The sequence below is a fragment of the Fodinicurvata sp. EGI_FJ10296 genome, assembly GCF_040712075.1.
GTDB lineage: Bacteria > Pseudomonadota > Alphaproteobacteria > DSM-16000 > Inquilinaceae > JBFCVL01.
The window spans coordinates 169,730-400,415 of record NZ_JBFCVL010000003.1; the positions used below are offsets into that span (position 1 = coordinate 169,730).

The window sequence follows — 230,686 nt, forward strand, 5'->3', positions numbered from 1 at the left end:
CGAGGTGGTGCGGGCCGAAGCCGACAAGCGCCTGCGGGCCTACGTCGCCGCCCGGCACCGGCTGGGCGATCCGGTCACCCGCTCCGGCCTCTTTGCCGCCCTGTCGCCGCCGGGGGTCCAGCTGGTCACGCTCGACCGCCCGGCCGATCACATCCTGCCCACGTCCGGCGAGGCCGCGTGGTGCGAATCCATCACCATCACCCTGGAGGATTGACCCCATGGCCCTGACACCCCTTGGCACCGACACCGCCGTTGCCGCGCTGGCGGCGGCCGCGACGTCCCTGTCGCTGCACGGCGACGATCCCGGCGCCGACGGCGCGCAGGAGATCGACGGCGGCGATTATGCCCGCCGCCCGGTGACCTGGAGCGAGCCGGAGAACGGCGCGGTTGCCGCCACCGGCACGATCGGCTTCGAGGTGCCAGCCGGCGCCGTCGTCTCCCATATCGGCTTGTGGTCCGGCGCCGGCGGCTTTCTGGCAAAGATCAGTGTGCCTGAGGAGATGTTCGGCTCGGCCGGCGAGTACCGCCTCACCGAACTGACGCTGACCGTCGGCGACTGCCCAGCGCCGACTGACGGCCAATCGGGTGACGGGGGCGGCGCATGACGGCGCTGGTCTTTCCCGGTGAGGCCGACGCCGACGGCTGGGCGCCGGTGGTCGCCGCCCATCACCGCCCCGACGACCTGGCGCCCGAGCGCCGGGCCCAGGGCGTGGAAGTCGAAACCTGGGACCCGCCCGCCGACAGTGAATTCCGCACCCATGCCGCCTTCGTCCGGATCGAGACCGGTGCCGTCGAATATCGCCCGGTGGCCCGGCCGGTGGATCCGCGCCGCGTTCGCGCGCTGTTCACGCACGCCGAACGCCGGGCGATCAAGCTGGGCGACAGTCTGGACGCGGCCCAATCTGCCGACCTTGCCATCCTCTGGGAAGACGTCTTTGACCGCGAGACCGTCACCCTCGACGATCCGGCACTGGCCGACCTGCTCGACTGGCTGGTCGCCCGCGATCTGCTGACCGCCGAGCGCCGGGAGGCGATCGCCTCCGGCCAGCCGCCTGCCTGATCTACTGCCCCGCTCCCTTCCATAGGCCCCCATGACCGAACCCGCGCCCTATCTCGTCGGCAGCGATCAGCTGACCGACGGGACCGGTCTGCGCGGATTCGGGACCGACGGTACACCGCTCTGGACGCGGGAGAGCCGGGCGTCGGCGCTGGCCCGTCATCGCGACGGCTGGCTGGTCGCCGGTGGTGCCAGCCGGGTCCGGCGCCTCGACCCCGACGGAGCGGAGATCTGGTCGGCGGAGGCCGGCGGTACCCTGCGCGCCGTCGCCGTCAATCTGGCCGGTACGGTGGTCGCCGCCACCGCCAGCGGCGTGGCTGCCTTCGACGCCGGCGGGGCGCCGCTATGGACGGTACCCAGCGGTTCCGACGTCTGGGGCGTGGCCATCGACCGCGACGGCGGCATCGCGCTGGCCCGGGTCGATGGCCGGGTCGAGCGCCGCGACGCCGGCGGTGCCCTGATCTGGGCGGTCGAGCGCGGCGCCGCCGCGATCGCGGTCGCGCTGACCTCCGCCGGTGGCGTCATTGCCGCCGGCAGTGCCGACGGCGACGGCCGGCATCTGAACGTCTATGAGGCCGACGGCACCCCGCGCTGGTCGGCATCGTTCGGCACGGCCCCTTATATCTGGGCCGTCGCGGTCGATGATCGCGGCCATGTCACGGTCGGCGGCGCCCCCGATGCCGGCATCGTCGCCCGCCAATACACCGGCGACGGCGATGTCGTGTGGTCGAGCACCGCCGGCAACCCGGGCCAGATCCGCGCCGTTTCGGTGACGCCGGACGGGACGGTGCTGACCGCCGGCGCCTGGGGCAGTGGTCCGAAAGCGGCGCTGCTCGATGCCGGTACCGGCACGGTGATCTGGACCGATGACAGCTTCGACCGCGCCGCCTCGACAGCGGCGGTACCGGGCGTGCGCGGCGGCGGCCACTGGCGCCACGAAGCCGAACGGGCGGCGCATAGTCGGGCCACGGCGACCCTTGCGGCCACCAGCGGCAAGCGCAGTACCGGGGCCGGATCGGTGCCGGCAACGGGCAGCGTCGCCGGGATGGGCCGCAAGCGGATATCCCGCACGCCGACGATCGACGCTGGTGTGGGCATCACGGCTGGCGGAACGAAGCATGCTTTCGTCTCAGCCGCCGTCGACGCGGGAGCGCAAACAACCGGTGTCGCGCGCAAGTCGATCCCGGCCGCCGCCATGGTCCGGGCCGGTGCCGTTACCGACGCCCGGGCGTTCAAGCGGTCGAGCGGCGGCGGATTGTTCGCCGCCGGCGCCATCCTCGGCGCCAGTGGCGTGACGATCACGGACCAGCCGGCCGAACCGCTGATCGTCACTGTCGACGTAACCGTCACGGCAGGGGCCAGCCTCGACGGTACGGCCGGTCGGATCGTCGGCGGAACGGCAGCGGTCCCGGCCGTCGGGACGATGGCCGGGACCGGCCACAAGCGCGCCGACCGCACCGGGGCAACCGCTTTCGCATTCGGGATCGGGGGGCATGGCCGGCCGCACCGGCGGGGCACTGTCAACATCATTGCCGGCGGCACCGGACGGGCGGTGGCGAACGGCAGCCGATCGGGCGCGGCGATACTGAAGGCCGTCGGCACCGGCGAGGCCGCCACGACCGCCACCCACTACGGCCGGGCACGTGTCCGCATCGGCACGCACGGCCAAGCGGCGTTCACGACCGCCAAGCCGACGCCGACGCTGCTGCCGTCGAGCGCGACCAACGAGATGCGCGCGCTCGAGGCCGTGACCGTTCGCGCCACCGATCTGCCCGCCCTGCACCGGCACAACGCCGATCCGGAGCGGGTGCGCTCGCAGCTGCTGCCCTGGCAGGCCTGGGAGCGCGCCGTTGATATCTGGGACACAACCTGGCCCGACGCCACCAAGCGCGCGGTCTCGGGTCGCGCCATCGCCACCCACCGCATCCGGGGCACACCGGCGGCGGTGGAATCGGCACTCGCCAGCCTCGGCGTCGACGATGCCGTACTGACCGAATGGTTCGAGGATACGCCCGAAGGCCCGCCCTACACCTTCCGCGCCACCGTCACCCGGGCCGGAGGCATCGAGCGCGGGCTGACCCGCAATCTCGGCCGCGCGGTCGCCGCCTCGAAGAACACCCGCAGCCACATGACCCGGCTGACCCTGGTCGTGCCGATGGCCGCGACCACGCTTCATGCCGCCCCGGCCGCGCTCAGCGGCCAGGCGGTCACCGTCGCCCCGATCTGGGATCCGCCGGGACCGATCATGGGGGCAACGGCCGGCGCGAGCGCAATTCACAGCGTCACGGCCGTCACCGTGCCCGCTCACAATGAGGATACCGATGCCTGACCAGGACTATTACACCATTCTGACCGATACCGGCCGGGCCGAACTGGCCGCCGCCATGGCAGACGACAGCCCGCTCGGTATCACCGAGGCGGCGCTGGGCGACGGCGGCGGGGCGAGCTATGACCCGAGCCCGGACCAGACGGCGCTGGTCGGCGAATGGCACCGCCGGCCGATCAACCGGATCACGGTCGACCCGGCCAACCCGCATTGGGTGGTGGTCGAGGTGGTGGTGCCGATGTCCGTCGGCGGGCATTACGTGCGCGAGGTCGGGCTGATCGACAGCGACGGCGCCCTGATCGCAATCGCCAAGTTCCCGCCGACTTACAAACCCACCCTGATCGCCGGTACCGGATCGGACCTTGTCATCCGGGTGATCCTGGAAGTGGCCAACGCCGACAGCGTTGAGCTGCTGATCGACCCGACAGTGGTCACCGCAAGCCGTGCCTATGTCGACCAGACGGTCGGGGCGATGGCCGGCGATCTGACGCAGGCGATCGAGACGATGCGCGACGAGGTCGAGCAATCGATCGGCGACCTCCGCGCGGCCCGCGAGGCCCTGGCGGCGACCATGGGCGATTATCGCCTCGCCCCCATCTTTCCAGAAATCGAGACCGGGGGCGGCCGTTTGCCGGTCTCGGCCGAACATGGCGGCATCACGACGGGGGCGGCGACGCTGCTGCATCGTGGCGGCCGGCGGTTCGATCTGGGCACCATTGCTGACAGAAACTTCCCGACGGCGCCGAACCGCACCTATCACCTGCGTTGGCTGGCGCCGGGACAGCATAACGTCGAGCCAACGATATGGCCGGCGGGGCGGCTGGTGCTGCGCGACCTGAGCGATCCGGCCTACAATCCCCACGGCCGGGCCGAGGATCACAGTGTCTTCGATACCGGCTATGACGACGCATTGGTGGCGCGGGTCGTTACCGGCGGCGCCAACACACCGGCCGTCACGCCGCTGATCAATCGCGCAACGCTCACCTGGAACGAGCAAAGCGCCATCTATTCCAATGATCCACCGTTCCGCAACCGCTTCGAGTTGATCACCGGCAGCAACTCGATCCGGGCGACCATCGCCTCGGCCCCCTATAACTGGAGCCGTGTACCGCGTCTGCGGTCCTTTGGCGGCGTCGTCGGCTGGGGCAACCTTTATGCCTACGAAGTTCAGCCGGCAACCTCAGGCGTCGCGAATAACATGACCCTTACCGAGGTCAACCGGTACGGCGCCGAGATCCAGGGTTTTTCCGATTATCGCGGCGGTGATGGCCCGTTCCATCTATCGACGGACCGCATCTACATCGTCGGCCGATTCCACTTCACGGCTTGAGAGGATACCCTTCCATGCGTTTTGCGATTTCCAATGGCGAGGCCGTCGTCTCGATTGTCGATGGCGACGGGGCCGAAGGACTGCCCGGCGCCGTGCCGATCCCCGAGGCGTTGGCCGGCTATCCGATCGACCGGCTGGTCATCCGCGACGGCCAAATCGTGCCTTCGCCCGAAAGCGTAAACGACCCGGCCCGGTCCGAAACCCGCTAAACGATATCGTCGAGATCGACCTGCAAGGCTCCGGCGATGGCTTTCAGCACCGACAGACTGCCGTCCTTTCGGCCGGTCTCGATCTCCGAGAGATAGGCCGTGCCGATGCCGGCGGCGGTGGCCAGGCCCTCGAGCGTCATTCGGCGATGCTCCCGCCAGACCCGCACCGGGTTCTCACCGGCGTTTACCCGGCGTGAAACCGCAGCCGGCGTCAACTGATCGACGCTCCGGCGAATGGCTTGGGCGAACGACAGTTCGCGGTCATCAGGCACGTGTTCGTCTCCGTGGGTCCGTCACTCGTGCGCCTTCCTAACACCACCCGCCAGCGAGCGGGTTTTTTTTTGCTCAACCGCAGGAGATCGTATGCCCGATTCCTTTCTTCACGGCGTCGAGGTCGTCGAGATCGACCACGGCCCGCGCCCGATCCGCACGGTGCGCTCGAGCGTCATCGGCGTTGTCGGCACCGCGCCGGACGCCGATGCCGAGGTGTTCCCGATGGATACGCCTGTCTTGGTCGCCGGCAGCCGCCGCGAGGCGGCCAGACTGGGCGAGGCCGGTACACTGCCCGACGCGCTCGCCTCGATCTTCGACCAGGTCGGCGCGATGGTCGTGGTCATCCGCGTGGCCGAGGGCAGCGACGACAGCGACACCCGCGCCAATGTCATCGGGGGGGTCGATGCCGAGACCGACGCCTATACCGGCGTGCATGCGCTCAAGGCCGCGCAGTCCCGGCTGGGGCTGACGCCGCGCCTGCTGATCGCGCCGGGCTTCACCCATCAGCGCCCGCCCGACCCGGACGATCCCGACCGGCTGCTGGCCAACCCGGTGGTCGCCGCCCTGCAGGCGATCGCCCGGCAACTGCGCGCCACCATCATTGCCGACGGCCCGGACACGACTGACGAGGCGGCAATCGGGTATCGCGGCGACTGGGGCAGCGCGCGCGTGTTCCTGGTCGATCCGCATGTCAGGGTCGATCGCGGCGGGATCCGCACGGTTCCGGTCAGTGCCGCCGTGGCCGGGCTGATCGCCCGCATCGACGCCGAGCGCGGCTTCTGGTGGTCGCCATCGAACCAGGAGCTGTTCGGCATCATCGGCACCGCGCGGCCGGTTGACTTCCGGCTCGGCGACCGCAATGCGCGGGCCAACTATCTGAATGAGAACGACGTCGCCACCGTCATCCGCGAGAACGGCTATCGGCTGTGGGGCAACCGCACCTGTTCGTCGGATCCGCGCTGGGCGTTCCTGTCGGTCCGGCGCACCGCCGACATGGTCAACGAGTCGGTCCAGCGCGCGCATCTCTGGGCGGTCGACCGCGCCATCTCCCGGACCTACATCGAGGACGTGACCGAAGGCGTGAACGGCTATCTGCGCAGCCTCAAGGCCCGCGGCGCAATCCTGGGCGGCGAATGCTGGCCCGATCCCGACCTCAACACGCCCGCCAACATCAGTCAGGGCAAGGTCTACTTCAACTTCGACTTCACCGCGCCGTATCCGGCCGAACACATCACGTTCCGGTCGATGATGACCGACGGCTATCTGGAGGAACTGGTCGCATGAAACACCCGCGCGTCATCCGCAACTTCAACCTGTTCGTCGACGGCCAGGGCTTTGCCGGCCGGGTCGAGGAAGCCGAACTGCCCAGCCTCAATCTCAACACCGACGAGTTCCGCGGCGGCGGCATGGATGCTCCGGTCGATGTCGAGCTCGGCATGGAGAAGATGGAGTTCACCGCCACCTTCGCCGACTGGGACCCCGACCTGCTGGGCCTTCTTGGAACCAGCAACCAGCCCGTGACCCTGCGCGCCGCCGCCCAGGCGCAGGGCGGGCCGGTGGAACCGATCCGGATCCAGCTGCGCGGCCTGTGGCGCGGCCTGGAACCCGGCGGCGTCAAGGCCGGCGACCGCGCCACGCTCAAGGTCAGTGCCACCCTCGCCTATTACCGCTTCACCCAGGCCGGCACCGACGTGATCGAGATCGACCTGGAGAACATGATCCGGCGCATCCGTGGCATCGATCAGCTCGCCGACCAGCGGGCTGCCCTGGGTCTCTGACCCTCCAATCCCCCCGTCCTCTTTCCATCGAAAGGACCATCCCCATGACCGAACGCGCAGCCAATACGCTCACCCTCAACCACCCGATCACACGCACCGACGACACGGTGCTGCGTGAACTGGAGTTCCGCCGTCCCACTGGCCGCGACCTGCGCCAGATGGGGAAGCTGAAGGGATCGCAGATCGATCAGAGCCTGTGGCTGATCGCGAAGCTGACCGGCATCGCCCCCGACGAAACCGATCTGCTCGACGGCGAGGACATCAACCGCGCCAGCGAGATCATCGACGGTTTTTTGTCGCGCTGACCCTCGGCCCGGAAGGCGTCGGCGAGGCCATGGCCGATATCGCCGCCGTCTTCCACTGGCCGCTCGCCGACCTGGAACGTCTTGAAGTGTCGGAACTTGCCTTGTGGCACGACAAGGCGGTCAAGCGCTACCAGGCCATGAGCCAGACGAAAGAACCCCGCCATGTCTAGTTCCCGATCGCGGGTTCAGGTCATCATCTCGGCCATCGATCGGCTGACCGCGCCGCTGCAGCGGATCACCCGGTCGATCGGCCGGCTGTCGGCGCCATTGCGCCGGATCCGGTCCCTGGCCAGCCGCATCGGCCGGGCGACGGGGCTGCAGCGGATCGGGCGCGCGGCCGACGCGGCCGCCCGGCGGGTGCGCGTCCTGTCCGATCGCCTGAGCGAAGCCGGGCGCCGGAACCGCGAAGCCCTGTCCGAACGCCACGGCCAGGCCATGGAAGCGGTCGGCATCGGCATGGCCCTTTATGGCGCCATGCGCCCGGCGGTGGCGTTCGAGGATTCCATTGCCCGGGTCGGCGCCGTCGCCAATGCCAGCGGCGCGGACATGGAACGGCTGTCGGAGTCGGCGCGCGAGATCGGCCGGGTGGCGCCGGTGGGCGCATCGGACGCGGCCGACGCCATGGGCTATCTGGGCATGGCCGGCATGGACACCAACGAGATCCTTGCCGCCACGCCCGACCTGGTCAACCTGTCGATCGCCGCCGGGACCGATCTGGCCCGGACGGCCGACATCGCTTCAAACATTCTCAGCGGCTTCAACATGTCCGCCGGCGAGATGGGCACGGTCGCCGACACCATGGCGGCAACCGTGACCTCCGCCAATGTCGACGTCGCGATGCTGGGCGACACCATGGCCTATGTCGCCCCGGCCGCATCGAGCGCCGGCGCCTCGCTGCAGGAGGTCGCGGCCATGGCCGGCATGCTGGGCGATGTCGGCATCCAGGGCAGCCGGGCGGGCACGGCGCTCAATGCGGTCTATTCGCGGCTGTCCTCGCCGGTGGGCGAAGCGGCCGACGCGCTCGCCGATCTGGGTGTCGAGGCGTCGGACGCCGACGGCAATCTGCGCGCCGTGCCGGATATTCTGGCGGATCTGGCCAACCAGGTCGACGGCATGGGCAGTGCCGAACTGTCCGCCACCATCACGCGGATCTTCGGGCGCGAGCCGGCCGCCGCCGTTCAGCAGCTGCTGAACCAGTCGATCGACGGTTCGCTTTCGGCCTATATCAACGAACTGTCCGACGCCGAGGGCGCGGCCCAGAACCTCGCCACGCGTATGGACGATACCACCGGCGGCGCCCTGCGGCGGTTGAGCAGCGCGGCCGAGAGCGTGGCGATCACCGTTGGCGAGTTGTTTCTGCCGGCGCTGGCCGATCTGGCGGAGAAACTGGCGGTTGCCGCCAACTGGGTGACCGATCTCGCCGAACGCTATCCGACCCTGACCCGGTGGATAGGCTATACCGTCGGCGGGCTATTGGCGCTGCGGGTCGCGATGACCGCCGTCAGCATCGCCACGCTGGTGATGAAGGGCGGCCTGATCGGGGCGGCGCTGGGCGTCACCCGGATGGCGACCGGCCTGGCGCTGATGCTGTCGCCGGTGGGACTGGTCATCGGCGCCGTCGCCGCGCTCGCCGCCGGCGCCTATCTGATTTATAGCAACTGGGACAGCGTGGCCGCGTGGTTCAGCGGCCTCTGGAACTGGCTGAGCGAGACGGTCGGCGGCGCCCTGAGCGCGATCACCGGATTCCTTTGGGACTGGCATCCCGGTGCCATAGTGGCGCGGGCGGTCAACGGCATCGTCGAAAGCCTGTTTGGCATCGATATGTTCGCCCTCGGGCGGGAATGGATCGGCGCCCTGGCCGACGGCGTTTCCGGCGCCTGGAACAGCTTTACCGACTGGCTGACCGGCGCCATCACGTCGCTGCTCGACTGGATGCCCGATCTGGTCAAGGACAAGCTGGGTATCGAGGTGACGGCAACGCCGCTGTCAGACAGCGAGATCGAACGGCAGGCAGCCGAGACCGCCCGCCGGGAAAGCGCCGGCAATGGCCCGGGTCCGGGCAACCGCGGCGAATACCAAGCCGCCTTCGAGCGCGAGCGCGACCGGCTGCGGGCGGAAAACGAACGGATCCGGCGCGAAGCCGCCAACCAGCTCACGCTGCCCGACGTGCCGGACATCGCGAACGATACGGCACAACGGCCGGGCGTCGATCTCGATCGCTTCCGCGTCGCCACGCCGACGACCCCCACGGTCGCCGCCTACACCCCCGGATCGACCGCGGCCGCGATGCCGGCGATCCCGATGCCGACGTCGCCGGCGGTCGAGGCGGTTTCGATGCCGACCGTGGAATCTGCCATCGACGCCGGCGCCGCCGGGCCCGCGATGCGGGAGCTCGAGGGGCTGGGACAGTCGCTGACGGCGATGGAAGATGACAATGCCGGCATCCAGGCGCAGCTGCGGAACCTGGACGATCCGGAGACGTCGCTGTCCGGCCCGACCATTACCCAGCTGGCCGAGGCGGTCGAACAGCCGCAGCCCGACGTGACGGTCAATATCAGCGAGGGCGCGATCGTCATCCAGGTCCAGAACGGCAATCCGGAATCCATCCGCCAAGCCGTCGACCAGGGCCTGCGCCGCTCCGCCACCGACGCGGCCCGGACCGCGCGGGCGTCATTCCATGATTGAGCACCGGACGAACGAGGGAATCAGACCATGCCCCTGATGGCACTCGGCGACTATCGCTTCGAGCTCGGCACCGCCGCCTATCAGAGCCTCGAACGCGGCGAGCGGTACCGGTGGCAGGCCCAGGACCGGCTCGGCCGCCGGCCGGCCCAGCAGTTCACTGGCCCCGATGCGCCGGAGATCAAGCTCGACGGCGTGATCTATCCCTATCACCGGGGCGGTCTCGGCCAGGTTGACGCCATGCGAGCGATGGCCAGCCGAGGTGAGCCGCTGGACATGGTCGACGGCACCGGCCGCGTCTGGGGGCTGTGGTGCATCACGGAAGTGACCGAGACCCAAACCCATTTCCATCCCGACGGCAGCCCGCGCAAGGTCGAGTTCGGCGTGCGGCTGGTCTGCTACGGCGAGGATACGGCATGACGGCCGCCACCCACCGCACGACAGACGGCGACATGATCGATGCCATCGTCTGGCGGCACTACGGCCGCACCGACGGCGTGGTCGAGCGCGTCATCGCCGCCAATCGCCACCTGGAAGGCTATGGCCCGATCCTGCCGGCCGGCGTCGAGATCACATTGCCGCCGCTGCCGACCACCCCCGAACGCCGCGTCACCCGCATCTGGGGATGATCCATGCCCACCCACTGGACACCCGACTTCCGGATCGAGGCTGATTCGGTCGACGTCACCGCACGCCTGCGCGACCGGCTGATCAGCCTGGAGATCACCGACGAGGCCGAGGACAAGTCCGACCGCCTGGCGCTGGTGCTCGACGACCGGCCCTATCCCGACGGCACCGTGGCCGCGCTGCCGGCGATAGCCACCCGGCTGACGGTCTCGATCGGCTATCGCGAGACCGGCCTGGTCCGCATGGGGATTTACGAGGTCGACGACCGCGAGCTGTCCGCACCGCCGGCCGTGCTGGACATCGGGGCGACGGCCGCCGCCCTGGCCGGACCGATCCGCGCCCGCCGGACCCGGTCCTGGCACCGGCAGACGCTGGGCGACATCGCCCGCACCGTCGCGGCCGGTCATGAGCTCGAGGCTCGGGTCGATGCCGATCTCGACGCGCTGCCAATCGCCCATGCCGACCAGCAGGCGGAATCCGATCTGGCGTTTCTGAACCGGCTGGCCCGCGATCACGACGCGGTTGCCCGGCCGCTGGGCGACTATCTGGTGCTGGCCCGGCGCGGCAACGCCTCGGCCGTCACCGGCGAACCGCTGGCGGGGACCGCGTTGGCGCCCGGCGACGTCGACACCTGGTCGTACAGCCATGCGGCCCGGCGCGAGAAGGGTTCGGCCGAGGGATCCGGCGGCGGCGTCCGCGCCTGGTGGTGGGATGACGAAGCCGGCGAGCGCCGGTCGGTCGATCGCGGCCGGGAGCCATTCGAGGACATCGCCACCCTGCACGAATCCGAAGCCGCCGCCCGCGCGGCGGTGGCCAGCCAGAGCAACAGCGCCGCGCGCTCGAAATCCGAACTGTCGCTGTCGATGGCCGGGCGGCCGGAGATCCAGGCCGAGGCGCGTCTGACGCTCACCGGCTGGCGCCCGGGCGTGCCGCTGCGCTGGCGCATCACCCGCGTCAACCACCGGATCGGCAGCGACGGCTATACCACCGAAATCGCCGCCGAAGAACAGCCCGAACAGGGCAACGTGGCCGCCCTAGTGCGATCGGCCCCCACCGGCCCGGCCGACGCACTCTGAACAACACCGACCCCACCCGATAGCCATCCACACCACAAAGGAGGCCGCCATGCCGGCGAGCGATTCCGCGACGGCCGAGATCCGGCCGAACGTTCCCCCTATGCCCGCAGCCCAGCTGAGCGAGGATTATCTGCACCGCATCGTTCAGGAGACCGCCGAAGCGACGGCCCGGCGGGCGGTCGCCGACGTCCTGGAGCGGCTTGGCTTCGATGCCCAGGACCCGCGCTCGGTCCGTCAGGATGCCGACTGGCTGCGCGAGGCCCGCCTGCGCTCGTCGGATCCGGAATACCAGAAGGATCGGCAGTTCCTGCGCCGGCAGCGCGAGACCCACGAGGCGGTCGGGCGTCATACCCGCCGCGCGATTCTCACCACCCTGATCGGCGGCACCATCACCGCCATGATTCTCGGCCTGCAGGAAATGCTGCGCTGAGGCCCGAACCCTATTCCCCACGGCAACAGGAGATCATCCACCATGACCCCCTTCGATTCCGCGCTGGCCTTCGTCCTGGAGCACGAGGGCGGCTTCGTCGACCACCCCGAAGATCCGGGTGGCGCCACCAACCAGGGCATCACGCTGGCCACCTTCCGCCGGTGGGCGCGCCGGCACGGTCACCATACGCCGACGGTCGACGAGTTGAAGGCGATCCCGGCCGCCACCGTCCGGGCGATCTATCGCGACGATTACTGGCAGGCCGTGCTGGGCGACGAGCTGACGCCGGCACTGGCGCTGATCACCTTCGACATGGGCGTCAATGCCGGCCCGGACCGGGCGGTGCGGATCCTGCAGCAGACGGTCGGCGCCATCGTCGACGGCAAGATCGGGCCGCAAACGATCAGCTATGCCCGCCGTGAAGGTGACGACCCGGCAACGCTGGACGAGATCACCGCCAGGCGGCTGCACTATTACGGCCAGCTCGGCCACTTCGGCACCTTCGGGCTCGGCTGGGCGCGCCGCACCGTCGCCGCCCGCCGCGCGGCCGAAGCCATCGCTGTCGCCGGTTGAGCCCCTTCCTCACGACCAATCATCCGCCCGCCCTTCGGCGGGTTTTTTGTGCCTGAACCCAAGAGAAGACCATGAATTCCGAAGCCACCGGCGATACCGCCTTCGACGACATGCGGCCGGTCACCCCGACCCTGCCGGTCGCGCCCTATCTGGGCGGCAAGCGCAACCTTGCCCGGCGCCTGACCGAGCGCATCGAGGCGATCCCCCACACCACCTATGCCGAGGCCTTCGTCGGCATGGCCGGTGTGTTCCTGCGCCGCCGTTCGGCCCCGAAGGCCGAGGTGATCAATGATTACAGCCGCGACGTGGCGACCTTCTTCCGAGTGATCCAGCGTCACTATCCGGCGTTCCGCGACATGATCCGGTTCCAGATCACGACCCGGGCCGAGTTCGACCGGCTGACCGCCACAGACCCGGAGACCCTGACCGACCTGGAGCGATCGGCCCGGTTCCTCTACCTCCAGGCTACCGCTTTCGGGGGAAAAGTTGCGGGGCGAACCTTTGGTGTTACCCCGGAAAGGCCCGGCCGGTTCGACCTGACCCGGCTGGGGCCGATGCTGGAGGACGTCCACGCCCGGCTCGCCGGGGTGACGGTGGAATGTCTGCCCTATGAGCGGTTCATCCCGCGCTACGACCGGCCGGGCACGCTGTTCTATCTCGACCCGCCGTACTGGGGCTGCGAGACGGATTACGGCAAGGGGATGTTCGGCCGTGACGACTTCGCCCGGCTGTCGGAAATCCTGGCCACGATCAAGGGCCGGTTCCTTCTGTCCCTCAATGACAGGCCGGCGCTGCGCGAGATCTTCGCCGGCTTCGAGCAGGAAACGGTCGCCACCCGCTACAGCGTCAAGGCGACTGGCAGTACCGCGCCGGCGCGCGAGCTGATCATCAGCAATGTCTGACCGTCCCACACTGAGACTTCGACGAACCGGAACCCCTACTTGATGACCTGAAGCGCAGGGACCAGGCGGCCGAGTATCTGGCCCGACGCCACGCCGCCGCCGATGATCCTGATATCGGTTGGCTCGCCCGCTCCGGCTTCTCCGTCGACGGCATCACCGACACAAAGCACCGTCGTCTCGTCGGTCCCGACACGAATGCTCGCGACGACGCGGTCGCCGGCCCGGATCGGACGGCGCTGCGTGTCGAAATAGACCGTCTCGCCGCCGATCCTGACCGCGCCGAGACCATCGAACCGGGCCACGTCGCCGCCACAGGGCAGGCCATCACGCCCGGAGGGTCCGCGGCGACAGTTCATCCTTACCTCGATCGTTGGGGTGACGGGGACTGCCGATGGCCATGCCCAGGCAGGCCTCGCCATCGAAGGCGATCGGCCATCTGTCGCCCCCTATAACCCCGATCGCACCCGCCGCCAACCACAATCATCGGAAGCAACCACGCCGCCGGCTCGCCGATGAGTATGCCTGCCGGCGGCCTACTGTCCCGAAGCCTCATCTAGAAGTATTAACTCGAAAGGAAAGACCATGACCGAAATCGATCTGACTCCCGTCATCGATCTCGCCATCACGCTCGGCGTCGCCGGCGTCAGCACCGCGGCCGGCTGGCTGATCAAGCGCGCAGGCGAGCTGGTCGGCGTGCGGGTCGAGGATACCCTCGCCCGCCGCGTCCAGGAAGCCGCGTCCTGGGGCGCCCGACGTGCGATCGCTAATGCCCGCGGTAAGGGCGAAGACATCGCCCGCATCGACGTCCGCGGCCGCGCCACGGCCGAGGCCGTCAACTACGTCCTCGACCATGTCCCCGATTCCACGCGGCGGCTCGGATTGTCCGAAGCCGGGGTTCGGGAGATGGTCGAGGCGCGGCTGGAAGGGTAAATTATCAGAGGTTGCCGGGGCTGACACTAGTCAGCCCCTGTGGTATTTTTCGACCCAAAACTCGCTGTTCATGCCATTCTCGATCCAAATCCCCTCGCACTGACCGACCGGATCATCAAACTACTTCTTTGGGCATTGCGGCGAAATTAAGTTCTGAGGGAGCTGTTTTGGAATTGAAGTTCTTATGCTCAAGATCCAACCGATTGTCGTTCATGAATAGCTAGGATGTGGTTGCTATGAATGAAATGCCGGCCAATTTAAATGGTATGTTACTTCAGCGCTCTCTAAGAGATTCTGTTAGACGGTTGTTTATGAGTAAAAAGAAAAAGTCAGAAGAAGCCGATTATGAAAATAGAATTAAAGGTATAATGTATAAAATAATTCATGAAGGTGGACAGATAATTGCGAACAATGAGTTAATGTCTATACCGCATATAGATAAAGTTAACGATGATGATTATAATTTAGTGTGCAATTTATTTCTAATTGGAGTTTTTGAGGAGATTGGATATAGATATGAGAACGAGTTTGCTCGTGACCCGGGAGGTCGTCACCATTTATCTCCGGAACAGAGATCATATATTCATTTTATTCATTACAGTTATGTGACTAAGAGAGATAGTTTCGAAAACTCTCGTAAAATTGCTAGTGAGTTGCGGGAAATGCGGAATGATGATCTCGGGTATGCAATCATTAATTCTGGGAGCAAGGCTGTCAGGGAGAAAAGCGACATGGAGTTGACTAGAGTCCTGTCAATATTGCAAGCGTCTCGGGCGTCCTGAGAGTACGCCAAAAGCCTGCGGCAAGGCCGAGCGCATCGCCACATCGACGTCCGCAGCCGGGCCACGGCCGAGGCCGTCAACTACGTCCTCGACCATGTCCCCGATTCCGCCCGGCGGCTCGGATTGTCCGAAGCGGGAGTGCGCGAACTGGTTGAGGCGCAGCTCCCACAGTGACCTGGACCGGTTAGATCCAGGGCCGCTCTGGAGGCACAGTTTCGGCGCTACCTCCACGACGTTCGCACTGCTCGGCGCGCTTCTTACTTTACAGCAGCGTTGCCGCCGTCGGCCGACAGAGCTGAGCCTGTAACGAAGCTTGCCATGGGGCCGGCGAGGAAAAGGGCGGCGGATGCGATCTCGTCAGGCTGAGCAATCCGTTTCATGGCATGCAGACCAGCCGCCCAATCCTTCTGGCCTTGATCGCCTGCCATCTCGGTATCCACGCCACCCGGCAGAAGTGCGTTCGCACGGATGCCCCGGGCGGAATAGTCCGCCGCTATCCCTTTCACCAACCCCATCAAACCGGCTTTCGATGCTCCATAGGCAGCCATGCCGGGAAGGCCGACGCTCGTCCCCACGAAACTGGACGTGGACACTATCGACCCGCCGCCACGTTCAAGCATGGCGGGTATCTGGCTGCGAGCCCCGAGATACGCAGCCGTCAGATTCACGGTCAGCGTTCGCTGCCAGTCTTCAGGCAAGATTTCGGCGAGCGGTCCGAGCGGTCCCACCGTGCCCGCATTGTTGATGGCGATGTCGAGGCCACCGAATTCGCGCACCGCATCAGTGACCAATTGCTCGTGCGTTTCCGTCCTGCCAATGTCGCCAGCAGATACATGTGCCTGGCCGCCCTTGCTGCGGATGACGTCTGCGACCTCTTCGAGCTGAGCTTCGCGTCGTGCGGTCAGAACAACCGCTGCGCCATGTTCGGCGAACATCAACGCGATCGCACGTCCGATTCCAGTTGATGCGCCGGTGACAATGGCAACCTTGCCGTCGAGTGTAGTCATGTGCCGTGTATCCTTTTGGTTTCGTTCACGGCAGCAAGATATCCGGTCGTTCTCCGGCAGCCTCTCCACTTCTTGCGATCGAACCGACCCATCTCCAAAATAGGCGATGCTAGAGCAAGCTTCTCTATTGATTAACCGATCGAGCCCAATCCGCCATCAACGCCCGCCGCTTTTCGAAGACATCGCCGCGCCGATAGGCCCGCTCGACCGCTGACCCGACAATATGAGCGAGTGCTTGTTCGGCGATTTCGGAGGGGTAGCTGGTCGTCTCGGCGACCCAATCCCGGAACGTCGATCGGAACCCGTGCGCCGTCAGATCGCCCCGACCCATCCGGCGGAGAAGCATGAGGAACGCCATGTTGCTGAGCGGCTTGCCCTTGCGCTGGCCCGGGAAGACATAGCCGGTCCGGCCGAACATGGTGCCCATGTCCTGAACGATCCTGGCGGCTGCTGGCGGCAGCGGGACGCGGTGTTCCTTGCCGGCCTTCATCCGGTCGGCCGGAATGGTCCAGACGGCGCCGCCATCGCGATCGAGATCGATCTCATCCCATGTCGCGCCGAGGACCTCTGACGTCCGGGCGACGGTCAGGATCGCGAACTCCAGCGCCCGGGCACTGGTCCCCACCTGTTCGCGCAGCGCCTCCATGAAAGCCGGCAACTCGGCATATGGTAGCGCCGCGTGGTGCTCGACCTTCTGAACCTTCGACTTGGCCGGCAGGATGTTCTGAAGGTGACCGCGCCAGCGGGCCGGGTTCTCGCCCTCCCGATAGCCGCGAGCCGTTGCCCAATCCAATACCGATTCGATGCGGCCACGCAGCCGGCTTGCGGTTTCGGATTTGCTCGACCAGATCGGCTCGATTGCCTTTAGCACCAGGTCGGTATCGACGTCAGCCACCGGCCTGTCGCCGAACACCGGATAGGCATAGGTCTTCAGCGTCGATCGCCATTGGCCCTTGTGCTTGCCATTGCGCCAGGCAGCCTCGTGTGCCTCTATATAGGATTCGGCGGCTGTCTCGAATGTGATCGCCCGGGCGGCATCCATGGCCGACGCTTCGAATTGGCGCTTCCGATGGTCCATGGGATCGATACCGCCGGCGAGCAGCTTGCGCGCGGCCAGTGCCTTTTCGCGCGCCTCGGCCAGCGACACCAGATCCACCGAACCGACGCCCATGACGCGGGCCCGGCCCTGGAACCGATATCGGACCAGCCACGACTTCGCCCCGGTTGGCCCGACATTGAGCCAGAGGTTCCCACCGTCGCCATAACGACCCGGCTCCTTGACCGTCGCCACCTTTCGCGCGGACAGCTTGCCCGTCGCCGCCATCCCGACCCCCCAGATCCATGGTACATGTTGTTGTACACACTGACACGCGTTCGCAGTAAATCACGATGGGTCGACGTAGACAAACGCCATCGCTAACGCCTTGATTTCTGGGCGTTTTCTGCTTTTCCGAGATGTCAATAAAAGGAGTATTGGCGGAGAGAGAGGGATTCGAACCCTCGATACGGCGTAAACCGTATACACGCTTTCCAGGCGTGCGCCTTCGACCGCTCGGCCATCTCTCCGCAGCGAGCGGGAACCTAATCATCTGACGGCGCCGATGCAAGCGCATTGTCGCGGTCGGCGAACCGGCCCCGCCGTTTCGGAGGTATTGATACGTTAACGGGCGCAAACATCTCTTGACCCGCGCGCTTGCATCCGTCCCAATGGCGAGGGCTACACTCCTGCATCATTCGATCTGCCACGAATTCTCCCGGGACACCCTGCAATATGATCGTCGGACGCTTCATCGGCTGGATCTTCGTGCTTCTGGCGTTGGTCGTCCTCGCCCTGGACATTCTGGCCTGGGCCAACGAAGGCGCGTTTACGCTCACTTCGGCGGGACAGCTCTGGTTCAACATCGACCGGGGCAGCATCGGCGTCACCCAGGCCTTCATCCAGCGCTACCTGCTGCCGGAAATCTGGGACCCGGTCATCGTCACACTGTTGCTGTGGCCCGCCAGCGCCATCTTTCTCGGTCTCGGGATCATTTTCCTCTTCCTGTTCCGCCGGCGCCGTCAGACCCGTTTCATCGGCTGACGAGCCGGACGAGATCTTCGACCGTCGCGCCCAACAGGCCGAGATCGACGGGGCGTGAAAGCCGGTGGTCGCCGTCGTGGACCAGCCTCAGCCGGGCCGGCGCGTGGCTCAATTTTTCCGTCAGGGCCGCCGATCGCTGCCAGGGGATATCCGTGTCGCATATGCCGTGAATCAGGCGCACCGGGCACGCGATGGTCTCAAGCACCGTGCTGTTCGGTGCCAGAACGCGGTGGTTGCCGCCTTCTGTCAGCAGCGCCCGGCTGACGGGATACGGGTCCGGCCCGTAGGGCGTCGGCAGCGACACATGACCGTCGCGATCGAGTGTGGCGCGCTGTGCCGGTGTCAGGCGAGCGGGCAGCAGATCGACGGTGAAGTCCGGCGCCGCCGCGATGGTCGCGATGCCGGCAACACGAGCCGGCCGTGCTGCTGCCGCCAGCAGGGCGAGCCATCCGCCCATGGACGAGCCCACAAGAACAACCTTCGCCTCGGCCGGCGCCACCGCGTCGATCACCGCCAGCGCATCACCGCGCCAGCGTCCGATCGTGCCGTCCATCGGTTCACCAGTCGAGCGGCCATGGCCGAAGTAGTCGAACCGCAGGCAACCGCAGCCAAGCGTCGCCGCCCGATCGCGCAGCGTCAGCGCTTTCTGCCCGTCCATACTGGACCGGAAGCCGGGCAGAAAGACCAGTGTCGGCGCCCCGTCGACGCGCGGCTCCAGCCTTGACCAGGCAATGAAATTCGTGGCCTCCCGCGCCAGCCGGCCGGACGTCTCAAGTCCTGCCGTGCCGGATGGTGCGATGCAGAAATTGCGCATGACTATGTGGTTCCGGCCATTGGTCGTGGTAATCCCATTCGGGAATATTGTTTCGCGCTGGCGAATCCTCTAAACAAGAAGCCTAGTGTGATGGCGGTGGCATGAAGCCCGATCAATTTCCAAGACTGTTCGGTATCTCCGAAGACCCCGGCGCCGACCCTTTTGCCATGCAAAACCGTCTCGGGGCGGGCGGTCCCACCGTGCTGCAGGTCGTCCCGGAACTCAATACCGGCGGAGTCGAGCGCGGCACCGTCGATATGGTCGGTGCCATAACCCGCGCCGGTGGACGGGCTCTGGTGGTATCGTCCGGCGGACGGCTGGAGCGGGAGGTGGCGCGCCTTGGCGGCCGCCACATCACCCTTCCGGTCAAAAGCAAGGCACCGCTGACGATCTTCCGCAACATCCGGCGCCTGGAGGAAATCATACGCGACCAGGGCGTCGATATCGTCCATGCCCGCAGCCGCGCTCCGGCCTGGTCGGCCTATTTCGCGGCCCAGCGCTGCGAAGTTGCCTTCGTGACCACCTTCCATGGCGTCTACAACGGCCACCGGGGACCAAAGCGGCTCTATAACAGCGTCATGGCCCGAGGCGACCGCGTGATTGCCATTTCGCACTATGTCGCCCGGCATATCCGCACCGTCTATGGCACCGACTGGGCCCGAATTCGCGTAATCCACCGGGGGATCGACACCGACGTCTTCCGCCCCGATGCCGTCAGCCCGGAACGCTCCATCCAACTCGCCACCAAATGGCGCCTGCCCGACGACAAATTCGTGATCCTGCTGCCCGCACGGCTGACCCGCTGGAAGGGCGCGCTGACATTGATTCGTGCGGCGGCGCTGCTCAATCGCGACGATATCCGGATTCTTCTGGTCGGCGACGACCAGGGTCGGACCGGTTTCGTCCGCGAGCTGGAAAAGACCATCGCGGAGCTGAACCTGACTGGCGTCGTCCAGATTGCCGGTCACTGCGACGACATGGCGGCCGCCTACAAGCTGTCCGACGTCGTGGTCCATGCGTCGGTCGAGCCGGAGGGATTCGGCCGCGTCATCGTCGAGGCGCAGGCCCTTGGCCGGCCGGTCATCGCGACCCGGATCGGCGCACCGCCGGAAACCGTCGTCCACGAGGAAACCGGATGGCTGGTCGACCCGGATGACCCACAGGCACTGGCCGATGCCCTGACGCGGGCACTGTCGCTTTCACCGGCCGAGCGGGAGATCTGGGCCGCACGGGCGATCGAGAACGCCCACGGCCGGTTCACCCGCGAACGCATGGCGACCCGGACACTGGCCCTTTACGGCGAAGTCACCGCCCATACGCCATGGCTCGAACTGGGCGATCAATCCACCGATTCGCCATGAGGGGCGGCGATGGGGTGTTGGGATTGATGGCCGCTGCCATTAAGTATGGTAGTACGCGCCGTCGCCGCCGGTTTCCGCTGTTAGTTGCGGCTGACCGACAAAGGCGGCCGATACCCGTTCGGACGACTTGACACGAGGGGCGCACAGCCTACGCTGCCCGGCCACCTTTCGCATCTGCCATGCGCATCGGCGGCCACTGGCATTCACTTTTGACGACGATTTGTCACCCTAGCTTTTGCGAGATCAACGATGGCCTTGGAGTCCATGGAAAACGCCACAAAACCCGACGCCGCCAGCGGCGCCGTGGTCGTCACCCTGCCCGACGGCGCACAGCGAACGTTCGACGGCCCGGTGACCGGGCGGACCCTGGCCGGCTCCATCGCCAAGTCTCTGGCGAAGAAGGCTCTCGCCGTCAAGATCGACGGCCGCCTGACCGATCTCGATGCCGTCATCGACCGCGACTCCGTTGTCGAAATCGTAACCCGCGACAGCGAAGACGCGCTGGAACTGATCCGGCACGACACGGCTCATGTCATGGCCGAGGCCGTCCAGTCGCTGTTTCCCGGCACACAGGTAACGATCGGACCGTCGATCGAAAACGGCTTCTATTACGACTTCGCGCGCGAAGAGCCGTTTTCGCCGGAAGACTTCCCCCGGATCGAGCGGAAGATGGCGGAGATCATCGCCCGCGATGAGGCTTTCACACGCGAAGTGTGGGACCGCGACGCTGCCATCGCCTTTTTCCGCGACCGTGGCGAGCAGTTCAAGGTCGAACTGATCCAGGACCTGCCGCCCGAAGAACCGATCTCGATCTATCGTCAGGGTGAGTGGCTCGACCTTTGCCGGGGGCCGCACATGCCCTCCACGGGACGGATCGGCAAGGGGTTCAAGCTCACCAAACTGGCCGGCGCCTATTGGCGCGGCGACCACCGCAATCCGATGCTGCAGCGGATTTACGGTACCGCCTGGCGCAACGAAGAGGAACTCGCCGCCCATCTCGAACAGATCGCCGAGGCCGAGCGGCGGGACCACCGGCGCATCGGGCGCGAGATGGAGCTGTTTCATCTTCAGGAAGAAGCCGTCGGTTCGATCTTCTGGCACCCCAAGGGCTGGACGCTCTACCGGACGCTGGAAGGCTACATCCGGGGCCGGCTGGAGCAGTCGGGCTATCGCGAGGTGCGCACGCCGCAATTGATCAGCCGCTCGCTCTGGGAAGAATCGGGCCACTGGGAAAAATTCCGCGACAACATGTTTACGGTCGCGGACGAAGACGAACGCGTGCTCGCGATCAAGCCGATGAACTGCCCGGCCCATGTTCAGATATTCAAGCAGGGCCTGGTGAGTTATCGCGACCTGCCGATCCGCATGGCGGAGTTCGGCTGCTGTCACCGCAACGAGTCGTCGGGCAGCCTGCACGGCATCATGCGCGTGCGCCAGATGGTTCAGGACGATGCCCATATATTCTGCCGCGACGATCAGGTCACGCCCGAAAGCGTGGCGTTCTGCGATCTGCTGCAGACCGTCTACAAGGATCTCGGCTTCGACGAAGTCAAGGTGAAGCTCGCGACCCGGCCCGAGGTTCGCGCCGGGTCCGACGAGGTATGGGACAAGGCCGAGGCAGGCCTGCGCGACGCCGTCGTTGCGGCAGGGCTCCCCTTCGAGGTGGAGCCGGGCGAAGGCGCGTTCTACGGACCGAAGCTGGAATTCCACCTGAAGGACGCCATCGGCCGGTCCTGGCAATGCGGCACGCTGCAGCTCGATTTCGTCCTGCCCGAACGTCTGGACGCGAATTACATCGGCGAAGACAGCCAGAAGCACCGGCCTGTCATGCTGCACCGGGCGATCCTCGGCTCGATGGAACGGTTTATCGGCATCCTGATCGAAAACTATGCCGGCCGGTTCCCGATGTGGCTGGCGCCGCTGCAGGTGGTCGTCGCCACCATCACCAACGAGGCGGATGACTACGCCCGCGAGGTGCTGGAGTCGCTGCGCCGCGCCGGTTTGCGGGCCGAGATCGACCTGCGCAACGAGAAGATCAACTACAAGGTGCGCGAGCACAGCCTTCAGAAAGTGCCGGCGATCCTGGTCGTGGGCAAGAGGGAGTCCGAGGAACGGACCGTCGCGCTGCGCCGTCTTGGTGGCAAAGCGCAGGAAATCCTTGCTCTGGAAGACGTTGTGAATACACTTGGTCAGGAATCGCGCAGCCCGATCTCTTCTTGATGGAAGATTTCGGGTTAGCGGTGTTTGTCGTTTCAACCGTCCGGGCCCTTACGGCCGGGGCCAACCGTCTTAAACCGACACAGGAGAGTTTTCCATAGCCAGAGGACCTCAGAACACCCAACCGTCCCGTGAGGGACCACGGGTGAACCGTCAGATCGATGCCATGCGCGTTCGCCTCATCGGCGCCGACGGCGAAGCCGTGGGTGTCGTTCATATCCGCGAGGCGCTCGCAGCGGCCGAGGAGGCGAGTCTCGATCTCGTCGAGATCAGCCCCAACGCGGAGCCGCCGGTCTGCAAACTGCTCGATTACGGCAAGTATAAATACGAGCAGCAGAAGAAGAAAAACGAGGCGCGCAAGAAGCAGAAGGTTATCGAGGTCAAGGAGATTAAGCTCCGACCAAATATCGATGACAATGATTACAACATCAAGCTTCGCAACGCACGTCGCTTCATCGACGATGGCGATAAAGTCAAGGTGACAATGCGGTTTCGTGGCCGTGAAATGGCGCACCAGGACATTGGCATGGGCGTTCTGCACCGGGTGCGGGACGAACTTGATCCAATCGCCAAGGTCGAGCAGATGCCGAAAATGGAAGGGCGCCAGATGGTCATGGTGCTTTCGCCCCGTTAACGGGTTCGCCATTCCGGCCCCGGAACCCGACCCTGGAATCTGTTCCACCGGATCCGTGGGGCCTGACGAATGGCGAAGATCGACGGGGCTTGCCTTGTAGCCTGGGGACGGTTATAAGGCGCGCTCGCGAACCGGGTGGCGTGGCTCGGCTGTGGAACGGTGACGTTTCCGAATGCCAGGGCATGCCCGACCACCCATGTGATACCGTCAGACGAGGACGAGAAAATGCCCAAGATGAAGACCAAGAGCAGCACGAAGGGGCGGTTCACACTGACCGCCACCGGAAAGGTCCGCTTCAACAGCGCGTATCGTCGCCACCGGCTGATTTCCAAGGACAAGTCGGCCAAGGAACGAAACCAGGGGACCAAGATCATGTGCGACGCGGATGCGCGCCGGGTCAAACGGTTCATGATGCCGAACGCGTGACGAAGGAGACCTTATAAATGGCACGTGTGAAACGGGGTGTAACAACCCACGCCCGCCACAAGAAAGTAATCGATGCCGCCAAAGGCTATCGCGGCCGCCGGAAGAACACATTCCGGATCGCGAATCAGGCGGTTGAGCGCGCGGCACAGTTTGCCTATCGCGATCGGCGCAACAAGAAGCGGACCTTCCGCGCCTTGTGGATTCAGCGGATCAACGCCGGTGTGCGCGAACTTGGCATTACTTATAGCCAGTTCATGTACGGCATGAAGGCGGCGGGCATCGAAGTCGACCGCAAGGTCCTTGCCGATCTGGCCGTCAAGGAGCCGGAAGCCTTCAAGGCATTGGTCGAACAGGCCCAGGCCGCCCGCGACAAGGCCGCCTGATTCGGGAAACCGGAGCGGGCGCTCTCAATGACGGGACGCTTTCGACGAGGGGCCAAGCCGTGGGTTTGGCCCCTTTCGTGTCTGTCTCTCCCGCCCCTGATCGTTCTCGTTCCGGTCTCCGCATGCTTTAACGCGTCTATGCGGGCCATGAACCGCGTGCCGCCGGTACTCCGGACGAGCCGCACGGTGGCGCCGACACCGATTTGACGCCGGATGGGATGATGCCGGATGGAAGACCTCGACACACTACGCAACGATCTGCTGGCCCGGGTGCGCGACGCTGCCGACCTCGACAGCCTGGAAGCAGCAAGGGTCGGCGCACTCGGCCGAAAGGGCGCCATCACCGCCCTGATGAAATCGATGGGCGAGCTCTCGGTCGAGGCCCGCAAGGAACGCGGCGCGGCGCTGAACCGGATCAAGGACGAAGTGGCCGAGGCGATCGCCGAACGCCAGACGGCCCTGTCCGAGCAGGCGCTGCGGACCCGGTTGGAGCGCGAGCGGATCGACGTATCGCTGCCCCCGCGTCCTGAGCCGGCAGGCCGGATACACCCGATCACCCAGACGATCGACGAATTGACGGCAATCTTCGCAGATATGGGATTCTCCGTCGCCGAGGGTCCCGACATCGAAGACGACTTCAATAATTTTACCGCCCTGAACATGCCGGAAGACCATCCCGCACGGCAGATGCAGGACACTTTCTATATGCCGCCGTCGGGCGGGGCGAATGCCGGCCGCGTCCTGCGCACACATACCAGCCCGGTTCAGGTCCGTACCATGCTGAAGGGCAAGCCGCCGATCCGGATCATCGCGCCGGGGCGGACCTATCGCTCCGATTACGACATGACCCATACGCCGATGTTTCATCAGGTCGAGGGGCTGGTCATCGACACCAACACCCATATGGGCCACCTGAAGGGTTGCCTGGTCGAATTCTGCCGGGCCTATTTCGGCATCGACGACCTGCCGCTGCGCTTCCGGCCGAGCTTTTTTCCGTTCACCGAACCGTCGGCCGAAGTCGATATCGGCTGCGACCGTTCCGGCGGCGAACTCAAGCTGGGCAATCACGGCGACTGGCTGGAAATACTCGGCTGCGGCATGGTTCACCCGCAGGTACTGGAGAATTGCGGACTGGACAGCACGCAGTACCAGGGCTTCGCCTTCGGCATGGGGATCGAGCGGATCGCGATGCTGAAATACGGCATTCCCGATCTCAGAACATTTTTCGAGGCGGATCTGCGCTGGCTGCGCCACTACGGTTTCGTGCCCCTGGCCACACCGTCGCTGGCCGCCGGCCTGACCGCCTGAGATGCACCGATTTTGCAGCCGGCCCCGCCTGGGCCGCCTTTCCCCTTCATTTGAGCGCCGCCGACCACACGACGGGCGTACGCTTGTTCACAATCGCGGAACGGTTCGATGAAATTCACCCTGTCCTGGCTGAAGGATCATCTCGATACGGATGCCGATCTTGAGCGGCTGACCACCGCGCTGACCGCGCTCGGGCTTGAGGTCGAGGACGTGACCGACCCGGGACGGGCACTCGCGGCTTTCCGGATCGCCCGGGTAACCGCGTGCGAACAGCATCCCGACGCCGACCGGCTGCGGGTATGCCGGGTCGATTACGGCCGGGGCGACCAGGTCCAGGTCGTGTGTGGCGCACCCAACGCGCGCGCGGACATGATCGGCGTGTTCGCACCATCGGGCACGGTCGTCCCCGGAACCGGCATGACCCTGAAGCCAAGCAAGATCCGAGGCGTCGAAAGCAACGGCATGCTGCTGTCGGAGCGCGAACTCGGCCTGTCCGACGCCCATGAGGGCATCGTTGACTTGCCGGTCGATGCGCCGGTCGGCACGCCCTATGCCGACTATGCCGGCCTCAACGACCCACTGATCGAGATTGGCCTGACCCCCGACCGCGCCGACTGCGCCGGCGTCCGCGGCATTGCCCGCGATCTGGCTGCGGCCGGTTTCGGCACGCTGAAACCGATGGTTGGCGACGCCGTCGCCGCGACCGCCGGCCCCTGCCCTGTCGGCGTCACCATCGCGCCGGAGATGAAAGAGGCGGTGCCGGTCTTCGCCTTGCGGCGGATTCGGGGCGTGGCCAACGGCGAAAGCCCGCAATGGCTGAAGGACAAGTTGCGGTCGGTCGGCCTTCGCCCGATCTCGACGCTGGTCGACATCACCAATTTCTTCACCATGGACCAGGCCCGGCCGCTGCACGTCTTCGATGCCGGAAAGGTCAAAGGCAATCTGGTCCTGCGCCCCGCCCGCGCCGGTGAAACGCTCGACGCGCTCAACGACCGTTCCTATAGGCTGGCCGACGGCATGACCGCGATTGCCGACGACAGCGGCGTCGTCTCGCTGGCCGGTATCGTCGGCGGCACCGCCACTGCCGTCGACGAGCAGTCGACCGATATCCTGCTGGAGTGCGCCCTGTTCGACCCGGCGGCGACCGCGCGGACGGGACAGGCGCTGCAGATCAACAGCGACGCGCGATACCGGTTCGAGCGCGGCGTCGACCCTGAAACCGTGCTGCCGGGGATCGAAGACGCCACGCGCATGATCCTGGACCTGTGCGGCGGCGAGGCTTCGGAAACCATGATCGCGGGCGACGTACCCGATCTGCGCCGAACCATCACCCTGCGTTCCGACCGTACGGCGACGCTCGGCGGCTGCGATGTACCAGCCGACCAGCAGGCCGACGTACTCCGGCGGCTGGGTTTCGACGTCAGACCCGCTTCCGTTAACGGACTGACGGTTACGACGCCGAGCTGGCGCCGCGACGTCGTCGGCGAAGCCGATCTGGTCGAAGAAGTGCTGCGCGTCACCGGATACGATCAAATCCCCGTCGTGCCCCTGCCCCGCCCTCACGTCATAACCCGGCCGGCTTTGTCCGAGGGTCAGCGCCGCATCGCACGTGTTCGCCGGATGCTGGCGACCCGCGGCCTGTTCGAAGCCGTGACCTGGTCGTTCATGGGCGAGCGCGATGCCCGGCTGTTCGGTTTCGACGACGAAGCGATGCGTCTGGTCAACCCGATTTCCGCCGATCTCGATGTCATGCGCCCGTCGGTCGTCGGCAATCTGGTCCGCGCAGCGGCGAAGAACATCGACCGCGGTCAGGAAAACCCGGCGTTGTTCGAAGTCGGCCCGCTGTTCAGGGACGCTTCGGATGCCGGACAGATCCAGACGGCAACGACACTGCGCGCCGGCCACACCGGCCCCCGGCACTGGGCCGCAACGCCAAGGGCGGTCGACGCCTTCGACGCCAAGGCTGACGCCATCGCGGTGCTGACCTTGCTCGATGCCCCGGTGGCCAACCTTCAGGTCAGCGCCGACGCGCCGTCCTGGTACCATCCAGGCCGGTCCGGCTGCCTCAGGCTCGGCCCGACCGTTCTGGCCCATTTCGGCGAGTTGCACCCCTCAGTGGCGGCAGCGCTGGATATCGAGGGACCGGTTGCCGCATCCGAAACCTTCGTCGACTCCGTCCCTGCCCCCAAGCGCAAGCAGCAGGGCGCCGCGCGGCCGCCGGTGGCGATGTCGGCCTATCAGCCGGTGGACCGCGACCTCGCTTTCGTCGTCGACGCGGATGTACCGGCAGAAAAGATTGTCCGCGCGGCCCGTGCGGCGGACAAGGTGCTGATCACCGATGTCGGCATCTTCGACGTCTATCAGGGCGACCGTCTGGAACCGGGGCAGAAAAGCGTGGCCATCACCGTGCGACTGCAGCCGACCCAGGCGACGCTGACGGAAAAGGAAATCGAGGCCGCCAGCGACAAGATCGTTGCTGCGGTGACAAAGCAAACAGGCGGGCGTCTTCGTTCCTGATCCGGGGACCTGACCGGGAAACCTGTACGGCGACACAACCGCAGACAGTGGCGCCCCGGCCCTGCTACGATAGGGCGAATCAAATCAACAGGCTGGGGCGGACCATGCGGTCGATGAAATCGGACTTCCTTCGGGCCTTTTCAGGCCTGACGTTCTTGTGCGCGACAGTTGCGGGTGCATCCGCAGCGGAGACGGCGACATCTGAAGCAGGCGCAACAGCGCCGGGCGACGGCGCGGGCGTTGCCGACGGCCATGCCGGCCATATGTCCGGCGACGCGCCGTCGCACGCTCTGTCTCAGGACGATCTCGAACCATTCGTCGACCCGCTGCCGATCCCGCCGGCGGCCGCGCCCGTCGGCACGCATGAGGGGCGGCCGCTTTACGAGATCACCATGGAAATGGTCGATCAGCAGATCCACCGAGATCTGCCGCCGACGCCGGTGTTCGGCTATAACGGCGTCTGGCCGGGACCGACCTTCGACATACCGATCAATGATGAAATCTATGTCGACTGGGTGAACGACCTGCCGCCACACTATCCGGACTGGCTGCCGGTTTCCGCCAGCCATCATGTGCCCGACGACACACCGCGCACCGTGGTTCACCTTCACGGCGGCATCACGCCCAGCGCCTCGGACGGCTTTCCCGATTGGACCTGGGCGCCCGGCAACCGTGCCCGCTACCATTATCCCAACCTCGACGAACAGGGCGACGGCTCGATGCTGTGGTACCACGACCACGCCATGGGCAATACGCGCCTCAACGTCTATGCGGGGTTGGAGGGGTTCTATCTTCTGCGCAACAGCGAACTGGAGGCCGAACTCGATCTGCCGACCGGCGACTACGAAATTCCGCTGGTGCTTCAGGATCGCAACGTCGCCGCCGACGGTACACTCGTTTATCCCGGCGTCTGCCGCGAGTTCGGCACTGTCAACGGTGCGATCTTTCCCTTCCTTGAAGTCGAGCCCCGGCGGTACCGGTTCCGCGTTCTGAACGGCAGCAATTTCCGCATCAAGCAACTGGCGCTGTCCAACGGCCTGCCGTTCCATCTGGTCGGTGTGGATGACGGCTTCCTCGCCGAAACGGTGGAAACATCGTCGCTGCTGCTCGCCCCGGCCGAGCGGGCGGACATCGTGATCGACTTCACCGATCATGCCGGCGAAGACATCGTCCTGCAAAACACGACGTCCTGCTTCGGCCCGCAGCGCGACGGCCAGGGGCGGGGCGGCGATGTCGACCTTCCCCATATGATGCAGTTCCAGGTCGCCGACGCGGCCGACGATCCGGACGACAGCCGCATTCCGGCCCATCCGGTCCCCGACGACGGCGAACTGGCCCGCATCCTGGATGAGGTATCGGTCGAACGCGACATCACCCTGGACGAGGGCGACGACTTTCTGTTCCTGATCAACCAGAAGCATTTCGACGCGCCCGTCGAGATCAAACCGCGTCTGGGCGACTCCGAGATGTGGAACCTGATCAACCTGACCGACGAGTCCCATCCGTTCCACATCCACCTGATCAGCTATCGCATCGTCGAGCGCGTGCCATTCACCGAAGACGGCGCCCAGGCCTATATCGATGACCGCGACGCCGGCACGCTACAGCCGCTGGACAGCTATCTGGATCTCGACGCCGCCGAACCCCCGGCCGCCACCGAACGGGGCCCAAAGGACGTCGCGCTGGCGCCATTCGGCTATGTCACCCGGATCGCGATGCGGTGGTACGGATTTCCCGGCATGTACGTCATTCATTGTCATCTGCTGGATCACGAGGACAATGACATGATGCGGCCGATCGAGGTCCTCGCCCGCGACGAGCGGGCCGAGGAGGCCGACAATTGAGGGGTCGCCGAGGGGAACACGCCTGCCGATGATGTTCATTTCGAAACTGCGGTCCCTTCCCCTGTCGGCCTGGATGCTGTGCCTGTGCCAGGGGTTGGGACTGACGGTCGCCGTCGTGGCGGTGAACATCGGCGCGCTGGCCGGTCAGTCGGTAGCGCCGTCGTCCGGCCTCGCGACCGTTCCTTATGGCCTGCAGTTCGCTGCCTTGATGCTGGCCGCGCCGCTGAATGCCGGTCTGATGGGGCGTTTCGGGCGCAAGCCGGTTTTTCGGGTCGCGGCGATGCTGGGCATGCTGGCGGGCATTGTCGGCTGGTATGCAGTAACGGTCGAGAGCTTTTGGCTGCTCTGCGCCGCCCATGCCCTGCTCGGGCTGTTTCTGGGCACCGTCAACCTCTACCGTTTTGCCGTTCTGGACTACACGGCGCCGGATCTGCACAGCACGGCGCTGTCGCTCGTCATGTTCGGCGGTGTGTTCGGGGCCATCCTCGGCCCGCTGATCGCCCGCGAGGCGCCTGATCTACTGGCCATGCCGGTCTTCGCCGCCGGCTATCTGGGCATCGGCGTGGTGTCCGCCGCCGTACTGCTCGTGGTCGGCGCCGTTCGCATGACACCGGCCGCCGGAAATACCACCGGGACCGGCGGAACGGGGACCGCCGGGGCGCGTGGCGGCCCCGCAGCCGCCACTCCGGATCGTGCGGCACTGCTCGGCATTAATCCGTTCACCATCGCCGTCCTGTCCGGGGCTGTCAGCTACGGTCTGATGAACCTGCTGATGATTGCCGCCTCGTTGGCCATGGACGGCCACAACCACGGCTTTGCCGCCATCAGCTATTCGATCCAGATCCATGTCCTGTGCATGTTCTTCCCGTCGTTCTTTTCCGGCATGGTCATCGAACGGATCGGCATCAGGGCGTTTTTGATGCTCGGCGGTGTACTGCAGATTCTGGCATCACTCGTAGCCATGATCGACACCGACGTTGCGGCATTTGCCGTCTCGCTGGTTCTGCTCGGCCTCGCCTGGAACGCGCTCTATGTCGGCGGCAGCTATCTTGTCGGCCGTTCGGTGCGCGGCGAAGACCGTTTCGCAGCGCAGGGCGTAAACGAGTTCGTGGTTGCGATCGCGTCGGCCGCCGGCGCCCTGCTGCCGGCCGTCGGTCTGGGCCTGCTCGGCTGGAACGGGTTGAACGTGCTGTCGATCATGGTGGCGGCCGTCCTGATCGTCCTGATCGCGCTGGTGCTCGAACCGGCTGCCATGACAGCCACGGCCGATGACGCCGGCAGCCGGCAGATGTCCGGCGTACCGCGCTTCGAGGAATAGCCTGAAAACAGCCGCCAAGGCACAGTTCCGGACCTTGACATCCGGGACGATCCGCGCGATTGAAATAGTATGACCAGCATCGGCCAACCTTTTTCGCGACGACGAACGGACAACGGTCCCAGACCGCCCGTCTGAATGTCGGCACCCCGCGCCCATATTGATAAATGGCGCACGGGTTGTCGGCGGTACGTTGCCGATCAGCCGAAAACAGGTCTATTTCCATGGTTACGCTCGCGCCGGAATCCCCCGACGACCACCACGCCATCAATCTTTTGCTCGACCAGGCCTTTGGCCGGGACCGTTCGCAGAAGACGTCGTACCGCTATCGCGACGGCATCGATCCGATCGCCGGTCTTTCCATGACGGCACATAATGGCGACCGTCTGGTCGGATCGATCAGGTACTGGCCGATCCGGATCGGCGCGGATGGCCACCCGGGCCTGCTTCTGGGGCCGCTTGCCGTGGCAAATCACAGCCAGGGCACCGGGGTCGGTGCGGCGCTGGTCTTCAGCACGCTGGAAACGGCGACGGCAGCCGGACACGAAATCGTGCTGCTGGTCGGCGACCTGCCCTATTATTCGCGATTCGGGTTCGTCCCGGCCGCGCCCCATGGAATTTACATGCCTGACGAGAATCCCGATCGGCTGCAGTTGACGGCCCTTGCGCCCGGCGCGTTAAAGGGCATGGCCGGTCCGGTGCGCCGCTGGGATGCCCGCGGCGAAACGATCGCGCCGGCCGGGGGCCCGATCGGACAGCACCCGATGTCCAGCGCGCTGGACGCCTGAGCGAAAGAATCGCGCCATTCGGGAACGACGCGGCATCGGCGACCGTTGCGGTCGGGCGCGCAGGTCTCTATGGTCGCGCCGGCACAGGACAGATGAGACTGATATCCAATGGGCACCCAGCTCGACCACATACGCAATTTCTCCATCGTCGCGCATATCGATCACGGCAAGTCGACTCTCGCCGACCGCCTGATCGAGAAATGCGGCGGTCTCGATCAGCGTCAGATGAAAGAGCAACTGCTCGACAGCATGGATATCGAGCGGGAGCGCGGGATCACGATCAAGGCGCAGACCGTCCGGCTTTCCTATACGGCTCAAAACGGCGAGACCTATCAGATCAATCTGATGGACACGCCGGGCCATGTCGACTTTTCCTACGAGGTAAGCCGCAGCCTCGCCGCCTGCGAGGGATCGCTGCTGGTGGTCGACGCCAGCCAGGGGGTTGAGGCGCAGACGCTCGCCAATGTGTATCAGGCGCTGGAGGCTGACCACGAGGTCGTGCCGGTGCTCAACAAGATCGACCTGCCGGCGGCCGAGCCGGAGCGAATCAAGCAACAGATCGAAGACGTCATCGGTCTGGAAGCCCATGACGCGCTGGAGATTTCGGCGAAGTCCGGGCTGGGTCTGGATGCCCTGCTTGAGGCGATCGTCCATCGGCTCCCACCCCCGCGCGAGGGCGATCGCGAAAAGCCGCTGAAGGCGATGCTCGTCGACAGCTGGTACGACCCCTATCTCGGCGTCGTCGTTCTGGTGCGGGTCATCGACGGCATTCTCAAGGCCGGCCAAAAGATTCTGTTCATGCGGTCGGGCGCCGTCCACGAGGTCGACCGCGTCGGCTTCATGGCACCAAAGGGCGTGATAACGGAAACGCTGGAGCCGGGCCAGATCGGATTCATCACCGCCGGCGTCAAGGACATCACCGAGACCAAGGTCGGCGACACCCTGACAGAAGACAAGCGCCGCTGCGACAAGGCGTTGCCGGGGTTCAAACCTTCGGTCCCGGTGGTTTTCTGCGGCCTGTTCCCGGCCGATGCGGGCGAATTCGAACGCCTGCGCGAAAGCCTGGGGCGGCTGGCGCTCAACGATGCCAGCTTCCACTACGAGGCCGAGACCTCGGCGGCGCTGGGATTCGGCTTCCGCTGCGGCTTCCTCGGCCTGCTGCACCTTGAAATCATTCAGGAACGGCTGGAACGGGAGTTCGCGCTGGATCTGATCACTACGGCGCCGTCGGTGGTCTATCACCTGCATATGCGCGACGGGACGATGAAGCCGCTGCACAATCCTGCGGATATGCCCGAGGTCATGCAGATCGACCATATCGAGGAACCGTGGATCAAGGCGACGATCATGCTGCCGGACGAGTATCTGGGCGGCATCCTTCAGCTCTGCACGGAGCGCCGGGGCGAACAGGTCGAACTGACCTATGCCGGCAGCCGCGCAATGCTGGTCTATCGACTGCCGTTGAACGAGGTCGTGTTCGACTTCTACGACCGGCTGAAATCGATCAGCCGCGGCTATGCCAGCTTTGACTATCAGATGGACGGCTATGTCGAGAGCGACCTGGTCAAGATGTCGATCCTGGTCAACGCCGAGCCGGTCGACGCACTGTCGATGATCGTCCACCGCAGCCAGGCGGAACGGCGCGGGCGCGGCATGTGCGAACGCCTCAAGGACCTGATACCGCGACAGATGTTCAAGATTGCCGTTCAGGCCTCGATCGGGTCAAAGGTGATTGCCCGGGAAACGCTCTCCGCGCTGCGCAAGGACGTGACCGCCAAGTGCTATGGCGGCGACGTCAGCCGCAAGCGCAAACTGCTGGAAAAGCAGAAGGAGGGCAAAAAGCGGATGCGTCAGTTCGGACAGGTCGAGATACCGCAGAGCGCCTTCATTGCTGCTCTGAAGATGAAAGACGAGTAGAAACGCGAACCGGGCTCTTGCGGATCGAGGCCCCTGATCAAGTCAAAGGCGATCAGGTAGGTCGGCGCGTCCCACCCGGTCCAATTCCCGGGCGCTGCGCGGCACGAAGTGACGCGTTGCCAACCCGGGATCTCGGCAGCAGCAACTTCCAGAGCGCGAGACGCGAACCGGGCCCCCAAGTCTCGGGCGAAGCGACCCGCAGCCGCCTTTCGATCACGCCGATTCGGCTGTTGCCGCGCCGTCCGGGGATGCCTCACGCGCGGCGTCGGAAATCTCGATCCGGGTTCCCCATTCGCGGCATCGCTCCACCACCGGCACCGGCGGCGGCGCGTCGGTGACGAAGAGATCGACATCCGCCAGCGAGGCGATGCGCACAGGCGCCGTCCGCGCGAATTTCGAGGTGTCGGCGGCCAGGAATGTCCGGCGCGCCTGGCGGATGATCGCCTGGCTGACACGCACCTCGCGGAAGTCGAAATCAAGCAGATCACCCTCCTCGTCCAGAGCCGAGGTGCCGATTACGGCGATATCCACCTTGAAATGCTGAACGATCTCCAGCGTCACATCGCCGACCAGGCCAGCATCCGCGCGGCGCAAGACGCCGCCGGCGACGATGACTTCGGCGGTTTCGTTGGAGGCGAGGATGTTGGCCACGTTCAGGTTATTGGTCACCACCAGTAGATTGCGATGGTTCAGCAGCGCCCGCGCGACGGCCTCTGTCGTCGTGCCGATATTCAGAAACAGCGAGGCCGCATCGGGGATTTCCGCCGCCACCCGGGCGGCGATGCTCTCTTTCTCGCGGGCGTGGAGAACGCGCCGGTCCTCGTAGCCGATATTGCTAACGCCCGAAGCCAGGATGGCGCCGCCATAGACGCGGGTGAGTTTGCCGGCATCGCAGAGCTCGGTCAGATCCCGGCGGATCGTCTGCAGCGCGACCCCGAAATGGGCGGCCAGATCCTCAACGACCACGTTGCCCTGCTCGCGCGCGAGCTTGAGAATCTCCTGGTGTCTGAAAATCTGCGCCATTGTCCCGTCAGTCGACCGAAGAAACGACATCACGCCATCGATCGCTCAGCACTGTTGCAAGACCGAAGGGGAATGATGCCAATCCGATTACCACATCTATCGCTCCCGAAACAGCCAAATTGCCGTCCCCGCTTATGAGGATTCGCACGTCCCGAGGCGGATGGCGCGGGGCGCAATATCTGCTCTTCGTTACCTAAATGACGCTTTATCGCGCAAAACCGAACATCAAGCTTGACATATCGTCATCGCTGGGGAACATTGTGTCGAGAATAGGGAGGAAGAAGTGGCCAATCCGTCGGAAGCTGACCCCGACATTTACGATCTCCTCGTCATCGGCGGCGGGATCAACGGTTGCGGGATCGCGCGCGATGCCGCCGGTCGCGGGCTGCGGGTCGCGCTGGCCGAAAAGGGCGATCTGGCTCAGGCGACGTCGTCATCATCGACCAAGCTTTTTCACGGCGGTCTGCGCTATCTGGAATTTTTCGAGTTCGGTCTTGTTCGCAAAGCCCTGATGGAGCGCGAGACCCTGTTGCGCGCCATGCCGCATATCAGCTGGCCGCTACGGTTCGTGCTGCCATTCCACCCCGGAATGCGCTTCGACAGCGATACGCCAACGTCGCGGCTGGTCTCGACGATCATGCCGTGGATGCGGGGACGCCGACCGGCCTGGCTGATCCGGCTGGGGCTGTTTCTCTACGATCATCTGGGTGGCCGTGAATTGCTGCCCGGGACGCGAACGGTCGATCTGCGCACCGATCCGGTGGCGGCACCGCTTCAGGACCAGTTCGTCCGCGCTTACGAGTATTCCGATTGCTGGGTCGACGATTCCCGCCTGGTGGTCCTGAACGCCCGCGATGCCGCCGAACGCGGCGCCACGATCATGACCCGGACCGAGGTCACCAGCGCGCGACGCGACGGCGATCTCTGGCGGATCACCGTCACCGGCGCCGACGGGGTCGAAAAACACATTGAGGCGCGCGGTCTGGTCAATGCCGGCGGTCCCTGGGTCGGCGACATTCTTGCCGACCGGCTGCATGTGCAGTCACGCGAGCGGGTCCGTCTGGTTCGGGGTTCGCACATCGTGACGCGGCGGCTGTTCGATCACGACAAGTGCTACTTTTTCCAGGGCACCGACGGGCGCATCATCTTCGCCATCCCCTATGAAATCGACTATACGCTGATCGGCACCACCGACCAGGAACACCATGGCAGCCCGTCAGACGCCGTCTGCACGCCGGAGGAGCAGGATTATCTCTGCGACTTCGCCAGCCGCTACCTGAAAAAGCCGGTGACCCGCGACGACATCGTGTGGACCTATTCCGGCGTGCGGCCCCTGTATGACGATGGTGCGAAATCGGCAACTGCGGCAACGCGCGACTACGTCCTGTCGACCGACGAGCAGGGACCCGTTCTGCTCAACGTTTTCGGCGGCAAGATCACGACCTATCGCCGGCTGGCCGAAGCAGCGCTGGCGCGGATTGCCCCGCATTTTCCGCGTATCGGCGCACCGTGGACAGCCGGCGTTGCCCTGCCGGGCGGCGCATTTCCGGTTGAGAAAGCAAAGGATCTTCCCGCCGACCTCAAGCGCGAGTATCCTTTCTTGTCGAACTTCTGGGCGCTGAGGCTGGTCCGCGCCTACGGAATCGAGGCCCGCGACATCCTGAGGGACGCCCGGTCCGCCGACGATCTGGGACGGGACTTCGGCGCCACGCTGACCGAGGCCGAGCTGCGCTGGCTCATGGCGCGCGAATATGCGCGCACGGCGGATGACGTGGTGTGGCGCCGATCGAAGCTCGGCCTGAAGCTGACGCCGGAACAGATTGCCGCCATAGACGACTGGATGACCAACGGCCACCGGCCAGCTTGATACGGGCGGCATTCGACAGGAACGACACCCGGTAATCGGGTGCGTCCAAGGGAGGAACGGGTATGGGACTGACGCTCGATGCCGTCAGCAAGACAGTGGACGGTCTGGTGCACATGCACCCGACGACGCTGACCCTGGACAGGGGAACGATGAACGTCCTGCTTGGACCGACGCTGTCGGGCAAGACGACACTGATGCGCCTCATGGCCGGTCTCGACAAGCCCGCAAGCGGGCGCGTTCTGTGGGAAGGACAAGACGTTACCGGCGTGCGGGTCCAGGACCGCAAGGTGGCGATGGTCTATCAGCAATTCATCAATTATCCGTCCATGTCGGTCTTTGAGAACATCGCATCGCCGCTCCGGCTGATGGGAAAACCGAAGGCCGAAATCGACCGGGCCGTACACAAAACAGCCGACATGCTCAGGCTGACGCCCATGCTGGACCGCAAGCCGCTGGAGCTGTCCGGCGGGCAGCAACAGCGATGCGCGCTGGCGCGGGCACTGGTCAAGGACGCCGGTCTCGTTCTGCTGGACGAGCCGCTGGCCAATCTGGACTACAAACTGCGCGAGGAACTGCGGGCCGAGATTCCGAAGATCTTCGCCGAATCCGGCGCCGTCTTCGTCTATGCCACGACAGAGCCGGAAGAGGCCCTGCTGCTGGGCGGAAACACGGTGGCCCTTTGGGAAGGCCGGGTGACGCAATTCGGGCCGACGCCGGAGGTCTATCGCAATCCGGCCGACACGACGACCGCAAGGGTCTTCTCCGATCCGCCGATGAACTTCATCGCCATGTCCAAGACCGGCAACCGGCTGATCTTCGGTGGAAGCAAGAGCTGCCCGGCAACAGGAGCCCTCGCCGGACTGGACGATGGCCGATATCTGGCCGGATTCCGGCCCAATCATCTGGAGATGCACCGTCATAGCGCCGATGCGATCGCGTTCGATTGCGCGCTGAAGGTGACGGAAATCACGGGCTCGGAGACATTCGTTCACCTCGACTACGAGTCCGAGCGGTGGGTCGGCCTCGTCCACGGCGTCCAGAATCTGCAACCGGGCGTGCGGATGCCGATTTATCTGGACCCGGCGCACATTTATGTATTCGCGGATGACGGGCGGCTCGTCGCGCCCGCGTCCTATGCGATTGCGGCCTAGACCGGAATCCGGTTTCAGGATTCCGGTCTCAAGCCTCGGGCCCAAAGAATAAATCCGGAGCCGGTTGCGGTTCCATGGGGAGAGAGATGGCTAAGATCACGCTCGACAATCTGGCGCATTCCTATCTGCCAATGCCGCAGACTGACGACGACTTTGCGCTGAAGCAACTGGACCATGTCTGGGAGGACGGTCAGGCCTATGCCTTGCTGGGGGCATCGGGGTGCGGCAAGTCGACGCTGCTGAACATCATCTCGGGCCTTCTGACGCCGTCGCGCGGGCGCATTCTGTTCAACGACCGCGATGTCACTCATGCCCGTACTGCAGAACGCAATATTGCCCAGGTATTCCAGTTTCCCGTCGTCTACGACACGATGAGCGTTCACGACAATCTGGCCTTTCCGCTGCGTAACCGGGGCATGGATGCCACCTATGTGCGCGACCGCGTCAACGCCATCGCGCGCATGATCGGCCTTGAGGACGTTCTGAGAACCAAGGCGCAGGGCCTGACGGCCGATGCCAAACAGAAGATCAGCCTCGGCCGGGGCATGGTGCGCGAGGATGTCAACGCGATCCTGTTCGACGAGCCGCTGACGGTCATCGATCCGCATATGAAATGGGAGCTGCGCACGCAGCTCAAGGCGCTGCACCAGCAGTTCGGCCACACCATGATCTATGTGACCCACGACCAGACCGAGGCCCTGACCTTCGCCGACAAGGTCGTCGTGATGCACGAGGGCCGGGTGGTGCAGATCGGAACGCCGGAGGCCCTGTTCGAAAGGCCGGGGCATACCTTCGTCGGGTATTTCATCGGCTCGCCGGGCATGAACCTGCTCGATGCCGAGGTCGAGGGCGACGTCGCCCATGTGCGGGGACACCAGATCGCATTGGCCGACGCTTACGGGAAACTGACCGGCCGGGTGCAGATCGGCATTCGCCCCGAATTCGTCAGCCTGGCGCAGAACGGCGACGGCCTGCCGGTCAGCGTGCGCCGGGTCGAGGATGTCGGTCGCCATCAGATCGTCCGGTCGGACTTTTTCGGTACGGAGATAAACGTCATCGCACAGGAAGGCCACTCGATCGGAACGGACATGAACCGGGTCACGTTCGCCCCGGATCGGGTGAACGTCTATGTCGACGACTGGCGCGTCGGGCCGATCGGGGCCACCGACGATCCGCAAAGGGAGGCGGTGTAATGGAAAAGCCGGTCAACAACAAAGCCTGGCTCCTGGTTCTGCCGGTGCTGATCCTGGTCGCCTTCTCGGCCATCATTCCGCTGATGACCGTCGTCAACTATTCGGTCCAGGACACGTTCGGCAACAACGTCTTCTTCTGGGCAGGCCTGGACTGGTACCGGGATATACTGGCGTCGGAGCGCATGCACGGCGCCCTCGGCCGGCAGATCATGTTCTCCGCCATCATTCTGGCGATCGAGGTGCCGCTGGGCATCATCGTGGCGCTGTCGATGCCGAAAAAGGGGTTCTGGGCGTCGGTCTGCCTGGTGCTTATGGCGTTGCCGCTGCTGATCCCCTGGAACGTCGTCGGCACGATCTGGCAGATCCTGGCAAGGGTCGATATCGGCCTTCTCGGCTACACCCTCGACCAGATCGGCGTGAACTACAATTACACCCAGAACGCCGTTGCCGCCTGGATCACGCTGGTCGTGATGGATGTCTGGCACTGGACGTCGCTGGTCGCGCTGCTGGCCTATGCCGGGCTCCAGTCGATCCCGCAGGCCTATTACCAGGCCGCCGAGATCGATCAGGCCAGCCGCTGGAAGGTCTTCCGCTATATCGAATTGCCCAAGATGCAGGGCGTCCTGCTGATCGCGATACTGCTGCGGTTCATGGACAGCTTCATGATCTACACCGAACCCTTCGTCATTACCGGGGGCGGTCCCGGCAGCGCGACGACCTTCCTCTCCATCGACCTCGTCAAGATGGCGCTCGGACAGTTCGACGTCGGTCCGGCCGCCGCATTCTCGATCATGTACTTCCTGGTCATTCTGCTGATTTGCTGGGTCTTTTACACGATAATGGTCAATCTCGATAAGCAGGGAGGCAAGTGATGGCGGTCACGACAGCAAGCAATCCCGCCGCGCAGCGAACCTTTTCCCTGCCAGGAATCCGGGTCGGAACCGTAGTGATGGTCCTGTACCTGACCTTCATGTTGCTGCCGATTTACTGGCTGATCAACATGAGCCTAAAGACCAATAACGAGATCCTGAACACGTTCTCGCTCTGGCCGCAGGCCCTGACCTTCGACAACTACCTGACCATCCTGACCGACTCCTCCTGGTATATGGGCTATGTCAACAGCCTGATCTATGTGGTGATGAACACGGTTCTGTCGGTCGCCGTGGCCCTGCCTGCGGCCTATGCCTTCAGCCGATACCGGTTTATGGGCGACAAGCATCTGTTTTTCTGGCTGCTAACCAACCGAATGGCGCCGCCGGCTGTCTTCGCGCTGCCGTTCTTTCAGCTCTATAGTTCCGTTGGCCTGTTCGACACCCATATCGCCGTCGCCCTGGCCCACTGCCTGTTCAATGTGCCGCTGGCAGTCTGGATTCTCGAAGGCTTCATGCGCGGCGTGCCCAAGGAAATCGATGAAACGGCCTATATCGACGGCTATTCATTCCCCAGGTTCTTCGTCCGGATCTTCATGCCGCTGATCGCATCCGGCATCGGCGTGGTCGCGTTCTTCTGCTTCATGTTCAGCTGGGTCGAATTGCTGCTGAGCCGGACGCTCACCAGCGTCAACGCCAAACCGATCGCCGCAACCATGACCCGCACAGTGTCAGCCTCGGGCCTCGACTGGGGCGTGCTGGCGGCAGCCGGTGTGCTGACGATCGTTCCCGGCGCGCTCGTGATCTATTTCGTTCGCAACTACATCGCCAAGGGCTTTGCCCTGGGCCGGGTCTGAGGGGGGGCCGACAAATGGGATGGATGGCATGGACATGGCCGACGGCGATCTTCTTCATTGTGATCGCCAGCCTGCTGACGACTTTCACCGTTCTCGGCGTTCTCTATCCTGAGACACCGCGCCGGGGCGTTCTCAGGATCGATACCACGCGGGGCGACAGGCTCTTTATCACGCTGCTCGGCTCCGCGTTCATCAATCTGGCATGGCTCGGCCTGATTGGCGGACCCCAATGGTGGGCGCTCGGGCTATGCCTGATTTACGCCGCAGCGGTTTTCCGCTGGGTGTAACCGGAAGGACCGCGCGCCGGCGACGACCATTGTCAAGACGGCTCGCAGGATAACCATAACTTCAATCCAAGGGAGAGAAACAGTGAATTATCTTCTGAAATCGGCGACGGCCATGGGATTGGCCCTGTCCGCGGTAGCCGGACCGGCCATGGCGGACATGGAGGCGGCGCGCGCGTTCCTCGACGCGGAAATCGGCGATCTCTCCGTCCTGAGCCGTGAAGATCAGGAAGCCGAGATGCAGTGGTTCATCGATGCCGCCGAGCCCTATCAGGGCATGAGCATCAATGTCGTCTCCGAAACCATCACCACCCATGAATACGAGGCCAGCGTCCTGGCGCCGGCATTTTCGGCGATCACGGGCATTGAGGTCACGCACGACCTGATCGGCGAAGGCGACGTCATCGAGCGTCTGCAGACCCAGATGCAGACCGGCGAGAACATCTACGACATGTATGTCAACGATGCCGACCTGATCGGGACGCACTGGCGCTATCAGCAGGTCCGCAACCTGACCGACTGGATGGATGGCGAGGGCGCCGAGGTTACCAACCCGAACCTGAACCTCGACGACTTCATAGGCCTGTCGTTTGCCACGGCGCCGGACGGCAAGCTCTACCAGCTTCCGATCCAGCAGTTCGCCAACCTCTACTGGTTCCGCCACGACTGGTTCACCGATCCCGAAATCATGGCCGATTTCGAGGAAGAGTACGGTTACGAACTGGGCGTGCCGGTCAACTGGTCGGCCTATGAAGACATCGCAGCGTTCTTTACCGGCCGCGAGATCGACGGCGAGACCGTCTATGGCCACATGGACTATGGCCGTCGCGACCCGTCGCTGGGCTGGCGCTTCACCGATGCGTGGCTGTCCATGGCCGGCGCCGGCGATGTCGGCGAGCCGAACGGCTTTCCGGTCGATGAATGGGGCATCCGGGTTAATGACGACTACCAGCCCGTCGGCTCCTGCGTCACGCGCGGTGGGGCGACCAACAGCCCGGCGGCGGTCTATGCCATCGAACGCTATACTGACTGGCTCCAGAACTATGCGCCCCCGGCCGCTGCCGGGATGAACTTCTCCGAATCCGGTCCGGTTCCGGCCCAGGGCAACATCGCCCAGCAGATCTTCTGGTACACGACGTTCACGGCCGACATGGTCCGCCCGAACCTGCCGGTTACGAACGAGGACGGCACGCCGCGCTGGCGCATGGCCCCCTCGCCGCATGGCGCGTATTGGGAAGAAGGCATGAAGGTCGGCTATCAGGATGCCGGCTCGGTCACGCTGATGCAGTCGACGCCCGTCGATCGTGCACAGGCGGCGTGGCTCTATGCCCAGTTCATTGCGTCGCAGACCGTCGACACAAAGAAATCCCATGTCGGTCTGACCTTCGTGCGCGAGTCGACGATCCAGCACGAAAGCTTCACCGAACGGGCACCGGAACTGGGTGGACTGGTCGAGTTCTATCGTTCGCCTGACCGCATCCGCTGGTCGGATACCGGCCTGAACGTGCCGGATTATCCGCGACTGGCCCAATTGTGGTGGCAGAATATCGGCGACGCGTCGTCCGGCGCCTCGACGGCGCAGGAAGCCCTCGACGCGCTGTGCGAACAGCAGGAAGAGGTGATGGACCGACTGCAACGCTCCGGCGTGCAGGGCGACCTCGGCCCGGTCCTGAACGAACCGCGCGATGCTGAATACTGGCTCTCCGAGCCGGGCTCGCCGAAGCCCGAGCTGGAAAACGAGAAGCCGGAGCCCGAGACCGTTACCTACGAGGAGCTGGTCGCTTCCTGGCAGTAACGGGCGCTTTGCTCAACGGCGGGGACTTTTGTCCCCGCCGCCACACTGCCAACGCGCTTCAGGCTCGTATGAACCCGGGCGACGCGAAAGGCCCTATTCGAAGGCGACGGTGACTGCCGGGTCCGTGTCGAATGGAAGTCCGATATAGGTAACCGTCAGCCGTTCGAGATCGACCGGCTGCATGGGCGGCCCGAAGCTGCCGAGGCTGATGCGGTCGCCCGCCTGCAGCGACAGCCCTCGGGCGGCCAGTTCGCCGGTCAGCCAGAGCATGGCGTTCAATGGATTGCCGAGAATGGCCGCGCCCGGGATTTCCGCGACCACCTTCCCCGCATCCTCGATGCGCACGGTCATGGCGCCCAGCGCGTCGACGGTTTCCTCGGTCGCCGAAAGAGATATTTCGGGTCCCGCGACTCCGGTGCGCGCACCGACATTGATGGCCGTGATCACGTCGGCCGACATCGGCTCACCCGCCGCAACCATCAGGTCGGGAAGTTCGATGAACGGCACGAAGGAGTCCAGATGGGCCAGGACTTCGAGCGGCGTCGTTGCCTCCATGATCGCCGGATCGGCCACCGTCACGATCAGATCTGCCTCGACCACTGGTCGGCCACCGAAGCCGCGCGAGACGGTTGCGCCGTCCTCCAGAATCGATCCCGGCAGCAAGCGGCCGGCGAGCGGATGATCGACGCCGAAATTCTCCTGCGCCGCCGCCGATGTCAGGCCCACTTTCCAGCCTGACGGTTGCTGTCCGTCATCGACCAGACCCGCCACCACGGCGTTCTGAACGCAAATGGCGTGGTCGCCATCGGCGATTGCGGGCGCGGACATCGCCTCGCGATGCTGCCAGGCCATGACGATTTCATCCGCGATCGCCTGTGTGCCGTCGGGGCAGCCGGCCGCAGCAAGAGCCGGCGCGCCTGGGCTCATGAGAGCACCGATCAGGCCGCTCGCAAACAGGTACCCGTATCTCCGGATCATCATCCAGCACCTCCCTGCCCCGTTTTCCCACCGCTCATCAGCCAGCCCAGACCTCAGCCTTCCCAGACCCGGGCCACATCCTCTACCGCAGGCCGGGGGCGTTCGGTCGGCTGTTCGCGGGCGGTGCCCAGATAGACGAAGCCGACGATACGGTCGGTTTCGGGGTTGTGGCCGAGATGGGCGACGACATCGGGGCTGTAGGCCGGCCACTCGGTAATCCACTGGGCGGCATAGCCCATGGCCAGCGCCGCACACAGGATGTTGTAGCAGACGAGACCGGCCGACAGCAGTTGTTCCTGTACCGGGATCTTCGGATGGTTGACATCCGGCGTCGAAACCACCGCAAGCACCAGCGGCGCCCGGGTCATGCGTTCGGCCTCGACCGCGATCTTGTTTTCGTTCGCCGCCGGATAGTCGCGCTTGAAAATCTCACCCAATCTGGCGCCGAGCGCTTCCTGTCCCGCGCGGTGGAGAATCTTGATCCGCCAGGGCGTCAGTTTGCCATGGTCGGGAACTCTGGTGGCAACCTTCAGGATGCGATCCAGCGAAGCCGCGTCGGGCCCTGGCTCGACCATATCGCGAACCATCACCGACCGTCGTGCTTCCAGAAATGACAGCACCGCTTCGTTTTCCGGCATCGTTCTTCAATCCTTCCGTCTCTCGTCGAGAATCGCTCTCAAGCCTTCCCGGTATGTCGGATAGGCAAGCGTCACATCCAGCAGATTCTTCATCCGGGCGTTCGAGATGCGCTTGTTCTCGCTGTAGAAATCGCGCGCCATCGGACTCATGTCGGCGTCATCGAACGCCACGGCTTCCGGGATCGGGACGCCCAGCAGGCGGCAGGCCTCGGCGATTACCTGTTCCGACGGCGACGGCTCGTCGTCGCACAGATTGAATACCGGACCGATTCCCGGCCGGTCGATGGAGGCGACGACGGCATCGGCGAGATCATCGACGTGAATGCGGTTGAACACCTGATTCGGCTTGATGATTCGCCGCGCCGTTCCGGCTTCGACCTGATCGATGGCCGATCGGCCCGGCCCGTAGATGCCCGGTAGCCGGAAAATGTGAACCGGGACGCCGGCAGCCCGGCCCGCTTCGGTCCACGCCGCTTCGGCCGCTGCGCGTCTTTTCGCCCGAACCGACCGTGCGGCGATCGGGACCGTTTCATCGGTCCATTCCCCTTTGCGATCCCCATAGACACCGATCGTGGACAGATAGCCGATCCACGTTTTGCCGGCCCAGATGCCATTCCCGCCACCCGGAGCGTCCGCGAATGCCAGCAGCGCCGGATCGCCGGATTCCAGCGGGGCCGCGCTTTGCAGCACGATATCCGCACCGGCAACGGCGGCGACCAGCGCGTCGGAAGCCGGTTTTAACCCATCCCCGGTAAAGACGATGGCGTCGATACCTTCGGCGCGAAGCCGCTCGGCTTTCTCCTCTGTCCGAACGGAACCGCCGACTGGCCATCCGCGTTCACGGAGTCGACGGGCGACCCGCACGCCTGAGAAGCCCAGACCGAAGCAGAAGAATTTTGGTGTTGACCCTCGGCTCACGTTGCCCCTCACCTAATATTTGCCAATCGTGCCGCATCGGTTGTACGACGGGCGCCCATGGCGGGGGCAAGCCTGCCCGCCGCATTCTTCCTCATTCGTATATCCATTCCATACGGGAGCGCAAAATCTTGTGTCAGGCGGCAAGACGCGTGTTCGCTTCGCTATGTCCCGCAGTCCGTTCGGCATCGGTGCCCGCGGTCCTGTCCGGACCGGTGGTGGCGGTAGCAGCGGCGGGGTCATTGCTGGTCGCGGTGGCTGATTTTCCGGCCCACGCGGCAGTATCGAATACGCCGCCGGAAGCAGCGACCCGCGACTACGAAAGTTGTCTCGGCACCGCGCGCAGCGACGGTGAGGCCGCGCTTGCTTTGGCCGACATGCTGGCTGCCGACGGCCACTCCCGTGCCGCGGCCCATTGTCGGGCCGTGGCATACACGACACTCGATCGACCCGCCGACGCCGCAGCGGCGCTGCTGCGACTGGCCGAGCAGACCGACGCTGACGCAGAGAAGGATGGTTTGCACGGTGATCGTCTGCGCCTCGAAGCGGCCCGTCTGTTTCATCAGGCGGGCAACCCCGAAGCAGCCCGGTCGGTTCTGGGAACCATCGTCAATGGGGCCGCCGACCCGACGCGCAACGACATCCTGATGTCGGCGTCGCTGTTGTCGGCGGATCTCGCGTGGTCGGCCCGCGATCTGAATGCCGTCGAAACGTCGCTTGATCGCGCAGCGTCAATCGACCCCGACGCGCCGGCGGTACTGGTCCGCCGCGCGGCTCTGTTTCGGGCCCGGAACAACCCTCAAGCCGCCGTCGATCTTCTGGCCCGACCGGAACTGGAAACACCTCCGCCGGAGATCTTGCTGGAACGAGGGCTTGCCAATCTCGATACCGGCCGCCTTCCTGCCGCACGGGCGGACTGGGTGCGGTTGATCGCCCTTTATCCGGACAGCGCCGCCGCCAATGCGGCGCGGCGCAATCTCGACCGGCTCGAAGCCACGCTGGAGTCACTGGACACCGGACGCACCGTCGATCCCGATCGCGGTGAGACACCCGGTTCAGACCGGTAGCGGCCGGCCTGCCCGGCGCGCCTCACGACGCTGACAGTGCCCTCGCCATGGCCGGCAAGCTGACATCGAGCCGGTGTTCCACGCCGCTGTGGGTGCCGGAGAACTCCTGATATTCGTGATCGACGCCATGCCCGATCAACGACCTGCTCAGGCGGCGGGCGCCGTAAAGCAGGTTGTATTGGTCGGCATCGCCGCAGTCGATGAACAGAAACGCCAGCGACGCCAACGCCTCTTTGTGCTGCCCGGCAATCAATGCCGGATCGTGATCCAGCCAGGCCTGCCATCTCTCGGGCACCAGTTCGCAGGTATCGGTCGTCACCGGCAGGCGGACCCCGAAAGGTGCCGAGGAATCCGGATCATAGGTCGCCGCCATGGCCAGGATCATCAGTGCATGGATATCGTTGCCGGCTACCTTGTCGCTGTCTTCGAAGGCCGTCATGAACCGCTCGACCGACCCGTCATGCCTGGCGAGCGCCCGCAGCACCACCGGCATGTCCGGCAGATAACAGAGATCGAACCCCATATCGCCCGAATGGCACGCCGCCGCCGACCAGACATAGGGGTGGCGCATGGCATTCATCAGCGCCCCATAACCACCGGAAGATTTGCCGAACAGTCCGCGCCGACCGGCGCCGCCGCACCGGAACCGGCCCTCGACCGCCTTCACCATGTCGGTCGCCAGGAAGTCTTCCCACCGCCCGAAAACCGGCGAGTCCAGGTACTGATTGCCGCCCAGCCGCGTAAAGGCGTCGGGAAACGCCACGACCGCCGGCGGCATGACGCCTGTGTGGATCAATCTGTCCAGCCGTTCCGGGACATTTTCGCTGAAATTCTTCCAGCTCGTGCGTCCCAGCCCGCTGCCTGTGAAACCGGCCAGATCAACCATCAAAGGCAGTCCGGCTCCGTCATGGCCGGCCGGCACGTAAACGTCGATGGCGCGGCACGTGGGATCGTCCAGCATGTTGCCGGCAAGGGCTGCGCTATCGACAAACAGCCGGGAGACGGTCCCGGCCGGGGGAATGGGGCGTTTGTGCACGATTGTCTCCTTGGCGAAGGCCCTGGGATTGCCAGGGCGACCCGTCAGTCCATCTGGTCTCCGGTCCGATAGCATATAGAGGCCGCCGTCGGCCAGTCTGCCCGCTAGCCGACCAGGAATAGGTCCGATTTGGTACTATCTGTCCGGGATCGACGAACCATTGGGTTGCCTCATCGCGGCAGACCGCGTCCAGGCCGATTTATATGTCAATAGTTATGCCCTATAGTCGATTTTCCTCTCGCGTCGGCCCGGAAAATCCTGTAGAAAGTTTACGACGCGCCCGCGGATTGCCCCGCGGATTGCGATGGCGCGATGATTTTTGTCTGCGGTTTCGGCGGCTGCCGCCCCTTTGGCACGCCGCACTGGCCGCAGCGCGAACCGTAGGCAGGCATCAGGAATTGAATCCGGGCGATTGCGACCGGCGCCGACTGGCGGCCGGAGGAACGCTCGACCCGGCGAACACGAACAATACGGCGGGGAAAAGCCATGGCCGGCAACATGCTGAAATTCGTGACTACCGACCAGGAGATGCCCGACAAGCGCTCGGCAGAGGCACGGCGGGCGGATTGGCACGAAATATATGGTGAGTACATCAAGGAAAAGGCCGAAACGCAAGCCGGCCGGTGCTCTCAATGCGGCGTGCCCTTTTGTCAGGTGCACTGCCCGCTGCAAAACAACATCCCCGACTGGCTGATGCTGACGGCAGAGAACCGCCTGGAAGAGGCTTACGAAGTCTCTCAGGCGACGAACACGTTTCCGGAGATCTGCGGGCGGATCTGCCCGCAGGACCGCCTGTGCGAAGGCAACTGCGTCATCGAACAGGCCGGACACGGCACGGTGACCATCGGCCAGATCGAGAAATACATCACCGACACCGCCTGGGACAACGACTGGGTCAAGCCGATCCGGCCGCGGCGCGAGCGCGATCAGTCGATCGGGGTCGTGGGCGCCGGACCCGGCGGTCTCGCCGCCGCCGAAAGACTGCGCCGCCAGGGATATCAGGTCCATGTCTACGACCGGTATGACCGCGTCGGCGGGCTGATGATCTATGGCATTCCCAATTTCAAACTCGAAAAGGAGGTCGTTCAGCGGCGCACTGCATGGCTCGAAGACGGCGGCGTCATTTTCCATACGAATTTCGAAGTCGGTCGCGACGCGACCCTGGAAGAACTGCGCGGCAAGCACGACGCGCTGCTGATCGCGACCGGCGTCTACAAGGCCCGCGACTTTCAGGCGCCCGGCGCGGGATTGAAAAACGTTCTGCCGGCGATGGACTATCTGACCGCCAGCAACCGCAAGGGCCTGGGCGACGATGTTCCGGCCTTCGAGGACGGGCAGCTGAACGCCAGGGGCAAGCACGTCGTCGTCATCGGCGGCGGCGACACCGCCATGGATTGCGTGCGCACCGCCATCCGGCAGGAAGCCGCGTCGGTAAAATGCCTCTACCGACGCAATCGCGCGAACATGCCGGGCTCCCAGCGCGAGGTCGCCAACGCCGAGGAAGAAGGCGTCGAGTTCATCTGGCAGTCCGCACCGGAAGCCTTCATCGGCGACGAAGCGGTCAAAGGCGTCCGCGCCTATCGCATGCATCTGGGCGCACCGGATTCCAGCGGCCGGCAAAGCCCGCAGCGGATCGAAGACAGCGACTTCACGATTGAAGCCGACATCGTGATCAAGGCGTTGGGCTTCGACCCGGAAGACCTGCCGGGGCTGTTCGGCAGCCCGGACCTGAAAGTCAGCCGCTGGGGCACCGTCAGCGTGTCGTGGAAGACGATGATGACCAATCTCGACGGTGTGTTCGCCGCCGGCGACATCGTCCGTGGCGCCAGCCTGGTCGTGTGGGCGATCCGCGACGGCCGCGACGCCGCCGACGCCATGCACGCGTGGCTCAAGGAGCGGGCGCGGACCGAAGAAGCGGTCGCCGCCGAATAACCGCCCGCCCTCCGGCCGAACGCCCCTGTTTCAAGACCGCAAGGTCGACCGCTAAAAGGAAGACAGCCCATGAGCACGCAACCCACCGACAAGGGCCGTCAATTCGTGGACAGCTATCTGGAAAACCGCGACCGTCTGGTTGCCGGCGGTGCCTATAACCCCGCCGACGAGCACGACGCCTGCGGCGTCGGCTTCGTCGCGTCGATCGACGGCTCGTCCCGCCGCGACGTGGTCGAAGCGGGTATCGCCGCGCTGAAGGCTGTCTGGCACCGGGGCGCGGTCGATGCCGACGGCCGAACGGGTGACGGCGCCGGTATTCATTTGCAGATCCCGCAAGCCTTCTTCGAAGATGTGGTCCGCCGGACCGGACACGAATCCAAGCACGGCCCGGTCGCCGTCGGCATGGTCTTTCTGCCGCGCACCGACTACGAGGCGCAGGAGCGCTGCCGTTGCATCGTCGAAACCGAGATCATAAAGGTCGGCTATTATATCTATGGTTGGCGTCAGGTGCCGATCAATGTCGACGTTCTGGGCGAGAAGGCGAATACGACCCGGCCCGAGATCGAGCAGATCGTCATCGCCAATATCCGCGACGTGCCCGAGGCACAGTTCGAACGCGATCTGTTCGTCATCCGCCGCCGGATCGAAAAGGCCGTCAAGGCGGCCGCCATCAATGACTTCTACATCTGCTCGCTCAGCTGCCGGTCAGTCATATACAAAGGCATGTTCCTGGCCGAGGAACTGTCGACCTTCTATCCGGATCTCCGGGACTCGCGGTTCATCTCGAATTTCGCGATCTATCACCAGCGCTATTCCACCAACACCTTCCCGACCTGGCGGCTGGCACAGCCGTTCCGGATGCTGGCCCATAACGGAGAGATCAACACCCAGCGCGGCAACGTCAACTGGATGCGGGCCCACGAGACCCGCATGACGACGCCGTATTTCTCCGACAGCATGGACGACCTGAAGCCGATCGTGCAGGACGGCTCATCAGACAGCGCGGCACTCGACGCCGTGTTCGAGGTTCTGTGCCGCAGCGGCCGGATCGCGCCCATGGCCAAGGCGCTGCTGATCCCCGAGGCGATGGGCGGCGACGGCGCCATGCCCGACAACCATGCCGCGCTGATCAGCTATTGCAACGCCGTCATGGAGCCCTGGGACGGCCCCGCAGCCATCGCCGCCACTGGCGGGCGCTGGGTTCTGGGCGGCATGGACCGCAACGGCTTGCGCCCGATGCGCTATGTCGTGACCGGCGGAACGTCCGCCGACGGCGGCAATCTGCTGATTGCGGGTTCCGAGGCCGGGATGGTGCCCGCCGACGAAAGCAAGGTCATCGAGAAAGGCCGCCTCGGCCCCGGACAGATGATCGCGGTCGACCTGGAGGAAGGCCGGCTCTACAAGGACCGCGAGATCAAGGACAAGCTGGCGGATAGTCAGCCCTATGGCGACTGGGTCAGCCGGATCCAGGTCATAGACCAGCTCATTCGCGGCCGCGAGATGGAGCCGGTGCAGTTCGACCGCGAGCAGCTCCGCCGCCGCCAGCTCGCCGTCGGCCTGACCATGGAAGACATCGAGCTTATCCTTCACCCCATGGTGGAGGACGCCAAGGAAGCCACGGGCTCGATGGGCGACGACACCCCGATCGCCGTCCTGTCGGAAAAATACCGCGGCCTGCAGCATTTCTTCCGCCAGAATTTCAGCCAGGTGACCAATCCGCCGATCGACAGCCTGCGCGAACGGCGCGTCATGAGCCTGCGTACCAGGCTCGGCAATCTCGGCAACATCCTGGACGAGGACGCCACCCAGTGCGACCTGCTCCAGCTGGAAAGCCCGGTATTGTCGACCGCGGAATATCACGCCATGCGCTCGTACATGGCCAATACGCCCGGCGGCGACACCGCAGCCGAGATCGACTGCACCTTTCCGGTCGACGGCGGCGATACCGGGTTGCGCGACGCGGTCAACAGGATCTGCCGCGAGGCCGAGGACGCCGTGCGCGGCGGCGCCCTGCATGTCATCCTGACCGATGAACGTGTCGGCCCGGACCGGGTCATGATGCCCATGATCCTGGCGACGGGCGCCGTTCACACCCATCTGATCAATCAGTCGCTGCGGACCTTTACGTCCCTGAACGTCCGGTCGATGGAATGCATGGATGTGCATTATTTCGCCGTGCTGATCGGGGCCGGCGCAACGACCGTCAACGCCTATCTGGCTCAGGAAGCGATCGCCGACCGCCACCGGCGCGGATTGTTCGGCGATGTGACCCTGGAAGACTGCATGCGCCGCTTCAAGAAGGCGGTGGATGACGGTCTGCTCAAGGTCATGTCCAAGATGGGCATCTCGATCATCTCGTCCTATCGCGGTGCCTGCAACTTCGAAGCCGTGGGCCTTTCCCGCTCGATGGTGTCGGAATTCTTCCCCGGCATGACATCGCGCATCTCGGGCATCGGCCTTAATGGCATCCAGAAAAAAATCCTGGAGATGCATGCCCGCGCCTTCGACGAGGAGGTCATCACGCTGCCGGTCGGGGGGCTCTATCGCTATCGCCAGGGCGGCGAGCGGCACGCCTACGAGGGCGGACTGATCCACATGCTTCAGCACGCCTGCGCGAACGACAGCTATTCGACCTACAAGAAATACTCCGAAAGCGTCTATCGCCAGGGCCCGATCAATCTGCGCGATCTGCTCGACTTCCGCTCCGACCGCGTGGCCAAGACCCCGGAGTCAGTCGAAAGCATCACCGAAATCCGCAAGCGGTTCGTAACGCCGGGGATGTCGCTCGGCGCCCTGGGTCCTGAGGCGCACGGCACGCTGAACGTCGCCATGAACCGGATCGGCGCGAAATCCGACAGCGGCGAAGGCGGTGAGTTCGCACGGCGGTTCCGCCCCGACGGCAACGGCGACAACTGGAACTCGGCCATCAAGCAGGTGGCATCCGGCCGGTTCGGCGTTACGGCGGAATATCTGAACCAGTGCCGCGAGATCGAGATCAAGATGGCCCAGGGCGCCAAGCCCGGCGAGGGCGGGCAGTTGCCCGGCTTCAAGGTCACGGCGGAAATCGCGTCTCTGCGCCATGCCACCGAAGGCGTGATGCTGATCAGCCCGCCGCCGCACCACGACATCTATTCGATCGAGGATCTGGCCCAGCTCATTTACGATCTGAAGCAGATCAATCCCGAAGCCAAGGTCACCGTAAAGCTGGTGTCGCGGGCCGGGATCGGCACGATCGCCGCCGGCGTCGCCAAGGCCGGCGCCGACAACATCCTGATCTCGGGCCATGTCGGCGGTACCGGCGCCAGCCCGCAGACATCGATCAAATACGCCGGTGCGCCATGGGAACTGGGCCTGTCCGAAGTCCATCAGGTGCTGACGCTGAACAAGCTGCGCCACAGGATCCGCCTGCGCGTTGACGGCGGCATCAAGACCGGCCGCGACGTGGTCATCGCCGCCATTCTGGGCGGCGAGGAATACGGCGTCGGCACGGCGTCGCTGGTGGCCATGGGCTGCATCATGGTCCGGCAGTGCCATTCCAACACCTGTCCGGTCGGCGTGTGCACGCAGGACAAGGCGTTGCGGGCGAAATTCACCGGGTCGCCGGAAAAGGTCGTCAATCTGTTCACCTTCATGGCCGAAGAGGTGCGCGAAATCCTCGCCTCACTCGGCTACAACTCGCTGAACGAGGTTATTGGCCACACCGAACTGCTGCATCAGGTCAGCCGCGGCGCCGACCATCTCGACGATCTCGACCTCAACCCGCTGCTGGTCAAGGCCGACCCGGGCGACCAGCCGATGTACTGCACCATGGTCGACCGCAACGAGGTGCCGGACACCCTCGACGCGCGAATGATCGGCGACGCCAGCCCGCTCTTCGACCACGGCGAGAAGATGCAACTCACCTATAACGTCCAGAACACGCATCGGGCGATCGGCACCCGGCTGTCGGCCATGATCACCCGGAAATTCGGCATGCAGACGCTGAAGCCGGGTCATCTCGTCGTCCGGCTGCGCGGCTCGGCCGGCCAATCGCTGGGCGCTTTCGGCGTTCAGGGTCTCAAGCTGGAAGTGTTCGGCGACGCAAACGACTATGTCGGCAAGGGGCTGTCGGGGGCGACGATCGTCGTTCGCCCGATGACCGCCAGCCTGCTGAAATCCAACGAGAACACCATAATAGGCAACACGGTCCTCTACGGCGCGACGGCCGGCAAGCTCTTCGCCGCCGGCCAGGCGGGCGAGCGGTTTTGCGTGCGCAACTCCGGCGCCCTGGTGGTGGTCGAAGGGGCGGGATCGAATGCCTGCGAATACATGACCGGCGGTTGTGCGGTCATCCTGGGTCCGGTCGGCGACAATTTCGGTGCCGGCATGACCGGCGGCATGGCCTTCATCTACGACGACACCGGCACTTTCCCGCATCGGGTGAACGCCGACAACGTCATCTGGCAGCGGGTCGCCAGCAGCCATTACGAAAAGATGCTGCACGATCTGGTCACCGAACATGCCGCAGAGACGCAGTCGAAATACGCCCAGCAGCTTCTGAACGACTGGCCGCTGATCCGCGGACGGTTCTGGCAGATCATCCCCAAGGAGATGCTGAGCCGCCTGGAACATCCGCTGGACGACGGCAGCACAGGCGATTCAAGAGACGGCACGGCGCTGCGCCAACCGGCGGAATAACCTCAATTCAGCAGCGTCCAGATTTCTCTGGCATCCCGCGCGGCATCAAAAAAACGCCGCGCGGGATTCTTCATGGCTTGACCGTGGCGCGCCCGGAAAGAAAAGTAGGGCCATGAGAACCTTGTTGCATCATTGGATGTCAGCGCCGTCACGGATCGTGCGCGTCCTGTTGGCCGAAATGTCGCTGCCGTTCGATCTCGAACTGGAGCGTACCTGGGAGCGCCGCCGCGAGTTTCTGGCGATGAACCCGGCGGGCGAGGTCCCCGTGCTGATCGACGAGGACGGGACGACGCTGACGGACGCGTCGGTGATCTGGGAATATCTGGCCGAGGTCCATCCCGAATCATCTCTGATCGGCGCAGATCCGGTCAGCCGGGCCGAGTGCCGGAGGCTGGCAAACTGGTTCAACGTCAAATTCGCGTTCGAGGTCACCGAGAACCTGATCGGCGAAAAGGTTCTCAAGCGATTCCAGGGCCAGGGCTACCCCAACTCCGACGCGATCAGAGCCGGCAAAGCCAATATCCACTACCATCTGGATTACATTGCATTTCTGGCCGACCGGCGGAACTGGCTGTCGGGCAACAGTTTTTCGCTGGCAGATATTGCGGCCGGCGCGCATCTGTCGACCGTCGACTATCTCGGCGACGTGCCCTGGGACGAACATCCCGGCGCAAAAGACTGGTATGCCCGGATAAAGTCCCGGCCCAGCTTTCGCCCGCTGCTCAGCGACACCATTCCGGGCATGACGCCGGTACCCCATTATGCCGATCTGGATTTCTAGGCGCTGTCGGCCAGACCCCCGAACCTGACTCTGCGGGCTTCAAGGACTTTCGTGTATCCTCGCCCCCCCACCCCTGATCGTCCCCGCCCTTGTCGTCCTGGGATACCGATCGAGGACCTCGAGCCGGATGCACCCGGTTCGTGTGTCACGATCGAGAGTGGCTGCACGAGGTCCCGGGTCGGCGGCGCGTCACTTCGTGGCCGCGCAGCGCACGGGACGATCAGGGCGTGGAAATCATTTCCGTTTTCGATCTCGTTGCGTGAATGCCGCAGGACATTATCTGGCCCCTGATCGCCCGGGCCTGATCGTTGAAATGCCTATTCGATACCGCAATTTTGCCCGCTTGGGGCTCAATGCTTCCTGGAATTCGCCAATTCGGTGCCAATGATCGATCAGGAGGTCCCATGAAGTCCCCAGCCCTCACCGCGAGACTGCTTCCCCTTTCGGCTCTGCTCTCGGTGCTGCCAATCACCGCCGCACTGGCCCAGACGCCGGGCTATCCGCCCATTGTCGACGAGATCACGCTCACCGTGGCTGAGGAAGGCTGGGTCGAGACGGACACCGCCCGCGTCGTGATCCGGCTGGAAGCGGCCGGCGAAGGATCGGAAGCCGCCGAGTTGCGCGCCGACTTCCTCGACGTCCTGGAAGATCTCGATCCGGATGCCGACTGGCGCTTCCTGTCATACGATCGCCGTCAGGACAACACCGGCCTGGAACGCTGGACTGCACGGGCGGAAGCGCGACTACCGGAAACGGGGCTCGACGGACTCGCTGATGAAGCGCGTGAAGCCAGCCGCCCGGGACTTGCCGTTCAGGTGGAGGAGACGGATTTCAGCCCCACGCTGGCCGACCGCGAATCGACCACGGCCGACCTGCGGCAGGAAATCTATCAGCGCGCGGGCGAGGAACTGGTCAGGCTTAACGACGCCTTTCCCGAGCGTGATTTCCGCCTTGCCGGCATCGATTTCGACTATGGCGAGTATCAGCCGATGATGATGGAGCGCGCCGCGCAGCCCATGCAGGCGATGGATGCCGGCGGTGGCCGCTCGGCCGCGCCAAGCGTCGCCGTCGCCGAGCGCGTGGAAGTCAGGGCACGAATCCGCCTTTCGGCCTTCGGCGAAGCGCCCGCCGCCAGCGATAATACCGACGGCGACGCCCGGAACGGCAACTGACGCGACGTCATTTCATTGACACCGGGCCCGCTTGATCCCGCTTCGGGTCAGGCGGGTCTGGTTGGCGGCGTTCCCTGGCGGTATCGGCTGAACTGGCCGCCGATCCGATACCGGTCCAGGTAGCTTGGCAGAATGCCTTCCAGGGCGGTCGTCTCGACACCAAGATCGGCAAGCGTGGGCAGTGCACCGGATACGACATTGTCGTGTTGCAGCTGGGTGACCTGATCGCGCGTCAGAATTTTCAACGGCAACCGTTCAAAGATGCTGCCCATGATCCGTGCCACGCTCCATGGCAGCGGCAGGAGAATCCGGCGCCGTCCGATCACCTTGAGCATCAATTCCATCAACTCGCGGAACGTATAGCTTCGCGGTCCGCCCAGTTCGAAGATTTTGCCCTGGCTATCGTCCCGGTCGAGGCATGCCATGACGGCATCGGCAACATCTCCGACATAAACAGGCTGGAACCTGGTCTTTCCACCGCCGATCAGGGGCAGGAATGGCGAGAACCGCGTCATATTCGCGAAGCGGTTGAAAAATCCGTCCTCTGCCCCGAAGACGATCGACGGGCGCAGGATCGTCGCCGCCGGGAAGCCTTCGAGCACAGCCGCCTCGCCGGCAGCCTTGCTGCGGGCATAGTCCGACGGCGAGTCCGGCGACGCGCCGATTGCCGATACCTGAATCAGGCGCTTCACGCCGGCTTCGGCGGCTATTCTGGCGATCCGGCCGGGCGCTTCGGCGTGAACGGCCGAGAAGGTCTGCTTGCCCGACGGGGCCAGAATTCCCACCAGATTGATGACGAAATCCGACCCGTCGACGACGGCAGCGACCGAGTCGTCGTCGCGGATATTGGCCGGCAGCGGGACGATCTGACCCACCGACCCCATGGGTTTGAGAAACAATGCCTTGTCCGGGTCGCGCGTCGCGACCCGGACACGCCAGCCCCGCTTGGCCAGATCACGCACGATGTAGCGGCCCAGAAAACCGGCACCGCCGAATATCGTGACGACGCGGTGGGTTGATGCGGGTGTCGGCATGCGTTCGCTCCGGCAATGGTTCAGCGTTCGATATCGGACTGCAGTCGGGACCGGTCGCTGCGCCGCCAGCGCGGCATCATCCGTCATCGTCCCGATGCATCATCCATCATCCGGGCCTTATATAGGACGACGACGGCGGACTCTAGAGGGGATTCGCCCTACGTCGGCCAGACCCGCTCCCGGACTGTCCGATTCGGCATACCGGGCTCACGACCGCCCCCGCGAACGTCCGCTGGCGACGGGCGACATCGAATTTATTTTCGCGACAATCGGACGTCGCTGGCGAACTGATGTTGACAGGACGCTCGGCGTTCATTATCTACCCGCTCCAGAGCCCAGGTGGCGGAATTGGTAGACGCGCTAGCTTCAGGTGCTAGTTCCTGTATGGGAGTGGAAGTTCGAGTCTTCTCCTGGGCACCATGTAATACCGCTAGGCCGCGCAGATTGCGGTCGATGTCGATGCCCGCCCTCTCCTTCCGGTGACGGCGGGTTTTTTTCGTTCGCGCCAGCCGCGACGGCGCGGAATCACGATCAGGATGGTTCACAAGAACCCGGAATGGTTCACAAGAACAAGGAAGCCTGCGCCTCATGTTCACTGGCTCGACGCCCCCGCCGCCTCAACTGCATGTCGGCGATCTGCCGGCCGATATCACCTTCGGGCCGACCGTTGCCGTCGACACGGAGACCATGGGCCTCAACCCGGCCCGCGACAGGCTTTGTCTCGTCCAGCTTTCGTCCGGCGACGGCACATCCCATCTTGTGCAGATACCGAAGGGACAATACGAGGCGCCGAATCTGGTCCGTCTTCTCAGCGATCCGGCAACTTTGAAGCTGTTCCATTTCGCCCGATTCGACGTCGCCGTGCTAAAAGCCTATCTCGGCGTCCAATTGCACCCCGTCTATTGCACAAAGGTGGCGTCAAAGCTGGTTCGGACTTATACTGATCGGCATGGGCTGAAAGATCTTTGCCGGGATCTGCTTGGCGTGGAAATATCGAAGCAACAACAAACGTCGGATTGGGGTGCTGAAATATTGACTTCGGACCAGCAACGATACGCAGCAGGCGACGTTCTCTATCTTCATGCCCTCAAGCACCAGCTCGACATTCTGCTGGCACGCGAGGACCGGACCCATATCGCTCAAGCCTGTTTTGATTTTCTGCCCATCCGCGGCGAACTCGATCTCGGCGGCTGGGATGATCCCGATATCTTCAGCCATTAAGGACGGCGGTCCGGGAAAGGCAGCGGGGCAAGCGCCGGAGTCGGCTGCGGCCGGTCCCATACCGCTTGCCCGTACCTCTGCATTTGCCGTCGGCCGGCCGAACGCCTGATTTTCGCCTTGCCAGGATCACCATGCGGTCGCATCTCCGGAGGTATAGTGATCCGATTTTCGTTGGTACGTTCGTAGTTCGCCGCCCGATCGGCCTCATCAACAGAGACTGGGATTTCATGACCGTCCGCCAGCAGCCGATGCCGCACGACAACGCCACGCCCGATACTTCTGCCCCCGACGCGGACGCGGTTGCTGCAGGGCGGCGTGTGCTCGCAACGGAAATCGCCGGGCTGGAACGACTGGCGGCAGATCTCGGCGCGTCCTTCGCCGCAGCCGTCGAAACGATCATGGCGGCGACGGGACGGGTTATCGTGACCGGCATGGGCAAAAGCGGTCATGTCGGCCGCAAGATCGCGGCGACCCTGGCCTCGACCGGCACACCGGCATTCTTCGTCCATCCCAGCGAGGCGAGCCACGGCGACCTCGGCATGGTGACGCCGCAGGATTGCGTGATGGCGTTGTCGAATTCCGGCGGTACCGCCGAGTTGGCGGACATTATCGCCTACTGCCGTCGTTTCTCGATGCCGATCATTGCCGTCACCGGCGGAGCCCGAAGCCCACTTGCCGAACAGGCGACGGTGACTCTGTTGCTTCCGGCCACGCGGGAAGCCTGCCCCATGGGCCTGGCGCCGACAACATCCACCACGATGACGCTGGCGCTCGGCGACGCTCTGGCGATCGCACTGCTGGAGCGCCGGGGTTTCTCCTCCGAGGATTACAAGATCTTTCACCCGGGCGGCGCGCTCGGCGCCCAGCTGATCAAGGTGTCCGAAGTGATGCATGCCGGCGACGAACTGCCGCTTGTTACGCCGGAAACGCCGATGGCCGAGGCCATTCTGACCATGACCGCAAAGCGATTCGGCGTCATCGGCATCACCGGCGCCGACGGCGCCCTTGCAGGCATCGTTACCGATGGTGATCTTCGCCGCCACATGTCCGACACGCTGCTGCAGCGGCCGGTCGGAGAAATCATGACCACAGGGCCCCGGCGAATCGGCCCCGGCGCGCTTGCGGCGGAAGCCCTCGGCGTCATGAACACCCATGCCATCACCGTCCTGTTCGTCACCGACGAAAGACGTCAGCCGCTGGGCATATTGCATATTCACGATGTGCTCCGGGCAGGCGTAGCCTGACAGCGGTGATGGCGATGGACGCGATGCATACGGGGTCCGGCTCTGGAAGTGACCTTCGGGACGCCCCTGGAAACAGCCTCGAACAGCGCGGCCGGCGGGCCGCCCGTTTCGGGCCCAGGCGGCGCGATGAAAGCCGGCACAGGGCGCATTCGCGATTCGTCAGCCTGTTGCGGATCGTCCTGCCGTTGCTGGTCCTTGCCATTGTCAGCTTGATATTCCTGTGGCCCCAGCTGCGCGATGCGGGGCTGCCGGCAACGACCGTCAGCATCAGCACCTCCGGCGGCGACACCACGGTTCTCAATCCCCGCTACGAGGGGACCGACGCCGGCGATCAGCCCTATCGGATCACCGCCGCACAGGCGACGCGGCCGGCCGACAGCGCGGATCGGCTCGACCTGCAGGAACCGGTGGCAGAAATGACGCTGACATCGGGTCGACGTGTGACCATCGATTCCGTCAGTGCCGTTTACAATGAAACGACCGAGGATCTGGTCATGCGCGGCGACGTCGAACTGCATCGCGATGACGGATATGTCTTTCGTACCTCCGAAGCGCACGCCAATGTCGGCGAACAGGTAGTTTGGGGCGATCAGCCCGTGACCGGCAGCGGTCCCGCCGGTACTATCGACGCCGAGGGGTTTCGGGTCGAGGATTCAGGCAATACGATCATCTTTACCGGTCAATCCCGACTGGTCTTGACGAACGGGCGTGGGGAGCGAAACCAATGAATCAAACACTGAAACAAATGCATCGCCGGGGCGCCTTGCCGACGGTATCTGCGGCGGTTGCCGTTGCTGCGCTGTGGCTGGCCGCCGGAACCGGCACCGTAGACGCCCAGGGCCTGCCCTTCGGCTCTTCGTCGGACGAACCGATCGAGGTCGACGCCGCCGAGGCGCTGGAATGGTTCGAAGAAGAGCAGATCTACGTCGCCCGGGGCGACGCGCGGATGCGCCAGGGCGACGGCACCATCTACGGCGACGTACTTACAGCCCATTACCGGGAAACCGAGGACGGCGAGACCGAGATCTATCGCTTCGTGGCCGAGGGCAACGTCGTGGCGGAAAACCCGACCGAACGCGCCACCGGCGATCGCGGCGTCTATGAACTGGACGACGACGTCTTTGTCCTGACGGGATCGGAAGTCAGCTATGAGACCCCGATTGAACGCGTGACGGCGTCCGATCGGCTGGAATACTGGCAGAGCCGCAATCTCGCGCGCGCTATCGGCGATGCCATGGCTGTTAACAAGGAGGACGGCAATCAGATTTCCGCCGATGAACTGGTCGCCGAATTCGGCGAGAACGACAACGGAGATCGCTCGATCAGTGTCGTCAACGCCGAGGGCAATGTTGAAATCATCACGGATACCGACGTCGCCCACGGCGACGAGGGTGTATACGACCTGCGCACCGGCATCGCAACATTGACCGGCAATGTCGCACTGACCCGGGGCGACAATCAGCTGGAGGGCGACGTCGCCGAGGTCAACATGAACACAGGTGCGAGCCGACTGCTTTCGTCGGGAGAAGAAGGGACCGGCGACCGCGTCCGCGGCCTTCTGTTCTCGAACTGAGCGCCCGCCCCCCTTATGCCCCGCCCCCTCATACGCCGAGATATCCGATGGATGGCCGCAGCGATCAGTTGATGACGACCGGGCCCGCGACCGATGGCGAGCCCGCTGGCGTGGAAGAGGGCCTGGGTGGTCTGGAAGCCCTGCATCTGGGCAAACACTACCGCCGGCGGCCAATTCTTCGCGACGTGTCCCTGAGGGTGCGACGGGGAGAGGCCGTGGGTCTGCTCGGCCCGAACGGCGCCGGCAAAACCACGAGCTTCTACATCATCACCGGGTTGGTGATGCCGGACACAGGCAGCATCCTTCTCGATGGCGAAGACGTCACCGGATTGCCCATGTATCGGCGCGCCCGGATGGGGATCGGCTACCTTCCGCAGGAAGCTTCGATCTTCCGCGGGCTGACCGTCGAGCAGAACATTCTCGCCGTCCTTGAAGCAACGGAACCCGATCGCGAGGTCCGCGCCGCCATGCTGGAGGATCTGCTGGCCGAATTCTCGATCAGCCATCTGCGGCGGGCATCGGCACTCGCGCTGTCGGGCGGGGAAAGACGGCGTTGCGAGATCGCCCGTTCTTTGGCCAGCCGGCCGAATTTCATGCTCCTCGACGAGCCTCTGGCCGGCATCGACCCGATTGCCGTCTCGGATATCCGCGACCTCGTCACTCAGTTGCGCGACCGGGGTATCGGCGTCCTTATAACGGACCACAATGTTCGTGAGACATTGGAGATTGTCGACCGCGCCTATATCCTCCACGATGGCGCTGTGCTGATGGAGGGTGCGCCGCAGGATATCGTCGCACACGGCGATGTCCGGCGAGTCTATCTCGGTGAACGTTTCAGCCTTTAACGAAGCCGGTATATGGCGCTCACACAACGACTTGATCTGAGGCAGTCGCAGCAACTTGTGATGACGCCCCAGTTGCAGCAGGCCATCAAGCTGCTGCAACTGTCGAATCTCGAACTGGTCGAGTATATCGATCAGGCTGTGGAGCAGAATCCGTTGCTCGAACGGGGCCGTGCCGAGGATGAGGGACAGTCGCCCGACGACCGCGGCATGGCCGACTATGCGCCGCCCGAGCCCGAAGCCAGGAGCGATGACGCGGATCGCACCGGTCTCGACGTGCTGACATCGTCTGAACATCTGAGGCCCGACAACGACGGCCCGCTCGATGTCGGGTCGGACGACTTCAACAGCGACTTCGGCCCCGGCGACGGTCAGCAGGGCAATCCCGGCGAGGCCACACCGGAATACAAGGAAAACTGGGGTAACGGCGGCTCCCGGGACTTCGACGGCACCCACCCGGAAATCGATGAATTTCTTGCCGGCGAGATTACGCTGCGCGACCACCTGACAGGCCAGATCAATGTCGATATCAGCGAGCCCCTGATCCGGCGCGTCGCCCTCCATCTCCTGGAGTATCTGGACGATGCCGGCTATTTTGGGGGTTCGGAAGATGAAATCGCCCGCGAACTGACGGTGTCCGTCACGATCGTCGGGACAGCCCTGCACCGGGTTCAGCAGCTCGATCCTCCGGGGATTTTTGCGCGGACGCTTCGGGAATGCCTGGCTATTCAACTCGCCGGAAAAGATCGGCTCGACCCTGCGATGTCGGCGCTGCTGGATCACCTGCCGCTGCTGGCGAAACGCGACTACGCCACCCTGACGCGGCTATGCGGCGTCGACATGGAAGACATGTCAGCCATGGTGGCGGAGATCAGGGCGCTGAACCCCCGCCCGGCGGCACGATTCGGCGCAGCCCCAGTTCATACGGTGACTCCCGACATTCTCATGTCGCGCAAGGCCGATGGCAGCTGGCTGATCGAATTGAACCCTGAAACGCTGCCCCGGGTGCTCGTCAACCGCCCCTATTATCAGGAGGTGTCGCAGTCGATGACGGAGAAGAGCGACAAGGAATACCTTTCCGAGTGCATGGCGTCGGCCAACTGGCTGGTGAAGTCGCTCCACCAGCGCCAGACCACGATTCTCAAGGTTGCCGGCGAAATCATCCGTCAGCAATCGCCCTTTTTCGAAAGCGGCGTTCGGGCGCTGAAGCCTCTGGTGCTCAAAGACATCGCCGATGCGATCGGCATGCACGAAAGCACGGTCAGCCGCGTGACCTCCAACAAGTTCATGGCGACGCCGCGCGGCGTCTTCGAGCTGAAATATTTCTTTACCTCCTCCATCCAGGGTGCGGATGGCGGCGTGGCTCATTCGGCCGAGGCCGTAAGATCGCGGATCAAGGCACTCGTCGACGCCGAAACGAGCGATACGGTGCTGTCGGATGATCGAATCGTCGAAATTCTTCGGGCAGACGGTGTCGACATCGCCCGTCGAACGATAGCAAAGTATCGCGAAGCGCTTCGCATACCGTCATCGGTCCAGAGGCGCCGCGAAAAGGGGATACGACCTTGATGGCAGCCATGATGGCAGGCCGGTTTGCGTTTGCCTGCCGACGATTTGGGTTTACCCTGTGCGAACCGGGCCCGGATCGGCTCTTCGAGCCGGGCGAAAGGTACACGAGCGGCGATGCCGTTTTCGTCACTGCGAACAGGAGGCGCCGTGCCCCGCCGCGCCCGCGCTTGACAATGATCTGGCAGCGTCCCTATGGTCCCGGCCCGCGAGACTGGGGCCACCGAAGACGCTACAGCTTCCGTCCTCATCCATCACTTCTGGAAGTACGACCATGCAGCTTACGGTCAAGGGCAAACAGCTCGATGTAGGCGATGCTCTCCGCACACATGTGGAAACTGAGCTCACCGAGATTACGGAGAAATATTTCTCCAATCCGATACAGGCGTCCGTCGTTTTCACCAAGACGGCCCATCTCTATCGGACCGATATTGCTGTGCATGTCGGCCGCGACATTCATATGAATGCGCAGGCCGAAGCCGACGCTCCCTATGCCGCATGCGACAAGGCCGTCGAGAAGATCGCCAAGCGGCTGCGCCGCTACAAGCGCCGGCTGCGCGATCACCACCGGGACGTTGGTTCGACGGGCGAGGTCATGGCAGCCCACGCCTATGTCCTCGAGGCAGAGCCCGAGGCCGAAAGCGATGACTACAACGAACCGGATCATCCGGTCATCGTGGCCGAGACGCCGACGGATATCGAAACCCTGACCGTCCCGCAGGCCGTCATGCGCCTCGACCTGGCTGACCTGCCGGCTCTGATGTTCCGCAATCCCAAACAGGGAAACCTGAATATGGTCTATCGTCGGCCGGACGGGAATATCGGTTGGGTCGATCCTCAGGTCTCAGGCTCGCAAGACACCGAGACTGCAGCAAAGTGATCAGTCGGTCCCCCACGAAAGGATCGCCGTTATGGTGGACTTCGTAACGCCGGCCAGCATCATCCCGGTCCTGAGGGGTACCAGCAAGAAGCAGGTATTGCAGGAATTGGCCCGGCACGCCGCCACTGTAACGGGGCTGCGTGAACGGGCCATTTTCGACGTCCTGCTGGACCGCGAAAAACTGGGCACCACGGGTGTCGGCCGCGGTGTCGCGATACCGCACGGCAAACTGCCGCAACTGACCAGTGTTCACGGATTTGTTGCCAAGCTTGAAAAGCCGATCGACTTCGACGCTGTGGACGACGCTCCGGTCGATCTGATTTTCATGCTGCTGGCGCCTGAAAAAGCCGGCGCCGATCACCTCAAAGCCCTCGCCAAGGTCTCGCGCCTGTTGCGGGACCCCGCCTTGTGCCAGAAACTGCGGGGCTGCGAGACGAGCGATGCGATTTTTGCCGTGATCGCGTCCCAACTCGACGCCAGCGCGGCCTGACCGCCAGACCCTCCGGCACGGCCGCCGCCGTCCAGGGAGCGCATCGTCATTCCTCATCGCGCCCGACTTGATCGCTACGGTATTCACACAATGAGATCGATAGCGGAAATGGTGAGTTCCACACCCTGATCGTCCCGGGCGCAGCGCGACACGAAGTGACGCGTTGGCGATCCGGGACCTCGTGGAGCAACTCTCAGTCGTGACACTCGAACCGGGTGCATCCGGCTCGGGGGTCCCCGATGGATGTCGGGGACGATCAGGGTGGAGGATGGGAAGGGTTACATAGGAAAAAAGCCGCCGAATGTTTATCGGGCGGCTTTTTCTGATGCAATCGAGACGGTCAACCGGCTCCCGTATTTTGCGACTGCTGACGCTGCCACCAATGGGTCACGGACGAACTGCGTCCACCCGCCCTGTGGTGCCAGCGTCAAACAGGCTCCTCGTCAATGGGCGCTGACCGGCTCCAGATCGTTTTGGCGAATCACGGCGAAAGCCTGATCGCGTTCCGTCATCACGGTCAGCTGCGTGCCATCCGCGGCATGCACGGCGAAGGCTGTTGAGCCCTCCTGATCGATGGTCTTCACATAGGCGATTTCCTGCGTGCCATAAGCCGCGAAATCCGTCGGCGACATATGCCGGCTCAGTTCCATCGTCGTCTTCACATCCTGGGATTGCATATCTGCCTCCGCACTAAAATCTTGCACTGTCGATCTGATTGTAGCGAAATCTGCCGCAGTCGTCACTCTGCCGCCCCCGGTCCGTTGCCAGTCCCGTTCCCGTTAAGGCCAGTCCCGTTCCCGTTGAGGAATGTCTCGGCAATCGCGGATTCCGGAGAGGCCTCGGGCACTTCGATCGGAATCGTCCGAACCGAATCCTCGGGTTCCGGACGTTTGAGATCTATCGACAACAGTCCATCTGCCAGCACCGCGCCGACCACCTCCAGGCCCTCGGCCAGGACGAACGACTTCTGGAACTGACGAGCGGCAATGCCGCGATGAAGGAATACCCTGGTTGACGACTCATCGATCTGACGTCCGCGGATGCCCAACTGGTTCGCGTTTACCTGAACCTGTATCTCATCTTTCCGGAAGCCCGCCACGGCCAGCACGATGCGCAAATGGTCGTCATCAAGCCGTTCGATGTTATAAGGCGGGTATCCGTCCGACGACGATTTCGCCACACGATCAAGGGCCCGCTCGAACTGCTCGAACCCCACCATCAGGGGGCTGTTGAATACCGAAATCCTGTTCACGGCGCTCTCTCCTCTGTCGAGCGAGTAGCCGGTCCGAAGCCGCCGGCGGAAAATCCACCCGACGCGCTGAACGAACCTGCGCCCGTACCTGACCGTCGCCGCCCAAGGTGGCACGACCGACGGATCTTCGTCATCAAACTGTCGCTGGAGGCGTCGTTTGCCAAAGCAGCGGCGGCTGATGCCTCGATGAACGATGCAGCGCCCGGATCCGAAACGCAATTGCGAATGAGCGAACCCGTGCGCCTACCAGTAATCTGCCCCCAACTGGGGGCCTCCACGCGGGATCCTCCACTGGAGCAACTCCCGTATCCTTACTTGGCTACGCGCCGGCCGGGAATCAACTCCGCCGCAACTTTCCCGGCAAGGTGTCAGACAGCGGCCGGGAACGATGGCGCGTGCCCGCGAGCCAGGTAGCCCGGGGCCAGGCAGATTTGCGGATTTCTGGTAATTAAATTTCAATTCAGACGGCCCTGATCCGGATGGAAAAGTGTGACGGAACTTTTTTGGTGTCCTGAATGCGACGCGTTGTATCCTCAGTTCGACGCGCCGGCCGACACCGGCAAAACCCCTTCGAACCCCCCGGAAAAGTGCCGTTTGCGGCAATTCCGTGGAGGCCAAATCCTTTGGCAATAATGGCGCGTCAGTGACGCCCCCGATGCAGTACCGTCACGTCATTGCAACAACATCCCTGTTGCATCCCGGCCCCCGTTCGGCATATACCCACTCAGCCGCATCGATCCGAGATTGACGATTTGGGGCTTATAGGAATGAAGCTGTAGCTGACTACAGCGATCTACATATGACGGCGCGCTCTTCACGGCGACCCGTTCGGCGCCGATCGACAGCGCCCTTGATCAACCAATGTTCTTGTCGGCTGAGCTTACGGGTTCATTCGGCTATCCATGTCGCTCGCCGGTCTCAGGGCACTGTGACCGTTGATGCGCACTGCGCATTTCGATCCGGGTGGACCCGGCGGCAGGGCGATGTGGAATACCCAGTTATCCGCTAGGAGGCACACAGATGCACAACGAACATTATAAAAGCGAATATACGACCGACTTCGTTTCCCGTTGGGACGACCTCATCGGGTGGGAAGGCCGGCAGAAGGCCGAAAACGGCTTTTTTGAAAACATCCTGAAGAAGCACGGCTGCGAATATGTCTGCGACAACGCCGCGGGCACGGGCTACCATGCCATTACGCTGGCGCAGCAGGGCTTCAAGGCCGTCGCCACCGACGGCGCGCGCACCATGGTCACCAAGATCAAGGAAAACGCCGAGCGGTTGAACGTCAAGCTCGCAGGTGCCGAGACCGTGGAATGGGCCGATCTGGACACCCATTACGGCGCCGAGCATTTCGACGCGCATCTCTGCCTGGGCAACGCCTTCACTCACCTTTTCGAGCATGAGGCGCGCCTGGAAAGCCTCAAGGCGATGTTCCGCTCGCTCAAGCCCGGCGGCGTGCTGGCGCTCGACCACAGGAACTACGACAGCATTCTCGACAACGGTTTCTCGACCAAGCACCAGTTCTACTACACGGGTGACGAGGTCGATGCCCGCCCGGTCGAGATTTCCGACAAGGTCTGCCGTTTCGAGTATTCCTATGCCGACGGTAGCAAGTACCACCTGAACATGTTCCCGCTGCGTCAGAAATACGTCCGCGACCTTCTGACCGAGGCCGGCTTCGAGCAGATCCAGACGTTCGGCGACTTCAAGGCGAACTTCAACGACGAAGAAGCCGATTTCATCCAGCAGATCGCCGTCAAGCCCGGGAAGCTCAGCAGCAACGGACGGGGGTAATCATGGCTAATGCCAAGACCGATGCCCGGGGATCTTCCCCGGGCCTGTCCGACAAGATCTCCAGCGTCGTGGAAGAAGCGCAGCGGTACTATGACGGTGCCGCCGACGCGATCTACCGTGATATCTGGGGCGAAAACATCCATATCGGATATTTCGACTCGCCGGATGAAAGCCTTCAGGCAGCCATGCGGCGGTCGAACGAAAAGATGGCCGAACCGGCCGGATTGACGACCGACCATTATGTTCTCGACGTCGGCTGCGGTTACGGCGCCCTGGCACGGTTTCTCGCGCAGCAGTTCGGCTGCCGCGTGCTGGCGACGAACATTTCCGACAAGGAACTGGAATGGGGCCGTCAACTGACCGCGGACCAGGGTTTGTCCGACAAGGTTGCGTTCGACTGGGCCGATTTCCACGACCTGCCTTACGATGACGCGACGTTCGACTATTACTGGTCGCAGGAAGCCTTTCTGCACGCTGCCGACAAACAGCGCGTGCTGGACGAGGCGGCGCGGGTTCTGAAGCCGGGCGGAAGCTTGGTGTTTACAGACCTGCTGGTTCGCTCGGGCACATCTGCCGCCGACCGCGAGCGGATCTACGACCGCGTGAAATCGCCGGATATGTGGGATCGCAGCGATTACATAAGCGCCCTGGGCGATGCCGGTTTCACGGTTACACGCCAGGAGGACTGGTCCGACAACGTCGCACCTACCTATGCGTTTGTCCGGAACCAGCTGGAAGGGCGTCGTGACGAGTTCGAATCCCGGATTGGTAAGGATGTCGTCGATCGCACGTCGACAGCCTTGAAATTCTGGGTCGATAGTGCGAATGCAGGTAAGATCGGCTGGGAATACTTCATAGCCCGCAAGGACTGAGACCACCCCGTTCATGACCGGAAGGCAGGGCCGCCGGCGGCGGAGCCATCCTGCAGTTCAGGCGCCGTGCTGCCGGCCTCGAACGGATAGCAGACAGAAAGAAGGACTTATAATGGCCAGACAATTCATTCTCTCTTCGGAATCCGTTTCCGAAGGTCATCCCGACAAGATGGCGGACAAGATTTCCGACAGCGTTCTCGACGCCATCCTCGAGCAGGACCCCAAGGCGCGTGTGGCATGCGAGACCATGGTCACCACCGGTCTGGTGATTCTGGCCGGCGAAATCACGACGACCGCGCAGGTCGACTATCAGAAGATCGCCCGCGAAACCGTGCGCGACATCGGCTATACCGACAGCCGGATGGGCTTTGATTGCGATACCTGCGGCGTCATGGTCGCGCTGGACAAGCAGTCGCCCGATATCGCGCAGGGCGTTGACGAAGGCGCCGGCCTCGATCTCGATCAGGGCGCGGGCGACCAGGGCCTGATGTTCGGTTATGCGTGCCGCGAGACCGATGAATTGATGCCGATGCCGATCCAGCTTTCGCATCAGCTGACCAACCGGCACGCGATGCTGCGCAAGGACGGCACCCTGAAATGGGCGCGTCCCGACGCCAAGTCGCAGGTTTCGGTGGTCTATGAAGGCGATCGCCCGATCTCGGTCGACACGGTCGTCCTGTCGACGCAGCACGACGAAGAAGTCACCTATGACGAGCTGAAAGAGTCCGTCATCGAGCAGATCATCAAGCCGGTCATCCCGGCGAACATGATCACCAAGGATACGAAATATCTGGTCAACCCGACCGGCCGTTTCGTCATCGGCGGACCAATGGGCGATTGCGGCCTGACCGGCCGCAAGATCATCGTCGACACCTATGGCGGTCTCGGCCGTCACGGCGGCGGCGCCTTCTCCGGCAAGGACCCGTCCAAGGTCGACCGTTCAGCCGCTTATGCGGCACGCTACGTTGCGAAGAACGTCGTTGCTGCCGGCCTCGCCGACCGTTGCGAAGTTCAGCTCGCCTACGCCATTGGCTGGTCGCAGCCGGTTTCGGTCCATGTCGATACGTTCGGCACCGGCAAGATCGCCGAGGTCACGATCGAGAAGCTCATCCGCGAGCATTTCGACCTTCGCCCGAAGGGCATCGTGAAGATGCTCGACCTGCTGCGTCCGATCTACCGCAAGTCCGCCAGCGGCGGTCACTTCGGTCGTCCGGAGCCGGAATTCTCCTGGGAGAAGACCGACCGGGCCGATGCGCTGCGTCAGGCCGCGGCATCTGCGGCGGAATAATCGCCGCATAAGGCAGCATTCGTGCTGTCAGCCGACAGAAAACCGGCGGCCCTCTGGGGCCGCCGGTTTTTCTTTGTGCGGAATTGGTGAGCCGCGATCGCCTGCCTATCGCACGATCGTCACCATCGCTCCGAGCAACGCCGAGACCTCTTCGGCCGTGTTGTAGTGGCACAGCGATACCCGCACGCAATCCTGCATGCCCAGCGCGTTCAGCAGGTGGCCGGAATAGGCGTCGTTCTTGCGCGCGTGGATGCGAATGCCGTGTTCGGCCAGTTGGGCGACGACATCCGGCGCTGACAGGCCATCGACGGTGAACGACACGATGCCCTCGCGCGCCGGGCTGTCCATCGGCCCGATCAGGCGCACCGCCGGGATATCGGCCAGACCGGCATGTTCGCCATCACCATGCATCAGGCAATGGATCAGCGCGCGCTCGTGCCCCGCCATGGCCGCGCCCGCCGCCAACAGCCGCGCACGGCGGTCGGTGGCCACCGGCCCCACCTGCTCCGCCAGCCATTCGAAATAGGCGATCACCGCCGACTGCGCCGCGTGCATGCCCATATCGCGGGTACCGAACTCCCACAGGCTCTCCGGCGCCCCCAGCATCCGTTCGTGCGGCAGGGCGATCAGCCGATCGGCCATCCAGGCAAAGCCGGCCGAGACGCGGGAATAGGTCTTGTACGGCGAGAACACATAGGCGTCGGCGCCGCTGGCGGCCACGTCCAGCGCCCCGTGCGGCGCGTGCTGAATGCCGTCGATGACAATGAAGCAATCCGGCGCCACGGCCCGGATGGCACTGACGATGGCGGGCAGATCGACCCGCATGCCGGTCAGCGGGCTGGTGTGAACGATCGTCGCCAGACAGGTGTCCGGCGTCACGGCGGCGGCATAGTGATCCGGCGTCACCACGCCCGTCTGCGCATCGAGACCGACATCGATCCACTGCCGGCCGGTCCGCTCGGCCCATTGCCGGGCGCTGTCGAAGGTTGCGGGGTGCTCCAGCGCCGACGACAGCACCGGCCCCGCCGGCCGCGAAAGGCACACCGCCCGCACGAAGCGGTAAAGCAGTTCCGTGCCCGTTTCGCCCGCGATGACCTGGCCTTCCGTCGCGCCGAAGAAGTCCCACAGCCCCGCGCGCGCCTCGCGGATGATCTCGCTCAGATACGCCGAGGCCGGGTTGTCGCGGCCTTCCTGGTCCGGAATGGCCGAGATGTCGGCGTTGGCGGCGATCGCGGCCTTGAGTTTCAGCGATCCGCCTCCGCTTTCGAAAAAGATCCGGGACTTGCCGGTGATCGGACAGGCATCGACATGGTGAAACCGGTCGCGGATGGCCGCCGACAGGTCGGACGGAAACGGGGCGCCGCGATCGGCAATGGGCGTGTCGGCATGCAGGCTGGCGTTCGTGATCGTCATTCTGTCATCCAATTCAATCTTGACGGTGCGTCGTGCCGGTCTCGGGATCGACCCGAACACCATAGTCGCGGAGCGCGGCCTCGGTCGAGACCCGGCCCCAGGCAATATCCTCGGCCACGGCTGCGGGATCGCGCTGATGCGGATCGCCGAAGCCGCCGCCGCCGGCTTCGCGGATGGTCAGCGTGTCGCCCGTGGCCAGCCGGAACCGGCCCTTTGGCGGGATGGGAACATCATTGACCAGAAAAACGCGCCGCGCGCCGTTGCCGCCGCCGTCGAAGCCCCGGGCGGGAAAGCGTGTCCGCAGCCCGAAAATGTCGATGGTCGCCGTTCCCGGCCCGTGGTTGCACAGTCTGGCTTCCTGGCCCAGTCCGCCGCGCCATCGACCGATGCCGCCAGTGTCCGGGATCAGGCGGCGGTAAAGCACCCTGATGCCGGTTTCCCGCTCGAAGATCTCGGTGGCGACCACGGCGTTGTTGGTCGGGAACGGCACGGCTGTCTGGCCATCCTTGCCGCACATCGCGCCCAATCCGCCTGCCAGAAAATACTGAGTGACCACGTCGCGCCCGCTGGGCGAAGCAGCCGTGACGAGCATCAGCGAGGCCATGCCGGCATCGGCCTGCACCGCGTCGCCCAGCACCGGTGCCAACGCGCCGAAGATCGCCGGTACGATGAACCAGCCGACCGTATGGCGGCCGCCGGTCGGGGCGGGCTTGCGGGCATTCAGGATACACCCTTCAGGCGCGGTCACCGTGATCGGCCGGATGGCGCCCTGATTGTTGGGGATGCCCGGGATCAACAGGCATTTCAGCGCATAGGTGGTGAAGGATCGCGTATAACAGAACGGCACATTGATGGCGCTGGCCACCATCGGCCCGGTGCCCTCGAAATCAACCGTCGCACGGTCGCCCTCGATCGTCACCGAACAGACGATATCGACATCGTCGTCGACGCCCTCCAGCCGGACGGCGCCGTCATAACGGCCGTCGGGGATCGCCGAAAGCCGGGCACGCAGGGCGGCCTCCGATTGCCCGATGATCGCGTCGGCCAACGGCGCCAGATCATCCAGGGCATAATCGTCCATGAATTCGCCGATCAGCCGGGCGCCGACATCGGTGCCGACGACATTGGCCTCGATGTCGCCCATCACCTCGTCCACCGAGCGGACGTTCAGCCGGACCAGGTCGTGCACCAGGGCATCCGGCCGGCCGGCCTCGTAAAGCTTGCAGATCGGCAGAATGATGCCTTCGTGATGCAGGTCGGGATTGGCGATATTCAGCCCCGCACCGCCGATATCCGGCAGATGCGTGATCGTCATGACGAAGGCAACGACCCGCCCGTCGCGAAACACGGGCCGGGCGACGCAGATATCCGGCGTGTGACCGGTGCCCAGCCAGGGGTCGTTGGTCGCCAGCACGTCGCCCGGCGCCAGCGTTTCCGCCGGGAATCGCGCCAGCATATGGGCCATGGTCAGCGGCGCGGTGCCGATGAAGGCCGGCATCGACAGGGTCGCCTGCGCGATCGACCGGCCCTCGGCGTCGAAGATGATGCAGGCCAGATCCCACGCCTCGCGCACCCCGACGGAAAAAGCCGAGCGCACGATCGCGGTCTGGATCTCGTCGGTGATGGCGATCAGCCGGTCCCACATGATCCCGGTGCTGACGGCGTCAAGTTTGTCGGTCACGACCGCACGTCTCCCTGTTGGATGGCTTCCGACGCGATGGCGACGACCAGATTGCCGAACCCGTCGACGGTCACGCTGTCACCGACGCCGATGACGCAGGTTGCCTCGTTTTCCTCGATCAGCGCCGGCCCGGTAATCCGGCTGTCCGATGTCAGCGCGTAGCGGTCATAGACCGGACAATCGGTATAGCCGCCGGCTTCGGGGAAATAGGCGCGCCTTGTGCCTTTTCGGGCCCCGCCGCCAGACACCGATGCCAGCGAGCACCGGTCCAGCCCGGTCGCCGGACGCGGGCCGCGCAGTTCGGCCTTCCAGCTGACGATCTCGATCGGCTTGTCGGGAAAGCTCTTGAAGAACACCCGCTCATACGCCTCGGCAAACAGGGCGGGCAACGCGGCGACCTGATCGGCGGGCGACAAACCATCGGGGATCGTCACCTCGATGTCATAGCCCTGGCCGACATAGCGCATATCCAGCGACCGGGTGACGACGGCGGTACGGGTGCCGGAGCCGAGCGCCGCCGACGCTTCGGCCGCAACCCCGGCGAAGATGTCCTCGTACGCCCCGACCGACAGGCCGTCCAGCGCCACCCGGTGCGAGCGCAGCGCCTCGAAGGTCAGCGGGCTGAACAGCATGCCCACGGCCGACATCACACCGGCGGCGGCCGGCAGAATGACCTCCGGCACGCGTAGTTTGCGGGCGACGCGGGCGGCGTGGGCAGGGCCGGAGCCACCGAACGCGATCATGGCCGAGCGGCGATAGTCGAAACCGCGTTCGGAGGCGTGATTGCGGAACGCCCGCGCCACGTCCTCGTTGATGGTTTCGTGCACGCCCCAGGCCGCGCGCACTGCCGAGACGTTCAGCGCCGCGCCCAAACGCCGGCCGATGGCGTCGGCCGCGCCGTCCGCATCCAGCGCCATGGTCCCGCCGAGGAAGAAATCCGCGCTGAAATACCCCAGCACCAGATTGGCGTCGGACAGCGCCGGCCGGGTGCCGCCGCGCCCATAGCAGACCGGCCCCGGATCGGCGCCCGCGCTCTGTGGCCCGACGCTGATGGCGCCGCGGTCGTCGACCGCCGCCAGCGACCCGCCGCCGGCGCCGATCTCGATCATGTCGATGACCGGGATTTTTGCCGGAAGGCCGCTGCCCATGCGGAACTCGTGGACGCGCGCGACTTCCATCTCATAGCGCTTCAGCGGAACGGCATCCTTGACCAGCGCGCCTTTCGCCGTCGTCCCGCCCATGTCGTAGGCGAGCAGATTGGGGCGGCCCAGCACCTCGCCCCATCGCGCCGCCAGCAGGATGCCGCCGGCCGGCCCGGATTCCAGCAGCCGCACCGGATAGCGGCGGGCGGTGTCCGGGGCGACCGTCCCGCCGCTGGACGTCATCAGGAACAGATCGCCACCGAAGCCGAGTGCATCCAACCCCGCTTCCAGCCGACCGAGATAACGGTCGAGCATCGGGCGGGTATAGGCGTTCATCAGCGTCGTCGACCAGCGCTCGTACTCGCGCATGAACGGAAAGACATCCGCCGATGTGCTGACATGCAGATCGGGAAAGGCCGCCGTTATGGCCGCTGCCGCCTGGCGCTCGTGGCTGTCATTGGCATAGCTGTTGATAAAGCAGACCGCGACCGCCTCGACGCTCTGTCGGCGCAGCAGTGCGGCGAGCTGGTCGATCATGGCCGCTTCGTCCAGCGCCTCGACCACGGCGCCGGAGGCGTCGACGCGTTCGGCGGCTTCCACGCGCATCGGTCGGGGCACCAGCGCCTGGGGATAGGCAATGCGCAGGTCGTACATGTCGTAGCGCCGCTCGCGCGCGATATCGATCATGTCGCTGAACCCGGCCGTGCAGATCATGGCGGTGGGGGCGCCGCGCCGCTCGATCAGGGCATTGGTGACGAGTGTCGTGCCGTGGACGATGGTCGACACGTCGCCGGATCCGATCGCTGCCTTGTCCATCAGGCGCGGCAGCCCGTCCAGCACCGAGCGCGCAGGGTCGTCGGGCGTCGTCAACTGCTTGTGAATGGTGAAACGGCCGGAGGCGTCGTCGAGTGCGGCGAAATCGGTAAAGGTGCCGCCGATATCGATGCCGATACGATGGCTCATGAGCCGGCCCCCGACGCTGTCCCGGCCCCGTTCCCGGCCTGCCCCCGGCTGCGCCTCAGCGCCGTTACCTCGATTTCCACCCTGATCTCCTCGACTGCGAACATGCAAACGATGGTCGTATTGGTTGGCCTGGGGTCGTCAAAGGTCCCGGCCAGGACCCGGCACACCGCGTCCAGATCGGCCCGGTCGGCCAGATAGACCCGAAGCCGGACGATATCGGCCAGATCGGCATCGGCCTTTTGCAGCGTCTGCCGGATCGTCGCCAGACACTGAACGGCCTGTTCATGGGCGTCGTCCGATATCGCCCCGGTTTCGAAGTCATAGCCGGCCGTGCCGGACACGAAGATCCAGTCGCCGTCGACGACGGCGCGGCTATAGCCGGCCATCGCCTCGAAGCGGGAACCGCTTGTGATTGCGTATCGTGTCATTGGGGCACGGGCCTGATCAGCGTCGTTTCACGTCAGCGGCCGATTTCCGACCGATACTCGGTTATGATCTCTTCGGCCGGCGTGCCGACATCGGCGATGAAGTCGTCCCAGATCGCCTGACCGGACTCGACCATCGCTTCGTGCAGATCGCCTTCCACCGTTGATACGCTGATCCCCTCGCCTTCGAGCTTCGCCAGCTTTTCCTCGTCGTCGGCTTCGGACCGTGCCCAGAACTCCGGCCGCATCTCGTCGGCAACGGTGCGAATGGCCTCCTGATGCTCGTCCGACAGCGCGTTCCAGGCATCGAGATTGACGGCCATGACGCTGATCGGATTGACGTAATCCATGATCGTCATGTGGCCGAGGAACTCCCAGAACGCACCGTCGACACCGGAACTGGTCGAGGTCGTGACGCCGTCGATGACGCCGGAGGCCAGCCCCGGCACGACGTCGCCCCATGGCATCTGAACCGTGCTGGCGCCCAGCTCATCGAAGAACTGCGACTGGATGGAATCCGCGGTGCGGATGCGCACGCCAGAGAAATCGTCGCGCGTTTCGATCGCGCGGTCGGCATAGACCTGCCCGCCCGGCCAGGCCACGTCGTACAGGATGACCTGGTTGTTGTCCGCCGCGATCTCTTCGTAATACGGGCGCGCGATCTCGTTGAGCGTCCAGGCCTCGTCATAGCCCACCGCCAGATACGGCAGAGCGTTCACGCCCATCAGCGGCGCTTCACCGACCTGCTGCATCAGGTGATAGTCGGCGGCTTCAACGATGCCGTCGCGCACGGCGCCCATGACCTCGGGCCCCTGAAGGCCAAGCGCCCCGGCCGGATGCACGGTGATTTCAACGGCGCCGTCGGTGACCTCCGCAACCCGGTCGGCAAAGGCTTCGGCGTTCTCGGTGTGGAAGTTCCCGGCCGGAAACGCGATATGCATGTTCCAGCGATGATCCTGCGCCTCTGCGCTTCCGGCTGAAAGGCCCGCTAACGCGGCCCCCGCCATCAAGGTGGCGGACAATCCTGTTTTCGTTCCCGACATTTCGTGACTACTCCCCGTTTTCAGTGTTTCCCGTCGCCGGCGACGCATGGTCTCACCACATCACCGTGTGCGGCCCGAGATGATCTTTACATCGAATGATCGTTTGATCAAGAATGTGCTGACGGATAAACGGCGATGACATTGACGCTTTCGGCCCGTCCGCTAATTGGTTCCAATGGTGGTCGGCAACGCAGGGGATGGGAATTCAACGATGTCGGATCCGACGGTCAGGATGGTTCAACCGATCAAATCGCGCCAGACCGTCCAGGATGGCGTCTATCGTGCGCTGCGCGAGGCGCTGGTGCGCGGCCGGTTCGACCCGAACCATACGCTGACCATTCCGGCCCTGGCCGAGGCGTTCGAGACCAGCCACATGCCGGTGCGCGAGGCGCTGCGCCGCCTGGTCGCCGAGAACGCGCTGGAAATGTCGCCTAATGGCTCGGCCCGTGTGCCCGGCATCAGCCGCGCGCGCATGGACGACATTTTCCGGACCCGGATCGTGCTGGAGGGGTATGCCACCGAACTGGCCGTCCCGCGCCTGAGCGCGCGCGACCGCCGGGCGATCGAGCAGGCGCGCATCCAGCACGAGACCAGCGGCGTCGAAGACGGCGTTTACGAGATGCTCGACCGGAATCAGGAATTCCACTTCCAGATCTATGCCGGTTCGGGGTCCGAGGTCATGCCTCAGTTGATCGAGGCGCTGTGGCTGCGGCTCGGCCCCTATATGCGCGCGCTGTCGCACCATATCGAACCGCTGCTGGGCCAGGCCGATTTCGCCAACGGCGCCCAGTATCACCGACGGATCGTGGCGGCACTGGACGCGGGCGACGCCGCAGCGGCCCGGTCGGCCGTGGAAGACGATATCCGCGCGACGCAGGCGTTATTGCACACGCTCGTACCGGCTGACCAAGACGCCGAAAGCGAATCCGTGATAGAGGAAGCCTGACCAACCAGAATGACATGGCAGAGGAAACACCGGAGATGGCAATGCTGACGGCGGAACAGGAAGCGCTGAAACAACGGGCGAGACAGGTCGCCACCGACCGGATCGAGCCGCTGGCGGCGTCCGTCGACCAGACGGAAGAATATCCCTGGGCCAGCATCGACGTTTTGAAGGCCGAAGGGTTCCTGGGCATGACCATCCCCAGGGCGTATGGCGGCCAGGGGCTGGGCTTTCTCGATGCCGTGCTGGTGATCGAGGAAATGGCCCGCGCCTGTGCCACCACCGGCCGCATTGCCGTGGAAACCAACATGGGCGCGCTGTCGGCGATCATGGAATACGGCACAGAGGACCAGAAACGCCTCGCCGCCGAACTGGTGCTGGGCGGCGACAAACCGGCGATCTGCATCACCGAGCCCGAAGCCGGCAGCGCCGCCACCGAGATGACGACACGCGCCGACAAACGCGGCGACAGCTATGTGCTCAACGGCCACAAGCACTGGATCACCGGCGCCGGCGTGTCGCAACTGCACCTGATCTTCGCCCGCACCTTTGACGAGGACGGCACCGAACTGGGCATCGGCGGATTCATCGCGCTGCGCGACGAGACCGACGGCCTGAAGGTTTTGCGCCGCCAATACGCCATGGGCGTGCGCGGCCTGCCCGAAGGCGAACTGGCGATCGAGGATGTCGTGGTGCCCGCCGACCGCGTCCTGACCTCGCCGCGCGGGTTCAAGCGCGGCTTCGGCGACCTGATGAACGCCTATAACGGCCAGCGCGCGGGTGCCGCGACCGTGGCGCTGGGCATCGCCCGGGCGGCGTTCGAAAAGGCGCTGGACTATGCCCAGGAGCGCGAGCAGTTCGGCCGCCCGATCTGCGAGTTCCAGGGGCTGCAATGGATGCTGGCGGATATGAGCATCGAGATCGACGCCGCCCGCCACATGATCCACGACGCCGCCGCCAGGGGCGTGCCCGGCACCGATCACCCGTTCCCGGAACCGGCGGCCGCGGCCAAGGCCAAGATCTTCGCCTCTGAAATGGCGCTCAGGGTGACCAACAACGCGCTGCAGGTTTATGGCGCCAAGGGCTATGGCCGCGACTGCCCGATGGAACGCCATGTCCGCGATGCGCGCATGTTTACCATCGCCGGCGGCACCGCCCAGATCCTGCGCACGCTGGTGGCCTCGAAACTCCTCAACCGCCGCCTGCCGCAGGGGCGGTAGGGTCGCGCCCGATGATCGTGATGTGGGTTTCGTGGAAGCTTTTTCCCGATGCATGAATGGATCGGGATGACTCTTGCGGGCTGCGCCTGCGGTTTACCCGCAGGCGCAGCCAGTCTCAGTACGCTTCGATGATCTCGTTGTAGTCACCGCTGACCTGCAGGGTCACAGTGATTTCGGCGCTGTCGCGGTTGCGCCAGAACCAGCCGTGGTTGCCATCAAAAGCCGCCTCGATAGAGCCTTCCCCCGAGGTTTCGCCCCGGCCCCGCTCATAGGTGATGGATTGATCGCCGCCGTGGGCGTGCAGATCGAAGTTGATCCGTCCGCCCTCTGCGAACCAGGCGTAGTCTGCGGTGGCACCCTCGGCCATCACCATCTTGATATCGGCAGAAGCATCGGGGGCGAGCGTGAAGGTCAGCACGTCCTGCCAGACATCTTGTTCTTGCGCATGTGCTGTCCCCACAAAGACGCCGAGGATGTTGTTGAGCAGGCTGGATTGATCATCGCCCGCCGCCTCCATCTGGCGATCCATTTCGGCCTCCTGGGCAAGCTGCGTCTTGATCTCGCCCATCTCGGTAAGCCCTAGCACGCGACCAACCCGTGTTGGATCGACGCCGTATTCCGCAGGAAGCACGACAGTGACGAGGATCGCCACAGCAGCGACGCCCGCAATGATGGTAGACCGACGAAGCTGGGCCGAGCTCGGCAGTTCTTCGAGGCTCGGTTTTTCTGCGTTGAACATGTGTTTCTCCAATAATTCTTCAGGATGCTACGAAGTAGCCGGTGATCTGATAGCCCACGAGGATGAAACCCATTGACATCATGGCGACATTGGCGGTGTAGGCCTGACGAAAGAAGGCCGGTGATTTCCGCCAATAGCCCATGACAATCAGGATCACGGCGAGCGCCATTATCTGACCGATCTCGACGCCGACGTTGAACGCCAGCAGATTGGGCAGAAGCCCTTCCGAGGCGATTTCATAGTCGAGAATCTTGGTGGCAAGTCCCGTGCCGTGGAAGAAGCCGAAGATCAGCGTCGCGGCCTTGGTGTCTGGCTGGAACCCGAACCAGCGCTGATAGGCGCCAAGATTGTCGAGCGCCTTGTAAACCACCGAAAGGCCAATAATGGCATCGACGATATAGGCATTCACGCCCCAGCCAAACCATACTCCTGCCAGCATGGTGACCGAATGGCCAATGGCGAAGAGGCTGACATAGATGGCAACATCCTTCATCCTGTAAAGGAAGAAGACGACGCCAAGCAGGAACAGGATGTGGTCGTATCCCGTGACCATGTGCTTGGCGCCGAGATAGGCAAAGGGGATGAGCTTCACCCCCCAGATTTCCTGGATATAGCCCGCGTCACCCGGTGTGACGTTATGAGCAAGGGCTTGGCTGACGCTCATAATGAGCGCCGACAGCATCAGAAGGATCAGCGTGGCCAACTGACGTGACGTCAAGGCACGCCAATCCCGAAAATTCGGGGTCATGGATTAATCTCCGTGGTGCAGTTGTCTGATCAATGAAGCGGCGCGGCGCGGCGCCGATCAGGCACGCGGAGGTCGTTCGATGCGGAATACGCGGTAAGAACCATTGCGGAATTGCCGGAGCTGCCAGCTATCCCGTTTGCCGAAAATGCCCTTGTCACCGAGTACGGCTAATGCCTGGCTGTGATCGTGATCGACGGCATCGTGGCTGTGCCCATGCGAAGCCCAGAGAAGATCCTGCAAAAGTCCGTGCGAATGGCCATGGTCGGCGACCATCTCCGCGTGCTCTTGCAGCGTTTCGCTAACCTTCGGGACATGCAAGACCGTAGGCGCGATCGACCAAGCCACCAGCGACAGGCACAACAGCGCGACCAGCGCCTTCTGTCCGAGGGTCCGCCATGGTCGCATCGATAATGCCTGTCCACTCGTCAAATCCAGCCTTATCCCATTCTCTCTTAAGGACACCGTCCTTCTATAACAAGGCCTCTTGTGAATGCAACACGTCCCGCTCAGCAGTCCCCGGCCACTTGCGGCCCATTCCTTTCCCATTGCCAGAAGCCCGAAGCGCCGTCCGGGGTCTACACGCGCCGGATGAGCCCGATCGCGCACCGACCCCTCATCCCCGCCATTGCGTGGCGATCAGGCGATCGAGGTCGGGCATGTCAGGACAGTCAAAGATCAGTTCACGCTCGTCCTTGTCGGTCATCCTGCCTCACACCGGGCAGCGGTGGCAGCGATATGACCCGCAAAGGCTGTCACAAAAGATTTGAGCGAGGTTAGATCGCTTACGCTCGAATACTCTCCATCTTCAGAGGCAGTCCGCGGCGAACTCAGGAAAGCTGCTCCTGTGTATAAGTTCTCTTTTACGAGTTTTCGACACAGAAGATCATAGCGCATGAGGTAAGATGCCCCCTTGAATTCCGGAAAAACGGGAAAATGCGGCTCTGCATCACGCACGGGTGATTGTGACGCCGGACAATCTTCTACAAGCATTACCCAACCAAGGAAAGGGCGAGGCGCGTCTCCACCAAGCGCACCTTCGCGATAGGCCGTCCAGAGATCGTGCGCAGTTCCGATGGCTTCTTCAGAACGGTTGTTGAAGTTGTTTCCGAATGAAGGCCCGACCTGGGACTTGAACTCAAGCGCCGCAACAAGCTGACCCTTGTTCATGACCAACATGTCCCAAAGTTTCGTTGGACGAAAAAATCCGGGCAGCGTAAGAACGCGCCGCTGTACGCATAGCTCGGCAGTTAGCAGCCCATTGGCAGTCACCAGTTCCCGGGCCAGGCCAAGAAAGCCGTCCATGTTCTTTCCTGCTGTAACAGCGCCGCGCGAGCCCGCATCCTGGTTGCCTGCCTCGATTTGTTTCGCAAACGCCGCATTGCGGTTGCCCCAAAACAATTTAACTGCTTCGTTCGCCTGTTCTTCAAAATTGGCAAGATCCAGACTCATGCTTCATTCGTTCCTTCAATCAACTTAAGCTCGGCAACCGTCAGCCCGTAGAGCTCGGATACGATTTCGTTCAGAGCGTTGCGGTCGTTGGTTTCGGCATACTGCGCGAGCCGATGCCTTAATTCGAAACTGACATCCTGCCACCTCGGAATTCTGATCTTGCGAAGATACTGCGCCTGAAAGCGCAGATAACCGCCCCTCATGCGGGTGCAGTAGAGCGACACGAACAGCCGCGCGATGCCCGAACGCATGACGGCCTGCAACGCGTGAACATCCCACTCGTCAGAAACGACGTAATACAGATTGTGGTGCGGATAGAGCCTGCCTCCTTCATAGACGATGGAAGCATCCCCCTTGATGTCGGGGATCAAAAGCTTCTCGCGGTAGGTCAAGGCGGGATAAATACGGTCGATGGTGCGATACCAGCCACGCGGATTCTTTGCGGCGACATGACGGCCCGCGATCTGCTCCTTGCGGTCATCAAAATATGCGCGGAGCTTCGGGAAGTCCTCCAGCGCCACGAGCTTTCCGTCATCGCCGAAAGGATTGACGGTACCTTTCCCGCGCCAGACTACGTGGCCTTCACGGATATCGCGCGTCATCACCAGCGGCAGCTTGCGCGAGGGCTCGACATCAAGGCTTTCGAAGTCACCGATGAAAGCCTTGTCTGCGCCGGTTGCAACGCCGATGCCGACCTTGCAGCCTGCATCTTCCAGGGCAGGGAACTGCATTTCCAGCCGCCGCACCAGGGCTAGCTCTTCAAATGAATCGAGAACCCAGGGCTCACCGCCTGCAGTGACGTTTTCGATTTCGCACGCATTGGTTATTTCCGGAAGATTAAAGGCCGTCAGCTCGGAGGCCAGAGACCTGAGAAGTTTGGCGTCGATGGGGGGACGAGCAAACACGCGGGTCGCATTTGCCTTATCCTTCGCAATGACGGTGATCGCCGGATAGGCGCTCACTTCGGTGTGAAAAGCATCGACGCCGAACATATCCACATAGATTTTCAGCGCGTAACTCTTGCTGACCAGATCGCGGAGTTTCCTGCCGTATTTGTTCTTCATCCAGCGATCAGAACAAATGAATCCGAGATTGCCGCCGTTCGACAATAGCGCCAGCGATCGTTCGATAAACGGGACGTAAATATCGGCGCGGTCGTAGATGGTCTTGTATCGCAAGCGGTACTCGGCGATCAGAATATCAGGAATGGCCTCCTGTCGCACATAGGGGGGATTGCCGACGACATGAGTAAAGGCAGGCTCAAGATCGGCCAGAAGAAAGTCGCCCTGAAAGAGCCAGGTATTGCAAAGACGCGCCGCGGTTTCGCGCGAGAGACCGGCTTTGCGAAGGCGCTCGCCGACCAGCGCGCGCGTTCTCTCAAAGGTGGTGCGGTGCAACTCAATCCCGCGAATAGCTGGCGCAAGTGCAGCATAGGTTAGCTTGCCGTCACGTTTGGCTGCAGCCAGCAGGCGGTCGACTACGGGAACAAGGAAGTCGCCATCGCCGAAAGAGGGTTCAAGGAGGCAGCAGTCGGCTAGCCGCGCGCTTTCGGTGTATCCCGTCAGATCAAGGATGAATTCTACGACCTCGCGCTTGGTATGGATCGCGCCACGTTCATCGATACCACCTTCGGTCGCCAGCTTCTCGACGGCTTCTGTCACGGGGCAGAAGCCCGGCGAAGCGGGATTGAGATCCAGCGGTGCGGTCACGCCTGATTCCTTATCGAACATTCCAAGAACGGATAACCCTTCGTAGCATAGGTGGTGCAAGCCCTGCCAGACCTTACTAGATATGACATCAGGCTACAGGACCGTCTGCCAAAACGATGAGCGCAGGGAGAGCGCAGTCTCCTGCACGGGCGTGAGTCGGTCAACCGTCCCTGGCCTCTCCCGATCACCTCCCTTCCCTCACCCCGGAAGCGCGACACACAGGGGCCCACACACGCCGAATGAGACCGACCGCGTTTCGACCGCCGGGAGCCACCGCACCCGATCCCGGGCCTGCAGCGCGTCACTCTCGTGCCGCGCTGCGCACGGGAATTGGAGAAGGTGGAAGCCGCCCGGATCACCCCTTGCCCCTCGCCCCAGGCAGAATCGCGAAAGGCGGGCGCCGCGCCCCTTCCCCCGCCCCAGAAGCGCGAAGCGCTGTCCGGGGTCTACACGCGCCGGATGAACCCGATCGCGCAAAGCCCCCTCATCCCCGCCATTGCGTGGCGATCAGGCGATCGAGGTCGGGCATGTCAGGACAGTCAAAGATCAGTTCACGCTCGTCCTTGTCGGTCAGACCGTCACAGAATTCGGGCGCTGACGGATTTGGCGCGTCGAGGAAGGATTGCGCGGGCCGGGGCGGGCTGGCCAGCGGCATCAGCATGCGCTCCAGCGTGACGGCAAACAGCCCGGCCAGCCGCACGGTTTCCGCCAAGGTCGGCAGCGTACGGCACAGCTCCAGCTCTGCAACACGCTGGGGCGAAACGCCCAAGGCCAATGCTACCTTGCGCATCGACCAGCGCCGGGCCTGACGACACCGGATCATGTTGTAGGCGACCGCGCGGCCGGTTTCGCGTTCGACCGAAGCCCCGCGCCACGGGCTGTCGGGCGGCAGAACGGCGTCGGCGGGATGCGCAGTGTGGTGAGTGTGATCGATCACTGATGCGGCCATCATGTCCCCTTTGGCAAATCTGCCCCTGCCCGCCATCCCCGCCTGATGGGCGGGAATGACAGACCGGGCAGAGGTCGGGGGGTTGAAAGGCCGACACAGAGGCGGCTCCGCCTGCCTTTAGCAACGCGAGCACGTCACCTGGACATACGCAGGCGGCCCCCCGACCCCGAAGGATCGACGGGCACTTGGGAGTGAGTGGGTACACCATCCCCATTGCCTGTCAACCGATCCGCGGTCAGGGTTCCGGGCGCCGATAAGGCGACGCCACCTTCTGTGTTGAGGCTTTCAAACCCCAGGGCCGCACCACGCGGCCCCAGCAGCACGCTATCATGTGGTAGAGTTTTTCGCCATAAGGTTGTTGAACTTCGTGCCGGACGGACGCCCGCGCAAAGGTGCAGACCGCCGAAACGTCGCCTGACGCCTGACCGCCCCATTCCTCCTATCGGCATCGCGCGCACTCGGATATTCTGCGCCGACTCGAAAACGGGCTCGAATGGAGGACGCATGATCAGCGCGGGCGCACTGGATGGGGTGAAGATACTCGACCTCACGCGCATACTGGCCGGACCGACGGCGACGCAGTTGCTGGGCGATCTCGGCGCCGACGTCGTCAAGATCGAAAACCCCGGCAAGGGTGACGACACCCGAAGCTGGGGGCCGCCCTTCGTCCCCGATGCCGATGGCAACGACACCCCGGAAAGCGCGTATTACCTGTGCGCCAACCGCAACAAGCGTTCCGTGGCCGTCGATCTGGCCACGCCGGAGGGGGTGGAGACGATCCGCGCCCTTGCCCGCGAAAGCGACGTTCTGGTGGAGAATTTCAAGGTCGGTGGGCTGAAGAAATATGGCCTCGACTACGACACGTTGTCCGCCCTCAATCCCGGCCTCGTCTATTGCTCGATCACCGGATTCGGTCAGGACGGCCCGCGCGCGTCGCAGCCGGGCTATGACTTTCTGGCCCAGGCCATGGGCGGGATCATGAGCCTGACCGGCGATCCCGAGGGCGAGCCGACGAAGGTCGGCGTCGGCATCGCCGACGTCATGTGCGGCATGTACGCGACCGTCGGTATTCTGGCGGCACTCCGCCACCGCGAGCGCACCGGAGAAGGCCAGCACATCGACGTCGCGTTGTTCGACTGCCAGTTGGCGTGGCTGATCAACGAGGGCACCAACTCGTTTCTATCCGGCCAGGACCCCGCGCGCCGGGGCAACCAGCACCCGAACATCGTGCCCTATGCCGCGTTCCCGACGGCCGACGGGCACGTCGTGTTGACCGTCGGCAACGATCTGCAATTCCAGCGATGGTGCGCCGTTGCAGGCGTGCCGGACTGGGTGGCCGATCCGCGTTTCGCCACCAATGCCGCCCGCGTGCGGAACCGCGACGCGCTGCATGCCTTGATGAACCCGCTGATGAAGACCCGCAGTTCGGGCGACTGGACCGATGCGCTTGTCGCTGCCGGTGTGCCATGCGGACCGGTCAACTCGGTCAGCGGTGCCTTCGCCGACCCGCAGGCCCGGCATCGCGGCATGAAGATGCGCATGGATCACCCGACATCGGCAACCGGCGCCGTCGACCTGATCGGCAATCCGTTGAAGCTGTCGAAAACGCCCGTGACCTATCGCCGGCCGCCGCCGACCCTGGGCGAGCACACCCAGGCCGTTCTGAATGAGGCCCGCGATCGCGAACAAACGTGATCGCGGCGCATCAGGCGCGCGCCCCTACCTGACATCAGTATTGGGCGATGGTCGGCAGCCAGGTCGCCAGCGACGGAACCAGCATGACCAGAATCGTGAAGCCGATGATGACAAAGAAGAACGGCAGGTTGGCCTTGAATATCTTCATCTGATCGACATCGGCGATCCGGCTGGTGATGATCAGCGCCATCGCCAGTGGCGGCGTCAACTGGCCGATCACCACCGACAGCGTCATCAGGACGCCGAACTGGATCACATCGACATTATACATCATCATCGCAGGCAGGATGATCGGCACGAGAACCGGGATCAGCGGGTCCAGTATCATCCCGGCGATGATGGCGAGGCCGACCAGCACCAGCAGCACCAGGAACATGTTGTCGCCGAAGTCCATCAGCGCGATGAAATTGCCGATGGCGGCGGGAACGCCAAGGATGGCGAGACTGGAGCCGAGCGCAAAAGACAGGCTGACGATCAGCATCAACTCGCCGGTAAGCTGAACGGCGTTGCCGAATATCCGGTACAGATCGCGCCATGACAGCGAGCGATAGACGAAACAGGATATGATCAGCGCATAGGCGACCGCGAATGACGCGCCCTCGGTCGGCGTGAACACGCCGAAGACCAGACCGGCGACGATGATGATCGGCATGCCGAAGGCGAGCACCGAACGCGCGCCGGTTTGCAGCACCTCGCGCCAGGCGAGATTGCCCGTCGGCTTCCATCCCCGCCGCCGGGCGATCACGGTGATCGCCCCCATCAGTGTCAGCCCGAGCAGGATGCCGGGGATCAGGCCGGCCAGAAACAGCGCGCCCAGAGACGTGCCGGTGACCGCGGAATAAAGGATCATCGGCGAGCTGGGCGGAATCATCGGCCCGACCCCCGCCGACGAGGCGGTGACGGCGGCAGAGAACTCCGAGGAATAGCCTTCCCGCTTCATTGCCGGAATGACGATGCTGCCGGTGCCGGCCAGATCGGCGGTCGACGAGCCGACCATGCCGCCGAAGAACATGCTGGTGACGACATTGACATGGGCCAGACCGCCGCGTGTCCAGCCGACCAGGGCGCGCGCGAAATCGAACAACCGGCCCGAGATGCCGCCCGCGTTCATGATGCCCCCGGCCAGCAGGAACATCGGCAGTGCCAGCAGCATGAACAGGCTCATCCCGGAGACCATGGATTGCGGCAGCGTGAGCGCCCACGATCCGGACAGGATGATATTGAGGCTGACGATCCCCATGATCGCCACCAGCATCGGGACTCCGAGCAGCAGCAATGCGATCAGGGCACCGATCGTCAGGACGGCTGTCAACATGATGGTGCGTCCTCGGTCTGAAGCGCCGGTTTTGCGTCCGGCGGCTTATGAGGCGGACTGGTCGTCCCGGAATCGACGGCGAACGGGCAACAGAAAGGCCAGCGCAACGGCTATGCCGCCGATGAGCAACGCCGACTGGAAGACGCCCTTCGGCAGTTTCATGTAAGTCGTCGCATCGCCGCCGAACAGCGAGACATAGCTGAATGCTCCCCACGACAGATAGGCGAAGACCAGTGCCGAAAGCACATGGGAAAACAGTGTCAGGGCCTGCTGGATACGCGGCGGCAGATTGTCGACGAAAAAGCCGATGCGGATGAAGCGCCGGCGCCGCACCGAAAGAAACAGGCCGATGAAGGCCAGCCAGGGAATGGATCCGATCGCCAGCTCGTCACCCCAGATGAACGAGGTGGCGAAGGCATAGCGCAACACCGCGTTGGTGAAGATCAGCACCGTGATCAGGATCAGCACCGCCACGCCGACGGCCTCGGCAACCTGGTTCACGCGGCGGTCGAACGACGACATGCCCAGATCGGGATCTTCGAGCTCGTGCCGTCGCGAGGCCTGGCCGATGGCTGCAGACAGATCCGGAGCCCCCGGATCAGTGCCCCCGAGGTCCGCCTCGGACTGCGGTATCTCTGGCCCGGTCGGGCCGGACCGGGGTTTTCTCCGGGATCGCCCCTTGCGTTGGCCCGGTTTGCTCATGGCATGAACCTCGTCGACCGATGGACCGAATTCGGAACCGGGCGCCACCGCGATGGCGACGCCCGGAGGCGGCTTTACTCGCCCGCTGCTTCGACGGCGGCCAGCAGACGCTCGACGAAGTCGGCCCCGGCCAGTTCCGCAACCGAATCATAGACCGGCTGAGAGGCTTCGCGGAAGGCAGGAATATCAGCCTGATTGATCTCCATTTCCTCCTCGAAGGCGGTGATCAGCCGATCGTCCGCGTCGGCGCCGTTCTGACGCGTCCACTCCACGGCGGCGCGGGCCGCCTCTTCCACAGCGGTACGCTGCTCGTCGGTCAGGTTGTCATAAGTCTCGCCGTTCATGGTCAGCGTGATCGGCGTATAGACGTGGTTGGTGATGCTCAGATATTCCTGAACTTCCTGGAAGGATCCGGCATCGATCGAGATCAGCGGGTTTTCCTGACCATCGACCGTGTTCTGCTGCAGAGCCAGATAAAGTTCACCGAAATTGATGTCGACCGGCACGGCGCCGAAAGTTTCCAGCATCAGCGCCCGTGTTTCACTGCCCGGAATGCGGATGCGCATGCCGTCCATATCTTCGGGCACGTTGATCGGGCGGATGTTGTTGGTCATCTGGCGGAAGCCGATCTCGCCATAGCCCAGCACCTCGATACCGGCGGCCTCGCGCATCGACGCGGCCATCTCCTCGCCGATCTCGCCGTCCAGAATTTCCGCCACCACGTCGCGGTTCGCGAACAGGAACGGCATGTCGAAGATCGCCCATTTCGGGTCGAGCTGAATGGCGTCGGAACCGGTGGAGTGAACGTCGATCTGTCCGGTGCGGATCTGCTGAAGATGGACTTCCTCGTTGCCGAGCACGCCGCTGTCGAAGATCTCGATCTCGACATCGTCGCCGAGGCTTTCTTCCAGATGCTCGGCAAAGCGATTCAGGATGTGAACAGTGTTGCCGCCCGGAGGGTTCTCCGAGGACAGCCGCAGGCTCAGGGACTGGGCGCTGGCGGTTGTCGCCGCACCGGCGCAGATCACGGCCGATACGCCGGCGATGAGGCAATTGCGAAATAGGACAGACATTATTGAGCTCCTCTGTTCGGGGTAAGTTTTAGTGCGCCTTCGAGTTCAGCCCGTCTTGATGAGCGTGTCCCGAAGAACGTCCTTGTTGACGGTGAGTCCGAAGCCGGGGCCCCGGGGCACCGCAATCACGCCATTCGTCGGTTCCGGAGCATCGACGAAAAGCTGGCGTTCGACCTGTTCGACCTGAAGATGGCTTTCGGCGAGCGTCCCGTTCCGGAATCCGGCCACATGGTGAACGCTGTAGAGTCCGCCACCGCCGGCATCGCTCAGCGGCCGATTGTAGATCTGGGCCAGATGCGCGACCTTGCAGGTTTCGGTCATGCCGCCATTATAAAGGCTGTTGGGCATGAAGATGTCGAGGCTGCCGTGCTCGATCCACTGGCGGAAGCGCTGGCTGTGACCGTCCATCTGCCCACCGGAAAGCGGGATGCTGGTCATGGTCCGCAGCCGCGCCAGATCGCGCGCATCCATATTATGCAGCGGGTCCTCGAACCAGTCGATGTCGCACTCTTCCAGCGCCCGGGCCAGACGGACGGCACTGTCCAGGGGCAGGGATTCGTTGGCGTCGATCGACAGCCCGACATCGGGGCCCAGCGCCTCGCGAACGGCCTGAACGCGCCGGACATCCTCGCGCCAGCCCTCTTTCGCCGTGCCGACCAGAACCTTCAGGTTGCGGTGACCCTTGGCGACCAGATCGCGTCCGACCTGAATCAGTTCCTCGGTGGCATAGGTGCCGAAGCCGTAGGTGATGTAGACGCCGACCTCGTCGCGATAACCGCCCAGCATGCGCGCGACCGTTTCGCCCCGCACCTGGCCATTCAGGTCCCACAGCGCGAGATCGACGCAGGACAGGGCGTTGAGATTGATGCCGCTCATGCATCCGCGTTCGGTCATCACCTTTTCCAGACGCTCATGGATTTTCTCCATGTCGCGGATATCCATGCCGACGATCGCCGGTTTCAGATGTTCGGTGACGGCAGACGCGATGGCGTGGGGCATGAATTTCGCGCTCATGCCGAAGCCGACGCGGCCGTCGGTTGTTTCCATTTCGCAATACACGCGGTCGCTGCCCCGCGCTGGCTTGCGCAGCGGCAGTTGGGTTTCGAACCGGTGGACGCTGGTCCGGATATCGGCGATCTGCATTTACTCTCTCCGGGATGGGTCGGCTTTGCAGCGCGAGGCGGCGGTCATGAGGACATGGCAGGTATCGGGCGCTTGAGGACGGGATCGCCGGCAAAGGCGGCCTCCAGGGCGGCCGCGGCGGCAAGCGTTACTCCGTCGCCACCGCGCGGCCCCACGACCTGGAGCCCGAACGGCAGCGCCAGCGAATCCCGGCCACAGGGCAGGACCACGGAAGGATGCGTCGTCACGGTGATGCCATAGGTGATCGCAATCCAGTGGATGTAGGAATTCAGCCGCTGGCCGTCGATTTCGTCGATATAAAGCTGATCGATCGGGAATGGCGAAACGGCGGCGGCGGGGCAGATCAGAACATCGATATCCTGCCAGAACGCGTGGCACCGTCTGAGGATTTCGGTCTGAAGCGCCTGTGCCCGACCGACATCGCCGATGGTATAGCGGCGGCCGTCGGTGACGTTCGTGCGGACATTCGCCCCGATCGTTTCGCCGTGCCGGTCGACCAGTGCCCCGTAATTGTCGACGAAGCCCACCGCCCGCAGAACCTCGAACGCGAATTCGGCATCGCCGAGGTCGGGATGCGCCCATCGCGCTTCGCCAAACAGGGGCGTCAGGCGGTCGGCGCGGTCGCGGAACGTCTCGCGGATCGATCCGGAAACCGGCGCAAAGCCGAGATCGGGTGAGAACGCCACACGCAGGGATGAAAGATCGACGGGCGGATGGCCGCTCAGCCGGCTGCGGTCGACACCGACCGAAAGCGGATCGCGCGGATCGCTGCCCGCCATGGCGTCGTACATCAACGCGGTGTCGGCGACGGTCCGGCCCATCGGCCCGTCCACGGACAGGGTGGCCCAGCCATGACGGCGGCCTTCGTTGGCGATCGCGCCGGGGCTGGGGCGGAATCCGGTCACGCCGCAGAAGGCCGCCGGCGTGCGCAGACTGCCGCCCATATCGGACCCGGTCGCCAGCGCCACCATATCGGTCGCCAACGCCACCGCCGATCCGCCGGACGACCCCGCGCAGGTCAGCGACGTATCGAAGGGATTGCGGGTCGGGCCATAGACCTTGTTGACCGTCTGCGCCCCGGCGCCGAATTCCGGCGTGTTGGTCTTGCCCATGACGATGGCACCGGCTTCGCGCAAACGCGCGACCACGCCGCTGTCGGCGGCGGGCACGTTGTCGCGATGCACGAGCGAGCCGTAGGTCGTGACCAGATCCTTCGTCGCGGTCAGGTCCTTGATGCCGATCGGCAGCCCATGCAGCGGACCCAGCCGGTCGCCCGCGAGAACCGCACGTTCCGCTGCCTTTGCCTCGGCGCGCGAAACCTCGTCGTTCTGCGCGACCATGGCGTTGACGGCCGGATTGAGCCGGTCGCGCTGGGCGAGAAAACTTTCCAGCACTTCGACCGGGGAAATCTCCTTGCGGCCGATAAGACCGCGCAGCGTGACGGCGTCGAGCGTGCACAGCGGCGTCTTGGCAGTCGTGGGTGTCGGCACCGTCATGCGCCCGCCTCCGCAGAGGTTTTCGCAAGAAATGACAGCGCCTGGTCGAGCCCGCCCCTGGTATGGGGAACGTCGGCCAGTTGCAAACCCATATCGACACCGGCCAGCGTTCCGGCCAGCATCAGATCGTTGAACGACCCCAGATGCCCGATCCGGAAGATCCTGTCGGTCATGCGGCCGAGGCCGGCGCCGAGCGACATGTCGAATGCGCTCAGAACCCTTTTTCGGAAATCGTCGGCGCCGCTTCCATTCGGCATGACCACTGCCGTCAGGGCGTTGGAATGTTCGTTGGGCGACTGACACAGGGTTTCCAGCCCCCAGCCCCTGACCGCGATCCTTGTCGCCTCGGCATGACGGGCGTGGCGGGCGAATACCGCCTCCAGCCCCTCTTCGTGCAGCATGGCGATGGCTTCGCGCAGGCCGTAAAGCAGGTTGGTCGAGGGCGTATAGGGGAAAAAGCCGTTCTTGCCGGCGTCCAGCATCGGGCGCCAGTCGAGCACCGAGCGGGGCATGCCGCCGGTCTCGGCGGCGGCGAGCGCCTTGTCGCTGACGGCGTTGAAGCTGAGGCCCGGCGGCAGCATCAGGCCCTTTTGCGATCCGCCGACGGTGACGTCGACGCCCCAGGCATCATGGCGATAGTCGATGGAGCCCAGCGACGAAATCACGTCCACCATCAGCAAAGCCGGGTGGCCGGCGTTGTCGATCGCCTGCCTGATGGCCGGAATGTTGCTGGTCACGCCGGTCGAGGTCTCGTTGTGCACGACCATGACCGCCTTGATCCGTCGGCCGCCGTCCTGGCGCAGCGCCTCTTCGACGCTTGCCGGGTCGGCGCCGTGACGCCAGTCGCCGTCCAGTGTCTCGACGTTCAGGCCCAGCCGTCCGGCCATCTCGCGCCACAGATTGGAGAAGTGTCCGGTTTCGCACAGCAGAACCGCGTCGCCCGCCGACAGCGTGTTAACCAGCGCGGCTTCCCAGGCGCCGGTCCCACTCGTCGGAAAGATGACGACCGGATTGTCGGTGACGAAGATGGTCTTGATCCCGGCGAGCACCTCGCGGCCGAGTTCGGCAAAGGTCGGCCCGCGATGATCGATGGTCGGATTGTCGATCGCCCGCAGGATCCTGTCCGGTACGTTCGTCGGTCCGGGAATCTGGAGGAAATGCCTCCCCGTCCGTGCGGTCATCGTGCCTCTCCGAGTTCCCTGTTGCCTTTTGCGGCGGCAACGTTCTAGCATCTTGGATAACGCATCTTGCATGCAAGATGCACACTGGTGTCAAGCTTCTTCGTTTGGAACACCGGAAAATTCACCCTCGGAACCGGCGACTTCGATCAGGAGTGTCCGGCGCCGGGGTAACAAACGTTGAAGCCCGACCAGGAGCCGCCCGCCGCCATGACGGTATCGCCGCACACTCTCACACGTCAGTCTGCCCACGGATTTGCGGCGCCCGGACCGGGCGACCCGGCCGTTGCGCGGCGCCTGGCTCGCGAAACCCGGGCCGAGGTCCGCTTCGATGCGTTCTCGCGGGGGCGGTATGCCACCGACGCCTCCATCTATCAGGTCGAGCCCATGGGCGTCGTTCTGCCCCGGCACGCCGCCGACCTGGAAGCCATCCTGTCGATCGCGGCGGAAGAAGGCTTTGCCGTCATCCCGCGTGGTGCGGGCACGTCGCAGAATGGCCAGGTGGTCGGTCCGGGGCTGGTGGTCGATTTCAGCCGCTATCTGAACCGGATCGAGTCCATCGATCCCGACGCGCGGACGGCGCGCGTCCAGCCGGGCGTCGTTCTGGCAACGCTGAACGCCGAAGCCAGGCGCCACGGTCTTTTCTTTCCGGTGGAACCGTCAACGGCCAGCCGGTGCACGCTTGGCGGCATGGCCGGCAACAACTCCGCCGGCGCGCGTTCGCTGCGCTATGGCATCATGGCCGACAACACCCGCGCGATCGACGGACTGCTGGCCGACGGCACGCCGATCCGCTTCGACCGGGCCAGCTATGCCGCCGACCGCACCACTGGCCGGCAGGCAGGTTTGCTGGAGACGGTCGATGGCCTCGTCGCCGATGTGCGCGACGCCCTGATCCGCAACGTGCCGGCCGTCCAGCGCCACGTCGCGGGCTATAATCTGCACCGGCTGCTGGGCAACGACCGCAATGCCGCCGCCCTTCTCGTCGGATCCGAGGGCACGCTGGCGCTGACGACCGGTGTGGAGATCGACCTCCAGCCGCTGCCCGATCACCGCGTCCTTGGCGTCTGCCATTTCCCCAGTTTCCGCGAAGCCATGGCCCATACAAAGGCGCTGGTCGACCTCGACCCCGTCGCCGTGGAACTGGTGGACCGCAACATCCTGGATCTGGGCGGCGAGATACCGATGTTCCGCGCGGTGTTCGACCGCTTCGTCCGTGGCACGCCCGGCAGCCTTCTGCTGGTCGAATTCGCGGGCGACGATTTGGCAACGCTGCAACGAAAGCTGGCCGACCTGGACGCCTGCATGAGCGATCTCGGCTTTGCCGACGCCGTCGTGCGGGTCACGGATATGAGCGATCAGAAATCGCTCTGGTCGGTGCGCGAGGCCGGGCTGAACATCATGATGTCGATGAAGGCCGACGCCAAGCCGGTGTCGTTCATCGAGGACTGCGCCGTCCCGCTGGAGCATCTGTCCGAATACACCGCCGGCATCAACGATGTCTTCGCCCGGCACGGCACGGCCGGCACCTGGTACGCCCACGCCTCGGTCGGCTGCCTGCATGTCCGCCCGATCCTGAACATGAAGGACCCTGCCGATGTCGGCCGCATGCGGGCGATCGCCGAAGAGGCGATGGACCTCGTGCTGCGTTACAAGGGCTCCCATTCCGGCGAACACGGCGACGGCATCAGCCGCTCGGAATTCCACGAACGCATTCTGGGCCGGCCGATCGTCGATGCCTTTGCCGCGGTGAAAACCGCCTTCGATCCCGACAAAAGGCTGAACCCGAACAAGATCGTCGACGCCGCGCGCATGGACGACACCGACCTGATGCGCTTCGGCCCCGATTATCAGCCGATGTCGATCGACACGGGTCTGGACTGGTCGGATTGGGGCGGTTTCGGCAATGCCGCCGAGATGTGCAACAACAACGGCACCTGCCGCAAACGCGACGCCGGCGTCATGTGCCCGTCGTATCGCGTCACCGGCGACGAGACCCATGTCACGCGCGGCCGCGCCAATGTATTGCGGCTCGCGCTTTCCGGCCAGCTCGGTCCGGATGCCCTGACGTCGCCTGAAATGGACGAGGCGATGTCGCTCTGCGTTTCGTGCAAGGGCTGCCGCCGCGAATGTCCCACCGGCGTCGACATGGCGCGCATGAAGATCGAGGTCCTGTACCAGCGCAACAAGCGCCGCGGCCTGGCGCTGCGCGACCGGCTGATCGCTTATCTGCCGCGCTATGCGGCAACGCTGGCCCGGTTCGGGGCGGTCACCGGACTGCGCGATCGCATTCCCGGCCTGCCGGCATTGTCGGAAAAAATGCTGGGACTCAGCGCCCGGCGAAGCTTGCCGAGGTTCCGCCGCGACCGGACACCGGCGGCAGATGAACCGGCCGGGATCGTCGGCGACGGGCGCGATGTGGTGCTGTTCGCCGACACGTTCAGCGCCCATATGGAACCGGAATCGTTGCAAGCCGCGCGACGGGTGCTGACAGCGCTGGGCTATCGCGTCCATCGCCCGTCCTCCGGCGGCCGGGGCCCGTGCTGCGGCCGTACATTCCTTGCCGCCGGGCTGGTGGATCAGGCGCGCGCCGAACTGCGCCGATCACTGACCGCATTTGCGCCGTTCCTGGAGCGCGGCGTGCCGATCGTCGGCCTGGAGCCGTCATGCCTGCTGACGTTCCGCGACGAGGCGCCCGCCATCCTGAAAGGCGCCGACAGCGACAAACTGGCCGCGAGCACCTTCCTGTTCGAGGAATTTCTGGTCCGCGAGATCGATGCCGGCCGCGCCACGCCCGCATTCGACCCGCAGCCGGGACGCCGCGCCCTGATCCACACCCATTGCCACCAGAAGGCATTCGGCGTCGACGGCACCGTGGCGCGGCTGTTGTCGATGGTGCCGGAACTGACCGTGGAAACGGTGGACTCCGGGTGCTGCGGCATGGCCGGCGCCTTTGGCTACACGGCGGAAAATTTCGACGTCTCGATGAAGATGGCCGAGGAAAGCCTGTTGCCGGCCGTCCGAAACGCCGGACTCGACACGATCATCGTCGCCGACGGCACAAGCTGCCGCCACCAGATCGCCGACGGCGCCGGTCGCGACGCCCGCCACGCCGCCGCCGTACTGGCGTCGATGCTGCCTGCGTGATGGTCAGGACAAGTGGCAGGCCTTGGAGTTACCCGATGCTCACGTATTGCCCTTATTTCGCTCATATTGAAGCGCAGCGTGATATCATCGATAAATTGACCGCAGTTCTCAGAAGGTCGCCAAGAGGTTTAAAATGTTATCTCGGACACACCTCGTTATACTCGCGTCATCCCTTTCTGGCCTTTTCCTGACCTTCTCCGCAAGCGCTACCGTCGCAGGCCCAATTAATGCCCAGGGTGTGATGGCGAATGGCTCGCACGAGGGGATTATTGCTGCAAACGGTGAGCAACAATTCTTTACGGATGTCGAGCGACGGATCCTGCAAGGCATCCTGGACGAGATGTCACCTTCGGAAACGGGAGAGGTTCAGCGCGATCACCAGGGGCGCGGCCAGCAATCCAGGGGTGGGCCGCCGGGGCGCTCAGGCGGCCTCCCGCCGGGAATAGCCATGAACCTGGAGCGAGGCAAGGCGCTTCCGCCTGGAATTGCAAGACAGTATCCCCCTTCCAGCGTTCAAAACCGTCTTCCTGAACGCACCGACCATGAAATTGTGATCGTCAATGACGATGCCTATCTGATCGGCAGAGCAACGGGCGTGATCGTCGATATCCTGCTTGGTAATCGATAAAATACGAATATCTGCTCAGTGCGATGGTCCGGTCAGGCGAGCTGGGGCGAATGGTTGGGACAGTCACACCGAGTAAAGTCATCGCATCTTCCGCGCCACGATGACGGTTGAGTCTGTCGTGGTTGCAATCGTATCGCAATGCTATTTGCCAATAGCGACTCATCGCCACCGGGGAAGAATAATTGGCACCATGACGCTGTGCTATTTGTGATCTGCGCCGATATCCCAGAACAGGCCGGTCATGATCGCCATGCCGCTGGCCGCAGGCAATAAGAAAATTCAGATGATGGAGGCATTGTGCACTGACCCCAAGTGCTGGCAGATCGCGCAATCCCTCCTCCTCCTCAAAGGAGGGCGTAAGGAACTCGATAAGCGTTGTCCGGTCCGTCTGTTGCCAGCGCCAGATCTTGTTGCGATCGAGTGACGGAACGGGCTCGGCAGGCCGACCTTGCGCATCATGGCGGTCAGTTCCTCGGTGGGCTTGGTATCCCGTTTGCTGCTCACTAAACGTATGCGGGGAATTTTTTCTATGGCCGGTTCCATCGATTGAGCCTTTCAACGAACTCATCCCGGTATATCGCGATGCCGCTCAGAGCCGTCACCTCACAGTCCTCATCGCCTCATCCGATCCAGAAACCTCCATTAACATCTACTGTCGCGCCAGTCACATAGGAAGCGGCGTCAGAGGCGAGGAAGGCGATCACCGCACCGATCTCGTTGGCATTCGCGAGGCGACCTTTCGGGATTGCGGCCTCAATCTTTGCTCGCATCTCCGTCGGCATGTGTTCTCGAATTAAGTCAGTGTCGACTACACCTGGCGCGATGGCGTTTGCGCGGATGCTGTGTGCCGCCATCTGGCGGGCCAGCGTCTTGGTGAACGCTATAATGCCTCCTTTCGAGGTGGCATAGTGAATGCCACCGTTCATGGCACCTTGACGGGCGACGATCGATGAAGTGGAGACGATGCTGCCGCCACCGCGAGCAATCATCGAGGGAAGTACGGCCTTTGTGCAAAGGAACACGCTCTTGAGGTTGATATTTATCACTCGATCCCATTCTTCTTCTCCCATGTCGAGGATAGGGATCGCCTTGTCGACGCCTGCGTTGTTCACAAGAATATCGACACCACCCAGTCTGGAAACACTGTCTTCGACCATGCGCCGGACCTCTTCAGATTTCGCGACGTCAGTGCGAATAGCATAGGCTCGCTCGCCGAGCGCTTCTGCTGTTTGTATTGCCATCTCAATGTCGAGATCGGCGACAACTATGGTCGCCCCCCGTGTGTGCATGGCCTCGGCGGCTGCTTTTCCAATACCTCGCGCCGCACCGGTCACAATTGCAACTTTTCCGTTCAGAGCATCGTTCAGGGTCATTGTAGGATCCTCAATGCAGACAATTTTGGGTTCCACGCGAAGACCGTTGGTGAATGGATACCGGATTGCATATCAGTGTCGGATGCCAGGCATTCGTGGCCAATGCTATCAGGTGGACAGCCCGAATGCGTTCCTGAGAGGGTGCAAAGGCGGTTCAGCACAAACAGCCCAAAGCTTGCACGGTCGAACCAACATGCAGGTGCATGGTGGTCGCTAAGGCGATATTGCCGTATCGGAAAAACGCGCAATAGCCTCGGACGTGATCTCAGCTCCGTGACCATTTCCCACTGGGGGAAGGCCCGCTCCCTGATGTAGCTTGATCTGCGGCCCCAACCCGTCACGCAATGGATTGGGCATTCGGTTGATCTCGAAGCACAGGAAACTGTCCATTTTGGCCGCGACGTGCAGTGTGCTGGCCACCGCCACGATTCCGCCTACGCCGTGGGGGGCAACCCGAGCGCTTTGCTGCATGGCCAAGGCATCGATCGCCAGCATACCTGTAACGCCGCCAGCGCGGGTGATATTGGGCTGGAGAATGCTGATACCCGCCTCGGATGCTAGTCTGCGAAAGGCGGCGGGTGAAAATTCGTTCTCACCTGCGGCGAGTGGAGTCTTCCATCTTTCGGCAAGATAACGCAGCCCCGCAATATCCTCTGTGGCAAGTGGCTCCTCTAGCCACGCGATATCCAATGAGGCGATTTCAGCGAGCAGTTCGGATGCCTGTTCCAAAGTGTAAGCGCAATTTGCGTCCAGCATGAGTTGAACGTTCGAGGGCAGTGCATCACGCACGGCGGTGATGAAAGCCACATCTTCGGCAACAGTCCGCCCGATCTTGAGTTTCATCGCGGAAAAATCTTGCGCGAGCGACCTAGCCCTTTCGGCGGTTTGCTGGGGAGATGGCAGAAACGGAATTGGGCTGACATAGGTGGGTACAGGAACTGCGTCTGCCCCCAGGTATACAGCCAGTGGCTGCCCCGCACGCCGGGCCGCGAGATCCCACAGCGCAATATCAACGCCGCTCATTGCCTCCATGGACGGTCCCTTTGTGTGGCCTAGTCTTGCGAAGAAGCCGTTGAGCTCGCGTAGCATCTGAGCCGGTTCCGTAATTTGATGTCCGACGATGGCCGGAGCGATTACGCGGTTGACGACTTCTGCCGATGCAAAAGGCGTCGGCAGGCCGAAACACTCGCCAATTCCTGTGGCTCCATCTGAAGATCGTGCCAGAACAAGCGTGCAGAACTGACCCGTCCTTGGAATCGATTGGAAATGAGATGCCGGTTTGCTGATCTCTTCGGGAATGTTGCCAACGCCGCCATAGATCGTTGCAAAACTTGCAGTAAGAGGTACGGCCTCAAGAGAGGCAAGTGTGATGGTCACGTTCTAGCCTCCAAGGAGATTCGGCAGAAAAGTGGTGAGTTCAGGTATCAGGATGAGGAGGCCAAGCAAGGCCAGAAGTGAGAGGTAGAATGGCGCCAATGCCACGCACAGTTCGCGCATGGACACTTTGGCCACGTCCATCATGATGAATAAAATCATCCCGACGGGGGGTGTCGTGATGCCTATGACCACAGTAAGCACAACCACCACGCCGAATTGAATCGGATCGATGCCGACCGTCTGTATGAGCGGGTAGAGCATCGGTACGGCGATCAGAAGAATTGGCGTAGGCTCCATAACCATCCCGGCTATGAACAGGCCGCCCGCGACAATCAGTAGAACCGTCAAGGGGTCGGCGCTGATCCCCAGGATACTCTCTGTGAGAATGGCCGGAAGGTTGTTCACGGCAATGATCCAGCCGAACGGAATGCCTACGGCGATCAAGAAGAGAATCATTCCGCAAGAGACCGCTGTTTCCCGAAGCGCAAAGTGCAGCCGGCGCCAGTCTAGGGATCGATAGAAAAGCCCCAGAACCATTGCATATGCGCAAGTGAGGGCCCCCAGTTCGGTGGGTGTGGCAACAACACCGAGCAACAGTCCGCCAATCAGGAGTAGGGGCGCAAATATGGCAGGCAGCGCCCGGATGAATGTGCGGCCGATGTCACCTACGCTCGCTCGGCTTCGCACGGGCACGTTTACCCGGCCCGTCACCGCCAGCAGGTAGACCGTCACCATCAGGAGGGTCGCCATAAGCAAACCGGGTATAATACCGGCTAGGAACATGTCGCCGATCGAAACCTGTGCCATGACTGCGTAGATGACCATAATGACGCTAGGCGGAATAATGGGGCCAATGATCGAAGATGAGGCCGTGATGGCAGCGCTGAACGGCGCCGGAAAGCCGGCCTTTCGCATCGCTCGGACCTCGATTGCGCCCAATCCTGCTGCGTCCGCTGCGGCCACGCCGGACATTCCGGCGAATATGGTGCTCGCCAGAACATTGACATGTGCGAGGCTGCCCCGGATATGGCCGACAAGCGCGAGTGCAAACGCAAAGATGCGCTCTGCTAGTCCCGCTTGATTCATGAGGTTACCGGCCAAAATGAAGGTCGGGATGGCAAGAAAGGGAAAGCTTTCAAGCCCGGGCGCCATGCGTTGCAGGAGGATTGTGAGCGAGAAGGTGCCATCAAGGAGTATGTAGGCGACAGCCGACCCGAGCATCGCGTAGGCGACCGGCAACTCGATCACCAGCAGAATCGCAAAGATGACAAGCATCACAATGAGCATAGTCATGAGACCCGCCCAGATTGATCTGGCGCCATGATATCTTCGGAAAGAGTTGGATCGGGAAATGTAGGCAGGATCGGGTCAAAACGGCCGGCCAGCGCCTCTATCGCAAAAAATAGAGCACTTAGTATCATCGAGATAAAGGCGACTAGTGTCGGAACCGAGAAGAACAGGTGTTTTGGCAATGTTACGGGAAGAGAAACTGTCTCTCGCAGCATTTCCGTACGCATTGCACTGGGCAAATGAATCACAAGCGCAGTTAGTGTGGCGGCAATAATGAGGTGTACGAGGGCGCTGCCCAGACGGTGCGATCGCTCCCCAACCAGCCCGGAGTAGGCTTTGATGGCAATGTGCCGATGCAACTTGTAGGCTACTGACGCCGTTACGAACCCCAGCCATATCAACAAGTATGTAGCAAGCTCTTCCGGCCAGGTCAGCGGTCGTCCAAAGACATAGCGTGACGTGACTTGGGTGAGTATGATTGCCACAATGGCGACAAGTATAATAATCCCTAAAGCTAGTTCGAGGCGACCTAGCATCTTCAACACATCGCGCGCACGGCGTTGAAAACTCATGTAAGGGGTCTCCAACAAGGGTGCGGGACGCCCACTCGAGGTGGACGTCACCGCAAGGAAGGGGGCTGTGCCCCGTTGAGCCCGAATGATCGGCGATCAGAGATCTTGAATGTCGTGCCAAAGTCCTTCGCGCCACAACCCTTCGGATTCCATCTGCTCCACCGCGTCTTCCACGCGGTTCTGGAACGGTTCCTTATCGATATCTGAAATGGTTGCACCTTCTTCTTCGAACTCAGTCAATACGCTGTTCAACTCCGTTTGAGCTTGGTCCATACCCCATTGCGTGGCCTCTTCGGCGATGCGACCCATGGTTGTTTGTTGATCTTCGCTCAGTGATTGCCAAGTCGATTCGTTAATTGAAATATGGACAGTCGAGTAGAGGTGATCGGTGCGAGTCACATGAGGAGCGGCCGTGTGAAAATCTTGCTTGCCGGCATCGCTCGGCGGGCCTTCTGCAGCGACCACGACCCCAGTGTTGAGCGCCAGATAAACCTCGCTCCAAGAAACTTGCGTTGGGCGAGTTCCTAGTGCAGTCCACAGCTCCAGGTACGCTCTAAGTTGTGGAACGCGCATCTTGATGTCTTGGATGTCGTCGACTGAGTCGACGGGATCCTTGGAGAAGAGCATCCGAGGCTGTGTCGGGCGCGCTGCCAATATCCGCACCCCGTTGTCGATAGCTTCTTGTGCGAGCGGGTCGAATAGATCGCTCTCAAAGAAGTCCACCATGTGCTCCGGGCTTCGGAAGGTGAATCCCCAGCCCAGAATCTGGAAGTCGTCAACATAGTCGGCGAACCAGACAAGTTCGTTGCAGAATATGTCCACCGAACCGTTCACGTGCTGCTCCATAACGGAGCCTGCTGAACCGAGTGCCTCGCCCTGCACGAAATTCAAGGAGACGTCAGGCAGTTCCTCGCGCACTCCGTTCACAAACTGCTGACACATACGGTCCTTGAGTGAATCGACGGGATCGGCGGCCGCAACGACCAAATCCTGCGCAAACGACGGAGTGGTCAAAGCCAGTGCGGCAGTTCCCATCAGTGCGTATCGTAAGAATCTCATTGCTTTCCTCCCAGTTTGTCCATATTGTGGACAGTATGTCCATTATATGAACTTAACAGACCTGCACCTCACCCGCAAGTCCGCATGTTAAGAAGGAGAATCGATGGCTGAGATTGATGGAACAAAAGGGGCGGGGTCGCTCCGCAAGGCATTGAGTCTCCTCGAAATCGTTAGGACCCAGCCGAACGGAATGAGCATGCAAGATCTTGTGGCGGCGTCCGGTCTAGCGCGCCCTACTGCCTATAGAATGGTTGGCGCGCTCACCGAAGAAGCGTTTCTTTCGCAGGATTCTGAAACCAAAGCAGTATCCCTTGGCCCAAAGCTGCTCGAACTTGCACAGTCTGTTTGGCGTGATCAGGATTTGCGCGGGGTCGCGCGAGGCGAACTGGCCTTGCTTGCAAGGAGGACGGGGGCGACAGCCCTCCTCATGGTCAGATCCCAGAACATGATGACCTGCATTGAACTTAGTAAATCGGAGCCGGCACTTCAGGACTGGCACGTAGGAACGGCGTTGCCTGTCAACAACTGTGCGGGGGGCATGGCTGTGCTCGCCTTTGGAGATTGGGAGCAACTCGATCACGAACTCGAATCGCTTGGTGTTGCAGATCCAAGAGCCTTTAAATCAAGACTTGGCGTTGCACGCTCGCGATTCTACGCGACGGATAATCCAATGACGCCGACTGGATTGGCCGGCGTCGCTGCACCGGTGTTTGACTTCTCTGGCGTGCCGGTGGCTGCGATCTGCCTTTACGGTGATGCCACCTCTTCGCTTCATGATCTCGGGGCTGCGGTTGTCCAAGCAGCCCGAAATATATCGAGAGCTCGGGGCGGCTATCCGTTCGGCCTCGAAATTTCACTCGATCAGTTCGCCACGCCTGATCGCAATGTCACTTGCCTTGCGGACTCTCACTGCCTGATCGGAGACAATCCAATTGTTGAGCATAACCAACTGATTTGGGTAGACATTCTAGCACCGGCAGCGATTTATCTAAACGAAGAAACTGGTGAGATCAGACGTAGACCCATGAGCGAGGTCGTCGGTGCATTGCTGCATTTGGAACCTGGTCGATTCTTGGCGGCGCAACAATCCCGCCTTTCGATACTGGATTTGGAGGGAACCGAGATCTGGCAAAGGTCTGCCCCCGGACTCCAGCCAGGGTTTCGGTATAATGACGGCGCGATTGACTCTGAAGGCCGCATCTGGCTCGGCGTTATGGACATGGCTGCCACGAGCGGGACTGGCCAATTGCACTGCTACGAGGAACTCGACGGAGATCCATCAACCCTTCCGGGTTTTAGCCTTCCGAACGGAATTGCTTTTTCGGAAGGCGGCGAGCGCATGTACGTCATCGACTCAATGGAAAGAACACTGTCCATCTTCACCTATGATAAAAAGACTAGTGCTGCGTACCTTGAGCAACGAGTCGAACTCCTGGCGCGCCAAAGTGGTCGGCCAAGCGGGCTGGCCCGAGGTCCTGGTAATAGCCTCTTCACATGCCATTGGGATGGTGGCAAAATCCTGCAGATCACGAGCGACGGCCGCTGCATCGACGAATTTCATGTCCCCGTTCCGCGCCCGTCCGGAGTAACCTATGATGAAGGAAATAACCGCCTGATTGTTACCTCTGCGAGGGCAAGACTTTCCGAGGCAGATGTTGATGCCTTTCCGCTGTCCGGAGGCACATTCTCGATCACACTCGACCGAGACGGTCAATAAGCGGGGCTGTGACCCTGCCCGCTGCAATGTACCCGTTTATTTGTTAGTCTGTCGCCGATTGTGACTTGGCTGAATTTCAGTTCTTCTTTGTCGTCCGGATCGAGCGACATTGCGCCCTCGGGTTCCTCGATGTTCATTTAACATCCCAGAAATCTGGCGGTATAGCCCGTGCCAACACCTCGGCCAGTTCCTCGATCCGCTGGTTTGTCTGTGCGCTCGCAACGGTCTCAAGCTTCGGTGAGCCGCGCAATTCGGTGAAATGCGTGTCTTTCAGCATGTGCGGAAGATCGGCGCAGGCAGTCGTTCCAATGTGGCTATGATGTCTAAACATGCGACATACCCTACAAAAAATACGGTGTAGGGTAAGCGGTCAGTCCATGATCCCTTGAGGCCCGTGCGGTGCCTATTCCTCGCCGATATCCCAGAACAGGCCCGTCATGATCGCCATGCCGCTGGCCGCGACGTCGGCCAGCATGTGCTCATCGGGGGCATGCTGGCCGCAGGCCGGGTGCGAATGCGGGATCCAGACCGTCGGCAGGCCCAGCGTTTCGGCAAAGACCTCGTTGGGCAGCGATCCGCCGAGGCCCGGCATGATGCTCGGTGCACGGCCCGTCGTCGCGGCGATCGACGACCGCGCCAATCCGACCCACGGGTCGTCCGGATCGGTGCGCGTGGCCCGGAAGAAACCGGTCGGCGACGCGGTGACCGTGACGCCGGCAACGCCCTCGCGCGCCAGATGGGCACGCAGGGCCGGCACGATCGCATCGGGATCGACGCCGACGACATAGCGCAGCTGGCAGTGCGCGGCGGCGCGGCCGGCGATGGCGTTGACCGGCGCTTCGGGCCGCCCGGCCTGCATCGCCAGAACGGCAAAGCTGCTCCACGCGTAAAGTTTCTCCGGTCCGCTGAGGCCGGGTTCGCCCCAGTCCGGATCGATCGCAGGGTCGCCGGGCGACGGGTCGAGCGTCAGCTTCTCGGTCAGGGCACGGACAGAGTCCGGGATTTCTGGCGGCAGCCATTCCGGCACCCGGATGTGGCCTTGCCGGTCGGTGATGGCGGCGATGGCATGCGCCAGCGTGATCGCCGGGTCGGCAAGCAGTCCACCCCAGTTGCCCGAGTGATGGGCGCCGTCACGGAAATCGCAGACAAGGTCGAAGTTGATCACGCCACGCGACCCGAGAAAGATGGTCGGTTCGGCATTGGAGATGCGCGGGCCGTCGGACGCGATGAGAACATCCGCCGCCAGCGCGTCCTTGTTTTCCCTGCAGAACGCGTCCAGGCCCGGCGAGCCGATCTCCTCGCCCATTTCCAGCAGGATCTTTACGTTGAAGCCGAGCCGTCCGCGCACCTGCAGTACCACGGCCAGGGCGGCGAGGTTGATGCTGTGCTGGCCCTTGTTGTCGACCGCGCCACGACCGTACCACCGCCCGTCCCGCTCGGTCAGGCACCAGGGATCGCCGCCGTCGGACCATGCGTCGTCCATGCCGTACAGAACGTCTCCATGACCATAGATGAGGATCGTCGGACGGTCGGCGTCCTCGTGCCGGTGGGCGACCAGGACCGGTGCGCGGGCATCGGCAGGGTTGTCGTGGATACCGGTCTGGAACCCCATTTGCTGCAATGCGGGCACGATTTCATCGGCAAGATAGCCACGCAGCAAAGGGCCGCTGTCTGGGCGCTGACTTTCGGTGCTGAGGGCGATCCGGCGGGCCAGATCGGCCTTCAATGTCCCGTTTGTCACGTGGCGGTCGGCCGCCGCCAGGGCGTCGTCACGGCTCATTTTCGGCAATTCCCCATGGCATTGGCTGGACGATTTCCAACTGGCAGCTTGCTATCGGCGACTGGAAACATAGTTACGATAATGCTTTGCATGCGGAATGCAATATGCAAAGATTTCTGCTTGAAGGCATCCAGCCCATGGCAACCTCCCTTGTGGCCGGTCGGCCCCCGGCTATCGTCCGGACAAAGACATCGATGCCACCCGGACCAGCAACTACACTGAGACCATCCTGATGTCCGCGACACGCGAGTCCCGCCCCCAAGCTTCGACCCGTTTCAAGGTGACGCGCCGGTCGCTTTTCGACGATGTCGTCAGCCAGTTGCGGGAAATGATCGTCACTGGCGTGCTGCGGCCGGGTGACCGCCTGTGGGAAAAGCAGATGTGTGACACGCTGGGCGTCTCGCGGACACCTTTGCGCGAGGCGCTGAAGCTGTTGGCCCGCGAAGGGCTGGTGGAATTGCTGCCCAATCGCGGCGCGCTCGTGACGCATCTGTCTGTCGCCGAACTCGACGAGGTCGTCGAGGTCATGGCGCCCCTGGAAACGCTGATCGGCCAGCTTGCGGCGGCGCGGGCCAACGCGGCGGATATCGCGGAGATCGACCGGCGTCACGCCGAGATGATCCAGGCACAGGGCGTCGGCGAACTCAGTCAGTATTTCCGGCTGAACCAGGCGATCCACGAGCGCATTATCGAAGCCACCGGAAACCCAAGCCTCCTGGCCGTATGGACCGGTTTCAACCTGCGGATTCAGCGATACCGATACATGGCCAACCTCGACCCCCACCGTTGGGACAAGGCGATCGCCGAACACGAAGAAATTCTCGATGCGCTCAAGGCCGGTGATGGCGAGCTGCTGGGCCGGCTGCTCCGCGTTCACCTGACCAACACCGCCGAAAACTGCAAACTGTCCTTTTCACAAGCGTCGGGAACCGAGGTGTCGGCGTCTCCGGAACCGGGTCGGGAATCCGAAGAAGGCATAATCGCATGAACGGGGTCGAATCACGGATCGGGATCGATTTTGGCGGCGCTTTGGCCATCGAAGACGCCATCGCCTGGGCAGGCGACAACGATATCCGCCATATCGACGTGCAGATCGACGCCGACCTGATGAGACTTGCCGACGGCGGCCCCGCGGCAGAGGCGGTGCGCAAGCTGGCAACCGAACGCGGTGTCGCCGTTCATCTGCACACGCTGTCCGGCCTCAATACAGCGGAAATCTCGCCCTTCGCCGCCGAGGCCGCGACGCGCTATCTGAACGCCTATATCGATGCCGCCGCCGCGATGGGCGCCGCGACCGTCGTCGTCCATGGCGGATATCATTTCACGGCCGATTACGACCGGCGCCGCGCCGCCTCGCTTGAAAGGCTTCGCCGCGCTGTCGATCGCGCCGCCGTGCGCCATGTCGTTCTGATGCTGGAAAACATGAACAAGGAACCCGCCGACGCCGAGGTCAAGTATCTCGCCCACAGTCTGGACGAGTGCCGATACTATTTCGCCCGGCTGCCCGCGCCGCATCTGGCCTGGTCCTTTACCGTCAATCACGCGCATCTGCTGCCGGAGGGTATTGCCGGGTTCGTCGACGGTCTGGATATGAGCCGATGCCGCGAAGTCCGGATCGCGGATTGCCGGGGCACGGTGGAAGAGCATCTGTTCCCCGGCGACGGCACCATCGATTTCGCCGACATGTTCCGACGGATCGAAAACGCCGGATACCGCGACCGCTATACCCTGGCTTTCGGCACACCCGACGACATGCTCCAAGGCAGATCCATTCTGGCCGATCACCTGGCCGCCGTGTCAGGGCCCTGATCCGCCGGATTACATTGCGCACGCCGCCCCTGGTGTAAGCGTTTACCACTCCCACGCTTTTCCGACAGTATGCGGAGGGTTGACTCCCGTGTTCTCGGTCGGCACGGTAGTAAGCGCTTACAAGAAGAACGCTGCGCGAGGGGGCTATGCCGAAGATTCAAACCGTGGAAGCGTGCGCCGTCCGGGTGCCGCTGAACAAGACGACCTCGTTCGCCACCCGCGTCGTGACCGGACGTGAGTATCTTCTGGTCCGCGTGACCGGCGACGATGGCGTGACCGGTATCGGGTTCTGCTATCTCGGCACCGCGGGCGGGCGGCTCGGCACGATTTCCGTGCGCGAAGTGCTGGCCCCGGCGGTCGTCGGGAAAGACACGCACGCACCGGAAGCGATCTGGCAGTCCATGTACGACGAAGCGCTGATTCAGGGACGGACCGGCGTCGTGATGCGCGCGATCAGCGCCATCGACACGGCGATATGGGACCGCAATGCCCGCGCGGCGAAGCTGCCGCTGCACAAGTTTCTCGGCGCCCACCGGACCGATACCGTGCCGGCCTATGCCAGCGGCGGCTATTATCTCGACGGCAAGTCGCCCCAGGATCTCGGCCGGGAACTGGCGGGATACGTTTCCGCCGGCTTTCGGGCTGTCAAGATGAAGGTCGGCCGTCTGGGGCTTGACGAGGAAGAAGAACGCCTGCGCGTGGCCCGGGAATCGGTCGGCGACGATGTGCTGATCATGCTCGACGCGAACAACGCCTGGCGCGATGTGCCGACGGCGTTGCGCTACATGGATCGCTATGAACGCCATGATCCATACTGGATCGAGGAACCGTTCAGCCCTGACGACATCGATGCCCATGCCCAGCTTGCCGAGCGGTGCCGAACGACGGTTGCCACCGGCGAGATAGAATACGGGCGCTGGCGGCACAAGGAACTGGTGGAAAAGGGCGCGGCAGCCATTCTGCAGACCGATGCGGCCGTCTGCGGCGGTATCACCGAGTTCCGGCGGATTGCGGCGTTCGCGGACTGCCACAGCATCATGCTGTGCCCGCACTGGTACCACGATCTGCATGCGCCGCTGGTCGCTTCGATACCGAACGGACAGTATGTCGAGTTCTTCATCGACAGCGAAGTCTTCAATTTTCGCGAGTTGATCGACCGCCAACTCGGTTTCCGGGACGGCATGCTGGAACTGCACCAGGAACCGGGCCTCGGATTCAACTTCGACGACAAGGCCGTAAAACGCTTTGTCACCGATCCCTGGGGTTAATCCACCGGGGTCAGGTCGAAAGTCCGGCGGGGCCGTCGAGGCGGGCCCGCCCCACACCGGCCGAACGCCGCTTATGGCCGGAAAACACCGCCTGCGAAGGGCGCCGCGAGAGCGCCTGCCGGCGGGTCAACCACTACGGGAGGACAGGACGAATGCGCAAGACACTCATCAGGGCCACCACGGCCACCGCCGCCCTGGCGATCGCCGGCTCCGCCGGACTTGCCCAGGCCCAGGATCAGGACTTCTCCGACGTTGAAGTGCCGTCGACGATCCGTGTGATCGTTGCCTATAGTGCCGGCGGGTCGAGCGACGCCCTTGCCCGCGTGACGCTGCCCTATGTCGAACAGGCGATCGAGGACCTGTCGGGGCAGAGCACGAACGCCGTCGTCGTCAACCTGCCCGGTGCGGGCGGCGAAATCGGCTGGACGAGCCTGGCCAATGCCGACGCCGATGGCAGCACCATCGGCATCATCAATCTGCCGGCGGTGCCGATCGTCGAAGCGGCGCGCGACGCCGGCTATGCGCCGTGGCTTGAAACGCTGGAGCCGATCGGCGTCAACGTCATCGACCCCAACATCGTAAGGCTCGGCCAGGATACCGAATACGATTCGCTCAGCGAGGCGATCCAGGCTGCGATCGACGAACCGGGCTCCGTCACCGTCGGCGCCGACGGTCCGCTCTCCGACGACCATCTGGCCATGTATGCGCTGGAACAGGAAAGCGGCGCGACGTTTTCCTTCATCCCCTATCCCGGCGGCAGCCCCGCCAATCAGGCGTTCCGCTCCGGCGAAGTCGAGATCGGCATCGGCAATGTCTTCGACTATCTGCAAACCGAGGAATCCGTCGCCGATGCCGCCATTCTGTGGGGCAGCGAGTATTCGATGGCCGAAGGCGTACCCCCGGCCGGCGAACATCTCGGCATGGATGTCGGCGAACTGGGCTCGACACGCGGCTTCGCCGCCCCCACCGGCATGCCGGAGGATCTGATGAACCTGTACCGGGCGGCCTTCGAGGACGCCTTCAACAACGAGGACTATCAGGCAGAGGCCCGCGAGCGGAACATCACCATGGTCGATCCGCGCATCGGCGATGCCTTTGGCGATGTGATGGAAAACCAGCAGAACCTGGTTTCCGACCTGCTCGAATACTTTGAAGAGGGCGGTTACCTCGGCGACGAATAGGCCGACCGACCGGCCGGGATCGGCTCCCCGGGGCCGATCCCGCCATTCGGGCGTGGCCTGAGGCACGAAACGGACACGAGGGGAGCAACTCCGGTGCGCAGGACCGATATCATCTCGGCGCTGATCCTTCTGGCGATCAGTGGCTATGGTGTGGGGGAATCCCTGACTTTCCCCAGCCGCGCGGCGGCGTGGCCGTTGTGGATGTGGGGTGCGCTGCTGGTGTCGAGCCTCGGCCTGCTGGTGCAGGCCGTGTTGCGCAAGCAATGACCGCTGCGCCGGCGGCTGACGCACGCCGATGCGAACAGGCAAAACGGAGCCCCTGCCCATGACCGGCAATCCCAGAGTCCTGATCAGCCTGGCCTTGCTGACGGCCTATGTCTTCGTCGTTCCTGTCGCAGGATTCTTCGTAACGACGGGTGCCTATCTGGCGGCGCATATGGCGTTCCTGGGGATCCGTCCGGCGTGGCTGGTTCTGGGCGTCGTGGCCGGCGCGCTGGCCTTCCTCTATCTCGTCTTCATCCAGTTTCTGGGCGTCCCGATACCCCACGGCGCCCTCTACTGATCGCAACCGGCAGAGCGCGGCATCGGGCCTTTAATCTCCAGCCGCATGGAACAGGGAGCACTCGATGATCGAGCCGATCCTGGACGGTTTCCTGGTCGCCCTTCAGCCCTGGAACATCGTCTTCGCTTTCATCGGCGCCCTGCTCGGCGTTCTTCTCGGCGGCATGCCGGGCATTTCGGCGACGCTGGGGATCGCGCTTTTGGTTCCGGTGACTTTCGACATGCCGACCGTCGGCGCGCTGATCTTTCTGGGCGGCGTCTATTGCGGCGCCATTTACGGCGGTTCGATTTCCGGGATTCTGATCAACGTGCCCGGCACGCCGGCCGCCGTCGCCAGCATGCTCGACGGTTATGAAATGACCCGTCAGGGACGCGGCGGCCACGCGCTCGGAACAGCGGTCGCGGCTTCGCTGGTCGGCGGCCAGATCGGCGTCATCGTCCTGCTGTTCCTGGCGCCGATCGTGGCCATGATTGCGCTTGAGATACGCTCGGCGGAATTCTTCTGGATCGTCGTGTTCGCGATGACGACGGTTGGCGCCATCGGCAGCGATTCAGCGCTCAAGGGCCTGATGTCCGGCATGATTGGCCTCGCCATTGCGACCGTCGGCATGCATCCGATGACCGGCACGCTGCGCTTTACGTTCGGCGAACCCGCCCTTTACGAGGGCATCCCCGTGATCGTCGGTCTCGTCGGCCTGTTCTCGATCTCTCAGGTTCTGGTGTTGTGCGAAGGCCAGGGCATGAATACCCAGCTCAAGGTGCCGAAGCTGGGGTCGATGTGGCCCGGGTTCCAGCAACTGAATCGCTATCGCGGCACTTTCTTTCGCTCATCCGTCCTTGGAACGCTTGTCGGCCTGATACCGGGGGCCGGTGCGGATATCGCCGCCTTCATCGGCCGCAGCGAGGCCCGGCGCCGGTCCCGCGAGCCCGAACAGTACGGCAAAGGCAGCATGGAAGCCGTCGTCGGATCGGAAGCCGCCAACAACGCCGTTGTCGGCGGCAGCCTGATTCCGATGCTGACGCTGGGGATCCCCGGCAACGCGGTGACGGCGGCGTTGCTGGGCGGACTGCTGATCCACGGCCTGATCCCCGGCGCCCGGCTTTTCGACAATCACAGCGACATCCTTTATCCGTTCATGGTCAGCCTGCTGCTGGCCAATCTGTTCTTCGCCGTGATCGCGTTCACTCTGCTGCGCTATATCGCCAAGGTGATTCTGGTCCCGCAGGGCATCATCGCGCCGATGGTCATGGCGCTGGCAGTAATCGGGGCATTCTCGTACCGCAACATGGTGTTCGACATCTACATCATGCTGGCCCTCGGACTGGTCGGATATCTGATGCGCAAAGCCGCCTTCCCGCTGGCGCCGATCATTCTGGGCATTATCCTCGGTCCATTGGCCGAGGAGAACCTCGATCGGGTTTTCTCGCTCGCCAACGCCCAGGGCATATCCGTTATCCAATATTTCTTCAGCCGTTGGATTACCATAGCGCTTATGGCATTGACCGGGGCCACGATCGTGCTGTCGATCGTCAGGGAGGTGCGGTTCCGTCGGGAAGGTCGAACCGAGACGGCGCCCGAGGGATAACGCCCGAGGGATAGCAATCGAGGACCCGCCCGCCAACCGCTCCGCGACGAAGGGTGTCATGGGCAAGGGTTATGATGGATAGCAGGGACAAAGGGACCGGCGGCGAACGCCGCGTGCGGCAGAGGGCGCGGCGGCAAGGCCGCACCATGGCGCCGACGCTGACGGATGTCGCCCGTCTGGCCGACGTTTCCACGGCCACCGTCTCCCGCGTCCTGAACAATTCCGGCCAGGTGAGCGAGGATCGCAAGCGGGCGGTAGAGGAGGCGATCGAGGCGCTGGGATACGTCCCCAACTCGGCGGCGCGCAGTCTGGTGTCCCAGCGTTACAACACGATCGGCGCCATCGTGCCGACGCTGGAAAACGCGACCTTCGCACGGCTTGTGGAAGCATTCCAGAAACGCGTCAGCGCGTCGGGTGCGGCGATGATGGTTGCAAGTTCCGCCTATGACCCCGAGGTGGAACTGAAGCACGGCAGGAAACTGCTGGAAAGCGGTGTCGACGGCATCATGCTGATCGGCAGCGTCCACAACCCCAAGCTTGACCAGCTCCTGCGCGAGCATGGCGTCGCCGTCGTCAGTTGCCTGGTGCTCGATCAGGAACGCGACACCGCCAGCGTCGGATTCGACAATGCGACCGCCGCGGCCATGGCGGCGGATTATCTGATGGATCTCGGCCACCGGCGCATCGGGCTGATTGCCGGCATGATCCGCATGAACGATCGCGCGGAGCAGCGGGTGCGCGGCATACAGGCCGCACTGCAGCGCCGTGGCGTGCCATTCGCCGCGGAATACCTGCTCGAACGCCCCTACAGGATCGAGGAAGGCGGCGTGGGCTTCCAATACCTGATGGGGCTGGACTTGCCGCCAACCGCGATCATCTGCGGCAATGACGTGCTCGCCTTCGGCGCACTGATCCAGGCGCGGCGGTCCGGTCTGGACGTGCCGGGCGACGTCTCGATCATCGGCTTCGACGATCAGGCCTTTGCCGCGCATCTGACGCCGTCGCTGACCACCCTGCATGTGCCGGCAGAGGAAATCGGCATCCAGGCCGCCGACTATATCCTGACCACCGTCGCCGGAGGCACCGCGCCGCACATTGTCCCCGTGGCCGTCAATCTCGTCGTCCGCCAGTCCACCGGCCGGCCGAAGCCGCCGCAGGGTCAGTAGATCATTTCCGCAAGGACGGTTCGGACGACGATGTCAGATCACGTTGCCAAGGGCCGACTTTGGCGCCACCTTGCTGATCATGGCGCGCACGGCAAGAGTGAGGGACGAGGGCATGGCCGGACGATCGGAAACCGGGCAGCAAGGCCGCATCGCCGGTATCGACGTGGCCCGCGGCCTCGCGATCATCGGCATGCTGGCCGTCCATATCGGACCGACCCATCTGACCGATCCCGCCGGCCGGCTCTATGCCCTGCTGACGCATGGCCGCGCGTCGATCCTGTTCGGACTGCTCGCCGGCGTCGGCGTGGCGCTGCTGGGCGCGAGCCGCAGTTCGACACCGGCGGCGGCCCGGCTTCGCCTCGTCTGGTTCGCCGTGGTACTGCTGCCGCTCGGGCTATGGCTCCAGGGGCTGAACATTTCGGTCCTGGTCATCCTTGCCAATTATGCGCTGCTGTTCCTGTTCGGCGCGCTGTGCATCGGGCTCTCCAATCGCGCAATCGCCGGTCTGGCGGTCGCGTTTGCGATCCTCGGACCGATCGGGTTCCTGACCGGCAAGATCGTCGACCCCGGCACTTTCAACCGCTTTCCGGTTTCGTGGGCGAACTCGCCGGCGGAAATTCTCCACGGCCTTGCCTTGTCCGGCCCCTATCCCTTCATCACCTGGGCGGCACCGTTTCTGACCGGCATGTGGCTGGGACGCCAGAACCTCAACGACAACGGCTTCAGGATGCGCATGGTCCTCGTCGGCGGCGCGACGATGGTCGCCGCCGTGGCGCTCGCCGCCCTGCTGAATACGATGCTTGACCCGCCCACCTATCTGCGCGGTCTGCATCGTCTGCTCGACGCTTCGCCGCACAGCCAGATGCCGCTCTGGCTGATCGGCGCCACCGGATCGGCCGTGTTCGCGCTCGGCCTTTCGCTGATCGCGGCCGACCGGCTGGGACGCGCCGTCTCGCCACTCGCGTTGGCCGGGCAACTGGCGTTGAGCATCTATGTCGGCCATCTTGTCGCGCTCCACTTTCTGGGCCGAACCATGAAGTCGTCGGATGTCGGCGAGGCCATCGGCATTATCGCCCTGATCCTGGCGGTCTCGCTTGTCATCGGCGGCATCTGGCGGCACTTCTGGCCACGAGGGCCGCTGGAGACGGTGTTGGCCCTGCCCTGGACGCTGTCGGCTTCCCTGTCTTCTGCCGGCAGGCGCTGACAATTTCGCTTGACGCATCGATCATCACGGGCATAGATCATCTATGCCTAGAACTTCAATGCATAACGGAGCGGCCCAACGGTCTGCCGTCGACTATACGGACCGACGGTACTGGAACGGCATCATCAAGATGAGTCTTTCCAAGTTCTTCATCCTGCGCGTCCTGCACGACCGGCCGATGCACGGCTATGAAATCGCACGCGCCGTCGAAACGACCACGAACGGATGCTGTTCGCCGACCGAAGGCACCATCTACCCGGTTCTGCGCGAGTTCGAGACCGGCGGCTACGTGACCTCGGCGGAGGAAACCGTTTCGGGCCGGGGCCGCAAGGTCTACACGCTGACCGAAAAGGGCCGGGCGGCTTTCAAGGTTGGGGTGGAAGCCTGGATGGAGGTAACCGACTGTCTGGTCGAATCCGGCAGAACCGCGGACACGACCAGCCGCACCGAGTCCGGCGACGCTCCGGAGTCTCCAGCGGAACGCTGCTGCTGATTTTTTTGGCTTCATACCTCGATCCTCTATGCAATGACCATAAAGGGGTGTGCCATGAATGAAAACGATACCATTGCCGTCATCGGCGCCGGCCCTGTCGGCCTTGCCGCCGCTGCACATCTCGTGGGTCGCAGCCTGAAACCGATGATACTGGAACAGGCGGACCATGTCGGCGCCGCCATCGGCCAATGGGGCCATGTACGCGTCTTCTCGCCCTGGAAATACAATATCGACGAAGCCGCCACCGCCCTGCTTGACGAAATGCCATGGATGCGCCCCAATCCGGAAGACCTGCCGACCGGCACCGAAATCGTCCGCGACTATCTGGCCCCGCTGGCGGCTCACCCCGCCATCGCGCCGCATCTGATATTGGGGGCACGGGTGACGCAAGTAATGCGCGAAGGCCGGGCCGACCAGCCGCTCACGATTGCGTGGCGGGGCACCGACAACGTGGAACACAGCCACAGGGTTCGCGCTGTCATCGATGCCTCCGGCACCTGGGGACAGCCAAACCCGATGGGCGTCAACGGCGGCGCCGTTCCCGGCGAAACCCAACACAGCGACCGGATCGCCTATGGCATCCCTGACATACACGGAGCATCGCGCGCCGAATATGCCGGCCGCCGCGTGCTGGTGGTCGGCGGCGGCCATTCGGCGGTCAATGTCGTGCTCGACCTTGTCCGCCTGCGGAAATCGACGCCGGAGACGGAAATCGTCTGGGCGCTCAGAAGCGAACGGGTCGATAAACGGCTCGGCGGCGGCTCGGCGGACCAGTTGCCGGCGCGCGGCGCCCTCGGCGACGCCGCAAGGCAGGCCGTCGACAGCGGCACGGTCACCGTCCTGGCGCCATTCGCCGCTCAGCGAATCGCGGCCGACGCCGATAATCTGATCGTCGACGGCCGTCATGGGACACGGGCCATTTCGCTTGATGTCGACCGCGTGGTTGTCGCAACGGGATTCCGGCCCGATTTCTCGATGCTGGAGGGGCTGAGTATTGCCATCGACCCTGTCGTCGAAGCGCCACCGGCACTGGCGTCGCTGATCGATCCGGCATTGCATTCCTGCGGCACGGTCCCGCCGCACGGCGCGCGGGAACTGGCGCATCCCGAACCCGGATTCTACATCGTGGGTGCCAAGTCCTACGGCCGTGCGCCGACATTCCTGATGATGACCGGCTACGAACAGGTGCGGTCAGTCGTCGCCGAGATTGCCGGCGATCACGCAGCCGCCAACGACGTCCGGCTGATATTGCCCGAAACGGGTGTGTGCAGCGCCGTGCCGCAAGCAGCGCCGCAAACCTCGATCACGGACCCACCACGATCGGCATCTGGATGTTGCGGTGGGCCAGAACCGGTCAGCGTTGATGCCTGCTGCGTCAAGGACGCCGAGGCCAAGACCGGAGGCGCCACGGGCTGCGGGTGCTCGGTCGCATGAGGTCCGGATCCCGCAGAACCGGCGTCATTCTGGCACTAGGCGGCGCGCAGACATTGGCCTGGGGCTCGACATACTATCTGCCGGCGATCCTGGCGGTGCCGATGGGCGAAACCATGGGCACCACGACAGGACCAATCTATGGCGCGTTTTCCGCCGCCCTCGTCCTGTCCGCGCTGCTGGGGCCGGCGGCCGGACGGCGGATCGACCGCTTCGGCGGCCGCGACGTGCTGGCGGTGTCCAGTCTGGTTTTTGCTGTCGGTCTCGCCACCCTCGGCGCGGCACAAAGCCTGTGGATGCTGTATGCCGGATGGCTGATTCTGGGCATCGGCATGGCCATGGGGCTTTATGAAGCGGCCTTTGCCACGCTTGCCGGAATCTATGGCAGCTCGGCGCGCGGCGCCATCACGGGGATCACGTTGCTGGCGGGGCTCGCCAGCACCATCTGCTGGCCGATCACAGCGCTGATGGAGGCGGAAATGGGCTGGCGCGCGGCCTGTTTCGCCTGGGCGACGGTGCATGTGGCGATCGGTCTTCCCGTCAACCGGTTCCTGATTCCGGCAATGCCGGTTCAGATGGAAGCGCCGGCAGACGCCCCGCCGGACCCACCGCGCAACACCCCGAAAGCCAATGCCGGCCTCTGGGACCGGAACATGGTGCTGCTGGCTTTCGCCTTTACGACAACCTGGTTCATCAGCACGGCGATGGCTGCTCATCTGCCCCGCCTGCTGCAGGATTCCGGCGCAACGGCCGCCGGCGCGATCGCCATCGCGGCGCTGGTCGGCCCCGCTCAGGTCGCCGGACGGCTGCTGGAATTCGGCCTGCTGCAACGGTTCCACCCACTGCTTTCCGCGCGCCTCGCGGGCGCTGCCCATCCTTTGGGTGTCGCCGGCCTGGCGCTGTTCGGCGCGCCCGCGGCGATTTTTTTCGCCGTCGTCCACGGCGCCGGCAACGGCATCCTGACGATCGCAAAGGGGACCGTGCCGCTCGCGCTGTTCGGCCCATCCGGCTACGGCTTGCGCCAGGGCGTACTGTCAGTGCCGGCCCGTTTCGGGCAGGCAGCCGCGCCCTTCGTCTTCGCTCTGGCGATAGACCGCTATGGCGCGTCGGCCCTGTTGCTGTCGGCGACGCTGGGGCTGGCCGGCACGACCGCGCTTCTTTTCCTTCGAAGCCAGCCCTCGGGGTCCCAGGTTTCAACGGCAGACTGACGGCCGGAGGGATTCGGCAATCGAGCGCCCCTTGCCCTCGGAAGTGATTTCAGCGAAAACCTCGTGAGATGCAGAACATGCCCGTCAACAATCGGGAACATCGGGGGCGCGGAAACGTGACAACGGGATTCACTGAAAAATCGGCCATCGAATCCGGTTTTGCGCAGATCTATGATGAAAGGATTGCGCCGAAGCTCGAACGGCTCACGGCCGATCGCGCCGGTTTGCGCCACAGAACGCGCCGGGATCTGCTGATCATCGCAGGTATCGGCGCCGTGGTCGCGATAGCCATTCCCCTGATACTGGGCAGCGCCTGGGCGTGGATTTCATTTCTGGTAATGACCGGCGCCATAATCCTGGCCCTGCTTTACGTCCAACGGCGGTCGAAGGACTGGAATGCCATGCTGATCGAGGCTTTCATGCCGGATGTCTGCCAGTTCCTGGGCGATCTGAGGTACGACCGTGAGGGTGCCCACGACAGTTTCGTCACAGCTTTTCAGGACGCCGGCATCCTGCGGCCGTCGGCAAAACGAACACTGACCCACCACTTTGCCGGCAGCTACCGGAACACCGGATTCGAATTGGTCGAGGCGCATCTGAAGCGTAAGAAGCGGAACAAGGACTCCAGCGATTCGACTATTTTCAACGGCCTCCTGTTCAAGATCCAGGTGCCGGCCGCGATTCCCGGACGCATCGTCATCGTGCCCAACTACGGCGCCTTCATGCAGAAGCTCGCCGATGCTCTGGGGCCGACCAGCGTCCGGTCCCTGGACGTGGTCCCGATGGACAAGCCCGATTTCGATGAGCGATTTACCGTGCGCGGCGAGGTCCCCGACGGCACGCGTGCGCTGCTGACGCCGGGATTCATGGATGCGCTGCTGGAAATCGATGAGCACGAGGGCGGTGCCTCGCAAAAACGGTCTCTGGCAGCAGCCTTCGTCGACAATACGTTTCTGCTGACGCTCACCCGGCACGAACAGATCTTTTCACTCGGCCCGATCAAATTCGAACGGCCGCGCCCCTTTCTGGCAACGCGGTCCATCCTTCGCGACAACCCCGACCTCCAGGGCACCGTCCATACGATGTTCGATGATATCGGTGTCGCCTATCGCGTCATCGACCGCCTTCACGGCAGTTGAATAATGGCCGCATGATTGCCTTCCGGCGACGGCAAGGCCGGTATCGAGGACTGAACCCATGCAGATGCTCCCCGGCGGCGACGCCATCCATCTCGACCATCTGGCGCATTTCGTGCCCGATCTGGAGGCAACCGCGGCCGCGCTTGAGCGCATGGGCTTTCTGCCCACGCCGGTTGCCGTTCAGCAGAACCGGACCGAGCACGGCATGGTGCCGGCCGGTATGGCCAATCGGTGCACAATGCTGCGACAGGGCTATCTGGAATTTCTGACCGCCGTATCGGACACCGAACTGGCGCGCCAGTTCCACAAGGCTATTGCCCGCTATACCGGCGTCCATCTGGTGGCCATGGGTGTGGACCGCCCCGACGCGGCGTTCGACGCATTGCAGCAGAACGGCTTCGCCCCGACGCCGCCGGTCAATCTGACGCGGCCCGCTCCAGCGCCGGAAGGCCAGGAGCCGCCCGAAGCACGGTTCACCGTCATTCGCGTACCGCCCGGCACCATGCCCGAAGGCCGCATCCAGATCCTCAAGCATCACACGCCCGACATCGTCTGGCAGGAACGCTTCATGGCGCACCCGAATGCGGTCGTGTCGCTGGAAGCCGTCCTGATGATTGTGGTGGACGCTGCCGCCACCGCCGCGCGCTACGGCCGGTTCCTGAATCGCCAGCCGGAAACCCTCGGCGCCGGCCACAGCATCGTGCGCTTCGAGCATGGCTGCCTGGTCTTTGTCGAACCGGAGGCGCTGGCAGCGACGCAACCAGCAATCGAGGCCGAGGGACCATTACCGCGCATTGCCGCCTATTGCGTCGGCAGCGCCGATGTCGCTGAAACGGAGCGGGTCTTCCGTGCCGGCGGCCTGGAGGGCGAGGTCTCGGGCAAAGTCGAGAAAACCTGGCGCCTGCCATCGGTCCTGGGCGGCTTCATGACCGTGTGCCCGCGCGATGCCGGTCCGACCTGGTCAAGACCCACGGCACCATAACGAAGGATCGGCGGAAGACACTGTTAACCAATTCCGAGGTAGCATCCCGGCCAGCATATCTGGACCCAGACACACAGCCGGGCACGACCGTTCATGAACCTTTGGGCAAAGGCGTCTCTTGCAATATTCCTGATGCTGGCTTGCGCGTGGCTCCCGGCGGGGCGTGCACTCGGCGATACAGTCCGGGTCGCGGACTTGCCCGACGCGGCGCTGTTCGGCAATGCGCCGGCTCCGACGCTTGTGACCGAATTGTCGGCGGCGTTCCGTCTGCCGCTGTCCGACAGTGACGCCGTTCTTCTGCCGCGCGCGCGGCTCACGGTGTCCGATAGGCCGGAATGGGTGCTGCTGGCCTACAGTTTCGCCAATGGCGCGCCCAACCCCACGGGCCGGTCGATTCCGCCTATCGGTTTGGCCGTCTATCGCGCCAAGGCGGATGGCGACGCTACGGCCGGGACGACGTCGTTCGACCGGATCGGCGATTGGGTGCTGACCGCGCCCGAAGGCGGCCTGCCCCACGGCATTGACAGCGTTCGCCTGATGGAGCAACCGGGTGGTGCGGTCCTTCGAGTCGCGGGACCGTCACTGTCGATCTCGCTCGACGACCAGTCACTCAGCCGGGTGCAGACGCTGATCCCGCTGACCGCAGATGGGCAGTCCGCCGGCCCTTCACTTACATTGCCGGCCGAAATCCGGATTGCCGAGCACACCCTGCCCGACGGCGGCTATGGCCAGGAATCCGGCAACCCGGAACCCACCGGGCCGATACTGACCCTTACCCTGCTGCCCAAAGCCCTGGCCACGCGAACCGACGCGGCCGCTCCGGATTGGCCGGCCATGCTGATCGTCGCCGACCCGGCGGCGGAGCGAACGGAGGCCGGGCATCGGCCCGCCGCAATAGAGATCGACATCGATCCGGCCACCGGCCTGCTGACGGCTTCCAATGCCGAAGCCGCCCGCCATTTGCGCCGACTGGCCGACAGCATTGGCGACGACGCGCTGGCCGCGGCAGGATTGGTCGTGCCCGAACTGCTGCGTAGCGGCCGGACGATAGCCATGATCGCAGCGCCAGACCGTGATGGGGGCCTTCTGGACCGGATCGCCCCGCCAGCACCGGCGACACCGGCAAAGGTTACTTTTACCAACCCCATGGCGACATTCATCAACGCGGTGCCCTATACTGGCACGAAATCCGTGGTGACCGGCTATGGGGTGAACCGATCAATTGTAAACGGATCCACCTCGACGACATCCCGCGACGGCACCCGGGGCGATGACTATCGGCCGCCACGCCAGCGCGCGGTTTGCGACCGGCTGCGCTGGGACGGCGCCACCGTGGCGGCGAATATCCTGGGCGAGGGCCGCCTGACCAACTGGCTCAGCCGGATTACCCATGTCGCCGCGGCCGATCCCATGGGCCGAGTGCGGGTAACGATGGATCTCTGTCCCGGGCGTGGACCCGCCATCGCCGTGCCGGTCGAGATTCCGGCCGCCGACGCGGCGCGGCTGCTGACCGGCCCCCGTGTCGGTCTGACCCGGCTGACCGGCGTGCCAACCGCCCTGCGAAGCACCCCCGGCGTGCGCATCCGGGCGCTGAGCGCGTCGGTACCGACCTCCTGAGGCACCGCCTCGAATTGCTTGCGAAATTGGCTGAGCTGGCCGGAGTCCTGTCCCTGCTGACGGCCCCCTTGCCGTTTCGGACCCCGTATTGGATATTCCCGTATTGCCTGCTAGGCTTCGACTTCAATCCGATCCGTTCGAAGGCGGATACGACAAACATCGAAGTTTCGAGGAAAAGCCCATGCATGTGTTGGTGATCGGCGCCGCCGGAATGGTCGGCCGCAAGCTGACCGACCGCCTGATCGGCGACGGCCAGTTGAACGGACGCAAGATCGATACGCTGACCCTGGCGGATGTCGTCGCCAGCGACCGCACCGCCGGAGGTTCCGGCATCGACGTCCGCGTCAGGACCGGCGATATGGCCGGTGCCGACGCGACCACCGATCTGGTTCGCGACCGGCCCGACGTCATCTTTCATCTGGCGGCCATCGTTTCCGGACAGGCCGAGCAGGATTTCGAGCTCGGCTACCGGGTCAATTTCGACGGTGTGCGCAATCTGGTCGAAGCGATCCGGCTGGCGGGAGACGACTATTGCCCGCGGCTGGTGTTCACATCGTCGATTGCCGTGTTCGGCGCGCCCTTCCCCGACCCGATTCCGGACACCTGGTATCACACGCCCCTGACCAGCTATGGCACACAGAAGGCGGTCGGCGAATTGCTGCTGTCGGATTATACCCGGCGCGGTCTGCTCGACGGTGTCGGCATCCGACTGCCGACCATCGTCGTCCGCCCCGGCGCGCCCAACAAGGCGGCGTCCGGCTTCTTCTCCGGCATCATCCGCGAGCCGCTGCAGGGCACGGAAGCGATCCTGCCAGTCGACGAGTCGGTCCGGCACTGGGTGGCCAGTCCGCGTTCGGCGGTCGGATTCCTGATCCATGCCGCCGGCCTGGACAAGGCGACACTGGGACATCCGGTTTCCATGACCATGCCGGGTCTGGACATCACCGTGGGCGAGATGATCGCCACATTGGAAAAAGTGGCCGGGAAAAAGGTCGTCGACCGTATCCGGCGGGAGCCCGATCCGTTCATCCAGTCCATGGTCGCGGGTTGGCCGGAAGCATTCGACACCCGCCGGGCGCTCGATCTGGGCTTCAGGTCGGAAAGCCGGTTCGAGGACATAATCAACATCTTCATCGAGGATGAATTGCAGGGCCGCATTGCCTGATAATCTCTTTTCGGCGTCCAAACATTCTCCTGCCGAGAACACAACGGCCGCGCCCTGCCCGCTCTGTGCCGTCGGCAGCGGGCGGCACTTCGCCGAAGTCAACGGGCGCCGATACCTGCGGTGCCCGAACTGCCTGCTCACCTGGCTGGCCCCGGCGCAGCGTCCGGACGCCGATGCCGAACTGGCGGAATATGGCCATCACGACAACCGGCCTGACGATCCCGGCTATCGCCGCTTTCTGAACAAGGCGGTCGAACCCTTGTGTCTTCGTCTGGCCGAAAAGGGTGTGGCACAGGCGGATGGGCTTGATTTCGGCTGCGGGCCGGGGCCGACACTGTCGGTCATGATGGACGAACGCGGCCACCGGTTCGTCGACTTCGATCCGTTTTTTCGTCCCGACGGGCGCCTGCTCAAACGACGCTATGACGCCATCGCCTGCACCGAGGTCGCGGAGCATTTCCACGATCCGACACGCGAATTCACGCTGCTCGACAGCCTGCTGGTGCCAGGCGGCGTGCTGGCGGTCATGACGTCGATCCTTTACGACGACGATGCATTCGCCGGCTGGCATTACATCCGCGAGCTTAGCCACGTTGTGTTCTATCGCCCGGAAACGATGGTGTGGATCGCGACGCAGTTTGGCTGGTCGATGACCGCGCCCAGCCCAACGGTGCGCCTGTTCGAAAAGGCCTGACCGGCGGCGGCACCGTCCGGAACCATCCCTGAAGCCAATCGTGACAGACGATGGTACACTTCGGTATTGCACCGCACCATCCACGACAGGCATGCCATGGACTTTCGCGTTCTACAGAACTTTCTCTGCCTGGTCAGGGTCCGTAACTTTTCCCGCGCGGCCCGCGAGAGCAACCTGACTCAACCCGCCCTGAGCCGCCGCATCAAGGCGCTGGAAGAGTGGATCGGCGCGCCTCTGCTCGACCGGTCGGCCCAGCCGATCGCACCGACGCGGATCGGCGCGGCGTTCTTCGAACTCGCCACCGAATTCGAGGAGCGGTTCACGATCTTTCGCCAGTTGGCCGCGCGCGACCGCTCCGAAGAAGCGAGAACCCTGAATATCGCCGCGATCCACACCCTGGCCATGGGCATCCTGCCTTCGGTGGTGATGGGTCTGGAGCAGGCGTTGCCCGGGACGCTGTGCAACGTGTCCGCCAACGATCATCAGCGCTGCATCGACATGCTGTTTGCCGTCGAAGCCGACCTGATGTTCTCGTTCTCGTTGTCGGCGCAGGACCGGCCCGAACATCAAGGCGACGCCATCAGCATGGTGATCGGCCATGACAGCCTGGTTCCGGTCAGTGCGCCCGACGAGGGGGGCCAGCCAATCCACACCCTGACCGGCCATCCGGGCGCCGAGGCCGCCTTTCTGTCCTATGGCGACGACGCCATGCTGCAACGCGGTCTGGAGTCGGCACTGGCGGCGCCGTTGCGGAATTGCCATCTGCGCACCGTGTTCAAGAACTCGATGACGGAAGTTCTCCGGCGCTGCGTTCAGGCCGGATTCGGCCTGGCCTGGCTGCCACAAAGCATGGTCGCCGAAGATCTGGCTCGGGCGGCACTCGTCCCCGCCGGCGGCAAGGAATGGCACGTCCCGATGGAAATACGGGCGTCGCGGCGTAATACGCCCGGAGTGCCGCTGATCGACGAGGCCTGGGCCGTTATCGGAAGCACGGCCGATGCGCCTGAGGCATAATGCGATACCGATCGGGCATTGGACAGGCATGGCCGGGGGTCCCTAACCTTCGTGCAATACCATGCGGCACAGCGGCACTGCGGCGCCGCCGGACAACGCGGCACAGCAGCGCCGCCCGAAAAGGTGAACCGAGACCATGCTGGATCTGAGCGGCTTCGACCGCATCCGCCTCGCCCATCTGCCCACACCAGTCGAGCCCATGGCCCGCCTTGCCGCGGACCTTGGCGGCCCGAACCTGCTGGTCAAGCGCGATGACTGCACCGGTCTGGCGACCGGCGGCAACAAGGCGCGCAAGCTGGAATTTCTTATGGCCGCCGCGGTCCGCGAGGGCGCCGACACCGTGCTGACCCAGGGCGCCGTCCAGTCAAACCATGTCCGTCAAACAGCAGCCGCAGCCTGCCGGCTGGGATTGAAGTGCCGGGTGCTGCTGGAAGAACGGCTCAGCAATCCACCGTCGCAATATGAAACCTCGGGCAATGTCTGGCTCAATACCCTGTTCGGGGCCGAGGTTGCCTATCGTCCAGGCGGCAGCGACATGGCGGCCGAACTCGACGCCGAAGCCGAAGCCGTCCGCAGCGCCGGCGGCGTGCCCTATGTCATTCCCGGCGGCGGGTCGAACCCGCTCGGCGGTCTGGGGTATGTCGCCATGGTCGAAGAACTGGCGATACAATTGCGCGATCAGAAGCTGGCCGTCGATCATATCGTTCACGCGACCGGCAGCGCCGGCACCCAGGCCGGCATTCTCGCCGGTCTTTCTGCTCTGGGGATGGATATTCCGGTCCACGGCATCGGCGTCCGCTTCGACAGCGAGACCCAGGAAAGCCGCGTTCATGCCCTGACAGACAAGATCACCGACCTGATCGGCGCACCGGCCGTACCGCGCGCCTCGGTCCGTGCGGCCGACGGCTATATCGGCGACGGCTACGGTCATCCGACCCCCGGCATGGTGGACGCCGTGCGGACGACGGCGCGGCTGGAAGGCCTGCTGCTCGATCCGGTCTATTCCGGCAAAGGCATGGCCGGGCTGATCGACCTTGTCCACAAGGGCGTATTCTCCCGGAAAGAAACGGTGCTTTTCCTTCACACCGGCGGCGCCGTCGGGTTGTTCGGTTATCAGTGGGCCTTCGATGATCCGCCAGCCGGAGCCTGACGCCCGAACCGCAACACTGAAAACAGCGGGCTTGACCCCTGAAGAAGACAAGGCGGAAGAAGAATCGTTGACCGCACCATTCGTGAGCATGAAAGTGATCATGCCTGCGAAAAATGAAGCAGTACCACAGGAGGCTTATTATTGATGGCCAATAGCATCAAACGGACCCTTTCGACCACTGTCGCCGCCGGACTGGCGTTTTCGGCCTATTCCGGTCTGACAACCGCCACCGCGATGGCGGACGACACTTCCAATTATCCCGACGAGCAGATCAGGCTGGTCATTCCCTATTCACCCGGCGGCGCGACCGACATCATTTTCCGTCTGGTTGCCACCGAGCTGGAGGATGAACTCGGCGTTGCCGTTGTTCCGGTCAACATGTCCGGGGCGTCGGCCACGATCGGCTCGCGCGAAGTCCGCAACGCCGATCCGGACGGCTACACCATTCTGGGCAGCCACGATGTGATCGCGGCCGCATATCTTTCCGGCGTCGTCGACTATTCGTTCGATGCCTTCGAGCCGATCTCGCTGATCACACAGACGCCGAACATGGCGACGATCAGTTCCGATCTCGGCATCGACTCCCTGGACGCGTTCATCGATTATGTGAACGAGAATCCGGGCGAACTTGCCTGGGGCATCACGCCGGGATCGACGTCGCATTTCTTCGTCGCCATGATGATGGACGCGATCGGCCTGGAAGATGGCAGCCTTCGCATGATCGACTATGAAGGCACCGGCGACGCGATCGTCGCGGTCCAGCGTGGCGAGATCGCCGGCACCATGACCAACTACACCTCCGCCCGCAGCGAGATCGAGGAAGGCACGTTCACCGCCCTCGCCGTCGCGCACGAGGAACGGCTGCCGCAGATGCCCGACACGCCGACCTTCGTCGAACTGGGCTATGAAATGGAGCACGCCACCAGCCGGGGCTTCTTCGCGCCGCTGGGCACGCCCGAGCCGATCATCGAGACCCTGTCGGCGGCAATCGAAGCCGTCGCGCAATCTCCGGATCTCAGTCAGCAGATCGAGGACGAACTCGGCTCCATCGTCCGTTATCTGCCGCCGGAAGAGTATGAAGAGTTCGTGGCGAACGTCCAGACGACACTGGAACGGACGGCCGAAAACATCGACATGTAGTCGTTGCGGTTCCGGCCGGTCCTGACCGGCAGGCCTTGAACCCGCTCCCATTCCGGGGGCGGGTTCCGTCGTGAATACACCGCCACACGGGATCCGACCGGATGACGCGAAACATCGCCCTCTCGCTGGGAATGCTGGTTTTCTGCGCGCTGATGTACTGGGAAACCTTCAATTTCCCCGAAGCCTCCCGGTTCCGCGCCGGCCCTGAAGTCTTCCCGCGCTTCATACTGCTTATCATCGCCGGATTGTCGGCGATCCTGTTGATCAGGTCGCTTGTCACCGAACGGCACGGCCTGAAAAACGTCGAGTTCGACTTCCGTGTCTTCGCCAGGGAATACTGGCTCGTCATTGCCCTGTTCGCGTTGTTCGGCGTCTATGTCGTCGCCCTGACGGTTGTCGGCTTCGTTCCCGCGACGCTGGTCTTCCTGATGGCCGGCCAGATCATGATCGCGCGCCGGACCGACGCAAAAACGCTGGGGATCGCGGCCGCCGTGACGATCTTCGCGACGCTGTCCATATCCTACATCTTCAGTCAGGTCCTGCGCATCTGGCTGCCGTAAGAAGCCCGGACCAGCCGTCCCAACCACATGGCCGCCTTTCGCTGGAGCGACAATGGATCATTTCATCTTTCAGTCGATTCAGGAGATCATGGTCCTAGACCGGATTCTGCTGATCCTGATCGGGGTCATCGCCGGCATCATTGCTGGCGCCATCCCCGGATTTACAGTCACCATGGGCATCGTGCTCGCGTTTCCGTTCACCTTCGCAATGGACGCGACCAGCGGCCTTGCGCTGATGATCGGCATCCTGGTTGGCGGTTATGCCGGCGGCATGATATCGGGAATCATGCTTGGCATTCCCGGCACGCCCTCGTCGATCGCGACAGTGTTCGACGGCTTTCCGATGGCAAAGAACGGCGAGCCCGGCCGGGCACTGGGCATCGGCATCGCGTCGTCGTTTCTGGGGACGGTATTCAGTGTCGGGGTGCTGGTCGCGATCGCGCCGCTGGTGGCCCAGTTCAGCCTGAATTTCGGACCGTGGGAGATCACCGCCCTGGTCATCTTTGCCATTACGCTGGTCGGTTCGCTATCCTCCGGCGCCATGCTCAAGGGCTGTATCGCCGGTGCCATCGGGCTGCTTATCGCCACCACCGGCCCGTCGCCGGGCGGGCAAATCCGGTTCGATTTCGGGTTCGACGCCCTGGCGCAGGGCGTGGAGATGCTGCCGGTCCTGATCGGCGTCTTCGCCTTCTCGCAGTTGATGGATGCGGTCGAGACCGAGACCAAGCGCCTGAAGTCGCCCCAGGGCTCGCTGGAACGAAATCTCCAGATGGCGCGGATCGACATTCCGTATGCCCGGATCGTCAAGGACATGCTCGGCCAGAAGCTCAATCTCCTGCGGTCGAGCTTCATCGGCAGTGTCGTCGGCGCCATACCGGCGGTCGGCGGCACAGCGGCCAATTTCGTCAGCTATGATCAGGCCAAGAAGTTCTCGCGCAAATCCAAATCGTTCGGCACTGGCATCCCTGACGGCATCGTCGCGACGGAGGCATCGAACAGCGCCCTGATCGGCGGCGCGCTGATCCCGACATTGACGCTCGGCATCCCGGGCAGCCTGACCATGGCGATCATGTACGGCGTTTTCATTCTGCACGGCCTCAATCCCGGCCCGCGCCTGTTCGTCGATCAGCCGGTGCTGATCGGCGGCATCTATGTCAGCATCGTGGTCGCCGGCGTTTTCATGCTGGTTTCGATGCTGGTGCTGATCCGGTTCTTCGCCAAAATATCGCTGGTTCCGACGTCGATCCTGGTTCCCATGGTCCTGATGCTCGCGGCCGTTGGCGCTTATGCGTTGAACAACAGCATCGTCGATATCTGGACACTGCTGGTCTTCGGCGTCATCGGCTATCTGTTCGTGAAGGCCGGGGTGCCTCTGACGCCGCTGATCCTGGGCGTCGTCCTGGGTCCGTCTCTGGAGGTCAATCTGTTCCGGGCACTGCAGCTCGACCCCAACGTCATGACCTTCCTCACCCGCCCGATTTCGCTGGCCCTGCTGTTGTTCACTGCCGCATCGGTCATATTCGCCACCTGGCAGGAAGTGCGCAGTGCCAGATCGCGGGAGGCCACCTGACGCGGCCCCTGTCCTGCGCTCCCTGATGCCCCGCCTCCGACGCGATGGAGTTCCCATGACTTATGACGCACTCTCCTATTCCCATCCGTCGCGGCGATTCATGCGGTATGGCCACAAGGGCATGGTGGCGACGTCGCAGCCGCTGGCGGCGCAGGCCGGACTCGACATGCTGCGCCAGGGCGGCAACGCTGTCGACGCCGCCATCGCCACGGCGGCGTGCCTGACGGTGGTCGAACCGACCTCCAACGGCATCGGCGGCGACGCGTTCGCCCTGGTATGGCTGGACGGCAAGTTGCACGGCCTGAACGCCAGCGGCCAATGCCCACAGGGTCTCTCGATCGACCGGCTTCGCGCGGACGGACACGAGACGATGCCCCAGCAGGGCTGGATGACGGTCACCGTTCCCGGCACACCCAGCGCCTGGGCGGCATTGTCCGAACGTTTCGGCGTGCTGCCGTTCGAGCGGCTGTTCGAGCCGGCGATCGCCCATGCACGCGATGGTTTCGCCATCGCGCCGATGCTGGGCAAACTTTGGCAGAAGGCCGCGGAGTCGTTCGCCCGGACGCTCTCCGGGCCGGAATTCGCACCCTGGTTCGAAACCTTCACACGCAACGGCGCTGCGCCGGAAATTGGTTCGGTCTGGCGGTCGCCCGATCAGGCTGCGACGCTGGCCCGGATCGCCGCGTCGGGTGCACGCGATTTCTATGAAGGCCAGTTGGCGGAAAAGATCGACGCGTTCGCCCGGCAATTCGACGCGCCGCTGCGGGCCGCCGACCTCGCCGCCCATCGTCCTGAATGGGTGACGCCGATTTCCACGACGTACCGCGATCACGAGGTCTGGCAGATACCGCCCAACGGCCAGGGGATCATTGCGCTGATGGCGCTCAATATCCTCAAGGCCGCAAATTTTGCGCCCGGCGACGAATGCGAACGGCAACACGCGCTGATCGAAGCGCTGAAAGCGGCATTCGTCGACGGCCAGATGCATATCGCCGATCCCGCGCATGGGCCCGTGCCGACCGACTGGATGTTGTCCGATGCCTATGCGCGGGCCCGCCTTTCGGATATCGGGCCGACGGCCGCCGACCCGCAGCCGGTCGGCATGCGGCCCGGCGGGACGGTCTATCTGGCCGCCGCGGACGGACAGGGCAACATGGTTTCGCTGATTCAGAGCAACTACAAGGGGTTCGGGTCCGGCGTCGTGGTACCGGGAACAGGCATCGCGCTGCACAACCGTGGGCGCGAATTCTCGCTGGATGCCGGTCATCCCAATGCCCTGGCGCCGGGCAAGCGGCCCTACCATACGATCATCCCGGGGTTCCTGACGCGCGGCGGCCGGGCCGTCGGCCCGTTCGGCGTCATGGGCGGCTACATGCAGCCTCAGGGGCACCTTCAGGTGCTTTCCAACATGCTCGATCTGGGCATGAATCCGCAGGCCGCGCTCGACGCGCCACGCTGGCTGTGGCAGGGCGGTCGGCGCATTGCCGTCGAGCCGCATTTCCCATCGGATATCGCCCAGCGTCTCGCGCGCCGGGGCCATGCGGTGCAGCCGCAGCTCGATGAGACCGGATTCGGGCGGGGGCAGATCATACAGCGCGACGACGCGACCGGGGTGCTGGCCGGCGGGACCGACCCGCGCACCGACGGCGAAGCAGCCATCCTGTAGACGGCAGTCCCTCGCGTCAGCGTTCCCACAGATCGACGAAGTGATGAATGGGGCCGTGGCCGCTTCCGACCGACAGCCGGTCCGCCCCGGCAATCGCCCGGTCGATATAGCATTTTGCTGTCTCGACAGCCGCGTGGACATCATCGCCCTGCGCCAGTCTGGCGGCGATCGCCGAGGACAGCGTGCAGCCGGTACCGTGGGTATTGGATGTCAGATGGCGCATCCCCTCGAACCAGACCGGCGCGTGCCCGTCACCGTCGCCGGCCATGATGAGAACGTCCGGCGACGCGGCTTCGTCGAGATGGCCACCTTTGGCGAGTATGGCTCTGCTGCCATGATGCAGACACGCCGCCGCTTGCGCCGATAGTGCAGCGCGGTCCGGGGCCGGCATGTTGTCGGTTAGGACGGCAAGTTCCGGAACATTCGGGGTCACGATGAACGCCAGCGGCATCAGGCGGTGGCGAACGGCCTCGATCGCATCCTCTGCCAGCAGCCGCGCGCCGCCCTTGGCCACCATCACCGGGTCCAGAACAATCGGTGCGTCGCAGACACGCCGCAAGATATCGGCAACGGCGTCGGCGATCTCCGCCGAAGCGATCATTCCGATCTTGACGGCATCAACGCGGACGTCGTCGAACACGGCGGCGATCTGATCGGCGACGAAGCCCGGCCGGACCGTCTCTACCCCGGTCACGCCGCGAGTGTTCTGGGCCGTCAATGCGGTCAGTGCGGCCATGCCGTAGGCGCCGTGCGCCGAGAAAGCCTTCAGGTCTGCCTGTATGCCGGCCCCGCCCGATGGGTCGGAACCGGCAATACTCAACACGTTCGGAATCATCGTCACCTTTTTCTCCGGCAGGCGTCCGATCGACAGAGTCTGCGGCGCCCGGACCCCGGGCGCCGCCAACGTTCCGAACGTTTTCAGTCGCCGCCGGTTATTGCTTGTTCAGCCAATCATCGATTTCACGTTCGGCCTCTTCCTTGGCATAGCCGTAACGCGCCTGGAGTTTACCGGCGAGTTCGCGGCGGTTGCCCTTGACTTCCTGCAGGTCGTTCTCGGTCAGCTTGCCCCACCTTTGCTGAGCCTTGCCGGTGTATTCGGTCCATTTGCCTTCGATCTGATCCCAGTTCATCGAGATCTCTCCCTCGTTGGTGGCAGTGCCGATGGGCACCGGGGTAACGGTGCCCAAGAGGCACCTTGGTCTACCAACACAGGAAGGTGGTCAGTTGTTCCAAACGTTCAGACAAGCTCAGACCGGACCTGCGCCACAGCGGGGGAACGGGCGTCCACCATCGGCAAAGGCCAGCACGACCACGATCTCGTCGTGGCGCGGCGCATCGGCGATGGCCACCGTCATGGTATCGAAATGATCGAACGACCAGACATTGTCCTTGTGGCCGAGCGGGACATCCAGCGACGCTCCCAGCGCCGCCATCTTGACGTTTGACGGGATCACCGCGCCGCCGCCGCCGATCGCGCCGCGCATCGGCTTGCCCAGCATCGGATGGATACAGGCACCGCCGTGCTCCATCTCTCCGGACATTCCCACCAGCGCGCCCTTGCCATAGGCGACGGCCGGCCCGACAAGGAGACCGGCAACTTCGGCGGCGATCCGCCCACCAAGGTCCCCGCCGATGGCGAACAGATCGCCAAGGTCTTCGGCATACCGACCGGCATACGGATTGGCGATGACGGCTGCTCCAAGCGCTCGGGTTATCGGCGTCGGCAGTTCGCGGCCCATCTCGGAGTTGATGGTCTCACGCAGCGTGACGAGCTTTCGTATCGGTACCATGGGCAGGGTCCTTTATCGGCGCGCGGAACCGGCGACTTCCGGTTCCATCCGGTTCACGGTCATTTGATCAAGGGCGGCTGCGCCCAGCAGTCCGTATGGATTGGCCAGCGTTTCCAGAATTTCGAAATGGTTGCAGTGTTCGGCAATCAGAAGCCGGACCGGATGGCCGCGGGCGGTCATCGCGTCGGCGAAATCGGCCGATTGTCGCTTGAATTCCGGTGTTTCCAGCGTTCCATACGCGACGACCAACGGCGGCGCCACGGTTTCCAGATGGCGCATGGGGCTGAGTGCTGCCTCGCTCTCGTCGCTGAAGGTCACATAGGTGCTTCGGGCCGACAGCCTTACCGGCCGCATTTCGTACATGCCGCTGCACAACAGGGCGCTCTTGATCGCATCTGCCGGAACGTCGAAGGCCACCGGCCAGTCCGTCGTCAGCGCCACCGCCGCCATATGAGCGCCGGAGGAATGGCCCGACAAGTGGATACGGTTCCGGTCGCCGCCAAAGGAGTCGGCATTGTGCCAGACCCAGGCGATCGCGCGCCGGATCTGGTCGGCGATCGGCATCAGATCGCCGTCGTGATCCTGAACCCAGTCGAAATCAGGCACCACGAAATGCGCTCCGGCCCGAACGAATGTCTCGGCCGGAAAGCCGTATCGCTCGGCCAGTCCGGATCGCCATGCGCCGCCGTGGATAAAAATCTGGACCGGCGCCGGTGTCGATGATGCAGCCGGATAGACGTCCATGCGTTCGCGCTCGCCGCTGCCATAAGCAAACCGCAACGGCGCTCCCAGACGCTGCCGCACCCGCTCACTGCTGGCGGCAAAACGATCGAGGATCTGCCGGCGGTTCGGCGCATAGACCGTCTGGTCATAGGCCGCATCGAGCGTCGCCTGGTCCATTCCGCCCCAGACTGCGCCGACTTTCGACGTGGTCTGGCTGGAAGTTGCGTCGTCGGAGGGCATGACGGGTTAACCTGGTAATGGGCCCGGGAATCGGCCCAGGAGGAATTCAGGAACGGTCTGTTGCCAGAAATCTAGAATGCGAAGGTATGCAGCGCAACAGCGTTCTGGCGCCATCAGTCCGCACCATCCTCTGGTCGCCCCTGACATTGATTGCGGGAATAATGATTTCCTCACCCTGATCGTCCCGGGCGCATTGCGGCATGAAATGCTGCGATGCAGAACCGGGACCTCGCGCAGCAACTCTCGATCGTGACACACGAACCGGGCGCATCCGGCTCGGGGTCCCCGATCGGTGTCGGGGACGGTCAGGAGGGGACGATAAGGCGGGGGCGATAAGGCGGGGGCGATCAGGATGGGGCGGCGGGGCCGTCACCCGTATATCATCCCCCGCATTCGCGGCCGCTAAAGCTTCTCCGCCAGCAGCTTCTTCAGCGCGACCAGATCCTTGTTGAACATCCGGATGCCTTCGGCCAGCTTTTCCGTCGCCATGGCGTCTTCGTTCATGCCCCAGCGGAAGGCAGCTTCGGACGCGTCCAGCTTGTCTTCGCCGAAGCGTCCGGCGAGGTTCGGCGAAAGCTTGCGCTCGACCGCGCCGTCCTGGCCGGCCAGCTCGTCCAGCAGTGCCGGGCTGATGGTCAGGCGGTCGCAGCCGGCCAGTGCCTCGATCTCGCCCAGCGTTCGGAACGACGCGCCCATGACTATGGTGTCGTATCCGTGCCGCTTGTAATAGGAATAGACCCGCCGGACGAAAACGACGCCGGGATCGTTCTCGTCATCGAAATCCGTATGACCGGCCTTGACGAACCAGTCGCGGATGCGGCCGACGAACGGCGAGATCAGCGTGACCCCGGCTTCGGCACAGGCAACGGCCTGATGCATGCCGAACAGCAGGGTCAGATTGCACTTTATGCCGTCCTTCTGCAGACGTTCGGCGGCACGAATGCCCTCCCAGGTGGACGCGATCTTGATCAGCACGCGGTCGGTATCCGCGCCCATATCGGCGTACAGATCGATCAGCCGCTTCGCCTTGTCGATCGTGGCGGCCGTGTCGAACGACAGGTCGGCGTCGACCTCCGTCGATACATAGCCCGGCACGATTTTCAGCAGTTCGCTGCCGAAGGATACCGCCAGCATGTCGGCGACGGCATGTACGTCCGCGCCCGACTTCTGTTTGGCGCGATCGATGGCACCGGCGACCACCGACTGATACGCCTCCGATCCGGCGGCTTTGAACAATAATGTCGGGTTCGTTGTGCAGTCCTGGGGCTTGAGACGGCGGATCGTCTCGATCTCCCCGGTATCGGCAACGATGACCGTGCTTTCCTTAAGGCTCTCAAGTCTGTTCGGCATCATGCCTCTCCGATTCCCTGCAATGACGATGATCTGGCTATAGCACGGGCCGCGCCTCGTTGACGATCCGCACGGCGTCGAAACCTATAAACTGGCGACCAGATACCCGACATAGCCGATATAGGCAGCAACGAAAATGCCGCCCTCTGCCCGGCTGATCCGCGATCCGGTCACCGCGAACGCGACCATCCCAAGCGTCGCGGCCAGCATCACCCAGACATCGACAGCGGCGATCGATGGCGGCACGGAGATCGGATGCACGATCGCCGTCACGCCCAGAATGCCCAGCACGTTATAGATGTTGCTGCCGATGATATTGCCCAACGCGACATCCGACTGCCGGCGCAGCGCCGCAATGATCGACGTCACGAGTTCCGGCAGCGATGTCCCGATAGCCACCACCGTCAAACCGACCACGGTTTCGGGCACGCCCGCTGCCTGTGACAGGTCGATGGCCCCGGAAACCAGGAACCGAGCGCCGACAATGGTCAGCACCAGCCCCCCGACCGTAAAGGCGGCGGCCACCCACACGGACCGCGGGCCCGGTTCGGCGAGGGTCGCTTCCGACTGGTGAACCACTGCAGACGGACTGCTGCCAACGCGTTCGGCGCGATAGGTGTAGATGACATAGGCGGCAAGCAGCCCCACCGACACGAGGCCGACAACGCGGCCGAGATCGCCGACGAGGATCATGCCGACACATAGTACGGCGACCAGCACCGAGACGGTGCCGTCGCGCAGGAACGCCGCGCGGGCGACCACCAGCGGCGAGATCACGGCCGCCACGCCGAGTATCAGCAGGATATTGGCGATGTTGCTGCCGACAACGTTGCCGACAGCTATGCCCGGCGAACCGGCGAATGCGGCCTGAATGCTGGTCACCAGTTCCGGCGTGGAAGTACCGAAACCGACCAGCGTCAACCCGATCAGCAGCGGCGAGATGCCGAACCGGCGGGCCAGCGCCACCGCACCCCGGACCAGTGCGTCGCCGCCCGCGACGAGCAGGATCAAACCGAGCAGGAGTTCCAGATAGACAGACATGATTGTTGTTGCCCTTTGTCTGCGACGACGGCCGGAATGCCTGTGTCCGCGAGGGGTTCAGATGGGGAGCCGGCGCAAGCCGTTGCACCCCGCGATGCAGCATTTTTTTCAGCGAAAGACCTATTGCACTCCACGGGCGAACCGATTAGGTTTCCGGCGTCGCGGCGGCCGCCATAGGGCGCCGCGCAGTGCTGGGGCGTGGCCAAGCGGTAAGGCAACGGTTTTTGGTATCGTCATCCCAGGTTCGAATCCTGGCGCCCCAGCCAATCTTTTCCTCGCGAACATTGACGCCGATTGGGCCGATTCTCCCTTCCGCTCCCCCCAATGAGACGGCTGCATGGGCTTGCCGCCTAGGTCGCGCCTCCATACATCTGTCCTTGTATCGCTGCGAAGATCGCATATCGAAAAGTGGACCGGAGGGAGCAGTACATGGCTCATGACGAGGACCCGCAACGCGTTCGACAGTCGACGAAGCGCGGCAACACCCGCGGCATCCTGATCATATCGCTGATCATCGTGATCCTGCTGCTGGGCGGGGCGTACTTCTACTTCGCCGGCCAGGACACAGGCGATGTCGTGGACGGTGTGGTCGTGGATCCGGACTCCGAACCGGTCGAGGAAAACGGCACCGTCGACTAAGGCCGTCCGGCGCTGCGGCAAGTCGTTGCAAACATTGCCGCAGCGGGCGAAACCCGGATAAAGCCGAAAAGTTGTGCAGTTGGGGCCAACACTGTCAGATCGCTTGGTTAAAAACATTATCACCCTGTCGTGAAAAGCTTTCCTTTTTTTGGGATTTGGCTAAATCTGGGCTGCATTTCTGGCTCTAGCCAAACAGCATTGACAGGCGACTCCACCCATGCCCATTGCCCCGAAATCGTCGACCACCCGGCTGGCGTGGATCCGACGCCCCACCGCCGGCCTCGCATCCGCCCTTGCCCTTGCCGCCATTACCCTCCCCGACGCCGAAGCGAATGGTGGGACGTCCTGGAACGGCAATGTCGATACCGATTGGTTTGAAGCCGGCAATTGGACCAGCGGCGTTCCGGGCAGTTCGACCGACACTTTCATCAATACGGCACCGCCAGCGGTCGTCGCAGGGGGCGGATCGGCCGAGACGGCTCAGATCATCATCGCCAACGGTGGCGGCGACATGGGTCAACTGGTGGTCGAAGGTATCGGTTCTACCCTGACTACGGGTGCTGAAAAGATTCTGAACATCGGTTGGTCTGGTTCCGGTGACATGACGATTCGGGACGGTGGAAGTGTCAGTACGGGGGGAGGCACTTTCATCGCCATATTGCCGGGCGATGTCGGGACCGCGACCATAAGGGATGCCGGAAGTACGTTGCTCGTCGGCGGCGAACTTGCGGTCGGCCGCACGGGCACCGGATCGATGTCAATCCTGAATGGCGGCCAGGTCGAGAGCGAAGAAGGCTTCATCGGCAGAAACTCCGGCGAAGGATCGGTCCGGATCGACGGCGCCTCGTCCCTCTGGACAATCGGCAATGGGCTATCTGTCGGAAGGGGAGAAACGGGCGCGACCGACGGCACACTGACTCTATCGAATGGCGGCAGGGTCGTGGTCGGCGGCGGAACAGGCACGGCAACCATCGCAGAGAACAGCGACGCTACCGGTACCCTCAACATCGGCGCGGCCGAGGGCGAAACGCCGGTCGCGCCGGGACAAGTCCGGGCAGCGACAGTCGCCTTCGGCGACGGCACCGGCGCGGTCGTCTTCAATCACACCGATACCGGCTACACCTTTGCCCCGGCCATCACCGGCGACGGCGCGCTGCGTTTTCTTTCAGGCCGGACGATCCTGACCGGCGATTCCGGCGACTTCGACGGGACCACGGCGCTCAGCGGCGGCGAACTGGTCGTCAACGGCACCCTCGGCGGCACGACGACCTTCGCCAGCGGATCACGCCTGTCGGGAACCGGGCGCGTCGGACCGACGGTGCTGGAGTCCGGGGCCACGGTGGCGCCGGGCAATTCCATCGGCACCCTGACCGTCGACGGTGATCTGACGTTCAACTCCGGCACCGTCTACGAGGTCGAGGTCAACCCCACCGGCGCCGCCAGCGACCTCATCGTGGTCAACGGCACGGCTTTTCTCGACGGAACGGTCACCCATATCGGCGAGGACGGCGCCTATCGTCCCTCGGCCGACTATGTAATCCTGACTGCCACGAACGGTTTCGACGGCACGCGGTTCGACGGCGTTACGTCTGATTACTACTTCCTCGATCCGTCGCTGCTTTATGGCAGCAACGATGTCACCTTGCGCCTGCTGCGCAACAACATCGCGTTCGCCGCCGTGGCCGAAACGGCAAACCAGCGGGCGGCTGGCGACGGCGCCGACAGCCTGTCACTCGGCAACGATCTTTACGATGCCCTGAGCGTCCTGAGTGCACCGACGGCACGCGGCGCGCTGGACCAGATCTCCGGCGAGATCCACGCCTCGGTGCAATCGGCGCTGCTCGAACAGACCGGCCAGCTTCGCCGGTCGATCGTCCATCGGGCCGCCGATCTCGGCGGCGACGCGGTCGCCGGATCCGACATGACGACTGCCGGATCGGCAGAGGGGCAATTCACCACCTGGGCACAGGCTTTCGGCAATTGGGGCCATGCGGAGTCCGACGGCAACGCCGCGGCGATGGACCACGACCAGCGCGGCCTGCTGTTCGGCGGCGATGTGCGCCTGGGCGAGCGGACGCGGTTGGGCGTGACCGCCGGCAGCAGCCGATCCTCGGCATCGGTCGACGACCGCGCTTCGTCCGCGACCGGCGACACGCTGCATCTCGGCGTCTATGGCGGGACGGCTGTCGGACCCTGGCGGTTTATCGCCGGCGCCAGCCATAGCTGGCACGAGATCGAGACCGACCGCAGCATCGCCTTCGCCGGGTTCACCGACCGGCCGACAGCGTCCTACGATGCCCGCACCGCTCAGGTCTTTGGCGAGGCCGCGTACGACGTTTCGCTGGAGCCGGTCCAACTGCAGCCGTTCGTCGGCCTTGCCCATACCCGGCACGACGTGTCGTCCTTTTCGGAATCCGGCGGCGCTGCAGCCCTGGCGGCGGAAAGCGCCGACGCGGCGGCAACCTTCTCGACGATCGGGCTACGCGCCGCCACCGATTTTGCGGTCTCCGGCATGACGACCACACTGCGCGGATCGCTCGCCTGGCAGCAAACGCTCGATGACGTCACGCCGTCCACGCGCCTTGCATTCGGGGGCGGAACCGCGTTCAACGTCGATGGCACGCCATTGGGCCGCGACGCCGCGCTGATCGAGACCGGCATCGATGTTGCCGTCAGCGATGCCGTGACCTTCGGCGCCTCTTATGATGGGCGCTTCGACGATGCCGGGCACGAGCACGGCGCCCGCGCCCGGCTGTCGATCAGGTTCTAGATTTGCCGCCCGGCTTGCCGCCCGACTTACCAGCGGCATAGCGTTCGCCCTGTTCGAGGATCGCGTCGGTTCCGATCAGGGCGTTCAGGCCACCGAAGTCGAACATCCGGTCGGCGAATGCGGCATTGGAGCCGGTCGCCTTCAGCCCGGCGTAGTAGTCCCGCGCCGTGCGGGCAACGGCGCGCACGATGCCGCCGGGAAAGATCACCAGCGAGAATCCCAGCGCCTGAAGGTCTTCGGCCTCGGCGAGCGGCGTCGCGCCGCCTTCGACCATATTGGCCATCAGCGGCACCCGATCGCCGAAGGACTCGACGATGGCCGCCATCTGATCCCGCGAGCGCGGCGCCTCGACGAACAGCGCATCCGCACCGGCATCGATATAGCGCTCACCCCGTTCCAGCGCCGCCTCGAACCCTTCGACCGCGATCGCGTCGGTGCGCGCGATGATCAGCGTCTCGTCGCTGGCGCGGGCGTCGGCCATGGCCGCGATCTTGCCCGTCATCTCGGTCGCGCCGATCAATGTCTTGTCGCGCAAATGGCCGCACCGCTTGGGGAAAGTCTGATCTTCCACCTGCAAGGCATTGGCGCCCGCACGCTCTAGGGTGCGGATCGTGCGCTGTGCATTCAGTGCATTGCCGAACCCGGTATCGGCATCGACAACGATCGGCAGGGCGATCCGGTCGCGGATCATGGCCAGCGTGTCTGTCACCTCCGACACCGTGGTCAGGCCAATATCGGGTCGTCCGAGCCTTGTATAGGCCACGGCAGCGCCCGACAGATAGACCGCCTCGAACCCGGCATCCTCGGCTAGGGCCGCCGTCAGGCCGTCATAAACGCCGGGGGCAACGAGAATTTCGGGCGCGGCCAAACGGGCCTTGAGCGACGGGCGGGGCGGTTGCGGGGTCGTCGTCATCGCGGTGCATCTCCTCCATTTTTCGCATACAAAGGAATACCGCGCCCAGGGCCCGCTGTCGACGCTGCGCGGCCGGAGACGTCGCGATTCAGGCCCGGCTGCCGCTCGTAACAGCAGCATCCATCGATCCGCCGACCGGTGGTTCCTCGCACCGCAACAACTCGATCCCATCGGCCGGCACTGCCGATTTCGACGCCGCGTCGCGAAAGGCGGTCCTCAGCCCCTCTTCCAGCACCGGATGGTAGAACGGCTGTTTCAGAATATCCTGAACCGTCAGTTCCATGGTGATGGCGAGCGAGAAGAACTGCGCGAAATGCTCCGCCCCCGGTGCGATCATCTCCGTTCCCAGAATGGTGCCGGACGTGCGGTCGGCATAGACGTGAACCATGCCTCGCGCACGCTGCATGATCGTCGCCCGGCCCTGACGATCGAACAAAACCGCGCCGGTCACGAAATCCGCGCCGCGATCGGTCAGTTGCCGATGGGTTTCACCGATCATCGCGATTTCAGGGTCCGAAAACGTCACCGCCATGGCCATGCGGCGGGTGAAGCGATGGTCGTCACCGGCGACGGCATTATACCCGGCAATGGCGCCCTCGTCGGCCGCCTCGTGCAGGAGCTTCCGCGCGCCCGTCGCGTCGCCGGCAACATAAATATCGCTCCCTTTTGCACGCAGGGTGCTCGGATCGATATCCGGCATGTTCCCGTCCCCGTCCAGCAGGCCGATTGCATCCAGACCAAGCCCGTCAAAGGCGGGTCGGCGGCCGAGCGCAAGCAATACCCGGTCAACGATCCAGCGGCGGCCGTCGTCGAGGGTCACGGCGATTCCATCCCCCTCAGGACCGGCGATATCGGCCTTGCCGAATCCGGTCTCGATTTCGGCGGCGATGGTCTCGGCAGCATAGTCCTGAACCGTGGGATCGGTCAGCCCGCCCAACGATTTGTCCATCGACAGCCCGACGACCTCGACGCCAAGCCGACCCAGCGCCTGTCCCAGTTCCAGTCCGATGACGCCAAGGCCGACTACGGCCATGCGCCGGGGCAGCGCATCCAGTTCGAAGATGCCGTCGGTGTCCAGAAGCCATTGTTCATGCGACTTCCAAGCCTCCGGCACGACCGGGCGCGACCCGGTGGCCAGAACGATCCGCCGGGCGCGGATCGTCGTGCCGTCGACGTCGAGGGTGTGGGGGTCGACGAACCGGGCGCGGCCCTCCACCAGATGATCGGCCCGCCAGCGCTCCATCCGGTCGAGCACCGAACCGACGAAGTAGTCCCGCAAATCCCGTACGTGACGCATGACGGCGGCGCCGTCGACGGTCAGGCCGTCGCTGCCGCGTATGCCCTCGCCCTCGAAAACCGTGCGGCGGTGAAAGTCATTGGCGGCCTGAATCAGCGCTTTCGACGGCATGCAGCCGACCCGGGCGCAGGTCGTGCCCAGCGGCCCCTCGTCGATGACGACATAGCTGTCGGTCTTGCGAGCCACTTCGCGTTGCGCGGAAAGCCCGGCACTGCCCGCGCCGATGATGGCGACATCCACATCCCTCATGGTCCGTACTCCTGCTGCCTGAAGACGCGCAAACTGTGCCCTGTCAACCCGTGAGCGCACCTTCGGGTTCCGCAGCCGCATGTGCTGGACCGTCGACTGATGCGCCGAGGCTATTCCTTGCGGCGCGACAGGCGAATGGCGACCGATGGCCGACGTTCGCTCCGCTCGTCGCGGTGCATCGCCACCGACAACATGATCACGGGCAGCAGACTGACCAGAACGATCGTCAGGGCCGACGACGACGCCTGGCTCAGCCGTTCGTCGCTGGCCAGCTGGTGCGCCCGCACGGCCAGCGTATCATAGTTGAAGGGCCGCAACATGAGCGTTGCCGGCAGTTCTTTCATGACATCCACGAACACCAGGATCATCGCCGCCAGCAGGCTGCCGCGCATCATCGGGATGTGAATGCGGAATAGTGTCGATATCCGGCCGTGGCCGAGGGAACGGGACGCTTCATCGACGGAGGGCGTAATCTTGGTCAGGGCCGCGCTGACGGTGCCGAACGATATCGCCAGAAAGCGGACGAGATAGGCGAAAATCAGTCCGAAGACCGTGCCGATCAAAATCAGTCCGACGGAAAGGCCGAACGCGTCGCTCAGCCAGGCGTTCAGCCGTGTGTCCAGGGCGGCCAGCGGAATCAGTACACCCACCGCGACGACGGAACCGGGGACGGCGTACCCCATGGAGGCGAAATTCGTGGCCGCATGGGTCAGCGGCGATCGGCTCTGGCGGGCGCCATAGGCCATGACCACCCCCAGACTGACCGCCAGCACCGCCGTGATGGCGGCAAGCGTGAAACTGTTCCAGGCATAACCCGCAAACTCGGTGCCTAGCCGGGCATCGCCCACAGTGAAATGCATATAAGCCAACAAGGCGGCCGGGCACAGGAAGCCAAAAAAGATCGGCACGAGGCAAGCCGCAAAGGCGCCTGCACCGGCAAGCGGTCCGAGACGGCTTGGCTGGCGCGGCCGCCCGCCGACCGAGCGCGAAAAAAACTTCGCGCGCTGGCGGCCGGTGCGCTCCAGAGCGATCAGCACCAGAACGAAGATCAGCAGAATGGCCGCCAACTGCGCAGCGGCGACCTGCTCGCCCATGCCAAAGCCGACGCGGTAAATGCCAGTCGTGAAGGTATCGACTCCGAAGAACTGAACAGCGCCAAACTCGCCCAGCGTCTCCATCAGGGCCAGCGAAAGCCCGGCAACGATCGACGGCCGTGCGATCGGTATCGCCACCGAGACAAACACCGACGTCGCGGACCGGCCCAGCGACCGTCCGGCTTCCAGCAGGTGGCCGGGCTGGCCGACGAACGCTGCCCGGCACAGCAGATAGACGTACGGATAGAATACCAGCCCGAACAGGACGATTGCACCCGACAGCGAGCGGACATCCGGGAACCAGTAATCGTCCCGGCCCCAGCCAAAGGTCTCGCGCAGCGCGCTCTGCACAGGGCCGGCATACTGGAGAAAATCGGTGTACGCGTATGCGATGACATATGACGGCATCGCGAAGGGCAGCAGCAGCGCCCATTCGAAGATGCGGCGCCCGGGAAAATCGCAGGTCGCCACCAGCCATGCGGTTCCGACGCCGATGATCAGGACCAGAACGCCGACCCCGACCATCAATAGCCCTGTGTTCACGAGATACCGCGGCAACACCGTCGCTGCCAGATGGGACCAGATATCGGGCACAGGCACCAGAAGCCCGCCCGCAATGGTCAGGATCGGCAGCGCCACAATCGCCGATACCGCCAAGGTCACTATGGTCCACATATCCGGCCGCAGCCGATGAACCAGGATTTTCAATCGATCCGGGCTGAAGAAATACGGGCTACTCATATCCACCATCTGTCGTTCTGTTCGGCGCCGGCTCCGCCCGGCACCAATCGGCCCGATGACCGGCCCGGCAACCGTTGTTCGGGATACAGGACTTCCTGCCAACCCGGAATCCGTCGGAGACCAAGTCTTGACATCATGAAGCGAGATGGTAAAGGTTCATCCTGCGAATGCGATCCATTCGCAATAGCCAGCCCCGAACCCCGTGCATTCGATTCCCGCCTGCTGGTTTCCGAATCAAGCAGGCCAAAAGTCAAGGAGTTTCTTCATGGTTTGTCGAGCCCAAGCCCTCGCGCGCGGCACTGCCGTCGTTGCGCTGGCGGTTCTCACCACCGCCCCTGCGCTGGCACAGGAGGTCAACATCTACTCCGCCCGTCACTACGACAGCGACGACCAGCTGTACGCCATGTTCGAGGAGGAAACGGGGATCGCCGTCAACGTCATCGAAGGCGACAGCGATCAGCTCATCGAGCGAATTGCTCGCGAGGGCGAGGCCTCGCCGGCCGACATTCTGATCACCGTCGATGCCGGCCGCCTGTGGCGGGCTCAGGACGCCGGCATCTTCGCCGAGGTGGACTCCGAAGTGCTGAACGAGCGCATTCCGGAGGAACTGCGCGAGCCCACCGGGAAGTGGTACGCATTTTCCCAGCGCATGCGGCTGATCTACTACAACAAGGAAAGTGTCGGCGACGACCACATCGCCACCTACGAGGAACTGGGCAGCCCCGACCTCGACGGCAACGTCTGCATCCGGTCATCGACCAACATCTATAATCAGTCCCTCGTCGCGTCCCGGCTGTATCACCTCGGCGCCGAAGAGACCGAATCCTGGCTGGAAGGACTGGTCGACAATATGGCCCGCGACCCCGAGGGCGGCGATACCGACCAGATCCGCGGCGCCGCCACTGGCGAATGCGATTACGCCGTGGCCAACCACTATTACTGGGTCCGGCTACACCAGTCCGACGATCCCACGAATCAGCAGCATGCCGACGCGGTCGGCCTGATCTTCCCGAATCAGGAAACGACCGGCGCACACGTCAATGTCGGCGGCGCGGGCGTCGTCCGGAACGCACCGAATCACGACAACGCCGTCGCCTTCCTGGAATTTCTGTCCAGCGATGAAGCGCAGCAGCACTTCGCCGTAGGCAACAGCGAATTCCCGGTTGTCGACGGCGTCGATGCCGGGCCGGTGCTTGCTGAGTGGGGCGACATCCAGACCGACGACGTGAACGTCTCCGTTCTCGGCCGCTACAATCCGGAAGCGGTCCGGATGATGGACCGCGCCGGCTGGCGCTAGGCCAACGCCGACTGTCGCCCGCCAGTGACAGGCGCAAGGGGCGGGCGGTTTCGCCCGCCCCTTTGTCGTCTCCGGGATCGGCACAGCCGACTGAGACGCATTACGATGAGATGATAAACCTGTTCCGGCTTCGGCTGATGTGGCACCAATCTCGACGATGAATGCCGAACAGGCCTGACCGAAAAAGGATCTCGACAATGCGTGAATATTCAATCGCCGCCATTCCGGCCGACGGTATCGGGCCGGAAGTGATATCCGCCGGCACCGAAGTTCTGGCCGCGCTGGAACAGCGGATGGGCGATCTGAAATTCAACGTGAAGACGTTCGACTGGGGCTCGGATTTTTACCGCAAGAACGGGACGATGCTGCCCGACGACGGCCTGGAACAGCTCAAGGCATTCGACGCCATCTATTTCGGCGCCGTCGGCGCGCCGGACGTGCCGGATCACATCACGCTCTGGGGGCTGCGCCTGCCCATCTGCCAGGGATTCGACCAGTACGCCAATGTTCGCCCGACCCGCATCCTGCCGGGCATCACCTCCCCTTTGCGTGGCGTCAAAACCGGCGATCTGGACTGGGTGATCGTGCGCGAGAACTCCGAGGGTGAATATTCCGGCAACGGCGGACGGACCCACCGCGGCATGCCTGAAGAGGTCGGCACCGAAGTGGCGATCTTCACCCGCGCCGGTGTTACCCGCATCATGCGCTATGCCTTCAAGCTGGCCCAGTCCCGGCCGCGCAAATTCCTGACCGTGGTGACAAAATCCAATGCCCAGCGCCACGGCATGGTCATGTGGGACGAGATCGCCGCCGAAGTCGCCGAAGAATTCCCCGACGTCACCTGGGACAAGATGCTGGTCGACGCGATGACCGTGCGCATGACCCTCAAGCCGCAGAGCCTCGACACCATCGTCGCCACCAACCTGCACGCCGATATCCTGTCCGACCTGGCCGGGGCTCTGTCGGGCAGCCTGGGCGTCGCGCCGACCGCCAATATCGATCCGGAGCGCCGGTTTCCGTCCATGTTCGAGCCCATCCACGGTTCGGCCTTCGACATCACCGGCAAAGGCATCGCCAACCCGGTGGCAACATTCTGGACTGCCGCACAGATGCTCGACCATCTTGGCGAAACCGACGCATCCGCCCGGCTGATGCGGGCGGTCGATGCGGTCTGCGGCGCCGGCGTGCTGACACCCGATGTCGGCGGCACCGCCACGACAAGGGAAGTCACCGACGCTGTCATCAAGGCCATTCAGGGCTCGAACGTATAACATATCGGGAGAAAGGGCCGGCTTCCGCGTCAGAGGAAGCTGGCCTGAAAGTCGGTCGCCATCAGCGCCACATGGGCATCGAGCGGCGGGTACAGCTCGAACGCTTTCGGTTCACGGGCAAAATCCCAGACCCGGAACAGGCACCATTCCGAGCCACGCTCATCGGCGACGGCCAACTCGTTCCGGGTGATATGAAAGGGCGATCGCTGCCAGCCATTCGTGGTCTTGACCTCGACCAGCCGCGGTCGCCCCTCGGGCGTGAAGCTTTCGATGTCATACCCCGCACCGTCGCCGTTCTCCTCGGACTCCCACACGACTGAGCGCGCCAGGTCCGGCCGCCCGGCGTTTTCAAGAACGGTGCGCTCATGCGCCAGCACGCGCTCCTCGCCGGCGCGGCCCAGCGCGCGATTCGCTGCCTCGCGCTTCGCTGCGTCGAACCGCCGGGCGAGGTCCAGCATCACACCCAGTTCATCGGGCGGCGGCTGATTGCTCAACGTCGGCGGCGGCCCGACCCACAACGGCGCATCCTCCCGGAGCCCTGTGGCTGCACTTGCAACTGACGGCTGGAGCCAATCCGGGTTCCGCGCGAGCCAGCGCTGAACGGCATCTTCAAGCGCCCTCTGAAAGCTGAACGCGGGCCTATAGCCCGTGATCCAGGTTTCCGAGAAGCCTTTCAGCACCGCACTGATGTTCTGATGCTTGAATTCGATGGAACTCTCGGAGCGGCCGGGCAGAAGCGGCAGCAATGCCCGGCGGTGCGCTGCCTTGCTATAGCGGCGCCCGGCGATATCGTCGACCAGCATCGCGAAATAATCCGCAACGATCAGGTCATTCTCTTCATCCGTCCAGGGCCCGCTCGACATCACACCAGGATATTGGCGTCAACGCTGGTTGTCATCAGTCATCGGGGTTTGGAATTGCGGCGAACAAAGACCCACGGCAATCTCGCACCCGACCCCGCCGGCCGACAGCCAGTAACGCCAGCGCCATGAACGACCTTGCGAAGGCTCCGGGGCACCACCGCCTCGGCGATGTGTTCGAGTTGTGGAGCCTGAGCCGGTTTTCCTGGAGTTGATCCGATGAACGCAGTAGCAACCCGGCCATCCTGGTCCGACGGCCTGACCGGCGGCGAGATGCCATCCGAGGTCGGCGCTGCCGCTGCTCTCGACGATTTCGCATCCACCCTGCGCCTCGCGCCGCGCTGGGTGTTGGAAACGGGCACCGGCGGTATCCTCGGGCTGCGCATCCATACGCAAGTCAGGGGCGAGCACCTGGAGATCGTGGCGGACCTGGCCGGAACTAACATCGGCATCACCCTCGAACCCGACCCGTCGGGCTGGCTCTCCATTGGAGCCTCCCGACGCCAACAGGAGATTTTCCGAGCCAGGCTTGATCGCCCCTATGAGGGATACGAGTTCTGGCCGGAGAATGCAGACGTTCCGCCACACCGGACCGTCGACGCGCCCGGCCGGATCGGCAAGCGGCGCAACTGGATCACTCTTTCAGCGGAAGCGTGGCCGCAATTGGCCGGCTTCACCAATGCTTCCGGCCATTGTGTGGCGAGCGAAGCAGTTGAGTCACTGCGTCAGCGGTCTGTCAATCCGTGACGATGCCGCAATTTCATGGCGCGAAGTTGCCTCACATTGGCAAAAACGTGCCAATCGCCCTGGAACGGTGGTAATTCTCACGCCCGATGATTTGGAGGGAGCGGTCCCTCGTCTTATGTGAGGATAGTGTCTTGGCCGATCTGCGAAATTGGAGGGGCGTCCCCGGACCGGAGCGGAAAGCATTGGAAGGGGTCTACGTCAGGCTGGAGCCGCTGGACCCCGCAAAGCATTCGGCACACTTGTATGAGGCGGCAGCGGCGCCGGGGGCGGACGAGCGATTCCGATACCTCTACGAAACGCCTCCGTCCGATCTCGATGACCTCAGAGGATGGGTGGAGAAGGTATCCGCCGGCAGCGATCCCCTGGTTTTTGCCGTTATCGACAAGAATACCGGCCGGGCGGAAGGGCGCCAGTCCTTCATGCGCATCGACACCGCCAATGGGGTGATCGAGATCGGCGGCATCATGTGGGGCCCCGCCATCGCCCGGACGCGCGTGGCAACGGAGGCTTTGTTTCTGTTCGCCGATTACGCTTTCGGCCTTGGGTATCGGCGCTTCGAATGGAAGTGCAACAACCTGAACGTTCCCTCCAAGCGGGCGGCTGAGCGGTTCGGTTTTCAGTTTGAAGGCGTGTTTCGGCAGCATCTCGTGGTCAAAGGTCTCAATCGCGACACGGCATGGTTCTCGATCATCGATAGCGAATGGCCCCAGCTCCGGGCGGGGTATGAAGGTTGGTTGGGCGCAGACAACTTCGATGCGACCGGAGGTCAACTAAGCAAGCTGAAGTTCGATCGTTGAGCCCAGATACAGTCTCTGGATCGAGTTATCAGCTTTGGCAGTGCAGACGGCTTCCAGTTGCCAGCGGATTAACCACCGACGGCATCCACCACAACATCAATATGTCGGATGGGTAGCGAAACCAGGTGAATCCGGGAGATCTGCTGCGTAAATCCGGGGGCAATGGGCCTGACGTCGAACCTTGTCCAACCCCTGGGATATCGATTTTGCTTGGCTTTGGGGTTCACCGCCCGTGTCGCGTCAATGCGCGTGAGGGTTTTGCCCGGTCGCCAGCGCAAGGTGATGGGCTTGGTGATGCATGCCAACCGTCATTGCGCCGATGAATCCGAGGGCCCTGATGCGAGCAGGGTCGGCGCCGGTCACTGTCAAGGCCGCACCGCCCGGGATCTCCTCTGCCTGCAATGTCCAGCCCTCGACGCCATCCATGGTCGCAGCGTGGGCCGGGACCATGGCGCGGATCGAGCTGGTGACTGTCGCGTCTTCCGAAGTCGCCTCGAAGTGGGCACCACCTTCGACCTCCTGGACGCGGACGTCGGCGCGGAGCGTCACGTTGTCCATGTCGATCAGATGCTGACGCATTGCTTCGATATCGACGTGGTCCCAGTCCGTCTCGGGATCCGCCATCAACTGCGCGACTATTTCCTGAATGGCGGCGAAGGCAGATTGTCCCCCCTCCATGAGACCTGCGGGAACGGCGTCCGCGTTCATCCCATGACCCTCGTGAGACATGTCGGGCGTGTGCTGCCCATGCTGCATTTCCCCGTGGTTTGCGGTCTCACCCTGCGCCAGCGCCAGACCGGGAAAGGCCAGACCGGGAAAGGCAAGAAGTGCGATGACGAACATACGATGGATCATGGGACCTCCAATGGTGCGTACAGCCCTTGTTGCAGGAGAGCGCCCAAAGCCATATGATTCCGATCATGCACATGTCACTTTCCATGCTTTTTCAGGATGCACGCGACACTGGGCTTGTCCCCGGTGAAACACTGTTCGTGGCAGGAGAAGAGGTCACCGACATCTTCATCGTGCGCTCCGGCAGGATGCATCTGCAACGGCACACGATGCATGGCGCGCAGATGGTCTTGCAGAACGCGGGGCCGGGCGCAGTGATCGCCGAGGCCTCGGCGTATTCGACCCGGTACCACTGCGATTCTGTCGCCGCGGAGGAGAGCGTGATCGCGGGATTGCCGAAGGAGCGGTTCCTGGCCGCGCTCGCCGAAGATCCGGCACTGGCGACAAATTGGTCCGCCCTGCTGGCGCGCAGTGTCCAGGCGGCCCGGTTCCGGGCCGAAATCCGCACCCTGCCGAGGGTTGCGGATCGTTTCGCCGCATGGCTGGGAGAGGGAAACACGCTGCCGGAAAAGGGCCGCTGGCAGGAGGTGGCCGCTGAACTGGGCGTCACGCGGGAACCCCTCTATCGCGAGTTGGCACGACGCCGCGCGGATTGCGGCACCTGATGCGATCTTCAGCCCGATCCGCAGCGGCGCGTCGGCCCTGATGACGGCCACGATCCTGAATTCGCTTGGCATCAGCGCCGACGCCATGACCAACTGGCGTCAGGAGGAGGTCTGGGCCGGGAATCGGGGGGCACGCCAGACTACGGCAGGGGATGTTCAGCCGCGACGACTTCGCCCGGCTGGCCGAAATCCTGGCCACGATCAACGGCCGGTTCCTTCGTTCCCTGCATGACAGGCCGGCGCTGCGCGAAATCTTCGCCGACTTCGATCAGGAAACCGTTGCACCCGCTACAGCGTCAAGGCGACCGGCAGGGCAGCACCGCGCCGGCGCGCGAACTGATCATCAGCAATGTCTGACCGTCCCGCACTTAAACTTCGATGAACCGGAAGCCTTACTTGATGATCTGAGCCGGATGGACCAGGCGGCCGAGGATCCGGCCGGGTTCCACGGTGACACCGCCAGCGATCCCGATCGTTGCTCGGCCGCCCGCCCGGACGTCTCCGGCGACGGCATCACCGACGAACATCACCGTCGACTGCCCGTCACTGGTGCAGAAGCACAAGCAAAAACACGTTCGCCGGGCGTGAGATGACGGTGCCGCGCGTCGAAGAAAACAGTCTCGCCAATACGGAACTGAACCCAAGTGCCGACGTTGTATCGAATATGAAACCAGCGGCAGGCAATTGACAATGACAGGTGGATCGAGAGGGCGCTGGAGCAGCGGCGTCCTTGCGCTACTGCTTTTTCTCTGTTCTGCTTCGTTGGCTTGGGCGCAAGATCAGGAGTCGGCGCAACCCCCCGCATTCGAGGTCACCACGATAAACGAGGGGCTCCCTGACCCGGAGGCAACGCTTCGGCTCGACACGCCTCGGGCAGCCTTGGAATCGTTCCTGGCCGCCATCGATGAAAACGACTCGGTGTCCGCAGCCCATGTGCTGAATCTGAACGCGATACCCGCCGACGAACAATCCAGACGGGCATCTGATCTGGCATTGATGCTGGCATTTGTAATTCGCCGTCACGATCTGATTGACTGGCGCAAGGTGCCGGACACGCCAGATGCCCGAGTTCTGCCCGACACGCAAACTTCGGTCGGCCCCTACAGCCGTAACTCGATCGAACTGGGCGAGGTCATGCTTGACGCGCGGCCGGTATCCATCAGCCTTCACAGATATAGTGTCGATGGCCAAGAACCGATTTGGCTTTTCTCCCCCACCGTCGTTGAAAGCGTTCCTGGGCTTTATAATACCATAGGACAGGGCTGGCTCGGGGGTTGGGTTCCCCTGAGGCAGCGCCTGGACATGCTGGGGCAGCCATCGCCATTGGAGTGGTCGATCGTCAGCGGCGTGCTGCTGGTAAGTATTGCATCCTGGTTAGCCATTTTGTTCGGGGCACGGCTGGTGGCGCGGCGGCTGTCGCGGGACTGGCGCCGCTGGTTGTCGGCGACAGCCATTCCGCTGGCAACATTCGTCGCGGCGCTCTTATTCAATGTCGGAACAGAGCAACTGGTTGTGCTGACGGGTCCCGTCGCCTCGAACCTGAACGTGGGTACCGAATTAATCCTGCTAGTATCGGGTTCTTGGCTCCTTCTTCGGCTGGTGTCCGCGCTCACTCGTTGGCTGACCGCAACGTTCATCGTGCCGTTGACCTCCGAGGACCCGGACAACCGCAGGACAAAGACGAACGTCTACATTGCTCGCCGACTGGGATTGGTCGCCGTGACGATCCTGATTGCCGGCTACGTGTTACTAAACCTCGGAATTTTCGCGACCTTCGGCCTGTCGCTGTTGGCATCCGCCGGGGTTCTAGGCGTTCTGCTTGCCATCGCGGCGCAGCCGCTGCTCGGAAACATGGTAGCGGGACTACAGATCGCGCTGACGGATCCAGTGCGGATCGGTGACTTCGTCGTCTACAACGAGCATTGGGGTTGGGTCGAGGATATCTCATTCGCTCACACCGTTATACGAACAGCCACCGAAACGCGACTGATCGTTCCTCACAGCGAATTACTGTCGCGCGCCTTCGAGAATTGGTCGAAGGAGGGAGATCCCGTACGCCGCATCGTGAAGATCGGCGTAGACTACCGTATCGACGTTGATCTGGTACGTCAGAAAGTTGGCGAAATCGTCCGGGACGATCCTCGACTGGTCGAGCCACCATTGATCGAGATGGTGGAGTCGGATGAAAACGGCGTCATCCTCTGGATCTGGCTCATGGGGACAACAGCCTTGACGTCGTGGAATCTGCACAACGAGGTGAGAGAGAAGCTGATGGCGTTTCTTCGGGACTATAACGACGGAGTTTTGCTGCCGCACCGGCGGCATTTACTGTTTGACAAAACGGCGACTGAAACGTCTTCCATTCTTGCCGTAAAGGCGTCGACAGCAATGTCAGAGGATACGTCTCGAGGGGACCGGCCAGCTCGCGCGTGATGATGGGTAGCGCCGCGTGGTGTTCGACCTTCTGCACCTTCTTCTTTGCCGGCAGGATGTTCTGAAGGTGGCCGCGCCAACGGGCCGGGTTCTCTCCCTCTCGGTACCCGCGTGCCGTCGCCCAATCCAGTACCGACTCGATGCGGCCGCGCAGACGGCTGGCGGTTTCGGACTTGCTCGACCAGATCGGCTCGATCGCCTTCAGCACCAGGTCGGTATCGACGTCAGCCACGGGCCTGTCACCGAACACGGGATAGGCATAGGTCTTCAGCGTCGATCGCCATTGGCCCTTGTGCTTGTCATTGCGCCAGGCAGCCTCGTGCGCCTCGATATAGGATTCGGCGGCCGTCTCGAATGTGATCGCCCGGGCGGCATCCATGGCCGACGCTTCGAACTGGCGCTTCCGATGGTCCATGGGATCGATACCGCCAGCGAGCAGCTTGCGCGCGGCCAGCGCCTTTTCACGCGCCTCGGCCAGCGACACCAGATCCACCGAACCGACGCCCATGACGCGCGCCCGGCCCTGGAATCGATACCGGACCAGCCACGACTTCGCCCCGGTCGGCCCGACATTGAGCCAGAGGTTCCCACCGTCGCCATAACGGCCCGGCTCCTTGACCGTCGCCACCTTTCGCGCGGACAGCTTGCCCGTCGCCGCCATCCCGACCCCCCAGATCCATGGTACACGTTGTTGTACACACTGACACGCGTTCGCAGTAAATCACGATGGGTCGGCGTAGACAAACGCCATCGCTAACGCCTTGATTTCTGGGCGTTTTCTGATTTTCCGAGATGTCAGTAAAGGGGGTGGTGGCGGAGAGGGTGGGATTCGAACCCACGGTACGCTCGCGCGTACAACGGTTTTCGAGACCGCCCCGTTCGACCGCTCCGGCACCTCTCCACACCAAAAACCGGCGGGGCGCGAAGGCCCCGCTGTCCGCAGCGCGCGGACATTAACGTCGGTATAGGGCCTTTGCAAGCGGTTTTCGGCACGGTTTCATCGTCATGGTGATGCCGCCCCTTGTTGGTGTGATCCGCTTGCGGGACCGCCAGGGATTTGGCGCTGCAAAAGGTTGACACCGACACCCCGTCCGGTATATCCCCTCGCAACGCTTCCCGACCGGTGGCCGCCTCGGGCACCGATACTTTGCGTCCCGTTTCCTTTTAGCACGGCATCATATCATGTTTGCAGTCATCCGAACCGGCGGAAAACAGTACAAAGTCGCCAAGGACGATATCATCTCGGTTGAGCGTCTGAATGCGGAAGCGGGTTCGTCCGTTACGCTCGACGACGTCCTGATGGTCCAGTCCGGCGACGCCGCCACAGTGGGCAAGCCCACGGTAGCCGGCGCTTCCGTCAGCGCCGAGGTCGTTCGCCAGGGTCGCGGCCCGAAGCTGACGATCTTCAAGAAGCGCCGCCGTCAGAACTCCCGCCGCAAGGGCGGACACCGCCAGGATCTGACGTTCCTGAAGATTACCGACATACAGGCGAGCGCCTAACCGGCTGCTTGTCCAGGCCGGGATCGCCACCCGGAGCAGGTTGTTCCGGACCTGGTGGCGTTTTCGGCTCGATCCGATTGGAGGTTTATCATGGCCCACAAGAAAGCAGGCGGCTCGTCCCGCAACGGACGCGATACCGCCGGCCGGCGGCTCGGCGTCAAGAAGTTCGGTGGCGAAGTCGTCGTCTCCGGCAACATCATCATCCGCCAGCGCGGCACGAAGTACCATCCCGGCCGCAATGTCGGCATGGGCCGTGACCACACGCTGTTTTCGCTGGTTGACGGCAATGTCGTCTTCAAGAAGGCCGGCGGCAAGACAACCGTCATGGTTGCGCCGAAAGCGGCTGCAGCCGCCGAATAGAAATTCTGGTATAGCTTGCCGTTGATCCATCGAGATCAGCGGTGCTGACAGGAACGGTCGGCGGGGAAATGGTTCATCATTTCCCCGCTTTTTGTCGTTCAGGGCATTGGCCCGATAAATGCCCCCGTGGAGGCCCCTCCGGGAGATCCGTCCTGGGGAGTCGCCCTTGGGGAGTCGCCCTGGGGGGAATCGCCCTTGGCGAAACAACCTTGCGGTCAACAGAATCGGCCGCCGAATGGTTACGATATCAGCCGCTCCGGTTTGGACATTAGAGTCATGAAGTTCCTAGACGAAGCCAAAGTCCTGATAAAAAGCGGCGACGGCGGCAATGGCTGCATGAGTTTCCGCCGTGAGAAGTATATCGAATTCGGCGGACCGGACGGCGGCGATGGCGGCCGGGGCGGCGACGTCTGGGTCGTGGCCGAGAACGGGCTGAATACGCTGATCGATTTCCGCTATCGCCAGCATTTCAAGGCTGACCGCGGCGCCCATGGCAAGGGCAAGAATCGCACCGGCGCCAAGGGTGAGGATGCGATCCTGCGGGTGCCGGTCGGCACCCAGGTCCTCGACGAGACGAAAGAAACGGTCCTTGCCGACCTGACCGAAGTCGGCCAGCGGGTGCTGATCGCGCGCGGCGGCGACGGCGGCCTCGGCAATACCCATTTCAAGACCTCGACGAATCAGGCGCCGCGCAAGACGATCGACGGCTTCCCCGGCCAGGAGTTTCAGGTCTGGCTGCGGCTGAAGCTGATTGCCGATGTCGGTCTGGTCGGCCTGCCCAATGCCGGGAAATCGACGTTCCTTGCGGCCACGTCACGCGCCCGGCCAAAGATCGCAGACTATCCGTTCACGACGCTGCACCCCAATCTGGGAGTGGTCACGCTGGGCGATCGCGATCTGGTCATCGCCGATATCCCGGGATTGATCGAAGGCGCCCATGACGGCCACGGCCTGGGTGATCGGTTCCTGGGTCATGTCGAACGGTGTGCCGTTCTGCTGCATCTGGTTGACGGCACCGCCGGCGTCGGCTTCGGCGACGACACTGACCAGGGCGACGGCGAAAGCGGGGTTGCCGCCGCTTATCGAACTATCCGTCAGGAACTTGACGCCTACGGCAACGGCCTGGACGAGAAGCCCGAGATTCTGGTGCTCAACAAGGCCGACGCCATGGATCCGGAGACGCTCGATGCCCAGCGGTGCGCCCTGGAGCAGGCGGCCGGCAAGCCGGTACGGGTCATTTCCGGCATTTCGGGCCAAGGCGTGCAGGAGATTCTGGGCGATCTGATCACCCTGATCGACGAGACCCGGGAGGCCGAAGCCGAAACCGAAACCGTTAGCCCGGCCCCCGTCGCCCCGGCACCAGTCTCCCCGAACAGGGAGACGCCCGAGGATCCGTCATGAGCGGCGAGCGCGACCAATCTGCCGACACGGGATCTTCCACCGCAGAGCGGCTGGTGGAATCCAGGCGGATCGTGGTCAAGATCGGGTCGGCCCTGCTGATCGATCCTGAAACGCACGCGCTGCGGCGGGGTTGGCTGGACGCTCTGGCCGACGATCTGGCGGCGTTGCGCCGACAGGGGCAAGACGTCGTCGTCGTGTCGTCGGGGGCGATCGCGGTGGGGCGCGAGCATCTCGGCCTCGTCGGCCGACCGCTGCGCCTGGAAGAAAAGCAGGCGGCCGCAGCGACTGGCCAGATCCGTCTGGCCCATGCCTATCAGGAGACACTGGCCCGGCACGACATCACCGTGGCCCAGATTCTGCTGACCCTGTCCGACACCGAGGCGCGGCGCGCTCACCTGAACGCCCGCGCGACCATCGATCAGTTGCTGACCCTGGGCGTAATCCCGGTCATCAACGAGAATGATACCATCGCGACCAACGAGATCCGCTTTGGTGACAACGACCGTCTGGCAGCGCGTGTCGCCCAGATGATCATGGCCGACACGCTGGTTCTGCTGTCGGATATCGACGGTCTCTACACCGCCGATCCACGCACCGACACCGGCGCCAAGCATATTCCTGTCGTGCGCGACCTGACGCCGGAGATCGATGCGATGGCGGGGCGCGCGCCGCCGGGCTATTCGTCGGGCGGCATGATCACCAAGCTGGCCGCCGCCCGCATCTGCCTGTCATCCGGCTGCCGCATGGTCATCGCCCAGGGCCAGGCCCCGCATCCCCTGCGCCGGTTGGCGGAGAACGAGCGGTGCACGTGGTTCCTGCCAAGCGAAGGCCCGAGAACTGCACGCAAGACCTGGATCGCCGGCAGTCTGGCGCCCATCGGCCGGGTGATCATCGACGACGGCGCCGCCGAGGCGCTGAATTCCGGCAAGAGCCTGCTTCCCGCAGGCGTCGTCGGGGTCGAGGGCGAGTTCCGGCGCGGCGACCCGGTCGCGGTGACGACGCAGGACGGACGGCAGATCGCGCGCGGCCTTTCGGCCTATGATAACGCCGATGCCGCCCTGATTGCGGGCCATCACAGCCGCGATATCGAGTCGGTCCTGGGCTATCGCGGCCGGGATGTCATGATCCACCGCGACGATCTGGTGCTAATGTAGGCGCAAGCATTCGCAGAAGCGTACGCGGGCGAAAAAGGAACCCAGCAACGATGTCTACAGTGTCCGATCTTGAAACCGGTGATATCGACCGCTTGATGGCTGATCTCGGCGCGGCCGCCAAGGCTGCTGCCCGCCAACTGGCCGCGACCCCGACCGAAACGAAGAACGCCGGCCTACGCGCCGCCGCCCGCGCTCTGCGCGCTGCCACGCCTGCGATCCTGAACGCCAACACCAGGGACATCGAAGCGGCGAAGGCCGCCGGGTCGCCGGGCGCCTTCATCGACCGGCTTGAACTGACGCCCGAACGCATCGATGCCATGGCGGCGGGGCTTGAGGCTATTGCCGATCTGCCTGACCCCGTGGGGGCGGTCATCGACAGCTGGGAGCGCCCGAACGGCCTGGCGATCAGCCGCGTGCGGGTGCCGCTGGGCGTGATCGGCATCATCTATGAGAGCCGACCCAACGTCACCGCCGACGCCGGCGCCCTGTGCCTCAAGGCCGGCAACGCCGCGATCCTGCGTGGCGGGTCGGAGAGCTTCCATTCCTCGACCGCCATCTGCGCGGCATTGAGCGAGGGTCTGGCCGAGGCCGGCCTGCCCGCCGGTGCCATCCAGTTGGTACCGACAACCGACCGCGCCGCCGTCGGCCGCATGCTGACCATGACCGACGTCATCGACGTCATCGTGCCGCGTGGCGGCAAGTCGCTGATCGAGCGGGTGGCACGCGAAAGCCGGATCCCGGTGCTGAAGCACCTGGACGGCATTTGCCATGTCTATGTTCACGGCGACGCGGACACCGCCATGGCGGCGGACATCGTCCTGAACGCCAAGATGCGTCGGACCGGTGTATGCGGGGCAGCGGAAACATTGCTCGTCGACCGGGCCGGCGCCGACCGGCTGCTCAAGCCGATTCTCGACGCCCTGATCGCGGCCGGGTGCGAAGTTCGCGGCGACAATGCCGTGCGGGCGCTGGATGCCCGCGCGCTGCCGGCCACCGAAACCGACTGGGAGACGGAGTATCTGGACGCCATCCTGTCGGTCCGGATCGTCGACGGCGTCGATGAGGCGATCGCCCATATTGAACGCTATGGATCCCATCATACCGAAAGCGTCGTCACCGAATCCTCAGCCGTTGCCGAGCGTTTCTTCGCCGGCGTCGACAGCGCCATCCTGCTGCACAACGCCTCGACCCAGTTCGCCGATGGCGGCGAATTCGGCATGGGGGCGGAAATCGGCATATCGACCGGCAAGCTCCACGCGCGCGGCCCCGTCGGGGCGGAGCAGTTGACGAGCTACAAGTACATCGTCCGCGGCACGGGACAGACGCGGCCTTGACCGGGTCTCTGACTGTTTCGGCACGCCGATCGATACCGGCCACGGTCACGCCCTGGACGGGCGGCAGCTTCGGCGCCTTGAGAATCGGCCTGCTTGGAGGGTCGTTCAATCCGGCCCATGAGGGGCACCGGCACATCAGCCTGATCGCCATGGCGCGGCTGGGACTGGATGCGGTCTGGTGGCTGGTAAGCCCCCAGAATCCGCTCAAGGCGCAAAAGGGTATGGCGCCGATCGACGAGCGGATTGCGAGCGCCGAGACCACGGCGCGCCACCCGCGCATCGTGGTAACGGGTGTCGAGCGGCAACTGAATACCCGGTTTACCGTCGATACGGTGCACCGGTTGAAGCAAAGCCATCCCCAATGCCGCTTCGTCTGGCTGATGGGGGCAGACAATCTGGCACAAATGGATCAGTGGTCGCGTTGGCGGCAATTGTTTCACCAACTGCCCATTGCGATCGTGTCCAGGCGTCCATATTCTCTAAGAGTGGCCAATTGCAAGGCGGCAGCGGCGTTCGCCGCCCACCGGATCGCGGAGGGTGGCGCCTGGACCCTGCCCCGGATGACAGGCCCGGCCTGGGTGATGCTTCACGGACCGGACCATCCGGGGTCGGCGACGTCGGTCAGACGGGGTGCACCAATGCGGCGCCGCGACAGTTGGACCACATATGTTTGATGTTTCACACGACAACCCGGGAGATAGCCCCATAGCCACGAACACACCGTTGAGCCCGACGCGGCCCAACATCCCCGTCCCCTCCCTTATGGACGAGGCGGGGGCACTGGCAGACTTGATCGTCACGTCCCTGGACGACGACAAGGCTGAAGACACCGTTGTGATCGACCTGGCCGGACGAAGTTCCATGGCCGATGGTATGGTGATCACGACCGGGCGCTCGGCCCGTCATGTCGTTTCGCTCGCCGAACATCTCATGGAACGCCTCAAGGCCGGCGGCTACAAAGACCTCCATTCCGAAGGTCTGCCCACCGGCGACTGGGTTCTGATCGATGCCGGCGACATCATCGTTCATCTGTTCCGCCCGGAAATCCGCACCTTCTACAGTCTGGAGAAGATGTGGGAAACGGCTGTGCCGGAGGAATCCACCAGTTCGCGCTGGTACGTCGGAGAATCCGGAAACGCCTGACCGCAACCGTGGTGGAGCGTTAACGGGCCGGAATAGAACTGGGGCCGGGAGAGAACAGCGTGCGCGTTCATATCGTGGCGGTGGGACGGATGCGCCGCGACGGCCTGCAGCGGGCGTTCGAAGACTATCGCGGCCGATCCAAATGGCCGGTTCTGGTGCGCGAGATCAACGAGCGGCGGTCGCCCGCCGGCGATGCCGCTCAGCGCCATTGGGAAGCCGACCAGCTTTTGGCCGCCGTGCCGGACGGTGCGTCGGTAGTGGTCCTGGACGAGACCGGGCGCGATCTCGCCAGCCCCGATCTGGCATCCATGCTGGGCGCCTGGCGTGACGACGGCATCCGCGATACGGCCTTCCTGATCGGCGGCGCCGACGGCCATGACGAGCGCGTTCGATCTCGGGCCGACGCAGTGATCCGGTTCGGCCGGCTCACCTGGCCTCACCTGATGATCCGGGTGATGCTGATGGAGCAGATCTATCGGGCCCAGACGATTCTGGCCGGCCACCCCTATCATCGCGGTCCCGGGCATCACGGCCCCGGTCACCAGGGTGGCGACTGACCGCTGACCGTTCGGCACGCTTGTCCCGGATCGGGACCCGCGCGATAAGGGGGCTCCGCGATAATGGGAACAGCGTTACAAGACTGCAAAGGATGGTTGCATGAGCGACAGGGCCGACACACCGAACGACAGAGTATCTAACGCGGGATCCGGCGCCCGCCCCCCCGGCCGTCCTGTCGTCCTTTGTATCCTCGACGGCTGGGGCTGGCGCGAGGACCGCGCCGACAATGCGGTTGCCCAGGCTGCGACACCGAACTTCGATGCCCTGTGGGACCAGGGCCCCCGCGCCTTTCTGCGGGCCTGCGAAGAGGATGTCGGCCTGCCGCGCGGGCAGATCGGCAATTCCGAGGTCGGCCACATGAATCTGGGTGCCGGCCGCGTGGTCATGCAGGATCTGCTCAAGATCGACAAGGCGGTCGCCGACGACACGCTCGGCGATACCGAAGCGCTTGCCGCCCATATCGACCGCCTGAAGGCCAGCGGCGGGCGGTGCCATCTGATCGGCCTGTTGTCGCCCGGCGGTGTTCACGCCCATCAGGACCACATTGCCGCCCTTGCAAGAGCCGTCGCCAAAGCAGGCGTTCCGGTTATCGTGCATGCGATCACCGATGGCCGCGACACGCCACCGAAGGCCGCCGGCGATTACCTGGCGACGTTCGAAAAGGCCGTCGCGGGCTACGACGTCACTGTCGGCACGGTCATCGGCCGGTACTTCGCGATGGATCGGGACAAGCGCTGGGATCGCGTGGAAAAGGCGTATCGCGCAATCGTCGACGCCAAAGGTGTCGCCATGGCCCCGGACGCGGCAACCGCAATCGATCAGGCCCACGAGGCCGGCAAGGGCGACGAATTCATCGACGCAACCGTCATTGGCGATTACGATGGGGTTCGCGCCGGAGACGGCGTGCTGTTCGCCAGTTTTCGCGCCGACCGCGCCCGCCAGATCCTTGCTGCGTTGCTGGATCCGGATTTCGACGGCTTCGACCGTCAGCGGCCGGCCTTTGCCGACGCCTGCGGTCTGGTCGAATATTCCGAACATCTGAACACGATGATGTCGGCGATCTTCCCACCAAAAGTGCTGAACAATGTTCTGGGCGAGATCGTCGACCGCGCCGGGGGCACCCAGCTCAGGATCGCCGAGACCGAAAAATATCCCCACGTCACGTTCTTCTTTAATGGTGGCGAGGAAAAATCCCTGCCGGGCGAGAAACGCATCATGGTGCCTTCGCCCAAGGTCGCGACCTACGATCTTCAGCCGGAAATGTCCGCGCCGAAACTGGCCGAGGAACTGGTTGGCGCCATCGACAGCGGCGCCTTCGACATGATTGTTGCCAATTTTGCCAATCCCGACATGGTCGGGCATACAGGCGTTCTTGAGGCCGCGATACGGGCCGTCGAAGCCGTCGATGCCTGCCTTGGCCAGGTTGTCGCCGCAGTCCGCCGCCAGGGCGGCACGATGATCGTCACCGCAGATCACGGCAACGCCGAGATGATGCGCGACCCCGAAACGAACGGGCCACACACGGCGCATACACTGAACAAGGTTCCAGTCGTTCTGGTCAATGGACCGTCGGATGTTTCGGCATTGAACGACGGCCGGCTGGCTGATGTGGCCCCGACCATGCTATCGCTTCTGGGGATCGAACAGCCATCGGAAATGACGGGAGCCTCCCTGCTTGTTCGGCAGCGGACCACCTGAAGCCCCACGCGGCCCATTGCGGGGCCGCGCGCGCAGCGCCGGTGCGGCGGCACTGGCGCTCGCCCTGGTAACGGGCTTCACCAGTCTTGCAGCGGATGGCGCTCGCGAACGTTCGCCCGATGCGGTTGGCGAAGCGGGAAGCGGCCAGACGGAAATCGGCGCAACAGAGCGCGCGGCGTCGGCCGTGCACGACCGACTCGATGCTCTTCAAGCCGCCATCGACGCCATTTCCGATCGTCGCGACGATCTCGATCGCGATCTGTCCGACACCCTTGCCGACCTGGGCCGGACCCTTGACGACGCGAATGCGGCGGCTACCGCCCTGGACGAACTGGACGCCCGGCAGAACGCGACGGAACATCGCATCCGGTCCCTCATGACGCGCGAATCCGCGTTACGGCGCACACTTCGCGACAACACCGACTCCATTGCTCATCTGACCAGCCCCATGCTGGCCGCCGCCCGGGCCCCCGTGCGGCTGACCGTGACAGCCGCAGCCGATCCTCTCGCAGCGGCGCGATCGACCATCGTCGCCCGCCGCGTCATGTCGGGGATCGACGGCGATATCGCTGTCCTCAGAACGGAAATCGACGACTTGACCCGCCTCGGCGCCCAGCTGCACGACGAACGCGCGAGCCTGACCGAAGACAGCCTGCGCGTGGCCGATCGCCTGAGTGAACTCGAAGCGGCGATCGCAGAAAAGCGGAACACGGTCTCCACCCTGATCGATGCCCGGGCAACCGAGACCGGCCGCCTCGATTCGCTGTCCGCGCTGACGACGACGCTGCAGACGGCTCTCCAGGATCTGGAGACGGAGACGCGGCGCCTGCGCACCGCCCATCGGCAGCGCAGACCGGTGGCCGAACCGGAGATCTCCGGCCTCGACGTGCCCGGCTATGTGCAGGACACTGCCCCTTCCGGCACCGGGTCGCCGGAGACGGGTGCGGAAGCCGGGGCCGACAGCCGCCCGGAGGATGCGCAGTCCGAGCAACGGCGCGAATTCGCCGCTGCCGGCCTCAGCGTGCCCGCTTCCGGGCGCATCCTGGCGGCTTTCGGAGAGCCCGACCGCTTCGGCGACCCGCTGCCCGGCATACGCTTTTCGGTCGACGACACGTCGGCAATCGTGGCGCCGCTCGCCGGTACCGTCCGCTTCGCTGGCGAATTCGGCGGATACGGACGCCTCTTGATACTTGAACATGGTGACGGATATCATTCACTGATTGCAGGGTTCGGCGAAATCACCGTCGCCCCCGGAGACGTCGTCACCAGGGAAGCGGTCCTGGGCCAGCCGCCATCGCCACAAAATGGCCAGACGCAGCCGCCAGAGATATATTTCGAGGTTCGCCAGAACGGACGTCCGGTGGCCCCATTGCAGGGGCTGATCCGCGCACAGGAAAGAGGTCGAGGATGAGGGGCATGAAGACGGGGCCAGGCAAAACGGGGCCAGGCAAAACGGGGCCAGGCAAAACGGGGCCAGGCAAAACGGGGCCGGCAAGGTTGTGGGTCGGCTTGTCGGCAGCGACGGCGCTGGGCGCGGTCCTTGCGCTGTCCCCGCTGTCGGAGTTTTCTGCACGGGCCGACAGCGCCGCACCCATGGAGACCTATCAGCAACTCGATCTCTTCGGCGAAGTGTTCGAGCGGATCCGCTCGGAATATGTCGAAGAAACGTCGGACCGGGAGCTGATCGAGGCTGCCATATCCGGCATGCTGAGCTCGCTGGACCCCCATTCCTCCTATATGGATCCCGATAGCTACGAAGGCATGCAGACCCAGACGCGCGGCTCGTTCGGCGGCCTCGGCATCGAGGTCACGATGGAAAACGGCTTCGTCCGGGTCGTGTCGCCGATCGATGACACGCCGGCATTCGACGCCGGCATCGAGGCCGGCGATTACATATCCCATCTGGACGGCGAACCCGTCACCGAAATGGACCTGTCGGACGCCGTGGACCTGATGCGCGGCCCGGTGGGTACGACCATTACGCTGACCATCCTGCGCGGTGATCGCGAGCCTTTCGACGTCGACATCGAACGCGACACGATCCGCATCGAATCGGTCCGATGGCGCACCGAAGACGATATGGGCTATATCCGCGTCACCAGCTTCACAGAGCAGACGACGTCCGAAGTCGAAGACGCCGTGGCCGAACTGGAAGCCGAACTCGGCGACCGTTTCAGCGGACTGGTGATCGATCTGCGCAACAATCCCGGCGGGCTGTTCGACCAGGCGATCTCGATGTCGGATCTGTTCCTGAGCCAGGGCGAAATCGTTTCAACGCGCCCGCGCGATGAAAGCCGCGCGCAGCGTTTCAACGCCGAAGAGGAAACGATCGCCGACGATATTCCGATCGTTGTCCTGATCAACGCCGGTTCGGCATCGTCGTCGGAAATCGTCGCCGGCGCCCTTCAGGACCATCGCCGGGCACTGATCCTGGGCACGGACAGCTATGGCAAGGGATCCGTCCAGAGCGTCATACCGCTGGCCGGCAACGGCGCCATGCGCCTCACCACGGCCCGCCACTACACGCCTTCGGGGCAATCCATACAGGCAACCGGAATCGTCCCGGACATCTTTGTACCGCAGGCGCGAATCGAAGAAGTCGACATTGTCGCGCGTCGCGAGGCCGATCTGCGCAACGCCCTGACCAACCCCAATATGCTCCCTGCGCAGCCAGCCGACGACCCGGCCGATGATTCTGGTGACGAGTCTGGCAACGATAACGAAAACGGCGCCGGCGATAATAACTCGGGTGATGATGGCGGGGAGAACGGTGCAGCCGAAGACGGCAATGGAAATGGCGAAAACGAGAACGGCAACACGAACAACGGCAATGGCAACGGCAACGGCAACGGCAACGGCGACACCGATACGACCGAAGACGAAGCTGCGGCCGAGGCCGAAGAGACCTTCGAAGACTATCAACTCTCGCGCGCACTCGACATCCTGAAAGGGATTGCCTTGTTCCATCGAGACGAAATACGGTAAACGCTTTTGGGTTCGTATCCGAACGGGCGGACTATGAATCCAAAGGGGGTACCATTCTGATGCGAGGCAAGGCGCGATCAGCACACTCGGCAGGCGGTAGCCCTACCGCCCGCCGCGTGGGATTGGGGGCGGCGTGAGAGCGTTCTTGTCGGCTCTTTTCATCGTCGCGCTCATTCTGGCGGGAGTGGGATTCTGGCTATATCTGGAAGAGGATGTCACCCTCGGCGAATTACGGACCCAGGCCGACCGGACGACGCTCAGCCACAGTGTCGACCTCGCCAGCGCCCGGGAACCGGATCCATCGGCAGATCCGGCCCCGGAAATGCCCCCGGAACCGGCATCCAACGGTGCGACTTCAGGGGTCACGCCAAGCACCAGCGCCGAAAGCCCGTCGGCGGGTCCCGGTTCACAGCAACTCGGTGCCCTTAACTCCGATCTGCCGGAGTCCGATCTGGCCTCCCTGCCGAGGGCCGATGACGCATCCGACGACCGGCAGAACTCGACGCCCCCAGAGCAAAACGCCACCATCAGCGGCATCGATGGCAGCTCGGACGAGCTTTCGGACCCGCTGCCAATGCCGGAATTGAAACGGGACGCCCCCGCTGACGCTGGCCCTGACTCCGACGCGGGCGAGCCGCCGGAAACGCCGGATGCAACCATAGCCCTGTCACCAGATACCGGCACCCCGGCGGTGCGCGATCGCGGCGACGCTGCCCGTGTCCAGGATGACGATGGATCGGCGTCGACCGGCGCCAGCAGCGACACCGGCGGTGACAGGGCCGGTGAGGACGAAACCCCCGGAGACGCTGGCGACATTCAATCCGATGCCCAATCCGGGAACACCCCTGCGTCGAACCGTCGCGACCCACCATCGCAAGAGTCCGCGTCTGACGACGATATCGATCTGGCCGCGCTGCCGGAGACAGCCCCTGATGCCGAACCGACAGGCCTTGATGAACCACCGCTTCAGGCAGACGAGCCACGGGAGCAACAACTCGAAGCAGGAGGCAACGCCGCTTCGTCCGACGAGCCAGCATCGACCAGCGCCGATGGCGAAGACACGCCTGCCGCCGGACCTGCTCCGGTCGACCCGACGCCCGCCCTGCCGACGCCCGAGAATCCGGCGATTGCCCTGGTGGTCATCGATCTCGGTCAGTCCAGTGCCGCGACCGAAAGCGCGATTCAACGGCTGCCGGGGGCGGTGACGCTCGCCTTCACGCCCTATGCCAATACATTGTCACGATGGCTTCCCCAGGCCGTAGCCGCGGGTCATGAGGTTCTGATGATGGTTCCCATGGAACCCGTCAGCTATCCTCGCGACGATCCGGGGCCGCAGACGCTTCTGACCTCGTTGACGGCAGAGACCAATCTCAGCCGCCTGGATTGGGCTTTGGGGCGCGGCGAAGGCTATATCGGTGTCGTCAACAATATGGGATCCCGGATGACGGCGTCACGCGACAGCATCACGCCCATTCTCGATGAGATCCAGGATCGGGGTCTCATGTTCCTTGACAGCCGTACGGCGCGTAACAGCGTCGTCGGCGCGGTCGCCGGCGAAATCGGGTTGCCGGTGGCGGTCAACGACCGTTTCATCGACCGCGTCGCAGCCCGCAACGAGATCGACGCCCAATTGGCCGAACTGGAATCGGTGGCCCGCCAGCGCGGCTATGCTGTCGGTATCGCCGGCTCCTATCCGGTGACATTCGAACGAATTGCAGCCTGGCTCCCGACGCTGGAGGACAAGGACATCGATCTGGTGCCGATCAGCCGGATCGCCTATGGCACCGACTCCCTGCAAGCAGGCGCAACACCATGACGAACGACAGCCGCCCCGGCATGGATATTCCCGAAACGGCACAGCTGCCCTATCGGCCCTGCGTGGGGATCGTCCTGATCAATCCGGACGGCCGTATCTTCACCGCGCGGCGCAGCGACACGCCCGAGGCGTGGCAGATGCCGCAAGGCGGCATTGATCCGGGCGAAGCCGTCGACGCCGCCGCCTTTCGCGAACTGCACGAGGAAACCGGCGTCAGCAATGCCCGCATTCTCGACCGCATGCCGGAATGGGTGACGTATGATCTGCCAGAGCACCTGATCGGCAAGGTCTGGGGCGGCCGCTATCGGGGACAGAAGCAAATGTGGGTCGCCATGGCCCATGACGGCGACGACCGTGACATCGACCTGGCGCATCACGCGCCGGAGTTCGACGCCTGGCGCTGGTCGACGCCCGAAATGGTGCTGGCTGATATCGTGCCCTTCAAACGCGGCGTCTATAGCCGCATCCTGGATCAGTTCAGCCCGTATTTCGTACAACGTTAACGAAGCTCCCGTAAGGTCCGCAGGCTTGGCAAGTCATGGAGAGTCTGCGTCGTGACCGTTCCCGCCTTCCGCCCCTTGATCCGCCTCTACGAGGCAAACAGATCTTTCCCGCATCCTCGCCCCCACCCTGATCGTCCCGCCCTTATCGTCCCGGGGCACCGATCGGGGACCCCGATCCGGATGCACCCGGTTCGATTGTCAAGGCCGAGAGTTGCTGCACGAGGTCCCGGGTCTGCAGCGCGTCACTTCGTGGCCGCGCAGCGCCCGGGACGATCAGGGTGTGGAAATCATTATCCCCGCGATCGATTCCAATGGGTGAACACGGTCGATATCCGCTTCGGGGGCCGCTTTCTGACCACAATCCTTCTGGGGGCCCTGCTCCTGCTGCTCGCGGCATGCGGGGGTACAGGCGGGGGGTCGAGGCAGCCGCCGCTGGTCTATCCGACAGGCGGACCCTGCCTTTCGGCGCTGGACAGCCGGCAGGTCGACTACGTCCATGCCCGCCTCGCGGGCGTGTCCGGCGGCGGATCCGGCGGCTGCGGTATCGACACGCCGATATCGTTGTCAACATCTACGGCCGACCTGAACGCTCCCGTGCGCGTCGGCTGTGCCATCGCCCTGGCCATGAACGAATTCGAACGCCGGATCCTGCAACCCGCCGCACAGGCGCATTTCGGGCAGCACATAACCCGCATCCATCACATGGGCGGGTATGCCTGCCGGACGATCGCCGGTTCGCGGCGGATTTCCCAGCACGCCCTGGGCAAGGCCATCGATATCGGCGGCTTTGAACTGGCCGACGGGCGTGTGATCAACGTCCGCCGACACTGGCACGGCCCGCGCGCCCAATCCGCATTCCTGCGCGACGTGGCGCGCGGCGCCTGCCAGACCTTCAATACTGTCCTGTCGCCGTCAACGGACGCCGCCCACCACGACCATTTCCATTTCGACCTCGCGCCCTGGCGGCACTGTTCGGTCTAGATCCGGTCCCAGTGGGGGCGGTCCGGGCGGGCAGCTCAGCCGATGGCAACGGCCTTAACGGCCTCGTCGGCTTCGTCGGTGTAGGTGGCGAAATTCTCGGCGAACATGCTCACCAACCGACGCGCCTGGGCGTCATACGCCTGCGGGTCGTCCCAGGTCTGCCGCGGATCCAGCAGATCGGCCGAAACGCCGGGCGCCGATTCCGGGACTTCGAAGCCGAAATTCGGGTCGCGCCGGAACTTCGAGTCGTTCAGCGAGCCGTCGAGCGCGGCATTCAGCAGTGCACGCGTCGCCTTGATCGGCATGCGATGGCCGACACCATAAGCGCCGCCCGTCCAGCCCGTATTCACCAGCCAGCACCGAACACCGTGCTTCATGATGCGCTGCGCCAGAAGACGTCCGTATTCGGCGGCGTGACGCGGCATGAAAGGTCCACCGAAACAGGTCGAGAATGTCGCCTCCGGCTCCTTGCCCAGTCCCTTTTCCGTGCCGGCAAGTTTCGCGGTATAGCCGGACAGGAAATGATAGATCGCCTGATGGACACTCAGCCGCGCGATCGGCGGCATGACACCGAAGGCATCCGCCGTCAGCATGATGATGGCGGACGGATGGCTGGCTTCGCCGCCGGGCAAAACATTGGGAATTGCCGACAGCGGATACGCCGCCCGTGTATTTTCGGTATAGCGGTCGCTGTCGAGGTCGAGGCGCCGGGATACGGGATCGACGACGACATTCTCCAGAACCGTGCCGAAGCTGCGCGTGGCGGCGGCGATTTCAGGCTCCGCCTCGGCCGACAGGCGGATCACCTTGGCATAGCAGCCGCCTTCGAAATTGAAGATGCCGCCATCGTGCCAGCCATGCTCGTCATCGCCGACCAGATGGCGGCTGGCGTCGGCGGACAACGTCGTCTTGCCTGTTCCGGAGAGGCCGAAAAAGATCGCCGACTTGCCGTCGTCATCGACATTCGCCGAACAGTGCATGGGCATGACGCCTTTTTCCGGCAGCAGATAGTTCAGAATGGTAAAGACCGACTTCTTCATTTCACCGGCATAGGAGGTGCCGCCGATCAGGACGATCCGGCGCGTGAAGTCGACGGCGATGACGGTTTCGCTTTTCAACCCGTGCGCGGCCGGATCGACGGTCAGTTCCGGCATCTGAAGGATGGTGAAATCCGGCTCGGCACTGTCTCCGCCCGCTGACGCTCCGACCTCGGATTCGGCCGGTTCGATCAGAAGATGCCGGGCGAACAGCGCCTGCCATGCGTGTTCCGTCACCAGCCGGACCCGGATGCGATGGGTGGCATTGGCACCGGCATCTAGGTCCTGGACCCAGAGCCGCTCAGCCTTTTTGATATGCGCGCAGAAGGTATCCAGAAGGCCGCTAAACGTCTCCGGACTCATGGGCTGATTGTTGTCCCACCAAACCGTGTCTTCGGTACGGGCGTCGCGGACGATATACTTGTCCGATGCCGAACGACCGGTATGGCGGCCAGTATGCACGGCAAGAGCGCCATCGGCTGAGATCAATCCTTCCCCGCGTTCGACGGCGTCCTGGAACAGCGCCGCGGACGATGCGTTTCGATGCACGCGCGCCGCGTCGCCAACCGCCGTCTGAATGTCGAGGGTCGGGGATTGCTCGGTCATACTTCTCTTCCTTTCCTATTACTCACACCCCAGAAACTGTACGGGGGTATGGCACAAAAACATCGGCAAAGCCGATGCCGATCCTGATCGCACGCGGCCTCCGCAATTCCGGAAATCAAGGGGCGAACCGGACGCACGACAGACCTGTCGCCAATGGGCAGAACCGGCCAACCGCGGCCGGCATTTCTGGAAACGTTTCCAGGATTCATGCCAAAGCCTACCACTTTGGTCCATGTTTTTCAGCATACTTACCGATGCGGCCTTGTGTGCGCATCCCGGCTGCGGCATCACGCGCGCCCCAATTGCGGTGACGGTGGGCGGCGGCGCCAAGAGTATGCTATTCTCGGGATCCTGGATTTCTCGGTCCGACCCGGAGCCGCTCATGGACATGTTCACGATTTTTGCGGCATTGGCGATCCTGGTGGCGACGGCCGTCGTCGGCGGCGTCTGCATCATGATGCTGCGCGACCCTCCCGGGACGGATGCCGATACCGTCAGCGACCGTGGCGAGCCGATACGACGCGTCGTCCGGGGCAAGTGCGGCAAGGTCAGCGAGTTCTATGCGTCGGACGTGGCCCCGTCCGGAACGACGGATCGCCGGGGTGCCGCCCGTCCCTTTGTGCGGACCCATGGCGACGGCCCCGCCCCCATGTTTCCCGGGCTGATCACGCTTCGGCGTCTCCTTGCCCATGGCCTGGCCGTGCTGCGGCCTGTCGCGGCGCGCGCCGGATTGCCGGTCGCCGCCACGCGCCGAAGCGTTCAGGGCGAACTGGTTTCACTCGCCGGGACGGTCGTGGAGCCGTGGGAGGATGCCGTCAACCGCCTTGGCATCGAATATCCGTTGGCTGACCGGGGGCTGGTGCACCGGGCAGTGGAGACCGTTCAGACGGCCTGGGGCCGCATGGCCGGCGACGAGCCGCGCATGACTCCGATGGCGCAGCGGATCGCGATAACCGGACTTCTCAGCGACGACACCTGCCGCAAAGCACTCGCCGCTCCCCGCCAAATGACCGAAGAGTGGCTTGTCGATCGTGCGCAGATGCTGCTGGCGCGTCAGGTCCTGACCCCGCCATCCGGCCGGCGTGCCGGCACGGGATAAGCATTGGGTGATAGCGAGGGGATAGCGAGGGGATAGCGAGGGGGCAGTGTTGATCAGGACACCTCCGGCGCAATGGCATCCGCCCATGCGGCCGTGATATCACCCCGGCCATGACCGAAGCTGCAGACCTGGACTGGACCAATCCCGCCGGCCCGCGATCCCGTGCCTATGACGATCTTTATTTCAGCGGCGAGGACGGATTGGCCGAAAGCCGCTTCGTCTTTCTCGACGGCGTCGGCCTGAACGAAAACTGGGCCGGACGGCGCGGGTTCACGATCGGCGAGACCGGATTCGGGACGGGCCTGAACTTTCTGGCGGCATGGGATCGGTGGCGCCGAAGTCCCGACCGGCCAGAGCGTTTGCATTTCCTGTCGGTCGAGGCTGAACCTTTGCAGGCCACCGACATCCGCCGCGCCCATGCCCGCTGGCCGGAACTGGCCGACCTTTCCGCCCGGCTGGCCGACGCCCTGCCAGCGCCGGTCGGCGGCTTTCATCGGCGTCACTTCGACGGCGGGCGGGTCACCCTGACCTTGCTGCATGGCGACGGCGCGACCCTGTTGGCCAGCGCCGTCGCCCATGTCGACGCCTGGTTTCTGGACGGTTTCGCGCCGGAGCGAAATCCCGCCCTGTGGACGCCGGGCCTGTTCGAAACCCTCGGTCGCCTGTCCGCACCCGGCGCGCGGCTGGCAACGTTCACCGCCGCCGGCCATGTGCGCCGGACGCTGGCCGATGCAGGCTTCGAGGTGGAGCGGCGCCCCGGCTTCGGCCGCAAGCGCCACATGACTGTCGGACGCTGGACCGGCAGCGCCGACCGCGCGGTGCTAAAGTCGTGGCCGGCGGATTGCGTCGCCGGCACGGCGCGGCAAGCGATCATCGTCGGTGCGGGCGTCGGTGGTTGCGCCATGGCGCAGGCCCTGCGACGGCGCGACTGGTCGGTCACGGTTATCGATCGCAATCCATCGCCGGGCAGTGCAGCTTCGGGCAATCCGGCGGCATTGCTGCAGCCGCGCGCCCAGCTGAACGACGATCCGTGGACGCTGTTCGGTATGGCAGCGGACGGCTACACCCGCCACATCATCAAAGACCTGGCCGAGACACCGCCTCCGGGTTTGGTCGCAGAAGAGGAGCCTTTGGCGAACTGGTGCGGCGGGCTGGAACTCGCGGTTGCGCCGCGCGAACGCCACCGACAAACCGCGCTGGCGGCGTGGACGGGCGAGACGCGCAATATCTTCCAAATCGTGGACCGGCAGGAAGCTTCCGACATCGCCGGCATCCCGGTCTCTCACTCCGGCCGCTGGTATCCCGACGCCGGCTGGATCGCGCCGCTACCGGTTCTGTCGCGCGCGCTCGGCAGTGATGGGCCGCTTGCCGCCACCGCCCGCCACGCCCGTCGCGACGACAACGGCCTCTGGCAAGTGTACGACAGTCACGACCGGCTCATCGCCGCCGCGCCGGTGCTGATCCTGGCGACCGGAGCGGGCGGATTGATCATTGGTGACGCCATGTTCGATCCCGCGCGCCATACCGACGCCCTCGACGATTCACCAGACCGCCGATTCTACGGTGCGCTTCGCCCCGCGCGTGGCCGGATTACCGAGGTCGCCGCGACCGGGACGACCACCGGGCTGCGCTGCGTCCTGTCCGGGGACGGCTATATCATGCCGGCCGGCGCGGGACGCCACATGGCCGGCGCGACATATGTCGCTATCGATCCGGCGGCGCTGGCCCATGGTCCGGCGGGCGGCGACGTACCGCCGTCGGCAGAGACGGAGACCGCCGACGATCAGGTCACGTTGAGCCGCATCGCCAGTCTGGCGCCGTCGCTGACATCGGCCCGTGCGGTCGGGGGCCGATCAGGCATCCGGATCACCACCGCCGACCGACGACCCTTCGCCGGCCCGGTTCCCGGTTCTGGTCCCGGATCGGGGCCGGCGCCCGGCCTGTTCACCCTGTCAGCGCTGGGATCGCGCGGCTTCGGCCAAGCTTGGCTGCTGGCCGACATGATTGCCAGCCATCTGGAGAGCGAGCCGCTGCCAATGTCAGTCGATCAGATCGCCTGCGTCGATCCGTCCCGGTTCGGTCGATAGACGCTGTCCTTCGGCACTATTCGGCATGCACGGATTTGCGCAGCCGCGAGGTGCGCAGTTCTCCTGCTTCCTCCAGGATCGGATAGGCTGCGGTCGACAACAACCCGTTCAATCGCTTGAGATCGCGGACCATGTCGAGGTGGAGCGATGACGTCGAAATGCTCTCGGTGCGCCCCTCTTCCAGCCGCTTGTGGTGACTGTCCAGCGCCTGCTTTTCCAGCACCCGGAATTGTTCTTTTTCACGCAGCAATCGCCGCGCAAGGGTCCGGTCGCCGGAGATGAACACGCTCATCGACAGTTGCAGGTTCTGCTGCAGGCGTTGATAGATCCGCTCGATCTCGGCCTGCCCCTCGGTGGACATGGAAAGCTGGTTCTTGATCTTCTTCGTCGCCAGATTGCGCAGGCTGCCCTCGACGATGTCGCCGCAGTATTCCAGGTTGGTCGCGAACTGCATGATGTCGCCGCACCGCTTGTTCTCGTCTTCCTCCAACGCCTCCCGCCGCAATTCGGTCAGGTACAGCTTGATCCCTTCGAACAGGCGATCGATCTTGCGCTCCATCACCGTGATTTCCTGCAGCCGGGTCCTGTCCCCGCTGGTGAACACCTCCAGGCTGGTCCGCAGCATCCGATCGATGGTGTCGCCCATGCGCAGCGTTTCCCGGGACGCATTGGCCAGCGCCATCGATGGTTCGTTCAGCGCCGCACGTTCCAGATAACGCGGTGCGGTATCGTCGTCGCCCGGTTCGGCATGCTCCTTCAGCAGGCGGGTCAACAGGCGCTCCAGGGCGCCGACCAGCGGCAGAAACATCAGTGCGACCAACAGGTTGAAGGCGGTGTGCGCATTGACCATCTGGCGGGCCGGCGACTCCGCCGTCATGGTGATGATCGGCTGCAATGCCTCGGCAAACGGCAGCACCAGGATGACGATGGATATCTTCATCAGGGCGTTGCCGATCGCCACCCGACGGGCGGGCGCCGAGAATGCCGCGGTCGCAACGATCGGGGCGATGGTGCCGCCGACATTGGCGCCGAGCACGAGGATGAGGCCGAGCGCGGGTGAAATCGCGCCGCTGCCTGCCATCGACATCACGAGCAGAACCGTCGCAAGACTGGAATGCGCCAGCCAGGTCAGGATCGCCGCCACCATGATCGCCAGCAGCGGTTCGTCGGCCAGCGACCGGATCACGATGCCGACGACCGGGGAGTCCTGCATCGGTGCAGAGGTTTCAACGATGATGCCCAGCGACAGCAGCATCAGGCCGAGCCCGATGGCAACGCGGCCGAGATCGCGCGCCCGCTTGGTGCCGCTGGCGGAAAAGGCGACGAAGCCCGCGAAGATCAGGATCGGCGACAGGAACGACATATCCAGACTCAGCACCTGCGCGACCAGCGTGGTGCCGACATCGGCACCCAGCATGATGGCCAGCCCCGGCGCCGTGGCAATCAGGCCGCGGCTGGCAAAGGATGCGGTGATCAGGCAGGTGGCGGTCGAGCTTTGCAGCAGCGAGGTCACGCCAAGCCCGGCCCCGAACGCCGAAAGCCGATGGCCGACATACCGCCCCATGAAGCGGCGCAGATTGGCGCCGAACGCACGCTCCATCCCCGTCCGGACCATGCGCATGCCCCAGAGCAACAGGGCAACCGCCCCCATCAGATGAATCAGCATGGCGGTAGCGGACACCGCGCAGTCTCCTCGCATCGTTGCTCTGCCGGCCGGCCCGCCAGGACGACGCCCGGGCCAGGAACCGCGGGCCAGGAACCGCGGGCCAAGAACCCCGGCGAAGTACAATGCGTTACAGATTGTTACAGTTTTATGACACACGGCGCCACGGAGCGTCATGCCAGCAATCGCACTGGCATGCAAGCCGTGGCCGCCGTGTCCGGTTCCCTCAGGCCGGCCCGATCAGGACGGATCAGGGTTTCAGGACGATGGCCCCCGTGGTTTCCCGCGCTGCCAGTGCCCGGTGTGCCTCGGCCGCCTCCGCCAGCGGCAGCGTCAGGTCGACGCTGGCAGAGATCCACCCCTTGGCCAGCGCCTCGAAGACATTGCCGGAAATCGCCTCAATCGATGGGCGATCGACGGCATAATGAAAGAGCGTCGGCCGGGTCAGGCTGGTGGATTTTTTTGCCAGGAGCGCCGGGTCGACCGGCGACACCGGGCCGGAGGATTGGCCGAACAGCACCATATGCCCCCGCAGCGACAGGCATTCCATCGAAGTGTCGAAGGTATCGCGGCCGACGCCGTCATAGACGACGCGAACGCCCTTGTCGCCGGTGATCTCGCGCACCCGCTTCGCCACGTCCTCGCGACCGTAAAGGATCGTGTGGTGGGCGCCGGCCGCGATCGCCTTTGCCGCCTTCTCCGGTGTCGATGTCGTGCCGATGACGGTCGCGCCCAACGCCCGCGCCCAGCCGCACAGCAGCAGCCCCACACCGCCTGCCGCCGCGTGCACCAGAATGGTGTCGCCCTTGTGCACAGGCTCGGTCCGATGAAGCAGATATTCCGCCGTCATGCCCTTGAGCATCAGCGACGCCGCCTGATCGTCGCTGACGCCGTCCGGCAGGCGTACCAGACGCATTGCCGACATGACGCGCGCTTCGCAATAGGCACCGGGCGGCGGGCCGGCATAGGCAACCCGATCCCCCGGCGCGACCCAGTCCACACCCTCGCCAACGGCCTCGACGATGCCCGCCGCCTCCATGCCGATCGAAGCGGGCAGCGCGGGCAACGGGTACAGCCCGCTGCGGAAATAGATATCGATGAAATTGACGCCGACGGACGTGTGCCGAACCCGCGCCTCGCCCGCACCCGGTTCACCGACGGGAACGTCCGTCCATTTCATCACTTCGGGACCGCCGGTTTCCGATATCACGATTGCCTTGACCATACCCATCTCCTCAAATCCTGCGTGACCGCACAGGCTAGGCCCTGTGCCGCCGGGCCGCAAGACGATGGCGCGCGCCCCTGAAGGAGCCTTTGACGGCCTGGACCGGACCCTGCCCCGCAATGACGCTATGTGTGGCGGACAGGATCGGAGGAACCGGCATGTTTGACGGCATAGGCGGCGGCTTCGAGCGGATCATGGCCATGAACGAGTCCATCTGGGCGCGGCATGCGAATTCCTGGATCGGCTGGTGAGCGCTGATCCCGATAGCTGCGGTGGTGATCTGGGGGGCCGGACCCCACACCTATGCCATCCGCGCGTTGATTATTCGCACTTATCACCAACCCGCTATTGCGATTGCGAATGATTCGCATTATCGTTCTCGCACGAAAGGGAACTGCAATGACCGACCAGCCAAACTCCCCCGCCTCCACCACGATCCTCGTTCTTTCGACAGAGCGCGCCATTCCGCCAGTTCTCGACCCCTACGAACGCGACGGAACCCTGGTCGCGCTTATGGATCATGACCTGAGCGAGCGTGACATCGACCGAAGTACCGGTCTGATCACGACCATCCATCTCGACCAGATACGGTTTCACGAACTCAGGCCCGCTATCGACCGGTTCTTTCGCCGGGGCGGGCGCCTGTTCTTCAACGGCCATCCAGTCAGGCGGTTCGTCGACGGGCTGACCCCGTTCGTACCGCTGGACAGCCCGCGCCGCCGCGATCTCGATCTCTCGGCGCTGACCGCGCATCCGGTCTTCGCCGGCATCGACACCCCCAGCCTCGCAACGCGCAAGGGCGTCGCCGGTTTCTTCGGCCGCGGCCACGCCCCCCCGCCACCGGGTGCCGCTGCCGTCACCGGCCTCGGCCCGAATCGATGGCCGGTGGATTGGACCTGGGATACGCCCGCCGGCGGAACGCTGTTCATCCACGCCGGCAACGATCTGTGGTCCGTCGCCGACGACCCGGCTGTCAACGCGCGGCTGGCCGGCAACATCATCCAATGGGTCACGTCATGAGCCTGATCGCCGTCCATCCCGGTGCCGCCTATCACATCGAAAGCCTGGAGGCGCCCCGTTATGCCGGGTATTTCAACCGGCTCGTCCGCCCGGAAAGCCTGAGCGACATCGCGTTCGACGCCGATGACGTCCTGCTCGTCCCGTGTCGCACACCGCCGGCGCGGATGACGCCCCACCGGACTCGTCTGCTGCGTCATTTGCAGGACGGCGGCTCAATCGTGGCCATGGGCGAAGCCCGGTCCGATCTGTGGCTGCCCGGCATCAGCTTTACGCCGCAACCGACCAACTGGTGGTGGTGGCTGGAGGAAGGCGCGGATCTGGGCGTGCGCATCGCCGCGCCGGAACATCCGCTCTTCAGTTATCTGTCGCGCTTCGACCTGACCTGGCATCTGCACGGCTGGTTCCAGCCACCCGACGGCGCCGACATCCTGGCGACCGACGGCGACGGCCGGGCCATCCTTTATGTCGACCGCGTCACCACCGCTGGCACGATGATCGTCACCAGTCTGGACCCCTTCTATCACCACGGCTCGCATTTCATGCCGGCCACAACGCGGTTCCTGGACGGCTTTCTGCCCTGGCTCCGGACGGGGATCCGGACGGGGGGCAGAGACTCGCGCCAGACCGACTTTCAACAGGCCGCCCCGGCTCAGAAGCCGACCGCCGTCATCATCCCGTTCAACAGCAACACTGGACCCCTCAATGACACCGTTCTGCCCAAACCTCACCGTTCTTGAGGACGGCCACCCGATCACCTTCTCGATCCAGGATGCGATGAACTATCACGGCCCGGGCTATCCGGGCGGTGTCGTCCACGGCTACAAGGTTCTGGAACGCGCCCTGCCGCTGCTGGGCGCGGACGGCGCGGTCGAGCGGCGCGGCATCGGCATCGAAACCGCGTTCCCCGGCCCCGGTGCCCGGGACACGTTCGAACTGGTCACCCGCGCGGTCACCGGCGACCGCTACCAGGTCGACCTGAACCTTGCATCGCCGGACGTCGTCGAAAGCCCGAAGGGGCGGTATGTCTTCCGCCTCACCTATCGCGAGACGCAGGTCGAGATCGTCATCCGCCCCGGCCATGTGCGGCCGGAATTCATTGCCATGGCCCGTAAGCCTGACCGCACGCCGGATGACGAAGTGCAGCTCGCCGACCTCAAACGCGAGATGGCCGACCGCCTGATGCCGCTGCCGGCGGCAGAAATCTACGACGCCACGATCCTCTGAATCCCGGCAAACCAGACCAGGAAAACCCATGACCAGACGACATCTATTCGCCTCCTCTGCCCTCGCCGCCGCCACGCTGCTGCACGCCGTTTCGCCGGCAACTGCCGACGACGGCTCGATCCGGTTCGAGGATCAGGACGGGCGCACCATCACCCTGGACGGACCGGCGGAACGCATCATCACCATCCCGATGCCCAGCGCGGCGATGATGGTCGCCGTCGACGGCGGCACCGAACGGCTGGCGGGCATGCACCCGATGTCGAAGGCCGCCGTGCGCGGAGAAATCCTCGGCGAGTTGTTCCCGGAGATGCTGTCGGTCCCCGACGGCGTCGTCGGCGAGGGTTTCATGCCGAATATCGAGGAAGTTCTGACCCAGGACCCGGATCTGGTCTTCCAATGGGCCCATCGCGGTGCCGACATCATCGAGCCGCTGGAAAACGCCGGCCTTACCGTCGCCGGGCTGAGTTACGGCACCGAAGAGGACACGCGCGCCTGGATCCGGATGATGGCGACGGCAACCGGCCAACCGGAACGGGCCGACACGCTGATCGACTGGCGCGACGGTGCCCTGCGAGAAGTGGGGGCGGCAGTCGAGGACGCCGTTGCGAACGCAGATCCGTCGGGGGACAGCAGCGAAGCGCCGACGGTCCTGTACTTCAACCGGTTCCTGTCGGATCTTCGGGTGGCCGGATCGGAAACCTATAATGACTTCTATATCGGCCTGGCCGGCGGCGCCAACCCGGCGGCCGATGCCGGCAGCGGCTGGCTGACCGTCGATCAGGAGCAGGTGCTGGCCTGGGACCCCGACGTCATCCTGCTCAACGGGTTCGAGAGCGATCTGTCGCCGCAGGACGTCTACGATCATCCCGTTCTGTCGAACCTGACGGCGGCAGCCGAACGGCGAGTCTACCAGATGCCGCTTGGCGGCTATCGGTGGGATCCGCCGAACCAGGAATCGCCGCTGACCTGGATGTGGCTGGCCGAGATACTGCACCCCGATCTCGACCCGGACTGGACGCTGCGTTCGGAGATCATCGACGCCTATCAGATGCTTTATGGCGCGACACTGACGCAAAGTCAGATCGACGGCATATTGAGGGTGACGGCGAACAGCGATTCCGCCGGCTACGAGCGGTTCCATGCCGACTGATACATCAATCGCCGGACACAGTTCCGGGCGGGGCGCCGGGCGCAACCGGGCCGCGCTTTGGACGGGTCTGGCTGTGCTCACCGCCGCCGTGGCGATTGTATCGCTCGGGCTCGGCCGCTATCCGCTCGGCCCCCTGGAAGTTCTGGCAGTGCTGGGGCTGCCGGTGCTGCCGACCATGCCGCCGGAACCTGTGGCCGAAGCGGTCGTATGGCAGGTCCGTCTGCCGCGGATCGCGCTGGCCATGGTGGTCGGCGCCGGCCTTTCCGCCAGCGGTGCGGCGCTGCAGGGGATATTCCGCAACCCGCTGGTCGGGCCGCAAATCATCGGCGTCTCGGCCGGCGCGGCCTTTGGCGGCGCGCTCGCGTTGCTGGCGACATCCAGCCTGGTCGTGCTGATGTCGAACGCCTTCATCTTCGGCCTGATCGCACTGTTGGGCGTCTTCTTCATCGCCCGCACCGACGGCCGAACGCCGGTTCTGATGCTGGTTCTTGCCGGCGTCGTCGTCGGCGCGTTTTTCGACGCACTGGTGTCGTTCGTGACCTATATCGCCGATCCCGACGACACGCTGCCGGCGATCGTCTACTGGCTGATGGGCAGTTTCGCCTCGGCCTCGTACACCAAGCTCTGGCTCGTGGCCGGGATCGTCGGCGTTTTCGGCGGACTGCTTCACCTGATGCGGTTCCGGATCAATATCCTCTCGCTGGGCGACGAAGAGGCCAACGCGCTCGGCATTTCGGTCGAACCGACGCGCTGGGCGATCCTGATCGCGGTCACGGCGATCACCGCCGCCACCGTCGCGGTATCGGGCATCGTCGGCTGGGTCGGCCTCGTGGTGCCGCATATCGCCCGCATGCTGGTCGGGCCGGATCATCGCGACCTCATCCCGGCATCGGCGCTGATCGGCGCCGCCTTCATGACGACCATCGACAGCCTGGCCCGTACGATGACGATCGCGGAAATACCCATCGGCATCCTGACCGCCATCGTCGGCGCGCCGGTCTTCGCCATTCTACTCAGACGCACAAAAGCAGGAGGTTGGTCATGACCGATATCGCAATCGGTGCCGGAAATCTGGGCTATCGGCTGCCCCGGTCCGGGCCGTGGATCTTCGAATCGCTGGATTTCGACCTGCCGAAAGGGGCGGTTCTCGGCATCCTCGGCCCGAATGGGCGTGGCAAGACGACCCTGCTGCGGGTCGTGCTCGGCCTGCTGGCTCCGTCGACCGGCACTATCCGAGTCGAAGGCGCGACCGGTTATGTTCCCCAGTCCTCCGGCCTGCCGTTCGCTTATACCGTGCGCGATGTCGTGGTCATGGGCCGGGCGCGGCATCTGGGGGTTTTCCGCTCGCCGGCTGCGGTCGACTATGCTCATGCCGACCGGGCAATCGAACAACTCGACCTGAGCGATCTGGCCAATCGTCCAGTCACGACGCTGTCTGGCGGGCAGCGCCAGATGGTCATGATCGCCCGTGCCGTCGCCGCCAATGCCGACATCCTGATCCTGGACGAACCGACCGCCGCACTGGATTTCCATAACCAGAACCGCGTCCTGAATACGCTGACGATGCTATCGGCGGAAACCGGCGTGACGGTCGTATTCACGACCCATCACCCGCAGCACACATTGGTCGCGGCCTCGCACACGCTGGCCATGCATCACGGCTGCCGGCCGATATTCGGACCGACTCCGGAAATGGTCACGGACGCGTCGATGTCGGCACTTTACAACATGCCCATCCGAATGGTCGGCATCGACCACGGCGCGCGGCATGTCAGCGGCGTGGTGCCGATCTTTGGACAGGCATCCTGATCGGTTCTCAGTGCAGATTCGCCGCCGTGTCGCCCTGTGACAGCACCGACAGGACGCGGGCCGGATAGCCCCGGTCGCAGAGGGCGGCGACCATCTCGCCAACATGGTCGCGATTGCGAGTCTCGACGACCGCGTCGATCTCTGCCTTCTTTGCCGGAACGTCGTCGAAGTGACGCTGGTGGTAGATCTCCACGATATTGCCGCCAGTGCCGCCGATCACCCCGGCCACAGCGGCAAGGACATTGGGCTGATCGGCGATGTCGATCCGCAGACGAACCAGACGGCCGTCGCGCACCAATCCGCGCATCAGGACCGACGCCATCAGGCGCACATCCATGTTGCCGCCGCAGATCACCACCCCGACCTTGCGGCCGGCGAACTGCTCACGATGCTGGATGAGCGCCGCGATGCCGGCCGCGCCCGCCCCCTCGGCCACCACCTGCTGATACTCAATCAGCGCGCACACCGCCGATTCCAGCGCGCTTTCTCCGACCAGCACGATGTCGTCCACCAGCCGCTCGATGATCGGCCGGGTGACGGCGCCCGGCTGCTTGACGGCGATGCCCTCGGCGATGGTCGCTCCACCGCAGGTGACCGATCCGTCGCGCACCGCCTGGTACATGGACGGATACATTGCGGCTTCGACGCCCACCAGCCGCACCGACGGCGCCAGCGCCCTGACCGCGGTCGCTACACCGGCCATCAGCCCGCCGCCACCGATCGGCACAACGATCGTGTCGAGATCGGGCCGGTCGGCGATCATTTCCAGTCCGACCGTGCCCTGCCCGGCCACGACATCCGCATCATCATAGGGCGAAACGAAGGTCAGCCCACGCTCGGCCATGATCTGGCGGGCGGCCACGGCGGCATCGTCTATTGTTTCGCCAACGAGCCGGACTTCGGCGCCGAATGCTCTCGTGCGTTGCACCTTGTTCAGAGGCGTGGTCTCGGGCATCACGATGACCGCCGGAATGCCCAGCATTTCGGCATGATAGGCGACGCCCTGCGCATGATTGCCGGCCGACATGGCGATAACGCCCGCCTGTCGCTCCTCCGCGGTCAGGGACAACAGCCGGGTCAGTGCGCCGCGATCCTTGAACGACCCCGTGTACTGGTGGTTCTCAAGCTTCAGATAGATCTCCGCCCCGAGAAAACGGCCGAGCCGGGGCGCCGGAACAAGCGGTGTGCGGATGACGCGGCCGTCGATCCGGCGCGCCGCCGCCTGGATCTGGTCCAGCGTGACCGTCGCTTCGGCTATCGGTCGAATTTCGGGTGCATCCATCAGAACAGCGCCTTTCTCCAGCGTCAAACCCACAGGCCGCATCATCGCGCGGGCGCCGCGGTAGCGCCGCCCTTGCGGCGACATCTCCCCTCCTTTTCACGACACCGCATCCCTATGGATAATGACATCAGTCAAAAGAAGAAGATTGACACTCTTCTGCAGAAGGTGGTGATTATTAACCATTTGTTAACTTTTTTAACCAGAAAATCAATATTAGTTAATTTTCTCTTAAAATAACAGTAAAGGAGAGACAGATTATCTATCATTGGTTGCTTACTGAATAAATTTTCCCTTTTTTCTGATTCTAGATCGCTGTCTAATTATCCTTGGTTGAAGTTTGGTCAAATTTTTATCGCATTTATTGGACTCCGGCATCATGCACAGCCACGTTGTACCCGCTTTACTTGAAAAATCCCCCCGAACAAAACTCCCCGGTGAAAGGACATCTGCCATGAGTTTTCTACCCGCCGCCAAGAACAATCCCGCCCTCGCCATATCGCAGTTGAACTGCCGTGAAACGACCGAAGGCAGCATGAATAGTGACTGGCTGACCCCCTTGCTCGACCTCGATGAAGTCCGAATTTCGTACGATCGACGCGCACGCATTCTGTGGCAGTTCTTCCGGCCCACGGGCCGGCCGTCCTTCACCGAAGGGCTGCTCGGCGATCTTCGCCGGGTCAAGGAATCGGTGCGCCGCGCATTCCTGGAACCTGCTGCCGCAGCCGACGGTCCCGTTCGGTTCATGATCGCCGCCTCGGATATCGATGGCGTATTCAATCTTGGCGGCAATCTGCCGTTGTTCGTGGATTTGATCCGGCGCCGCGACCGGACCGGCCTTCGTCGCTATGCGTATGCCTGTATCGATCTGATCCACGACCATGCCAACGGGCTCAGCCTCCCTATCCACAATATCGCCCTCGTCCAGGGAGACGCGCTGGGCGGCGGGTTCGAGTCGGCACTTTCTCAGGAAACGATCATTGCCGAGCGTCAGGCGCGGTTCGGCCTGCCGGAAGTGCTGTTCAACATGTTTCCCGGCATGGGCGCCTATACTTTGCTAAGCCGCCGGATCAATCCCAACGAAGCCGAGAAGGTCATCCTGAGCGGCCGCGTTTACAGCGCCGACGAAATGCATGCCATGGGGCTGGTCGACATCGTCGTCGACGAGGGAGAAGGCGAAGCCGCGCTATATGACTACATCGCCCGCTACGAGCGCCAGGCATCGGCCCGGCGCGCCGTAATGAGCGCAAGACGCGTTGCCCGCCCGGTCGCGAAGGAAGAACTGATCGCCATCACCGAGATCTGGATCGACACGGCCATGGGTCTCGACCCGGCGGACATCCGCCGCATGGAGCGGCTGGCCGCGGCGCAGGATCGTCGCCACGCCGCCAGGCCCGGCGACCGTCACGACAGCGCGCCCATGGCAGCAGCCGAATGACCTCAAGCCGTCCGGCGATTTTCAGAGAATACGATCGGGAGGGACGCCAAATGCGGCGCTGCCCGGCTCCGCGTCTTCATCGTCACCACCACTCACCATTGCCAGATACCGGCTGCTGGCCCGCCGGTATCTGGCGAAGGCCGCCTTGACGTCCGACAGCCGCGCGGCGGCGTCGCGATCGAAATGCTCCATGCCGATGCCGTTCAATTCGGCACAGATTTGATGCAACTGAGGCGCGCCGATATTGGCACTACTGCTCCGCAAGGCGTGCACGAGGCTGCGAAAACGGTGCGGGTCGCCGTCGCTCACGGCCTCTTCGAGTTCAGGCAGCAACGATTCCGTATCGGCCCAGAATTCGTGGATGATACTTCTCAGAAAGCTGCCATCGTTACCGTCGAGTGCCTTGAGGTTCTCCAGAGCGGTCGGGTCGAGCACGCGCCGCGCGCTTTGCTTGAAACGGGGATGCCGGGACAATTCGGCAACCGGGCCAGCGACGGAATCGGTCTCGTCGTTCGTTGCCACCGGGGCCGTACCGGGCACCCGGTCTTCATCGGCGTCACTGCCCGAGGCACGGTCGGGCAAAAGGCCGAGGATGGATTCCACCAGGGCGTCGGGTCCGATCGGCTTGGTCAGATAGGCATCGAAGCCCGATTCCAGACATTCGTCGCGCGTTTCCCGGGTGGCATCGCCGCTCAACGCCACAAAGGCAAGCCGTTCGTGCGGCCTTTCACCCATCCTGTGCAATTTCATTACGTCCAGACCCGATGTCCCGGGCATGTTGATATCGAGAAGCGCCAGGTCGAATGTTTCAGCTTCCAGTTTGTCCAGCGCCTCATCGCCCGTCGTCACCATTACGGTCTCGAAGCCGGACTGATCGAGTATCCTCTCTGCCACCATTCTATTGACCGAATTGTCCTCCGCGACCAGAATCCGGCGCCCGCGCCCGCGCCCGCGCCCGCGCCCGCGGGGACCAGCGGCTCGACCGGGCGCAGACGATCCATCCCCCTGATCGGCGGTTTGCCATCCGGACGCGTGATCGCCATCGGCGTCGACGACCGATCGGGTCAGCGCATGCGAGGCTTCCACGCTGCGCCTCACATCGAGCGGATCGATCGGCAGCGGGAGCGACGCCAGAAAGATGCGGTGCACGTCCCCGGCGCCCCTTTCTTCCCCCACCCGGCCGTCTCCGATCCGAACGAACGAAAGATGCAGATCGCCATGGTCGGCACCAACCGCGGCGGCGCGTTCGGCGACGGCCGCGGCATCGATAACACCATCCACATAAACCAGCAGCGCCGACGCCGATCGGGCCGACCGCGCCAAGGCGTCCAGTCTATCGACGCCGCTCACCCATTCGCCCTTCAGGCCCGCACCGGTCAGAATGCCGAGCAACGGCGCCGCCACCGCCTCGTTCGGCGTCACGACGGCGATTCTGCCGGGAAATCCGGAAAAACGGACAGGCCTGTCGTATTCCGATGGATCGACATCGATCGGAATCTCGACCCGGAAGGTCGAGCCGTGGCCCTTGTCGCTGTCCAGCGAGATCGTGCCGCCCATCAGGTCGCAAAGCTGGCGCACGATGGCAAGACCAAGCCCGGTTCCGGCAAACCGGCGGTTCACGGCGTCATCCGCCTGGGTGAAACTCTCGAACACCCGTTCGTGATGCGCCGCCTCTATGCCGACGCCGGTATCTTCAACAGTGAACGACAGCCTGACGGCGCCCGGCTTTTGTGCCGCGATTTCCCCCGCATTCTGCCAGTCGCCGGCCCCGCGATCCGGCGAATGCGCGGCGACTGTCAGCAGCACATGGCCCCGATCCGTGAACTTGACAGCATTCGAAAGCAGATTGATCAGGATCTGGCGCAGATGAGGCCGGTCACCGCACACAAATTGCGGGCAGGAGGGGGCGATCTGGATACGGAGCGGCAAGCCCTTCTGATCGGCCGGGAGACGGGCAATGGCGACGATCTCGGCAATCTCGGCATAGAGATCGAACGTCGTCCGTTCGATCCGCAACTTGCCGACTTCGATGCGCGAAAGGTCCAGCACCTCGTCAATGATCGTCAGCAGCGAGCGCCCGGAGGATCTGATCGTTCCCACCATGTCGCCCTGGGCGCGATTCAGTGCGCTTTTTCGCAACAAGTCGCTCAGGCCGATAATGGCGTGCAACGGCGTCCGCAATTCGTGGCTCATATTCGCCAGAAACCGGCTCTTCGCCTGGTTGGCCTGTTCGGCCTGCCCTTTGGCCTCGACCAGACGGCGGATCAGTGTCGCCGCGTAAACCGGTATGAAAATCAGCCCGAGAAGCAGGCCGACGGCCAGTTGCAGATGGTTGTCGCGCCAGTAGGGTGACCCCGCGATCGCCAGCGCAAAAAGGGCGCTCGACATGGCGATCGACAGATACAACGAGGGCAGCCCGAACCGGAACCCGTTGCCCAGCGCCACCCACAGGTAAAGCGGATAAAGCGGCGCCGTCCGTTCAGCTTCCAGCAGCATGCCGAGCGACAGGGCCCCGAAATCGCCCGTCATCCCGATCAGACGTCGCAGTTTCGAGGGATCGGGCCGCGCGACGATCCATACCACGAGGCCGATGGAAACCGGCAGATAGGCATAGACGATCACGTCGCCCCAATAGCGCACACCCGGCTCGTAAAAGCCAAAGGCGCCGCCGATCTGGAAATACGCGGTGACCAACGCCAGAATCACGACCCGGATCACCGCCTGCTCGTGCTCGGAGTCAGACCGGTCGCGCAAGCGCCGCCGCCAACCTGCGATGATCTTCGCGGCCGATCCGGCGCTGGCCCTGATAAATCGAACCGGCGCCGAGAGCCCCCGGACCGGGTCCATCACCCCACCTGCCCCTCTATCATCGCCCGTTCCGGCGGCAGGGTAACGCATACTTTCGTGCCCACCCCGGGGCGGCTCGACACTTCGATGTCGCCGCCATGAGCGCGCGCCAGATCGATGGCCAGCGGCAGCCCCAGGCCGGTCCCCGAGCGGCTGTGGGAAAAGGCGTTGTCGACACGCCCGAACCGCGCGATCGCTACCTCGATGTCATCCTTGGACATCCCGATCCCGTTGTCCTCGACGATGAGAAGGATGCCACCCTCCGGCTCGCGCTCGCCCCACAAGGCAATATGCCCCCCCGCCGGCGTGAACTTGATCGCATTGACCAGCAGATTGACCAGAATCTGCTTCAGTTTTGCTTCGTCGGCAGCCATCAGCGGCAACTCGACGAATGGGCCGACTTTGACGGCGACGTTCTGTTCCGTCGCGCGATGCGCGACCAACCGGGCGACCTCGTGACAGAGCCGCTCAACGTCGACCACGGTTTCCCGCAGCCTCAGTTTGCCGGCATCAACCTCCGAAACGTCCAGAATGTCGATGATGATCTCAAGCAAATGGTTCGCGCTGCCCTTGATGTCGGTGACATACGAGCGATAGCGGCTGTTGCCGATGGTGCCATAGACTTCGTGAAGAATCATGTCGGCAAAGCCGATGATCGCGTTCAGCGGCGTGCGCAGTTCATGGCTCATATTCGCCAGAAACTCCGTCTTCGAACGATCGGAAAGCTCAGCTCGCTGCTTGGCCTCTACCGCCCGGCGCTCGCTTTCTTTCCGGGCCGTGATGTCGGTGCAGACGGTCAGAATCTCGCGCGGGGCATCAGGCCGGTCGAGCACCGATTGGTCGACCTGAAACGATATCGGCACGTTCCCGCCGTCGCGGTTTTCGGACTCCCCGGCGTCGCTGATCCCTCCCGAGGCATCCGACGACAGCGAGACTTCGAACCGGATGGCCTCTTCCGAGCCGGCTTCGATCAGGGACGCAGCGTTTTCCAGACATCGTGCCGCGAATTTTGCATCACGGCAGACGCGATCCAGCCGCTTGCCGAGAAATTCCTCGCAATCGGCACCAAAGCGCCGTTCGAACGCCTGGTTGGCCAGCGTCAGGCGCCCCTGGCAGTCGGTCTTGAAGATCAGATTGGCCGTTCCATCGATGACATCGCGCAACTGGCGTTCGCTGTCGCGGATGATCCGGGTCCGTTCCGATATGGCGACGGCCAGTTGCTGTTCCAGCGTCTCGGCCCGATCCTTGATCATGGCGCGATGCTTGCGCATGGCCAGAAGGTTCTGAACCCGTGTGCGGAACTCGCGATAGTCGATCGGCGTCAGCAGGAAATCGGTGGCGCCGGCCTCCAGTGCCTCGTATCGGAAGTCCTTGTCTTCGTATGCCGTCACAACGATGATCGGAATGTCGAAGCCGGGCAAATCGGTAAAACAACGACGGATGAAGTCGGCGCCATTCATCACCGGCATCTTGTAATCCGTGATGACGATATCCGCCTGATGATCGGCCATCCATGCCAGCGCCTGAACGGCATCGCCGAAAGATTTGACAACGGCGCCCGGCTTCAACGACTGGCTCAGGCGCTCCAGGATATTCCGATTGGTGACCCTGTCATCGACAATGACGATTGTCGTCATCATCGACCCCGAACGCTCGTTTCTTTGCGATCCCGCACTTCTACTTGCGGTTGTTCTTCATGGTCGACCAAGCCTCACGACCTCCTCACATCGTAATCGGCACCCGAGGTCGGAGCCCCGGCAACAGTCGATCGCGCGCCCACGGTCGGTGCGCATTGGATCATTCCAGGCTCCGGAAGACATGGTTACCGCCATCTGCAGCATCTATATCGCATCAATCGCCAATATCCAAACTGTCCCGCTTCTGGCTCCCCGGATGGCCCCCGCCACTATCAATACAGATCACCACGCGGCCCGACGGGCCGGAAGCTGTTCAATTCGACCTCATGTTCCGCGTCGATCTCGATCAGGTGAACTTCGTAACCCCAAAGATTTGCGATATGCTGGAGAACCGAAAGAGAGTCCGTCTTTTCCAGCAGAATGCCGTTGTGAACATTGTGATGAAGGATCAGTTTTCGATCGCCGGCAAGATCGACGTCCATCACCTGAATATCCGGCTCCAGAATGCCGACATCGTATTTCGCCGCCAAGGCGCTGCGAATGGTGCGGTAACCGCGTTCATCATGGATAGCGTCCACCATGAGCGTTGGCTCGTCTTCGTCATCGACGATGCTGAACAGCCGCAGTTTCCGGATCAGTTCGGGACTGAGAAACTGCAGAATGAAACTTTCATCCCGATAGTTCGCCCAGGCATCGCGCCAAACGGCGTGGGCGTCGCCGGTCCCGGCAATCTCCGGAAACCAGGCCCGGTCCTCGTCCGTGGGATTTTCGACAAAGCGTTTGATATCCTGGAACATCTCGAAGCCCAGGGTATAGGGATTGAAGCCGCCGAAACGCGGGTCGTCGAATTCCGGCTGAAAGACGACCGAGGTATGAGAGTGCAGGAACTCCATCATGGAGCCCTCGGTGATTCGGCCCGTCTCGTACAGGCGGTTCATGATGTAATAGTGGACGCTGGTCGCGCAGCCCTCGTTCATCACCTTGGTCTGGCGCTGCGGATAAAAGTATTGAGCGATTATCCGCACGATTCGAATGATTTCGCGTTGCCACTGGCTCAACTGCGGAGAATTTTTCTCCAAAAAATAGAGAATATTTTCTTCCGGCATCCCGAGATGCTTCTTCCGCTCGGCCGCCGCGCTCGTTCCCTGCTTTTCGCTGCCGGAACCCGGCACGGTCCGCCAGAGATCATTGAAGATCTGTTCCTGATACTCCTGGCGCTCCCGTTCGCGCCTCATTTCCTCCGCCAGGTCGAGCGGCCGCTTCTTGGGATAGCGATGAACGCCATAGTTCATCAGAGCATGGGCCGCATCGAGAACACGCTCTACGGCCCTGACGCCGTAGCGCTCCTCACACTGGCTGATGAATCGCTTCGCGAACTCCAGGTAATCCAGAATGCCACGCGCATCCGTCCACTGCTGGAACAGATGATTGTTCTTGAAGAAATGGTTGTGCCCGAACGCCGCATGCGCAATGACCAGCGTCTGCATGGTCATGGAATTCTCTTCCATGATGTAGCTGATGCACGGCGACGAATTGATGACGATTTCATAGGCCAGTCCGCGCTGCCCCTTGCGATATAGCATCTCGTCGCGCGCGAAGTGTTTGCCGAAGGACCAGTGATTGTACATCAGCGGCATGCCGATCGACGAATAGGCGTCGAGCATCTGCTCGGCCGTGATCACCTCGATCTGGTTGGGATAGATGTCGAGTCCCAATTCCTTGTCGGCGATCTGAGCGATCGCGTCATGCACACGGTCCACCTTGTCGAAGTCCCAGTCCGACCCGGTGAACAGTGGCTCATCGACGCGTCCAATGCCGGAATGCCGACTGTTGCGAACCATTAGCGCCCCTTTCAACCTTCGACATGATCCTTGGAAAACAGATCCTGAAATACCGGGAAAATATCGCCGCGGTCACCGACCTTGCGCATCGCGAAATTGTCCACCCGCGCCGCCACGGCCCGATAGGCCGTCCAGAGATTGGTTTCCCGGCCGTACAGCGTTTCGCGATCCCCTTCCGACACTTCGATATAGGCGAAGTACTGGCTGATCGGCAGGATGTGGTTTTCCAGCAGATCCACCAGCCGTCCGCCGTCGCTGCTCATGTTGTCGCCGTCCGACGCCTGCGCGGCATAAATGTTCCAGTCGTCCAGAGGGTAGCGATCGGCAACGATCCGGCGCATTTCCTCCAATGCGCTGGACACAAGCGTGCCACCGGTTTCCCGGCTGTAAAAGAATGTCTGCTCGTCGACTTCCTCGGCGTGATGGGTATGCCGGACGAAGACGATCTCGACGTTCTCATACCGGCGCTCGATGAACAGATAGAGAAGCATGAAGAATCGCTTGGCCAGATCCTTCATGTATTCGGTCATCGAACCGGATACGTCCATCAGGCAGAACATCACCGCCTGGGTTATCGGCCTGGGCACGGGTGTGAAGCGGTTATACCGCACATCGATGGGGTCGATGAAGGGTACCGACATCGACCGTCGGGTCAATGTCTCCAGCTCGGCAACCAGCCTGGCCAGCCGCCCCGGATCGGCGCCTGAAGCCTCGAGTTCGAAGATTTCGGCTTCAAGGGCCGTGATCTCTTCCCCTTTGGGCCGCTTCAGCGCAATCCGCCGCGACAGGCTGTTGCGCATCGTTCGAACGAGATTGAGGTTCGACGGTGCGCCGGTCGATGAATAGCCGGCCCGCTTCAGGGTGGTCGCCTTGGCCACCGCTACCGATTTCTTCATCAGATCCGGCAGTTCCAGATCCTCAAGGAAGAGGTCGAGAAATTCTTCCTTGCTGAGCACGAAACGAAAGGAATCCTCGCCATCGCCATCGGCGCTCGCCTCCCGGCCGCGGCCGCCGCTCTGTCCAGGCGGCGGCCGGCGCAATCTGTCGCCGGAGACGAACTCCTTGTTGCCGGGCAGAACATGATCGCGGATGCCGCCCGACTCGCGGGCACGGAAACTGGGTTCGCGCAGACCGTCGGCCGGTATCGTGATCTGTTCGCTGCCCTCGATATCCGCGATGCGCCGGCCTGCTGACGCTTCGCGCACAGCCTCCTTTATCTGCTTGCGCGCCCGCTCCATGAACCTCTGCCGGTTGCTGAGGCTCTTGCCTTTCGGGTTTTCCCGGCGGTCAATGATATACACGCGTCCACCGCTCCTTTCCGGTTCGTCGCCGGCCGGGCGTCACCTCAGCCGGCTTGCTTGACCCGCATGTACCACTCCACCAGGCGGCGCACCTGACGCTCGGTGTAGCCGCGATCCGTCATGCGATCGACGAACTCCTGGTGCTTCTTCTCCGTTTCCGATTCCTTCTTGGTGCCGAAGCTGATCACCGGCAGCAGGTCTTCCACCTGGCTGAACATCTTGCGCTCGATCACCTGACGGATCTTCTCGTACGAGGTCCAGGACGGGTTCTTGCCGGCGTTGCTCGCCCGGGAGCGAAGCGAGAACTTGACCACTTCGTTCCGGAAGTCCTTGGGATTCGCGATACCGGCGGGTTTCTCGATCTTGCTCAACTCCTGATTCAGAAGTTCCCGGTCCATCAACTGACCGGTGTCGGGATCCTTGAAGTCCTGATCCTCGATCCAGGCATCGGCGTAGTCGACATACCGGTCGAAAAGATTCTGGCCATAGTCGTGATAGCTTTCCAGATAGGCCTTCTGAATCTCGTTGCCTATAAATTCGGCATAGCGGGGCGCAAGCTCGCCCTTGATGAACGCAAGGTACTTCTTTTCGATCTCGTCGCTGAACTGCTCGCGCTTGATCGCCTGTTCCAGCATGTACATCAGATGGACCGGGTCGGCGGCGACTTCGGTGCTGTCGTAGTTGAACGTTGTCGACAGAACCTTGAACGCGAATCGGGTCGAAATCCCGTCCATGCCTTCATCCACGCCGGCGACGTCGCGGTACTCCTGAACCGACTTCGCGCGCGGGTCGACCTCTCTCAGATTCTCGCCGTCATAGACCCGCATCTTCGAGAACAGGTTGGAGTTCTCGTGCTCGCGCAGCCGCGACAGCACCGCGAACCGGGCGAGCATTTCCAGCGTGTGCGGCGCCAGCGGCGCCGTGCTCAATTCGGAGTTCCTGATCAACTTGTCGTAGATCTTCAGCTCCTCTGTTACCCGCAGGCAATAGGGAACCTTGATGACGCAAATACGGTCGATAAACGCTTCGTTGTTCTTGTTGTTCCGGAAACTCTGCCATTCGGCTTCGTTCGAGTGCGCGAGGATTATGCCCTGGTACGGCATCGCACCGATGTTCTCGGTGCCGGCATAGTTGCCTTCCTGCGTTGCGGTCAATAGCGGATGGAGCATCTTGATCGGTGCCTTGAACATCTCGACGAATTCGAGAATGCCCTGGTTCGCCCGGTTCAATCCGCCGGAGTAGCTATAGGCATCGGAGTCGTTCTGGCTGTACAACTCAAGCTTGCGAATATCGACCTTGCCGACCAGCGAAGAGATATCCTGGTTGTTCTCGTCGCCCGGCTCGGTCTTGCAGACCGAAATCTGGCGCAGCCGGGACGGGTGAAGCTTCACGACCTTGAACCGCGAGATATCGCCGCGGAATTCGTCCAGACGCTTGACCGCCCATGGCGAGGCCAGTCCGGTCAGCCGCCGACGCGGAATTCCGAAGCGCGATTCGAGCGAGTCGCCCATCTCCTCCGGGTCGAACAGACCAAGGGGGCTTTCGAATACGGGGCTGATCTGATCGCCCGCCTTCAGCACATAGACCGGATACTGCTCCATCAGGGCCTTCAGGCGTTCGGCCAGCGACGACTTGCCGCCGCCGACGGGCCCGAGGAGATAGAGGATCTGCTTACGCTCTTCCAGGCCCTGGGCCGCATACTGGAAGAACCCGACGATCCGCTCGATCGTCTCCTCCATCCCGTAGAATTCCTGGAAGCTCGGATAAACCTTGATCGTCCGATTCATGTACACGCGGCCCAGGCGCGGATCCCTGGCCGTGTTGATGATCTCCGGCTCGCCGATGGCAGCGACCATCCTCTCGGCGGCAGAGGCGTACATCATCGGATCGTCGCGGCAGCCTTCGAGGTACTCCTGCAGGGACATCTCCGTTTCCCTGCGGGTTTCGAAGCTCTGCGTGAACTGACTGAAGAGATCGTCGACGCTCACTGGCAATTCTCCTGTGATATCGCGGCTCTCGTGATCACGCGCGCATCGGTGATACGGAAACGCGGCTTTTGGTCAAACCCGCCGGAAGCGGCTCCTGCCCGCCTCGGCCACACCCACACCTCGACCACATCAGGGACGAAACGCTCAGGCGGGTATTGCCCCTGTCCTTTCTCAACTCTCCGATACCAACTCTGGCGATATCGTTAAGATCCGTCATTGTCGTAACTCTTGCGGTTCCCGTTTTCGGCCCAGCCTTCTCCGGTCCCGTCTCCCCGGCTCCGTAACCGGTTCCATATACGGTCACGGAAGTGCGTGGCGCTTGCAAGCCCTCTTCCGGACCAAATAAGGGTTGCACTGTTCATGCCAGTTGGAAAGCCCCGCGACCTCATCTCCTGCTCCTCTCGCCTCCTGACCATGCGGCTCAGCGCTTCCCGCAGAGATGGGACCTACAGCCGTGACGATCAACGACACCGTACCACAATGATCGCCATGGCTATATTTAAGCAATTACTTTGATATGGCGTAAATAGGGCGGCGTCGCGCCTGAGTGCAAAAGTGTGCGACAATATTAACGCGATCGCGGCACTTTGTCTCTTGTCATCGGCGGCTTTCAGTTTAGCGCCTATCGAATGGCGCCCCTTTCCGTCCGCCAGCCTCGGGTGTCAGCCGCCCTCTCGCCCGACGATCAGGGTGCGGCCGTTGGAGTCGATGACGTTGACCGTTTCACCCGGTTCGAATGGCCCATTACCGGTAGCGGTCCAGGTCTTGCCGTCGACAGTGACAGTGCCCGCATCCACCTTCCATGAGACGACTTTCGCCAGCTGCCGCTCCGGCATCGCCGGCTCCAGCCGCTCTGGCCGGCGTCCGGATCTGATGGCGGCCGACAGTACGAACAAGGCCAGCGAAAGCGTCAGGGCGGTCGCCACACCGATCACGATCCAGGATATTCCGAACCCGGGCGCAGAGGTGTCGATCAACATCCCTGCACCGACCGCGAAAGCCAGCGCGCCGCCGATCCCCAGCGCACCAAAGCTGGGCACGACGGCCTCGCCAGCCATCAAGGCCAAACCGACAATCAGCAAAGCCGCACCGGCATAGCTGAACGGCAAGACGTTCAGCGCGTACATTCCGAGTATCAGCGACAATATGCCAATCGTCCCCGGCACGAACGATCCCGGTGCCAGAAATTCGAATATCAGGCCATAAACGCCGAGAACGAGCAGAATCAGGGTGATATTCGGATTCGTGATAACTGCCAGTATTTCCAGCAGCAAGCCCGGCTCAACTTCTTCCAGGCGCGCCGCATCCGTGGAAAGCTCAATCTCGCGGTCGCCGGCGACGATGACGCGACGGCCGTCCACAGCCGACAGCAGGTCTGCAACAGACCCCGCCATCAGATCGACGACCCGTTGCCGCTCGGCTTCGGTTGCCGTCAGACTTGCCGCCTCGGTCACCGACCTTTCGGCCCAGTCGGCATTACGCCCGCGAAGCTCGGCCAGGGATCGGATATACGCCACGGCGTCGTTGATCATTTTCGCCTCGGCCGCATCCCGTGGTGGCCGGTCTTCTGTGACCGAGTCGCCAGACTCCCGGTCGATGTCCGGGCCATCTTCCGACTCGGCGTCCGCATCATCGTCCGGACCGCCCCCCGGCAACGGCGCCGATCCGCCCATGGGGATCGGCGTGGCGGCGCCGATATTCGTCGCCGGTGCCATGGCAGCCACATGCGATGCATAGGCGATATAGGTGCCGGCGCTGGCCGCCCCTCCGCCCGGCGGCGCGACATAAGTGATGACAGGAACCGTAGACGCCAGTATTGCACTGACGATCGTTCTAGTCGACGATACCAGCCCGCCCGGTGTGTTCAAGCGCAGCACGACGGCCGACGCCCGACGCTCGGCCGCTTCGGTCAGGACAGAGGCAAGATAGTCCGCCGTGGCAGGCCCGATCGGTCCATCGATGGTGGCCACCAGTACGACGCTCTCCGCGGTTGCCGCGACCGGGGCCTCATCCGCCCCGACCCAGCCACCTGATCCTACGACAAAGGCCATTGCCAGGGCGATAACCGTCAGGCAGCGCACCGTGTAACTTTTTTTCCTGATCATACGCTTAAGATGTCACGATTTGACGAACCATCCACCATCCAGGCGAGCTACCCTCCGTTCGGGCTATAGAGGGCGACCGAAGTATTCACTGCAAGCACGCTGGAATGGTAGTATAATCATAACTATGAACCGATCAGCACGCAGAATCATGAAACGCCCCCAAATGCAAGTGAGCCCCCCATGTTTCGGCCCCCTGCCAAACGCACCAGTTCCGCGGCCATGGCCAATGCGCAGAACGTCGGTGCCGTCGTAAATCTGTCGGATTGCCGACTGGCAAAGTCAGCCGGTATCAACGCTCACCCGCCGGTGGCAAGCCCATGCGATTCTTGCCCGGTCCGTTCACTCAGTGTCTGTTCCGCTCTGGACAACTACGAAATAGGGCGGTTGGCGGAAATCGTTCATACAATGCGATTTGCGCCGGGCATGCCGATATTCGACGAAGGGGAAAGCGCTGCAGCGCTTTACAACGTCACTTCAGGCACCGTGAAGCTCTACAAGCATCTTCCCGACGGCCGCCGGCAGATCACGGGGTTTCTGTTCGCCGGTGATTTCCTCGGTCTGGCCGTCAAGGAGACGTACTCCTACAGTGCCGAGGCCGTCTCCGAGACCTATGTGTGCCGTTTCCCCCGCCAGAAACTCGAGTCGGTGGTCAGGGATTTCCCGCATTTTCAGCAGCGCTTGTACTCGATCGCCTCGAACGAACTGGCCGTGGCCCAGGATCAGATGCTGCTTCTGGGCCGGAAAGCGGCCAAGGAGAAGATCGCCTCCTTCCTGTTGACGCTTTCGGCCCGCGCCGTGCGCCGAGGGCAGCCGGCGACGCCGGTTGCGTTGCAGATGGGGCGGTCTGACATCGCTGATTATCTGGGCCTGACGACAGAGACCGTGAGCCGATCCTTCACGCAGTTGAAATCCGCCGGCGTGATTCGACTGATGGAAGGCAACAAGGTCGATCTGGCCGAACGCGACCGGCTCCAGGAGATTGCCGAGGGAAACTGACGGTCCCGCAGGCTGACACGCGACTTCAGGTCCCGACTGGCAACACGTAAGCTGCGATCGCGACAAAATGGCAGGCGCTGCCACCAAGAACGAACAGATGCCAGACGGCATGGTTATAGGGCAGCCGCCGCCACGCGAAAAAGATCAGGCCGGCGGTGTAAAAGACGCCGCCCGCCGCCAGCCATATCATGCCGTGCTGAACCGTGGCGGTCAGATCGCCCGCAGCGATCACCATCAGCCAGCCCATCGCCAGATAAAGGGGAACGAAGAACCCGGCGCCGCGCGTCCGCAGCATGACGCGCATCAGGATGCCGGAGATGGCGATCGACCAGATTACCACGAACAATACCCATCCGGCCTGCCCGCCCAATCCGACAAGCGTGAACGGCGTGTACGTCCCCGCGATCAGAAGGAAGATTGCGCCATGATCCATCAGGCGGCAAATCTCTCTGGCGCGCGGCCCGCGAACGGCGTGATAGAGCGTCGACGCCGAATAAAGCAGCACCAGAGTGGCGCCATAGATGATCATGCTGATCATCGTAACCGGCGTCGCTCCCGCCGATACTGTCAGCATGACCAGAACCGCCAGCCCGACGGCGGACATCACGGCGCCGGCCCCATGGGTGGCGACATTGGCGATCATCTCGCCCACTGTTTCGGGCGGGTGCCGCGTCGCGCATTCGACCGTCTGCTGCGTCTTGCGTCGGGGGGCGCCCCATTTGTCCATGCCCCATTTGTCCATGCCCCATTTGTCCATGCCCCATTTGTCCATGAATGTGGTCATGCCGTATCTCCGACCGGTTCACCGAAACCCGGACTCGCCATTTTGCATATCATCGGACTGTGACGGAACTGAGATTCGGGAAATGCGGAACTCAATTCTTTACAACGCGCAGTGGCGGCGCAACAGTAGTTCCAGTCCGGCGGGTCGGCGCTTTACCCGCCGGGCAAGGCAGTCTGATCCCGATTGCGCGCCATGGGGCGGCAGACGACCCCGCCGGGGTTCGTATCGCTGGTCTTCCGTGGGGCGGTCACTCGCAAACGTCTGGTGAAACATGAAAAAACTAGCGGCTTCAGTGTTGGCATTCACGGCATCGATGGCGGTCGCACAGGCGGATGAAATTTCGCCTGCGGTCGTCTACGACATGGGGGGCAAGTTCGACCGCTCCTTCAACGAGGGCGTCTATAACGGCGTCGAGCAGTTCCGCGAAGAAACCGGCATCGACTATCGCGAATTCGAGGTCACCAACGAAGGCCAGCGGGAACAGGCTCTGGAACGGATGGCCCGCGCCGGTTCGGACATCGTCATCGCGGTCGGCTTCGCTCAGGCGCCGCCGCTGGAAGACGTGGCCGCGCGCTACCCTGACACGATGTTCACGATCATCGATGCCGTCGTGGATGCGCCGAACGTCCAGTCGATCGTCTTCAAGGAACACGAAGGCTCGTTCCTCGTCGGCGTGCTTGCCGCCATGGCATCTGAAACCGGCGCCGTTGGCTTCATTGGCGGAATGGACATTCCCCTGATCCGCAATTTCGAATGCGGCTACGAGCAGGGCGCCGTCCATCAGAACCCGGATATCGAGGTCATCGCAAACATGACCGGTACCACGCCGGCAGCCTGGAACGACCCCGCACGCGGCGGCGAACTCGCCCGCAGCCAGTTCGACCGCGGTGCCGACGTCATCTTTGCCGCCGCCGGCGGAACCGGGGTCGGTGTCTATCAGGCCGCCGAAGACACCGGCAATCTCGCCATCGGCGTCGACAGCAACCAGAACCATCTGCACCCCGGCACCATGCTGACATCCATGGTCAAGCGGGTCGACGTTGCCGCATACAATGCCTTCACCGATGCCATGAACGGCGACTGGGAACCCGGTGTGTTGAATCTCGGCCTCGCGGAAGAAGGCGTCGGCTGGGCGCTGGACGAACACAACGAAGATCTGATCACCGACGAGATGCGCGACCGTGTCGAGGAAGTCCGCGATTCCATCATCGCCGGCGATCTGAACGTCGTCAGCTACCATGAAAACAACGCCTGCGAGTATTAAACTGTGCATACCGACGGGCCTCAGATAGACGACGGCGGCCTATGACGGCATCTACGGATGGCAAGCAGGATGGCACCGCCCCGGCCGGGACCGGGGCGGCGGCTATCGAGTTGCGCCGCATAAACAAGCGTTTCGGACCGGTCCGCGCCAACAGGGACATCGACCTGATCGTCCGGGCGGGGACGATTCACGGCATCATCGGCGAGAACGGTGCCGGCAAATCAACGCTGATGAGCATCCTTTACGGATTCTATCGCGCCGACGACGGCACCATTCTGGTGAATGGCCGCGAGCGCCAGATCAACACGCCGGACGACGCGATTGCAGCCGGTATCGGCATGGTCCACCAGCATTTCATGCTGGTGGACACCTTCACTGTGCTGGAAAACGTCATTCTGGGCATGGAAGGCGGATTCCGATTGCGCGACGGTCTCGCCACGGCCCGGCAGGCGCTGGAAAAGCTCGAACGCGAGTATTCGCTCCATGTCGATCTCGACGCCGTCGTCGGGGATCTCCCGGTCGGCATCCAGCAACGGGTGGAGATCCTCAAGGCGCTGCATCGCGGCGCCGATACCCTGATCCTCGACGAGCCAACCGCCGTGCTGACGCCGCAGGAGGCGGACCATCTGTTCCGTATACTGCGGGCGCTGCGCGATCAGGGAAAGACGGTCATTCTGATTACCCACAAACTGCGGGAAATCATGGCCATCACGGACGCCGTTTCGGTCATGCGCAACGGCGAAATGGTCGCGCACCGGCAAACCGCCGGCACCGACCGCGAAGAACTGGCCGAACTCATGGTCGGCCGCAAGGTCCTTGTCCGCGTTTCCAAGGACACGGCGCAAGCCGGCGAAACCGCCATGTCCGTGCGCGATCTGGACGTCGTCGACGCGCTGGGTGTCAGGCGGGTCAAAAAGGCGAGTTTCGAGGTCAGACGGGGCGAGATCGTCGGCATCGCCGGCGTTGCAGGCAACGGCCAGTCGGAATTGCTTGCGGCCCTGGCCGGCATTCGCGCGCCGGCAGCCGGATCGATCACCATCGGCGGCCGATCCAGCACCGCCGACGCCCCTCTCGATGCCCATGTCATGCGGCAACTGGGGGTGGCTCATGTGCCCGAGGATCGACTTCGGGAGGGTCTGGTCAAAACCTTCCACGCCTATGAGAACACCATTCTCGGCTATCACGGGCTTCCGGAATACAATAGTGGGCCGATTCAGCGGCGCGGCGCGGTGATCGCCGACTGCGAGAACAAGATGCGGCGATACGACGTCCGCCCCCCCAATCCGCAGCTGCTCGGCCGGAGCTTTTCCGGCGGCAACCAGCAGAAGATCGTCATAGCCCGGGAATTCGACCGGGATCCCGACCTTCTCCTGGTCGGCCAGCCGACCCGCGGGGTCGACATCGGCGCGATAGAATTCATCCACCGGCGCTTGATCGAGATGCGTGACGCCGGCAAGGCGGTGCTGCTGGTTTCGGTCGAACTCGACGAGATTTTCGCGCTTGCAGACCGCATCCTTGTCATGTTCGACGGCAACATTGTTGGCGAAGTCGCCGCCGACCAGGCAAACGAGAAGCGTCTGGGCCTGATGATGGCGGGCATCGCGCCCGAGGAAGCCGAGACCGAGGCCCCGACCGCGCCTGCCGATGAACGCCCTGCCGATTTCAATCCCGCCCTTGATGAAAGCCGGATTTCCAAAGCATGAGTGTCGCTCTTTCAGGTGCCGATGTGCCACGGTGGGTCGGTTACGTCCTTATTCCGGCAATCAATCTGGCCCTCGCCTTGTTCGTTTCGGGCCTCGTCATCCTGATCATCGGAGAGAATCCGATCGAAGCCGGCCGGATCCTGTTGCTTGGCGCCTTTGGCGATGGCGACTTCATTCCGCACAGCTATGCGATCGGTTATACGCTCTACTATGCGACGAATTTCATATTCACAGGACTGTGTTTCGCGCTGGCGTTTCATTGCGGGCTGTTCAATATCGGCGGTGAAGGCCAGGCCTATATCGGCGGCCTTGGAGTCGGACTGGCCTGTCTTTACCTGGATTTTCTGCCCTTTCTGCTCGTCTTTCCCCTGGCCATTCTGGCAGCGGCCGCCTTTGGCGCGGGTTGGGCATTCATACCGGGTTATCTTCAGGCAAAGCGCGGCAGCCATGTCGTCATAACGACGATCATGTTCAACTTCATTGCGTCGTCGCTAATGGTCTATCTGATGGTGAACGTGCTGATCCGCCCGGGTCAGCAAAGCCCGGAAAGCCGGCCGTTCGCCGATCACATCGGCTTGCCGCAAATGCACGAAATGGCGGCCTGGTTCGGCGCCGACTTTTCCAGTTCGCCCATGAATCTCAGCTTCGTCTTCGCCCTGTTCATGTGCCTGATCGTCTGGCTGCTGATCTGGCGGACGCGATGGGGATTCGAACTGCGCACGGTCGGCCAGAGTCCGCAGGCCGCGGTGTACGGCGGTATCTCGCCATCCCGGAACATCATCCTCGCCATGGCGCTTTCGGGTGCGCTGGCCGGATTCGTCGGCATCAACGAGATCATGGGCGTGCACGAGCGGCTGCTGCTGAATTTTGCCGCCGGTTACGGCTTTGGCGGTATCGCGGTCGCGCTCATGGGGCGCAACCATCCCGTCGGCATCGTGCTGGCATCCATCCTTTTCGGCATCCTCTATCAGGGTGGCGCCGAATTGTCGTTTGAAATGCCCACGATCACCCGCGAGATGATCGTCGTCATTCAGGGATTGGTCATCCTCTTTGCCGGGGCGCTGGAAAACATGTTCCGACCACGGATCGAAGCACTGTTCCGACGGCCGGCGCCATCCGTCGCCGCGACAGCGCACTAGGGGTTCGGCGCCATGATCGACTTCCTGCAGTTTCTGGTCCCGATGCTGGAAAGCACGGTGAGGGTCGCGACACCGCTCATCCTGGCTGCTTTGGCGGGACTGTTCGCCGAGCGCTCCGGCGTTGTGGATATCGGCCTGGAGGGCAAGATGCTGGGCGCCGCCTTCGCGGCGGCAGCCGTCGCCGCAATTTCGGGGTCGGCCTGGATCGGGCTATCGGCCGGCATCGCCACCGCCGTCGCGCTCGCCCTGCTCCATGGCTTTGCCTGTATCACGCATCGCGGCAACCAGATCGTATCGGGTGTCGCCATCAATACACTTGTAATGGGACTGGCGCCGACACTGGGCATAGCCTGGTTCGCCAGAGGCGGCCAGACGCCGACCCTTTCTGGCGATGCGCGCTTCCAGTCGATCGACCTGCCGTTTGCCGGGGCACTGGCGGAGGTGCCCGTGGTCGGGGCCGTCTATTCACAGCTGATCAGCGGGCATAACATTCTCGTTTATCTTGCCTTTCTGGCCGTGCCCGGTTGTGCCTGGGTGCTCTACCGGTCGCGTTTCGGCCTGAGACTACGGGCCGTCGGCGAGAATCCGGCGGCGGTCGACACCGCCGGGATCGGTGTCGCCGCAATGCGATACAAGGCAATGCTGATTACGGGGGTTCTGACTGGTATCGCGGGCAGCTATCTTTCCGTCGCCCAGAACGCATCCTTCGTCCGCGACATGACCGCCGGGCAGGGATTTCTGGCGCTCGCCGCGCTGATCTTCGCGAAATGGCGCCCCGTGCCGGTGCTGTTCACCTGCCTGCTGTTCGGGTTTCTGGGAGCGCTTGAAGCCCGGCTTCAGGGCGTGCCGATACCCGGCGTTGGCGAAGTTCCGGTGCAGTTCATTCAGGCCCTGCCCTATATTCTGACGGTGGTCCTTCTGGCGGGATTCATCGGCAAGGCCGTGCCGCCCCGCGCCATCGGCGAACCTTATGTCAAAGAACGATAGCTGGCTGGATTTGCATGATGCCTTCTGACGCGCCTCCTCCGTTGCCGGAGGATCTGTTCGCCGCCGCCCGACAGGCGCGCACCAACGCCTATGCCCCCTATTCCCGGTTCAAGGTCGGGGCGGCGGTGCGCACAGCCGACGGCCGATTGTTTGCCGGCGCCAATATGGAGAATGCGGCCTATCCCCAGGGCCAGTGCGCCGAAGCCAACGCGCTCGGCGCGATGGTATCCGCCGTCGGCGGCCAGCGCATCATAGAGGTTGCCGTCGTCGGCGGCCGCGAGGACGACCCGCAGGATCTCTGCACGCCCTGCGGCGGCTGTCGGCAGCGCCTGCGCGAGTTCGGGACCGAGACGTTGCTTATCCATATTTGCGGCCCGGATGGTCGCAGGCACACAACGACGCTGGGGGTGTTGCTGCCCCTGTCGTTCGGACCCGACAATCTCGACATCGTTTAGCGACACCTGCGCCGGGAGGCCACGATGACACCATCTGCCGGACGATCCTCCGGTCCGTCTTCCGGGCCGTCTACTGGGCCGTCTACTGGGCCCTCCACCGAAAGCGACCATGAAAAGGCCGCCGCAACCGTCATCGAACGGGTCGCCGCCGCGCGACCGGGCAAGCCGGTACCCCGGATCGCGATCGTACTGGGTTCCGGCCTTGGCCCGCTTGCCGACCAGATCACCGACCCGGTTGCCATCGGCTACGACGAGTTGGCCGGCTTTCCGACCCCCGGTGTCGCCGGTCACAGCGGCAAGGTGATCGTCGGCGATCTGGGGGCAGTATCGGTCCTGTGCTTTCAGGGGCGTGTCCACGCCTATGAGGGACGGCCCGACGCCATGGCCGTGCCCATTCGCTGCGCCCGGGCCGTCGGCTGCGACACGCTGTATCTCACCTGTGCAGCGGGCAGTCTGCGGCAAGACCTCGCTCCCGGCAGCCTGATGACGATTACCGATCACATCAACATGTCCGGATCGAACCCGCTGGTGGGGCCGAACGACGATGACGTCGGACCGCGTTTCCCCCCCATGGAAAATGCCTATGATCCGGACCTGATCGCTCTTCAGGTCGCTGCCGCCGTGAGCGACAATCTGTCCCTTGCGGCCGGCGTCTATATTCAGGTTCTGGGACCGATGTTCGAAACCCCGGCCGAGGTGCGCATGCTCGGCCGCCTTGGCGGCGATGCCGTGGGAATGTCAACCGTGCCTGAGGTCATTATCGCGCGCCATTGCGGACTGCGCGTGACAGCAACCGCGATGATCACCAATCTCGGCGTCGGCCTTTCCGCGACCCCCGTGACGCACGATCAGACATTGGCCGGTGCCACCGAGGGTGGCGAACGGCTGGGCCGCTTGATCAGGGGCGTCGTTGCCGGGCTCTGATCCGGGCACTGATTAGCGCGCAAGAGCGTATTCGACCAGGATCCGCGACCGATAATTGCGGAGAACCGAAATTTTCGTTGGAAATGGGGATATATATCGTCATCCTATCATATGTGAGGCTGTATTCGAGATAGCGACGTGAAAATCGGTGACCATCGCGTGCTGCCGCCCGACAAGGTCCAGCTGTCGATCCTGCCTGACCTGCTCTCGATGATCCGGGAAGGGGTGGCCGTCTTCGATCTCCAGGGACGTCTCGCGTACCACAACGCCCTGTTCGCCAGGCTCACGGACAGTTCAGGTGATCTTGCCGGGTCGAGCATCGCGGATGTCGTCGCCCGCTTCGCGAACCCGAACGGAAATGCCCACCCCCCGGCTTACTTGCCTGCCGACGCCCTGGAGTTCGGCTACGGCCAGACCGTGCCCCCCTATCTGCGCCGGACGACGCCAGGGGGAGATTCCGTCGAACTCAGATCTTCGGCACTTGCCGACGGCGGCACGCTGCTGGTCGTCAATCCCCTGGCGGGCGATACGCCATCATCTGCCAATCACCTGGTCGAGGCCCTGTCACTGGCACCGGTTCCCATGCTGGTTCTGGGGCCCGACGATCGGATCATCCTGTGGAACGATGCCTTTCTGGCTCTCAATCCCCGGTCACCCCTGAAGATCGGCAAGACACTGGAACGTCTTTTACGGGAACTTCGCGAGCAGGATCAACTATGGGCTGTCGGCGATCCCGAGCACGATGTGCAGGAAAGGCTCGACCGGCACCGGCACTACAAGGGACCGTTCGAGGAGCAGGTGCCGACACCGGAGGGCCAGGAAATCTGGTATCTGACCAGCGAGCACCGGTTGCCCGACGGCACGACCCTGATCACACATGTCGATATCACCGAACGCAAGCGCGCCGAGGTAGCGCTGCGCGATGCTCTGGAACAGGCGGACCGCGCCAATCAGGCGAAGACAATGCTGCTCGCCAATGTCAGCCACGAACTTCGCACGCCGCTGAACGCCATAATCGGCTTTTCCGCCATCATAAAGGACCAGTTGATCGGCGCCATCGACAATGCGCGCTATCTGGAATATGCCGACGACATCAATCAAAGCGGCAGCCACCTGCTGGATCTCGTCAACTCCATGCTCGACCTGTCCCGCATTGATGCCGGCGAGGTTGCCCTGCTGGAGACACGGGCCGACCCGGCGGCCGAGGCGCTGGCGACCCTGCGCCTGATGGAGATGCCGGCCGCCGCCAACAGTCAGTCTTTGGTATCGACGATCCCGCCCGGTCTGCCGCATCTTCTCTGCGATCGGCGCGGCCTGAAACAGATGCTGCTCAATCTGCTGTCGAATGCCGTCGATTTCACGCCGAATCATGGCCGGATCGAACTGGCAATGGCGATCGACCGGGAAAGCGGCGCCCTCGTCATCCAGGTCACCGATGACGGCATCGGCATCAAGGCCATCGACATTCCCCGCGCATTGGCGCCCTTCGGCCAGATACCCGGCGGCCCCCGTGCCGATCGATCGGGGACGGGGCTGGGCCTGCCTTTGGTCAAGACACTGATTGAACGCCATGGCGGTACCTTCGCCATCGACAGCGAGCCGGGGCGGGGAACCACGATCGCCCTGACCTTTCCAGCGGCACGCGTCCTGATCGATTGATGGCCTCCTGCGGGCCCCTGCGCCGCGTGGAGGGCCGCGTGGGGGTTGCAACCAGAGGCTTTGCGGTAGCACAGTCGCGGGTGAGAAGCGTTGGTGTAATCCGGCGCCCGAAACTGGTGAGATCGACATCATGACTGACAATGCTGCCGCCGGCCTGGACCCGGCCCTGTCCGACGCCGTCGCGACGGCCCGCAAGCTATCGGTATGCTCGCCGGCTGAGGCGCGTCGGGCGCTGGCCTGCCTCGACTTCACCAGCCTCAACGATGACGACACCGACGAAGCGATCGAAACGCTGTGCGCGCGAGCGATGACGCCCGCCGGCCCGGTTGCGGCTGTCTGCGTCTATCCGGCCTTTGTCGCCACCGCGAAGCGGGCGCTGGAGGGTGCACCGATCGCCGTTGCAACCGTCGTCAATTTCCCCGGCGGCGACGACCCCGAAGACGCGGTCGTTGCACTGACACGGGCGGCGGTTGCCGACGGCGCCGACGAGATCGACGTGGTCCTGCCACTCGCCGCGCTGTTGCAGGGCGACAACGAACCGGCCCGAGCGATGGTTTCGGCCGTCCGCGATGCGGTCGGGCCCGAACGACCGGTCAAGACGATCCTGGAAATCAGCCGCATGCCGGATCTGACAATGGTCGGCCATGCTGCGCGGCTGGCGATCGACGCCGGAACCACCTTCATCAAGACATCGACCGGCAAGGCCGGACACGGCGCTACGCTTGAAGCCTGCGCCGTGATGCTCGACGCCATTCGGCAGTCCGGAAAACCCGGTCTGGGCCTGAAACCATCCGGCGGTATCCGGACCGCCGAAGCCGCCGCCGCGTTCCTGCTGCTGGCCGACCGGATCATGGGCGAGGGCTGGGCCAAACCGGCCTGCTTCCGCCTCGGTGCCTCTGGCGTGATCGATCCCCTTGTCGCCGCGGCAGCCGGTTCCGGACAATCCAAGGACACAACCGATAGCGCGGCCCAAAAGGACGGCGAGGGATACTGACATGCTGATTCAGGAAATCATCCGGCGCAAGCGGGACGGCAAGCCGCTGGAGCAGGCCGAGATCGACGCCTTCGCCACCGGCCTTGCCGACGGCACCGTGACCGATGCCCAGGCATCGGCACTGGCCATGGCGATCTTCTTTCGCGGCATGGCACCGGCCGAGCGCGCAGCGCTGACGCTGGCCATGGCCCATAGCGGCGACATCATGGACTGGTCGAATGCCGGTCTCGATGGCCCGGTGCTTGACAAGCATTCCACCGGCGGCGTCGGCGACAAGGTCAGCCTGATCCTGGCGCCAATCGTCGCGGCCTGCGGTGGTTATGTGCCGATGATTTCCGGGCGCGGTCTCGGCCATACCGGCGGCACCCTTGACAAGCTGGATGCGATACCCGGCTATCGCAGCCTTCCCGACAACGACACATTCGCCCGGGCCGTGAAAAATGCCGGATGCGCCATCATCGGCGCGACCGGTAATCTGGCGCCCGCCGACAAACGGCTCTACGCGATCCGCGACACGACCGGCACGGTCGAAAGCCTCGATCTGATCACCGCGAGCATCCTGTCGAAGAAGCTGGCAAGCGGCCTTGACGGTCTGGTCATGGACGTCAAATTCGGCAACGGCGCTTTCATGGCCGCATTCGAGGATGCCGAACAACTGGCAGAGAGCATCGTCGATGTCGCCAATGATGCCGGGCTGCCCACGGTCGCCCTGATGACCGACATGAACGAAGCGCTTGGGCGGACCGCCGGCAATGCGCTGGAAACCGCCGAAGCCATCGCGGCACTGCGCGGCGACAACCCCGACCCGCGCCTGATGGCCGTAACGCGCGCTTTGGCGGCAGAACTGATCGTGCTCGGCCAACTGGCCCCCGATACCGAAACCGCGGGACGCATGATCGATGCCGTCCTCGCCGACGGCCGCGCGGCCGACCATTTCGGCCGCATGGTCGCCACCCTCGGCGGGCCGGCCGACCTGATTGACCGGCCGGCGGATCATCTGACGGCCGCGCCGGTCGCGGTGCCGGTTGCACCGGCGGACACCGGGATCGTTGCCACCGTCGACACCCGCGCCCTCGGCCTTGCCGTGGTCGCGCTTGGCGGTGGGCGGCGGCGCCCGGAAGACACGGTCGACCATCGCGTCGGGCTGTCAGAGATCGCGGGCATCGGCGAGTCCGTGGCACCCGACGGAGCGCCGCTGGCGGTCGTTCACGCGGCCGACGAAACCGCAGCCGCCGAGGCAGCCAGGGCCGTCGCCGCCGCGTTCACCGTCGGCGCCAAGGGGCGAGAGAGTGCTCCCCAGCGCGGCCCCCTGGTCGCCCGACGCCTGCCCCGACTTCTGGCATGAGTGCCGCAAAGGACGGTTTATCGGCGCCCGGCACCGCATGACACTCGGTTCCGAAACGGCCCTGCCGCGCAGCCGGATTGCCGCGGGCATTGCCCTGTTCGCCTTTTCGATCCTGTTGCTGTCCTGTATGGACGCGCTGATCAAATGGCTGTCGGCGGGCTATCCGGTAATTCAGATCGCATTTTTCCGCGTAGCCTTCGCCCTCATCCCGGTCGCGCTTCTCATCATCGGCACCGGCGGCGGACTGACCGGACTGCGGACGCGCCGCCCGCTGGCACATGTGGCGCGCGGCACGATCGGCTTTGGCGCCGGCATCAGCTTTTTCACCGCCTTCGCCCATATGCCGCTTGCCGATGCCTATGCCATTGCCTTTGCCGCGCCCCTGCTGATCACGGCACTTTCGGTGCCGATTCTGGGAGAACTGGTCGGCTGGCGGCGCTGGATCGCTATCGTCGTCGGCTTCATCGGCGTGATCGTTATCCTGCGCCCGGCTGGCGCGGCGGAAACGATGCTCGGATTTGGCGCGGTGATGGCGCTGACGGGAACCGCCCTTTATTCCATCGCCATCGTGCTGTCCCGGCAGATGATCACGACGGAGACAAACGCCGCGATCGTGACCTACCAGACCCTGACAGCGATGACGTTGAGCGGCCTGGCCCTTCCCTGGTATTTCGTCATGCCGACGGCGTCTGACCTGCTGCTGCTGGCGGGCGTCGGGATATTGGGGGGATCGGCGACGGTGGCGATGACACAATCGTTCCGTATGGCGTCGATCTCGATCTTGGCACCGTTCGAATACACCGCCATGGTATGGGGGGTGTTCTTCGGCGTGACGCTTTGGGGCGACCTGCCCGACACCGGGGTCTGGGTCGGAACCGCCATCGTGATCGCCAGCGGGCTTTACATCCTCCATCGGGAGACACGGCTGTCCCGCTCGAAAGCGCAACGCGATCGGTAGAAGGGCCGGGCAGAGGCGTCGGCCGCAACGGAACGACAAACGGGAGGGCACGACATCGATGGCGAACGACAATGGCGATTCTTCCCTCCCCCTGGCCGAACTGCATCTTCACCTTGAAGGCGCGATTGCGCCGGCCATGGTCCGCCGCCTGGCCGCTCGCAACGGCGTTGCGCTGCCCGACGGGCTGATCACGCCCGACAACCGCTTTGCCTGGCAGGATTTCACGTCGTTCCTCAACGCCTATGACGCCGCGAGCATGGTGCTCGTCACGGCCGACGACTATGCCGAACTGACGGCCGATTACCTGACGTCGATCGCGCAGGACGGTGCGATCTATGCCGAGTTGACAATTTCGCCAGACCATTCGGCCCGCGCCGGAATCGGTTATGAGGCACTGGTCGAGGGCGTCGCCGCCGGGATCGGCCGGGCATCCGCCCAAACCGGGATCGAGGCCCGGATGATCGTCACCTGCATTCGCCATTTCGGGGCTGAACGGGCAAGCAAGGTGGCGCGGATGACGGCGGCATTCCCGCATCCGCTGGTAACGGGCTTCGGCATGGCCGGCGACGAACGCTTCGGACGGGCAGCGAACTTCCGGCCGGCTTTCGAAATTGCCCGTGCAGCAGGGCTTGGCGCGACCGTTCATGCCGGTGAAATCAGTGGCGCCTCATCCGTAGCCGACGCCCTCGACCTGCCGGTTACGCGCATCGGCCATGGCGTCCGCGCCATCGAACATCCGCCGCTGGTAGACATGCTGGCCGAACGCGGCCTGGTGCTCGAAGTCTGCCCCGGCAGCAATATCGCTTTGAAGATCTTCGAGCAGATGACGGATCACCCGCTCGACCGGCTGCGCGCAGCGGGCGTCAGGGTCACGCTCAACAGCGACGACCCGAGCTTCTTCGACACGACGCTGAAGGCCGAATACCGCACGGCCAGAGATGTCTTCGGCTGGTCGCCATCCACGCTGAGGGCGGCGACACGAACGGCCATTGAAGCCGCTTTCATCGATGACAGCACTCGCGCCCGCTTGCTACGGAAGCTAGAAGAGTCATCGGCGCCATAGTTCGTTTGTTCGCAGGCAGCCGCAAGATCGCAAAATCAGGAGACTGACCATGACAGACCCGTCACCCCACATACCGGCCTCTCCCGAAGCCGGAAATCCGAACATCAAGAATCAGGCAATGATCGTGTGGGGCTTGTATCTGGCGAGCATTGTGGTCGGAATCACTGCCCTTGTTGGCGTTGTGCTGGCCTATATCTGGCGCGCCGACGCGGCGAACTCCGTTTATGCCGACCATTTTGCCAAGCAGATCACCACTTTCTGGATCACGCTGATCGCCGTGGTGATTTCTATTCCGCTGATGCTGATCGGCGTCGGCTTCCTGACACTGTTCGCCGCTGTTGTCTATTTTCTGGTTATCAGCGTGCTGGGCATTGTGCGGGCCAACGAGGGCCGCCCCTACGACCGCCCGCTATAAAGGGCCCGATCAGGAACAGTGCCGTCGCTTGGCTTCTTCTCCGACCAATTCCCACCACGCCCGGATCCAGTTATGGCGGTCCCGCCCCTCGGGGCAGCCTTCGTGCCGCCAGATGGCGTGGGCCCGTTCCGCGATCAGGTGTTCGGACACGGTAACGGGTCCAGCGAACGCAGAGTCTCCGCCGCCTGACGTGCCAGGCGACGGGTTGCGGCGCTGGCCTGTACCGTCGCGACGTTGTTCCATAGACTTCTCCCATTCCGATCCCGCACATGCGGCGGCAATACAATACCCCTACTGATTGCAAATATTTTACATCGCCTCAACCATAAACCACCGGCAAGGAAAGGGCGAGACCGGTGAATTTGCCAAATCGCCGGGCAAAACCATTGCGCGTTCCGCCCCGCTGGGCGAGACTCTGGCAGGAAATTCAAAACATCGACAGTTTTCGGTATGGCGCCGCAGATCCCGTTTACGCTCAAGCAGTTGCGCTATCTGGTGGCGGTGGCGGACCATCGACATTTCGGACATGCCGCAGAGTCGTGCAATGTCAGCCAGCCGAGCTTGAGCGCGCAGATCGCCCAGTTGGAGCACGCCATCGGCACCGCGGTCTTCGACCGGTCGCACCGGCGGATAACGCCGACCCAGCGGGGGCAGATCCTGATCGACCGGGCGCGGCAGATCCTGTCCGACTGTCAGGCGCTCTACGCCGTCAGCCGATCGGTGGCGGAACCGCTGTCCGGCCCCTTTCGCCTCGGTGTCATCCCGACCGTCGGGCCCTATCTCCTGCCCCGGATCATGCCCGCCCTGCGCGACGGTCACCCTCACTTGCGACTCTACCTGCGTGAAGATCTGACCGACCGCCTGCTCGACACGATTCTTTCCGGCGATCTGGATGCCGGCATTGTCGCAATGCCGGTCGACCGTCCCGGTTTTCAGGTCCAGCCCCTGTTCGACGAAACATTCTTCGTCGCGTTACCGCCGCAGCACCCCCTTGCGAGTCACGAAGCGATCACCGACCTCGATCTGACCAACGAGCCGGTACTGCTGCTAGAGGACGGGCATTGTCTGCGCGATCAGGCACTGGCCGCCTGCCGCCGGACGCCGCGCGGACCAGCCGGCGCCGCCGGCAACGTCGACGGATTCTCCGCGACGTCGCTGGAAACCCTCCGTGAGATGGTGGCCGGCAATATCGGGCTGACGCTGCTGCCGGCGCTGGCCTGTCAGCAGCGCCTCGAAAACATCGCCATTAGGCCCTTCGCGCCGCCCCAGCCCTTCCGGCGTCTGGCCCTTGTCTGGCGCCGGAACACACCACGCCTGCGCGAAATGGAGATGCTGGTGCAATTCATGACCGATAACGCGCCAAGCGGCCTGCGCCCTCTTGCGGACGACACCGAAGCGGCCTAGAACAGATCATGAACTTCGTTTTCGAATTGAGATCCTGTGATGACCGAACAGACACCAGAAACGCCGGACAGCTGCCTGTCTCATGTATCGCTCGGCGCGAATGACTATCCCCGCGCCCTGGCATTCTACGAGGCGGTGCTGCCAACGCTCGGGATCGTGAAAATCATGGAGCACCCCGGCGCTGCCGCCTTCGGCCGCGCTTTCCCGGAGTTCTGGATTCAGAGCCCCCACGACGACAGGCCCGCCACCGTCGGCAACGGCACCCATATCGCCTTCATGGCCCTGAGCCGCCAACAGGTGCACCGGTTCCATGAAGCCGCCGTCGCCGCCGGTGCGGCCGAGGACGGCCCGCCCGGCCCGCGGCCCCTGTATGGCGAACCCTACTACGGCTGCTTCGTCCGCGACCCCGAGGGCAACAAGATCGAAGCGACCTACTGGGACATGGACAAGGCCCGCGAATTGGGAATGGCGTAGGGCGCAGCCGTCAATATTCCCACTCGAAGCGCACGCCAACCCGGCTGCGGTCGGTGCCGACATCGCCTTCGATCTTGATGTTGTCGGTCACGTCGATCTCGACGTTTACCCGGCTGGAGCCGGAGGCGCCCTGACGCACGCCGACGAAGACATTCTCGGTCAGGTACTGGCCGGCGGTGATGCTGACGCCGCCGCCAGCGGCGGCATCGTCGAAGTCGAGGTCGAGCCGGTCGAGACCCACCGCCCGCCTGACATCGTCGATCAGGTTGGACTCGTCGCCGATGCCGGCCAGCTGGCCGATGCTCTGGGCGAGTTGCAGGGCCTGGAACGCGCTGAGGTCCGCCGTCGCCCGGCCGAACAGAATGCGGGCAAGAACCTCGTCCTGGGGTAATGGCGGGTCGGAAAAGAACCTGATCTGCGGGTCGGATGCGCGGCCGGTAACGGATATCGTTGCCGTCACACCGTCGCCGACCGGCGCGATCGCTTCGAAATCCAGCAAGGGGTTGCCGATCGCATCACCATCAAGCGTGACCCGGCCCTGATCGAAATCGAACATGTTCCCCAGTAGGTTGAGACGGCCCTGACGCATCGTGAACGCGCCCTGCGCGATCGGATTCGCCGCCGTTCCCACCACGCTGATCTCTCCGCCAAGTTCGGCATTGAGCCCCCGGCCGCGAACGAAAATCGCCCCCGGCGCAACGACGCGGATATCCAGACCGATCCGTTGCAGCAGCGGAGCCTCTGCATCCGAAGGGTCATCCGGCGGACGGCCGTCGCCGGCGCCAGCGGTAGACGATTGTGTCGATCCCCCGCGCCCCTCCGGCGCGTTGCGTTCCCTGACCTCGATGGTTCGAACGGATGACGGCAGCCTGTCCGGCACCGTGACCACAGTCTCCAGCAGGGTCACGGTGCCGGAAAGCTGACTTTGTGCCATCAGCTGACCGCCGAGCGTCAAATCGGCGTTCAATGTCGGCGTCGCGTATGGCGTGTCGATCGGACGCGCGCGGTCGGCGGTAAGCTGTATGTCAACCGGCATGCCCGCTTCGGCGTCCAGCCCCACCGATCCACTGCCGGATATCCGTCCGCCGCCGGGCGTGCTGGCCACCAGCTGATCGACACGGACACTGTCACCCGTGGCTGTTGCCGTGAGGCCGATATCGGTCAGTTCGACACCGGTCAGCGGGTTCTCGTACGACCCGCCGTCAAGGCGGATGCTGCCCTGAATGTCGGGATCGCCAAACGAGCCCCCCAGATCGATATCAACTGCCACCCCGCCGGAAACCCGGTCGCCGCCTGCGGCCAGCAGCGGATTCAACAGTGACAGGTCGACCGCGCCGCTGACGGTCCCGCTCATTTCCGCCCCGGCCGAGGGACCCGACAGTGCCATCGGCAGCGATACATTCGCTGTCAGGCTTCCGCCGGGCAGCGTCGCGTCGGCGTCGATCCGGACGGCCTGCCCGTCCCAGTCGGCCGTCAGATCAACGTTCGCCGCCGCGAGACCCAGATTGCGGGCCGCCGCCGATTGAACGTCGACGGCGGACAGTTCCAGTTGCGCCGTTGGTGCATCGAGACTGCCCGACGCACTGAACGACCCCGACAACCGGCCCGACACGCCCTGATCTCCCGCGAATTGGTCGGCGATCTGCAAGGGGATGTTGGTCAGTGAACCGTCGATGGCGATCGTCTCACCAACCGTGCCGCCCAGGCTTATCTGCCCGTCACGAATGCCGAGATTTGTCTGGCCGATGGAAATGTCGCCGTCCTCGATCGTGACCGATGTCGGCGACGCCAGCGTAACGGGTTCACCGCTGTAGCTGCCCTGCAGGCTCTCCAGCGCAATATCCAGCGCGGCATCGGTTTCCGTCGGCAACGTGACGCGGCCGCCGGCGGACAGGGTGACGTCCGGTCCGGCGGCGTCGAAATCGATGTCGAAGGCACCCGGCTCACCCGACACGTCGATATCGAGACTGCTCAACGCCTGACCGGCGGCGTCGACATCGCGCATGGTCAGGCTGAGGTCGGCGGTCGGCGCGCCCAGAACATCGCTCACCGTGCCGGACAGGGTGGCCTGCCCGACCCGGTTGCCGTCCACCACCACCCCCAGACCGCGCGCGTCGATCGACAAATCCTGCCGGCCAGCCGCCTGCCCCGATTCAGTTTCCGACACTGAATCCGGGTCCGCCGCCTGATCCAGTCCGATATCGGCCGTCACTTCTCCGGCCATGGCCATGCCGGTCAGATCGGACAATTCCGAAAGATCGGGAACCGAGAGCGACAGGCTGCCCAATCCGGTCAAGGTCGTCAGATCCACATCCACATCACCGCTGACAGCCGCCGAGCCCAGCCCGGCCTCGAGATCGGCAATGGAAACCTGCTGGGCCGACGGATCGTAGCCGGCCGTGGTTGCAATGCTTACCGGCCTGTCGTCGAGCGTCGCCGCCGCCGTCAACCGGCCGGTCATGGTTTCGAGGTCGATTTCCGCGACGCTGGCGACGAGGTTCTCCACGACCCGGTCCGCGGCGACCATGCGATCGGACGTAATGCCCAACCCCAGCGACGGCGCCGACAGCGGGCCGCTGGCGCGTGCGTTGATCTGCGCGGCACCGGAAAGCATCGGGTCCAGTGCCGCCAGATCGTCGATGGTCAGGGTCACACCGCCCTCGACCTCGCCATCCACCCCCCCATCCACCAATGAACCCGACGCGTTCAGCCCGGCCCCCTCGCCGGTCACGGACAATGACGGCAGTGCCAACTGCCCGCTATCGCCGATCTCGGCGCGGCCAGCCAGTGCAATATCCGGGCCGAACAGGCCGTCGATCTGTGCGATACCGGAATCGAAGCCCTCCAGCGCCCCCTGCAGGTCGATGGCCGTCCGGCCGTCGGCGCGGCTGATCTCCGCTTCCAGATCCAGCCCCCCTTCCAGGGTCAGCCCGCCGGTAAACGCCGCCAATGTCGAAAGATCATCGAGCACCAGCTCGGCGGTTGCATCGAAGGTATCGCCGAAATCCGCTACCGTCCCCGATGTTGCCAATCGTCCCGTCGGCGCCGACAGGGCGAACTGCTCCAGCACGACATCGCCATCGGCGCCCGCGACACCGGCCGCCGACAGCGACACAGGCGGGCCCCCGTCTTCGGCCGCATCGGCCACGCCAACCGCAAGCCATTCATCGAGGGCCGGAATGCCGGTTGCGACGCCACGCGCCCGGGCATCGATCTCGAACCCCGCCCGCATATCGGGGTCGGTCACCGGCCGATCGGGGCGCAATGCCGCCGATAGCGTCAGATCCTCTGCGCCGCGCCCACCGAAGCGTCCCCCGGCAATGTCGGCGGTCAGATCAACGGCGGGATTCATGACCCGTCCGACTATCGTGCCGCTCAACGCCAGACGATCCCAGGCAACGGCTTCCCCTGCCAGGGCATCCGACAACAGCCCGGCAAACAGATCCGCATCGCCCGCTTCGAGTGAGTAGTTCAGCGCCAGATCCGAGGCATCCCTGGCAACGCGGCCGTCCACTGACACCCGGCCGGCGGCAGCATCGACCGAAAGACCGTCGATTTGCACTGATTGTTCGCCGATCGTCGCATCGGCAGATACCGTCATGCGGTCGCCCGAAAGCGGGACAAACCGCTCCGGCAACAACGCATGCGGCACGACCCATCCGTCGGCGGTCAGGCGAATGCCCTCCCCATCCGATCCCGACGAGCGGTCCAGAGACACCTGGATGTCGCTGCCGAGCGCCTCGCCACCATCGACAACCAGTTCACCGTCGAACGCGGAAAGCGTACCTTCACCGTCGGCACGCAGTGTCAGCCCCTGGCCCGGCGCCAGCTCCAGCAGGCCGCCGAGCACGCCGCCGGGCGCCTCGGTCAGCCCGACATCCACCGACAGTCGCTCGGTCTCCGGGACGAAAACGATATCGGCGACCAGATCGGTTGCAACGCCATCCAGCCGATGGATATCGGCGGCGATCGCCAGCCCCCGGGCCGGATCGCCAAGCCGCGCCGACGCTTCGATCCTGAGGTCGGCAGCTTGTCCGGCCACCGGCTCGCCCAGCGCCAGACGGTCCACGACCAGCCGTTCGACCACGACATCGACCGGCAGATCGGGAAAACCCGCGCCCCCGGACGGTTCGTCTTCGGCTTCCGGTCCTGGGGCAGGCAGCCGGGCCACGGCCACCGTTCCCGCCTCCAGCGCCGTCACCCTGAGGGTACGGCCGATCAGATCCCGGGGAGTCCACGCCAGGCGCGCCTCGTCGACCTCCAGCCACGGCCCCTGGGCGTCGGCGACGCGCAGGTCGCGCAACGTCATGTCGAAAGGGACGTGCCCTTCGATCGCGCCGATCTCAACGCCGTCCCCGGCGAATCCGTTGATCAGATCGACGAGAACACCGCGACCGTGATCGGTGTTCGCATAAAGATAAAATCCGCCGATGAACGCTACCAATAGCAGCGGTATCGCCAGCAGGACCCTGATGGCCGTCTTCACGCCGTGCTGTCTCCGGCTTTAGAATGATTGGCCGATACTGATATAGAGCGCGTAGTCATCGTCGCCATCCCGTTTATTCACGGGCACGGCAATATCCGCGCGGATCGGCCCGAAGCCGGTGTAGTATCGCACTCCCAGACCGGCACCAATTTGCAGCTCGGCGTCCAGATTGGGATACGGATCATCGAATACCATACCCGCATCGACAAACGGAACAACACCGATGGTGTCGGTTACACGGTAGCGGACTTCAGCACTGCTTTCGATGAGGCTGAGCCCGCCGATCGGACGGCCCTGTTCGTCGCGCGGTCCGATCGACTGGTACCGATACCCGCGCACCGATCCGCCGCCACCGGCATAGAAGCGCAGATTGGCGGGGATTTCGGCCATATCCTTGTCCGTGGCGACAAACCCGAACCCCACGCGTCCGGCCGCAATGAATGTCCCTTCGCTGCCGAAATCCTCGTAGATCGACCCTTCGGCCTCCCCAACGGCGAAAGTGCCGGCCTCGCCGAGTACGCTTGTGTATGGCGTCAGTGAGGTGGTGATCCGAAACCCCTCACTGGGGTCGAGCAGATCGTCCGTCGCCTCGTACCGAAGCGACAGCGGCACGCCGATCAGGCCGAAATCGCGCTCCACGTCCTGGGCGTCCACGATCCGCAGCGCTTCCAGGGAAACACCGGCGCTGACCGTCAGTCGTTCGGTCACCTGCCGCTCCAGCGCTGCCGACACCGAGAAAGAGCGGCGGTCATACGCCAGTGGATTGTCCTGAACCGCGACCGCATCGATGAGCAGCGCCTGATCGCGCGTCAGATAATCGGGCTTGCGAAACGTCGTTTCCAGCCGATAGGTGGCGCGGCCGATCTCGGTTTCGCCGAGGCGGGCAATGGCAGCGCTGATCCCGAATTGCTCGGCGCGGCCGAACAGGTTCCGGTGCCGCCAGAAAGCCTGCAGGCCAAAGCCCTCGGTGGTCGAATAATCACCGCCGAAGCCGATGACCCGGCGCGGCCTTTCCTCGACCGTGACTTCCAGCGGCAGGCGCCCCTGCTCGTTCAGGCTGTCGGCAGGATCGATGCGGATCGACGAGAAAACCCCCGGTTCGGAAAGACTTTCCCTGAGTTCGGAAATCGTTTCGGGAGAATAGAGATCCCCCTCGCTGAACGGTCGACGGCCCTGAACAAAATCCTCCTCGACATGCTCCAGCCCGGAAACGATCATCGGGCCGACCCTGGCCTGTCCACCCGGATCGATGCTCAGCACGACTTCCATCTCCTGAGTCTCGAAATCCACGACGGCATCCCGATCGGCGACACGCGCCAGCGCATATCCCGCATCGCGCAACTGCGAAATGACCGATCGCTCGTACTGCAGAACAGTCTGGGAAAGGGCGGGAACGCCTGTTTGTGTCGGCGGGGATCCGGGCTCCAGTTCGATCGGCAGCGGCCCGCCATCCACGGCTTCGACCTCGTACAGGGCCAGGGTGAACTGAGGCCCCGGGTCGACGACAATGGAGACCGGGACGGGCGCATCGCTCGTGCGCGCGGACAATTGGCCGCGCAATTCCGGATCAGCCACCTCGATACCGTCGATGTCGATCCGGATATCCGGATCATAGTAGCCGAACGCGCTGAGAGCACCGCGAATGCGATCCCGGTCGGCCTCCGCGCGGCGGATCAGTCCGACGGCAGACGGCGGTTCTTCCTCGGCGAGACTGAGCAGGTTCACGGAATCCTCAACGGCACGCACACCATCCTCGGGGAGCGTGCCTTCGATTTCGAGGTCGGCGCGGTAGGGCACCGGCTGCACCGAAAGCTCCGGCGTCGTGAAGTTCTCGGCCGGTTCCATGGACTCGATTCGTGGCGCAATCATCTGCGCAAAGACCACCGGCACGGCAATCCCTCCGGCGAAAACGCCGATGACGCAGGCCGAGAGAACCGCCGCCCGGCCCGCCCGCCGATCGGCGGCAAGCGTGGCGAAAATCGATTTCGGCGAGATGGCCAATTCAGGGGGCATCGAAGAAACCACGTGGTTCAAGGGGCATCGGCGCCGGGTGATCATGCCGCCGAACACTGCCAACAGTAGAACGCATACGGCACCACAAGGGAACATGCGTCATGGACACTTGGTTCCAGCAGCCCAATATAGTCATTTCGGACTCCTTCAGGGCCCTGTCGGCAAAGTCGGCAACGGCCCGGGGCGAACGAGCCCCGCGAGCCACGCATGGCCGACATCGCGGGTGAATGGCGCCAACGGCGGCAATGATGCTTGCTTGCATCGTGTACGTTGATATATTGCGCCGCAACAGATTAACCGGCGCCTCCCGGACGGGTCGGCGTGCGCTCACGGCATCGCCGGCGCCCATGACGGGCAATCGGGGCGGACATACGGGGGGCGGGCTCAAGGACAATTCATGGCTTTCAGGAATATTGCGATCATCGCCCACGTCGACCACGGCAAGACCAGCCTGATCGACATGTTGCTGCGCCAGAGCGGCGCCTTTCGGGAAAACCAGCAGGTTGCCGAAAGGATCATGGACAGCAACGAGTTGGAGCGTGAACGCGGGATCACGATCCTCGCCAAGTGCACCAGCCTGGTCTGGAACGATACGCGGATCAACATCGTCGATACGCCCGGCCACGCCGATTTCGGCGGCGAAGTCGAACGCATTCTCAATATGGTCGACGGCGTTGTCGTTCTCGTCGATGCATCCGAAGGCCCGATGCCGCAAACGAAGTTCGTCGTCGGCAAGGCGCTAAAGCTCGGGCTCCGGCCGATCGTCCTTATCAACAAGGTCGACAAGCCCGATCAGCGGGCCGAGGAAGTCCTGGACGAAGTTTTCGACCTGTTTTCGGCGCTCGATGCGGACGAGAATCAGCTCGACTTCCCGTATCTGTTCTCGTCGGCGAAGGACGGCTGGGCCGCCGCATCGCCGGAAGGCCCCCGCGATAACATGACCCCGCTGCTGGACATGATGCTCAGCAATGTGCCGGCACCGCTGGTCGACCCGGACATGAAGTTCACGATGCTGGCGACCACGCTGGAGGCAAACCCCTATCTGGGGCGATTGCTGACGGGTCGAATCACCAGCGGGGTCCTTCGGCCGAACATGACGCTCAAGGCCATCAATCGCGAAGGCGAGGTCGTGCAGCAGACGCGGGTGTCCAAGATCCTGGCCTTCCGCGGGATCGAACGGCAGCCGATCGAAGAAGCCCTGGCCGGCGACATCGTCGCCGTGGCCGGATTCGACAAGGCGACGGTCTCCGATACCCTGGCCGACCCCAGCATCGACGAGCCGATCCCGTCCGATCCCATCGATCCGCCGACGCTGTCGATGAGCTTCGCGGTCAATGATTCGCCGCTGGCCGGAACGGAAGGCACCAAGCTTACCAGCCGCAATATCCGTGATCGCCTGATGCGCGAGGCCGAAGGCAATATCGCGCTGAAAATCACCGAAAGCGCCAGCCGCGAAAGCTTTGAAGTTGCCGGCCGGGGTGAATTGCAGCTTGCTATCCTGATCGAAACCATGCGCCGCGAAGGCTTCGAACTGTCAATCAGCCGCCCGCGCGTCGTGTTCCAGGAAGACGAGTCCGGCGCCCGGCTGGAGCCGCTGGAAGAAGTCTATATCGACGTCGACGAAGAATATGGCGGCGCCGTCGTTCAGAAGCTTTCCGAGCGCAAGGGCGATCTGGTGGAAATGCGCCCCTCGGGCGGCGGCAAGCAGCGTCTGGTGCTGATCATGCCGACGCGCGGTCTGATCGGATATCTCGGCGAATTCCTGACCGACACCCGCGGCACGGGCATCATGAATCGTGTCTTCCACGACTATGGCCCCTATCGCGGCGCCCTGCCCGGTCGCTATACCGGCGCCCTGATCTCCAATGGCGACGGCGAAGCCGTTTCCTATGCCCTCTGGAATCTGGAGGATCGGGGCCCGATGCTGATTCATCCCGGCGACAAGGTCTATCGCGGCATGATCATCGGCGAGCACACGCGTGGCACGGACCTGGAAGTGAATGTCCTGAAAGGCAAGCAGTTGACCAACGTCCGCGCTTCCGGAAAGGACGATGCGATCAAGCTCACGCCGCCCATCCAGATGACGCTGGAAAAGGCCCTCGCCTATATTCAGGACGACGAACTGGTCGAGATCACGCCCAAATCGATCCGTCTTCGCAAGCGGCAGCTGGACCCCAACGAACGCAAGCGCGACAGCCGGAAAGCCGAAGCCGTATAGCAAGGCTTTTCGCCTGCTGATCGCCCCCCGCCTGAGGGCCCCTGACTCGATCAGGGGCCCCGGCCCGGATGAGCGCGGGTCCTGACCGTCCCGGGCGCTTTTTCGTTTCCTCGCGAATGGACAAGGGGACGGCGCCCGAAGAATTCCCCCGCCCCGGACGCGAAACACCATGAAATGGTGCTTCGCAGAGCCGGCAACTGTGTTTATTGCCTCAGCATCCGCCCCCTATCTCATCCCCGGAAGCACGAAGTGCTGTCCGGGGTCCACACGTTCCGCGAGAGCCCGGCCCGCGTTTCGTCCGCCGAGAGCTACGGCACCCGATCCCGGGTCTGCAGCGCGTCACTTCGCGCCGCGCTGCGCACGGGAATTGGAGAAGGTGGAAAGCGCCCCGGACCACCTTTTCCTGCCCCGGAAGCGCGCAGCGCTATTCGGCAACTGTGTTCATCGACATTGCATGCAGGGCATCGGAAGCAGTGGTTCTCGCATTGGCGCCCCTTGTCTCTTCCCCGGGAGGGCTCCTACTGGCTCGTTTCCGAAGCGACATTGGCCGCACTCAGAAGCGCCTTGACCGAGGCCGTGGCGACATCGGGATCGATGCCGACGCCGAACACCGTCTGTCCCTCCTCGGTCCGGCATTCGAAATAGGCAGCCGCCATCGAATCCGTCCCCGGCCGCAGCGCGTGCTCGTGGTAATCCACGACTTCCAGACTGAGACCGCAATCGCTTGCCAGCGCCGCAAGAACGCTGGAGACGAGACCATCGCCACTGCCGGTGATCTGGCGTTCCCGGCCATCCATCATGACCCGCCCGCTAAAGGTCCGCTCGCGGCCGGGCCGGGCCTGGCTTGTGGTCGTGTAATCGACAAGCAGGAAACGCTGATCTTCGCGCTCCTGAACGTAATAGGCCCTGGTGAATGCGTCCCAGATCTCGGCACCGGTCATCTCGCGGCTGGTCGTATCGGTCACCTGCTGGACCTTGCGGCTGAAATCGATCTGAAGCCGCCGGGGCATCTGCAATCCGTGGTCCTGCTGCAGGATCCAGGCAACGCCGCCCTTGCCCGACTGGCTGTTGACGCGAATGACGGCTTCGTAGGTCGAGCCGATATCGGCCGGATCGATGGCGAGATACGGAACCTCCCAATAGCCGTCGTTCCGGGCCTCGTGCGCCGCGAACCCCTTCTTGATGGCGTCCTGATGGGAGCCGGAAAACGCCGTGAACACCAGTTCGCCGGCATAGGGGTGGCGCGGATGAACCGGAAGCTGGTTGCAGTGCTCGACCGTCTTGACGATCGCGCGCATATCGCTGAAGTCGAGCTTCGGATGGATGCCCTGGCTATACAGGTTCATCGCCAGTGTGACGATATCGACATTGCCGGTACGCTCGCCGTTGCCGAAAAGACACCCCTCGACGCGATCGGCGCCGGCCATCATCGCCAGCTCGGTCGCTGCGACACCGGTGCCGCGGTCGTTGTGGGTATGAACGGAAATGGCAACGCTGTCCCGGCGCGAGATATTCCGGCAAAACCATTCGATCTGGTCGGCATAAACATTCGGCGTCGACGCCTCGACTGTAGCCGGCAGATTGAAGATGATCTTGCGATCCGGCGTCGGTTGCCAGACTTCCAACACCGCCTCGCAAATTTCCAGCGCAAAATCCGGCTCCGTTGTCGAGAATGTCTCAGGCGAATACTGGAATATCCAATCCGTCTCCGGCCGCTTCTCCGCTTCCTCGACCATCTGACGAGCGCCGGAGATGGCCAGGTCGATGATCTCGCGGCGCTCCATATTGAACACGGTCCGCCGGAATGCGGGCGATGTGGCATTGTAGAGATGTACGATGCCCTGACGCGCGCCGTTCAACGAGTCGAATGTCCGCTGGATCAGATCCTTTCGCGATTGAGTCAGCACCTGCACCGCGACATCGTCGGGGATACGGTCGCCCTCGACCAGCGATCGGATGAAATTGAAATCGGTCTGCGACGCCGACGGGAAACCGACCTCGATCTCCTTGAAGCCGATCTGAACAGCCAGATCGTAGAAGCGCATCTTCCGCTCCCCGTCCATCGGATCGACCAGAGCCTGATTGCCGTCGCGCAGGTCGGTCGACACCCAGCGGGGCGGCGCCGTGATGCGGCGGGACGGCCAGGTCCGGTCGGGAAGATCAACGGGATTGCCGAAAGCGCGATATTTGGATTCGGGATTGGACAGCATGATAATGTCACCACTTATGCGATAGTTTATCGAGAGAATACCACATTACGACGAAAAATACAGCCGACGGGCCGCCGTCAAGCGCGCCGGCCACCGATAAGTCGCAGCCGGACCGGAGTCACCGAAACGATCGGCGGCACGACCCGGCGCCGGCACGGAAGACGGCGGAGGTCAGACTGACGATTTGCGTCTGTCATAAGTGGTCGTTTCAAATGGAATTGCATCGTGGCACCGCGATAGCCTGGCATTGGACACGTCGAGACCCGCCTCCCTCAGGAGAGCGGGTTCGGAAGTCGAAGCAGGGCGATTGCGGTGGTATGAGCCATGATCAAATAATTAGCATCGCAAGCCGGCCTGTTGTCAAGGTTCCAGGATCCGTGGCGGGCCGCTGCGGACCAAATCCCCCTGTCGGAGCAAAGTCTGCCGCGGCAATCGGCCCTCGACCGAATGCAGAACCGGTGGCACAAAGTAAGTCACTACGGGTCGTCAGCCGCGCATGCGGCGCACGAGATCAAACACCGGACAAATAGATAGAAGGCAAACGATCAGATGGCGTCACAATCCCACTGTATCGACGATATCGAAACGCTGGAAAGCGTCTACGGCGCCCCGAGTCGACCGTCGATCACCAAGGAAGTCGACTATGTTCATGCGCATTATCGCGCGATGATCCAGGCATCGCCGTTTGCCGCCCTTGCCACGATCGGACCGGATGGCCTGGACGTCTCCCCCCGCGGCGACGGCGCCGGCTTCGTTGTCGTCGAGGACGAAAAGACGTTGCTGCTGCCTGATCGCCCGGGAAACAACAGGGTCGATAGCCTTCGCAACATCGTCCACGACCCGCGCATGGCACTTTTGTTCATGATACCCGGCGTCAGCGAAACGCTGCGGGTCAACGGCCGCGCGACATTGTCACTCGATCCGGCGTTGCTGACACGTTTCGCTGTCAAGGGAAAGGCCCCGCGTTCGATCATGATCGTCGCCGTGGAAACGGTATTCTTCCAATGCGCCCGCGCCCTCGTGCGCTCCGGCCTCTGGTCGCCGGAAAATCATGTCGACAGAGCCAGCCTGCCAAGTACCGGCACATTGCTGGCGGATATCGGGGGAGAGGTTGATGCCGGCGATTACGACCGCCGCCAGCCCGAGCGCGTAAAGGATTCGCTCTACTGATACCCTGAACTGGCAATCAAGCACCTGGACCGCCACAGGGTCCGGCTGAAGGGGCGAGGACGCAGTGCCGACCTCGCCGTCGCAGCTCAGTCGGCCATCTCGATTTCAGCTGCGTTTTCCGACGCCGCTGCGCTGTCGTCCAGCGGGAATGCCAGTGTGACCTGTTTGCCGCCCGCAGGACCGTTCGCGACTTCCAGCATTCCGCCTTGCCGCACCAGAAGTGCGTGAATCACTGCCAGCGTAAGCCCCATCGGCGTTACCACGACGCGCGCCCGGTCTTCCGACGCCGAAACGTCTCCAGCCCTCAGAACGACGGCGTCGAGCGCATTGTACAAGTCGTCGGGAATATCCTCGGCCCCAAAGGCCCGCCCATCGTCCAGAACGGAAATCTTGACCAGCTCATCGTCGCGCGAACTGGTCAGGACAACGGTATTGCCCCTTTCGCAGGAACCGACGGCAATACCCAGCAGATGCCGGATCATCTGCCTGACGGCCGTCGGGCAGACAGCGACACTCGGAAAATCATGGTCGATGCGATCCACGATCACAATGCCGGTATCGCCCAGCGAGTCCCGCCGTTCCGCCAGCACTGTCGACGCCACGGACGCGACGTCGGTGATCGCACTGCCACCGCCGGTGCCCCCGTCCTGCAGCGAAAGATCCGCCTGGCTCAGGTCGAGGATCGTGCCCACCAGGCTTTCCAAGGTATATTCAGCCATGACGCCCCGTTGACCCTTATGATCGATACCGGATATTAGCGTCGGACTATTACCGCTCCGTTAAACTTAGGAATGAAATTTTAGAAGTTTTTCGCTAAAATAGAAAAGTCAGGCGTGACCGGCTTCGCCCGACAGCATGAATGCATCGACACCAAGGACGCGGATCGCCCGCTCCCACTTGGTGGACCAGTCATGGTCGAAAAGGATGGCATCGTCCGACGGTGCGACCAGCCAGCCATTGGACTGGAGTTCAGCGTCGAGTTGGCCGGCATCCCAGCCGGCATAGCCCAGCGTGAGGACGTGACGATGCGGACCTTCGCCGGCGGAAATGGCCTTCAGAATATCGATCGTTGCCGTCAGCGCGACATCGTCCGCGATCCGCATGCTGGCATCCCGGATGAAATCCGCGCTATGCAGGACGAACCCGCGGCCGCTTTCGACCGGGCCGCCGAACAGCACAGGGTTGTCCGCGACATGGTCGCCGGCCTCGATACCCAGTTGGCCCAGCAGATCGGGAAAGGTGATCGACGTCATCGGCTTGTTGACGACGAGCCCCATCGCGCCCTCGTCGCTGTGCGCACACAGATAGATTACGGACCGCTCGAAGCGTTCGTCCTGCATGGACGGCATCGCGATCAGGAACTGGCCGGCGAAACCGGAACCGGTGTCGTGCGCTTTGGTTTCTTCGGGCGTCATCATGTCCTCTTTACGATCCTGGCACAGGTCGGCATCAGTTGCATGGTAGACAGGAACTCCGTTTAGCCGGAACCCTGAAACGTTGGAAAGCCCCCGAACCCCTGGGGAGGAATGGCAGCTCGCATGTTCGATGGTACAAGCCGGAGCGGCGGAATTCGCCCTCGCCGCATCTCGCCATATGTTCGGATGCTGCCATATGCTCAATTGCTAAGGTGTGGCTTCCTCGGTTCGGCAACAAGGGGTTCGGCAACAAGGGGTTCAGCAACAAGGGGTTCGCCATAAACAGCGGCCCGCATCGACGAGGCCACACGGGCACTCAATGCCATTATCAATCGAAAAGGTTGCATTCCGGTGAACACCCCAGGGATTAGATGGCCCGGCAGTCGGCGCATGGTAGCAGCAGGCGACACGACGCCGGGCACCGCTTCAGTCATGGTCCGTCTGGGGGTGTGCATCCTGCTCCTGCTGGCGACCCTCCCCGGAATCGCGGGAACGGGGTCCGCTATTGCCGGCCAGGGTCAATGGGTCACGGATACCGTGTCTCCGGACGCGACCGTTCGTGCCCGTCTGATTGCGGCGGCCGATGCCACCGGCGGCGCATCCACGCTGCGCGCCGGGGTCGAGATCGAACTTCCCGGCGACTGGAAGACTTATTGGCGCTCGCCCGGCGATGCCGGCATCCCGCCCAGCCTCGATCTATCCCAGTCCTCGAATCTGACGGCCGTCGACTTCCAATGGCCGGCGCCTGAACGGTTCTCGCTGTTCGGTCTGCAAACCTTCGGCTATGGTGACCGGGTCGTCTTTCCGCTTCTGCTGACGCCGGAATCAGCCGGCGAGCCGATGAGGCTGCGCGGCCGGCTGGAAGCGCTGATCTGCGACGACATCTGCGTCCCGACAGAGTTCGACCTGGCTTTGGACCTGGACGGCGGACCGGCAACGATCGATTCCGACTCTGCCAATCTGATCGATCGATTTCGGGCGAGGATTCCGGACGACGGAACGGTTTCCGGTCTGACCGTCACGCAGATTTCTCTGGCGCCCGATCTTGGCGAGTTGGGTGGCCTGCGTGTTCATGCCGATCGCAGCGGCGCCGGGTCCGGAAACGAAACTGTCCCCGACGCCATTATTGAGTCGCGACCCGGATGGGCATTCGAGGCGCCGAGGATTTCCGCCACCGACGACACCGGTTTCGTTGCCGAGCTTCCGTTCGCACAGACCTCCGGACCGGCGGAAGACCTGATCGGCACCGAGGCAACCGTAACCCTGGTCGACGGGGCCGCTGCATCTGAAACCGCGATGCCGGTGACCGCGGCGGATGATGTGGCCGGCTCGGGCGGTGGTCCGGGGGTTGGCGGGCTCGCGCCCTGGGTCCTGATGATCGGGCTCGCTCTGGCAGGCGGGTTCATTCTGAATGCCATGCCCTGCGTTCTGCCGGTGCTGTCGCTGAAGCTGATGTCGGTTGTCGGCTATAGCGGCGCGGCCCCGGGGGTCGTCAGATCGGGCTTCCTCTGGTCCGCCGCCGGAATCGTGACGTCTTTCATGGCACTTGCCGGGCTGGCGATCGGGGTCAAGGCCGCAGGCGGCGCGGTCGGGTGGGGTATGCAGTTTCAACAGCCACTCTTCCTGATATTCATCATCGTCGTCCTGACCGGTTTCGCCTTAAATCTCGCCGGCTTGATTCGCATCGAACTGCCGCACACCGCCGCAACCCGGCTTGGCCTGGTCGGCGGAACGTCGCCGACGGGGCCCGGCGCACATTTCGCGACGGGCGCCTTCGCAACGCTGCTGGCAACCCCCTGCTCGGCCCCGTTCCTGGGGACAGCCGTCGCCTTTGCCCTGTCCCGCGGCCCATCGGAAATCGTGGTGATCTTCCTGGCGCTCGGGTTCGGCATGGCACTGCCCTATCTGCTGGTCGCGGCCTTGCCATCGCTGGTACGTTTTCTGCCACGCCCGGGGCGCTGGATGCACGGCGTGCGCACCGTCATGGCCCTCGCGCTGACCGGCACGGCACTATGGCTGCTAACCGTTCTGGGCGCGCAGATCGGCGACGGACCGGCCGCTGTGGTCGGCGCCATGATGGCGGCCACGGCGGCAGCGCTTTGGTACCGTCGGCGGCTCTCAGGACGCCCCAGGATCGCGGCCACCGCCGCCGGGGCGGTCGTGGCGGCACTCGCATTCATCGTCCCTGTCCAGGCCGAGCGCATGGGATCGGCCGGGGCGGAAAGCGGCGAGACACGGGCGGTGGCCGACGGCTGGCGCCCCTTCGACCGTCCCGCGATCGCCGAACAGGTGGCCCGCGGCCGGGTTGTCTTCGTCGATGTTACGGCAGCCTGGTGTCTGACCTGTCAGGTCAACAAGAGCGCGGTTCTGGAACGCGGCGACATCGCCGAAAGGCTGAGCGCCGACGGGCTGACGGCGATGCGGGCAGACTGGACCCGCCCCGATCCTGCGATCTCGGAATTTCTCTCCGACCATGGACGATTCGGCATTCCGTTCAATATCGTCTATGGACCGGGCGCGCCGGATGGCATAGCGCTTCCGGAAATACTGACGTCAGGTATGGTGGCCGACGCGCTGGATCGAGCTGCGGCTTCCGGCTAATGTCGCGCCAGCGACCAGTTTCCTATCGATTCGGAGAAGACAACGAATGACTATCAAGAATGGCGATCCGCTTCCGGCGGCGACCTTCAAGCATGCGACCCCCGAAGGGATGTCCGAACTCAGCACCGATACACTCTTCAAGTCTGGCAAGTCGGTCCTCTTCGCGGTGCCGGGTGCCTTTACGCCAACCTGCTCCAACCAGCATTTGCCGGGCTTCGTCGCGAACATGGATGCGCTCAGGGCAAAGGGCGTCGAGCGGGTCGTCTGCATGGCGGTCAACGATCCATTCGTGATGAAAGCATGGGGCGAGCGGGACGGTTCCGACGACATCATCATGATATCGGACTGGGACGCGTCGTTCACCAAGGCACTGGGTCTCGATCAGGACGCCTCACCGGCCGGTCTCGGCGTGAGGTCCAGGCGCTTTGCCATGGTCATCGAAGACGGCATCGTCACGAAGCTGTCCGTTGAAGAAGAGCGGGGGCTGAACGTTTCCGCCGCCGAAGCGATCCTGGAAGACCTGTAACGGCGTCCCCCGGCCAAGGCCCTACGGGATTCACACACCGCAATCGATTGCGGCAATGGTGATTTCCACACCCTGATCGTCCCGGGCGCTGCGCGGCCACGAAGTGACGCGCTGCAGACCCGGGACCTCGTGCAGCAACACTCCCAAGTCGACACGCGAACCGGGCCCATCCGGGTCCGGGCCCCCGATCGATGTCGGGGGCGATCAGGAGGGGATAGCGTTGCACGGGCGATCAGTGAATCGCCTGGGGCTACGGCCGGGGCACCAACCATCGAACCGAAGGTCCGGGGTCGGCCGCCAGAGCGTCGGCCATAGCAGCGACGATCGGCATTACGACATCATCGAGTCCGAAAGGTGCATTGACGACGGCCAGCCCGGCACCGTTCAGCCGGGCCGGATCGTCAGCCGGCCGCCACAACAGTTCGACGTTCAGGACGCCCGTCGCTCCGGACCGCACCAGCTCGGCAAGAAAAGCGTCGACGGGGGGCCGTGCCTTGATCGGGTACCAGACGGCCAGCACACCGACCGGCCATCGTTTGCCGACATCCTTGAGGCACCGTAGAACTCGCTGGAATTCGTCCGTCTGCTCGAACGGCGGGTCGATCAGGGCCAGCCCCCTTCTGGGTGTCGGTGGCGTCAGGGCCGGCAGCCCCTCATAGGCATCGCGACAATGGCAGGCCACGCGCGCGTCGCCGGCCATCAGCCGTCTCAGGTCGCGGAAATCATCCCTGTGCAGTTCGAATGCCACCAGCCGGTCATCGGGCCTCAGGCGCTGACGGATGATTTCCGCCGAGCCCGGATAAAGGCGACCCGGCGGCAGTCCGCGCGCGAGGCTCGCGCCGCGCACCAACGCCAGGAAATCCGCCAGTTCCGGCGATTCCGGCCGCTGCAGGAGCCGGCCGATTCCGGCATCCGATTCCGCCGTTCGGCGCGCTTCCTCACCCAGAAGATCGTACAATCCGACGCCGGCATGCGTGTCAAAGATCGTCATGGGCTTGGGTTTGCGGCACAAATAGGCTATTAGCGCAGTCAGGACTGCGTGTTTCAGGATATCGGCGGGATTGCCAGCATGGTACCGATGACGGTAATTCAACCGGGGTTCCTCTCGGGTGACGGTTTGGGCGCGTGCTGCAATGACGGGGCAACTGAATGCCTCGGTATCACAGATTTGGATTGGTAATGGTCGCATCCCTCCGGTACCGCCATCTGCGCGAAAAGCCAACAACTGCCTTGTTTGACAGATCGTCAATCAGTATTATCCCGCGCATGTCATGGCCTTTCGCAGGCAAAACAATCAGTACGCCAATAACACGACCCGTCTCGTGCAGGCGGCATCGTGCCGCGGCCCGGGACCGATTTTGCGGGGGCTGGATGGGGTTTCTCGACCGTCGTTATGCACTTGCCGCATCGATCTTTCTGCTCAGCGGGTGCATCGCTACCGATGGGGTGTCGTCCCGCTCAGACTCCTCCGGCGGCGGGCAATCCGGGGACGACTACGTAACGTCGATGCTGCTGCCGCTGGGCGACTCCTATTTCGAACCGCGGGAAGTCAATCTCAATGCCAATACGGGCACGGAGATCGGCCGGCGTGTCGGTGAGATCCACGACGACCTGCGCCAGGTCAAGGCCTCGGTCGCCGAAGCCAACCGCGAGTTGCAGTCGATCCGAAGCAGCAGTGTCGGTAATGCACGGACGTATCACGGCTCGGTGTCGATGATTCAGTCCCGACTTCAGGTCGGCACGACGCGCGGCAACCCGGAACTGATCTCCGAATGGCAGGTGGCGCAAAGGTCACTCGACGATCTTGCCCGCGACGTCAGCGCCATGAACGGGCTGACCAGCCGAATCGCCTCGGACAACGGGACGGCAGCGTTCCTGTTGCAGACAGTCAGGTCGACCTACGATCTGCCCGGCGCGATCGAGCGCGATCACTCCAACCTTTCCCTGCTTGAGGACGAGGTCAACCGCACCGTCGTTCTGATCGACCGGCTGCTGAACGCGGTTACCGACGACCTTAACCGCCAGACCCGATATCTCAACACCGAACGCTCGAATCTCCAGACGCTGCAGGTCGCAATCAGCAATGGCGAGTTCTATGGAATGAGCCTGGCCAACCCGGCCTATTCATCGGCATTTGCCGGTGGTGGTGGCGCCAGTGCTGGTGAAGGTCAGGCCGCCTCCGCGTCATCGGACCGCCCGCTTGCCGTCATCCGGTTCGACGACGCCG

Annotated in this window: 204 protein-coding genes, 4 tRNA genes and 1 pseudogene (2 of these 209 cut by a window edge); 138 read left to right on the forward strand and 71 right to left on the reverse strand. The window is 63.7% G+C overall.

Going from position 1 to position 230,686, the window contains the following annotated elements:
- The 6 genes in view from ABZ728_RS06980 to ABZ728_RS07005 are tightly spaced (at most 31 nt apart) and all read left to right on the forward strand, a layout consistent with a single transcriptional unit that may run on beyond the window.
- Nucleotides 1-214 carry the 3' portion of a baseplate J/gp47 family protein gene (locus ABZ728_RS06980; protein WP_366655359.1) on the forward strand. It extends 701 nt beyond the left edge of the window, so only the last 214 of its 915 coding nucleotides appear in the window; the start codon falls outside the window, past its left edge; the stop codon is at nucleotides 212-214.
- A gap of 4 nt (nucleotides 215-218) precedes the next feature.
- The gene (locus ABZ728_RS06985) at nucleotides 219-605 is read left to right on the forward strand and encodes a hypothetical protein (protein ID WP_366655361.1); all 387 of its coding nucleotides are present in this window, start codon (nucleotides 219-221) and stop codon (nucleotides 603-605) included.
- Complete coding sequence (locus ABZ728_RS06990; protein WP_366655362.1) at nucleotides 602-1,060, forward strand: hypothetical protein; 459 nt, start codon at nucleotides 602-604, stop codon at nucleotides 1,058-1,060. The genes ABZ728_RS06985 and ABZ728_RS06990 overlap by 4 nt, the downstream gene beginning before the upstream one ends.
- 31 nt (nucleotides 1,061-1,091) lie before the next feature.
- Nucleotides 1,092-3,386 (forward strand): phage tail protein I, encoded by a 2,295-nt coding sequence (locus ABZ728_RS06995; RefSeq protein ID WP_366655364.1) that lies wholly within the window; start codon nucleotides 1,092-1,094, stop codon nucleotides 3,384-3,386.
- Nucleotides 3,379-4,713, forward strand: coding sequence for a phage tail protein (locus tag ABZ728_RS07000; RefSeq protein WP_366655366.1), 1,335 nt, complete (start codon nucleotides 3,379-3,381; stop codon nucleotides 4,711-4,713). Before ABZ728_RS06995 ends, ABZ728_RS07000 begins: the two co-directional genes overlap by 8 nt.
- A 14-nt stretch (nucleotides 4,714-4,727) precedes the next feature.
- Nucleotides 4,728-4,922, forward strand: a complete 195-nt coding sequence (locus ABZ728_RS07005; protein WP_366655367.1) for a hypothetical protein — start codon at nucleotides 4,728-4,730, stop codon at nucleotides 4,920-4,922.
- On the opposite strand, the gene ABZ728_RS07010 is transcribed toward ABZ728_RS07005, so the two are convergent.
- Nucleotides 4,919-5,194 carry a helix-turn-helix transcriptional regulator gene (locus ABZ728_RS07010; protein WP_366655368.1) on the reverse strand — a complete coding sequence of 92 codons (276 nt, stop codon included), beginning with the start codon at nucleotides 5,192-5,194 and terminating at the stop codon, nucleotides 4,919-4,921. The two genes, ABZ728_RS07005 and ABZ728_RS07010, sit on opposite strands and share 4 nt — an antisense overlap.
- Nucleotides 5,195-5,285: 91 nt before the next feature.
- Between ABZ728_RS07010 and ABZ728_RS07015 the strand changes: the two genes are divergently transcribed.
- The 11 genes from ABZ728_RS07015 to ABZ728_RS07065 all read left to right on the forward strand — a co-directional run bounded on the left by ABZ728_RS07015 (nucleotide 5,286) and on the right by ABZ728_RS07065 (nucleotide 13,568).
- Nucleotides 5,286-6,479, forward strand: a complete 1,194-nt coding sequence (locus ABZ728_RS07015) for a phage tail sheath subtilisin-like domain-containing protein (protein ID WP_366655369.1) — start codon at nucleotides 5,286-5,288, stop codon at nucleotides 6,477-6,479.
- The gene (locus ABZ728_RS07020; RefSeq protein ID WP_366655370.1) at nucleotides 6,476-6,973 is read left to right on the forward strand and encodes a phage major tail tube protein; all 498 of its coding nucleotides are present in this window, start codon (nucleotides 6,476-6,478) and stop codon (nucleotides 6,971-6,973) included. Before ABZ728_RS07015 ends, ABZ728_RS07020 begins: the two co-directional genes overlap by 4 nt.
- A gap of 44 nt (nucleotides 6,974-7,017) precedes the next feature.
- Nucleotides 7,018-7,278, forward strand: a complete 261-nt coding sequence (locus ABZ728_RS07025; RefSeq protein WP_366655372.1) for a phage tail assembly protein — start codon at nucleotides 7,018-7,020, stop codon at nucleotides 7,276-7,278.
- A 29-nt stretch (nucleotides 7,279-7,307) separates the two neighbouring features.
- Nucleotides 7,308-7,448, forward strand: coding sequence for a GpE family phage tail protein (locus ABZ728_RS07030; protein WP_366655374.1), 141 nt, complete (start codon nucleotides 7,308-7,310; stop codon nucleotides 7,446-7,448).
- The gene (locus tag ABZ728_RS07035) at nucleotides 7,441-9,963 is read left to right on the forward strand and encodes a phage tail tape measure protein (RefSeq protein WP_366655376.1); all 2,523 of its coding nucleotides are present in this window, start codon (nucleotides 7,441-7,443) and stop codon (nucleotides 9,961-9,963) included. The genes ABZ728_RS07030 and ABZ728_RS07035 overlap by 8 nt, the downstream gene beginning before the upstream one ends.
- A 27-nt stretch (nucleotides 9,964-9,990) precedes the next feature.
- The gene (locus tag ABZ728_RS07040) at nucleotides 9,991-10,380 is read left to right on the forward strand and encodes a phage tail protein (protein ID WP_366655378.1); all 390 of its coding nucleotides are present in this window, start codon (nucleotides 9,991-9,993) and stop codon (nucleotides 10,378-10,380) included.
- Nucleotides 10,377-10,589, forward strand: a complete 213-nt coding sequence (locus tag ABZ728_RS07045; protein ID WP_366655380.1) for a tail protein X — start codon at nucleotides 10,377-10,379, stop codon at nucleotides 10,587-10,589. The genes ABZ728_RS07040 and ABZ728_RS07045 overlap by 4 nt, the downstream gene beginning before the upstream one ends.
- Before the next feature lie 3 nt (nucleotides 10,590-10,592).
- Nucleotides 10,593-11,663: a contractile injection system protein, VgrG/Pvc8 family gene (locus ABZ728_RS07050; protein ID WP_366655382.1), complete on the forward strand. Its 1,071-nt coding sequence runs from the start codon at nucleotides 10,593-10,595 to the stop codon at nucleotides 11,661-11,663.
- A 49-nt stretch (nucleotides 11,664-11,712) separates the two neighbouring features.
- Nucleotides 11,713-12,093, forward strand: a complete 381-nt coding sequence (locus ABZ728_RS07055; RefSeq protein WP_366655384.1) for a hypothetical protein — start codon at nucleotides 11,713-11,715, stop codon at nucleotides 12,091-12,093.
- Between the two features lie 42 nt (nucleotides 12,094-12,135).
- Complete coding sequence (locus ABZ728_RS07060; RefSeq protein WP_366655386.1) at nucleotides 12,136-12,666, forward strand: glycosyl hydrolase 108 family protein; 531 nt, start codon at nucleotides 12,136-12,138, stop codon at nucleotides 12,664-12,666.
- 71 nt (nucleotides 12,667-12,737) lie between these two features.
- Entirely contained in the window at nucleotides 12,738-13,568 is an 831-nt protein-coding gene (locus ABZ728_RS07065; RefSeq protein ID WP_366655388.1) for a DNA adenine methylase, read from the forward strand.
- A 35-nt stretch (nucleotides 13,569-13,603) separates the two neighbouring features.
- Here the strand turns inward: ABZ728_RS07065 and ABZ728_RS07070 are convergent, their stop codons facing one another.
- On the reverse strand, nucleotides 13,604-13,924 hold the full coding sequence (locus tag ABZ728_RS07070) for a hypothetical protein (protein WP_366655389.1): 321 nt from the start codon (nucleotides 13,922-13,924) through the stop codon (nucleotides 13,604-13,606).
- Nucleotides 13,925-14,150: 226 nt separating this feature from the next.
- Between ABZ728_RS07070 and ABZ728_RS07075 the strand changes: the two genes are divergently transcribed.
- Nucleotides 14,151-14,498 carry a hypothetical protein gene (locus tag ABZ728_RS07075; RefSeq protein ID WP_366655391.1) on the forward strand — a complete coding sequence of 116 codons (348 nt, stop codon included), beginning with the start codon at nucleotides 14,151-14,153 and terminating at the stop codon, nucleotides 14,496-14,498.
- A gap of 236 nt (nucleotides 14,499-14,734) precedes the next feature.
- Complete coding sequence (locus ABZ728_RS07080) at nucleotides 14,735-15,280, forward strand: hypothetical protein (RefSeq protein WP_366655393.1); 546 nt, start codon at nucleotides 14,735-14,737, stop codon at nucleotides 15,278-15,280.
- A gap of 257 nt (nucleotides 15,281-15,537) precedes the next feature.
- Here the strand turns inward: ABZ728_RS07080 and ABZ728_RS07085 are convergent, their stop codons facing one another.
- The 3 genes from ABZ728_RS07085 to ABZ728_RS07095 all read right to left on the reverse strand — a co-directional run bounded on the left by ABZ728_RS07085 (nucleotide 15,538) and on the right by ABZ728_RS07095 (nucleotide 17,853).
- Nucleotides 15,538-16,287 (reverse strand): SDR family oxidoreductase, encoded by a 750-nt coding sequence (locus tag ABZ728_RS07085; protein ID WP_366655395.1) that lies wholly within the window; start codon nucleotides 16,285-16,287, stop codon nucleotides 15,538-15,540.
- 124 nt (nucleotides 16,288-16,411) lie between these two features.
- A complete protein-coding gene (locus ABZ728_RS07090) occupies nucleotides 16,412-17,611 on the reverse strand; it encodes an integrase arm-type DNA-binding domain-containing protein (RefSeq protein ID WP_366655397.1) in 1,200 nt (399 codons plus the stop codon).
- A 150-nt stretch (nucleotides 17,612-17,761) separates the two neighbouring features.
- Nucleotides 17,762-17,853: transfer RNA gene (locus tag ABZ728_RS07095), tRNA-Ser, on the reverse strand.
- A 205-nt stretch (nucleotides 17,854-18,058) separates the two neighbouring features.
- Between ABZ728_RS07095 and ABZ728_RS07100 the strand changes: the two genes are divergently transcribed.
- Nucleotides 18,059-18,367: a hypothetical protein gene (locus ABZ728_RS07100; RefSeq protein ID WP_366655398.1), complete on the forward strand. Its 309-nt coding sequence runs from the start codon at nucleotides 18,059-18,061 to the stop codon at nucleotides 18,365-18,367.
- Here ABZ728_RS07100 and ABZ728_RS07105 read toward each other — a convergent pair.
- Complete coding sequence (locus tag ABZ728_RS07105; protein ID WP_366655399.1) at nucleotides 18,357-19,181, reverse strand: alpha/beta hydrolase; 825 nt, start codon at nucleotides 19,179-19,181, stop codon at nucleotides 18,357-18,359. The two genes, ABZ728_RS07100 and ABZ728_RS07105, sit on opposite strands and share 11 nt — an antisense overlap.
- A 101-nt stretch (nucleotides 19,182-19,282) precedes the next feature.
- On the opposite strand from ABZ728_RS07105, the gene ABZ728_RS07110 reads away from it, so the two are divergent.
- From ABZ728_RS07110 to lepA, 11 genes are all read left to right on the forward strand, one after another.
- Complete coding sequence (locus tag ABZ728_RS07110; protein WP_366655400.1) at nucleotides 19,283-20,542, forward strand: glycosyltransferase family 4 protein; 1,260 nt, start codon at nucleotides 19,283-19,285, stop codon at nucleotides 20,540-20,542.
- A gap of 264 nt (nucleotides 20,543-20,806) precedes the next feature.
- On the forward strand, nucleotides 20,807-22,762 hold the full coding sequence (gene thrS / locus ABZ728_RS07115; protein WP_366655401.1) for a threonine--tRNA ligase: 1,956 nt from the start codon (nucleotides 20,807-20,809) through the stop codon (nucleotides 22,760-22,762).
- A 142-nt stretch (nucleotides 22,763-22,904) separates the two neighbouring features.
- Nucleotides 22,905-23,393: a translation initiation factor IF-3 gene (gene infC, locus ABZ728_RS07120; RefSeq protein WP_366655402.1), complete on the forward strand. Its 489-nt coding sequence runs from the start codon at nucleotides 22,905-22,907 to the stop codon at nucleotides 23,391-23,393.
- Nucleotides 23,394-23,618: 225 nt separating this feature from the next.
- The gene (gene rpmI, locus ABZ728_RS07125; protein ID WP_366655403.1) at nucleotides 23,619-23,819 is read left to right on the forward strand and encodes a 50S ribosomal protein L35; all 201 of its coding nucleotides are present in this window, start codon (nucleotides 23,619-23,621) and stop codon (nucleotides 23,817-23,819) included.
- 17 nt (nucleotides 23,820-23,836) lie between these two features.
- Nucleotides 23,837-24,202 (forward strand): 50S ribosomal protein L20, encoded by a 366-nt coding sequence (rplT, locus tag ABZ728_RS07130; RefSeq protein WP_366655404.1) that lies wholly within the window; start codon nucleotides 23,837-23,839, stop codon nucleotides 24,200-24,202.
- Between the two features lie 228 nt (nucleotides 24,203-24,430).
- Entirely contained in the window at nucleotides 24,431-25,510 is a 1,080-nt protein-coding gene (gene pheS / locus ABZ728_RS07135) for a phenylalanine--tRNA ligase subunit alpha (protein ID WP_366655405.1), read from the forward strand.
- Between the two features lie 108 nt (nucleotides 25,511-25,618).
- Nucleotides 25,619-28,027: a phenylalanine--tRNA ligase subunit beta gene (pheT, locus tag ABZ728_RS07140; protein ID WP_366655406.1), complete on the forward strand. Its 2,409-nt coding sequence runs from the start codon at nucleotides 25,619-25,621 to the stop codon at nucleotides 28,025-28,027.
- Between the two features lie 113 nt (nucleotides 28,028-28,140).
- Nucleotides 28,141-29,871 carry a multicopper oxidase domain-containing protein gene (locus ABZ728_RS07145; protein WP_366655407.1) on the forward strand — a complete coding sequence of 577 codons (1,731 nt, stop codon included), beginning with the start codon at nucleotides 28,141-28,143 and terminating at the stop codon, nucleotides 29,869-29,871.
- A 28-nt stretch (nucleotides 29,872-29,899) separates the two neighbouring features.
- Nucleotides 29,900-31,189 (forward strand): MFS transporter, encoded by a 1,290-nt coding sequence (locus ABZ728_RS07150; protein WP_366655408.1) that lies wholly within the window; start codon nucleotides 29,900-29,902, stop codon nucleotides 31,187-31,189.
- Between the two features lie 221 nt (nucleotides 31,190-31,410).
- Complete coding sequence (locus ABZ728_RS07155; RefSeq protein WP_366655409.1) at nucleotides 31,411-31,974, forward strand: N-acetyltransferase; 564 nt, start codon at nucleotides 31,411-31,413, stop codon at nucleotides 31,972-31,974.
- A 108-nt stretch (nucleotides 31,975-32,082) separates the two neighbouring features.
- A complete protein-coding gene (gene lepA, locus ABZ728_RS07160; RefSeq protein ID WP_366655410.1) occupies nucleotides 32,083-33,891 on the forward strand; it encodes a translation elongation factor 4 in 1,809 nt (602 codons plus the stop codon).
- 213 nt (nucleotides 33,892-34,104) lie between these two features.
- Here lepA and ABZ728_RS07165 read toward each other — a convergent pair whose 3' ends face one another.
- A complete protein-coding gene (locus tag ABZ728_RS07165) occupies nucleotides 34,105-34,914 on the reverse strand; it encodes a DeoR/GlpR family DNA-binding transcription regulator (RefSeq protein ID WP_366655411.1) in 810 nt (269 codons plus the stop codon).
- 283 nt (nucleotides 34,915-35,197) lie between these two features.
- Between ABZ728_RS07165 and glpD the strand changes: the two genes are divergently transcribed.
- From glpD to ABZ728_RS07200, 7 genes are all read left to right on the forward strand, one after another.
- Nucleotides 35,198-36,781, forward strand: coding sequence for a glycerol-3-phosphate dehydrogenase (glpD, locus tag ABZ728_RS07170; protein ID WP_366655412.1), 1,584 nt, complete (start codon nucleotides 35,198-35,200; stop codon nucleotides 36,779-36,781).
- A gap of 62 nt (nucleotides 36,782-36,843) precedes the next feature.
- The gene (locus tag ABZ728_RS07175) at nucleotides 36,844-37,932 is read left to right on the forward strand and encodes an ABC transporter ATP-binding protein (RefSeq protein WP_366655413.1); all 1,089 of its coding nucleotides are present in this window, start codon (nucleotides 36,844-36,846) and stop codon (nucleotides 37,930-37,932) included.
- An 86-nt stretch (nucleotides 37,933-38,018) separates the two neighbouring features.
- Nucleotides 38,019-39,125 (forward strand): ABC transporter ATP-binding protein, encoded by a 1,107-nt coding sequence (locus ABZ728_RS07180; protein ID WP_366655414.1) that lies wholly within the window; start codon nucleotides 38,019-38,021, stop codon nucleotides 39,123-39,125.
- The gene (locus tag ABZ728_RS07185) at nucleotides 39,125-39,997 is read left to right on the forward strand and encodes a sugar ABC transporter permease (RefSeq protein ID WP_366655415.1); all 873 of its coding nucleotides are present in this window, start codon (nucleotides 39,125-39,127) and stop codon (nucleotides 39,995-39,997) included. Before ABZ728_RS07180 ends, ABZ728_RS07185 begins: the two co-directional genes overlap by 1 nt.
- A 77-nt stretch (nucleotides 39,998-40,074) precedes the next feature.
- Nucleotides 40,075-40,851: a carbohydrate ABC transporter permease gene (locus ABZ728_RS07190; RefSeq protein WP_366655720.1), complete on the forward strand. Its 777-nt coding sequence runs from the start codon at nucleotides 40,075-40,077 to the stop codon at nucleotides 40,849-40,851.
- A 14-nt stretch (nucleotides 40,852-40,865) separates the two neighbouring features.
- On the forward strand, nucleotides 40,866-41,138 hold the full coding sequence (locus tag ABZ728_RS07195; RefSeq protein ID WP_366655416.1) for a DUF2160 domain-containing protein: 273 nt from the start codon (nucleotides 40,866-40,868) through the stop codon (nucleotides 41,136-41,138).
- Between the two features lie 112 nt (nucleotides 41,139-41,250).
- Nucleotides 41,251-42,930, forward strand: coding sequence for an ABC transporter substrate-binding protein (locus ABZ728_RS07200; RefSeq protein ID WP_366655721.1), 1,680 nt, complete (start codon nucleotides 41,251-41,253; stop codon nucleotides 42,928-42,930).
- Nucleotides 42,931-43,023: 93 nt separating this feature from the next.
- Here the strand turns inward: ABZ728_RS07200 and ABZ728_RS07205 are convergent, their stop codons facing one another.
- Genes ABZ728_RS07205 through ABZ728_RS07215 form a run of 3 tightly spaced genes read right to left on the reverse strand, consistent with a single transcriptional unit; the run spans nucleotide 43,024 to nucleotide 45,464 of the window.
- Complete coding sequence (locus ABZ728_RS07205; protein ID WP_366655417.1) at nucleotides 43,024-43,911, reverse strand: hypothetical protein; 888 nt, start codon at nucleotides 43,909-43,911, stop codon at nucleotides 43,024-43,026.
- Between the two features lie 50 nt (nucleotides 43,912-43,961).
- Nucleotides 43,962-44,546: a nitroreductase gene (locus ABZ728_RS07210; protein WP_366655418.1), complete on the reverse strand. Its 585-nt coding sequence runs from the start codon at nucleotides 44,544-44,546 to the stop codon at nucleotides 43,962-43,964.
- Between the two features lie 6 nt (nucleotides 44,547-44,552).
- The gene (locus ABZ728_RS07215; protein ID WP_366655419.1) at nucleotides 44,553-45,464 is read right to left on the reverse strand and encodes an SDR family oxidoreductase; all 912 of its coding nucleotides are present in this window, start codon (nucleotides 45,462-45,464) and stop codon (nucleotides 44,553-44,555) included.
- A 215-nt stretch (nucleotides 45,465-45,679) separates the two neighbouring features.
- On the opposite strand from ABZ728_RS07215, the gene ABZ728_RS07220 reads away from it, so the two are divergent.
- On the forward strand, nucleotides 45,680-46,528 hold the full coding sequence (locus ABZ728_RS07220; protein WP_366655420.1) for a hypothetical protein: 849 nt from the start codon (nucleotides 45,680-45,682) through the stop codon (nucleotides 46,526-46,528).
- A 22-nt stretch (nucleotides 46,529-46,550) separates the two neighbouring features.
- On the opposite strand, the gene ABZ728_RS07225 is transcribed toward ABZ728_RS07220, so the two are convergent.
- Nucleotides 46,551-47,564 carry an alpha/beta hydrolase-fold protein gene (locus tag ABZ728_RS07225; RefSeq protein ID WP_366655421.1) on the reverse strand — a complete coding sequence of 338 codons (1,014 nt, stop codon included), beginning with the start codon at nucleotides 47,562-47,564 and terminating at the stop codon, nucleotides 46,551-46,553.
- Nucleotides 47,565-48,050: 486 nt separating this feature from the next.
- On the opposite strand from ABZ728_RS07225, the gene ABZ728_RS07230 reads away from it, so the two are divergent.
- From ABZ728_RS07230 to ABZ728_RS07245, 4 genes are all read left to right on the forward strand, one after another.
- Nucleotides 48,051-49,496 (forward strand): NAD(P)-dependent oxidoreductase, encoded by a 1,446-nt coding sequence (locus ABZ728_RS07230; RefSeq protein WP_366655422.1) that lies wholly within the window; start codon nucleotides 48,051-48,053, stop codon nucleotides 49,494-49,496.
- Between the two features lie 69 nt (nucleotides 49,497-49,565).
- Nucleotides 49,566-54,173 carry a glutamate synthase large subunit gene (gene gltB, locus ABZ728_RS07235; protein WP_366655423.1) on the forward strand — a complete coding sequence of 1,536 codons (4,608 nt, stop codon included), beginning with the start codon at nucleotides 49,566-49,568 and terminating at the stop codon, nucleotides 54,171-54,173.
- Nucleotides 54,174-54,285: 112 nt separating this feature from the next.
- Nucleotides 54,286-54,954 (forward strand): glutathione S-transferase family protein, encoded by a 669-nt coding sequence (locus ABZ728_RS07240; protein WP_366655424.1) that lies wholly within the window; start codon nucleotides 54,286-54,288, stop codon nucleotides 54,952-54,954.
- Between the two features lie 404 nt (nucleotides 54,955-55,358).
- On the forward strand, nucleotides 55,359-56,126 hold the full coding sequence (locus ABZ728_RS07245) for a hypothetical protein (RefSeq protein ID WP_366655425.1): 768 nt from the start codon (nucleotides 55,359-55,361) through the stop codon (nucleotides 56,124-56,126).
- A 47-nt stretch (nucleotides 56,127-56,173) separates the two neighbouring features.
- Here the strand turns inward: ABZ728_RS07245 and ABZ728_RS07250 are convergent, their stop codons facing one another.
- Nucleotides 56,174-57,160: a complex I NDUFA9 subunit family protein gene (locus tag ABZ728_RS07250; protein WP_366655426.1), complete on the reverse strand. Its 987-nt coding sequence runs from the start codon at nucleotides 57,158-57,160 to the stop codon at nucleotides 56,174-56,176.
- A gap of 333 nt (nucleotides 57,161-57,493) precedes the next feature.
- Here ABZ728_RS07250 and ABZ728_RS07255 point away from each other — a divergent pair.
- The 9 genes from ABZ728_RS07255 to ptsN all read left to right on the forward strand — a co-directional run bounded on the left by ABZ728_RS07255 (nucleotide 57,494) and on the right by ptsN (nucleotide 64,976).
- Nucleotides 57,494-57,580 (forward strand) — tRNA-Leu (locus tag ABZ728_RS07255).
- Nucleotides 57,581-57,748: 168 nt separating this feature from the next.
- Complete coding sequence (locus ABZ728_RS07260) at nucleotides 57,749-58,381, forward strand: ribonuclease H-like domain-containing protein (protein ID WP_366655427.1); 633 nt, start codon at nucleotides 57,749-57,751, stop codon at nucleotides 58,379-58,381.
- A 227-nt stretch (nucleotides 58,382-58,608) separates the two neighbouring features.
- Nucleotides 58,609-59,625: a KpsF/GutQ family sugar-phosphate isomerase gene (locus tag ABZ728_RS07265; protein ID WP_366655428.1), complete on the forward strand. Its 1,017-nt coding sequence runs from the start codon at nucleotides 58,609-58,611 to the stop codon at nucleotides 59,623-59,625.
- Nucleotides 59,626-59,639: 14 nt separating this feature from the next.
- Nucleotides 59,640-60,353, forward strand: coding sequence for an LPS export ABC transporter periplasmic protein LptC (gene lptC / locus ABZ728_RS07270; protein ID WP_366655429.1), 714 nt, complete (start codon nucleotides 59,640-59,642; stop codon nucleotides 60,351-60,353).
- Nucleotides 60,350-61,198 carry an LptA/OstA family protein gene (locus tag ABZ728_RS07275; protein ID WP_366655430.1) on the forward strand — a complete coding sequence of 283 codons (849 nt, stop codon included), beginning with the start codon at nucleotides 60,350-60,352 and terminating at the stop codon, nucleotides 61,196-61,198. The genes lptC and ABZ728_RS07275 overlap by 4 nt, the downstream gene beginning before the upstream one ends.
- Nucleotides 61,199-61,269: 71 nt before the next feature.
- Nucleotides 61,270-62,043, forward strand: a complete 774-nt coding sequence (gene lptB / locus ABZ728_RS07280; protein WP_366655722.1) for an LPS export ABC transporter ATP-binding protein — start codon at nucleotides 61,270-61,272, stop codon at nucleotides 62,041-62,043.
- Between the two features lie 12 nt (nucleotides 62,044-62,055).
- Nucleotides 62,056-63,609: an RNA polymerase factor sigma-54 gene (rpoN, locus tag ABZ728_RS07285; protein WP_366655431.1), complete on the forward strand. Its 1,554-nt coding sequence runs from the start codon at nucleotides 62,056-62,058 to the stop codon at nucleotides 63,607-63,609.
- A 271-nt stretch (nucleotides 63,610-63,880) separates the two neighbouring features.
- Nucleotides 63,881-64,486, forward strand: a complete 606-nt coding sequence (raiA, locus tag ABZ728_RS07290) for a ribosome-associated translation inhibitor RaiA (RefSeq protein ID WP_366655432.1) — start codon at nucleotides 63,881-63,883, stop codon at nucleotides 64,484-64,486.
- A gap of 31 nt (nucleotides 64,487-64,517) precedes the next feature.
- Nucleotides 64,518-64,976: a PTS IIA-like nitrogen regulatory protein PtsN gene (gene ptsN, locus ABZ728_RS07295; protein ID WP_366655433.1), complete on the forward strand. Its 459-nt coding sequence runs from the start codon at nucleotides 64,518-64,520 to the stop codon at nucleotides 64,974-64,976.
- Between the two features lie 443 nt (nucleotides 64,977-65,419).
- Here the strand turns inward: ptsN and ABZ728_RS07300 are convergent, their stop codons facing one another.
- The gene (locus ABZ728_RS07300) at nucleotides 65,420-65,653 is read right to left on the reverse strand and encodes a DUF1150 family protein (protein ID WP_366655434.1); all 234 of its coding nucleotides are present in this window, start codon (nucleotides 65,651-65,653) and stop codon (nucleotides 65,420-65,422) included.
- A gap of 62 nt (nucleotides 65,654-65,715) precedes the next feature.
- On the reverse strand, nucleotides 65,716-66,228 hold the full coding sequence (locus tag ABZ728_RS07305; protein WP_366655435.1) for an Hsp20 family protein: 513 nt from the start codon (nucleotides 66,226-66,228) through the stop codon (nucleotides 65,716-65,718).
- A gap of 1,020 nt (nucleotides 66,229-67,248) precedes the next feature.
- Between ABZ728_RS07305 and ABZ728_RS07310 the strand changes: the two genes are divergently transcribed.
- The 3 genes from ABZ728_RS07310 (at nucleotide 67,249) to metK (ending at nucleotide 70,185) form a co-directional block, all read left to right on the forward strand.
- Entirely contained in the window at nucleotides 67,249-68,025 is a 777-nt protein-coding gene (locus ABZ728_RS07310) for a class I SAM-dependent methyltransferase (RefSeq protein WP_366655436.1), read from the forward strand.
- 2 nt (nucleotides 68,026-68,027) lie between these two features.
- Entirely contained in the window at nucleotides 68,028-68,897 is an 870-nt protein-coding gene (locus ABZ728_RS07315; protein WP_366655437.1) for a methyltransferase domain-containing protein, read from the forward strand.
- Nucleotides 68,898-69,009: 112 nt separating this feature from the next.
- The gene (gene metK / locus ABZ728_RS07320; RefSeq protein WP_366655438.1) at nucleotides 69,010-70,185 is read left to right on the forward strand and encodes a methionine adenosyltransferase; all 1,176 of its coding nucleotides are present in this window, start codon (nucleotides 69,010-69,012) and stop codon (nucleotides 70,183-70,185) included.
- Between the two features lie 105 nt (nucleotides 70,186-70,290).
- Here metK and ABZ728_RS07325 read toward each other — a convergent pair whose 3' ends face one another.
- Genes ABZ728_RS07325 through ABZ728_RS07345 form a run of 5 tightly spaced genes read right to left on the reverse strand, consistent with a single transcriptional unit; the run spans nucleotide 70,291 to nucleotide 76,852 of the window.
- Nucleotides 70,291-71,598, reverse strand: a complete 1,308-nt coding sequence (locus ABZ728_RS07325; protein ID WP_366655439.1) for an aminotransferase class V-fold PLP-dependent enzyme — start codon at nucleotides 71,596-71,598, stop codon at nucleotides 70,291-70,293.
- A 13-nt stretch (nucleotides 71,599-71,611) separates the two neighbouring features.
- Nucleotides 71,612-73,279: a hydantoinase B/oxoprolinase family protein gene (locus ABZ728_RS07330; protein ID WP_366655440.1), complete on the reverse strand. Its 1,668-nt coding sequence runs from the start codon at nucleotides 73,277-73,279 to the stop codon at nucleotides 71,612-71,614.
- Nucleotides 73,276-75,384 (reverse strand): hydantoinase/oxoprolinase family protein, encoded by a 2,109-nt coding sequence (locus ABZ728_RS07335; RefSeq protein ID WP_366655441.1) that lies wholly within the window; start codon nucleotides 75,382-75,384, stop codon nucleotides 73,276-73,278. The genes ABZ728_RS07330 and ABZ728_RS07335 overlap by 4 nt, the downstream gene beginning before the upstream one ends.
- Nucleotides 75,381-75,812: a RidA family protein gene (locus ABZ728_RS07340; RefSeq protein WP_366655442.1), complete on the reverse strand. Its 432-nt coding sequence runs from the start codon at nucleotides 75,810-75,812 to the stop codon at nucleotides 75,381-75,383. Before ABZ728_RS07340 ends, ABZ728_RS07335 begins: the two co-directional genes overlap by 4 nt.
- A gap of 32 nt (nucleotides 75,813-75,844) precedes the next feature.
- Nucleotides 75,845-76,852: a TRAP transporter substrate-binding protein gene (locus tag ABZ728_RS07345; RefSeq protein ID WP_366655443.1), complete on the reverse strand. Its 1,008-nt coding sequence runs from the start codon at nucleotides 76,850-76,852 to the stop codon at nucleotides 75,845-75,847.
- Nucleotides 76,853-77,063: 211 nt separating this feature from the next.
- On the opposite strand from ABZ728_RS07345, the gene ABZ728_RS07350 reads away from it, so the two are divergent.
- On the forward strand, nucleotides 77,064-77,798 hold the full coding sequence (locus tag ABZ728_RS07350; protein ID WP_366655444.1) for a GntR family transcriptional regulator: 735 nt from the start codon (nucleotides 77,064-77,066) through the stop codon (nucleotides 77,796-77,798).
- Nucleotides 77,799-77,833: 35 nt separating this feature from the next.
- Nucleotides 77,834-79,015, forward strand: a complete 1,182-nt coding sequence (gene acdA / locus ABZ728_RS07355) for a 3-sulfinopropanoyl-CoA desulfinase (protein ID WP_366655445.1) — start codon at nucleotides 77,834-77,836, stop codon at nucleotides 79,013-79,015.
- Nucleotides 79,016-79,130: 115 nt separating this feature from the next.
- Here acdA and ABZ728_RS07360 read toward each other — a convergent pair whose 3' ends face one another.
- The 6 genes from ABZ728_RS07360 to ABZ728_RS07385 form a co-directional block, all read right to left on the reverse strand.
- Entirely contained in the window at nucleotides 79,131-79,754 is a 624-nt protein-coding gene (locus ABZ728_RS07360; protein ID WP_366655446.1) for a transmembrane anchor protein, read from the reverse strand.
- Between the two features lie 19 nt (nucleotides 79,755-79,773).
- Nucleotides 79,774-80,418: a HupE/UreJ family protein gene (locus tag ABZ728_RS07365; RefSeq protein WP_366655723.1), complete on the reverse strand. Its 645-nt coding sequence runs from the start codon at nucleotides 80,416-80,418 to the stop codon at nucleotides 79,774-79,776.
- A gap of 141 nt (nucleotides 80,419-80,559) precedes the next feature.
- Nucleotides 80,560-80,931 carry a hypothetical protein gene (locus tag ABZ728_RS07370; protein WP_366655447.1) on the reverse strand — a complete coding sequence of 124 codons (372 nt, stop codon included), beginning with the start codon at nucleotides 80,929-80,931 and terminating at the stop codon, nucleotides 80,560-80,562.
- A gap of 270 nt (nucleotides 80,932-81,201) precedes the next feature.
- Complete coding sequence (locus ABZ728_RS07375) at nucleotides 81,202-81,951, reverse strand: PaeR7I family type II restriction endonuclease (RefSeq protein WP_366655448.1); 750 nt, start codon at nucleotides 81,949-81,951, stop codon at nucleotides 81,202-81,204.
- Nucleotides 81,948-83,660: an Eco57I restriction-modification methylase domain-containing protein gene (locus ABZ728_RS07380; RefSeq protein ID WP_366655449.1), complete on the reverse strand. Its 1,713-nt coding sequence runs from the start codon at nucleotides 83,658-83,660 to the stop codon at nucleotides 81,948-81,950. The genes ABZ728_RS07375 and ABZ728_RS07380 overlap by 4 nt, the downstream gene beginning before the upstream one ends.
- 484 nt (nucleotides 83,661-84,144) lie before the next feature.
- Nucleotides 84,145-84,609 carry a helix-turn-helix transcriptional regulator gene (locus tag ABZ728_RS07385; RefSeq protein WP_366655450.1) on the reverse strand — a complete coding sequence of 155 codons (465 nt, stop codon included), beginning with the start codon at nucleotides 84,607-84,609 and terminating at the stop codon, nucleotides 84,145-84,147.
- Nucleotides 84,610-85,113: 504 nt separating this feature from the next.
- Here ABZ728_RS07385 and ABZ728_RS07390 point away from each other — a divergent pair.
- Nucleotides 85,114-86,304, forward strand: coding sequence for a CaiB/BaiF CoA-transferase family protein (locus ABZ728_RS07390; protein WP_366655451.1), 1,191 nt, complete (start codon nucleotides 85,114-85,116; stop codon nucleotides 86,302-86,304).
- Nucleotides 86,305-86,338: 34 nt separating this feature from the next.
- On the opposite strand, the gene ABZ728_RS07395 is transcribed toward ABZ728_RS07390, so the two are convergent.
- From ABZ728_RS07395 to ABZ728_RS07420, 6 genes are all read right to left on the reverse strand, one after another.
- On the reverse strand, nucleotides 86,339-87,619 hold the full coding sequence (locus tag ABZ728_RS07395; protein ID WP_366655452.1) for a TRAP transporter large permease: 1,281 nt from the start codon (nucleotides 87,617-87,619) through the stop codon (nucleotides 86,339-86,341).
- Between the two features lie 45 nt (nucleotides 87,620-87,664).
- Nucleotides 87,665-88,321: a TRAP transporter small permease gene (locus ABZ728_RS07400; RefSeq protein ID WP_366655453.1), complete on the reverse strand. Its 657-nt coding sequence runs from the start codon at nucleotides 88,319-88,321 to the stop codon at nucleotides 87,665-87,667.
- A gap of 74 nt (nucleotides 88,322-88,395) precedes the next feature.
- On the reverse strand, nucleotides 88,396-89,394 hold the full coding sequence (locus ABZ728_RS07405) for a TRAP transporter substrate-binding protein (RefSeq protein WP_366655454.1): 999 nt from the start codon (nucleotides 89,392-89,394) through the stop codon (nucleotides 88,396-88,398).
- Between the two features lie 45 nt (nucleotides 89,395-89,439).
- On the reverse strand, nucleotides 89,440-90,537 hold the full coding sequence (locus tag ABZ728_RS07410) for a mandelate racemase/muconate lactonizing enzyme family protein (RefSeq protein WP_366655455.1): 1,098 nt from the start codon (nucleotides 90,535-90,537) through the stop codon (nucleotides 89,440-89,442).
- Nucleotides 90,538-90,581: 44 nt separating this feature from the next.
- Nucleotides 90,582-92,033 (reverse strand): amidase family protein, encoded by a 1,452-nt coding sequence (locus tag ABZ728_RS07415; protein WP_366655456.1) that lies wholly within the window; start codon nucleotides 92,031-92,033, stop codon nucleotides 90,582-90,584.
- Nucleotides 92,030-93,214 (reverse strand): aminotransferase class V-fold PLP-dependent enzyme, encoded by a 1,185-nt coding sequence (locus tag ABZ728_RS07420; RefSeq protein ID WP_366655457.1) that lies wholly within the window; start codon nucleotides 93,212-93,214, stop codon nucleotides 92,030-92,032. Before ABZ728_RS07420 ends, ABZ728_RS07415 begins: the two co-directional genes overlap by 4 nt.
- A 207-nt stretch (nucleotides 93,215-93,421) precedes the next feature.
- Here ABZ728_RS07420 and ABZ728_RS07425 point away from each other — a divergent pair, with 207 nt between their 5' ends.
- Both ABZ728_RS07425 and ABZ728_RS07430 read left to right on the forward strand, forming a co-directional pair.
- Entirely contained in the window at nucleotides 93,422-96,358 is a 2,937-nt protein-coding gene (locus tag ABZ728_RS07425) for an FAD-linked oxidase C-terminal domain-containing protein (RefSeq protein WP_366655458.1), read from the forward strand.
- A gap of 133 nt (nucleotides 96,359-96,491) precedes the next feature.
- A complete protein-coding gene (locus ABZ728_RS07430; RefSeq protein WP_366655459.1) occupies nucleotides 96,492-96,986 on the forward strand; it encodes a hypothetical protein in 495 nt (164 codons plus the stop codon).
- Here ABZ728_RS07430 and ABZ728_RS07435 read toward each other — a convergent pair.
- From ABZ728_RS07435 to ABZ728_RS07460, 6 genes are all read right to left on the reverse strand, one after another.
- Nucleotides 96,916-97,554 (reverse strand): GSU2403 family nucleotidyltransferase fold protein, encoded by a 639-nt coding sequence (locus tag ABZ728_RS07435; RefSeq protein WP_366655460.1) that lies wholly within the window; start codon nucleotides 97,552-97,554, stop codon nucleotides 96,916-96,918. The two genes, ABZ728_RS07430 and ABZ728_RS07435, sit on opposite strands and share 71 nt — an antisense overlap.
- Before the next feature lie 52 nt (nucleotides 97,555-97,606).
- Nucleotides 97,607-98,359, reverse strand: coding sequence for an SDR family NAD(P)-dependent oxidoreductase (locus ABZ728_RS07440; protein WP_366655461.1), 753 nt, complete (start codon nucleotides 98,357-98,359; stop codon nucleotides 97,607-97,609).
- 213 nt (nucleotides 98,360-98,572) lie between these two features.
- Nucleotides 98,573-99,736: a mandelate racemase/muconate lactonizing enzyme family protein gene (locus ABZ728_RS07445; protein WP_366655462.1), complete on the reverse strand. Its 1,164-nt coding sequence runs from the start codon at nucleotides 99,734-99,736 to the stop codon at nucleotides 98,573-98,575.
- A gap of 3 nt (nucleotides 99,737-99,739) precedes the next feature.
- Nucleotides 99,740-101,029: a TRAP transporter large permease gene (locus tag ABZ728_RS07450; RefSeq protein WP_366655463.1), complete on the reverse strand. Its 1,290-nt coding sequence runs from the start codon at nucleotides 101,027-101,029 to the stop codon at nucleotides 99,740-99,742.
- Nucleotides 101,026-101,598: a TRAP transporter small permease subunit gene (locus ABZ728_RS07455; protein ID WP_366655464.1), complete on the reverse strand. Its 573-nt coding sequence runs from the start codon at nucleotides 101,596-101,598 to the stop codon at nucleotides 101,026-101,028. The genes ABZ728_RS07450 and ABZ728_RS07455 overlap by 4 nt, the downstream gene beginning before the upstream one ends.
- 96 nt (nucleotides 101,599-101,694) lie before the next feature.
- On the reverse strand, nucleotides 101,695-102,633 hold the full coding sequence (locus ABZ728_RS07460) for a TRAP transporter substrate-binding protein (protein ID WP_366655465.1): 939 nt from the start codon (nucleotides 102,631-102,633) through the stop codon (nucleotides 101,695-101,697).
- A 127-nt stretch (nucleotides 102,634-102,760) separates the two neighbouring features.
- On the opposite strand from ABZ728_RS07460, the gene ABZ728_RS07465 reads away from it, so the two are divergent.
- A complete protein-coding gene (locus ABZ728_RS07465; protein ID WP_366655466.1) occupies nucleotides 102,761-104,374 on the forward strand; it encodes an SMP-30/gluconolactonase/LRE family protein in 1,614 nt (537 codons plus the stop codon).
- On the opposite strand, the gene ABZ728_RS07470 is transcribed toward ABZ728_RS07465, so the two are convergent.
- The 3 genes from ABZ728_RS07470 to ABZ728_RS07480 all read right to left on the reverse strand — a co-directional run bounded on the left by ABZ728_RS07470 (nucleotide 104,368) and on the right by ABZ728_RS07480 (nucleotide 106,154).
- Nucleotides 104,368-104,511 carry a hypothetical protein gene (locus tag ABZ728_RS07470; RefSeq protein ID WP_366655467.1) on the reverse strand — a complete coding sequence of 48 codons (144 nt, stop codon included), beginning with the start codon at nucleotides 104,509-104,511 and terminating at the stop codon, nucleotides 104,368-104,370. The two genes, ABZ728_RS07465 and ABZ728_RS07470, sit on opposite strands and share 7 nt — an antisense overlap.
- Nucleotides 104,508-104,705, reverse strand: a complete 198-nt coding sequence (locus ABZ728_RS07475) for a hypothetical protein (protein WP_366655468.1) — start codon at nucleotides 104,703-104,705, stop codon at nucleotides 104,508-104,510. The genes ABZ728_RS07470 and ABZ728_RS07475 overlap by 4 nt, the downstream gene beginning before the upstream one ends.
- A 72-nt stretch (nucleotides 104,706-104,777) precedes the next feature.
- On the reverse strand, nucleotides 104,778-106,154 hold the full coding sequence (locus tag ABZ728_RS07480; RefSeq protein WP_366655469.1) for a M20 family metallopeptidase: 1,377 nt from the start codon (nucleotides 106,152-106,154) through the stop codon (nucleotides 104,778-104,780).
- Nucleotides 106,155-106,386: 232 nt separating this feature from the next.
- Here ABZ728_RS07480 and ABZ728_RS07485 point away from each other — a divergent pair, with 232 nt between their 5' ends.
- The 24 genes from ABZ728_RS07485 to ABZ728_RS07600 all read left to right on the forward strand — a co-directional run bounded on the left by ABZ728_RS07485 (nucleotide 106,387) and on the right by ABZ728_RS07600 (nucleotide 130,758).
- The gene (locus ABZ728_RS07485; RefSeq protein WP_366655470.1) at nucleotides 106,387-107,142 is read left to right on the forward strand and encodes a GntR family transcriptional regulator; all 756 of its coding nucleotides are present in this window, start codon (nucleotides 106,387-106,389) and stop codon (nucleotides 107,140-107,142) included.
- Nucleotides 107,139-107,963: a TIM barrel protein gene (locus ABZ728_RS07490; RefSeq protein ID WP_366655471.1), complete on the forward strand. Its 825-nt coding sequence runs from the start codon at nucleotides 107,139-107,141 to the stop codon at nucleotides 107,961-107,963. The genes ABZ728_RS07485 and ABZ728_RS07490 overlap by 4 nt, the downstream gene beginning before the upstream one ends.
- Nucleotides 107,964-108,109: 146 nt before the next feature.
- A complete protein-coding gene (locus tag ABZ728_RS07495) occupies nucleotides 108,110-109,231 on the forward strand; it encodes a mandelate racemase/muconate lactonizing enzyme family protein (RefSeq protein WP_366655472.1) in 1,122 nt (373 codons plus the stop codon).
- 152 nt (nucleotides 109,232-109,383) lie between these two features.
- Complete coding sequence (locus ABZ728_RS07500) at nucleotides 109,384-110,412, forward strand: tripartite tricarboxylate transporter substrate-binding protein (RefSeq protein WP_366655473.1); 1,029 nt, start codon at nucleotides 109,384-109,386, stop codon at nucleotides 110,410-110,412.
- A 93-nt stretch (nucleotides 110,413-110,505) separates the two neighbouring features.
- Nucleotides 110,506-110,679 (forward strand): hypothetical protein, encoded by a 174-nt coding sequence (locus ABZ728_RS07505; protein ID WP_366655474.1) that lies wholly within the window; start codon nucleotides 110,506-110,508, stop codon nucleotides 110,677-110,679.
- A 58-nt stretch (nucleotides 110,680-110,737) separates the two neighbouring features.
- On the forward strand, nucleotides 110,738-110,974 hold the full coding sequence (locus tag ABZ728_RS07510) for a tripartite tricarboxylate transporter TctB family protein (RefSeq protein ID WP_366655475.1): 237 nt from the start codon (nucleotides 110,738-110,740) through the stop codon (nucleotides 110,972-110,974).
- Nucleotides 110,975-111,038: 64 nt separating this feature from the next.
- The gene (locus ABZ728_RS07515) at nucleotides 111,039-112,559 is read left to right on the forward strand and encodes a tripartite tricarboxylate transporter permease (RefSeq protein ID WP_366655476.1); all 1,521 of its coding nucleotides are present in this window, start codon (nucleotides 111,039-111,041) and stop codon (nucleotides 112,557-112,559) included.
- A 71-nt stretch (nucleotides 112,560-112,630) separates the two neighbouring features.
- Nucleotides 112,631-113,725, forward strand: a complete 1,095-nt coding sequence (locus ABZ728_RS07520) for a LacI family DNA-binding transcriptional regulator (protein WP_366655477.1) — start codon at nucleotides 112,631-112,633, stop codon at nucleotides 113,723-113,725.
- 43 nt (nucleotides 113,726-113,768) lie between these two features.
- Nucleotides 113,769-114,929, forward strand: coding sequence for an acyltransferase family protein (locus tag ABZ728_RS07525; RefSeq protein ID WP_366655478.1), 1,161 nt, complete (start codon nucleotides 113,769-113,771; stop codon nucleotides 114,927-114,929).
- 58 nt (nucleotides 114,930-114,987) lie between these two features.
- Nucleotides 114,988-115,422, forward strand: a complete 435-nt coding sequence (locus ABZ728_RS07530; RefSeq protein WP_366655479.1) for a PadR family transcriptional regulator — start codon at nucleotides 114,988-114,990, stop codon at nucleotides 115,420-115,422.
- Between the two features lie 54 nt (nucleotides 115,423-115,476).
- Nucleotides 115,477-116,856: an NAD(P)-binding domain-containing protein gene (locus ABZ728_RS07535; protein ID WP_366655480.1), complete on the forward strand. Its 1,380-nt coding sequence runs from the start codon at nucleotides 115,477-115,479 to the stop codon at nucleotides 116,854-116,856.
- Nucleotides 116,853-118,061, forward strand: coding sequence for an MFS transporter (locus ABZ728_RS07540; protein ID WP_366655481.1), 1,209 nt, complete (start codon nucleotides 116,853-116,855; stop codon nucleotides 118,059-118,061). The genes ABZ728_RS07535 and ABZ728_RS07540 overlap by 4 nt, the downstream gene beginning before the upstream one ends.
- Nucleotides 118,062-118,138: 77 nt before the next feature.
- Entirely contained in the window at nucleotides 118,139-119,200 is a 1,062-nt protein-coding gene (locus ABZ728_RS07545) for a DUF3137 domain-containing protein (protein ID WP_366655482.1), read from the forward strand.
- Nucleotides 119,201-119,258: 58 nt separating this feature from the next.
- A complete protein-coding gene (locus ABZ728_RS07550) occupies nucleotides 119,259-120,182 on the forward strand; it encodes a VOC family protein (RefSeq protein WP_366655483.1) in 924 nt (307 codons plus the stop codon).
- Nucleotides 120,183-120,275: 93 nt separating this feature from the next.
- Nucleotides 120,276-121,799, forward strand: coding sequence for a hypothetical protein (locus tag ABZ728_RS07555; protein WP_366655484.1), 1,524 nt, complete (start codon nucleotides 120,276-120,278; stop codon nucleotides 121,797-121,799).
- A 181-nt stretch (nucleotides 121,800-121,980) separates the two neighbouring features.
- Complete coding sequence (gene denD, locus ABZ728_RS07560) at nucleotides 121,981-122,964, forward strand: D-erythronate dehydrogenase (protein ID WP_366655485.1); 984 nt, start codon at nucleotides 121,981-121,983, stop codon at nucleotides 122,962-122,964.
- Nucleotides 122,957-123,658 (forward strand): class I SAM-dependent methyltransferase, encoded by a 702-nt coding sequence (locus tag ABZ728_RS07565; protein WP_366655486.1) that lies wholly within the window; start codon nucleotides 122,957-122,959, stop codon nucleotides 123,656-123,658. Before denD ends, ABZ728_RS07565 begins: the two co-directional genes overlap by 8 nt.
- A 96-nt stretch (nucleotides 123,659-123,754) precedes the next feature.
- Nucleotides 123,755-124,672 (forward strand): LysR substrate-binding domain-containing protein, encoded by a 918-nt coding sequence (locus tag ABZ728_RS07570; RefSeq protein ID WP_366655487.1) that lies wholly within the window; start codon nucleotides 123,755-123,757, stop codon nucleotides 124,670-124,672.
- 136 nt (nucleotides 124,673-124,808) lie between these two features.
- Nucleotides 124,809-125,822 (forward strand): D-cysteine desulfhydrase, encoded by a 1,014-nt coding sequence (locus ABZ728_RS07575; RefSeq protein WP_366655488.1) that lies wholly within the window; start codon nucleotides 124,809-124,811, stop codon nucleotides 125,820-125,822.
- On the forward strand, nucleotides 125,800-125,967 hold the full coding sequence (locus ABZ728_RS07580; protein WP_366655489.1) for a hypothetical protein: 168 nt from the start codon (nucleotides 125,800-125,802) through the stop codon (nucleotides 125,965-125,967). Before ABZ728_RS07575 ends, ABZ728_RS07580 begins: the two co-directional genes overlap by 23 nt.
- Nucleotides 125,967-126,962 carry a tripartite tricarboxylate transporter substrate binding protein gene (locus ABZ728_RS07585; protein WP_366655490.1) on the forward strand — a complete coding sequence of 332 codons (996 nt, stop codon included), beginning with the start codon at nucleotides 125,967-125,969 and terminating at the stop codon, nucleotides 126,960-126,962. Before ABZ728_RS07580 ends, ABZ728_RS07585 begins: the two co-directional genes overlap by 1 nt.
- A 101-nt stretch (nucleotides 126,963-127,063) precedes the next feature.
- Nucleotides 127,064-127,522, forward strand: coding sequence for a tripartite tricarboxylate transporter TctB family protein (locus ABZ728_RS07590; RefSeq protein WP_366655491.1), 459 nt, complete (start codon nucleotides 127,064-127,066; stop codon nucleotides 127,520-127,522).
- A gap of 52 nt (nucleotides 127,523-127,574) precedes the next feature.
- Nucleotides 127,575-129,092: a tripartite tricarboxylate transporter permease gene (locus ABZ728_RS07595; protein ID WP_366655492.1), complete on the forward strand. Its 1,518-nt coding sequence runs from the start codon at nucleotides 127,575-127,577 to the stop codon at nucleotides 129,090-129,092.
- 55 nt (nucleotides 129,093-129,147) lie between these two features.
- A complete protein-coding gene (locus ABZ728_RS07600; protein WP_366655493.1) occupies nucleotides 129,148-130,758 on the forward strand; it encodes a gamma-glutamyltransferase family protein in 1,611 nt (536 codons plus the stop codon).
- Between the two features lie 16 nt (nucleotides 130,759-130,774).
- Here the strand turns inward: ABZ728_RS07600 and thiD are convergent, their stop codons facing one another.
- From thiD to ABZ728_RS07630, 6 genes are all read right to left on the reverse strand, one after another.
- The gene (gene thiD / locus ABZ728_RS07605; RefSeq protein WP_366655724.1) at nucleotides 130,775-131,593 is read right to left on the reverse strand and encodes a bifunctional hydroxymethylpyrimidine kinase/phosphomethylpyrimidine kinase; all 819 of its coding nucleotides are present in this window, start codon (nucleotides 131,591-131,593) and stop codon (nucleotides 130,775-130,777) included.
- A 97-nt stretch (nucleotides 131,594-131,690) separates the two neighbouring features.
- Nucleotides 131,691-131,888 carry a CsbD family protein gene (locus ABZ728_RS07610; RefSeq protein WP_366655494.1) on the reverse strand — a complete coding sequence of 66 codons (198 nt, stop codon included), beginning with the start codon at nucleotides 131,886-131,888 and terminating at the stop codon, nucleotides 131,691-131,693.
- Nucleotides 131,889-132,005: 117 nt separating this feature from the next.
- Nucleotides 132,006-132,548: an amino acid synthesis family protein gene (locus tag ABZ728_RS07615; protein ID WP_366655495.1), complete on the reverse strand. Its 543-nt coding sequence runs from the start codon at nucleotides 132,546-132,548 to the stop codon at nucleotides 132,006-132,008.
- Between the two features lie 12 nt (nucleotides 132,549-132,560).
- Entirely contained in the window at nucleotides 132,561-133,511 is a 951-nt protein-coding gene (locus tag ABZ728_RS07620; protein ID WP_366655496.1) for an alpha/beta hydrolase, read from the reverse strand.
- A 402-nt stretch (nucleotides 133,512-133,913) separates the two neighbouring features.
- Nucleotides 133,914-134,864: a transaldolase gene (tal, locus tag ABZ728_RS07625; protein WP_366655497.1), complete on the reverse strand. Its 951-nt coding sequence runs from the start codon at nucleotides 134,862-134,864 to the stop codon at nucleotides 133,914-133,916.
- A gap of 81 nt (nucleotides 134,865-134,945) precedes the next feature.
- Entirely contained in the window at nucleotides 134,946-135,902 is a 957-nt protein-coding gene (locus ABZ728_RS07630) for a calcium/sodium antiporter (RefSeq protein WP_366655498.1), read from the reverse strand.
- Between the two features lie 192 nt (nucleotides 135,903-136,094).
- Between ABZ728_RS07630 and ABZ728_RS07635 the strand changes: the two genes are divergently transcribed.
- The 3 genes from ABZ728_RS07635 to ABZ728_RS07645 all read left to right on the forward strand — a co-directional run bounded on the left by ABZ728_RS07635 (nucleotide 136,095) and on the right by ABZ728_RS07645 (nucleotide 139,311).
- A tRNA-Gln gene (locus ABZ728_RS07635) sits at nucleotides 136,095-136,168 on the forward strand.
- Nucleotides 136,169-136,331: 163 nt separating this feature from the next.
- On the forward strand, nucleotides 136,332-136,541 hold the full coding sequence (locus ABZ728_RS07640; RefSeq protein WP_366655499.1) for a hypothetical protein: 210 nt from the start codon (nucleotides 136,332-136,334) through the stop codon (nucleotides 136,539-136,541).
- Nucleotides 136,542-136,758: 217 nt separating this feature from the next.
- Nucleotides 136,759-139,311, forward strand: a complete 2,553-nt coding sequence (locus ABZ728_RS07645) for an autotransporter domain-containing protein (protein ID WP_366655500.1) — start codon at nucleotides 136,759-136,761, stop codon at nucleotides 139,309-139,311.
- On the opposite strand, the gene ABZ728_RS07650 is transcribed toward ABZ728_RS07645, so the two are convergent.
- From ABZ728_RS07650 to ABZ728_RS07660, 3 genes are all read right to left on the reverse strand, one after another.
- Nucleotides 139,301-140,224, reverse strand: coding sequence for an isocitrate lyase/phosphoenolpyruvate mutase family protein (locus ABZ728_RS07650; RefSeq protein ID WP_366655501.1), 924 nt, complete (start codon nucleotides 140,222-140,224; stop codon nucleotides 139,301-139,303). The two genes, ABZ728_RS07645 and ABZ728_RS07650, sit on opposite strands and share 11 nt — an antisense overlap.
- A gap of 88 nt (nucleotides 140,225-140,312) precedes the next feature.
- Nucleotides 140,313-141,770 (reverse strand): dihydrolipoyl dehydrogenase, encoded by a 1,458-nt coding sequence (locus ABZ728_RS07655; protein ID WP_366655502.1) that lies wholly within the window; start codon nucleotides 141,768-141,770, stop codon nucleotides 140,313-140,315.
- Nucleotides 141,771-141,880: 110 nt separating this feature from the next.
- A complete protein-coding gene (locus ABZ728_RS07660) occupies nucleotides 141,881-143,605 on the reverse strand; it encodes an iron ABC transporter permease (RefSeq protein ID WP_366655503.1) in 1,725 nt (574 codons plus the stop codon).
- Between the two features lie 265 nt (nucleotides 143,606-143,870).
- Between ABZ728_RS07660 and ABZ728_RS07665 the strand changes: the two genes are divergently transcribed.
- Both ABZ728_RS07665 and ABZ728_RS07670 read left to right on the forward strand, forming a co-directional pair.
- Complete coding sequence (locus tag ABZ728_RS07665) at nucleotides 143,871-144,902, forward strand: Fe(3+) ABC transporter substrate-binding protein (protein ID WP_366655504.1); 1,032 nt, start codon at nucleotides 143,871-143,873, stop codon at nucleotides 144,900-144,902.
- 197 nt (nucleotides 144,903-145,099) lie between these two features.
- The gene (locus ABZ728_RS07670; protein ID WP_366655505.1) at nucleotides 145,100-146,173 is read left to right on the forward strand and encodes a tartrate dehydrogenase; all 1,074 of its coding nucleotides are present in this window, start codon (nucleotides 145,100-145,102) and stop codon (nucleotides 146,171-146,173) included.
- A 29-nt stretch (nucleotides 146,174-146,202) separates the two neighbouring features.
- On the opposite strand, the gene ABZ728_RS07675 is transcribed toward ABZ728_RS07670, so the two are convergent.
- Nucleotides 146,203-147,036, reverse strand: a complete 834-nt coding sequence (locus ABZ728_RS07675) for a DUF3883 domain-containing protein (protein ID WP_366655725.1) — start codon at nucleotides 147,034-147,036, stop codon at nucleotides 146,203-146,205.
- A 216-nt stretch (nucleotides 147,037-147,252) separates the two neighbouring features.
- Here ABZ728_RS07675 and ABZ728_RS07680 point away from each other — a divergent pair, with 216 nt between their 5' ends.
- Together ABZ728_RS07680 and ABZ728_RS07685 are read left to right on the forward strand one after the other, a co-directional pair.
- Nucleotides 147,253-147,780, forward strand: a complete 528-nt coding sequence (locus ABZ728_RS07680) for a hypothetical protein (RefSeq protein WP_366655506.1) — start codon at nucleotides 147,253-147,255, stop codon at nucleotides 147,778-147,780.
- Nucleotides 147,781-147,911: 131 nt separating this feature from the next.
- On the forward strand, nucleotides 147,912-148,577 hold the full coding sequence (locus ABZ728_RS07685) for a GNAT family protein (RefSeq protein WP_366655507.1): 666 nt from the start codon (nucleotides 147,912-147,914) through the stop codon (nucleotides 148,575-148,577).
- 240 nt (nucleotides 148,578-148,817) lie between these two features.
- Here the strand turns inward: ABZ728_RS07685 and ABZ728_RS07690 are convergent, their stop codons facing one another.
- Nucleotides 148,818-149,432, reverse strand: a complete 615-nt coding sequence (locus ABZ728_RS07690; RefSeq protein WP_366655508.1) for a hypothetical protein — start codon at nucleotides 149,430-149,432, stop codon at nucleotides 148,818-148,820.
- A gap of 65 nt (nucleotides 149,433-149,497) precedes the next feature.
- On the opposite strand from ABZ728_RS07690, the gene ABZ728_RS07695 reads away from it, so the two are divergent.
- The 3 genes from ABZ728_RS07695 to ABZ728_RS07705 all read left to right on the forward strand — a co-directional run bounded on the left by ABZ728_RS07695 (nucleotide 149,498) and on the right by ABZ728_RS07705 (nucleotide 152,467).
- Complete coding sequence (locus ABZ728_RS07695; protein ID WP_366655509.1) at nucleotides 149,498-150,034, forward strand: Crp/Fnr family transcriptional regulator; 537 nt, start codon at nucleotides 149,498-149,500, stop codon at nucleotides 150,032-150,034.
- A gap of 152 nt (nucleotides 150,035-150,186) precedes the next feature.
- Entirely contained in the window at nucleotides 150,187-150,627 is a 441-nt protein-coding gene (locus tag ABZ728_RS07700) for a hypothetical protein (RefSeq protein ID WP_366655510.1), read from the forward strand.
- Between the two features lie 97 nt (nucleotides 150,628-150,724).
- On the forward strand, nucleotides 150,725-152,467 hold the full coding sequence (locus tag ABZ728_RS07705; protein ID WP_366655511.1) for a mechanosensitive ion channel domain-containing protein: 1,743 nt from the start codon (nucleotides 150,725-150,727) through the stop codon (nucleotides 152,465-152,467).
- Nucleotides 152,468-152,873: 406 nt separating this feature from the next.
- On the opposite strand, the pseudogene ABZ728_RS07710 reads toward ABZ728_RS07705, so the two are convergent.
- Nucleotides 152,874-153,128, reverse strand: a pseudogene (locus ABZ728_RS07710) (Arm DNA-binding domain-containing protein); the annotation flags it as partial.
- A gap of 150 nt (nucleotides 153,129-153,278) precedes the next feature.
- Nucleotides 153,279-153,368: transfer RNA gene (locus ABZ728_RS07715), tRNA-Ser, on the reverse strand.
- Nucleotides 153,369-153,649: 281 nt separating this feature from the next.
- On the opposite strand from ABZ728_RS07715, the gene rplU reads away from it, so the two are divergent.
- The 14 genes from rplU to ABZ728_RS07785 all read left to right on the forward strand — a co-directional run bounded on the left by rplU (nucleotide 153,650) and on the right by ABZ728_RS07785 (nucleotide 167,900).
- On the forward strand, nucleotides 153,650-153,967 hold the full coding sequence (rplU, locus tag ABZ728_RS07720) for a 50S ribosomal protein L21 (protein ID WP_366655512.1): 318 nt from the start codon (nucleotides 153,650-153,652) through the stop codon (nucleotides 153,965-153,967).
- 90 nt (nucleotides 153,968-154,057) lie between these two features.
- Nucleotides 154,058-154,327, forward strand: a complete 270-nt coding sequence (rpmA, locus tag ABZ728_RS07725) for a 50S ribosomal protein L27 (RefSeq protein WP_366655513.1) — start codon at nucleotides 154,058-154,060, stop codon at nucleotides 154,325-154,327.
- A gap of 276 nt (nucleotides 154,328-154,603) precedes the next feature.
- Nucleotides 154,604-155,728 (forward strand): GTPase ObgE, encoded by a 1,125-nt coding sequence (gene obgE / locus ABZ728_RS07730; RefSeq protein WP_366655514.1) that lies wholly within the window; start codon nucleotides 154,604-154,606, stop codon nucleotides 155,726-155,728.
- Entirely contained in the window at nucleotides 155,725-156,882 is a 1,158-nt protein-coding gene (proB, locus tag ABZ728_RS07735; RefSeq protein ID WP_366655515.1) for a glutamate 5-kinase, read from the forward strand. The genes obgE and proB overlap by 4 nt, the downstream gene beginning before the upstream one ends.
- 8 nt (nucleotides 156,883-156,890) lie before the next feature.
- Nucleotides 156,891-158,216: a glutamate-5-semialdehyde dehydrogenase gene (locus ABZ728_RS07740; protein ID WP_366655726.1), complete on the forward strand. Its 1,326-nt coding sequence runs from the start codon at nucleotides 156,891-156,893 to the stop codon at nucleotides 158,214-158,216.
- The gene (locus ABZ728_RS07745) at nucleotides 158,213-158,890 is read left to right on the forward strand and encodes a nicotinate-nucleotide adenylyltransferase (protein ID WP_366655516.1); all 678 of its coding nucleotides are present in this window, start codon (nucleotides 158,213-158,215) and stop codon (nucleotides 158,888-158,890) included. Before ABZ728_RS07740 ends, ABZ728_RS07745 begins: the two co-directional genes overlap by 4 nt.
- A 49-nt stretch (nucleotides 158,891-158,939) precedes the next feature.
- A complete protein-coding gene (gene rsfS / locus ABZ728_RS07750; RefSeq protein ID WP_366655517.1) occupies nucleotides 158,940-159,359 on the forward strand; it encodes a ribosome silencing factor in 420 nt (139 codons plus the stop codon).
- Between the two features lie 59 nt (nucleotides 159,360-159,418).
- Complete coding sequence (rlmH, locus tag ABZ728_RS07755) at nucleotides 159,419-159,916, forward strand: 23S rRNA (pseudouridine(1915)-N(3))-methyltransferase RlmH (RefSeq protein WP_366655518.1); 498 nt, start codon at nucleotides 159,419-159,421, stop codon at nucleotides 159,914-159,916.
- A 100-nt stretch (nucleotides 159,917-160,016) separates the two neighbouring features.
- Complete coding sequence (gene gpmI / locus ABZ728_RS07760) at nucleotides 160,017-161,615, forward strand: 2,3-bisphosphoglycerate-independent phosphoglycerate mutase (protein WP_366655519.1); 1,599 nt, start codon at nucleotides 160,017-160,019, stop codon at nucleotides 161,613-161,615.
- Nucleotides 161,593-163,026: a peptidoglycan DD-metalloendopeptidase family protein gene (locus tag ABZ728_RS07765; protein WP_366655520.1), complete on the forward strand. Its 1,434-nt coding sequence runs from the start codon at nucleotides 161,593-161,595 to the stop codon at nucleotides 163,024-163,026. The genes gpmI and ABZ728_RS07765 overlap by 23 nt, the downstream gene beginning before the upstream one ends.
- Before the next feature lie 182 nt (nucleotides 163,027-163,208).
- Nucleotides 163,209-164,600, forward strand: a complete 1,392-nt coding sequence (locus tag ABZ728_RS07770; RefSeq protein ID WP_366655727.1) for a S41 family peptidase — start codon at nucleotides 163,209-163,211, stop codon at nucleotides 164,598-164,600.
- 133 nt (nucleotides 164,601-164,733) lie between these two features.
- The gene (locus ABZ728_RS07775) at nucleotides 164,734-166,416 is read left to right on the forward strand and encodes a divergent polysaccharide deacetylase family protein (RefSeq protein WP_366655521.1); all 1,683 of its coding nucleotides are present in this window, start codon (nucleotides 164,734-164,736) and stop codon (nucleotides 166,414-166,416) included.
- Nucleotides 166,413-166,919, forward strand: coding sequence for an RNA pyrophosphohydrolase (locus ABZ728_RS07780; protein ID WP_366655522.1), 507 nt, complete (start codon nucleotides 166,413-166,415; stop codon nucleotides 166,917-166,919). The genes ABZ728_RS07775 and ABZ728_RS07780 overlap by 4 nt, the downstream gene beginning before the upstream one ends.
- Before the next feature lie 315 nt (nucleotides 166,920-167,234).
- Nucleotides 167,235-167,900, forward strand: a complete 666-nt coding sequence (locus ABZ728_RS07785; protein WP_366655523.1) for an extensin family protein — start codon at nucleotides 167,235-167,237, stop codon at nucleotides 167,898-167,900.
- A gap of 35 nt (nucleotides 167,901-167,935) precedes the next feature.
- Here the strand turns inward: ABZ728_RS07785 and ABZ728_RS07790 are convergent, their stop codons facing one another.
- A complete protein-coding gene (locus ABZ728_RS07790) occupies nucleotides 167,936-169,543 on the reverse strand; it encodes a phosphoenolpyruvate carboxykinase (RefSeq protein ID WP_366655524.1) in 1,608 nt (535 codons plus the stop codon).
- Nucleotides 169,544-169,925: 382 nt separating this feature from the next.
- On the opposite strand from ABZ728_RS07790, the gene ABZ728_RS07795 reads away from it, so the two are divergent.
- Nucleotides 169,926-170,642 (forward strand): hypothetical protein, encoded by a 717-nt coding sequence (locus ABZ728_RS07795; RefSeq protein ID WP_366655525.1) that lies wholly within the window; start codon nucleotides 169,926-169,928, stop codon nucleotides 170,640-170,642.
- A 110-nt stretch (nucleotides 170,643-170,752) separates the two neighbouring features.
- Nucleotides 170,753-172,729 (forward strand): tRNA (5-methylaminomethyl-2-thiouridine)(34)-methyltransferase MnmD, encoded by a 1,977-nt coding sequence (mnmD, locus tag ABZ728_RS07800; RefSeq protein WP_366655526.1) that lies wholly within the window; start codon nucleotides 170,753-170,755, stop codon nucleotides 172,727-172,729.
- A 16-nt stretch (nucleotides 172,730-172,745) separates the two neighbouring features.
- Here the strand turns inward: mnmD and ABZ728_RS07805 are convergent, their stop codons facing one another.
- Both ABZ728_RS07805 and ABZ728_RS07810 read right to left on the reverse strand, forming a co-directional pair.
- A complete protein-coding gene (locus tag ABZ728_RS07805; protein WP_366655527.1) occupies nucleotides 172,746-174,410 on the reverse strand; it encodes a Na/Pi cotransporter family protein in 1,665 nt (554 codons plus the stop codon).
- A gap of 232 nt (nucleotides 174,411-174,642) precedes the next feature.
- Nucleotides 174,643-175,617, reverse strand: a complete 975-nt coding sequence (locus tag ABZ728_RS07810; RefSeq protein ID WP_366655528.1) for a quinone oxidoreductase — start codon at nucleotides 175,615-175,617, stop codon at nucleotides 174,643-174,645.
- Nucleotides 175,618-176,016: 399 nt separating this feature from the next.
- Here ABZ728_RS07810 and ABZ728_RS07815 point away from each other — a divergent pair, with 399 nt between their 5' ends.
- From ABZ728_RS07815 to ABZ728_RS07840, 6 genes are read left to right on the forward strand one after another with little or no spacing between them, the layout of a single operon-like run.
- Complete coding sequence (locus tag ABZ728_RS07815) at nucleotides 176,017-176,637, forward strand: hypothetical protein (RefSeq protein ID WP_366655529.1); 621 nt, start codon at nucleotides 176,017-176,019, stop codon at nucleotides 176,635-176,637.
- On the forward strand, nucleotides 176,634-177,374 hold the full coding sequence (locus ABZ728_RS07820; protein WP_366655530.1) for a hypothetical protein: 741 nt from the start codon (nucleotides 176,634-176,636) through the stop codon (nucleotides 177,372-177,374). Before ABZ728_RS07815 ends, ABZ728_RS07820 begins: the two co-directional genes overlap by 4 nt.
- Complete coding sequence (locus tag ABZ728_RS07825; protein WP_366655531.1) at nucleotides 177,340-177,861, forward strand: hypothetical protein; 522 nt, start codon at nucleotides 177,340-177,342, stop codon at nucleotides 177,859-177,861. The genes ABZ728_RS07820 and ABZ728_RS07825 overlap by 35 nt, the downstream gene beginning before the upstream one ends.
- A gap of 28 nt (nucleotides 177,862-177,889) precedes the next feature.
- Nucleotides 177,890-179,011 carry an ABC transporter substrate-binding protein gene (locus ABZ728_RS07830; RefSeq protein WP_366655532.1) on the forward strand — a complete coding sequence of 374 codons (1,122 nt, stop codon included), beginning with the start codon at nucleotides 177,890-177,892 and terminating at the stop codon, nucleotides 179,009-179,011.
- On the forward strand, nucleotides 179,001-180,056 hold the full coding sequence (locus ABZ728_RS07835) for an iron ABC transporter permease (protein WP_366655533.1): 1,056 nt from the start codon (nucleotides 179,001-179,003) through the stop codon (nucleotides 180,054-180,056). The genes ABZ728_RS07830 and ABZ728_RS07835 overlap by 11 nt, the downstream gene beginning before the upstream one ends.
- Nucleotides 180,053-180,820, forward strand: a complete 768-nt coding sequence (locus tag ABZ728_RS07840) for an ABC transporter ATP-binding protein (RefSeq protein ID WP_366655534.1) — start codon at nucleotides 180,053-180,055, stop codon at nucleotides 180,818-180,820. Before ABZ728_RS07835 ends, ABZ728_RS07840 begins: the two co-directional genes overlap by 4 nt.
- Before the next feature lie 7 nt (nucleotides 180,821-180,827).
- Here ABZ728_RS07840 and ABZ728_RS07845 read toward each other — a convergent pair whose 3' ends face one another.
- The gene (locus ABZ728_RS07845) at nucleotides 180,828-182,186 is read right to left on the reverse strand and encodes a threonine ammonia-lyase (RefSeq protein WP_366655535.1); all 1,359 of its coding nucleotides are present in this window, start codon (nucleotides 182,184-182,186) and stop codon (nucleotides 180,828-180,830) included.
- A gap of 367 nt (nucleotides 182,187-182,553) precedes the next feature.
- On the opposite strand from ABZ728_RS07845, the gene ABZ728_RS07850 reads away from it, so the two are divergent.
- Nucleotides 182,554-183,537: a crotonase/enoyl-CoA hydratase family protein gene (locus tag ABZ728_RS07850; protein ID WP_366655536.1), complete on the forward strand. Its 984-nt coding sequence runs from the start codon at nucleotides 182,554-182,556 to the stop codon at nucleotides 183,535-183,537.
- Nucleotides 183,538-183,558: 21 nt separating this feature from the next.
- Here ABZ728_RS07850 and ABZ728_RS07855 read toward each other — a convergent pair whose 3' ends face one another.
- The 6 genes from ABZ728_RS07855 to ABZ728_RS07880 form a co-directional block, all read right to left on the reverse strand.
- The gene (locus tag ABZ728_RS07855) at nucleotides 183,559-186,384 is read right to left on the reverse strand and encodes an ATP-binding protein (protein ID WP_366655728.1); all 2,826 of its coding nucleotides are present in this window, start codon (nucleotides 186,382-186,384) and stop codon (nucleotides 183,559-183,561) included.
- Entirely contained in the window at nucleotides 186,384-188,024 is a 1,641-nt protein-coding gene (locus tag ABZ728_RS07860; RefSeq protein ID WP_366655537.1) for an ATP-binding protein, read from the reverse strand. The genes ABZ728_RS07855 and ABZ728_RS07860 overlap by 1 nt, the downstream gene beginning before the upstream one ends.
- Nucleotides 188,025-188,293: 269 nt before the next feature.
- Nucleotides 188,294-189,862 (reverse strand): SpoVR family protein, encoded by a 1,569-nt coding sequence (locus ABZ728_RS07865; RefSeq protein WP_366655538.1) that lies wholly within the window; start codon nucleotides 189,860-189,862, stop codon nucleotides 188,294-188,296.
- Between the two features lie 11 nt (nucleotides 189,863-189,873).
- Nucleotides 189,874-191,163 (reverse strand): YeaH/YhbH family protein, encoded by a 1,290-nt coding sequence (locus ABZ728_RS07870; protein ID WP_366655539.1) that lies wholly within the window; start codon nucleotides 191,161-191,163, stop codon nucleotides 189,874-189,876.
- Between the two features lie 44 nt (nucleotides 191,164-191,207).
- Entirely contained in the window at nucleotides 191,208-193,157 is a 1,950-nt protein-coding gene (locus tag ABZ728_RS07875) for a PrkA family serine protein kinase (RefSeq protein ID WP_366655540.1), read from the reverse strand.
- 656 nt (nucleotides 193,158-193,813) lie between these two features.
- Entirely contained in the window at nucleotides 193,814-195,256 is a 1,443-nt protein-coding gene (locus ABZ728_RS07880; protein WP_366655541.1) for a nodulation protein NfeD, read from the reverse strand.
- Between the two features lie 405 nt (nucleotides 195,257-195,661).
- Here ABZ728_RS07880 and ABZ728_RS07885 point away from each other — a divergent pair, with 405 nt between their 5' ends.
- The gene (locus tag ABZ728_RS07885; RefSeq protein WP_366655542.1) at nucleotides 195,662-196,252 is read left to right on the forward strand and encodes a cyclic nucleotide-binding domain-containing protein; all 591 of its coding nucleotides are present in this window, start codon (nucleotides 195,662-195,664) and stop codon (nucleotides 196,250-196,252) included.
- Nucleotides 196,253-196,277: 25 nt separating this feature from the next.
- Here ABZ728_RS07885 and ABZ728_RS07890 read toward each other — a convergent pair whose 3' ends face one another.
- Nucleotides 196,278-197,036 carry a hemolysin III family protein gene (locus ABZ728_RS07890; protein ID WP_366655543.1) on the reverse strand — a complete coding sequence of 253 codons (759 nt, stop codon included), beginning with the start codon at nucleotides 197,034-197,036 and terminating at the stop codon, nucleotides 196,278-196,280.
- Between the two features lie 271 nt (nucleotides 197,037-197,307).
- Between ABZ728_RS07890 and ABZ728_RS07895 the strand changes: the two genes are divergently transcribed.
- From ABZ728_RS07895 to ABZ728_RS07950, 12 genes are all read left to right on the forward strand, one after another.
- The gene (locus ABZ728_RS07895; protein ID WP_366655544.1) at nucleotides 197,308-198,300 is read left to right on the forward strand and encodes a BMP family ABC transporter substrate-binding protein; all 993 of its coding nucleotides are present in this window, start codon (nucleotides 197,308-197,310) and stop codon (nucleotides 198,298-198,300) included.
- A gap of 41 nt (nucleotides 198,301-198,341) precedes the next feature.
- Nucleotides 198,342-200,003 carry an ABC transporter ATP-binding protein gene (locus ABZ728_RS07900; RefSeq protein WP_366655545.1) on the forward strand — a complete coding sequence of 554 codons (1,662 nt, stop codon included), beginning with the start codon at nucleotides 198,342-198,344 and terminating at the stop codon, nucleotides 200,001-200,003.
- Complete coding sequence (locus ABZ728_RS07905; protein WP_366655546.1) at nucleotides 200,000-201,142, forward strand: ABC transporter permease; 1,143 nt, start codon at nucleotides 200,000-200,002, stop codon at nucleotides 201,140-201,142. Before ABZ728_RS07900 ends, ABZ728_RS07905 begins: the two co-directional genes overlap by 4 nt.
- A gap of 12 nt (nucleotides 201,143-201,154) precedes the next feature.
- On the forward strand, nucleotides 201,155-202,129 hold the full coding sequence (locus ABZ728_RS07910) for an ABC transporter permease (protein ID WP_366655547.1): 975 nt from the start codon (nucleotides 201,155-201,157) through the stop codon (nucleotides 202,127-202,129).
- Nucleotides 202,130-202,143: 14 nt separating this feature from the next.
- Entirely contained in the window at nucleotides 202,144-202,584 is a 441-nt protein-coding gene (gene cdd / locus ABZ728_RS07915) for a cytidine deaminase (RefSeq protein ID WP_366655548.1), read from the forward strand.
- Between the two features lie 24 nt (nucleotides 202,585-202,608).
- Nucleotides 202,609-203,508, forward strand: a complete 900-nt coding sequence (locus ABZ728_RS07920; RefSeq protein WP_366655549.1) for a purine-nucleoside phosphorylase — start codon at nucleotides 202,609-202,611, stop codon at nucleotides 203,506-203,508.
- A 138-nt stretch (nucleotides 203,509-203,646) separates the two neighbouring features.
- The gene (locus ABZ728_RS07925; RefSeq protein ID WP_366655550.1) at nucleotides 203,647-205,167 is read left to right on the forward strand and encodes an ATP-binding protein; all 1,521 of its coding nucleotides are present in this window, start codon (nucleotides 203,647-203,649) and stop codon (nucleotides 205,165-205,167) included.
- Nucleotides 205,168-205,297: 130 nt separating this feature from the next.
- Complete coding sequence (gene deoC / locus ABZ728_RS07930; protein ID WP_366655551.1) at nucleotides 205,298-206,161, forward strand: deoxyribose-phosphate aldolase; 864 nt, start codon at nucleotides 205,298-205,300, stop codon at nucleotides 206,159-206,161.
- Nucleotide 206,162: 1 nt separating this feature from the next.
- Nucleotides 206,163-207,506 (forward strand): thymidine phosphorylase, encoded by a 1,344-nt coding sequence (gene deoA / locus ABZ728_RS07935; RefSeq protein ID WP_366655552.1) that lies wholly within the window; start codon nucleotides 206,163-206,165, stop codon nucleotides 207,504-207,506.
- A 37-nt stretch (nucleotides 207,507-207,543) separates the two neighbouring features.
- On the forward strand, nucleotides 207,544-208,464 hold the full coding sequence (locus tag ABZ728_RS07940; protein WP_366655553.1) for a DMT family transporter: 921 nt from the start codon (nucleotides 207,544-207,546) through the stop codon (nucleotides 208,462-208,464).
- Between the two features lie 58 nt (nucleotides 208,465-208,522).
- On the forward strand, nucleotides 208,523-209,527 hold the full coding sequence (locus ABZ728_RS07945) for an adenosine deaminase (RefSeq protein ID WP_366655554.1): 1,005 nt from the start codon (nucleotides 208,523-208,525) through the stop codon (nucleotides 209,525-209,527).
- Nucleotides 209,528-209,576: 49 nt separating this feature from the next.
- Nucleotides 209,577-209,942: a DUF4870 domain-containing protein gene (locus tag ABZ728_RS07950; RefSeq protein ID WP_366655555.1), complete on the forward strand. Its 366-nt coding sequence runs from the start codon at nucleotides 209,577-209,579 to the stop codon at nucleotides 209,940-209,942.
- Nucleotides 209,943-209,951: 9 nt separating this feature from the next.
- Here ABZ728_RS07950 and ABZ728_RS07955 read toward each other — a convergent pair whose 3' ends face one another.
- On the reverse strand, nucleotides 209,952-210,185 hold the full coding sequence (locus ABZ728_RS07955) for a DUF2934 domain-containing protein (RefSeq protein WP_366655556.1): 234 nt from the start codon (nucleotides 210,183-210,185) through the stop codon (nucleotides 209,952-209,954).
- A gap of 207 nt (nucleotides 210,186-210,392) precedes the next feature.
- On the opposite strand from ABZ728_RS07955, the gene ABZ728_RS07960 reads away from it, so the two are divergent.
- Together ABZ728_RS07960 and ABZ728_RS07965 are read left to right on the forward strand one after the other, a co-directional pair.
- Complete coding sequence (locus ABZ728_RS07960) at nucleotides 210,393-211,346, forward strand: LysR substrate-binding domain-containing protein (protein ID WP_366655557.1); 954 nt, start codon at nucleotides 210,393-210,395, stop codon at nucleotides 211,344-211,346.
- A gap of 39 nt (nucleotides 211,347-211,385) precedes the next feature.
- Nucleotides 211,386-211,820: a VOC family protein gene (locus ABZ728_RS07965; protein WP_366655558.1), complete on the forward strand. Its 435-nt coding sequence runs from the start codon at nucleotides 211,386-211,388 to the stop codon at nucleotides 211,818-211,820.
- 10 nt (nucleotides 211,821-211,830) lie between these two features.
- Here the strand turns inward: ABZ728_RS07965 and ABZ728_RS07970 are convergent, their stop codons facing one another.
- The gene (locus tag ABZ728_RS07970) at nucleotides 211,831-216,306 is read right to left on the reverse strand and encodes a translocation/assembly module TamB domain-containing protein (RefSeq protein WP_366655559.1); all 4,476 of its coding nucleotides are present in this window, start codon (nucleotides 216,304-216,306) and stop codon (nucleotides 211,831-211,833) included.
- An 18-nt stretch (nucleotides 216,307-216,324) separates the two neighbouring features.
- Complete coding sequence (locus tag ABZ728_RS07975) at nucleotides 216,325-218,319, reverse strand: autotransporter assembly complex family protein (protein ID WP_366655560.1); 1,995 nt, start codon at nucleotides 218,317-218,319, stop codon at nucleotides 216,325-216,327.
- A gap of 397 nt (nucleotides 218,320-218,716) precedes the next feature.
- Between ABZ728_RS07975 and typA the strand changes: the two genes are divergently transcribed.
- Nucleotides 218,717-220,537 (forward strand): translational GTPase TypA, encoded by a 1,821-nt coding sequence (gene typA, locus ABZ728_RS07980; RefSeq protein WP_366655561.1) that lies wholly within the window; start codon nucleotides 218,717-218,719, stop codon nucleotides 220,535-220,537.
- 518 nt (nucleotides 220,538-221,055) lie between these two features.
- Here typA and leuA read toward each other — a convergent pair.
- Entirely contained in the window at nucleotides 221,056-222,747 is a 1,692-nt protein-coding gene (gene leuA / locus ABZ728_RS07985; protein WP_366655562.1) for a 2-isopropylmalate synthase, read from the reverse strand.
- A 549-nt stretch (nucleotides 222,748-223,296) separates the two neighbouring features.
- Here leuA and ABZ728_RS07990 point away from each other — a divergent pair.
- Nucleotides 223,297-223,917, forward strand: a complete 621-nt coding sequence (locus tag ABZ728_RS07990) for a pyridoxamine 5'-phosphate oxidase family protein (protein WP_366655563.1) — start codon at nucleotides 223,297-223,299, stop codon at nucleotides 223,915-223,917.
- A gap of 86 nt (nucleotides 223,918-224,003) precedes the next feature.
- On the opposite strand, the gene ABZ728_RS07995 is transcribed toward ABZ728_RS07990, so the two are convergent.
- Nucleotides 224,004-224,636: an ATP-binding protein gene (locus ABZ728_RS07995; protein ID WP_366655564.1), complete on the reverse strand. Its 633-nt coding sequence runs from the start codon at nucleotides 224,634-224,636 to the stop codon at nucleotides 224,004-224,006.
- Nucleotides 224,637-224,744: 108 nt separating this feature from the next.
- Nucleotides 224,745-225,332, reverse strand: a complete 588-nt coding sequence (locus ABZ728_RS08000; protein WP_366655729.1) for a YqgE/AlgH family protein — start codon at nucleotides 225,330-225,332, stop codon at nucleotides 224,745-224,747.
- Between the two features lie 390 nt (nucleotides 225,333-225,722).
- On the opposite strand from ABZ728_RS08000, the gene ABZ728_RS08005 reads away from it, so the two are divergent.
- Nucleotides 225,723-227,933 (forward strand): protein-disulfide reductase DsbD domain-containing protein, encoded by a 2,211-nt coding sequence (locus tag ABZ728_RS08005; RefSeq protein ID WP_366655565.1) that lies wholly within the window; start codon nucleotides 225,723-225,725, stop codon nucleotides 227,931-227,933.
- 46 nt (nucleotides 227,934-227,979) lie between these two features.
- A complete protein-coding gene (locus tag ABZ728_RS08010; RefSeq protein WP_366655566.1) occupies nucleotides 227,980-228,459 on the forward strand; it encodes a peroxiredoxin in 480 nt (159 codons plus the stop codon).
- A 250-nt stretch (nucleotides 228,460-228,709) separates the two neighbouring features.
- Here ABZ728_RS08010 and rlmJ read toward each other — a convergent pair whose 3' ends face one another.
- Entirely contained in the window at nucleotides 228,710-229,450 is a 741-nt protein-coding gene (rlmJ, locus tag ABZ728_RS08015) for a 23S rRNA (adenine(2030)-N(6))-methyltransferase RlmJ (RefSeq protein WP_366655567.1), read from the reverse strand.
- A gap of 380 nt (nucleotides 229,451-229,830) precedes the next feature.
- On the opposite strand from rlmJ, the gene ABZ728_RS08020 reads away from it, so the two are divergent.
- On the forward strand, nucleotides 229,831-230,686 hold the 5' portion of the coding sequence (locus ABZ728_RS08020; protein WP_366655568.1) for a hypothetical protein. Its footprint extends 260 nt past the window's final position; 856 of the gene's 1,116 nt are visible here — the first part of the coding sequence; its start codon is at nucleotides 229,831-229,833; its stop codon lies off the right edge, out of view.

Excerpts from the sequence above, each read along its gene's own strand:
- ABZ728_RS06985 (WP_366655361.1), top strand. The coding sequence starts at position 219 with ATGGCCCTGACACCCCTTGGCACCGACACCGCCGTTGCCGCGCTGGCG.
- ABZ728_RS06990 (WP_366655362.1), top strand. The coding sequence starts at position 602 with ATGACGGCGCTGGTCTTTCCCGGTGAGGCCGACGCCGACGGCTGGGCG.
- ABZ728_RS06995 (WP_366655364.1), top strand. The coding sequence starts at position 1,092 with ATGACCGAACCCGCGCCCTATCTCGTCGGCAGCGATCAGCTGACCGAC.
- ABZ728_RS07000 (WP_366655366.1), top strand. The coding sequence starts at position 3,379 with ATGCCTGACCAGGACTATTACACCATTCTGACCGATACCGGCCGGGCC.
- ABZ728_RS07005 (WP_366655367.1), top strand. The coding sequence starts at position 4,728 with ATGCGTTTTGCGATTTCCAATGGCGAGGCCGTCGTCTCGATTGTCGAT.
- ABZ728_RS07015 (WP_366655369.1), top strand. The coding sequence starts at position 5,286 with ATGCCCGATTCCTTTCTTCACGGCGTCGAGGTCGTCGAGATCGACCAC.
- ABZ728_RS07020 (WP_366655370.1), top strand. The coding sequence starts at position 6,476 with ATGAAACACCCGCGCGTCATCCGCAACTTCAACCTGTTCGTCGACGGC.
- ABZ728_RS07025 (WP_366655372.1), top strand. The coding sequence starts at position 7,018 with ATGACCGAACGCGCAGCCAATACGCTCACCCTCAACCACCCGATCACA.
- ABZ728_RS07030 (WP_366655374.1), top strand. The coding sequence starts at position 7,308 with ATGGCCGATATCGCCGCCGTCTTCCACTGGCCGCTCGCCGACCTGGAA.
- ABZ728_RS07035 (WP_366655376.1), top strand. The coding sequence starts at position 7,441 with ATGTCTAGTTCCCGATCGCGGGTTCAGGTCATCATCTCGGCCATCGAT.
- ABZ728_RS07040 (WP_366655378.1), top strand. The coding sequence starts at position 9,991 with ATGCCCCTGATGGCACTCGGCGACTATCGCTTCGAGCTCGGCACCGCC.
- ABZ728_RS07045 (WP_366655380.1), top strand. The coding sequence starts at position 10,377 with ATGACGGCCGCCACCCACCGCACGACAGACGGCGACATGATCGATGCC.
- ABZ728_RS07050 (WP_366655382.1), top strand. The coding sequence starts at position 10,593 with ATGCCCACCCACTGGACACCCGACTTCCGGATCGAGGCTGATTCGGTC.
- ABZ728_RS07055 (WP_366655384.1), top strand. The coding sequence starts at position 11,713 with ATGCCGGCGAGCGATTCCGCGACGGCCGAGATCCGGCCGAACGTTCCC.
- ABZ728_RS07060 (WP_366655386.1), top strand. The coding sequence starts at position 12,136 with ATGACCCCCTTCGATTCCGCGCTGGCCTTCGTCCTGGAGCACGAGGGC.
- ABZ728_RS07065 (WP_366655388.1), top strand. The coding sequence starts at position 12,738 with ATGAATTCCGAAGCCACCGGCGATACCGCCTTCGACGACATGCGGCCG.
- ABZ728_RS07070 (WP_366655389.1), bottom strand. The coding sequence starts at position 13,924 with ATGAACTGTCGCCGCGGACCCTCCGGGCGTGATGGCCTGCCCTGTGGC.
- ABZ728_RS07075 (WP_366655391.1), top strand. The coding sequence starts at position 14,151 with ATGACCGAAATCGATCTGACTCCCGTCATCGATCTCGCCATCACGCTC.
- ABZ728_RS07080 (WP_366655393.1), top strand. The coding sequence starts at position 14,735 with ATGAATGAAATGCCGGCCAATTTAAATGGTATGTTACTTCAGCGCTCT.
- ABZ728_RS07085 (WP_366655395.1), bottom strand. The coding sequence starts at position 16,287 with ATGACTACACTCGACGGCAAGGTTGCCATTGTCACCGGCGCATCAACT.
- ABZ728_RS07090 (WP_366655397.1), bottom strand. The coding sequence starts at position 17,611 with ATGGCGGCGACGGGCAAGCTGTCCGCGCGAAAGGTGGCGACGGTCAAG.
- ABZ728_RS07100 (WP_366655398.1), top strand. The coding sequence starts at position 18,059 with ATGATCGTCGGACGCTTCATCGGCTGGATCTTCGTGCTTCTGGCGTTG.
- ABZ728_RS07105 (WP_366655399.1), bottom strand. The coding sequence starts at position 19,181 with ATGCGCAATTTCTGCATCGCACCATCCGGCACGGCAGGACTTGAGACG.
- ABZ728_RS07110 (WP_366655400.1), top strand. The coding sequence starts at position 19,283 with ATGAAGCCCGATCAATTTCCAAGACTGTTCGGTATCTCCGAAGACCCC.
- thrS (WP_366655401.1), top strand. The coding sequence starts at position 20,807 with ATGGAAAACGCCACAAAACCCGACGCCGCCAGCGGCGCCGTGGTCGTC.
- rpmI (WP_366655403.1), top strand. The coding sequence starts at position 23,619 with ATGCCCAAGATGAAGACCAAGAGCAGCACGAAGGGGCGGTTCACACTG.
- rplT (WP_366655404.1), top strand. The coding sequence starts at position 23,837 with ATGGCACGTGTGAAACGGGGTGTAACAACCCACGCCCGCCACAAGAAA.
- pheS (WP_366655405.1), top strand. The coding sequence starts at position 24,431 with ATGGAAGACCTCGACACACTACGCAACGATCTGCTGGCCCGGGTGCGC.
- pheT (WP_366655406.1), top strand. The coding sequence starts at position 25,619 with ATGAAATTCACCCTGTCCTGGCTGAAGGATCATCTCGATACGGATGCC.
- ABZ728_RS07145 (WP_366655407.1), top strand. The coding sequence starts at position 28,141 with ATGAAATCGGACTTCCTTCGGGCCTTTTCAGGCCTGACGTTCTTGTGC.
- ABZ728_RS07150 (WP_366655408.1), top strand. The coding sequence starts at position 29,900 with ATGATGTTCATTTCGAAACTGCGGTCCCTTCCCCTGTCGGCCTGGATG.
- ABZ728_RS07155 (WP_366655409.1), top strand. The coding sequence starts at position 31,411 with ATGGTTACGCTCGCGCCGGAATCCCCCGACGACCACCACGCCATCAAT.
- lepA (WP_366655410.1), top strand. The coding sequence starts at position 32,083 with ATGGGCACCCAGCTCGACCACATACGCAATTTCTCCATCGTCGCGCAT.
- ABZ728_RS07165 (WP_366655411.1), bottom strand. The coding sequence starts at position 34,914 with ATGGCGCAGATTTTCAGACACCAGGAGATTCTCAAGCTCGCGCGCGAG.
- ABZ728_RS07175 (WP_366655413.1), top strand. The coding sequence starts at position 36,844 with ATGGGACTGACGCTCGATGCCGTCAGCAAGACAGTGGACGGTCTGGTG.
- ABZ728_RS07180 (WP_366655414.1), top strand. The coding sequence starts at position 38,019 with ATGGCTAAGATCACGCTCGACAATCTGGCGCATTCCTATCTGCCAATG.
- ABZ728_RS07185 (WP_366655415.1), top strand. The coding sequence starts at position 39,125 with ATGGAAAAGCCGGTCAACAACAAAGCCTGGCTCCTGGTTCTGCCGGTG.
- ABZ728_RS07190 (WP_366655720.1), top strand. The coding sequence starts at position 40,075 with ATGGTCCTGTACCTGACCTTCATGTTGCTGCCGATTTACTGGCTGATC.
- ABZ728_RS07195 (WP_366655416.1), top strand. The coding sequence starts at position 40,866 with ATGGGATGGATGGCATGGACATGGCCGACGGCGATCTTCTTCATTGTG.
- ABZ728_RS07200 (WP_366655721.1), top strand. The coding sequence starts at position 41,251 with ATGGGATTGGCCCTGTCCGCGGTAGCCGGACCGGCCATGGCGGACATG.
- ABZ728_RS07205 (WP_366655417.1), bottom strand. The coding sequence starts at position 43,911 with ATGATGATCCGGAGATACGGGTACCTGTTTGCGAGCGGCCTGATCGGT.
- ABZ728_RS07210 (WP_366655418.1), bottom strand. The coding sequence starts at position 44,546 with ATGCCGGAAAACGAAGCGGTGCTGTCATTTCTGGAAGCACGACGGTCG.
- ABZ728_RS07230 (WP_366655422.1), top strand. The coding sequence starts at position 48,051 with ATGGCCGGCAACATGCTGAAATTCGTGACTACCGACCAGGAGATGCCC.
- gltB (WP_366655423.1), top strand. The coding sequence starts at position 49,566 with ATGAGCACGCAACCCACCGACAAGGGCCGTCAATTCGTGGACAGCTAT.
- ABZ728_RS07240 (WP_366655424.1), top strand. The coding sequence starts at position 54,286 with ATGAGAACCTTGTTGCATCATTGGATGTCAGCGCCGTCACGGATCGTG.
- ABZ728_RS07245 (WP_366655425.1), top strand. The coding sequence starts at position 55,359 with ATGAAGTCCCCAGCCCTCACCGCGAGACTGCTTCCCCTTTCGGCTCTG.
- ABZ728_RS07250 (WP_366655426.1), bottom strand. The coding sequence starts at position 57,160 with ATGCCGACACCCGCATCAACCCACCGCGTCGTCACGATATTCGGCGGT.
- ABZ728_RS07260 (WP_366655427.1), top strand. The coding sequence starts at position 57,749 with ATGTTCACTGGCTCGACGCCCCCGCCGCCTCAACTGCATGTCGGCGAT.
- ABZ728_RS07265 (WP_366655428.1), top strand. The coding sequence starts at position 58,609 with ATGACCGTCCGCCAGCAGCCGATGCCGCACGACAACGCCACGCCCGAT.
- lptC (WP_366655429.1), top strand. The coding sequence starts at position 59,640 with ATGGACGCGATGCATACGGGGTCCGGCTCTGGAAGTGACCTTCGGGAC.
- ABZ728_RS07275 (WP_366655430.1), top strand. The coding sequence starts at position 60,350 with ATGAATCAAACACTGAAACAAATGCATCGCCGGGGCGCCTTGCCGACG.
- lptB (WP_366655722.1), top strand. The coding sequence starts at position 61,270 with ATGACGACCGGGCCCGCGACCGATGGCGAGCCCGCTGGCGTGGAAGAG.
- rpoN (WP_366655431.1), top strand. The coding sequence starts at position 62,056 with ATGGCGCTCACACAACGACTTGATCTGAGGCAGTCGCAGCAACTTGTG.
- raiA (WP_366655432.1), top strand. The coding sequence starts at position 63,881 with ATGCAGCTTACGGTCAAGGGCAAACAGCTCGATGTAGGCGATGCTCTC.
- ptsN (WP_366655433.1), top strand. The coding sequence starts at position 64,518 with ATGGTGGACTTCGTAACGCCGGCCAGCATCATCCCGGTCCTGAGGGGT.
- ABZ728_RS07300 (WP_366655434.1), bottom strand. The coding sequence starts at position 65,653 with ATGCAATCCCAGGATGTGAAGACGACGATGGAACTGAGCCGGCATATG.
- ABZ728_RS07310 (WP_366655436.1), top strand. The coding sequence starts at position 67,249 with ATGCACAACGAACATTATAAAAGCGAATATACGACCGACTTCGTTTCC.
- ABZ728_RS07315 (WP_366655437.1), top strand. The coding sequence starts at position 68,028 with ATGGCTAATGCCAAGACCGATGCCCGGGGATCTTCCCCGGGCCTGTCC.
- metK (WP_366655438.1), top strand. The coding sequence starts at position 69,010 with ATGGCCAGACAATTCATTCTCTCTTCGGAATCCGTTTCCGAAGGTCAT.
- ABZ728_RS07325 (WP_366655439.1), bottom strand. The coding sequence starts at position 71,598 with ATGACGATCACGAACGCCAGCCTGCATGCCGACACGCCCATTGCCGAT.
- ABZ728_RS07335 (WP_366655441.1), bottom strand. The coding sequence starts at position 75,384 with ATGAGCCATCGTATCGGCATCGATATCGGCGGCACCTTTACCGATTTC.
- ABZ728_RS07340 (WP_366655442.1), bottom strand. The coding sequence starts at position 75,812 with ATGACACGATACGCAATCACAAGCGGTTCCCGCTTCGAGGCGATGGCC.
- ABZ728_RS07345 (WP_366655443.1), bottom strand. The coding sequence starts at position 76,852 with ATGTCGGGAACGAAAACAGGATTGTCCGCCACCTTGATGGCGGGGGCC.
- ABZ728_RS07350 (WP_366655444.1), top strand. The coding sequence starts at position 77,064 with ATGTCGGATCCGACGGTCAGGATGGTTCAACCGATCAAATCGCGCCAG.
- acdA (WP_366655445.1), top strand. The coding sequence starts at position 77,834 with ATGGCAATGCTGACGGCGGAACAGGAAGCGCTGAAACAACGGGCGAGA.
- ABZ728_RS07360 (WP_366655446.1), bottom strand. The coding sequence starts at position 79,754 with ATGTTCAACGCAGAAAAACCGAGCCTCGAAGAACTGCCGAGCTCGGCC.
- ABZ728_RS07365 (WP_366655723.1), bottom strand. The coding sequence starts at position 80,418 with ATGAGCGTCAGCCAAGCCCTTGCTCATAACGTCACACCGGGTGACGCG.
- ABZ728_RS07375 (WP_366655448.1), bottom strand. The coding sequence starts at position 81,951 with ATGAGTCTGGATCTTGCCAATTTTGAAGAACAGGCGAACGAAGCAGTT.
- ABZ728_RS07385 (WP_366655450.1), bottom strand. The coding sequence starts at position 84,609 with ATGGCCGCATCAGTGATCGATCACACTCACCACACTGCGCATCCCGCC.
- ABZ728_RS07390 (WP_366655451.1), top strand. The coding sequence starts at position 85,114 with ATGATCAGCGCGGGCGCACTGGATGGGGTGAAGATACTCGACCTCACG.
- ABZ728_RS07395 (WP_366655452.1), bottom strand. The coding sequence starts at position 87,619 with ATGTTGACAGCCGTCCTGACGATCGGTGCCCTGATCGCATTGCTGCTG.
- ABZ728_RS07400 (WP_366655453.1), bottom strand. The coding sequence starts at position 88,321 with ATGAGCAAACCGGGCCAACGCAAGGGGCGATCCCGGAGAAAACCCCGG.
- ABZ728_RS07405 (WP_366655454.1), bottom strand. The coding sequence starts at position 89,394 with ATGTCTGTCCTATTTCGCAATTGCCTCATCGCCGGCGTATCGGCCGTG.
- ABZ728_RS07410 (WP_366655455.1), bottom strand. The coding sequence starts at position 90,537 with ATGCAGATCGCCGATATCCGGACCAGCGTCCACCGGTTCGAAACCCAA.
- ABZ728_RS07415 (WP_366655456.1), bottom strand. The coding sequence starts at position 92,033 with ATGACGGTGCCGACACCCACGACTGCCAAGACGCCGCTGTGCACGCTC.
- ABZ728_RS07420 (WP_366655457.1), bottom strand. The coding sequence starts at position 93,214 with ATGACCGCACGGACGGGGAGGCATTTCCTCCAGATTCCCGGACCGACG.
- ABZ728_RS07425 (WP_366655458.1), top strand. The coding sequence starts at position 93,422 with ATGACGGTATCGCCGCACACTCTCACACGTCAGTCTGCCCACGGATTT.
- ABZ728_RS07430 (WP_366655459.1), top strand. The coding sequence starts at position 96,492 with ATGTTATCTCGGACACACCTCGTTATACTCGCGTCATCCCTTTCTGGC.
- ABZ728_RS07435 (WP_366655460.1), bottom strand. The coding sequence starts at position 97,554 with ATGAGTTCGTTGAAAGGCTCAATCGATGGAACCGGCCATAGAAAAAAT.
- ABZ728_RS07440 (WP_366655461.1), bottom strand. The coding sequence starts at position 98,359 with ATGACCCTGAACGATGCTCTGAACGGAAAAGTTGCAATTGTGACCGGT.
- ABZ728_RS07450 (WP_366655463.1), bottom strand. The coding sequence starts at position 101,029 with ATGACTATGCTCATTGTGATGCTTGTCATCTTTGCGATTCTGCTGGTG.
- ABZ728_RS07455 (WP_366655464.1), bottom strand. The coding sequence starts at position 101,598 with ATGAGTTTTCAACGCCGTGCGCGCGATGTGTTGAAGATGCTAGGTCGC.
- ABZ728_RS07460 (WP_366655465.1), bottom strand. The coding sequence starts at position 102,633 with ATGGGAACTGCCGCACTGGCTTTGACCACTCCGTCGTTTGCGCAGGAT.
- ABZ728_RS07465 (WP_366655466.1), top strand. The coding sequence starts at position 102,761 with ATGGCTGAGATTGATGGAACAAAAGGGGCGGGGTCGCTCCGCAAGGCA.
- ABZ728_RS07470 (WP_366655467.1), bottom strand. The coding sequence starts at position 104,511 with ATGAACATCGAGGAACCCGAGGGCGCAATGTCGCTCGATCCGGACGAC.
- ABZ728_RS07475 (WP_366655468.1), bottom strand. The coding sequence starts at position 104,705 with ATGTTTAGACATCATAGCCACATTGGAACGACTGCCTGCGCCGATCTT.
- ABZ728_RS07480 (WP_366655469.1), bottom strand. The coding sequence starts at position 106,154 with ATGAGCCGTGACGACGCCCTGGCGGCGGCCGACCGCCACGTGACAAAC.
- ABZ728_RS07485 (WP_366655470.1), top strand. The coding sequence starts at position 106,387 with ATGTCCGCGACACGCGAGTCCCGCCCCCAAGCTTCGACCCGTTTCAAG.
- ABZ728_RS07490 (WP_366655471.1), top strand. The coding sequence starts at position 107,139 with ATGAACGGGGTCGAATCACGGATCGGGATCGATTTTGGCGGCGCTTTG.
- ABZ728_RS07495 (WP_366655472.1), top strand. The coding sequence starts at position 108,110 with ATGCCGAAGATTCAAACCGTGGAAGCGTGCGCCGTCCGGGTGCCGCTG.
- ABZ728_RS07500 (WP_366655473.1), top strand. The coding sequence starts at position 109,384 with ATGCGCAAGACACTCATCAGGGCCACCACGGCCACCGCCGCCCTGGCG.
- ABZ728_RS07510 (WP_366655475.1), top strand. The coding sequence starts at position 110,738 with ATGACCGGCAATCCCAGAGTCCTGATCAGCCTGGCCTTGCTGACGGCC.
- ABZ728_RS07515 (WP_366655476.1), top strand. The coding sequence starts at position 111,039 with ATGATCGAGCCGATCCTGGACGGTTTCCTGGTCGCCCTTCAGCCCTGG.
- ABZ728_RS07520 (WP_366655477.1), top strand. The coding sequence starts at position 112,631 with ATGATGGATAGCAGGGACAAAGGGACCGGCGGCGAACGCCGCGTGCGG.
- ABZ728_RS07530 (WP_366655479.1), top strand. The coding sequence starts at position 114,988 with ATGCATAACGGAGCGGCCCAACGGTCTGCCGTCGACTATACGGACCGA.
- ABZ728_RS07535 (WP_366655480.1), top strand. The coding sequence starts at position 115,477 with ATGAATGAAAACGATACCATTGCCGTCATCGGCGCCGGCCCTGTCGGC.
- ABZ728_RS07540 (WP_366655481.1), top strand. The coding sequence starts at position 116,853 with ATGAGGTCCGGATCCCGCAGAACCGGCGTCATTCTGGCACTAGGCGGC.
- ABZ728_RS07545 (WP_366655482.1), top strand. The coding sequence starts at position 118,139 with ATGCCCGTCAACAATCGGGAACATCGGGGGCGCGGAAACGTGACAACG.
- ABZ728_RS07550 (WP_366655483.1), top strand. The coding sequence starts at position 119,259 with ATGCAGATGCTCCCCGGCGGCGACGCCATCCATCTCGACCATCTGGCG.
- ABZ728_RS07555 (WP_366655484.1), top strand. The coding sequence starts at position 120,276 with ATGAACCTTTGGGCAAAGGCGTCTCTTGCAATATTCCTGATGCTGGCT.
- denD (WP_366655485.1), top strand. The coding sequence starts at position 121,981 with ATGCATGTGTTGGTGATCGGCGCCGCCGGAATGGTCGGCCGCAAGCTG.
- ABZ728_RS07570 (WP_366655487.1), top strand. The coding sequence starts at position 123,755 with ATGGACTTTCGCGTTCTACAGAACTTTCTCTGCCTGGTCAGGGTCCGT.
- ABZ728_RS07575 (WP_366655488.1), top strand. The coding sequence starts at position 124,809 with ATGCTGGATCTGAGCGGCTTCGACCGCATCCGCCTCGCCCATCTGCCC.
- ABZ728_RS07580 (WP_366655489.1), top strand. The coding sequence starts at position 125,800 with ATGATCCGCCAGCCGGAGCCTGACGCCCGAACCGCAACACTGAAAACA.
- ABZ728_RS07585 (WP_366655490.1), top strand. The coding sequence starts at position 125,967 with ATGGCCAATAGCATCAAACGGACCCTTTCGACCACTGTCGCCGCCGGA.
- ABZ728_RS07590 (WP_366655491.1), top strand. The coding sequence starts at position 127,064 with ATGACGCGAAACATCGCCCTCTCGCTGGGAATGCTGGTTTTCTGCGCG.
- ABZ728_RS07595 (WP_366655492.1), top strand. The coding sequence starts at position 127,575 with ATGGATCATTTCATCTTTCAGTCGATTCAGGAGATCATGGTCCTAGAC.
- ABZ728_RS07600 (WP_366655493.1), top strand. The coding sequence starts at position 129,148 with ATGACTTATGACGCACTCTCCTATTCCCATCCGTCGCGGCGATTCATG.
- thiD (WP_366655724.1), bottom strand. The coding sequence starts at position 131,593 with ATGATTCCGAACGTGTTGAGTATTGCCGGTTCCGACCCATCGGGCGGG.
- ABZ728_RS07610 (WP_366655494.1), bottom strand. The coding sequence starts at position 131,888 with ATGAACTGGGATCAGATCGAAGGCAAATGGACCGAATACACCGGCAAG.
- ABZ728_RS07615 (WP_366655495.1), bottom strand. The coding sequence starts at position 132,548 with ATGGTACCGATACGAAAGCTCGTCACGCTGCGTGAGACCATCAACTCC.
- ABZ728_RS07620 (WP_366655496.1), bottom strand. The coding sequence starts at position 133,511 with ATGCCCTCCGACGACGCAACTTCCAGCCAGACCACGTCGAAAGTCGGC.
- tal (WP_366655497.1), bottom strand. The coding sequence starts at position 134,864 with ATGATGCCGAACAGACTTGAGAGCCTTAAGGAAAGCACGGTCATCGTT.
- ABZ728_RS07630 (WP_366655498.1), bottom strand. The coding sequence starts at position 135,902 with ATGTCTGTCTATCTGGAACTCCTGCTCGGTTTGATCCTGCTCGTCGCG.
- ABZ728_RS07640 (WP_366655499.1), top strand. The coding sequence starts at position 136,332 with ATGGCTCATGACGAGGACCCGCAACGCGTTCGACAGTCGACGAAGCGC.
- ABZ728_RS07645 (WP_366655500.1), top strand. The coding sequence starts at position 136,759 with ATGCCCATTGCCCCGAAATCGTCGACCACCCGGCTGGCGTGGATCCGA.
- ABZ728_RS07650 (WP_366655501.1), bottom strand. The coding sequence starts at position 140,224 with ATGACGACGACCCCGCAACCGCCCCGCCCGTCGCTCAAGGCCCGTTTG.
- ABZ728_RS07655 (WP_366655502.1), bottom strand. The coding sequence starts at position 141,770 with ATGAGGGATGTGGATGTCGCCATCATCGGCGCGGGCAGTGCCGGGCTT.
- ABZ728_RS07660 (WP_366655503.1), bottom strand. The coding sequence starts at position 143,605 with ATGAGTAGCCCGTATTTCTTCAGCCCGGATCGATTGAAAATCCTGGTT.
- ABZ728_RS07665 (WP_366655504.1), top strand. The coding sequence starts at position 143,871 with ATGGTTTGTCGAGCCCAAGCCCTCGCGCGCGGCACTGCCGTCGTTGCG.
- ABZ728_RS07670 (WP_366655505.1), top strand. The coding sequence starts at position 145,100 with ATGCGTGAATATTCAATCGCCGCCATTCCGGCCGACGGTATCGGGCCG.
- ABZ728_RS07675 (WP_366655725.1), bottom strand. The coding sequence starts at position 147,036 with ATGTCGAGCGGGCCCTGGACGGATGAAGAGAATGACCTGATCGTTGCG.
- ABZ728_RS07680 (WP_366655506.1), top strand. The coding sequence starts at position 147,253 with ATGAACGCAGTAGCAACCCGGCCATCCTGGTCCGACGGCCTGACCGGC.
- ABZ728_RS07690 (WP_366655508.1), bottom strand. The coding sequence starts at position 149,432 with ATGATCCATCGTATGTTCGTCATCGCACTTCTTGCCTTTCCCGGTCTG.
- ABZ728_RS07695 (WP_366655509.1), top strand. The coding sequence starts at position 149,498 with ATGCACATGTCACTTTCCATGCTTTTTCAGGATGCACGCGACACTGGG.
- ABZ728_RS07700 (WP_366655510.1), top strand. The coding sequence starts at position 150,187 with ATGTTCAGCCGCGACGACTTCGCCCGGCTGGCCGAAATCCTGGCCACG.
- ABZ728_RS07705 (WP_366655511.1), top strand. The coding sequence starts at position 150,725 with ATGACAGGTGGATCGAGAGGGCGCTGGAGCAGCGGCGTCCTTGCGCTA.
- rplU (WP_366655512.1), top strand. The coding sequence starts at position 153,650 with ATGTTTGCAGTCATCCGAACCGGCGGAAAACAGTACAAAGTCGCCAAG.
- rpmA (WP_366655513.1), top strand. The coding sequence starts at position 154,058 with ATGGCCCACAAGAAAGCAGGCGGCTCGTCCCGCAACGGACGCGATACC.
- obgE (WP_366655514.1), top strand. The coding sequence starts at position 154,604 with ATGAAGTTCCTAGACGAAGCCAAAGTCCTGATAAAAAGCGGCGACGGC.
- proB (WP_366655515.1), top strand. The coding sequence starts at position 155,725 with ATGAGCGGCGAGCGCGACCAATCTGCCGACACGGGATCTTCCACCGCA.
- gpmI (WP_366655519.1), top strand. The coding sequence starts at position 160,017 with ATGAGCGACAGGGCCGACACACCGAACGACAGAGTATCTAACGCGGGA.
- ABZ728_RS07770 (WP_366655727.1), top strand. The coding sequence starts at position 163,209 with ATGGAGACCTATCAGCAACTCGATCTCTTCGGCGAAGTGTTCGAGCGG.
- ABZ728_RS07780 (WP_366655522.1), top strand. The coding sequence starts at position 166,413 with ATGACGAACGACAGCCGCCCCGGCATGGATATTCCCGAAACGGCACAG.
- ABZ728_RS07790 (WP_366655524.1), bottom strand. The coding sequence starts at position 169,543 with ATGACCGAGCAATCCCCGACCCTCGACATTCAGACGGCGGTTGGCGAC.
- ABZ728_RS07795 (WP_366655525.1), top strand. The coding sequence starts at position 169,926 with ATGGACATGTTCACGATTTTTGCGGCATTGGCGATCCTGGTGGCGACG.
- mnmD (WP_366655526.1), top strand. The coding sequence starts at position 170,753 with ATGACCGAAGCTGCAGACCTGGACTGGACCAATCCCGCCGGCCCGCGA.
- ABZ728_RS07810 (WP_366655528.1), bottom strand. The coding sequence starts at position 175,617 with ATGGTCAAGGCAATCGTGATATCGGAAACCGGCGGTCCCGAAGTGATG.
- ABZ728_RS07815 (WP_366655529.1), top strand. The coding sequence starts at position 176,017 with ATGACCGACCAGCCAAACTCCCCCGCCTCCACCACGATCCTCGTTCTT.
- ABZ728_RS07820 (WP_366655530.1), top strand. The coding sequence starts at position 176,634 with ATGAGCCTGATCGCCGTCCATCCCGGTGCCGCCTATCACATCGAAAGC.
- ABZ728_RS07825 (WP_366655531.1), top strand. The coding sequence starts at position 177,340 with ATGACACCGTTCTGCCCAAACCTCACCGTTCTTGAGGACGGCCACCCG.
- ABZ728_RS07830 (WP_366655532.1), top strand. The coding sequence starts at position 177,890 with ATGACCAGACGACATCTATTCGCCTCCTCTGCCCTCGCCGCCGCCACG.
- ABZ728_RS07835 (WP_366655533.1), top strand. The coding sequence starts at position 179,001 with ATGCCGACTGATACATCAATCGCCGGACACAGTTCCGGGCGGGGCGCC.
- ABZ728_RS07840 (WP_366655534.1), top strand. The coding sequence starts at position 180,053 with ATGACCGATATCGCAATCGGTGCCGGAAATCTGGGCTATCGGCTGCCC.
- ABZ728_RS07845 (WP_366655535.1), bottom strand. The coding sequence starts at position 182,186 with ATGTCGCCGCAAGGGCGGCGCTACCGCGGCGCCCGCGCGATGATGCGG.
- ABZ728_RS07850 (WP_366655536.1), top strand. The coding sequence starts at position 182,554 with ATGAGTTTTCTACCCGCCGCCAAGAACAATCCCGCCCTCGCCATATCG.
- ABZ728_RS07855 (WP_366655728.1), bottom strand. The coding sequence starts at position 186,384 with ATGGACCCGGTCCGGGGGCTCTCGGCGCCGGTTCGATTTATCAGGGCC.
- ABZ728_RS07860 (WP_366655537.1), bottom strand. The coding sequence starts at position 188,024 with ATGATGACGACAATCGTCATTGTCGATGACAGGGTCACCAATCGGAAT.
- ABZ728_RS07865 (WP_366655538.1), bottom strand. The coding sequence starts at position 189,862 with ATGGTTCGCAACAGTCGGCATTCCGGCATTGGACGCGTCGATGAGCCA.
- ABZ728_RS07880 (WP_366655541.1), bottom strand. The coding sequence starts at position 195,256 with ATGATCAGGAAAAAAAGTTACACGGTGCGCTGCCTGACGGTTATCGCC.
- ABZ728_RS07885 (WP_366655542.1), top strand. The coding sequence starts at position 195,662 with ATGCGATTTGCGCCGGGCATGCCGATATTCGACGAAGGGGAAAGCGCT.
- ABZ728_RS07890 (WP_366655543.1), bottom strand. The coding sequence starts at position 197,036 with ATGACCACATTCATGGACAAATGGGGCATGGACAAATGGGGCATGGAC.
- ABZ728_RS07895 (WP_366655544.1), top strand. The coding sequence starts at position 197,308 with ATGAAAAAACTAGCGGCTTCAGTGTTGGCATTCACGGCATCGATGGCG.
- ABZ728_RS07900 (WP_366655545.1), top strand. The coding sequence starts at position 198,342 with ATGACGGCATCTACGGATGGCAAGCAGGATGGCACCGCCCCGGCCGGG.
- ABZ728_RS07905 (WP_366655546.1), top strand. The coding sequence starts at position 200,000 with ATGAGTGTCGCTCTTTCAGGTGCCGATGTGCCACGGTGGGTCGGTTAC.
- ABZ728_RS07910 (WP_366655547.1), top strand. The coding sequence starts at position 201,155 with ATGATCGACTTCCTGCAGTTTCTGGTCCCGATGCTGGAAAGCACGGTG.
- cdd (WP_366655548.1), top strand. The coding sequence starts at position 202,144 with ATGATGCCTTCTGACGCGCCTCCTCCGTTGCCGGAGGATCTGTTCGCC.
- ABZ728_RS07920 (WP_366655549.1), top strand. The coding sequence starts at position 202,609 with ATGACACCATCTGCCGGACGATCCTCCGGTCCGTCTTCCGGGCCGTCT.
- deoC (WP_366655551.1), top strand. The coding sequence starts at position 205,298 with ATGACTGACAATGCTGCCGCCGGCCTGGACCCGGCCCTGTCCGACGCC.
- deoA (WP_366655552.1), top strand. The coding sequence starts at position 206,163 with ATGCTGATTCAGGAAATCATCCGGCGCAAGCGGGACGGCAAGCCGCTG.
- ABZ728_RS07940 (WP_366655553.1), top strand. The coding sequence starts at position 207,544 with ATGACACTCGGTTCCGAAACGGCCCTGCCGCGCAGCCGGATTGCCGCG.
- ABZ728_RS07945 (WP_366655554.1), top strand. The coding sequence starts at position 208,523 with ATGGCGAACGACAATGGCGATTCTTCCCTCCCCCTGGCCGAACTGCAT.
- ABZ728_RS07950 (WP_366655555.1), top strand. The coding sequence starts at position 209,577 with ATGACAGACCCGTCACCCCACATACCGGCCTCTCCCGAAGCCGGAAAT.
- ABZ728_RS07955 (WP_366655556.1), bottom strand. The coding sequence starts at position 210,185 with ATGGAACAACGTCGCGACGGTACAGGCCAGCGCCGCAACCCGTCGCCT.
- ABZ728_RS07960 (WP_366655557.1), top strand. The coding sequence starts at position 210,393 with ATGGCGCCGCAGATCCCGTTTACGCTCAAGCAGTTGCGCTATCTGGTG.
- ABZ728_RS07965 (WP_366655558.1), top strand. The coding sequence starts at position 211,386 with ATGACCGAACAGACACCAGAAACGCCGGACAGCTGCCTGTCTCATGTA.
- ABZ728_RS07975 (WP_366655560.1), bottom strand. The coding sequence starts at position 218,319 with ATGCCCCCTGAATTGGCCATCTCGCCGAAATCGATTTTCGCCACGCTT.
- typA (WP_366655561.1), top strand. The coding sequence starts at position 218,717 with ATGGCTTTCAGGAATATTGCGATCATCGCCCACGTCGACCACGGCAAG.
- leuA (WP_366655562.1), bottom strand. The coding sequence starts at position 222,747 with ATGCTGTCCAATCCCGAATCCAAATATCGCGCTTTCGGCAATCCCGTT.
- ABZ728_RS07990 (WP_366655563.1), top strand. The coding sequence starts at position 223,297 with ATGGCGTCACAATCCCACTGTATCGACGATATCGAAACGCTGGAAAGC.
- ABZ728_RS07995 (WP_366655564.1), bottom strand. The coding sequence starts at position 224,636 with ATGGCTGAATATACCTTGGAAAGCCTGGTGGGCACGATCCTCGACCTG.
- ABZ728_RS08000 (WP_366655729.1), bottom strand. The coding sequence starts at position 225,332 with ATGACGCCCGAAGAAACCAAAGCGCACGACACCGGTTCCGGTTTCGCC.
- ABZ728_RS08005 (WP_366655565.1), top strand. The coding sequence starts at position 225,723 with ATGGTAGCAGCAGGCGACACGACGCCGGGCACCGCTTCAGTCATGGTC.
- ABZ728_RS08010 (WP_366655566.1), top strand. The coding sequence starts at position 227,980 with ATGACTATCAAGAATGGCGATCCGCTTCCGGCGGCGACCTTCAAGCAT.
- rlmJ (WP_366655567.1), bottom strand. The coding sequence starts at position 229,450 with ATGACGATCTTTGACACGCATGCCGGCGTCGGATTGTACGATCTTCTG.